Origin of the sequence: Natranaerovirga pectinivora, assembly GCF_004342165.1 — a bacterium.
GTDB lineage: Bacteria > Bacillota > Clostridia > Lachnospirales > DSM-24629 > Natranaerovirga > Natranaerovirga pectinivora.
Window position 1 is genome coordinate 115344 of the sequence record NZ_SMAL01000001.1, and the last position, 230686, is coordinate 346029.

The window sequence follows — 230686 nt, forward strand, 5'->3', positions numbered from 1 at the left end:
TACGCCCAATTGGTAGTTAAGTCTAGAAGTATAGATTATTTACGAAAAGAAAATAGGGTATATGACAAAGAGGTCTATGATCTAGAAGAATCAGACAAAGAAAAAATTCATTCAGATAATGCAATAAAAAGGTTCAATAGTGATCAAACAAATGAATTAAGAAAATTAGAAATACTTGAGTTTACCAATGAACTGATAGCATTTGGTATAGAATTTAATGATTTGGTAAAAGCATCACCCAAACAAAGAAAAACAAGAGATGTTTATTATTTAATGGCAGAATTTATTGCCCAAGATATAGATTTATTAGATGAAGTAAAAAGGAATAAAAGAATTCCAATAAAAGAATTAGAAGATAACTTTAAGATAAATAGAAAAAAAATAGAACGTGGTAGAAAATATATTATAGCATTAGTCATTATTTTAATAGGTGAATTTAATTTAATTAGAGAGTATATAAAGTGAGGTGAATAAAATGAAAGGCATTATAATGGAAATAAGCAACAATAAAGCAATTCTATTAACAGAAGAAGGTAAATTCTTAAAAATAAGAGGGAAAATAAATAATAATTATAAGATCGGTAATGAAGTTGACACGAATTGTTTGAAAACAAATACTGGTACAAAGATGGTAATTCGGTACAGTGCAGTAACCCTTTGCTTAATATTTATATCATTATTTATCATAAGATTTTTGGAGACGCCCTATGGGTATATAAATGTTGAAATCAATCCAAGTATAGAAGTTACATATAACTACTTTGGAAAAATTATAGAGGTAAAGTCTTTAAATGAAGATGGCAATAGAATCTTAGAGAATATAAATCACTTAAAAGGAGAAAAGGTAGAAAAAGGCATTAGTACAATTATTATAGAGGCAAAAAATACAGGATATATCAGAGAAGAAAACTCAAATCAGATTATCTTAACAGTAATTGATAAGAAAAACCGAATAAATGAAGAACGTATTATTGAAAATACGAGACAAGATACTTGGGAGATAAAAGAAATTGATATAGAGTTACTTAAAGGAACAATGGAGGATTACAACAGAGCTCAAAAAGAAGGTAAGTCTACTTCGTATATAATTATGAATGATTTAAGTGAAGAAATGAATGGCAAATCTATAGATGATAAATCCAGTGTAGATGTAAAACAAGATATCATTAAGGAAAAAATAGAAAAAAATACACGAGAAGTAAATAAAAAAGAAGTGGAATCAAGGAATCAAGTTAATGAAGATAATAATTCAAATGCAAGCCAAAATGGAAGATTAAATTCAAATACAAACGGAAATGCAAATGCAAAAAAAGTAGAATCCGAAAATAATATGAGGTACGAAGAGGAAGAAAAAATAATAGGGCCTCATAGAGCAGAAGAGGCTATTATTAATAGGCAGGTGGAGGATAATAAATCAATAGGTAATGCAAAAGCAAAAGAAGCATTGATAAACAATCAAAAAATAGGACAAGAAAAATCCCAAGGGAATAATAGGGCCAATGAGGCAATACAAAATAACAACAAAAACAGGAACAAAAATTAGATGGCATAACGATATACTGAAGTTATTGAACTTATTGGAATCTCAGCAATGATTCCAGGTACTATGGTTTTCGTTGAAGGAACATTAATTGCCTTTCTAAAGTTTATATAGGGGCTTCTTTGAAGATTAGTTTGTTTTATCTCACCTGGTTTAATGACCAAAGTGATATAATCTTTTTGGATATTAATTAATACACCAGAAATGCTTTTTTGGTTGTTTATGGTATGAATGGTAATAGTTTGCTCTAATAAGGTGCTTAATTGTTCAATGAAATATTCTTTCATTGCTATCACAACCAAATTGTTTCTTATTATATATGTATTACATTTTTAAAACTTTATTCTGATTTCAAGTGATTTTATTGAGCCAATAAAGGGAAGAGGTATAACTACCTCTTCCCTTAAAGTCCCTTTAAACTAATTGATCTATATTGCATTTTTAACAAATGATGCTATTTTAGATACTGGGATAACAGTTACAGAACCTAGTCCAACAAAAGGTTCGCCTGCGTAAGGTCTATAAGGAGCTGGTCCTGGTGGGCAACAAGTTGTTCCTAATGAACATGATGGAGGTGTTCCGATTCTTGTAATAAGTTTTACAACACAATCATCTGCATATATCAATACTCCGGTGAATCCACTACCTGAGCATCCTCCGCTTGTTGTATAAATACTTACGGTTTGACCAATGAGACATTTTAAGTCAGAAACCAAATCATATCCGCCATAAGCTACGTCTGCCATATATAACCCTCCTTTTCTTGTCCTTCTATACTATATACTATGTATTTATAGGAAAAGTGTGAATATAAATGTCCAAAAAAAGGGATGTGTTAAGTTTCATCTCCTTAGACTGTAGACAAACTCATAGTAACAAGGATTTATATATATATAAGTGTTATAGCGGATCCGAGGATGGCGCAGCGAAACCCTTGCAACCAAGGATGGTTGCAAAGGTTTATGGAATATATTAAAAGAGTATCGACAAAGTCGATACTCTCAGGAGATGGATCAAAAGCCATCTCCCTTAAATGAATAATTTTAGAATGTGCCAACTGCATTTTTAACGAAGCTTGCAATTCTATCAATTGGAATAATGGTTACAGAACCTAAACCAACAAAAGGTTCGGCGCCATAAGGTCTATAAGGAGCAGGCCCTGGTGGGCAACATGCTGTTCCTAATGAGCAAGAAGGAGGCGTTCCGATTCTTGTGATTAATTTAACCACACAATCATCAACATAAATAAGAACACCTGTAAAGCCACTACCTGAACAACCACCACAAGTAGCATAAATAGAAACAGTTTGACCAATTAAGCAACGTAATTGATCTGCTATAGTTCCTGCAACTGGAGCTCCTCCAAAAGCAAATCCGTCAGCCATTAAATATACCTCCTTTTTTCTTGTCCTAATATTATAGTATGAAGAAGTGTACAAGTGTGTGCTACTCAAAATAATAATTTTTTTATAAAACCCAACCCCTCATCTACTGATACAAGAGACTGGGTTTTGGATGATCATTATCCTATTGCATTTTGAACGAAGGCAGCAATTCTATCTACTGGAATAATTGTTACAGAACCTAAACCTACAAATGGTTCACATCCATATCCCCTATAAGGAGCTGGACCAGGAGGACAGCAAGCTGTTCCTAATGAACAAGATGGAGGGGTACCAATTCTAGTTATAAGCTTAACAACACAATCATCAACATAAACTAAAACGCCTGTAAACCCACTACCTGAACATCCACCGCTTGTTGTATAAATGGAAACAGTTTGACCTATTAAGCATCTTAAACCAGCAACTATATCTCCGCTATAAAGTTTTGACATATGAAAACCTCCTTTCATTAGGTGAAAAATGTTATTAAAACATTTATATTTTATAGTACATGTTATGTGAAAGGACTTAAGTTTGTACCATATAAAACAAAATATTTTATGAATCTTTTTCATTTGTTGAAAAGTTGTTAATTACCCCAATAAAATGATATAATAAATTTACAACAATCATAAGGAAGTGAAACTATGCTAGAGATCATACGGGGATGGTTAGAAACCACTAGGATAAAAGGAAACTATCAAACACTACTAAGTTATTTAATTGCAACAATTGCAATATTTTTTATTGCTTATATTGTTGATTTGATTTGTAGAAAAATTGTATTAAAAATAATACATAAGATGGTTATCAAAACAGCTAATAAATGGGATGAAATTATTTATGATAAAAAAGTATTTCATAGATTATCCCATATTCCAGCTCTTATAGTTATTCATATTTTTTCAAGTTTATTAGATGAATATCAGTATATCTTGCAAAAAGTATCTACTGCTTTAATAATAATTTTATCATTAAGGGCTATTTTACGATTGCTAGACGCAGTTGTTCAAATATACAATTCATTTGAATTCTCAAAAGATAGACCTATTAAGGGAATCATAGGTGTTGTAAAAATCTTTTTTTATAGTTTAGCAGGTATTTTGTTGTTTGGTAATTTTACTACAGAAGCAAATCTTCTTGCAATGCTTAGTGCATTAGGGGGGATGACTGCTATATTTATATTGATCTTTAGCGATACCATATTGGGATTGGTTGCTAGTATTCAATTAACGGCAAGTGAATCTTTAAAAATTGGTGATTGGATTGAAATGCCAAGTCAAAATGCAAATGGAGAAGTAATTGACATTAGTCTAAATAAAATTAAAGTTCAAAATTGGGATAGAACAATTTCTAATATACCTGCTCAAACTTTTTTAAAGGAGGCCTTTATAAATTGGGAAGGAATGACAAAATCAGGTGGCAGAAGGATTATGAGATCAATTTTTATTGATACAACGACAATAAAGATTCTTGATGAAGATTTAATAAAAAGATTAGAAAAGATAGAGTATATTAAGGGATATTTAGAGAAGAAAAATAGAGAGGTACAAGAATACAATAAAGTAAATAATATTTCTTGTGAAAGTATTGTTAATGGAAGAAAATTAACAAATATAGGTACTTTTAGAGCCTATATAAAAGAGTATTTAAAAAAGCATCCCAAAATTAGTCAAAATTTCATATTGATGGTTAGGCAACTGGCACCAACAGATAAAGGATTGCCCCTAGAAATATTTGCTTTTACAAATGATACTGCTTGGGAGAATTATGAAGAAATTCAATCGGATATATTTGATCATCTGTTGGCAGTAGTGGCTGAATTTGACTTAGGTATTTTTCAAACCCCTTCTGGTCGTGATTTGAAAAAATTAGTCAATGAAAACAATGAAGCACTCAAATAGATTATCAAATAATTGTAAACAATAAGGATATAATAAATAAAAGGAAGATACCTTTTGTTATTATCCAAAATTTTGTAATAATAATCTTTATAAAATACTTTATTAATTCAATAAATTAAGGTATTATAAAAATAAAATAGTAGAAGTCAAGGGAGTTGTTTAGAATGGAAAATAATATTGAGACAATGGAAAGCTTTGAAAAGGATATTGATCAATCATTAAAACGTATATATGTTGGAGATATTCTAGAAGGTACAATTGTTGGGAAAATAGGAACGGATGTAATTGTAGATATAAATTACCACGCAGAAGGTATTATAAATAAAGAAGAACTTAGCGATGATCCAAGTTTTGATATTGATAGGGATATTAATATTGGGGATAAAATCAAAGTGAAAATACTAAAGTTAGAAAATGAAGATGGTACTGTTGTTCTATCTAAAAAAAGAGGAGAGAAAGAAACTGCTTTTGAAACTTTAGAAGAGATTTTTTCAGAAGAAAAAATAATAAAAATTAAAATAAATGAGGTTGTTAAAGGTGGTGTCATTACATATATTAATGGAATGAGAGGTTTTATACCTGCTTCCCTCCTTTCTATTGATTACGTAGATGATCTTAATAAATTTGTAGGAAAAGAATTAGATGCAAAAATTGTTGAGCTGGATCAAAGTAGTAATAAAATTATACTTTCACCTAAAAGTGTAGAGCTTGAAAAAGTTGAAATACAAAAAAAAGAAAAGTTAAATACATTACAAAATGGGGAAGTTGTAGAAGGTACGGTTAAGAATCTTACTAATTTTGGGGCCTTTGTAGATATTGGGGGCATACAAGGTTTAGTTAGAAATCAAGATTTAGCTTGGAAAAGGGTAAAACACCCTAGTGAAATTGTTCAAGTGGGGGATCAGGTAAAAGTTTATATCATAAATGTAGATAGGAAAAATGAAAAAATTTCATTAGGACTTAAAGACGTTAATGAAAATCCTTGGAGAGATGTGGCAGAAAAATATTCTGTAAACAATATTTATGAGGGTCAAATTACAAGGTTGCTTGACTTTGGTGCTTTTGTTAGGTTAGAAGAAGGTGTAGAGGGATTGGTTCATATATCTGAGTTATCTGATGCGAGAATAACAAAACCTTCAGATGTAGTAGCAACAGGAGATATAGTAAAAGTTAAAGTATTGGATATAGATAAGAAGAATAATAAGATGAGTTTAAGTATTAAAGAGGCACAAAATGAGTTAGATAGAAACGAATTAGAAGCATATAATGAACAAGATGAAGCAACAACATCTTTAAAAGGTTTGTTTGGGGATATATTAAAGAAACTGGAAAAAGATGATAATTAGTTATAAAATAAAAAGGGGATAGAATAATGGTCTGTAAAGGTTGCAATGAAGATATAAGTAATGAAGTGAGTTATTGTCCTAAGTGTGGTGAAGAAGTATCAAAAACCATTGAAGAAAATATAGCAATGTCATCTATTTTTGACAATTCACAAGAAATAGTGGAAGGTGATCATGCATTGGGAACTGATAATGCTCAGGAAAACAATAAAAAATTCAAGAAAAGTATAACGTCAATAGTATTTGCTTGTTTATTTATAGTAGCAATAACGATTGTAGGAGTATTTGGTAGAGATTTATTGATACGCAAAGATCCAATAGATATATTAATGGCAAGTAATCTAAAAGTTGCAAATGCAGATCAAATAGAGGTTACTAATATTGTTCAAATCAATGATTTTGAATTAGGCAACCTAATGTATGACTATTCCCAAATGGAATTATTGGTAATGAATATGTTAAAAGATATTCAAATTAGAAGTCATCAAAAAATAGACTACTCAGGGAATAAAATGGAAGTTGATTTAATTGTAGCCCTTAGAAATAATGATTTGTTAAGTGTTAATCTTTATTTAGACAATACAGGAGTCGCTTTTCAGGTGCCAACATTATATGAAAAGCAATTTTACATTACATGGGATACTCTTTCTTATATGATAAAAGATGAAACGGGAATGCAACTAACACTAGATCAATATATTTCAACGGTTTTCGATATAAAAAATACAAAAAGTATAAAGAATTTTAAAGGAGATACTTATTCAAATGTCATTAAAGATGTTCTTGAAAATTTATTAATAGTAACCAAAGGAGAAAGTATCGAAATTAACAACAAAACCATTAAAGGGGATAAATATACTCTGGATCTAGATTATAATCAAATAATGGCATTGAGTATTAGTTTGTTAGAAATAGCCATTGAGGATGAACAAATTATTGTTATTATTGAGGATATTATGAATAGATTTATTGATGTTTTAGAAGATACAGGGGATATTAATTACCTTCCTATTGATAGAGATAGTTTAAATAATATTAGAGAGATTGGTAACGAATTAAAAATTATTCAAGAAATGTATTCTCCAGATTTGCTTAACTTGTATTTTGACAGTCAGTTAGTGGATGATTTACCAGGGATAAATTATTTGTATGATTTTTATATAAAAGGAAATGATTTAAAAGCAATAAGTTTATTGTCTACTATATCAGTGGAGAACCCATATGATGGAAGTTATATTTTCTTAGAAATTGAATCCTTAACGAATATTGAATCTATTAATAAGAACATTAATTTTAGTGGGATCGATAAAGTTAATGGTCATAATATATCAGAGTTAACTGATGAAGATATGGAAAATATTATGTTTGAAGTACAAATGAAGTTGTTTTCATTATTATTGATCAATCCTAGCTTACAAGAAATTATGGGAGAGTTAATATTTTAATGTTAATTTTAATTTTAAAAAACATCAAAGAGATAATTAATAATAAAAGAAGAGTTTTTATAATTGCTGTATTACCAATTATTTTCTTTGGTTTATTTGTAATGATGTATTCAGGGGAGACGGTAGAAAAGAATTTTATAAACCCTATTAGAATAGGGATAATTGATAATGATAATAGTCTTTACTCTAACCTATTATTACAGCATTATGAAAGCAATACTGCTTTTACTCAATTTGTCCATATGTATAGGGATGAACAAGAAATAGTAGAAGAAATGTTTAAGGTTGGAGATTTAGATGCCACCCTTATTATACCTGAAAACTTTGCAGAAAATATGATGTATATGATTCACGACCCTGTAATATCTAATATTAATACCCAAGACCCTGTTAAAGCAGTCCTTTTAAAAAATGTATTATTGAGTTATGAAAAATTCATTAGTTCAGTTGAGAGTAATGTTGCTATGTTATATGACATAATGAATGAATTAGAATATTTACCTCATGAGATTTCTGCCTACAACGCGGAAATCTCATATGAATTAATTATGTCAGCAATGGAAAGAAACCAATATTTTGACTATAATGAAGTAATTAACATTCCAAGTACGACATCAGTTAATTACTTTTTTATTGCAATAATCACCCTTTTAATTATGTACTTTGGTCTTTATGTTGGCATAGACTTATTAAGAGAAAGGGAACAAAGAACCTTTCAAAGAATTGAAGTTGCTGGGTGCAGTATAACCACATTCATATTAAGTAAATTAATAAGCCACGTTTTATATTTGTTCTTAAATATTCTATTATGGATTACTCTCATTGGGATGGTATCTAATATATCCATATCCTTCGGACTAATACTATATATTTTAGTAGGAATAATATTTTCTGTATCTTTATCCATTTTTATGTCCGGTTTATTTAAATCCCAGGAAGGGGTATTATTAGCTGGCAACATTTATTATTTTATAGCTGCAGTTGTTGGGGGAAGTATTATGCCTCTTCAATTTATGCCGGAAAGAATACAACGTTTATCTGTATTCACGCCTAACTATTGGTTTATTAGAGGATTTTTGTTTGTCCAAAAAAATCTTCAACCAAGTTTTTCTAATGGGATTATAGTATCTTTTATAAGTATTTCTATACTTTTAATTATAGTATCAAGTTATATGTATAAGTATTTAGGAGAACATTATGTATAAGGTTTTAATGGCTATAAAAAACAGAATAAAAGTAATAATGAAGGATAGGATTATATGGGTATTATGTTTGTTTGTAATACTCTTTTTTAGTTTGATTTCATCTGTGTTATTGGACCATATGGACTATGGTAGCAGAATACCTATTGCATTAGTTGATGAAGATAGGAGTTCTATGTCAAGTAAGTTGGTTGAAAATATTAAACGCCAAGAATCTTTATTTATTATAGATACTAGTATGGAAGAGTCAAATATCTTACTAAAAGATGGAAAAGTTGAAGGGATATACTATATTCCTTTAGGATATGAAGACAAAATGTATCAACTTGAGTTAAGAAATTTGATACAAGTTTATTATTTAAAAGGTAGCACTGCAGGTAAAGTTATATCTGATATAATAGCAGGAGAAATGCTATTTGATATAAGTCTCTTAAAAACAATGGATCTATTAGAAAGAAGTTTAAAAAGAAAAGATTTTAACCAAATCCCTAATACTTTACAACGAGCTATAGAAAAATCAGAGATGCTTCAGTTAAAGGCAACTGATGATAGGGTTATGACAATTAATTTATTAAATGTACAGGATGAATTTACTAGGGTAGAAATAGATAACACAATTATATATAAACAAGTAGTAATAGGAATGGTATCTATTTTTTTAGCTTTTATCATATTATTTGCATCTACTTCTATTGTTAAAGATAAGGAGTTGGGCATAGAAAAAAGAATAAAAACAATATATAATAATATGTTTATTAGATTGCTATCAAACTTATTAAGTGTACTGTTTATAAGTTTAATAACAACATTTATAATGGTTTTTTTATTATCTAATCACTTAAGAATTAGTGACTTAACCAGTTTTTTTAGTATACTTCTATTATTTTCAAGTTATGTTTTCTCCATAACGAGTTTTTTTATAATGTGTAGTACATTAATCAATAGAGTTATAACAATGCAGATATTTGGTTCAGTGACACTATTGCTATTTGCTATAGTTGGAGGTAGTTTTTGGAATATTGATTTTGTTAATAATCCTCTTTTAATAATAAACAGGGTGATACCTAATCGTTGGTTTGTTAATGGATTTATCAATTTCTTAATTAATAGAAATTTAAAGATGGTTTATTTTGAATATGTACATCCTTTGTTAGTATTAGGGGTGTGTTTTGTCATTATAGGTTACTTTTTGGAAAAAATTAAAAAAAGAATGAAGACATAAATGCATAATGGAATAAAAATAATGCAATTACAATCAATATTTGTCATTTTTAGCTAAATGAAGGAATAAAGATGTGATTGCATTTATTAGTATTGACAAATAAGGCGTATAAGATATAATTAACTAAAGAATGTAATTATAATATTTTTTTTGCCAATTTAGTTTAGCGATTTAAAGTAATACACATACATAGCGTTAAACTTTAAAGTGGTGAATTAAATAAGGGGTGAGGTTGTATGATTTATGTATTATGTATTATGCTTTATATTTTGATGATAATGGGGGTAAGTTTTATCAGTCGAAAAAAAGCAATGAATCTTGATGGTTTTTTACTTGGTGGGCGGGCAATACCCCCATGGATGTCTGCTTTTTCTTATGGCACAGCATATTTTTCAGCAGTACTTTTTATAGGTTATGCAGGCAGAATTGGGTGGAATTTTGGTTTAGGGGCATTATGGATTGTATTGGGAAATACATTTATTGGCTCTTATTTGGCTTGGAGAGTGCTTGGGAAAAAAACTAGAGAAATGACTCAAAGACTGAATGCATCAACAATGCCTGAATTTTTAGCAGCTAGATACAATAGTAAAGGTATAAAGATGATTACAACAGTAGTAATTTTTGTTTTTTTAATACCATATGCAGCGTCAGTATATAAAGGTTTAGGATTTTTATTTCAACAAGTATTTGATATGGATATAAATATTATTTTATTTTTGATGATGGCATTAACGGCATTTTATTTATTTGTTGGAGGTTTTATGGCTGCATCATTGGCAGATTTTATTCAAGGATTAATTATGATAGTAGGTGTAATCATTCTGCTTTTCTATGTATCAACCTACCATAATGTAAATGGTATAGTAAATGGTATTTCTAATCTGGGAAGAATTGATACTAAATTAACAAAGATGATACATAAAGACACAGTATTACCATTATTCTCCTTGGTTGTGTTAACTAGTTTTGGAAGTTGGGGTCTTCCTCAAATGGTTCATAAGTTTTATACAATAAAAGATGAAAAATCCATTAAAACCGCAAAGTGGGTTTCCACAGGATTTGCATTATTAATGACATTTGGGGCTTATTTTACTGGTGCATTAAGTAGAGTAGTTCTTAATAACCAACAGCCGGCATCAATTGATGAAGTGATGCCCTTAGTAATGGATACTGTTTTACCTGTATTTGCATCAGCTATCATACTTGTTCTTGTATTATCGGCTTCTATGTCAACATTAGCGTCTATTGTTCTAGCTGCTAGTTCTACAATTGCAGTAGACTTAGTAAAGGGTGGTTTAAAGCCTAATATAGATCAAAAACAAATCCTTTGGTTACTAAGAATTTTATGTGTTGTTTTTGTTTTTTTATCTTATTTTATAGCTATAGGTGATAGTCCTGTATTGAATTTAGCATCTTTATCTTGGGGAGCTGTCTCGGGTTGTTTGTTTGCCCCTTATTTATTAGGATTATACAGCAAAAAGGTAACTAAAGCTGGAGTATACGCAAGCTTTATCACAGCTGGAGGCATAACACTATATGGGGTGTTAAGGTATGGAATGGAAAGTCCTTTAATTCCAACGGTATCAGCATTTTCTATTATTTTGCCTATTATATCAATGTACTTTGTTAGTTTATTAACAACAGAATATAAAAAAGAGCATATTGATAAGGTGTTTACACAAAAAGCAGTGGGGGCTGAATAAAGGGGGGGTTAATTTTATATGATTTGGGATAAGGCAGAATCTTATTCAAGGGGTGAAATGATTTCATATCAGAATTATAACTTAAAGAATACGATAGAAAGAATATACCATAAAGTACCTTATTACAAAGGGAAAATGGATAGAATAGGTGTTAAACCTGTACATATACAGACCATAGAGGATCTGAAAGAGTTACCGTTTACTGTAAAAGATGATTTAAGAAAAAATTATCCATTTGGTTTATTTACCGTAGACAAAGAAGCGCTCATTAGACTTCATGCCTCATCTGGAACAACAGGAAAACCTACAGTTGTAGGATACACAAGAAAAGATTTAGAGTTATGGGCTAACTTAATAGCAAGATTAGTATCAATGGCAGGAGGCAGTTCAAAAGATGTTGCACAAATCTCTTTTGGATATGGTCTATTTACTGGCGCTTTTGGTCTTCATTATGGGTTAGAAAAAGTGGGTGCCTTAGTAGTCCCAGCATCTTCAGGAAATACAGAAAAACAGATAATGTTAATGAAAGATTTTGGAACAACCATTCTTGTTAGTACACCTTCCTATGCATTGCATATGGCAGAAGTTGCAAAACAAATGGGTATTAACCCAAAAACAGATTTAAGCCTAAAGCTTGGATTATTTGGAGGGGAAGGTTCTACAGAAGCAATGAGAGAAGAAATTCAAAAATCTTGGGGAATTTTAGCTACTGAAAATTATGGTATGAGTGAGTTAATTGGGCCAGGGGTATCAGGGGAATGCAAATATTTATGTGGTATGCATATATCAGAAGATCATTTTATTCCAGAAATAATTGATCCAGACACAGAAGAAGTATTACCAGAAGGGGAAGAAGGGGAATTGGTTATAACGACTATCACTAAGGAAGCATTACCCCTTATTAGATATAGAACTAAAGACATTACAAGGCTAAACTATGAACCGTGTAAATGTGGTAGAACTACTGTTAGAATGAGTAAGATTCAAGGTAGAACAGATGATATGTTAGTGATTAAAGGGGTTAATATATTCCCGTCACAGATTGAAGAAGTATTATTAAATTTAAAAGAAATTGGTCCTCATTATGAAATTATTTTAAATAAAAAAGGTTTCTTAGACTTTGTAGAGATTAGGGTAGAGTTAGCAGATCATTCTTTACTTGATTCTTATTCTAACCTAGAAGCATTAGAAAAGAAAATAAAACACCAACTTAAAATAATATTAGGTGTTGATGCAATTATAAAGTTAGTAGAACCTAAGACATTGGAACGTTTTGAGGGAAAAGCAAAAAGAGTAGTAGATTTAAGAAACGAAGGGAGAAGGTAAGAGTGTCAGAAAGAATTTTAATGTTAGGGAATGAAGCAATAGCAAGAGGTGCCTATGAGGCAGGGGTAACAGTTACAGTTGCTTACCCTGGAACACCTAGTACAGAAATTACTGAAAATGTGGCTAAATATGATGAAATATATGCGGAATGGGCGCCGAATGAGAAAGTTGCCCTTGAAGTTGGGATAGGTTCATCTATTGCGGGTGCAAGAACATTAGTTTGCATGAAACACGTAGGCGTGAATGTAGCAGCTGACCCATTATTTACTGTAGCATACTCTGGTGTAAATGGCGGGTTGGTTTTAGTTGTAGCAGATGATCCAGGAATGCATAGTTCTCAAAACGAACAGGATACAAAATTTTTTGCAAGAGCAGCTCATATTCCGTTATTGGAACCATCTTCTAGTATGGAAGCAAAAGAATTTGTTAAAAAAGCATTTGAGTTAAGCGAGGCATTCGATACACCTGTTATAGTAAGATTAACAACTAGAATATCTCATTCTCAAGGTATTATCAGTCTTATGGATAGGCAAGAAATGCCATTAAAAAATTATGAAAAGGATTTTCAAAAATATGTTATGATGCCTGCAATGGCCAGAAAAAGACATACCATCGTTGAAGATAGAATGAATAGATTGGAAGTTGAGGCAAGTAATTTAGGTATCAATGAAGTTGAATACAAAAATAAAAAAATCGGTGTCATTACTAGTGGCATACCCTATCAATATGTAAAAGATGCTGTACCAGAAGCCTCTGTCCTTAAACTTGGTATATTACATCCATTACCAAAAGATTTAATATTAGAATTTTGTAAAAATGTAGAGGAAGTTTATGTTGTTGAAGAATTAGAACCAATTATAGAAGAACAAATTAAGTCATGGGGAATAAATGTTAAAGGCAAAGAGCTATTTACCAAACAAGGTGAATATAGTGCTAATTTAATTAAAAAAGTTATTGGAAAAGAAAATGTTGAAACAAGGGGTCCTTTGCCACTACCAGCTCGCCCACCTGTTATGTGTCCAGGATGTCCACATAGAGGGGTGTATTACGTATTACAAAAACTCAAAATTCATGCTACTGGAGATATAGGGTGTTATACCCTTGGTGCATTACCACCTTTACAAGGCATAGACACCTGTATATGTATGGGTGCTAGTGTAAGTATGGTACATGGCGTTGAAAAGGCTAGGGGGAAAGAATTTGTTAAAAATTGGGTAGGTGTAATTGGCGATTCTACATTTGTACACTCAGGCATAACTGGTTTGGTTAATACGGTATACAATCAAGGAATCTCTACAGTACTTATACTTGACAACAGAACAACAGGAATGACGGGTCATCAAGATCATCCAGGGACGGGGAAAACATTAAAAGGTGAGCCCACTCATACCCTTGATTTTGAATTATTGTGTAAAAGTGTAGGGATAAAACATGTAAGAAGTGTTGATCCTTTCAATTTAAAGGAAGTAGAATCCGTAATTAAAGAAGAAGTGAATAGAGAAGAACCATCTGTAATTATAGCATGTGCGCCTTGTGAGCTTCTTGATAAAAAAACCAAAAGAATATTAAGTAATATTAATCAAGATGAATGTAAAACCTGTGGAATTTGTATGAAAATTGGCTGTCCTGCTATTCAGAAGAAACAGGGAGTCATTCAGGTAAACGATGCACTTTGTAATGGATGTGGTTTATGTATAGAAGTATGTGCATTTGATGTAATAAATAGAGAGAAGGATTCAGTTGTTAATTATTAAAATTAATTGAAAGGAGAGGTGAATATGTCTAAAGTGAATATGTTAATAGTAGGTGTTGGAGGACAGGGAAGTCTTTTAACTAGTAGAATTGTTGGAAACCTGGCTTTAGAAGAAGGGTATGATGTAAAATTATCAGAAGTCCATGGAATGGCTCAGCGAGGTGGAAGTGTGGTAACCCACATTCGTTATGGGGAAAAAGTGAACGCACCTATAGTAGAAGTAGGAGATGCAGATATTATTGTATCCTTTGAGAAGTTAGAAGCCCTTAGGTATGTGCATTATTTAAAGGAAGATGGCGTTTTAATTGTGAATTCTCAGGAAATCGATCCAATGTCTGTAATAGTTGGTTTAGATAAGTATCCAGATAATATTATAGATCAATTAGAAGAAGGTGTTAAGAATCTTATTGTAATGAATGCACTTGATGAAGCAAGAGGAATAGGCAATATTAAAGTGGTTAATACAATTTTATTAGGCGCGTTATCTAAATATTTGGAATTTGATAAAGAGAAATGGATAGAGGCTATCAAAAAAACTGTACCTGAAAAAACGGTGGATATCAATTTAAAGGCATTTAATAGAGGATTAGAGATAAGTTTGTCAGATGTTGAAGAATTAATTAGTTAGAGATGAAAGTCTAATCGTCAAAATGCACTAGAAGTATTTTGTAGATTAGGCTTTTAATAAAATTCAAAGGTGTAAAAAAGTATAACTAGTAGATGGATCACTAGTTTTAGGAGGCTATAAATGTATGATATGGAACGAATCAATAGAATGTATGAACAGAGAAGGTATAAGAGCATTACAAGGAAAAAGACTTGTAGAAACTGTTGAAAGAGTATATCATAATGTAAAATTTTATAGAAATAAAATGCAAGATCTAGGCTTAGAGCCAGGAGATATAAAAGACATAGATGATTTATATAAATTGCCATTTACAACCAAAGACGACTTAAGAGAGAACTATCCTTTTGGATTATTTAGTGTTCCAATGAGTGAAGTGGTTCGTGTCCATGCTTCATCAGGAACAACTGGTAAACCAACAGTTGTAGGTTATACAAGAAAAGATCTAAGTACATGGTCTGAGGTTGTTGCAAGAACCCTAACATGTGCAGGAATACAAAAACACGACAGAATACAAATTGCTTATGGATATGGATTGTTTACAGGTGGGCTTGGGGTTCACTATGGTAGTGAAAAAGTAGGGGCAACAGTTATACCAATAAGTGGTGGAAATACGGCAAAACAAATTCAATTAATGCAAGACTTTGAAAGTACAGCTATTGCTTGTACACCTTCTTATGCTTTGTATTTGGCTGAAGCATTAGAAGAGCAAGGCATTGATCCAGAAACATTAAATATAAAAGTTGGTATTTTTGGTGCAGAACCCTGGACAGAAAACATGAGAAAAGAGATTGAGTCAAAATTAAAAATAAAAGCAATAGATATCTATGGTTTAAGTGAAATAATTGGTCCTGGTGTTTCTTCAGAGTGTGAGGCTCAAGATGGATTACATATATTTGAAGATCACTTTATTCCAGAAGTTGTTGACACGAATACACTTAATCCGCTGGGGTATGGTGAAAAGGGTGAACTTGTGTTTACCACAGTAACAAAAGAAGCATTACCAATACTAAGGTATAGAACAAGGGATTTAACTATATTAAAGGATGAAGTTTGTAGTTGTGGCAGAACAATGGTAAGAATGGAAAAATGTACTGGGCGATCAGATGATATGTTGATTATTAGAGGGGTAAATATATTTCCATCACAAATTGAAAGTGTTTTGCTAGAAATCAGTGAAACAAAACCTCATTATTTACTTATTGTAGAGCGTATTAATAATTTAGATACTCTTGAGGTTTGGGTAGAGGTGGATGGTGTTTTCTTCTCTGATGAAATTAAAAAGCTAGAATTTCTTACTAAAAAAATAACCCATGCAATTGAAAGTGCCTTAGGCATTGGGGTAAAGGTAAAGCTAGTAGAGCCGAAAACTATTGAAAGAAGTGAAGGAAAAGCAAAAAGAGTTGTTGATAAAAGAATTATATAAAGGTGGGAGTTTATGATAATAAAACAGTTATCCATTTTTCTAGAAAATAAGTCAGGTCGATTAACCGAGGTAACTAAGACATTAGGAGACCATAATATTAATATAACGGCATTAAGTGTTGCAGATACTTCTGAATATGGCATACTTAGACTTATTGTATCTGACCCAGAAAAGGCAGTTATTGTTTTGAAAGAAAATGGTTTTTCAGTAAGTCTAACAGATGTTATTTGTATTGTGGTTCCCCATAAACCAGGTGCTCTTAATAAAGCTTTAAATGTATTTTCAACAGAAAAAATTAGTATAGAGTATATGTATGCTTTTGAAATGAACGGAAAAGCATCTGTGATTATGAAGGTAACAGATATTTTTGAATCTATAGAAATACTGAAAAAACGTGAACTAGAATTGTTAAAAGCAAGTGATGCATATATGGTATGAAGCATTTTATGTACAAATATTAAGTGATTAATTGAGGCGATTTTTCGTCTCTTTTTTACTTTATAGTTCTCGTTCCTATAAAGTGAAAAGGCTATTAAAAGCGCGGCATTTTTCTAACAAAGTTAGAAAAAGCTTGATGCCAAGAACAAAACTATATTTGGAAAATAAAAAAGGTTTTAATGTAAAATTATATAATTTATTGCAATAAAAACAGTTGTAAATATGAACTTCTTTTTTAAGAATAAAAGTTTGAAAATTAAATTAAAAGAATTATTTTGATTATACAAATATCTTTTATTGATGACTTTGTAATCTTAATGGTGGCGGTGGACTAATAAAAATCATTAGATTTTATCATGCTTCAACTCCATAATTAGCGAACACATAGTAATGCGAATTGAAGAGGAATTATTTAATAAGTGGATGCAATTAAATGTATTAAATATTAAAAAAATAGAATTAGGCAATGCAAAAACAATTAAAAGAATAATAAATTAGAATATTTCGTAATTTACTTTTTTTACAACGTATACTATAATTGTATTGGTAACTGAAAAAAATAATAAAATCAGGAGGGTGTTATGAATATTAAAAAAATTACTGTATTAGTATTAAGTATTGCATTAATTATTTTCTCGTTAACAGGGTGTTCTGAAGATGGATATGTAGTAGGTGTTACAACGGGAACAACTTATGGCGATGTGGCCCAAACCTATTCTAATGTTAAGGATGTAAGATTTTTAGATGATGATACATATACTTTAAGAGAGTTGGCAGAAAACAGAGTAGATGCTGTTATCAGTGATCGCTTATTGGCATTGGATGCTATGGAAAATGGGAATTTTGGTAACCTAGAATTGGCTGGTGATGTTATTTACGCTGAAACAATCGCAGTTGCTATTAGAAAAGGTGATGATGCTTTAAGACAAGCAATTAATGAAGCACTATATGAAATAATAGAAGATGGAACATATGAGGCGATTAGTACAAAATACTTTGGTAGAAATATTTTAGATGGTTTTGATTATGAAGAAACTTTTCCAAACGAAGCACCAGCAACTGATGGTAGTCTAGAAAGGATTCTAGAAGCAGGAGAGATTACATTTGCCATGAGCGGTGGTTACAGACCATTTAATTACTATGAAAGAGAAGAATTAACTGGTTTTGATGTTGAAATTGGTCAAGAAGTTGCCAACAGATTAGGAGTTGCTTATACACCAATTACAACAGATTGGAGTGGTATTATCGAAGGGTTAAGAAGTGGAAGATTTGATGGTATTTTTGGTAGTATGGCAATAACAGATGAACGTTTAGAAGTTGTAGATTTTACAAATCCTTATTATTACTCAGGAGCTCAAATTATTGTAAGAGAAGGATCTGAGATTAAAGGTGAAAGAGATTTAGGTGATAAAAAGGAATAAATAGTAAAAAAATATAATTGTATACAATATTTTTATGAGATAGGAAACTTCATTTGAGGAAAAACTAAGGGCATTAGATTTTCTTTCAGTGAAAAAAGGTTAATATAGCCTGTTTTTACTGGTTATATGAAGTTTCCTATCTTGCTAAAAGCAAAAGTGGAGGTGGTTTGATTTGGATAGAAGATTTGAGTTTTCGGTGATTTTCGAAGATTTTAGTATATTTATTCCTGCAGCAATTGAAACAATAAAAATATCATTTGCTTCAATAATACTTGGTGTTCTAATAGGTTTTATAATTGCTCTTTTAAAACTTTCAAAATATAAAATTATTAATATTCCTGCAAGTATATACATTGGACTAATAAGAGGAACACCAATTTTAGTACAGCTGTTAATTCTTTATTATGGACTAACTAATTTTATTAGACTAGATCCATTCCCGTCAGCGGTGATTGCATTTGGTGTACATAATGGGGCATATATAGCAGAGATATTTAGAGGGGCGATTCTTTCTATCGATCATGGTCAGCGAGAAGCAGCTAGATCTTTGGGAATGACAAAAGATCAAGCCTTTAAACGTGTTGTATTTCCACAAGCCTTAAAAAGAGCGGTTCCACCATTAGGAAATCAATTTATTATAGCAATAAAAGATTCTTCTTTAGCCAGTGCAATTGCAATTAGAGAATTGTTAATGCAAGCAAGACAATTGGGGTCATCTACTTTTAATACTCTAGAGTACTTAATTATTGCAGCGATATATTATTTAATCATTACTTTATCCCTGAGTTTTGTGGTTAAAAAGGTTGAAAAAAGATTGGCTGTAAGCGATAGAGGGAGGCATTAATAATGACTAATGAATTAAAAACAATGGTTAAAATGGAGCACATACATAAAAGTTTTGGTAAATTAAAGGTACTCTTAGGTGTTAATTTAACAGTCTATGAAGGCGAAGTTGTTGTTATTATTGGCCCAAGTGGTTCAGGTAAGAGTACTTTATTAAGATGTATTAATTTTTTAGAAAGAAGCCAGAAAGGAAATGTATATATAAATGGAAAAATCGTAGAAAGAAAAGAAAGAGCCATTAATGCAATGAGACAAAATGTGGGAATGGTTTTTCAGCATTTCAATCTATTCCCTCATATGACAGTTTTAGAAAATGTTATAGAAGGTCCAACCCAAGTTAAAAAAATTCCAAAAAAAGATGCTGTGATAACAGGCGAAGCAATATTAGAGAAGGTTGGGCTCTTAGATAAAAAAGATATATACCCTGTAATGTTATCTGGGGGTCAAAAACAAAGGGTTGCTATAGCAAGAGCCCTTGTAATGAATCCTAGTATTATGTTGTTTGATGAACCAACTTCTGCACTAGATCCAGAATTGGTTGGAGATGTATTAGCTGTTATGAAAGATTTGGCACAAGAAGGAATGACCATGGTTGTTGTTACCCATGAGATGGGCTTTGCCAAAGAAGTAGCAGATAGGGTTATTTTTATGGATGAAGGAATAATTGTAGAAGAAGGCACACCGGAAGAGATATTTGATAGACCTTCAGAAATCAGAACCAAAGAGTTTTTAAGCAAAATTTTATAGAGAATCTCTTGAAAACGCCCTCTAGAAACGTTGACTTTAAATAAATACAATGATAAAATAATGAACAAAATAGGAGCGTAGAGAGGAATTGAATTATGGAACTAGATTTAAAAAGAGCTAAGAAGCATTTAGGAAAAGGGGAGAATGTACAAGAATCCCTTTCTATAATAATCAAGGATCAGATAAATGCTTACAATGAATATGCTATGATTAATTTTGCTTTTGAATATATAGTGTTTACAGAGAAAAAAAATGATTATTTAACAGAGGACAATTTTAAAACAATATCGAATCAAATATTTAGTATTGTCCAAAAAGGCATTATTGAAAGAAAAATAGACAATGGAACTATTGATGAAATACATGCTCTAAGAGAAGACGTTGCTTCTAAATTAGAACTTCTAACCGTTTATGCAGATGAAGTAGAAATGTATGAATATATCATCAATAGACAAGAAAATCTAGACGTTAAGATAGTGGACTCATTAGAAGGTTTTGCTAAAGAGGTAGTTTCATTTATCTTTTCTACAAAGGATAATGTGATTATTAATCAAAGATTAAAAGATGTTTTAGGCCAGTTGCCAATGAGGCTTACTAAAACCAAGTTTTTTGATTATATTCATAATAGCCTTAAAATATATAAAGGATCAAAAACAGTAAAGTTAACAGATACATTGGATTTATTAGAAAAAATTTACTCTCCTGAATTGGCAGAGGGGTATGGTGAACACTTTAATGACATTCTAGAACTTCTAAATGAAATTAAAAAAAATACTAAAGAAAATCCAGATGATGAAGGCGTTACAGTAATTAATAACTATCTAAAACAAATTGGTGGAAAATTAGAAAATACAATTAATGGCTACATAGACTTAATGCAAATTATCAACTTGATATATTCTCAGTTATTATGTTTAGAAGAGGATGTCCAAATTAATAAGAATGCTTTTAATATTATTAAAGAAGCCCATAAATACTATATGTCAGAGGACAATGTAGATGTCTATGAAAATGTTATAAATGACCTACAAACATTAGAAGGTAAGCAAGATCAAATTAATTATCATATTATTAAGAATGAAAGCTTTGTAGAATTAGGATCAGGGCAATATAAGGACACTATTTGTGGGACTAATCTAGAAAATATAATAAATAAAATTAGTAAAATAGCTTTGTTGAATTCATCAAGTTTTTACTCAGATTTAGAAGAAAAAACCATTGATGAAGAAGTATTAGATGATGTAAAAATTTATAAAATGGTTGAAGCTTTTTTGAAAAAATTAGAGATAAAGATTGGTGAAGATGATATTTTAGTTAGAAGGGCTAAGATGAGTAAGGTCATATCTCATTTACCAGTTTCCTTTAGTAGTGCAAAAGAAGTATATGAGTATATATTATTTGCATTAAACCAGTGTGGTAATGAAAAGGAAAAAGCAGCAACTCTTAAACTAATTAAACTTATTATGGAAGATAAGGATTAAAATGATTAAAAAAATTCCCATTGGCCATACTATTACTATCTATGAAAAATGAGAAAGAGGGTTGTCAAATGGAGAATAAAAACTTTGATAGATTATTAGAAGATTACAGAAATGCTTCAGTAGAAGATAAAATCGATATGTATTGTTCAACAACTGATTTATCTGAAGAACAATATATGGTGCTATTAAGGAACTTTCCAAGGAGCGAAATGAAAAAATTAGAAAGAGCTTTATCATAAACAGGCAAATTTTGCCTGTTTTTTTAAAACAAAATAAGCAAGATATTTGATGATTTTTTAGAATTGATTTAATTTCCCTTTTTTAGAGTATAAGTGTAGAATAAAATCCTTGTAATATATATAAAATTTGATATACTTAAAGTATATTTGTCAATTAAAGGGTGTAGAGATTGATGTGGTATGAATCTATTTATTATAGTGACAACATAAAAGAAAAAGAAAAAAATAAAATAATAAAAAAAATCAATAAAAATAAATACCCTAAAGACATTTATTGTTTATGTCTTACTAATAAGGTTAATTTTCAATTAGAAATATTGGAGACAAAGGAATTAAAAAAAGAGAAAGAAAAAATGGATTTAAAAATCATTGGGATTGCAAAAGGTAAGGAAGAAGCCTTTGAATTAACCAAAATAATCGTACAAGAAATATATGAAAAGACAAGGAAAGTTATTTTTAAAGAATACTTTAAGTTTGGAGAGCATAATGAAAAGGTTTGTTAACAATTTAATAGGTATCATAACAGGAATTTTATTTCTTAATATAATATTTTTTACTTCTATACAAATCATTGCATATAATGATGCTTATTATAGTTGGCACTATAGCCATTATAATATAATGGAAGATACTAATATTGAAAAAGAGGATTTAATGTTTATAACAGATGAAATGATTGCTTTTTTAAAAGGGCAAAGACATGATTTGGTTATTCCATTAGGTGTAGGCAATGAAGAAGTTTTTGGTGAACGTGAAAAATTACATATGGAAGACGTTCAAATATTGTTTCTTCAAGGTCATAAAATAAGAAATTATAGTCTTATTTTATTTATCACTATAATATTATTAAGTATTTTATTAAAGAAAAAAATGTTGGCAATACTTATGAGATGGATACAATATGTCATTGGTGGATTTATAAGTATTATAGTTGTACTTAGCATTATTATAAGTACAAATTTCAATTATTTTTTTACAGTGTTTCATGAGCTGTTTTTTGATAATGATTTATGGCTATTAGATCCAAGAACAGATTTACTTATCAATATGGTGCCTTTACAATTTTTTATTAATACATCATTGTTAATAGGTATAGTATTTTTAATAATGTCTATAATTTCTATAATCCTAATATATTCCATTAGAAAAAGCGAATGGTTAATTAAAAATACATAAGGTGAGAAAATGTTATCTATTCTTTTAACAATTTTAAAATATATCTTTTTAACAGTAATGTGGATCATTGTAGTGTTATTAATTACACTATTAGTATTATTATGTATTATTTTATTTGTGCCAATTAAATACAAAGTAAAAGCAAGTTACTTTGATGATATTTTTGTCAGTAGATCTAGAGTTACTTGGCTTTTTAATATAATCAATATCTCTATTGCTCAAGATAGTAATAAGACAGATATAATTACAAGGATATTTGGGTTTAGACTGAGGAAAAAAGTTAATAATAAAGAAACAAAAGAAGAATTGAAAAGAAATATTAAAGAAAAAGAAGAAGCTTATAAAGAAACCATAAAAGAAGAAGTCAGAGAAGAGGTTAAAAGAGATTTACACATAGATGAAGAAGTAGATACAAAATATATAAAAAAAGAGTGTAAATTAGAAAAAGATATTGATAATAAGTCAAAAGTAAAGGCTGAAAAACTTAAAAAGAAGAAAGTGAAAAAACAAAAAAAACCTAATAAAGACTTGTCTTTGTGGGAACAAATAAGAGAAAAGATAAATAAAGGAAAAGCTTTTATATCAGATGAAAAAAACAAGAGTGCCATAAAGAAGATTTATAATTCAATCAAAAGAATATTTAAAAAGTTGGCACCTAATAATATAAAATTATATTTACAAATAGGTACAGGAGACCCTGCATTAACAGGTTATGTTTTGGGAATACTAAGCTTTCTTTATATTATAAAAAGTAAGGATATTAATTTAGAAGGCAATTTTGATGAAAAAATTATAAAAGGCACAATTGATATAAAAGGTAAAATCTACCTTGTGACAATAGTTATAGAAGCTATAAAGCTTTTAATAGATAAAAATGTGAGAAGATTGGTTCTTAGTAAAAATGTCTAAAAAAACATCTTAAAAAGAATAAAGTAATAAAAAGGAGGATTTGTATGGAATCAAATTTTAAAAAGACGGTGGATTCATTATTTGTTGGAATGGAAAGTTTCTTAACAACTAAAACTGTAGTAGGTGAAGCCATTCATATTAATGATACAATTATATTACCATTAGTTGATGTAAGTTTTGGTGTAGGAGCTGGGGCATCAGATGGTGCAGGAGAAAAACACGGTGGCGGAGGTGGAGGATTAGGCGCTAGAATTACACCAAGTGCCATATTAGTAATCCAAAACGGTCAAACAAAACTTGTAAATGTTAAAAATCAAGATGGTTTAACTAAAATTCTTGATATGGTCCCAGATTTAATGGAAAAAATAAAAATTAAAACAGGTAAAAAAGCAGAAGAATGCGAGGAAGAAGAAGTAAAATAAAGCACTAAGAATTCGTTCTTGTATTTATTCAATTCCCAACAGTATATCTAACTTTACTGTTGGTTATGATAAGAAAGTAATAGCACTTTACTTAACAAATTGAATTCTAAATATAAGGATGAGGTGTTTGTATGCTTAATAGTATATATGAAGAACGACAGCGACAAGACGATAAATATCATATTTCATTATCATTATCTAGAGAAGAATATAGTGCCATATATGGTCAAGATATCTCAAAAAGTAAAGCACAAGAAATTGTAGAAGAATATTTACAATGGAAAGAAGACGATGGACGACCTGACAATATTACTATTTTTGATTACCCAGAAAGTGATATTATAAATATAGAATTAGATTTGCATTATTTAGGAAATGACCATACTGGATATGAAAATGGAACAAAGTGACAGCTTTACTGTCCTATAAAATATAAAAAAGGTGACTTAGTCACCTTTTTTGTATTTAAAAACCTATTAAACATTGAATCTAAATAATATAACATCCCCATCTTGAACCACATATTCTTTGCCTTCAAGACGAACCAACCCTTTTTCTTTTGCAGAAGTGTAATTACCACAATTTATAAGATCGGTATAAGCAACGATTTCTGCACGAATAAACCCACGTTCAAAGTCGGAATGGATTTTACCTGCAGCACCAGGTGCTTTTGTACCTTGAGTAATTGTCCAAGCTCTTGTTTCTTTTGGTCCAGCAGTCAAATAACTAATTAATCCTAGTAAGGAATAACTGGCCTTTATTAATTTATCAAGACCAGAGTCCGTTATTCCTAGATCTTCTAAGAACATTTTCTTCTCGTCTTCGTCTAATTCAGCGATTTCTTGTTCGATTTTTGCACATATAACAAATACTTTAGAGCCTTCATTTGAAGCAAACTCTCTAACCTTAGCTACATACTGATTTTCCATGCCATCTGTTATGAGATCTTCTTCAGTTACATTTGCCCCGAAGATGACAGGTTTAAAAGTTAATAAATTTAAAGAATTGACAAAATCTTTTTCGCTATCGTCATTTGTTTCAAAACTTCTAGCTGGTTTTTCTGACTCAAGGTGGTCTTTAAGTCCATTAAGAATCATTAGTTCTTTGGCTAGTCCTTTATCGGTTTTAGCACCTTTAGCCGTTTTTTGAATTCTTCTATCTAAGATTTCAATGTCTGAAAAAATAAGCTCTAAATTAATAGTTTCAATATCTCTAATAGGATCTACAGAACCTTCAACATGAACAACATTTGTATCTTCAAAACAACGCACCACATGAACAATGGCATCTACTTCTCTAATATTAGATAAAAATTGATTCCCAAGTCCTTCTCCTTTAGAAGCACCTTTTACAAGGCCAGCAATATCAACAAATTCAATTGTGGCAGGCAATACTTTTTCAGAATTATATAGATTACTTAGATTTTTTAATCTTTCATCAGGAACAGATACAATTCCTATATTCGGATCTATTGTGCAAAATGGGTAGTTTGCAGATTCAGCACCTGCTTTAGTAAGGGAATTAAATAGCGTGCTTTTACCTACATTAGGTAAACCTACAATTCCTAGTTTCATAAATTTAACATCCTTTCATAAACAACTTATCATTTAGTAATAATAATTACTCTATGTAAACAGAATATTGACGATATACTAGTAATAGCATACCGTCAATAGTTTTGTTTATTTTCTTCTTAATGCAAGTCCAATTATCAAGCCCTTAAGTAAGGCAATTAAAGCTATAATGACTGTGGTTTTTCTAAAATCCAATTCAATTGAGGCATGCTCACTAACTGGGCTATGAATTTCCCTTTGAGCACATCTATAATGACGTCTATTTCTTTGGTGTGGCATATAAAAGACCTCCTTTATTATAGATTTTATTTTAAATTATAATAGTGATAGTGTACCACAAAACAAATAAAAATAAAAGTTTTAATAAAAAATATAATTTTTATTGTGTTTTAGTTGGAGAACCAAATTTATTTACCGACCAAGTACAGTGATAAAAGGACATCATACTTATTTAAACGATTCTTGTAGAAGGAACAAACTGATTTTAATTAGGACTCCTGAAAGTGAGTTGAAATGTAACGAAATTACTTTGTTTATAAATAAAAACAAAAAATAACAAGAAATGAATTGATTTTTATTTTTTTTTTGTTAAAATAAGGTAGAGTTTCAAAAAAAAGGAGGAATATTAATGAATGCTTCGGATATTATATTTCCCCATTTAGGAATAGATATTAAAAATTTGAATCCTCAAGTTTTTGATTTGTTTGGCGTTACAGTGTATTGGTATGGGTTGATTATAGCTATGGGCATTTTAGCAGGTTTACTAATAGCACAAAATGAAGCTAAAAGAACCAATCAAGATCCAAATATATATATTGATTTTTTAATGTATGCACTTATCGCTTCTGTTATTGGGGCAAGATTATATTATGTTATTTTTTCTTGGGAAGAATACAGACATAATTTGTCAAAAATATTTTCATTAAGAGAGGGAGGGCTTGCAATCTATGGCGTAATTATTGCGTCCATTATCACATTGGTGATTTATACAAAAAAGAAAAAATTGTCCTTTTTTGTATTAGCTGATACTGCTTCTTTAGGTCTTTTAGCTGGACAAGCTATTGGGCGATGGGGGAATTTCGTAAACAGAGAAGCATTTGGAGGCTATACGGAATCTTTATTTGCTATGATGATTAAGAAATCAGATGTGAATTATATTCCACTTGAATTAATGGATACCATTAAAATAATAGATGGTGTTGAGTATTTACAAGTACAACCTACGTTTTTATATGAATCCCTTTGGAACATAGGTCTTTTGCTTTTTCTTTTGTATTGGAGGAAGAAAAAGAAATTTACAGGTGAAATTTTTGCTTTTTACATTTTAGGCTATGCATTAGGAAGATTTTGGATTGAAGGTTTAAGAACAGATCAACTATTAATATACGGTACAGCCATCCCTATTTCTCAGGTTATTGCATTGATTTCAGCTACGCTTGCATTAGTATTTATTGTATTTATGAGGAAAAAAAGCTATAACACCTAACTGTTAATGATTATTGTTGGAGGTAGTTAGATGAATTTTATTAACAACACAAATAATATTGAGGTATTACGTAAAAAGCTCCATAAGCTTATTGAAGATAATGCCAGTTATGAAGAAATTTATCAAGTGAGTATAGAGCTTGATAATGAAATTGAAAAATATATAATGCCTTTAGAAAGGGCTAATTAGCATTTTAGATATAATTGAAGTAAATTAAATAGGGTGCTTGAATTATTTGACTTTTTTCGACAAATTAAATAATTGTTATAATATAGATAGATAGATTTAGGATAATCTATCTATTTTTTTATTTTTCTATTGCAAGTTAGAAGTAAATAATATATTATATGGTTATAAGTGGTGCAAAGTGGTAGAGAGTGGTAGTAAATGGGTTAAAAAGTGGTAAATGTGGAATGCGCAGGTGAAGCCAATGTTTATGGGAGAATATAAGCATACAATTGATGAAAAAGGCAGATTGATAGTCCCTTCAAAGTTTAGAGACATGTTGGGGGATACTTTTGTTGTAACAAAAGGCCTAGATAATTGTTTGTTTATATATCCAGAACAGGAATGGCAAGCTTTTGAAGAAAAATTAAAAAATTTACCTGTAGCTAATAAAGGCGCAAGAAAATTTACTAGATTCTTTTTAGCAGGAGCCAATCAATGTACCGTTGATAAACAAGGAAGAATATTAGTGCCTAATAATTTAAGAGAGTTTGCTTGTCTAGATAAAGAAGTAATCCTTATTGGTGTTTCAAATCGTATAGAAATTTGGAGTAAAGATAATTGGAATACATATAATAATGATGATGACATCGATATGGATGATATTGCAGATCAAATGGCAGATTTAGGTATCTAGGAGGTAATTATGGAATTTAAACATATATCTGTATTATTAGAAGAAACGATAGAAGGTCTTAATATTAAACCTGAAGGCATATATGTAGATGGAACGCTAGGTGGCGGTGGACATGCTATTGAAATATGTAAGAGATTAGATGAAAATGGTAAATTAATTGGATTAGATCAAGATGAAGAAGCCATTAAGGCGAGTACTATTAGATTAAATGAATATAAATCTATTGTTTCACTTAATAAGTCTAATTTTATGTATATGGCAGAAGTATTAAATAAAGAAAACATTAAAGGTGTAGATGGAATTGTTTTGGACCTAGGTGTTTCCTCACATCAAATAGATAGAATAGAAAGGGGATTTTCCTATAACTCAGATGCCCCTTTAGATATGAGGATGGATAGAGATCAGCCCAAAACAGCGAAAGATATCGTTAACGATTACGACGAAGAAAAATTATATAGAATTATTAAAGATTATGGGGAAGAAAGATTTGCTAAAAGTATAGCGAGAAACATTGTTAAAGAAAGAACAAATGGTGTGATAGAAACGACTACAGAATTGGTTGAGATAATAAAAAAATCTATGCCAGCAAAAGCAAGATATGCAAGTGGACATCCTGCCAAACGTACATTTCAAGCAATAAGAATTGAATTAAATAAAGAGTTGGAAGTTTTAAAAGAAACTCTAAATACCATGGTTGATTTACTTAATGAAAAAGGAAGAATTTGTATAATTACGTTTCATTCTCTAGAAGATCGAATTGTAAAAAACATTTTTAGAGACAATGAGCATCCTTGTACTTGTCCAAGAGAATTTCCTATATGTGTATGTAATAAGAAATCCAAAGGAAAAGTAATTACTAGAAAACCTATTTTACCATCTGAAGATGAGATGGAATTTAATACGAGGGCAAAAAGTGCAAAGCTAAGAATTTTTGAGAGGGTATAAAATAATGTGGTGGGTGATAATGTGGAGGTTAGAAGAGGAGAAAAGAATAGAAAATATTATGTAGATGGTAATTTAGCTAGACCATTACACGTCGTTGAGGAAAAAGTACAACACAGTAATGTATTTGTAGAAAAGAGAAAATTAAGAAAGAGAAATAATTATCTTGGCTACAAAATAACATTAACCTGTACTATTTTAATGACTTTGTTTATGTGTGTCTTTTATTTAAGCAAGGAGCTATCTGTATCATCCCAAAGAAATTTAATCGTAAGATTAGAAAATCAGTACAAACAAATTGTGAATGAAAATGATATGCTTATTGGTCATACAATGCCAAAATGGGATTTAGATGAAATTTATGTAATTGCAACCAATGAATTGGGGATGATTCATCCAGCTGGTGAACAAGTTATTTTTTATAATCAAGAATCAGTGAGTTATATGAAACAATTTGCTCAAGTGCCTATGGAAGAACAGCAACAAAATCAACTAACAAATCTTGTGGGCTTTATGTTTAAAGGTTGGTGATAAAAAATAATGAATAAAAAAATAACTAGAACAATGAAAAAAAACTTAATGGGGATTTTCATTGTTTTTGTATTTATCTTTCTAACATTAATTGGAAGATTAATATACATTAAACATTTCGATGGTAATCAATATGAGCGTAGTGTATTAGCTCAACAAACCAGCTATAATAGAATTCTACAATTTAAAAGAGGTAGTATTCTTGATAGAAACGGGACGGTTTTAGCATCTAGTATAAAAGTTTTTAATCTAATATTAGATCCAGAAGTATTAGCCATATCCAACGATAATTCTAAAGAGACAACGGTAGAAATTCTTAATGAGTATTTTGGAATTAATAAAGATGAATTATTAGAATATATTAATAACCCCAGAGGAAGGCATTATGTTCCATTAATAAAACATATTTCTTTTGAAGATGTAGAAGAATTCAATGGTTATTTAGAAGAGAAAAGAGGGACAAACCTATTTCGTGGCGTTTGGTTTGAAGAAGAATATATAAGGAATTACCCATTTAATAACTTGGCTTCAAATGTTTTAGGGTTTTATAGTAGTGATGTTGGAAGATGGGGTGTGGAAGAATACTATAATAAAGAATTAACTGGTGAAATAGGAAGAGAATTTGGATTAATAAATGAAGGGCTATATGTTCAAAGAGAAACAAGAAATCCTAAAAATGGTAATAATATAATTACAACAATTGACTACACCATCCAACATTTTGTTGAACAAGCATTAACGAAGTTTACCAATAGAGTGGATACATTAAATGCGATGGTCATCGTAATGGATCCAAATAGTGGAGAAATATTGGCTATGGCAAGTCAACCTAATTATAATCCTAATCATCCAATGAGTTTAGTTGACCATTTTACAGAAGAAGGGCTTAAAAATCTATCTAGCGAAGAAAGATTGAATTATTTACAAAGATTATGGAGGCTAAACCCCATAAGTGATACATATGAGCCAGGTTCTACTTTTAAACCAATGACCATTGCAGCAGCATTAGAAGAAGGTATATTAACTGGGGATGAAATGTTTTTATGCAATGGACATATTATGGTCCGTGGAACAAGGATTAACTGTTGGAGAAGAGAAGGACACGGAGAACAAACTTTATCTCAAGTATTAGCAAATTCTTGCAATATAGGTTTGGTAGAAATAGGTGAAATGATGGGTAGAGAAATATTTGTTCAGTATCAAAGGGGCTTTGGATTTGGAGAAAGAACAAATATTGATTTACTAGGAGAGGCAAGTGCAAGCAATCTTTTATACAGTGTTAACAGAATGGGTCCTGTTGAATTGGCAACGAATACTTTCGGTCAATCATTTAATGTTACACCTATTCAGCTTATCACAGGTTTTTCTGCATTTTTGAACGGTGGGGAGTTAGTAGAACCTCATATTGTAAAACAAATTGTAGATGAGAATGGGTATAATATAAAATCAATAGATAAAAAAGTGGTTAGAAAAGTCATATCAAGAGATACAGCAGATCAGGTAAAAGAGTACTTACTTGATGCAGTTGCAGATGGAACGGGTCGAAGAGCTTATATAGAAGGTTATGACATTGGTGGTAAGACAGGAACTGCAGAAAAACTACCAAGAGGTAATGATAAATATATTTACTCTTTTATTGGATTTGCGCCATTTGAAAGTCCTGAGGTCGTTGCGTTGGTAATTTTAGATGAACCAGAGATTGAAGGTGCTAATAGTTCCTTAGCAATAAGTGTTTTTAGAGAAATAATGGAAAAAGTATTACCATATATGAATATTTATCCTAGTGAATCCAATATTGATACTGAATAAAGTGAATAATTCTATATGAGAGAAAGTGCTTAGAATGCTATTTTAAGTACTTTCTCTTTATTGGTAAAAAAGTCCATTCATTACTTTGTTCATATTAAATTCATAAAGAAAGGGTATTATTATAATACAAAAACAAAGTGCAGTATATATAGAAGGAGAAGAATAATGAATAAAAAAATAAAAAAATATGCCATAGTACTTATAATGATCATTCTATTATTTAGCTATAATCATTATATAAATATGCCAAGAGATAATGGGGATTTTACAACCTTAAGAGTATCTTGGTATGGTGGGGATAACCGAAATAGAGCAACCCTTGAGATTATTAGATTATTTGAAGAAGCCAACCCACATGTGAAAGTTATACCAGAATTTACAGGTGAGGAATATCACTTTGAAAGACTAGTAGCACAAATGATGGTTGGTGAAGAACCTGATCTAATGCAGATAGATTATAATTGGTATCCTTCATTATCACCAGAAGGAGAAGGGTTATTTAATTTGGCTAGCTTAAAAAATTTGAATGAGTGGCCAGAAGAAAGTTTTTTAAGTATTAATGGGAATGAACAAGGGATTGTAACAAGTCTTGCATCAAAGGTATTCTTTATTAATAAAACACCATTTGAACAAGCAGGGATACCAATTCCTGAAACTTGGGAAGAGTTAATGGAAGCAGGGCATATATTTCAAGAAAGGTTAGGGGAGTATTATTACCCATTAGGTAGCGTAGATTTTTATGATGATTTGCCACTAATGACTTTTTCTTATTTGTCTCAAAAGTACGGAAAAGATATCTTTGAGGATGAAGAAGTTGCATTTACTAGAGATGAATTAATAGATGGATTTGATTTTGTTCAATCACTTTTTGACAATTATGTAATACCAAAATATGTTATAGACCCCACAGATAAAGACAACGAAAACAGAGGTTGGATATCAGGTGAATATGGTGGTGCATATAAGTGGAACTCTCAAATAGACCTCTTTATAGGCAGTATGGATCCTTCTGCTAATCCTAATGTGGCAGTAGTCCCTTACTTTAGATTAGAAACTGGACAAGTACACTCAGGAGTCTTTGAAAAAATACAACACACATTTGCCATTAGCAATAATTCTAAGCAACCTGAATTAGCAGCGGAGTTTTTAAACTTTATGTACACTAATGAATCGGCTGTATTAACACAAGGTCTAACAAGATCAATACCTCTAAATAATGAAGCTCAAAGAATTTTAAAAGAAGCAGATCGTTTAGAAGGGTTACAATATGAAGGGTACTTAGTAGGCAGAAGTACAGACACATTCTTATTACATCTTTATTATGAGAACTATGGTGTAAAATTAGCATACAACGAGGTTTTTGAAAGTTTTGTATCCGCTGATGGGGCCATGTCTTCAGAAGAAGCAGCAGATATGTTGCTCTCAAATTTTAATATAGCTGTCCAAAAAGCAATGCAATAAAAAGAAATATGCATAACCTCATAAAAGCAAAAATAAAATGTATAAATTGCTTTTATGGGGTTTGTTTATTGTGAGAAATAAAACTTTTAATAGAAGAAAACTTGTCTTTATGCATTTTGTTCTAGTGGTTCTAACCATTGCTTTAATGGGAAGGCTAGCATATCTAATGATATTCCAATCAGAATTCTTACAAGGAAAAGCTGATGATCTTCATAGTAGAGAAAGGTCAATTAAGGCAAGAAGAGGATATATTTATGATAGAAATGGTGTTGCCATCGCTGTAAATAAACCTGTAAACACAATTTCTGTTATACATAATCAAGTAGAAGACCCAGAAAGAGTTGCAACCATACTCGCACAAGAATTGGATATGGACTATGAATTTGTAAGAAAAAAAGTTGACAATAGAGTAGCATTAGAGAGAATACGAACCAATGTTGATCGAGAAGTGGCAGATCGAATTAGAGAGTATAATTTACCTGGAGTAGCAATAGATGAGGATTATAAAAGGTGGTATCCATATGGTAATCTTGCTTCTCACGTAATAGGGTTTACAGGGAGTGATAACCAAGGGATTATTGGTCTGGAAGTCATTTACGAAGAGTATTTAAAAGGAATTCTAGGCAAAATACTGACGGTAACAGATGCCAGAGGAATAGAAATTGAAAATACAGCTGAAGCGCGTATAGAGCCGGTAGATGGAAATCACCTTATCACAACGTTAGATGTGAATATTCAAAAGTATGCTGAACAAGCCTTGGATAAAGTTTTAAAGGGAAAAAATGCTAAAAGAGGATCCATTATAATTATGAACCCTCAAAACGGTGAAATATATGCAATGGTTAATATACCTGACTTTGACTTAAATGAACCTTTTAAGTTGTATTATGATCCAGGTGAAGTGAGTAGTGAAGAAAGACAAAACTTGCTTAATCAAATGTGGAGAAATTATGCTATAAACGATACTTATGAACCGGGCTCAACTTTCAAAATTATAACAGCAGCAGCGGCATTAGAGGAAAAGGTAGTAGACCTAAATGATACTTTTAGCTGTCCTGGTCACAGGATTGTTGAAGATAGAATAATAAGATGTCATCAGTCAAGAGGGCACGGTGTGCAGAGTTTTTTACAAGGGGTACAAAACTCTTGTAATCCTGTGTTTATGGATATTGCTGCAAGAATGGGTGTTGACACTTTTTATGGATATTATGAAAAATTTGGTCTGTTTGAAAAAACAGGAATTGATTTACCAGGGGAAGCTGTTGCTATTATGCATAAAAAAGATAATATTGGTCCGGTAGAATTGGCAACAATGTCTTTTGGTCAATCTTTTCAAATAACGCCATTACAGCTTGTTAGAGCTGCCTCAGCAGCTATTAATGGGGGGGAATTGGTAACGCCCCATCTAGGTGTAGAAGTTGTAAACTCACAAGGGCAAACAATTGAAAAATTTGATTATAGTAAAACTAAAAATGCCATAAGCAGTGAAGTATCCAATACCATGAGTATGATGCTAGAATCTGTAGTATCAGAGGGTACAGGAAGAAGGACTTATTTACCAGGCTATAGAATAGGCGGTAAGACAGCAACATCTGAAAAATTACCAAGAAGAAGCAATAAATATATTTCTTCCTTTATTGGTTTTGCGCCAGCAGATAATCCTCAGGTAATTGCCTTGGTTTTAGTAGATGAGCCAGAAGGCATATACTATGGGGGGACAGTAGGTGCTCCAGTAATAAAAGAAGTATTTGAAAATATACTTCCTTATATGGGAATTGAACCCCGCTATACAGAAATGGATTTTTCTCAGTTTCCTGTAGGTGGTGTTAATGTACCTGATCTAATGGGAAAAACCATAAAGGAAGCAAAAGCAGAATTAAAAGAATATAGTTTTGAGTTAGAGATTTTAGGTAATGGTGAAAATATTATAGAACAATTTCCACTACCAGGTGAGTATATTAATAAAGATAGTAAACTTATACTCTATGCAGAGTAGAAAAATTATGATAAGATGAAATAAAATTTAAGCTTTTAAACCTAGAATCAGGAGCTTTCTATAACACCTATCATGAAAAAAGAGTGAATCAATTGACTGTTTTGAGGGTTTAAATTTAAAGATCTTAACTATAGAAAAGTAAAAATTTGGGTATACTAATGGTTCAAAGTTAAATACAAACGATAAATCGTAAGAGATAATTTATTAGATTGAAAGGCAGGTGAAAACCTGATTTTCGTTAGAAAGTATGTACTGCTTTCTAAATTGCGATTTATATCAGGGTTTGTATTGAAATTAGTGGATTTATTAGTAGGTATTGAATATGAAGTAATTACAGGTTCAGTTGATGAGAACATTACACATGTTTTATATGATTCAAAGTTTGCAAAGGATGAGAGTTTATTTGTTTCTATAGTTGGTACAAAAGTTGATGGCCATAAATATATTAATGAAGTAATAAAAAATGGTGTAAGAGTAATTGTAGTAGAAAAAATGGTAGATATTAACCATAAAGATATTACAGTTATTAGGGTAAAGGATACGAGAAAAGCACTAGCAATGATTTCGAGTAATTTTTATGGGCATCCATCAAAAAATATTAAATTAATCGGCGTTACTGGAACCAATGGAAAAACAACTACAGTATTTTTGATAAATCACATATTAAAAGAATATGGCTTAAAAACTGGGCTAATAGGAACCATTGAGTGCCATATTGGAGATAGAATAATTGAATCAGCAAGAACCACTCCAGAGTCCTTAGATTTACAAAAAATATTTTGTGATATGGGAGACAGTGAAGTAGACACTGTTGTTATGGAAGTGTCATCCCATGCATTGGATTTAGATCGTGTATATAATACTGAATATGATATTGGGATATTTACAAATTTATCCTTAGATCATCTTGATTATCATAAAACTATGGAGAATTACTTAGATGCAAAAATAAAACTCTTTAAAATATGCAAAAATGGTGTTATAAATATAGATGACAATGTATCTAATAAGATTATTAGAGAATGTACCTGTGATAAAATATATACATACTCTACCGAAAAAAAAGGAGCTGATTTTTTTGCAAAAGAAATTGAGCTTACTTCAAAAGGTGTTAGTTTTACTTTGGTTTTTGAGGGTAAAGATTATTTGGTAAATTATAAAACGCCTGGAAAATTTAGTGTTTACAATGCATTAGCAGCCATTGCAGCTTCTTATGTTAGAGGTGTTCCTATTGAGGATATAATATACCATATAGGTAAATTTCAAGGCGTTAGAGGCAGATTTCAAAATATTATTAGTGAAAAAGGATATAGTGCAATTGTTGACTATGCCCATTCACCAGATGGATTGTTAAATGTACTAAAGTCAATTAAGGAATTTGCAGTAGGAAGGGTCATTACGGTGGTTGGTTGTGGTGGCGACCGTGATAGTAGTAAAAGACCAATTATGGGTAAAATTGCATCAGATTACTCGGATTTTGTGGTAATAACCTCAGATAATCCAAGAACAGAAATACCTGAGAATATTATTGATCAGATAGAAGTAGGCATTATGGATACAGATTGTCCTTATACTAAAATCACAGATAGGCAAGAGGGTATAGAGTTTGCATTAACAATGGCAGAGGAAAATGATGTTGTATTAATTGCAGGCAAAGGGCATGAAACTTATCAAGAAATAGGAAAAAATAGAATACATTTCAATGATGTTGAAATTGTATTGAACTATATACAGGGGGAGTCATAATTGTTCTGCCAAGACATTTTAAAGATTGTAGAAATTTTAGATGGCAAGATCATCAGAAAAGAATTAGTAAATGGAGATAAAATTAAAGGTGTTTCTATAGATAGTAGGAATATAATACCAGGTCAACTTTTCATACCTATAAAAGGTGAAAACTTTGATGGACATGATTATATAAAGGCTGCCATGGATAATGGCGCCCTTATATCATTAACATCTGATGAAGAGAAAATGCCTCCAAATGTATCTGGAATACTGGTTAAAGATACACAAGAAGCTTTAGTTAAGTTGGCTAAATACTATAGAAGCACATTTGAAATTCCTTTTATAGGAATTACTGGAAGTGTAGGTAAAACCAGTTGTAAAGAAATGATTGCTTCTGTATTAAGCACAAGATTTAAGGTGCATAAAACCAAAGGCAATTACAATAATGATATTGGATTACCTTTAACCATTTTAGATATGGATGTTGATACTGAAATATCTATTTTGGAAATGGGTATGAACCATTTTAATGAAATCGATTTTCTTGGAGAAATTGCATTGCCAGATTATGCAGTAATAACCAATATTGGTCTTTCTCATATTGAAAATTTAGGCTCCCAGGAAGGTATTCTTAGAGCAAAAAGTGAGATTATAAACCATTTATCCCCAGATGGACTATTGTTATTAAATGGAGATGATGAATTTTTAAGAACTTTAGAGGGCAAAGTAAGTCAAGAAATTACTTTTTTTGGATTTAATAAAACTAATGAATATTTCGTAAAAAATTATGAAGCGTTAGGGTTGGAGGGTGTTAAAGCCACCATCCAATCTCCAACTGAAACATATAATATAAACCTCAATACATTAGGTAAGCATATGTTATACCATACCTTAAGTGCAATTATTATTGGGGAAAGACTGTCATTAATAAAAGAAGAAATTGAAAAAGGCATAAGTCAATATGAAAATGAGAAAATGAGATTAAATATAGTAAAGCTAGAGAATGGAATAACAATAATTAATGACAGTTATAATGCAAGTGTAGACTCTATGAAAGCAGCCATAGATATTCTTGACCATTCAAAAACAGAGGGTAGGTCAGTAGCCATACTTGGTGATATGTTTGAGATGGGAGCGTTTTCAAAAGGTGCCCATGAAGATGTTGGTAAATATATTGCAAGTAAATCAATTGATATGCTTATTTGTGTTGGTGAAGATTCAAGATGGATGTATGAAGGTGCTTTTGCCCATGGTTATAAAGGGAATTTGTTATATTACAAAACGAAAGATGGTCTGAATGATGCCATGAAAGACGTCTTAAAACATAAAGATTTAATTCTAGTAAAAGCATCTAGGGGGATGAAACTAGAAGATACAATAGAAAAAATTAAAGAGGTGAGTATAAATGAATTTTAGTTTTATAACACCAATTCTCATTGCATTTGGTGTTAATGTTTTTTTGAGTCCAATTGTTATACCTTTTTTATCAAGATTAAAATTTGGTCAATATATTAGAGATGATGGTCCTAGTTCCCATTTAAAAAAAGCTGGAACACCTACAATGGGTGGTATTATTATACTTACAAGTATATTAATAACATCTCTCTTTTATGTTAGGAGTTATCCTAAAATTATACCTGTCTTATTTGTTACATTAGGCTTTGGTATAATAGGGTTTTTAGATGATTTTATTAAAGTTGTAATGAAAAGATCATTAGGTCTTAGAGCTTGGCAAAAAGTTATTGGTCAAATATTAGTCACTTCAATATTCGGATACTATTTATTAAATTATACAGACGTAGATACAAGTATGATTATTCCTTTTGCTAATGGTCAAGTATTATCTCTTGGCATTTGGTTTTTACCGGTACTATTTTTTGTAATGATAGGGACTGTAAACAGTGTGAATTTAACAGATGGGTTAGATGGCTTAGCTGCCAGTATCACTGTTTTAGTGGCTGCATTTTTTTCAGTTGTAAGTATAGGTGTAAATAGTGGTATTGAACCAATCACTTGTGCAGCTGTTGGTAGTTTGCTTGGGTTTTTATTGTTTAACTCTCATCCAGCTCGTGTTTTTATGGGGGACACTGGTTCATTAGCTCTTGGAGGTTTTGTTGCAGCTACAGCGTATATGTTACAAATGCCTTTGTTTTTATTGATTGTAGGATTAATTTATGTACTTGAAACAACCTCAGTAATGCTTCAAGTATTGTATTTTAAGAAAACTAAAAAAAGGATATTCAAAATGGCTCCAATTCACCATCATTTTGAATTAAGCGGCTGGAGAGAAACCAAAATAGTCTCTGTATTTGGTATTATAACAGCTATATTATGTCTTATTGGACTTTTAGCACTGTAGAAAAAAGGGGGGATTATGGTGAATTTAGTAGATAAAAATGTATTAGTTATAGGATTAGCCCGTAGTGGTATTTCAGCTATTAAATTGTTGCATCGAATTGGTGCTAATGTATTGGCCTATGATGGAAAAGAAAAAGAAAATTTTGAGAATCAAATAGTAGATTTAATGGATAAAGCAGCATTCCATTTTGGAGACTTCGATTACACTATTCTAGATGAAACAGATTTAGTTGTTATTAGTCCAGGGGTACCAACAGATTTGCCCTTTGTTACAATGGCTAGGCAAAAAGGCATTTCTATCTGGAGTGAATTAGAGTTAGCTTATAAATTCTATGAAGGTAAATTAATTGCTATAACAGGTACCAATGGAAAAACGACAACAACAACATTAGTTGGAGACATCATGAAAGCTTTTTTTGAAGATGTCTATGTTGTTGGCAACATAGGCTTGCCTTTTTCAGAGGTAGTATTAGAGACAAATAAAGATACAGTTGTTGTAGCAGAAGTGAGCAGTTTCCAACTAGAAACAATAGAACAATTCAGACCAGATATTAGTGCCATATTAAATATTACACCAGACCATCTAAATAGACATAAGACTATGGAAAACTATATCGAATCTAAGAAAAGGATCACTTTGAATCAGACAAAAGAAGATGTAACAATATTAAACTATGATGATTTACATATTAGAGGTGTAAGAGATTCAATTCCTTCAAAAATGTTTTTCTTTAGTAAAACATTTAGATTAGGTGAAGGGGTATACCTACATGATGACTTTATCAATATTATTGTAAATGGATCAGTATATACAATATGCCATGTTACCGATCTTAAAGTACTAGGCATACACAATGTGGAAAATGTTATGGCAGCAGTGGCTATTTCTGTACATATGGGCATCCCAGCACCACTTATTAGCAAAGCTATAAAAGCATTTACAGGGGTAGAGCATAGAACGGAATATGTTACTACCATTAATGATGTAAATTATTATAATGATTCTAAAGCAACGAATCCTGATGCGGCAATTAAAGGAATTGAGTCAATGATTCGACCAACTGTTTTAATAGCTGGGGGAATGGACAAAAAGAATGAATTTGATGAATGGATTAAAGCTTTTAACGGTAAAGTAAAACATTTAATATTATTTGGAGAAACCAAACATATAATTGATAGAACAGCTAAAAAATATAACTTCCACAATACAATAATTGTAAATGATTTAGAAGAGGCAGTAGGAAAGGCAAAATCTCTAGCAAAACAAGGTGACTGTGTATTGTTATCACCAGCATGTGCTAGTTGGGATATGTTTGAGAGTTATGAGGCAAGAGGAAACCTTTTTAAAGAATATGTTGTAAGAACTAGGCTGTAAAAGATTCCTTAGGAGTGTGATTTTTAATGAGTTCAAATGTAAGTAACTTACAACACTATAAAGGTAGTAATAAAACAAAAGAAAAAACAGTTAAAAATACATTAGGTCAAATAGATTTCACTTTGTTTATTGTGGTTATTTTTTTAGTCGCTTTTGGGATCATTATGATTTATAGTTCAAGTGCTTATTACTCACGAATTCGTTTTGGTGATGAGATGCATTTCTTAAAAAGACAATTGCTATGGGCTATTATTGGAGTAGGAGCAATGATTTTTGTTTCTAATGTAAATTATCACAGACTTAAGAGTTATTCTCTAATATTGTACTTAGCTTCTTTACTATTTTTAGGGTTAGTATTAATAATTGGTGAGGAAATTAATGGGGCAAAAAGATGGTTGAGTTTAGGGCCCTTAGGCGGATTTCAACCTTCTGAATTAACAAAGCTTTGTCTGATTATATTTATGGCCCATATTATCTCAAAGGGTGCTAAGCAGTTGAAAAATTATGGTGCATTTATTAAATATCTAGTATTTATTTTTCCTCCAATAGTTCTAATTGCTGTGGAAAATTTAAGTACAGCAATAGTAGTTGCTGCCATACCAATTGGTATTTTATTTGTTGCAAGTCCTAAAATATGGCATTTTATGACCCTTGCCCTACCAGCAGCTGCTGCTGCAGGTGTTTTCTTAACATTGTTTTCGTATAGAATGACAAGGATTATTATTTGGCGTAATCCTTGGGCGGACCCTCAAGGTGGTGGATTTCAAACAATACAATCCTTATATGCTATTGGATCAGGTGGACTGTTTGGAAGAGGTCTGGGGCAAAGTATGCAGAAAATGGGATTTATTCCCGAAGCACATAATGACATTATTTTTTCTATCGTCTGTGAAGAGTTAGGTTTATTTGGTGCAATTTCTTTGATTTTTGTATTTATGGTATTAATATGGCGATGTATGATCATTGCCCATAGAGCTTCAGATTTATTTGGGTCTTTATTGGTTGTTGGTGTTATGACTCAAATTGCAATACAGGTAATTATAAATATAGCTGTTGTAACCAATAGTATTCCACCTACAGGGATGCCGTTACCATTTATTAGTTATGGTGGATCATCTTTGTTGTTTTTACTTGTTGAAATAGGAATCGTATTAAATGTATCAAAACATATGAAGGCATCAAGGATTTATGCATAAAAATTTTCAGAGTTTGTACACTAGTGTTTATAAGGCGATTACAAGGATTAGTACAAGTAAAATGGTACATTCTCTAGCTTCAGTAGACAGTAACAACTTTTACAAAGCTGAATAAAATATTATATAGTTCACTGTTTGCCGGAGGTGTACATTAAATGGAAGCCTTAGTTCCTTACAAGGAAAACGAATCTTCCTACTTTAGAATAGCTGGTGGGAATCAATTAAAAGGCGAGATTAAAGTTCAAGGTGCCAAAAATGCAGTTCTCCCTGTGTTAGCAGGTGTTGTCTTAAATAGAGGAACAAGTAGAATAAAAAACTGTCCCAAGATTTTAGATGTAGAGTGTATGATAAAGATTCTAAAAGAAGTAGGCTGTAAAGTTCAATGGGAAGGCGATGTTTTAATTATTGACTCGAAAAATATTAATACATCTATAATTCCTGAAAAGTATGTCCGCGAGATGCGATCATCAATTATTTTATTAGGATCTATTTTAGGTAGGATGAAAAGTGTAAAAATATCTTTTCCAGGTGGTTGTTCAATAGGAACAAGGCCTATAGATTTACACTTAAAAGCATTAAAGAAAATGAATGTAGAAGTTGTAGAAAAATCAGGTTATATTGAATGTAAAACTTCAAAAATAATTGGAAACAAAATCAACTTGGACTATCCAAGTGTTGGGGCTACAGAAAATATTATGTTAGCTGCTGTATTATCAGAAGGGGAAACCTATATATCTAATGCAGCTAAAGAACCTGAAATTATAGAATTACAGAGCTTCTTAAATAAAATGGGTGGTAATATTCAAGGTGCAGGAACTGATGAAATTATCATTAAAGGGGTTTCTCAGTTGCATGATGTTGAATTTACTATAATGCCCGATAGAATAGTTGCAGGAACGTATTTGGCTGCAGCAGCTATAACAAATGGAGAAATCCATCTAAAAAATACAATCAATCAGCACTTTAGTTCAGCCACTTCCAAATTAATAGAAATGGGATGCTATATAAGAGAATATTCCGACTCTATTTATTTAAGGGCACCAGAAAGATTGAAAGCCGTAGATTTAATTAGAACACAGCCTTATCCTGGTTTTCCAACGGATATGCAATCTCAATTTATGAGTTTGCTAACCAATTGTGACGGCACTAGTGTTATCACTGAAACCATATTCGAATCAAGATTTAAAAGCGTTGGTGAACTAATGAAGATGGGGGCTAATATCATTACTGAAGGTAGATCAGCAATCATAAAAGGACCTACTAAATTAAATGGTGCAGAAGTATTTGCTAAAGACTTAAGAGGTGGTGCTGCATTAATTATAGCAGCCTTAAGTGCTGAGGGTGTAAGCATTATAAAGGATGTTCAGCACGTTTTAAGAGGATATGAAGATGTTGTTGGAGATTTGAAGTCTTTAGGTGCTACAATGGATTTGATAAATATAGCAGGTGATTAAATGAAAAAAAAACAAAAGATAAAGGGTAATATAGTAGCGTTGAAGAAAAGCAACTCAAAGATAAATAAAGTAGCTTTATTGCTTTTCGCAACAACTGTTATAATAATTGTTTATGTATTTAATAATATGTTTGCTATAAAAAGCATTTATGTTTTTGGGAATGCGTATTATTCAGAAACTCAAATTATTGACCTTATTGGATTAAACACACATAACAATTCTTTAATTTACTATTTGTCATCAAATCAAAATGATTTTAATAATATACCTTTAATTGAAAAAATTAATGTTAAACTAAATAGTAGGCAAGAAATACATGTAGAAGTCTTTGAAAAGAAAGTGATTGGATCAATAGAAATAATGGGTATGTACTTATATTTTGACAGAGAAGGCATTATTGTTGAGACTCTAAATGAAAACTTAGAGCACATACCCGTTATTTATGGTTTGAATTACGATCATGTACGTATGGATGAACAAATACCTGTAAAAGATGAAAAAATATTTGATGATATACTTAATATTATTCAGATATTAAGTACATATAAAATAAACATTGAGGAAATTATTATTAAAGATGATGAAGAATATACGTTGGTAAAAAGTAATATTAGAGTTTTATTAGGGACAAGGGATCAGTTACATGAAAAGATTAATGAATTTAATACAATCTTACCTAACTTACCAGATGAAAAAGGGGAATTGAATCTGAAGAATATTAACCATAGAATTTATTTTAAAAAAGATATATAATAAAAAAATTAAAAAGTCTATTGATTAATAAGCTAAAAGACTATATTATAGTAGTTAGTGGAATTAGAATAAGACAAGTTATATGCTTGCAAAGATAGATTAAGTACATAAAGGAGGAAAATGCTTTGCTTGAAATAAAGATGAATGAAAGTGCAAGTGTTGCAAAGATTGTTGTTATTGGTGTTGGTGGTGGTGGCAATAATGCAGTAAATCGAATGATTGAAGAAAGTCTAAATGGTGTTGACTTTGTTGCTGTTAATACGGATTTACAAGCTTTAAAACAGTCCAAAGCCCAAACTAAAATACAAATTGGTGAAAAATTAACTAGAGGACTTGGTGCAGGAGCAAACCCAGAAGTAGGGGGGAAAGCTGCTGAAGAAAGTCACGATGAAATATTACAGGCGGTAAAAGGTGCTGATATGGTTTTTGTTACTGCTGGTATGGGTGGTGGAACAGGAACAGGTGCTGCTCCAGTTATTGCAAAAATTTCAAAAGAACTTGGCATCTTAACCGTTGGTGTTGTGACTAAGCCTTTTGAAGTTGAAGGTAGAATTCGAATGAAAAATGCTGAAAATGGCATTGCAGAATTAAAAAGTGTTGTTGATACATTGATTGTAATACCTAATCAAAAGCTATTATCAATTATTGACCGTAGAACCACTCTTATTGAAGCTTTGAAGAAAGCGGATGAAGTACTACAACAAGGGGTTCAAGGTATTTCAGATTTGATTTATACATCAGGATTAATAAATCTTGACTTTGCTGATGTTCAAACGGTAATGTCTAATAAAGGTATTGCTCATATTGGGATTGGTAGAGCCAAAGGTGATGATAAAGCAGAGGAAGCTGCTAAACTTGCTATATCAAGTCCTCTTCTTGAGACAACAATCGAAGGTGCGGGACATGTTCTTATTAATATCACTGGAGATGCTAATATGTCTCTATTTGAAGCAAATGATGCCATTAGTTTGGTTAAAGAATTAGTTGGTAATGATGCTAATATTATATATGGTACAACTATTAATAATGAATTAGAAGATGAAATGATTATAACTGTAATTGCTACGGATATTGCATCAGATAAAGAATCTGAAAAATATAGTTATACTTCTAATATAAATTCAGGTGCAGAAAAAAACAACAAAAATCAAAATGTAGAAAACGAAGGAAAAAAAGAAGAGAAATCTAATTTTAACTTTAATGTAAACGATGATAAACCTATTGAAATACCTAGTTTTTTACAAAAGCATAGAAAAAAATAATGAAAAGGTAGTAAAGATAAAATTCTTTACTGCCTTTTTTTACGTTATAGGAAAGTGCTATTTCCTATAAAACAAAAGGATGTCATATTTTTAATCACTAAGAATATATTTATAATAGATAAACTCTGATTTTGTAGAAAAAAATATATGAAAAGGCCTGTACATAGTAGACCTTTTGACAAAATATTTGAAAGAATTAAGGTATAATAATCATAGCTTAACCATATGGGGAATAAATATGTAGTATAAGCCTCCAAGGAAGGTGGCTGTTTCATACTTTAAAGACAAGAGAATTTACCTTGTCTAAAGACCGGTCTTTCCTAATAAAATATCTGAATAGAATGGAGGGGGGGCGTGTATTACGAAGTTTATATTGACACACTGTTTTTAATTAATTTTATTATGGACTTTTTAATTTTATGGTTCGTTGGGAAAATACTCAAGCTAAATACTACATGGTTAAGGTTAACTGGTGCATCAGCACTTGGCTCTTTAATAATATGTTTAAGTGTTATCTTTCCTATTGCGAGTATTACTCTTAACATACTTATATATTATGTAATAACCTGTGTACTTATGATTGTCATTGGCTTTAAACCAAAGTCAATAATACAACTTATAAAAATACTTATAGGTTTATATCTCTTAACTTTTTTAATAGGTGGTTCAATTATATCATTATATTATTATACAAAAGCAGGCTATTACTTTAATCAATTATTAAGTGGCAATGTGTTTAGTGCTATTGATACTCGAACATTTATACTTACAAGTATTATCGCCTTTATATTAATAAAGATGATTTTATATTATTTTAGTAGGGTTATGACAGTTCAAAAGAATTTGTTTTCTATTGAGATAGAACTTCAAGGTAAATCTATTAGAGCCCAAGGTTTACTAGATACAGGAAATAATCTTTACGATCCTATTACAAAGGCACCTGTAATTATTGTAGAATATGACATTATAAAAGAATTAATACCGGATCAGGCTAGAGATATAATTATTAAATTCTTAAACAACAACAGTGAGGATTTTTATAATAACATTGAAGAACTGTATAATCATAAATTTAGGCTCATACCTTTTAGTTCCATTGGAAAAGAATCAGGCATGTTAATTGGTTTGGTTTCTGAGAACGTAAGCATAAACTGTAACACGGAAAAAGAGTTTAAGTTAAAAGACATTGTGTTAGCAATATACAATAAAAAACTATCACAAGATAATAGTTATCAGATTCTAATACATCCAGAAATGGTTAAGTGAAAATGTTACCTGCAAACTTCGTTGCAGGATTTGGAAAATGCATTTTCAACCAAGTTTATGTCTCTTACACAGTAAGAGGCCTAAGATAGAATACTGATTAGAATAAGCTTTACAAAATTAATACAGATTAGATTAAACAGATATAAAACTAGGGGGAATAAACGTGTTAATGAAAATATCTTTTCCTAATCAATTTCACTTCAAGATTGTTCATACAGTAAGAAGATTTTTGTTTTTCAAAAAAGGTGAGATACATTATATAGGTGGTACTGAAATTCTTCCAGCACCCTTAGATAATGAAGAAGAAGCAAAGATTATTCAAGGGTTAGGCAGTGTCAATGACATAAAGGTTAAATCAAAGCTAATTGAACATAATTTAAGATTGGTGGTTTATATAGCTAAAAAGTTTGAGAATACAGGTATTGGGGTAGAGGATCTTATTTCTATTGGAACCATAGGTTTAATAAAAGCCATTAATACGTTCAAGCCAGATAAAAAGATAAAATTGGCTACCTACGCTTCTAGATGCATTGAGAATGAAATATTAATGTATTTAAGGAGAAATAATAAGACGAAATTTGAAATATCCATAGATGAACCTCTTAATGTTGATTGGGATGGGAATGAATTATTGCTTTCAGACATTTTAGGGACAGAAGAAGATATTATATATAAAGATATAGAAGAAGAAGTAGATAAAGAACTGCTAAAGAAGGCATTAGATAAGTTATCAGACAGGGAAAAAGTAATTGTAGAGTTAAGATTTGGATTAACCAAAGATGGCAATGAAAAGACTCAAAAAGAAGTAGCAGATATGTTAGGCATATCCCAATCTTATATTTCAAGATTAGAAAAAAAAATCATTAAAAGGTTAAAAAAGGAAATTGTAAGAATGCAATAATTTGAGTATAAATGTTTTAACTTCGGTAATCATTTAAGTAGAGACAAAATGATGACTGGAGGTATAACATATGGCCATGAACAAAGTAGAAATTTGCGGTGTAAACACTTCAAAGCTTCCATTATTATCTAATGATGAAAAGAAAAAATTATTTGACAAAATACTAGAAGGTGATCTTGAAGCAAGGGAAGCCTATATTAGAGGGAATTTAAGGTTAGTTCTAAGTGTCATTCAAAGGTTTCATAACAGCAATGAATACGTTGACGATCTATTTCAAGTAGGTTGTATTGGATTAATAAAGGCGATTGATAACTTTGATATTTCCCATAATGTAAAATTCTCAACCTATGCAGTACCAATGATTATAGGGGAAATAAGAAGGTATTTGCGAGATAATAATTCAATTCGAGTAAGTAGGTCTTTAAGGGATACAGCTTATAAAGCTTTGCAAATAAAAGAAAGATTAATTAGAGAAAAATCAAAAGAACCAACAGTAAGTGAAATATCTCAAGAACTTGGCATTAGTAAAGAAGAAGTTGTTTTTGCATTAGACGCCATACAAGATCCAGTTTCTTTATACGAGCCAGTATATAGTGATGGGGGAGACTCCTTGTATATAATGGATCAGGTAAGTGATAAAAAAAATAAAGAGGAATCTTGGGTGGAATCTATTTCTTTAAAAGAAGCTATGAATAAATTATCAAAAAGGGAATATCATATATTAAAACTAAGATTTTTTGATGGAAAAACTCAAATGGAGGTGGCAAATGAGATAGATATATCTCAGGCACAAGTCTCAAGATTAGAAAAATCTGCATTGAAAAACATGAAAAAATATTTACATTAAGTAAAACGATTACTTGATTACAATAAGAGAAATATTTATGTATAAAGGAAATTTTGTTCTTTCGAGAGCAGAATTTCCTTCCTTAAATTTAAGGAGTTTTTTGGACATTTAGTATTTTCATAAAGGGGGTTTGGAAATGGTTAGAATATATGATATGAAACAAAAAGAGGTCATTAATTCTAAAGATTGTAAAAGATTAGGATTTATAGTGGATATAGAAGTGGATCTAAAAGATGGAAAATTGAAAAAACTTATAGTGCCTGGACCAGCAAAAGTATTTGGAATGTTTGGAAGAGATAAAGAATATCAAATTTCTTGGGATCAAATTAAGCAAATAGGTGAAGATATTATATTGGTGGATATAGATGAAGAAAAGGCTCTGATTAAAAGTGATTATTAGTACCCTTGACCAATACTAATATTTTAAATATAATTGAAAGAAAAAGCAATGGAGGAACAAGGGATGAAATGCCATTATTGTAATAATGACAATACAAAAGTAATAGATTCAAGGCCTGCTGAAGACAATAATTCCATTAGAAGACGTCGACAATGTGAAAAATGCGATAAGCGATTTACTACATATGAAAAAGTAGAAACAATCCCGTTGGTTGTCATAAAAAAAGATAAAAAAAGAGAGACTTTTAATAGAGAAAAACTTATGGCTGGTGTAGTTAGATCTTGTCACAAAAGACCAGTCTCTATGAAAGAAATTGAAAGCGTAGTAGATGACATTGAAAATATAGTTCACAATTCGATGCAAAAAGAAATAGAAAGTAAAGAAATTGGTGAACTTCTTATGGAAAAGCTTAAGAATATTGATGAAGTTGCTTATGTTAGGTTTGCATCTGTCTATAGAGAGTTCAAGGATGTAAATACTTTTATGGATGAACTTAAAAAAATATTAAATGAAACAAAATAAAAGGAATGTGAAAACATTTCTTTTTATTTCTTTAAAAGTTAGAAAAAGCTTGATGCGCAAGAACAAAGGTGACTTTAGATAAGAAGTTAGCAAATGTTTTTTAAGTGCCCAAGGCACTTGTTCTAAAAATTGAAAATGTCATTTACAAATCCTTGATCCCAAGTTTGTAAATGACATTTTCATAGTAATAATAGTTATATATAAGTATTATTTTATTGCAATTAAGCTATAGAATTAACGTTTTTAGTTAATCTTGAAACTTTTCTAGCAGCTGTATTTTTATGATAAATGCCTTTTGTAGTAGCTTTATCAATTTCTTTAATAGCTAATTGTAATTGCTCTTTTGCTAAAGCTTTATCATTAGCTTCAATAGCAGCTACAACTTTTTTAATACTTGACTTAACTTTAGACTTAATCATTTTATTTCTTAAAGTTTTAGTTGCAATAACTTTTATTCTTTTTTTAGCTGATTTAATATTAGCCAAACGGTACACCTCCAAATTTTCATTTTGTAATTAGACACGGACTATTGCACAATGTAAACATACTATTATATTCTAATTTAATCTTTCCATTGTGTCAATACATAACTTATAAAAAATAGGGAAAAATACAATTGAAAATAGAGAGTTAATCCTAATAATAACTTATTATTTCAAAAATAACCATCCTTATACTAAAAAGGAGTGATATAATTCAATGAAAGAAAAAAAATTAGAAGAACTAAAGTATGAAATCAGAACAGACTTAGCCATAGAGGCTAGAGAGTTGGTTCATAAAGATGAGGATATAGAGATTCGAGGCGTAGAAGTAGACGAAGACTTTAATGAATCCATACATTTAAAGACCACAAAAGTAAATATTAAAGATGATCAGGGTTCAAAAGTGATGAATAAGCCTATTGGTAACTATATCACTATGGAATGTGAATTGATGAAAGAAAATGACAGTGAAGTTCATGAGTTATTAATGAAAGAACTGGCTAAACAAATCAGTAGTTTGGTAAAAAACAAAGATAATACAAATCCTCTGATTCTAGTTGTAGGATTAGGAAACAATTGGGTTACACCAGATTCTTTAGGACCTAAGGTTGTATCAAATTTGCTTGTTACTAGACATTTATTTGAACAAATAAAAGACGCTGAATATTTAGAAGCACTAGGAAGAGTAAGTGCCATATCTCCTGGTGTAATGGGTCAAACAGGAATGGAAACTTATGAAATAGTAAAAGGTATTGTAGATGAAGTTAAACCAGATTTAATTATAGCGGTTGATGCCTTAGCTTCTAGAAGAACAAGCAGGGTCAATTCTACAATACAGGTGTCTGATACAGGAATTCATCCTGGTTCAGGGGTTGGTAATAAAAGAAAAGCCATTACAGAAGAAAGTTTAGGAATACCAGTATTAGCCATAGGTGTTCCTACAGTAGTTGATGCAGCAACTATAGTAAACGACACGATGGACAACCTAATAGATGTAATGACACAACATACAAATAATGATAGTATACTAGGTTCCTTAAAAGAGTTTACTAGTGAGGAGAAATATCAGTTAATACAAGAAGTTTTAAATCCTTATATGGGGAATATGTTTGTTACACCAAAAGATATTGATGCAGTTGTAAAAAGAATTAGCTTTATTATTGCAGGAGCAATTAATATAGCATTACATCCAGAAATAGATTACAAAGAAATAACTAGTGCATTGAATTGAGAATCTCTCTATAGAGATTCTTTTTTGCTTTATAGGAAAGTTCTATTTCCTATAAAGTAAAAAGTTGATTAAATGCGCTGCATTTTTCTAACAAAGTTAGAAAAAGCTTGATGCGCAAGAACAAAGGTGACTTCAGATAAGAAGTTAGCAAATGTTTTTTAGAGTGATGAAGTCACTTTGTTCTGCAAAAAAACTAGATAATGAATTAATTTAGTCGCTTATCTTAATTAGTCATAATAAAAGAAGGACTAGAATATTATGTATATAGAAGCTATAACCAACGAATGAAGGTGTGTGAATATGGAGAGAAGAAGATCTATCCAAAGCATTAAAAAAATCAATGTCCTATTGGTGTTAGTAATGATTATTTTGTTCAGTAATATACTCTATAAAGGTTATGAGATATTTGTACCAGATAGCTTTAAAACAATTGGTGCCCAGATAAGAAAAAGTTCAAGTAATTATTTAAGTGAACAAATCTTTGTCAAATCTGTACCCTTATTGAGTTATACATTTAATAATCACTCTGATTTAGTAAAACAAGAAAAACTGCTAGGATATGAGACAAGTTATTTTAAGCGATTTTTCTCAGGGCATATTCCTTTAATAGATTATGTGTTAAAAGAAGAGTCATTACAATATTATACTGTTGCTGAAGTATACCCAAGCATTGAACAATGGCAACAAGAAGATGAAGGGAATAAGAACATTGATATAGCTGAATTAGAGGAGGAAAGTAATCATATAGAAAAACCAATTGAAAACCATATTGTGAAATCATATGCCTATACATTAGAACAGTTAAAAGACTTTAATTTTTTAATGAATAATATGTACACAGTGGATAATAGCATAAGGGTGTCACCTAATGATTTTAATATTGAAAAATGGTTAAGTAATGATATAACAGTAGATTTTTCAAAAGAGGAACCTAAAGTGTTGATTTATCACACCCATTCACAAGAGGCATTTATTGATAGCAGAAAAGGGTTTGTTGAGGACACCGTTGTTGGACTGGGGGTAGAACTGGCTGAGATTTTAAAAAATGACTATGAAATTAATGTTATTCACCACACAGGCGTATATGATTATCCAGTAAGGGATAGAGCTTATGCCAATGCAGTTGGACCAATATCTAGAATATTAGAAGAGAATCCATCCATAGAAATTGTAATTGATTTACATAGAGATGGGGTGCCAGATCACCTTCATTTTGTTACAGAAATTAATGGCAAACAAACAGCAAGAATAATGTTTTTTAATGGCATTAGTAAAACCTTAGTAAATGGAAGAATGGTTGAAAATGGTTATATTCCAAATCCTTATGTTAATGAGAATATGGCCTTAACATTACAAATGCAACTAAAGGCAGCTGAAATTTTTCCAGGTTTTACAAGAAGAATCTACCTTAGAGGCGAAAGGTTTAATCTTCACTTAAAACCAAGGTCATTATTAATTGAAGTTGGCGCCCAAACCAATACAGTGGAAGAAGCGAAAAATGCTATGGCACCTTTAGCACAAATACTATATGAGGTGTTTATAGGCCATTAAATAGGAATAAGAACAGAATGAGACCAATGAATCGATTTTACACTCATAAATCTTAAAAAAAGGTAATAGTATGATATAAGGAAAAAACTTATAAGATAAAGGTTGTGAAACTTAATGGAAAGAAGGAAAACAATACAAAGTAGCAAGGTAACCAATATTATAGTAGTATTAATAATGTTAGTACTTACATTTAATATTATTTACAAAAGTTATGACATCTATTTTCCAGATAGTTTAAAAGGTATAACAACTGAAATATTTAAAGGTACTACGGATTATTTTAGTGAGCAGATACTGATGAAATCAGTACCATTGTTAAGTTACACATTTAATAATCAAGCTTCATTAGAAAAAAAGGAACAATTAAGAGGATATGAGACAAGCTATTTTAAAACATTTTTTTCTGCATATATTCCCTTAATAGATTATGTTCTAAAAGAAGACTCTCCTACTTACCATACCGTTGCAGAATTGTACCCTAATATTGAATTATGGCTCCAGGAGGATGAGGGAGAAAAAGATATGGATTTTGCTGAATTAGAGGAAGATGTGAGTTACAGTGATCAACCCATTGATCAGCAATTGCCTCAATCTTATATATACACATTAGATCAATTACAAGATTTTAATTTTTTAATTAACAATTTTTATACTGTAGATAATACCATTAGAATGGCGGAAAATGATTTTAATGTTAAAAAATGGCTAGGAAAAGATATGACGGTTGATTTAAAAAGTGATGAACCCAAAGTCTTAATTTACCATGCCCATTCTCAAGAAGCATTTGTAGATAGTAGAAAAGGTGTAGTGGATGATACTGTTGTAGGATTAGGTGCATTATTAAAAGAGATTTTAGAAGAAGAGTATGGTGTAAACGTCATTCATCATACAGGGGTCTATGATGTAATAGATGGTAGGTTAGATAGAAGTAGGGCATATGCACTTGCAACAGAGCCTGTGTCAAAAATATTAGCAGAAAACCCTTCCATAGAAGTGGTTATAGATTTACATAGAGACGGTGTTCCAGAACATGTGCGTCTTGTTACAGAGATTGATGGTAAACCAACAGCAAAAATTATGTTTTTTAATGGGATTAGTAGAACATTGGTTAATGGGAAAATGGTCGACAATGCCTATTTTCCAAATCCTTATGTCAATGACAATATGGCTTTAAGTTTGCAAATGCAATTAAAAGCAGCTGAGCTATTTCCAGGTTTTACAAGAAAAATATATATTAAAGGTTATAGATACAATATGCATCTTAGTCCAAAAGCACTCCTTATAGAGGTAGGAGCTCAGAACAATACAGTTAAAGAGGCAAGAAATGCAATGCCACCACTGGCTCAAGTTATATATGAAGTTTTTTTAGGTAAATAATTAATAAATAATTAAAGAAATAATAATAAAAGTAATATAATCTAATAATGATGATTATATTACTTTTTATTATATGAAAAATTATTTCCATAAAAGTAACAAAAAATGGTTTTATATGTGATGAAGTTACTTTCTTATATTAAATATATTGTGTGTGAAAAAACTCTATGCTATAATAACCATCAGTATATACACTCAAGGAGGTCAAATTTCTAATGGCAAAGAATGGACAAGAAAATATTAGAAATTTTTGTATAATAGCACATATAGATCATGGTAAATCAACTTTAGCAGATCGTATTATTCAAAAAACAGGATTGTTAACGGAAAGAGAAATGCAAGAACAGGTTCTAGATAGTATGGATCTAGAAAGAGAAAGAGGTATAACCATAAAGGCTCAAGCTGTAAGATTGGTATACCATGCCAATGATGGGGAAGAGTATGTTTTTAATCTCATTGATACGCCAGGCCATGTGGATTTTAACTATGAAGTATCGAGAAGTTTAGCAGCTTGTGAAGGTGCTATTTTAGTTGTTGATGCAGCTCAAGGTATTGAGGCGCAGACTATGGCTAATGTGTATCTTGCATTAGAACATAATCTAGAGTTACTACCAGTCATTAATAAAATAGATTTACCAAGTGCTGAACCAGAAAGAGTTAAAGGGGAAGTTGAAGACGTTATAGGCTTAGATGCTTCTGATGCACCTTTGATTTCTGCAAAAGAAGGGCGAAATATTGAAGAAGTATTAGAGCAATTGGTGAAAAAAATTCCTGCTCCTAATGGGGATAAAAATGCCCCATTAAAAGCTTTAATATTTGATTCTATGTTCGATCCTTATAAAGGTGTTATTGTATTCTGTAGAATTAAAGAAGGTACTGTAAAAAAAGGTTCTAAAATCAAAATGATGGCAACAAAAAAAGAATTTGAAGTGGTTGAATTAGGATTTTTTGGCGCAGGAAGATTTATTCAGGCAGAAGAATTATCAGCAGGTATGGTTGGTTACATTACAGCCAGTATTAAGAATGTAAAAGACACTAGGGTTGGTGATACAATAACAGAAACTCACAATCCAACAGCAGAAGCATTGCCAGGGTATAAAAAAGTTAACCCAATGGTTTACTGTGGTTTATACCCAGCAGATGGTGCCAAATATCAAGACTTAAGAGATGCATTAGATAAATTACAGTTAAATGATGCAGCCCTTCAATTCGAACCAGAAACATCCATTGCCCTTGGTTTTGGATTTAGATGTGGCTTCTTAGGACTGTTACACATGGAGATCATTCAAGAAAGACTTGAAAGAGAATACAACTTAGATCTAGTAACAACTGCACCAGGTGTTATTTACAAAGTATATAAAACCAACAGTGAAGTGATAGACTTAGCCAATCCATCAGATATGCCAGATCCGTCTCAAATTAGTAAAATGGAAGAACCATTTGTTAAAGCAGAGATTATGGTACCAACAGAATATATTGGTGCTATTATGGATCTTTGTCAAGATCGTCGTGGAGAATACTTAGGTATGGACTATATGGATGATACAAGAGCTATTCTACACTATGAATTGCCTCTGAATGAGATTATTTATGATTTCTTTGATGCCCTTAAATCAAGAACAAGGGGTTATGCATCCTTTGATTATGAATTAAAAGGCTATAAAGAATCTAAACTTGTAAAATTAGATGTACTCATTAATAAAGATGTGGTAGATGCCTTCTCTATGATTGTTCATGAATCTAAAGCCTATGAAAGAGGTAGAAAGATTACTGAAAAATTAAAAGAAGAAATCCCAAGACATATGTTTGAAATTCCTATTCAATCGGCAATTGGGAATAAAGTAATCGCTAGAGAAACGATAAAAGCTATGAGAAAAGATGTATTGGCAAAATGTTATGGTGGAGATATTTCTAGAAAAAGAAAACTTCTAGAAAAACAAAAAGAAGGTAAAAAACGTATGCGACAAGTAGGTAATGTTGAAGTACCTCAAAAAGCATTTATGAGTGTTCTTAAACTAGATGAATAGGTGACTATATATGAAACCATTAAGTCTATATTTGCATTTGCCCTTTTGTAAAAAGAAATGTTTTTATTGTGATTTTTTATCATTTCAATCCAATGAAGAAGAACAGAATGTGTATATAAAAGGGTTAATAAATGAAATTAAAGGCTATAAAGGCATAAAAGAGGAATATAGTATTAAAAGCATATTTCTAGGTGGAGGAACACCTTCTGTCATCTCTAAAGAGCATATTAGGATGGTATTTGAAGAGATTAAAAGAAACTTTACACTAGATAAAAATATAGAAATTACAATAGAAGTGAATCCTGGAACAGTAGATGTTGAAAAATTAATAACCTATAAAGAAATAGGAATTAATAGATTAAGTATAGGGTTACAATCAACGGATAATGAATTTCTTCAAAAACTAGGAAGAATACACAATTATGAAAAGTTTTTAGATACCTATAATATGGCAAGAGAAGTAGGCTATAATAATATTAGTATTGACTTAATATTCGGTTTGCCTGAGCTTACTCTTGAAAAATGGGAAAAAACATTAAGAACAGTTATTGATAAAAATCCTGAACATATATCTTGTTATAGCCTTATTATTGAAGAGGGTACACCTTTTCATAAATTATATGAAAGTGGAGATATTGACTACCTTAATGAGGACATAGAAAGAGAAATGTATAGGGTAACTAAGAATATTCTTGAGAAAAACAATTACTTTCAGTATGAAGTTTCTAATTATGCTAAAAAGAATCACGAAAGCTATCATAATTGTGTATATTGGACGGGGAAGGAATATTTAGGATTAGGTTTGGGTGCTGCTTCTTATATGAATCAGGTTAGGTATAAAAATACGGATAATATGAAGGATTATATTAATTATTCTAATAAGCCTTCTGCAATTAGAGTAGAAGAAAGTGTATTAAGTGAGCAAGACCTTATGGAAGAGTTTATGTTTTTGGGTCTTAGATTAATAAAAGGTGTCTCCAAAGAGGACTTTAGAATTAGATTTAATATATTTATTGAAGATGTATATGGGGACGTTATTCTTGAATTAGAAAAGAAAGCGTTAATAAATAATGATAAAGATAAAATTCAATTAACTGCTAAAGGGATTGATCTTAGTAATTATGTTTTAAGTGAATTTTTATTGTAGTCCTTTTAGTGGGTAGGGTGTTTTTAGTGGTGTTAATCAGGACGCATATAATATATCTGGCTGCCTTTCCTTTCAGCCGGTCGACGCCAGATATAATATGTGTCCTCATTAACCAAATTGGAGCGAATACAGCATAAGGAAAGATAAAGTCTTTGTAAAAAAACATAAAAAATTCCAAATATCACTTGACAAATTGATGTTCAAGTGATATTTTAAAATCAAAAGTTAGCACTCACATAAGTCGAGTGCTAACAATGACAAAATGACTGATTCACTTTTTTCTAGAAGGATGTGAAATCTATGGAACTTAATGATAGAAAAATTAAGATTTTGCAAGCGATAATATTGAATTATCTAGAGTCAGCAGAACCAGTGGGTTCCAGGACTATTTCTAAGCAGTATGATTTAGGAATAAGTTCCGCAACTGTAAGGAATGAAATGTCAGACTTAGAAGAATTGGGTCTTATTATGCAACCTCATACTTCAGCAGGAAGAATTCCTTCAGACAGAGGGTATAGGTTATATGTGGACCATTTAATGAAATTAAAGGAGTTTCCTACGGAAATATTTCAAGAAATTCTACTAGAACGTAGTGATAGAATTGAAACATTACTTCAAGAGATTGCAAAGTTATTAGCTATTAATACCAACTATGCAACAGTAGTGACAACGCCTCATTATAAACAAACGAAGTTAAAACAAATTCAATTAATGTTATTAGATGAGAAAAATATTCTTACGGTTATCGTAGTAGAAGGTAATATAGTAAAAAATCATTTGTTAATGGTGAACATCCCTATAGAGCAAGATGTTTTAACAAAAATAAATAATCTGTTAAATAAAAACTTACAAGGATTAAATATTCAGCAGATTAATCTTGATTTGATACAACAGTTAAAAAACAAAGTCGGCATTTACAGTGAAATCATTAATGGTGTTTTAGAAGCAATAGTAAAAACAGTTGAATCAGTAGATGAAATAGATTTATATACAAGTGGCACAACAAATATTTTAAAGTGTCCAGAGTTTAGTGATATTGATAAAGCAGCAGAATTAATATACACCTTAGAAGAGAAAAAATTAATATTATCCATGATCACAGAAGGAATGGAAAATCTTGATAATGGGATTAAGATTTTTATTGGGAATGAGAATAGTATTAAAACGCTAGAAGACTGTAGTTTTATAACAACTACATATAAACTAGGTGAGGATACAATAGGCGCCCTTGGTATTATAGGGCCTAAACGAATGGACTATGTAAAAGTTGTATCTATGCTTAAATACATGATGAATCAAATGGAAAAATTATGGAACAACCAATAAAGTGAAAGGTGGATGAGTTACTTTGGCTAAAAAGGAAGATAGTAAAGTTGAAGAAATACTAAATGATACAGAAGAAGCAACAGAAGAAGTAACAGAAGAAACAATAGAAGAAAATGTAGAAGAAATATCACAAGATAGTGAAGAGGCATCTAATGATAAAAAACTAGAAGAGTATATGGATAGGTACAAACGTACTCTTGCAGAGTTTGATAACTTTAGAAAAAGAACAGAAAAAGAAAAATTACAAACATATCATAGAGCAACGAAAGATGTCTTAGAAAAAATTCTGCCTATTGTTGATAATTTTGAAAGAGCTATAGGCGCTCTACCAGAAGAAGAAAAAAGCAATAGCTTTGCTCAAGGTATTGAGATGATCTATAAACAGTTTTTAAATATGTTAAATGAATCAGGTGTACAGATCATTGAGGCTGTAGGTCAAGAATTCAATCCAGATTTTCATAATGCAGTAATGCATACAGAGGATGACTCAGCAGGAGAAAATGTAGTGGTTGAAGAGTTACAAAAAGGTTATATGTACAAAGATAGTGTTTTAAGACATAGTATGGTAAAAGTAGCAAACTAAAGCCAAAACGGTTACTAGCTTATTGAAAGCTAAGTATCCTTGAAATATAAGTTAAATTACTTTATATAAAAATTAAGGAGGAATTATATAATGGGTAAAATAATCGGTATAGACTTAGGAACAACAAATTCTTGTGTTGCAGTTATGGAAGGTGGAAAACCAGTAGTAATTGCTAACTCAGAAGGGGCAAGAACAACGCCATCTGTAGTAGCTTTTAGTAAATCAGGTGAAAGATTAGTTGGTGAGCCAGCAAAAAGGCAAGCAATTACTAATCCAGATAAAACAGTAATATCTATAAAAAGACATATGGGTACTGACTATAGAGTAGGAATAGATGATAAAAAATACTCACCACAAGAAATATCTGCAATGGTACTACAAAAATTAAAATCAGATGCAGAAAGCTATTTAGGAGAAAGTGTAACAGAAGCAGTTATTACAGTACCAGCTTATTTCTCAGATAGCCAACGTCAAGCAACTAAAGATGCAGGTAAAATTGCAGGATTAGACGTTAAAAGAATTATTAACGAGCCAACAGCAGCAGCGTTAGCTTATGGATTAGACAATGAAAATGAGCAAAAAATCATGGTATATGACTTAGGTGGCGGTACTTTCGACGTTTCAATTATTGAAATTGGTGAAGGGGTTATTGAAGTTCTAGCTACAAGTGGAGATAACCGTTTAGGTGGAGACGACTTTGATGATCGTGTAATGGATTACTTAGTAAAAGAATTTAAAAATCAAGAAGGTATTGATTTATCAAAAGATAAAATGGCTGCACAAAGATTAAAAGAAGCAGCTGAAAAAGCTAAAAAAGAATTATCAACGACAACAACAACGAATATCAACTTACCATTTATCACAGCGACACAAGATGGACCAAAACATTTAGATGTAACATTAACTAAAGCAAAATTTGATGAATTAACAGCTGATTTAGTAGAAAGAACTATGACACCAGTTAGAAATGCATTAAAAGATGCTGGCTTAAATCCAAGTGATCTTGATAAAGTATTATTAGTAGGTGGGTCAACTCGTATTCCAGCAGTTCAAGATGCAGTTAAAAAAGTAACTGGCAAAGAGCCGTTTAAAGGCATTAACCCTGACGAATGTGTTGCTATTGGAGCATCTATTCAAGGTGGTAAATTAGCAGGAGATGAAGGTGCAGGGGATATCTTATTATTAGACGTTACGCCTTTATCATTAGGTATTGAAACTTTAGGTGGTGTTTCTACTAAACTTATTGAAAGAAATACAACAATTCCTACGAAGAAAAGTCAAGTATTCTCAACTGCAGAAGACAATCAAACAGCTGTAGATATTAATGTTGTTCAAGGTGAACGTCAATTTGCAAAAGACAACAAACAACTTGGAAGATTTAAATTAGATGGTATTCCACCAGCACCAAGAGGGATTCCACAAATCGAAGTAACATTTGATATTGATGCCAATGGTATCGTTAATGTTTTTGCAAAAGATTTAGGAACAGGAAAAGAGCAACATATTACAATTACTGCAAGTACAAACTTATCTGATGATGATATTGAAAAAGCTGTAGAAGAAGCGAAGAGACATGAAGAAGAAGATAAGAAAAGAAAAGAAGGCATAGACGCAAGAAATGAAGCAGATTCTATGGTGTTCCAAACTGAAAAAGCCATAAATGAAGCTGGAGACAAAGTTGATGCTGCAGAAAAAGAAAAAGTTGAAGAAGAGCTTAATAAATTAAAAGAATTATTAGCAAAAACAACAGCTGACAATATGACAGATGCTGATGTAGAAGAAATTAAAGCAGCAAAAGAATCATTAATGACAACTGCACAAATATTATTTACAAAATTATATGAGCAAGCACAAGGAGCAGGTGCTCAACCTGGGGTAGATCCATCAGAAGGTAATGGTGGAGACGATGATGTGGTTGACGCGGATTACAAAGAAGTGTAGAATATAAACAGTGCAAAGTTTTAAGCCAAAGACTACTTGTTCTTTGGCTTTTGACTAATGCTTGGGATTAAGTTATTTTTGGAAGGGTGAATTAAAGTGCCTGATAAAAGGGATTATTATGAAGTATTAGGTGTTAGTAAGAATGCCAATGATGGAGAGTTAAAAAAAGCATATAGAAATTTAGCAAAACAATACCACCCAGACATGAATCCTGGTGATGCAGATGCAGAAATTAAGTTTAAAGAAGCATCTGAAGCATATGAAGTGCTTAGTAATCAAGAAAAAAGAGCGAAATATGATCAGTTTGGCCACGCAGCATTTGGTAATGGTGCTGGAGGTCAAGGGTTTCATGGTGGATTTGATTTTGACATGGGTGATATTTTTGGAGATATATTTGGAGACTTCTTTGGCGGCGGTGGCGGTTCAAGAAGAAGAAATGCACCAGCAAAAGGGGATAATATAAGAAAAGTTATACACTTATCTTTCCAAGAGGCTGTATTTGGTATCGAAAAAGAGATTGAAATAACTTCTCAAGAAGTGTGTAACACCTGTAGTGGAAGTGGGGCAAAGCCAGGAACCCACCCAGAAACTTGTAGCCAGTGTAATGGAGCAGGTCAAGTTAGAGTGAATCAACAAACATTGTTTGGGAATATTACCAGTGTAAGAACTTGTCATGTATGTCATGGCAATGGTAAAGTGATAAAAGACAAATGTAAAGACTGTCATGGTTCAGGATATACAAGTAAAAACAAAAAAATAGCCATTAATATTCCAGCAGGAATAGACCATGGTCAAAGCATTCGTGTAAGGGATAAAGGTGAACCAGGAATAAATGGTGGACCTAGAGGGGATCTTCTAGTGACTGTATCAGTTGACAAACATCCTGTGTTTGAAAGAGAAGGATATAATGTCTTTTCAACAGTACCAATGTCATTTGTAAAGGCTGCTTTAGGAGCAGACATAACAATTAAAACAATTGATGGAGAAGAGAATTATACCATAAAAGCCGGTACACAAACCCATACACAAATAAAGCTAAAAGGTAAAGGGGTGCCACATCTAAACAATAAAAATGTTAGAGGGGACCACTATGTAACCTTAATAGTTGAAGTACCTACAAAGCTAGATGAAGAAGAAAGAAAAATATTAAAGTCTTTTGCTCAAATAACCGGTGAAGAAATTCATGATCATAAAAAAGGTTTTTTTGAAAAAGTAAAAGATGGTATTAAAGACGCCATTAACTAAGGAGATGTAGCAAATTGAAATGGATTCAATACAAACTAAAAACAACTCCAGAAGCTGTAGATGCCATTAGTTACCAATTGTATGAACTAGGTATTCAAGGTATTGAAATAGAAGATTGTATTCCTTTAAGTGAAGCAGATAAAAAACAATTGTTTGTAGATTTAATGGATGAACCTACAATTATTGAAGAAAATACATCTTATATTAAGTTCTATATATCTGAAGAAGAAAATAAAGATATAGTCATTCAAGAAATTAAAAAAAGCATTAAAGAAGTTAGTGAATTTGTTTCAGTTGGAGAAGCTACTATCCAAGAATTAATTACAGATGAAAAAGACTGGGCAGAAAACTGGAAAAAGTATTTTAAGCCTTTTAAAGTAGATGAGAATATTATCGTAAAACCTAGTTGGGAAGCGTTAGATTTTGCTAGGGAAGAAGATATTGTAATTGAAATTGACCCAGGTATGGCATTTGGAACGGGAACCCATGAAACAACAAGTCTTTGTATAAGCTCAATAAATAAATATATGAAGAAAAATGATAGGGTCTATGATATTGGATGTGGTAGTGGTATTCTGGGAATAGCAGCATCTAAATTAGGTGCAGCCAAAGTAGTATGTACGGATATTGATCCAATGGCAGTTACAGTAGCATCTGAAAATGTTCAAATTAATCAAGTCAATAATAATGTAGAAGTATACAAAGGCAATTTGTTAGAAACAATAGATGAAAGCGACAAAGCAGATTTAGTTGTTGCCAATATTTTAGCTGAAGTCATTATTATTTTAACAAAGGATATTAAGAAAGTGTTAAAAGACAATGGAATTTTTATTTGTTCAGGAATTATTTTAGCTAAGATTGACGATGTGGTTAAGGCTATTGAAGAACAAGGACTAAGGATTGTTGAAATACAGAAAAAAGGTGAATGGGCTGCTATTGTTGCTCAGTAGTTGGTGGAAGGTATGTATCGTTTTTTTGTTGATTCAAGACAAATAAGTGAAAAAGAGATTATAATTTTAGGCGATGATGTTAACCATATTAAAAATGTTCTTCGTATGGAAAAAGGAGAATGCCTTGTAATTTGTAATGGACAAGGAGAAGATTATTATTGTATAATAGATTCAGTTGAAAATGATAGGGTTATTGCTCTAATACAAGAAAAGACTATTTCTGAAACTGAATTAAAAACGAAAATTTATCTTTTTCAAGGGATGCCTAAAAAAGATAAAATGGAGTTAATTATACAAAAATCTGTTGAGCTTGGTGTACAAGAGATTATACCAGTAATAACTCAAAGGACAATTATAAAATTAGAGCCTAAAAAAGAGATTAAAAAAATTGAGAGATGGAATGCTATCTCCCTTTCTGCTGCAAAGCAAGCAAAAAGAGGGATTATACCTAAAGTTAGTAATACCATGAGTTTTAATGAAGCACTAACATTTGCAAGTAAAGAGTTGGATGCTGTTTTAATTCCTTATGAAAAAGCTAATAATATAAGTGTGACAAAATCAATAATAGAGAGTATGAAAGTCAACTCGGTAGGCATATTTATTGGACCAGAAGGTGGATTCGAAGAAGAAGAGATAGAAAAAGCAATAAAATATGGTGCACAGCCAATATCTCTAGGAAAAAGAATTCTTAGAACAGAAACGGCTGGTTTAACACTACTATCAATATTAATGTATAATTTTGAGGAGGATTAAAATGGCGCTTAGAGTTCTTATTGTTGATGACGCTATCTTTATGAGAACCGTTTTAAAGAAAATGTTGGCAGAAGAAGGCAATTTTGAAATTGTTGGTGAAGCTAATAATGGTGTAGAAGCCATTGCAAAAGCAAAAGAATTACAACCTGATATAATAACACTTGATATAACAATGCCAGAAATGGATGGTGTTACGGCACTTCCTGAGATTGTAAAAGCAAGTCCTAATACAAAAGTTATTATGTGCTCGGCTATGGGGCAGCAACCAATGGTTATTGAAGCTATTAAGAATGGTGCGAAGGATTTTATTGTTAAACCATTTCAGAAAGCTAGGGTATTGCAGGCTATTGAAAATGTGATGAAATAAATCTAACATTGTAAAGTCAAGCACACAAGTGTGCTTATGAGTGTCGACTTAGTCGACACTCATTTTATGAATAGCCGATGTATGTGCAGGGATTTGTGATATATATGAACTTCAAAAACCCACAACCATCCTTGGTTGTTAGGGTTTTGCTGCGCCATCCTTGGCTCCGCTATTGCGTTCATATATATCACAAATCCTAGCTTGAATTTGCTACAGTTTGAAGCACACATAGTGTGCTTTATATTTGTTAGTAAATAAATATACGAAAGATAAATGTATGGAGGTTTATATGGAAGTTTATTTTGATAATGCTGCGACGACGAAGCCTTTTCCTGAAGTGATTGATAAGATTGTGCAGGGGTATGAGGAGTATGGGAATACTTCTTCGTTGCATAATAAAGGGATTCGTGCGGAGAAGTTGGTTAAAGAGGCCAAGTCTGTTTTTGCTAAGTTGCTTAAAGTGGATGATAAAGAGTTGTTTTTTACTTCAGGTGGGACGGAGTCTAATAATCTTGCTATTATTGGGACGGCATTGGCGAATAGACGGTCAGGTAAACATATTATTACTTCTTCTATTGAACATGCATCGGTTTTGAACACTATGAAGGCGTTAGAAGAGGATGGGTTTGTTGATACCTTTGAAATAACCGTTATTGAGGTTAATAAAGAGGGTATTATTGATATAGAGGCATTGAAAGACGCCATTAGAGAAGATACCATTCTTGTGTCTTTAATGCATGTAAATAATGAAATTGGTTCAGTGCAACCTATTAAAGAGATTGGTAGGATTATAAAGGAAAGTAATTCAAAAACACTTTTTCATGTAGATGGTGTTCAATCCTTTGGTAAGTATAGTATTCATCCTAAAAAAGATCTTATTGACTTATTAAGTATCAGTGCCCATAAAATTCATGGGCCTAAAGGTGTAGGGTTGCTATTTGTAAAAGACAAAGTTAAAATTAAACCAATTATTTTTGGTGGAAATCATCAAAAAGGTCTTAGGTCAGGTACAGAGAATGTTCCTGGGGTGATGGGATTTGCCGAAGCTGCTAAGTTGATGTATGAAAGTTTAGAGGAAAAGATACAATATTTATATAATATTAAAAAAGAGTTGGCCTATGGCATTTTAAATAATATTGACGATACAGCAATCAACGGTAGTATTGAAGAGGGCGCACCACATATATTAAATATTCGATTTAAATATATAAGAAGTGAAGTACTTATGCATACCCTGGAAAATAATGGGATCTATGTATCTACAGGTTCTGCTTGTTCCTCAAATAAAAATAGTACCAGTCAAGTTTTAAAATGTTTAGGTTTAGATATAAATGAAGTAGACGAGTCTGTTAGATTTAGTTTTTCTGTATATAATACAATTGAAGAAGTTAATTACTGTATTGAAAATCTTAAAAAAGAAGTGCCTTTCTTAAGAAGGTATGTTAGAGGTGGAAAGTAATGTATAATGCATTTTTAGTTAAGTATGGTGAACTTGCAATAAAAGGAAGAAACAGATATTTGTTTGAAAATGTTCTTGTTCAACACATTAAAAGGGCTTTAAAACCTTATGGTGAATTTATTGTAAAAAAAGAACAAGGTAGAATTTTTATTGAAGCCCTTTCAGATTTTGAGTATGACGAGGCTATAGATAAGTTAAGAAAGATATTTGGTATTGTTGGGATTTGTCCTGTTATTTTATCAGATGACTTATCTTTTGAAGCAGTGAAAAAGCTTTCCATTGAATATGTAAATCAATCTTTTGAAGAAAAGAATTTTACTTTTAAGGTAGAGGCAAGAAGAGCGGATAAAAAATACCCATTAGATTCTATGGAAATCTCTAGAGAAATTGGTTCAATTTTATTAGATGAGTTTTCAAATCTAAAAGTAGATGTGCATAAGCCAGAAGTGAAAATAATGGTGGAAATAAGAAACAAAGCATACATCTATTCTCATGTTATTCCAGGTTTAGGTGGAATGCCTGTAGGAACCAATGGAAAGGCTATGCTTATGCTTTCAGGTGGTATTGATAGCCCAGTAGCAGGTTGGATGATAGCAAAAAGAGGTGTGGCAATAGATGCAGTCTATTACCATTCTCATCCTTACACAAGTGAACGTGCCAAAGAGAAAGTTATTGATTTGGCTAAAATCATTAGTGAATATACAGGTCCAATTAATTTACATGTGGTACCATTTACAGACATACAATTGTATATCTATGAAAACTGCCCTCACGAACAATTAACGATCATTATGAGAAGAGTAATGATGCAAATGGCAGAAAGAATCGCTTTGGATAATGGGGCGTTAGCTTTAATCACAGGGGAAAGTATTGGACAAGTTGCGAGTCAAACCATTCAAAGTTTAACAACAACAAATGCTGTGTGTAATATTCCTGTATTTAGACCGTTAATTGGTTTTGACAAACAAGAGATTGTAAACATATCGGAGAAGATAGGCACTTATGAAACTTCAATATTACCTTATGAAGATTGTTGTACAATTTTTGTTGCAAAACATCCCGTGACCAAACCAAGTTTAAAAAGCATAGAAAGATCAGAACGTAAATTAGAGAAAATAGAAGAATTAGTAAATGAATCCTTAGAAAAGACAGAAGTAATAAAAGTATAAACAAAAATAACCAGTGTATTCACTGAAAAACTTAAAAGTTTTCAGTGGTACAATGGTTAGATTAAACAAATGATTGAAATGGAGAAGAATTATTCAACGATGTATGGTTTTAAAACTTCCATCACTTCTTCTTCATTATCAGTATGAACGTTAAGATCAATTGGTTTAGATAAATCTAAACTAAAAATCCCCATAATTGACTTAGCGTCAATTACATATCTTCCTGACATTAAGTCAAAATCGTACTCAAATTTGCTAACTAAGTTTACAAAACTTTTAACTTTATCAATTGAATTTAAAGTAACTTGTAATTTAATCATATAAAGCCCTCCTTATAATATCTTGGTATATATTTATACTACCTAAAATGGGAAAGATTGTCAATATTAAATTATTTTGAAGTCACAAAATTTGACGCCTTCCATAGACAAAAAAAGCTAATTTAAAAGGATTTTATAAGACTTGTATGGTTTTAACAGATGTATAAATAAATTAGGTAAATAATTATAAAAAACAAAGGACAGCAATTTAATTATAGAGTTATTAATGATTAAAGATAATTATTGAATACACAAAAGCGAGGTTGAATATGGGAAAAGTAGCTTTTCACACATTAGGTTGTAAAGTAAATCAATATGAAACAGATGCAATGCTTCAGTTATTTGAAAATAATGGGTATAAGGTAATACCTTTTAATGAAGTATCAGATATATATATAATTAATACTTGTACTGTAACAAATATGGCAGATAAGAAATCAAGACAGATTATTAATAAGGCAAAGAAAACAAATCCTGATTCTATTATTGTTGTTGTAGGGTGTTATGCCCAAGCAGCAAAAGAAAAGCTTGAATTAGACAAAGACATTGATATTGTCATTGGAAATAATAAAAAGAACGATATTTTAAATATCGTTGAAGACTATATAAAAGAAAAGAAAATAGAAGATACAGTAATTGATATTAATGATACAGATATTTATGAGCCATTATCCATTACAAAGGTTTCAGAGAAAACAAGAGCTTACATTAAAATACAAGATGGATGTAATCAATTTTGTTCATATTGTATTATCCCATTTATGAGGGGACGGGTACGTAGTAGATTGCCTGAAGAAGTCATTAAAGAAGTGGAAGCTTTAGTAAAAAATGGTTACAAAGAAGTGGTTTTAACAGGTATTCATTTGGCTTCTTATGGGAAAGATTTAGTAGATATTCATATTTTAGATTTATTAAAAGAACTCAATAAAATTCAAGATCTTAAAAGAATCAGATTAGGTTCACTAGAGCCGAATTTAATAACAGAAGAATTTGCCAAAGAAGTAAGTTCTATAGAAAAATTATGTCCTCATTTTCATTTATCTCTTCAAAGTGGATGTAATGAAACTTTAAAAAGAATGAATAGAAAATACACTACAGAATCATACTTAGATAAGGTTGAAATTCTTCGCAAGTATTATAATAAACCGGCGATAACAACGGATATTATTGTAGGTTTTCCAGGGGAAACAGAAGAAGAATTCAATGAAACCTATGAATTTACAAGAAAAATTTCTTTTAGTGACGTTCATGTATTTAAGTACTCCAAAAGAGAAGGAACAAAAGCAGCTGACTTTACGAATCAAGTAGAGGAAAAAGTAAAAACATTTCGAAGCAATAAACTTATTCAATGCTGTAATGCCTTAAAAGAAAAGTACCTTGAAGATATGAAAGGTGAAATAGAAGAAGTATTATTTGAGGAAACCATTACCATAGATGATAAAGACTATTGTATGGGACATACTAAAAGATATGTTAAAGTAGGTATAATAAGTGATGAAGATATAAGCAATCAATTAATCAATGTGGAATTGTTAGAAAGAAAAGATGATTTGCTATTTGGAAGAAAACAATAAAAAACAAAATAAAATTATTAACAAATATAATTGAATTTTTACAGTTTTTGTTATAATATATATTTAAGGAATATACTATCGTGAAAATGAAAGCATGTTGTTTTCATTAAAACTTGTGCCTTCTGGGCGGCCAGAGGTATGTAGTAAACTATAAATATACCAAAAAATAAAAAGTTGAGTATCCTTGACTTTTAATAATTTTATATAATGAGATTCGTTATTAAGGATGTGAGACTATGCCAAAAATCAATCATACCCAGTTTTTTAAAGTAGACAAAGAACCTGTAAATGAAGCAAAAGAGGTACTTACAACAGTTTATAAAGCATTAAGTAAAAAGGGTTATAATCCTATTAATCAAATAGTAGGGTATATTTTATCAGGAGATCCTACATATATAACAAGTTACAACAATGCTAGAAGTGTTATTATGAAAATTGAGCGTGATGAATTATTAGAAGAATTACTAAAAAATTACATTGATGATAAATTAAATTAAATGTTGAGGTCTCAGTAAAACTGTAGAATAAAGTGTTTTTATTCTACTTTTTTTACAAACTGAATGGTATATTTTGTTATTGACAATAAATGAGGTGTAATATTGAGGTTATTAGGTTTAGATTTCGGTTCAAAAACCGTTGGCGTGGCTGTTAGTGATTTAATGGGTTGGACAGCTCAAGGCCTAGAAGTAATAAAAAGAAAAGAAGAAAACAATCTAAAAGCGACTATTTTAAGAATATCTGAGATTATTAAAGAATATGAAGTGGAAAAAATAATACTAGGATTGCCTAAAAATATGAATAATTCTATTGGCGAACGTGCTGAAAAAGCTCTTAAATTCAAAGAAAGATTAGAAAAGGAATTGAATATTCCCGTTGTAACTTGGGATGAAAGATTAAGCACAATGTTCGCTGAAAGAACATTGTTAGAAGGGGATATGAGTAGAGAAAAAAGAAAAAAAATCATTGATAAAATGGCAGCTGTAATTATATTACAAGGCTATCTAGACAGTGGACAAAAATAATAATAAATTGAGGTGTAAAAATGGAAAAAGAAAGTAAATTAGAGTTTCAAATTGATGGAAGTGATGAAAAAGTTGAATTTTATGTTATGGAACAGGTTAGAATAAATAATACAAATTATTTATTAGTGACAGAAGATGAAGACGATGATGAAGCAGATTTAGAAGCTTATATATTAAAAGAAAAAGAAGTAGGGGAAGATGAAGATATAATTTATGAAATCCTTGAAAATGAAGAAGAATTAACTTTTGTCTCTAAAATATTTGAAGCTAAGATAGAAGACTTTGATTTTGAAATATAATTTAAGTATCAAATATAAGTATTAAAATAATTATGAAAGTCCATAATTATATTTTCTAGGAATTCTAGTATCAATTGACAAAAAACTAAATGAAACATATAATGGTATAGAGTTATTCCATAATAAGGTAAATCAGAATCCATTATATTTCGGGTGTTTGTTAGGGGAGAGTTTTATGTCACAAGAAAAAAATGATTTTAAAGAACTTTTAAAAGAAAAAGGTCTGAAGCTAACAACTCAAAGAAGAACGATTCTTGAGCTTTTAGAAAAGCATCAAGGTGAGCATTTAACTGCTGAAGAGATTTATGAATTAGTTAAGATAGAATGTCCAGAGATTGGACTTGCAACGGTATATAGAACAGTACAACTTTTACAAGAATTAAAACTTATAGAAAGATTAAATTTGGATGATGGGTATAGCCGATATGAAATTGGTAAAAGCGAAAATGAACATCATCATCATCATTTAATATGTAATCAATGCAGTAAAGTACTTGAAGTAGAAGACGATTTATTAGATCCATTAGAAGACGAAATAGAAAAATCTTTTAATTTTAAAGTAACGGATCATAAAGTAAAATTTTATGGTATTTGTAGTGACTGTATAAAAGATAACAAGTAAGGATACACTTTAAATCTTAATATTGGTTTTAAAGTTACTTGCATAACTTCTTTTTTTGATGCACAAATTTAATTATAGTTTCCTTGAAAACATTTTAGAATTTGTATTCAAGGAATCTTGTTCGGAATTAAGCTGTATAAGTTGAAATAATGGGCGGTTTTATATACATACTAAAAAAATGGAGGTGGCATTTTGGCCAAAGAAAATTCAAAAGTAAAAATTATTCCTTTAGGTGGTTTAGAGCAAATTGGAATGAACATCACTGCTTTTGAGTATGAAGACAATATTATCATTGTTGACTGTGGAATAGCGTTTCCAGAAGATGAAATGTTAGGGATAGATTTAGTAATACCAGATTTTACTTATCTAAAAAATAATGTTGACAAGATTAAAGGTGTCGTACTTACTCATGGGCACGAAGATCATATAGGATCTTTACCATATTTATTAAAGGAAATGAATGTTCCTATATATGGAACAAAATTAACAATTGGGTTAGTAGAAAACAAGTTAAAAGAACACAATTTGATAAAAACGACTAGAAGAAAAGTTGTTAAACAAGGACAAACAATTGTATTAGGTAACTTCAAAATTGAATTTATTAGAAGTAACCATAGTATTGCTGATGCTGTAGCCCTTGCTATAACAACACCAGCAGGTATTATCATTCATTCAGGAGATTTTAAAATTGATTATACACCTGTATTTGGTGAGGTAATTAATTTGCAAAGATTTGCTGAATACGGTAAAAAAGGTGTTCTGGCATTTTTATGTGATAGCACAAATGTTGAAAGACCTGGATATACAATGTCTGAGAAAACCGTTGGTAAGGCATTTGATAATATATTTTCTGAAAACAGAAGAAGCAGAATTATTATTGCAACCTTTGCTTCCAATGTTGATAGGGTACAACAAGTCATTAACTCTGCTGTAAAATTTAAAAGAAAAATGGTTGTAGAAGGCAGAAGTATGATTAATGTTGTTAATACTGCTAAAGAGTTAGGTTATCTTAAAATACCTAGTGATATGTTAATAGATGTAGAAGAAATGAAAAACTATAGAGACGATCAAATTGTAATCATTTCTACTGGTAGTCAAGGAGAGCCTATGGCAGCTTTATCTCGTATGGCATCCAATAACCATAGAAGAATTACAATTAAGCCTGGGGATATGGTAGTGTTAAGTTCAACCCCTATACCAGGGAATGAAAAAACAGTTTCAAGAGTAATTAATGAATTATTTAGAAAAGGTGCAAAAGTAATATTCCAAGATACCCATGTATCAGGACATGCTTGCCAAGAAGAAATAAAACTGCTTCATACACTAGTAAAACCAAAATACTTTATTCCAGTTCATGGAGAATATAGACATTTAATCAAACACGCTGAATTAGCTGAAGATTTAGGTGTTAAAAAAGATAATATCTTTATTTTATCACCAGGAGATATATTAGAACTAGATAATGAATCTGGTGGATTAACAGGTAGAGTGCCAGCTGAGGCTGTGCTAGTAGATGGTCTAGGGGTGGGAGATGTTGGTAACATCGTTCTAAGAGACCGACAACATTTATCACAAAATGGATTAATTATTGTTGTTGTAACACTAAGAAAACACTCAGCAGAAGTTGTTGCAGGACCTGATATTATATCACGTGGATTTGTGTATGTTAGGGAATCTGAGACATTAATTGAAGATGCAAAGAATGTGATCAGAGAAGCGCTTAACCAATGTTTAAGTAAAAACATTACAGATTGGTCTAGAATAAAAACAGCATTAAAAGATGCTTTAAGTGAGTTCTTATGGAAACAAACGAAAAGAAATCCTATGATTCTACCAATTATAATGGAACTTTAGAATCATTTGTTTTTAACAAACGAGGGTGACGATATGGGAAAAAAAGTAATGCATACTACTTTAAGAATGATATTAAAAATCTTATTTTTAATATTGGCAGTATACCTTATATACGTTGTGGGAACAAAGTCTTATTCCGCTGTTTATGACTTTATATTAGGTGAACCAGATCCGAATGTTATTGTTAGAGATGTTACTGTTTCTATACCTCAAGGGGCTAATACAAAAGCCATAGGGGAGATACTTCAGGAAAATGGATTGATTAAAAACGCCAATTTATTTATGTTAAGGGTTAAGTTTTTATCTGAGTTTGATGGTAAATTAAGATATGGTGACTTTACTTTAAATACTGGCATGAGCGAAGAAGAAATGATTTTAGTATTATCCACTGAGGGGCAAAGACGGGCAACAGTTCGCTTTACTATACCTGAAGGATTTACGATACAACAGATGGCTCGAAAACTTGAAGATGATGGTATTGTAACGGCTGAAGAATTTATGGATGCAGTAAATAATACTGAGTATGATTATAGGTTCCTTAAAGATTTACCAGAGAGAGAACCAGGTGAGCCAAGGCTTCAAGGTTACTTATTCCCTGATACTTATGAAGTATTTGAAGGGTCAAGTGCTGACGTGATTGTAAGTAGAATGCTTAGTGGGTTTAATAATGTATTTACGGATGAATATTATAAAAGAGCAGATGAATTAGGGTATACAGTGGATGAAATAGTAACCATAGCTGCAATGATTGAAAAAGAAGCTAGAGTAGCAGAAGAGCGTCCTATGATTGCTGGTGTTATCTATAATAGAATAGCTGTAAATATGTTGCTTCAAATTGATGCGACGTTACAGTATTTAAGAGAAAGATATCCTGAAGATGATCCTAGAAGAATCGTAGATTATAAAGATTATGATTCAAGATATAACACATATAGATTTACTGGTATTCCAAGTGGACCTATTGCCAATCCAGGAAGAAGTTCTATTGAAGGTGCACTTTATCCAGAAAGTCACGAGTACTTTTATTATGTGTTAAGAGATCCTGTGACTGGGGAGCATGCTTTTAATAGAACATTAGAAGAGCATAATAGAGATGTAAATAGATATTTAAGATAACGAATCTTGATAGAGACTAAAGATGGCTTTAGTCTCTTCTTGATGAATTGAATTAATTGTTTTTGAATTAAAGATGTGTCGTGGGTTTATTCAAGGAATATATAATAACTCTGGCTGCCTTTCCTTTCAGCCGGTCGACGCCAGAATCATTATATATTCCTTGAATAAGGGATTTCCATGGTTACATTTAAGCAATAGCATTCTGTATAAAAATAACAACATTTAAATACCTTTTTTTTAAGGAGTAATAGAGATGATTACAAATCAACAAGTTTTAGATTATTTGAGGGCTATCGAGCCTGAGAAAGAGCCTGTTTTAGGTGAGATTGAGAAGGAAGCCATTAGACTTGAAATCCCTATTATTAAGAATGAAGTTCAAGGGTTATTAAGGCTAATGTTATCTATTAAAAGACCTTTGAGGGTATTGGAGATAGGGACAGCAGTTGGTTTTTCTTCAATTCTTATGAGCCATTATTTGCAAGAGAATGGTTCCATTGCTACTATTGAGCGTAGTGAATATATGATAGAAAAAGCAAAAGCTAACATAAAAAAGGCCAATAAAGAACATATTATAACTATTATAGAAGATGATGCTGAAGTGGCTCTAAAAGCTTTAGAGGGTCAATTTGATTTTATTTTTTTAGATGCAGCTAAGGGTCAATATATTACTTTTTTACCTTACTGTGTGAATTTGTTAAATGATAATGGGATACTAATCTCTGACAATGTTTTACAAGATGGCAACGTGGCTAAATCTAGGTTTAGTGTTGCTAGACGGTATAGAACCATCCATTCTAGAATGAGAGAGTACCTTTGGGAGATTAATCATCATAAAGAGTTAGAAACTACTATTCTACCTATAGGTGACGGCATTACTATAAGTTACAAAAAATGATACTATGGATTACCACATGTTTTTAAACGAGGTGAAGAAAATGAAAAAGACAGAATTATTAATACCAGCAGGGAATTTAGAGTCTTTGAAAGTTGCTGTTAAATATGGTGCAGATGCTGTATACATAGGTGGGGAAATGTATGGCTTAAGAGCTAAAGCTAAGAATTTTTCATTAGCAGATATGAAAGAAGGCATTGACTATGCTCATAAACACAATGCAAAAGTTTATGTAACAGCTAATATTATTGCCCATAATGAAGATATTGAAGGCGTTGCTCAGTATTTTAAAGAATTAAAAGAAATTAAACCTGATGCAGTCATCATTGCAGATCCTGGTATTCTTGAAATTGCAAAAGAAATTATGCCTGATATGGAGATACATATTAGTACTCAGGCCAATAATACGAATTATAGAAGTTTTAACTTTTGGCATAAACTTGGTGTAAGTAGAGTTGTTGCAGCAAGAGAGCTTTCATTAGAAGAAATCAAAACAATTCATAATAATATTCCAGAAGACTTAGAAATTGAAGCATTTATACATGGTGCCATGTGTATCAGTTATTCTGGGAGATGTTTATTAAGCAGTTATTTTACTGGAAAAGATGCCAATAAAGGGGCTTGTACCCATCCTTGTAGATGGAACTACAATATCGTTGAGGAAACACGTCCAGGAGAGTATATGCCTGTCTATGAAAATAAAAGAGGAACATTTATATTTAATTCCAAGGATTTATGTATGATTGAATATATACCACAGTTAATAGAGGCAGGTATTCATAGTTTGAAAATTGAAGGTAGAATGAAAACCCTCCTATATGTTGCAACTGTTGCAAGCACTTATAGAAAAGCTCTAGATGATTACTTTAAAGATCCGAGTTTATATGAAGCAAATCTACTCCAATACATTGATGAAATTAAAAAATGTAGCTATAGACCTTTTTCTACTGGTTTTTATTTTGACAAACCTGATGAAACTTCTCAGATTTATGAAAATAACTCGTATATTAGAAACTACACGTTCATAGGTATAGTAATAGGATATGATAATGAAAAACAACTGCCTATTATTGAACAAAGATATAAGTTTGGTGTAGGTGATGAGATTGAAGTAATGAAAAAAGATGGCAAACATAAAAAAGCCATTATTGAGGAAATGTGGGATGAGGAAGGTAGTGTTGTTACAAGCGCACCACATCCTAAACAAAAACTTATTGTAAAACTTAGTGAAAAAGTAGAGGAATTAGACATTTTAAGAAAACGTGGAGAAGATAATTAAACAAAAAATAGCTAAACCATCAAAGAAAACCCTATAAAAACAACCTATTATACAAAAAATTCATATAAAAAAAATAGGAAAGGCACAAACCATTATATATTATCATAAGATAGTATAAACATAAAATGGGAGTGCTTTTTTTGTTAGATATAATTATTGGATTAATAAGTTTTGTTATACCTACTTTTTATGTTTCAGGAAACCAATCTTTTCCCCAGCCCCTATCTTATGAGGAAGAAGTTTTATACTTAAAAAAATATAAAGAAGGAGATTTAGAAGCTAAAAATGTTTTAGTTGAAAGAAATCTTAGATTAGTAGCCCATATTGTTAAAAAGTATAATAATGGGGATAGGGATATGGATGATCTTATCTCTATTGGAACCATAGGTTTGATAAAAGCCATAACATCATATGATATAGAAAAGGGAACTAGACTTGCTACCTATGCTGCAAGATGTATAGAAAATGAATTATTAATGATGTTAAGAGCTGAGAAGAAGCAAACAAAGGAAGTATCTCTACAAGAACCAATCGGAGTAGACAAAGAGGGCAATGAGATAAGTCTCATAGACGTATTGGAAAATGATGATAACTCTATAATTGATGAAGTGGATTTAAAAATAAAAGTAAAAGAATTGTATGAGAAAATGAAAAAGGTGTTAAAATCAAGAGAAAAAATGGTTATAGAATTAAGATATGGCCTAGTGAATGGCAACGAAAAAACACAAAGAGAAATTGCCAGTATGTTAGGGATATCACGTTCCTATGTTTCAAGAATTGAAAAAAAAGCTTTAAAAAAATTATTTAAAGCTTTCCAAGAGCATAGTTAGGTATGAAAGAGGAGTGTTTATAAGAACAGGTGGACATTTATATAAATGTTGCCTGTTTTTTAGTGTTTATAAGAGAGAATATAGCAAGTTGAAATAGTTTTGGAAAAATTATACAAATTATTGTCTTTTTTATACAAATTAGTTGACAAAAACAACCTTTGAGCATTAATATAATAAGAGAGGTGAGGACATGATTGGAACTAGAAAAAAGCTAAGACTTGGAGATTTACTCATAGAGTATGGTCTAATGACCCAACAACAATTAGATGAAGCACTAGCAAGACAAAAACAAACGGGTGGTAAATTAGGGGAAATACTCATTAATATGGGTATTGTTACAAAACAAAACATTAATCAAATTCTAGAATTTCAACTTGGAATCCCATATGTTGATTTAAAAGAATACCAAATTGACCCTGTGGCTGTTCAGCTAGTAAGTGAAATATTGGCTAAAAAGCATCGAATCCTGCCCATACGCATAAAAAACAATGATTTATATGTGGCAATGGAAGATCCATTGGATATTATTGCAATAGATGATATTTCATTGACTACAAGTAAAAATATTATTCCAATGCTATCCTCAGAGGAACAAATTAATGAATCGATAGAATTATACTATGGAAAAGAACAAGCTATGGCTGCTGCTGAGAGATACAAACAAGAAAATATTATAGATTTTAGTGAATTAGATGAAAGCATTATTGAGGATGAAGTAAAAAGTGCCCCAATAGTAAAATTAGTGAACACAATTCTAGAACAATCTATTGTTCATAGGGCAAGTGATATACATATAGAACCTATGGAAAAGGTTTTAAGAGTTCGATTTAGAATAGATGGTAACTTGAAAGAGATGATGGAATATGACAGTTCTTTGTTATCTGCCATTGTTGCAAGAATTAAGATAACCAGTGGAATGGATATTGCTGAAAAAAGAAAACCACAAGATGGAAGAATCAATATAAAGGTAGATAAAAAGAAGTATGATATTCGTGTATCATCTTTACCAACGGTTTTTGGTGAAAAAATAGTTATGCGAATAACCTCAAAAGAAGGGTTAACCAAAGGGAAAGGTGAGTTGGGATTTTCTCCAGAAGATCTTCAAAAATTCAATGAAATACTATCTAATCCACATGGGATCATACTTGTAACAGGTCCAACAGGAAGTGGAAAATCAACCACCCTTTATACAGCATTATCTGAATTAAATAGTGAAGATATTAATATTGTAACCGTTGAAGATCCAGTAGAAGCCAACATAGAAGGTATCAACCAAGTTCAAGTGAATACAAAAGCAGGCCTTAATTTTTCTTCTGCTTTAAGATCAATCCTAAGACAGGACCCTGATATTATTATGATTGGTGAGATTCGAGATACAGAAACAGCAGAAATAGCCGTTAAAGCATCTATTACTGGTCATTTGGTTGTAAGCACATTACATACCAATAGCGCCACTGGTTCCATAACCAGGTTAATAGATATGGGCATAGAGCCGTTCTTGCTGGGGGCTTCTGTTGTTGGTGTTATCGCTCAAAGATTGGTACGTAAACTATGCACAAAATGTATGGAGCCTTACACACCAAATGAATTTGAAAAAAAAGTCCTTAATATAGAAGAAGATATAGTGATTCATAAAGCCAATGGTTGTCATATTTGTAATCATGCAGGCTATAGTGGCAGAATTGGTGTGTACGAAATAATGAAGGTGTCTAACGAACTAAGAACAGCGATTAATGATGGTGTAAATGCCAGTAAGTTAAAAGAACAAGCGATAAAAGACGGTATGAAAACACTTAAAACAAATGCAATAGAATTAGTTCTTAAGGGCGTGACCAGTTTTGAAGAAATGGTTAGAATTGCATACGAAGCAGACTAATTAAAAAATGGGAAGGAAAAATTGAGTAAACATGTATACAGTAGAAGAGTTACTAATTATAGCAAAAGAAAATAAAGCATCTGACTTACATCTTACTGTTGGTAGACCGCCCACTATTCGAATCAATGGCAATTTAAAATATGCTCATAGTGAAAAATTATCCCCACAGACGACTCAAGAATTAATTATGAGTATTCTTACGGAAAAGCAAAAAGATGTATTAGAACAAAAAGGAGAAGTGGATTTTTCTTTTTCTTATACCAATATCGGTCGTTTTCGTGCCAATGTATTCAGACAAAGAGGGTCTTATGGAGCGGCCATACGTTTGGTTGGCACAACCATACCTTCCCCAAGTGCTTTAGGCATTCCTAAGACAGTTGTAGATCTTTATAATAAAAGAAGAGGTCTTATCCTTGTAACAGGACCGACAGGAAGTGGTAAATCAACCACCTTGGCATCCATTATTGATAAAATAAATACCAATTGTAATGCCCATATTATAACATTAGAAGACCCTATTGAGTATTTGCATTCTCACCAAAAAAGCATTGTTAATCAAAGAGAAATAGGTCTTGATACCCAATCTTATGCCAATGCATTAAGAGCGGCCTTAAGGCAAGATCCTGATGTTATATTAGTGGGGGAGATGAGGGACTTAGAAACCATTTCCATAGCCATAACAGCAGCAGAAACAGGTCATTTGGTATTGTCCACCCTCCATACAATAGGTGCAGCCAGTACCATTGATCGTATTATTGATGTTTTTCCGCCTCACCAACAGCAACAAATTCGAGTTCAGCTCAGTACGGTATTAGAGTCCATTGTATCTCAACAATTATTACCTACTGTAGATGAAAAGGGTAGGGTAGCTGCTTTTGAGGTCCTTCATGCCAATGCAGCAGTTAGAAATCTTATAAGAGAAGGTAAAACACATCAGATAGAGTCCATTATTCAGACCAATAAAAGCATAGGTATGACCACTATGGATGATGCATTATATGATTTGTACTTAAACGGTTATATTACAAGTGAAAAAGCATTGTTATATGCCCAGAATCCTATAAGTCTGAAAAGAAAATTGGTATAAAAGACCTAATTTCCCTGTAAATAATACTAGACTGCTGTTGAAAAAGAATATATAATGAAAATGTAAATAAGTGGGGGATATACACATGTACCCAGCGGCAATAAGGGGTGGAATTTAGATGGGGACATATTCATATAAAGCGCTGACTCGTGATGGTAAGAATAAAAAAGGCACCTTAGAAGCAAATAATAAAGATACTGCCTTTTCTATGATTAAAGAAAATGGTTGGATACCTTTAAGTATTGCAGAGCAAAGTGTTTTAAACAAAGATTTGAATATTACTTTTGGTACCTTGGTTAAGGTAAATGAACTGTCGTTGTTCTGTAAGCAATTTGTTAGTATTTTAAGTGCAGGGTTAAGTGTATTAGATGCACTAGATTTATTAGGGGAACAAACGTCTAATAAATACCTGAAAAAAGCAATTGTTGATATATATGGTTCAGTAGAAAAAGGGAATTCACTAGCAAGTTCAATGGCAAATCACCCTAAAATATTCCCTAATCTATTAGTGAATATGGTAGATGCAGGTGAAATGAGTGGTAATTTAGAAATTGCTTTTGATCGAATGGCTACCCATTTTGAGAAGGAAACAAAGTTGAAACAAACCATAAAAAAGGCAACCACCTATCCAATTATGGTATCTATAATTGCCTTTATAGTGGTTGGTGTATTGGTAACTTTTGTTGTGCCTTCTTTTGTAGATATGTTTGATTCAGCGGGAATGGAGTTACCTGCGTTAACAAGAATATTATTGTCCATTAGTTCTTTTATTAGACATCAATGGTTGTTCCTTATATTAGGTTCTGTTGGTGGACTATTTGCATTGATTTATTACAGCAAATCAGAACAAGGCAAAATATTAATTTCTTCAATCATGTTAAAACTACCACTTTTTGGTACATTAAATATAAAAGTAGCAGCATCAAGATTTACAAGGACTTTAAGTACTTTATTGGCATCGGGTATATCATTATTAGAGGCAATAGAAATAGTCGCCAAACTTATTGATAACCATGTTGTGTCCAAACACTTAACAGATGTAAAAGAACAAGTAAGTAGGGGAATTCCTTTATCTAAGCCTATAAAAGATGAGAAAATCTTTCCGCCAATGGTCACTCATATGGTGAAAGTAGGGGAAGATACAGGAACTTTAGAAGAAACCCTTAATAAAGTGGCTGATTTCTATGACTCAGATGTAGAGACAGCGGTTGCACAATTAACAACCATGTTAGAGCCACTAATTATTGTTATATTAGCAGTTGTTGTTGGGTTTATCGTACTTTCTATTATTCAACCTATGTTCCAAATGTATGATACATTCAATCATGTATAGGGGCATTGAAAATAAAATTATAATTAAAAAGGGAGAGGAACAAATATGAAAAATATTAAAAAATTCTTTAAAAACCAAAAGGGGTTCTCATTAGTAGAGCTTATCATCGTTATTGCGATTTTAGCAGTAATAGCAGGGATTGCAGCACCTAATTTAATTGGGTATGTTCAAAGATCAAGGGTATCAGCAGATGAGTCTAATGCTACATTAATTGCTAATGCTATTCTTGTTGAACTGGCTGATAGGGGTGGTAATACTTATTCAACTGGTGGAGATGCTAACAGTACAGTGGAGTTTAGACAGTATACACCAGCTGAAGCTAATGCCAATCCCGATAGAACATTAATTAATGATGCTATTGGAAATCTTCAAAATGTACCTACTCAAAAAGTAGCTACTGGAAATTTTTATATCAAAATTGAAAATGGAAAAGTTTCAGTATATAGAGGATCTGATACAACATCTTTAAAAGTTTACCCTAATTAATTAATATGGCATACCTATTTTTACTACTAGGAATCCTCATAGGAAGTTTCCTAAATGTATGCATCTATCGCATACCTAAAGACGAAAGTGTTGTAACGGGGCGTTCACACTGTATGGGATGTAATAAAAACATTCCATGGTATGATTTAGTACCAATATTAAGTTATGTAATTTTAGGTGGTAAATGTAGATTCTGTAAAAAGAAGTTATCAATACAATATCCAATAGTTGAGCTACTCAATGGAGTAGCTTATCTTTGGATTTTTATGAAGTTTGATTATTCTGTAGAGTCGATTATTTACTGCTTATTTGTATCTGCCCTAATAACCCTTAGCTTTATTGATTGGAAATTTATGATTATTCCTAATAAAATCAATGTTTTCATATTAATATTAGCCATCATCCATTTGATTTATAATATTGAACAATGGAAGAATTATATTATAGGGTTCTTTATAGTAAGTGGCTTATTACTATTAATTGCCATTATTACAAAAGGCCAAATAGGCGGTGGAGACATTAAGCTTATGGCTGCTTCAGGTCTACTATTAGGATGGGATATAATAATACTAGCCCTTTGTATAGGATCTGTTGTAGGCTCTATTATTAGCATCATACTTTTGATCACTAAAAAAGGTGGTAAAATGGTTCCTTTTGGACCTTATTTATCCATTGGAATGTTTATCTCATTAGTATATGGCAAACAGTTAATTCAATGGTATCTTAGTATGTTTTTTTAATCCTTTTATTTTTATAACATACTAAGATGCACTATTCTAAAATAGACACATCTTAGTTGAGGGGGCAACTTGATGAAATATATCACAATAGATATAAGTAATGAAACACTTAAAATAGCAGAAGTAGTTAAGAAAAAAAATAATATTATAGTGAAAAAGGCTATTAATATTCTAAGATCCTCTGAAGCTGTAGAAGATGGTTATATACGTAACAAAGAATATTTAGCAGGATTAATCAAACAGACATTAATAGAAAATAAAATTAAAACTAAAAACTTGATTATTACAATATATTCAAGTAAAATCATTTCTCGTGAAATAACATTACCCTATTTAAAACCTAAAAAGCTTAGTACGGTTATAAATATGAATGTATCAGAGTATTTCCCTGTAAACACTAATGATTACATAATAGATCATACACCTATTGACACCATTGAAGATTCCAGTACAAAGAGTCAAAAAATTCTTATATTGGCAGCGCCTAAATCACTTGTTGAAGGGTATGTGGAATTAGCTGAAAGACTGGGATTAACTTTAAAATCCATTGGGTATGCAGGTAATGGTTTAGTGGAGCTATTTAAACTACAGAATTATGAAGGTAATAATATTTACCTAGAATTAGGTAGTGAATCTACTATTGCTACTATTCTTAATAACGGTAAGTTAGAAGCACAAAGATTTTTACCATTTGGAACGAATGAAATATATCAAGGGGTAATGAGTAAGCTTAATCTTGGCTATGAAGAGGCGACTATATTAGTCAAAGAAAAATCGGTTTTTGATATAGAGGTGGAAGAGCATTCCTACCTTACTGGAGAAATAACCATTGCTGTAAATAAAATAATGAGTGGCGTTTCTAGATTGCTAGATTATTATGGTTCACGTACAGACAGTAAGCCTGTTAATGGCATATTTATAATAGGAAATGGCTCAGAATTCTATGGAATAGAAGATTACATTGAGAAAAATTTTAACCTAAAAACCAAAATTATAAATGAGTATACCCATATTAAATCTACTAAGGTTGAGAATTTTTTAAAAGATCAAATATATTATACAGCTGCATTAGGTGCAGTGATGTCGAAAATAAATTTTGTTCCAACAGAAATCATACATAGAGACACTAAAAATAGAAAAAAAAGATTAATTGTAGAACTAATTGTTTTAGGAGGAGCACTTTTTGTTTTGGTATTAATGTATCCATTAAATGAAAAAAATAGGCTGGAATTAGAAAAAACAAGACTGATTAATGAAATAAACAGCATCAAAGGCATTGAAGAAATAATAAAAAAACATGAGGGCTTAACAAAAGAACTAAGTTTAAGAGAAGATGTATTAAAAATATCAAAAAATAATAGTGAGTATTTATTAGAGATACTAAATGAGTTTGAAAGAGAAATGCCTACTAATTTACATTATACCTCTTTAAATCATACCCATAACCAATTAATGATTTCAGGGTATGCAACGGATAAATTAACTATTGCCACATATATAGAAAACATTAAAAAAATGGATTATTTTAGTGATATATATATAAACACAGTAGTTGCCATTGATATTGAAGAGGCTGATGGAAGAAAAAATCCAGGGAAATATGGCTTTAATGGGGTATTAACATATCAAGAGAAATAGGAGGTTTATATGATTGAAAAAAAGAATAAGAACACTTTAATTATTCTTGGTGTGTTGTTAATAATCATTGTGGTTTACAATTATGGTTATAAACCCATAGATAGAGACAAAAAAGCCTTAGAGTTAGAAATTCAACAGTTAGAGAATCAATATGCCATCTTACTTGGAAAAGAAAAAAATAGAGCATTATTAGAGTCAGAGATAGTGGCATATACTGAACAAATAGAGGCAATAGAAAGTATGTTTCCTGGGGCAATACATCAAGAAAAGGTACTATCCATATTGAATCATATGGAATTAACAACTAATATATTATTTACCAATATAGGTCTATCACAAGAAGAGATTCTATTAACACAAAACGAAAATGGAAGAGAGATAGAAGCATCGAAAGTAGATGTTACTGTAAATTATGAAACCAACTATTTACGCCTAAAAGAGTTACTAAACTATATCAATGAACATGAGGATAGAATAGTGATTAGTACAATAAATCTTACGGAAAAGGATGAATTTATAAGTGTGAATATGAATCTGTCTTTTTACAGGTTTTATTATGAGGGTCGCGAGATTCCACACAGCTTTATCCCCGAGGAGTTTATAAATAATATACCTATTGGTAGACCAGTGGAAGGCATACCACAAAGTTTATTTAATTCAAATAATTAGTGATCTACTAATTATAGTACTTTATCTGACTAACCAGGAGAATGTTTATGAGTATGAAAAAAAAAGCATTAAATGTTTTAAGAAGCAGGGATGGAGCTGTATTGCCAATCATATTAATGACCTTTATGGTTCTAATGATACTTATTTCCTCTGTCATAATTCTGTTTAGCAATAATTTAAGGCAAACAAAACGTCAAGAGGAAATGGTAAAGGCCCATTATATTGCTTTATCTGGTATAGAATTAGCTATGGCGGCATTATTACAAGAAGGTATAATAGGGGGAGCAGAGGATACTTTACTGTATAGTCAATTCGGAAGTCATATTCCTTTAGCCAACACTCCTGAGCTAGAAGATACGCTCACATTAGATAATGGTGAGGTTTTGATTAAAATACGTGCTATAGATACTGGTGAACGTTGGGTAGAAATTCGTTCTAAGGGCACCTTGGTTAATATGGATGCTACCCGTATCATCCGATTGAGATTTTTAGTTCACAATCCAGAGGTGCAGCGCTGGGATCCAAATTGATGATAGGGTTGTAAGGGGGATATATTTGAAAATGAGACTCAAGAATAATAAGGGCATTACCCTTGTTGAATTGCTTATTGGAATAGCGTTGTTAGGCATAATATCAACGATTATCTTCAGCATGCTTAATTTTGGTACCAAGGTTCATAAAATGTCTTTAGAGGAGTATCAGTTGCAGTCATCTATAAGGATGGCTTTGGAAAAAACAAATCAAATTATTAGGTATTCAACAGCTCTTTTTGCTATTCCTGAAACTAGCTTTCAGGAAAGTAATCTTACCCCTGGCTGGCATTATTTTGGTGTGAGTGAGGATAAAAAAGAAATTATTAATTATAGATGGGACAATACTATTGCACAGCATGTAAAAGAGGTCCTCGTGGCCCATCAAAACAACATTTCTTATAACCTTCGTTTTGAAAAAATTAGCTCCCATAGTGAAGATAATTTACTTCGTTTTTTTGTTGAAGCATCAATAGATGGAACTGTCTACAAAAAAATAGATATAAACTCAGAGATAGAAACTTTTAATACTTTACAAATCATTAACTACGGGTCTGATACGAATCCTGCAACAGCAGTGGCGTATAGAGGCGAAGATAGACAGGACAGTGTTATAGGTCATATTGCAATGGTTCTAGATACTTCTGGTAGTATGGCTTGGAACATGGCAGGAAATGACAGTGGACCTGCCAGCACACGTAGAATTGCAATTTTAAAAAATGAAGCCAAAAACCTCATAAATGGATTTGCTCAAGAAAGTAATATTGATATTTCCCTAGTTCCCTTTTCAACGTCTGCAAATAACCCAAAGCCCTTCAGAAATGCCAGGTTAGAAACTGCTAGTTTAATTAGTGATATAGATAGCTTGATTGCTGTAGGAGGAACAAATACAGGGGACGGGATAAGACGGGCTTATAGAGGCTTACAAGCGCATAATAGTACTCTTGGACCTGGTATTACTCCTAGCAATTATATTATTATATTGGTAGATGGGGTTACAACCTTTGCCAGTGTAGAAAAGACCAGCGCTATCAATTATGTTACGCATGGCAATAACATTTTGGATCATTCTTCAGAGTATAGAAATAGGTCTCCATGGAATAGTACAGGACAAATTGCAGGAAATGGTTCTAGTCTTGATTCCCATGGCACCGCTTATGTGGATTTAATAGGAAGTATGATTAGGAATACTAACTTTGCTAAAGTTTATGTTATTGGTTTTTCATCTAGGGCTAGTGATTTATTAAGTGTAAATGATATAGCCAATGCCTGTGGTGCCCCACCTGAACGTGTGTTTTTAGCAGGTGATGGAAATGATCTTAGTGTAGTCTTTGAAACGATTAGGTACGAAATTGTTAATGATTTATGGCATCTTAAAGGACCAAATCTTTAAAAAAAGAATGGTCATAGCGCTATTATAAATATAACGAGGTGGATTTATGTGGAACAAAAAAGGATTTACCTTAATTGAAATCATAATTGGATTGGCTATTATAGGAATAATTGCTATTAGTATTATAGCTTCATTTTCTAATATGTATGTTATGACCAGTGCGACCAAAAATTTTACAGATGAAGTATTTCAATCACAGCAAGAAATAGAACTTCAAATGCAAGAGGTTAAAAATCAAGTTATTTTAGGAAGTACACCAGCAGGCCAACAAAGCTATATCATATTTCAAGGAACCCCCTATCAACGCTCAGTGAAGGGTTATCCAAGAGAGGTCTACGTTGGTAGTAGTGGTATGATTTATACCATTGTGGCGGATACTAGGATGCCTGAATTTGAAGTGGCTACAATTAGTAATGTTGGGATTGATTTAAGAAGTGGAAGCAATATAATATCTCATGCCTATATATCTACGCCCTCTTTGAATATTCGATCAAGTACGCCTGTAATTACAGATCCTAATAATGTAAATTTAATGAACTTACATAAATGGTATGTATCAAGAGCAGGATTTAATATACCAATGATTGAAAATCCAGAAGAGCCAGAAATAGGTGTAAAATATCCACGATATCCTAATGATTATATTATCATACCGAATGAAACCTTAAGTAATCTGAATAATATACACTCGAGCTATAGAGGAAGACACATAATTTATACCATCACACCAGCGGCAAAATCAGGAAAAATGGGAGTAACGATACCCAGTAACCCTGTATTTATATCAGGTCTTCCTATTACTGAGGGGCTTGTTCTTCATTTAGATGCCTCTTATATTAACAAAGAAGATACAAATCAAGTAAGAACAATAAACTCAAATGAAATATATGCAAAAAGATGGTTGGATTTATCATCCAGTAAAAGGGATGCTATCCAAAATCAAAATGTCTCACAACCCCAACTGGTGGAACTAGAATATAGTGCAAATCAATGGGGAAAAAGCTTGAGGGGTTATCAAGGTGTTACTATGAGTACTGGTTTGTTTTCTCCAAACAATACAACCAATTTATCAGTAATTGTATCTGCAAAGATACAGGAAAACCATAGTGGTAGCCCTCATAATTTAATAATAAATGGTGGTTCAGGTTCATGGGGCTTTGGCTGGAACGATTCTGGGTCTTTATGTTATTATCTTCGAAATGCAATTAATGATCATTATTATGCTAGCCAAAGTAAAACACCAGATCATGATTGGCATGTGTTTACAGGCATTATTACTCAAAATAATATAATTTTTAGGATAGATGGTAATGAAGTGGTGGTGCCGAGACAATTACCTGTTTCTTCTATTAATATAGGTCCAGTGAGAATCAATTGGCACTCTCAGTTAGAAATAGGAGAAATAATTATTTATAACAGAGATATTTCAGGTCAAGATTTAGAGACAGTTGAAAACTACCTGTATAATAAATATAGTCCGACAGCATAAAATGGAACGAATTAGCAAAAGTTAAGCCCTATAATGATTTAACCCTCTAAAAAAGGAGAGTCGATTCTAACAGATTGGCTCTTTTTGTATTTCTTATTAAAGGTCTTGCCAGTTAATGACAATATCCCCTACTATGTAATTTTATTAACAATGGATAAATTTTTATAAAAAAATATTTGTTAAAATGTACATTTTTATATAAACATAATCCCCCCCACAACCTTTATATAATATGGTATAATTAGTACTATAAAGTAAGTATTAAACGAAATATCTGGCTTTGCCAATATTAGTAAAGTTTATACCAACCTGCTATAGGAGGGTTAGATTATGATTAAATGTAAAAATAAAAACAATAATTGTATTAATAATAATAGAAACTTTAATTATAAAAATCAAAATGCGGGAGTTACTTTAATAGAAATAATTGTTGCTTTGGCTATTATTAGCATTATTATGATTCCTGTATTTGGTCTGTTGAATCACTCATTTATGATGGTTATTGACTCTCGAAGGACTATGGAAGCATCAAATATAGCTCAACAGATCGTAGAAGAAAGGTATATGGAAAGTCGTGATTTAACGGTACAACCACCTCTCCAAGGCATTAATAAAGACTGGTTAAGCAACTCGGATTTTGATTATTTAATGAATCAAAAGGATTTTTGGATTGTAGAAGAAATAGAGAGGGAAGGTAGAATAATTAAACTCCTAATTAGAATATATAATGATAATAATGAGACAAAGTTACTGGCACAAATTGAATCTAGGTTTATTTGGTTATTCGAAGAAGGCGGTAGTTAATAATGAAAAAGGATTTGTTTAACAAAAAAGGGGTTACATTAATTGAAATCATTGTTGTTATTGCCATAATTAGTATTGTTTTTACCTTGGGTTTTTCTTTTTTTTCAATGTTTATCAATAGTTTTTTTAAACAAGCAGATATTATTGATAGCCAACGTGCAGTCAATGGGATTATAAGAGAATTGGATAGAGAAATAAGAAGAGTAGATATTAATGATATATCTATATTAGATAATGGAATTTCTGTTGGAAGTTTAGACTATAAAATGCAAGGGGATACATTACTAAAAAACGGTAGTATCTTAAATAGAGGCATTACTGATTTTTTTGTTACAAAGGTTGGTAATAAAATCACGATTAATATTACTATAGATGGCAAACACGAAAATAGTATTAATATGGAACATGTCATATACATAAGGGAGTGGTGATATGATGATATGGAGTAAGTTTAAAACTTTACTAGAGGATCATAGAGGATCAGCGTTAATTGTTGTATTACTCGTGTTGGTTGTTGTTTCTGTATTAGGGATTCCTTTAATGTCTTTGAGTTTTACAAATAACACATTAACCAAGATGGATAGGGACTTACAGGCTGCATATTACATTTCTGAAGCTGGTATAGTTGAACATATAGAAATGATAAAGTCAGAAGTATTGTCAATTTATAATAGTTCAGAAGGAGATCAGGAAGAGCGTTTCTTTACAGAGATTTATGAACAATTAGGAGAGAGCATGATAACCTTCGAAGATTCATTTGGAAATACTACATTTTCAGAGGTTGTTTTTACTGATCCCATTCCCAATAGTGGTAATCCTAGGGTTTATCAAATTGCATCTATCGGAAGTGTTAATGGTAGAGAAAGAAGACTTTTGTCTTCCGTAACAATTGAATGGATACCAAAGTCAACACAGAGTATTTTTACAGACATGGTTATTTTCTCAAATAGTTCTATTGCGGTACCTAATGGGACAATAACTGGACCTATTGGAACGAACTCAAGTCAAGCGGGTTCTATTACAATAAGTGGTGGAGGTACTGTTAATGGGGAGATATTTGTTGGTCCTAGTGGTGGTGCAGACGTAGTTAATGGGGTTAATCATGCCACCCCGCAACCTTTAAGTGAAGTTCGTGAATTATTAATGCCTCCTACTCCTGGTTATCCAGATAACTTACCTTTATATCCTAACAAAAAAATTAATATACCATGGAATGAACATGACCTTGTAAAAGATGGAAATTTAAATATCACTAGCCATCTATTACAACCACAGCATGGACTTAACACTTTGGTTTTGGATGGCAATTATCAGTTTAACAGAATAACAGCAACTAGTAATTATACACTTAATATTGACTTGGGCGGTGGACACCGAACAATTGTTGTTAATGAATTAAATATGAATAATGGTCATATAAACATAATGGGAGCTGGAAAATTAACCATTCATGTTCTTGATAAAATAAGTTTTGGTTCTTCTAGTAGTATGAATAACCCTAGTCCTGGAGGTTCAATAACTCAATCAAAAATTGACCAGCTAGAAATTGTATATAGAGGAAATAACCCATTCAGCTTAGCTGGGGGTCAAAAGATTTATGGCTCAATCTTTGTTGAATCTGCCAATATTAGTTTTGGTGCCGGAAGTGGTGTGTTTGGTACCATTATTTCAGGTGGAAATAATGTTGTTTTAGATGGGGGAACAAATGCTATTGTACGTACTATTTATGCGCCTAATGCAAATATTAAAATAGAAGGTGGAGCCACAGTCAAAGGTTCAGTAATTGGCAACTCTATTCAATTGGATGGTGGTGCTTATTTGAATCATGATTTAATGGAGGGTGTAGATATCCCATTTTTTCCTCCTAACACGGATGATGTTGAAGTAGATAATCTTATTATAGGCAAAACGCCAATAAGGGAAAGATAGTGTTTTGTTTTTACAATTATAGAATTTAAAAGCTTGGATCAGTTGAGAAACTGTATTTCAAGCTTTTTTATGGTTTTTTATTCCTTAAAATAAGCTGGTAATTCTATGTTTTATGTGATAGGGAGCCAGTTGAACATAATTTTATAAAAAAGGAAAGTATTGTCATGATAATTTAGAATTGATATAATGAGCATAATAAGTTTATGATGATTTCATTTAACAGAGAATATGAGTTAGGTTATATAATAAAATACTAATAAGGATGGATAAATATGCTAAAAAAACTATTTCCAGACACATATGTTGATTCAATACACGACATTGATTATAAAAAATTATATGAAGAAGGGAAAAGAGGTTTGATTTTTGATATTGATAACACATTAGTACCTTATGATGTGGCTCATCCTGATGATAAAATCATAACTTTATTTGAAGAACTTAAAGCTCTAGGGTTTAAGATATGTTTGGCATCTAATAATAACAAAGATAGAGTGATTAAGTTTAATGAACGTCTAAAATTAATTGCAATACACAAAGCATTAAAACCTTTTAGAAGGAACTTAAGAAAAGCGATGTATCTTATGAAGACTAAGAAAGAAGAAACAGTAATCATTGGTGATCAAATTTTTACAGATGTATTAGGTGGTAATAGACTAGGGATTAAAACCATTTTAGTGGTACCAATACAAGACAAAGAAGAATGGATTACGAAGATTAAAAGAAATACGGAAAGAAAGATTTTAGATATATATCAAAAAAGGAGTGGTAAATGATGATTAGATGCGTTAATGGTAGAAGTAAATTATTTGGAGTAATTGGTAATCCTGTAGAACATACCTTATCACCAGAGCTTCATAATACATTTGGAAAGCTTAGTAATAACAATTTAATATACGTTCCCTTTAAAGTAGAAAAAGATAAAGTAAAGGAAGCTGTTGAAGGGTTATGGGCAGCTAATGTCCAGGGCTTTAATGTTACAGTTCCTTTTAAAAAAGATGTTATTCCTCACCTTGTAGAAATTGATGAAGAAGCAAGAAGAATTGGTGCAGTTAACACTATGAAAAGGTTAGAAAATGGTTATAAAGGATATAACACAGATATTAATGGATTATATAAATCTATAACAAGTGAAGGTTTTGACTTAAAGGACGAAGATGTTATTATTATAGGTGCAGGTGGTGCTGCAAAAGCTGCAACCTATATGAGTGCCCGTGAAGGCGCATCTGCAATATACGTTCTCAATAGAAATGTTGACAACGCACAAATATTAGTGGATAGTGTGAAAGAATACTATCCAGATGCAGAGATCAATGTCTTAAGTACAAAAGACTATAAAAAATTACCAGACAAGAAATACATTGCTATTCAAACAACACCAGTTGGAATGTCTACTTATCTTGAAGAAGCTGTTATAGAAGAAGATGATTTTTATAAAATGATCAAATTTGGTGTAGATGCTATTTATGAGCCAGCAGAAACTCTTTTTATGAAGAAAGTAGTAGCTAATGGCGGTCATGCAATCAATGGACTAAAAATGTTAGTGTATCAAGCTGTATTATCTTTTGAAATATGGACGGGTAGTTATATTGATGATGAAAAATCTGATGAATTATTAAGAAGATTATATAAGTTAGTAAAAGGTGAATAAATTGAAAAATATAGTATTAGTAGGGTTTATGGGATCAGGTAAGACAACGATAGGAAGATTGCTTTCTAGTGCATTCACATTAGATTTTTTAGATACAGATGCTTTAATTGAAGAAAAGGAACAAGTAAGTATATCAGATATTTTTAAATATAAAGGTGAATCTTATTTTAGACAAAGTGAAACCAATGTATTAAAATCCCTTCTTGATGAAGAAAAACATTCTATTATTTTATCAACAGGCGGTGGAATGGTTTTAAAAGACGAAAATGTTAAATTAATGAAAGAAATAGGAATGGTTATATATCTTAGTGCTTCTCCACAAACTATAGCTTTAAGACTTGAAAATGACACAACAAGACCTTTGCTAGAAGGTAAAGACAAGTTAGAGTTTATAACTAAGTTATTAGAGGATCGGCAAAAGTTTTATAAAAATGCAGCGGATTATATTATTCATACAGATGATAAGAGTTTAGAAGAAATTATTAAAGAGGTTGAGGGTATTTATGAAAAAACTAATGGTAATTAATGGGCCCAATATAAATTTTTTAGGAATAAGAGAAGCGTCCATTTATGGTAACAATAATTTTGAGTACCTTAAGAAAATAATAGAAGAAAAAGCACAAAAAGAAAACATAAGTATAGAATGCTTTCAATCTAACTCTGAAGGAGCTATTGTTGATAGGATTCAAGAATGTTATCATAATAAAATTGATGGTATTGTTATTAATCCTGCAGCATATACCCATTATAGTATAGCTATAAGAGATGCACTTTCAGCTGTTAACATTCCAACAATTGAAGTGCATATATCAAATATTCACAAAAGGGAAGAGTTTAGACATAAATCAGTAACAGCCCCAGTTTGTGTAGGTCAGATAGCCGGTTTAGGTCTTAAGGGATATATACTTGCTATCGATGGAATCCTTGGGTATTTAAATGAAAAGGAGTAGTTTTTTTGAGTAGAATAAAAAAACTAATTAAAAAGCTAGAAAAGAATAATTTAGATGCAATGATTATTCATAATGGTTTAAATCGTAGGTATCTAAGTGGATTTACAGGTTCTACTGCATACTTGTATATTTCAAAGAATAAGCAAATCATATTAACAGATTTTAGGTATATGGAACAAGCAACTAATGAATGTAAAGATTTTGAAGTTGTAGATATGTTGGCAGAAGGACATATTGCTACTTTTAATAAAATTATACAGGATGATAATATAGAATCTATAGGATTTGAACAGAATACGGTGACCTATCAAGAATTTGCAGTTTTAGAAGATGGGTTAAAGATTAAAAAACTAGTACCCATTTCTGACATGGTTGAAAGTTTAAGAATGGTAAAAGAAGAAGAGGAAATAGAAAATATTAGAAAAGCTGTTTCTATTGGCGATAAAGCTTTTGATTATATATTAGATGTGCTAAAACCAGGTATTTCAGAAAAAGAGATAGCCCTTGAACTAGAATTCTTTATGAAAAAGGAAGGGGCTTCAAAACTAAGCTTTGATAGTATTGTTGCTTCTGGGGTACATTCTTCTATGCCTCATGCAAGTCCAAGTGATAAAAAAATTGAATCTGGTGATTTTGTGACCTTGGATTTTGGTTGTGTTTATAAGGGCTATTGTTCAGATATGACAAGAACTATGGTAATTGGTAAAGCAAATGAGAAACAAAAAGAAATTTACAACACGGTGTTAGAAGCTCAATTAAAGGCAATTTCAACAATTAAAGAAGGCATATCAGGAATTGATGCTGATAAGGTTGCAAGGGACTTAATTAAAGAAAAAGGCTATGGTGAGTATTTTGGACATGGACTAGGTCATGCTGTAGGCTTGTATATCCATGAATCACCTAGATTGTCTCCTTTAGGGCATGATACATTAGAAGAAAATATGGTGGTAACTGTTGAACCAGGAATATATGTACCAAAGTTTGGTGGGGTGAGAATTGAAGATATTGTTATTGTAAAAAAAGATGGTGTCATTAATCTTACAAAATCACCTAAAGAATTAATTGAGTTATAGAATTAAAATATAAAACTATTGAAAAATTAAAGATATTAGTATAAACTATTAAAGAGTAATTCTAAGGAGGAATATTATGGTTTCAGCAGGAGATTTTAGGAATGGTTTAACAATAGAATATGATGGTGCTATTTATGTTATAATAGATTTCCAACATGTAAAACCAGGTAAAGGTGCGGCCTTTGTAAGAACAAAAATTAGAAACTTAAAAACAGGAGCAGTGATAGAAAAAACATTTAGACCAAGTGAAAAAATGCCAACTGCACATATTGAACGTAAAGATATGCAATACCTGTATAATGATGGAGAATTATTCCATTTTATGGATGTACAATCATATGAGCAAATTGCTATAAATAAAGGTCATTTAAGTGATGCTTTAAAATTTGTAAAAGAAAATGAAATGGTAAAAATACTATCTCACAATAATGTGGTATTTGGTATTGAACCTCCAATAACTGTTGAATTAGAAATTACTGAAACTGAGCCAGGTCTTAAAGGTGATACGGCAACAGGGGCAACTAAGCCAGCAGTAGTAGAAACAGGTGCAACAGTTTATGTTCCTCTATTCGTTGAGATAGGGAATAAAATTAAAATTGATACTAGAACAGGTGAATACCTGTCAAGAGCATAAAGAAAAAAGTGGAGACATTGTTCTCCACTTTTTTTTGTAAAAAAAATCATAAATACATAATGCCCCTCATATAATTTCATAAGAGGAGGTGGACAAGATAGATAAAAAAAGTTCTGTAATTAGAATTTTTTCTTTAAACATACGCTCGGTTTTAGGTAAGTTATCTGAAATGAAGTTTGAGCATTTGCAAGAGATAAGGCTGAGAATGAACTCGCCTCTTATCGTAGTTTATAAGAACAAAGAGTATTTTATTAATGAATCAGGAGAATTAACTTATGATCCTAAAAATAGCTACATTATAACCAATAAAGAAATCAAAGAAACCATTGAGTACATAAGTAATTATTCTCTATATGCTTTTGAAGAAGATATCAAACAAGGGTTTATAACCATTCAAGGTGGCCATCGTGTAGGTTTAGCTGGCAAAGTGATTATGGAAGCAGGAAAAATAAAAAATATAAAATATATATCTTTTATTAATGTTCGTATTTCACATGAAATAAAGGGGTGTGCAGATGAAGTAGTAAAAGCAATTGTTAAAGATAACTCTCTCTATCATACGATGATCATCTCCCCACCAAGATGCGGTAAAACCACATTATTAAGAGATATTGTAAGACAAATCTCAAATGGGAATTTAAAAAGACGGGGAATGACAGTTGGCGTAGTTGATGAACGTTCAGAAATTGGTGGATGTTACAATGGCATTCCTCAAAATGATTTAGGAATTAGGACAGACTTATTAGATTGTTGCCCTAAAGCAGATGGCATGTTAATGCTCATTCGTTCTATGTCTCCTGAAGTCGTAGCAGTAGATGAAATTGGCAGTGAAATTGATATAAATGCTATTGAATATGTTATGAATTCAGGCTGTAAATTAATATGTACAGTCCATGGACAATCTATGGAAGATATGGAGCAAAAGCCAATATTAAATAAACTTGTTAGAAATAAAGCATTTGAAAGATATATCGTTTTAAGCAATAGAACAGGTATAGGACAAGTTGTTGGTATTTATGATGAAAATAGACAACCTTTAATTATATAAAAAATGGAGTGAAAAAAATGTATGTAAAAATACTAGGGATTATAATAACTTTAACTTCTTCAACCTTATTAGGACTATATTTTAGCAAATCATTAACCTACCGATTAGAAGAATTACACACTTTAAAAAAACTATTAATAATGTTAAGAGGGGACGTAAAATATGGAATGACCCCTTTGCCAGAAGCATTAGAAGAGTTGTCTAATAGAAGTGTTGCCCCCTTTAAAGAATTTTTCAATGAAGTTTCTAAGGAATTAAAAAAATTCAATGGCAATAATCTTCAACTCATTTGGAATAGTTCTATTGAAAAACATTTAAAAAGTAGTTTTTTAAAAAAAGAAGATCTTACTAAGTTAATGCAACTGGGAGATACCTTAGGGTATTTAGATAAGGAAATGCAATTGAATACAATAGATTTGTATTTAGAACAGCTAGAGGAAGAAATAAAGTATCTTACCAATAATAATGGACAGTCACAAAAGTTATACAAAAATTTAGGTGTTCTAGGGGGATTATTAGCTGCAATAGTATTTATCTAAATAAATAAAAATATTGCATTATAAAACACATATGAGGGGGAATGGTTAGTGAATATCACATTGATATTTCAAATCGCAGCAGTTGGTATATTGGTATCTGTAATCAATACAGTACTAAAACATACAGGAAGAGATGAACATGCTTTTTTGACCACATTAGCAGGACTAGTTCTTGTTTTATTTTGGGTTATACCATATGTTAATGATTTGTTTGAAACAATAAGAAGAATTTTTCACCTATAAAAGGATGAGGGTTTATGAATATCATTCAAATTTCAGTAATTGGAATAGTAGCTGTGATGCTAGCATTACAATTTAAAAATAGAAATCAAGAATATGGCGTATATATTAGCCTTGTAACAGCAATTATTATATTCTTTTTTGCCATTGATCAATTGGATATAATCGTTGAAACAATTAGTCGTTTGTACAATAACGTAAGCATAAGTAATATTTATATAGATATATTACTAAAAATTGTTGGAATAGCTTATATTGCAGAGTTTGGTTCTCAATTATGTAAAGATGCTGGTTATTCTGCAATCGCTTCACAAATTGAAATAGTAGGCAAGTTATCTATATTAGTTATTAGTTTGCCAATATTGCTTTCAATAATAGATACTATATCATTGTTTTTAACTTAATAAAAAGTAACTTATTAGTGAGATTCTAAGTAAGTTCTACTTTTTTTGCTAAAGATAGGAGAATTAAAATGTTCAAAAGATGCATTCTAATAATTATGTTTGTAATAGCATTTTCGCCTAAATCTTTTGCTCAAAATATAAATCAAGAAGAATATGTAAACAAACAAAAAGAAATGTCTGTAGACTATGACTCTATTCAAGTATCTATAAACAGTCTACAAATGGAGTTAGTAGGTAACGAACCCTTAAATTTCAGATCTCTAGTGGATGGGATAATATCAGGAGAACTTGATATTTCTGTAATGAGCTTGTTTAGAATGCTAATAGATAATTTATTAAAAGAAGTTGTTTTAAATATGAATCTAATGGTACAAGTCATAATTGTTTGTGTGATTATGGCCATATTTACCAACTTTACATCTGCTTTTAATAGTAAATATATTAGTGAGGTTGGCTTTTTTGTTACCTACCTAATATTGTCAGCATTACTTATTAACACCTTCCAGTTGGTTAGTAGAATTGCGTATCAAGTTATTAGTCAAGCGCTTACCTTTATGTATGCATTAATACCAAGTTATTTTGCAACTGTTTCATTGTCAGGGGGATTTAGTTCTACAATAATGTTTCATCAAACAACTCTTGTGTTAATTGGTATAATTGATTGGTTTATACTAAAGACCATTATACCCCTTATAAATCTTGTGGTTCTATTGGAGATAGCCAATAACATAACAGAAGAGCATATATTATCAAAATTAACAGAGATGTTTAAAGTGGCAATAGCTTGGATTTTAAAGTCAATTACCGTATTCTTTTTTGGATTAAATTTATTACAGAGTTTAACGATGCCAATTTTTGATTCTGTAGCAAATAGATCCATTAAAAATGTTATGCAAATAGTACCTGTTGTTGGTCCCTCTTTAGATGGTGTTGCAGATACTGTTTTAGGATCTACAGTTTTAATAAAAAATGCTGTTGGTTTAGGTGGTGTTATTATTATTCTAATAATTTGTTTTATACCACTAGTAAAAATATTATCCTTTTTAATTATTTATAAAGGTGTAGCCGCTGTTGTGCAGCCAATTTCTAGCAAAAGAGTAGTAAATTGTATATCAGGTATTGGGGATACTACAAAACTTTTATTAGGAACAGTTTTTACAGTTGTATTATTATTTGTTATAAGTATAGCAATCATATCAATTTCAACAAATATGATTTATATGGCTAGGTGATAGAGTGTGATTTCTTTTATACAAGATTGGGTTAAAAATATACTGATATACTTAATTATAATAACAATAATTCAAAGTTTACTTCCTCAGGGCCAATACGTTAAGTATATTAAAGTTTTTACAGGATTAATTTTAATGATTATTGTCCTTATGCCTGTTGTTTCTATTAGTGGGTTGGATAAGCAAATTAATTATAGTCTTTTGGGCGAAAGATATCAATTAGACCAAGGGCTTATGAAAAAGCAATATAAGGAGTTATCTAAACAACAAGAGGAACTGATTTTAAGTGCATATAGAACGGAATTAGAGAACCAAATCAAATTTCTATTAAATCAAGAAGATATATTTGTTAGCCAAGTTAGTGTTACATTAGAATCAGATTTTGAAAGCAATAATTTTGGGAATATAAAAAGTATAGATTTAGTAGCATCTTTTAAAGAGGTAAGAAATTCAAGTACCGTAAAGATAGATAGAATCATCATAACACATGATAACTCAACCATAGTAAAAACCCCTGAAGAAATTATCTTTGAAAAAAGAATAAAAAGTATACTAATTGACTTCTACAAATTGCCTTCAGATAATATAAATATAAATATGAAAGTATAATTTTCAAACTTCCTTGCAAGGATTTGAAAATCATGCTTTCATTGAAACCTTGTGCATGTAGCGTAGCGATAGGCATGTTACAAGGTTGCTATGAAAAGTTAATCTCCAAAAACTAGAAAATCAAGTAACTTAGTAACTTTATGAAAAGAGAATCAAGACAAACTAAAACAACTAAAAGACAAACGTATTAAAGTACTATAATCATCTGATTTTTAACATTACACTATATCAGATGGCCATCCAATTGAAAATGTAATTTCCAAATCCTTGCAAGGAAGTTTAAAAATTGCACTTTCATATAAAAAATACAAGTAGGTGAAAAAACAAATGAGCAAATTGATTGATGAAAAAAAATTATCCCTTAAAAAAATTGGGGTAGAGAAATTAATATTCCTATTGATTATAGGTGTATTTTTATTAATCGTATCAAAGCCGATGTTTGATGACGATATTACACAACCCAGTCAAGAAAATGATTATATACCCCCGACAACTACTGTAAAAGCATATGAGAAAACCTATGAAGAAGAAATGGAAGAAAAATTAAAAGCAGTATTATCAAAAATTGATGGTGTAGGAAAAGTTGACGTTATAATAACTGTAAAATCATCAAAAGAACTAGTTGTGAATAAAGACAATCCACAAACTTTTAGCCAAATTGAAGAAAAGGATGGTCAAGGTGGTGAAAGGATAAGCATCGAAAGAAGCAATCAGGAGGCTACTATTCTCACTAATAGCAGAGATGGGGTAAATGTGCCCTTTGTTGTAAAAGAGTTAGAGCCTGAAGTAAATGGGGTAGTAATAGTTGCAGAAGGTGGAGATAGTCCAAGAGTAAAAACTGACTTAATTAATGCAGCTGAGGTATTATTCAATATTCCATCGCATAGAATAAAAGTAATGAAAATGGTTTCAAATTAAGGAGGAATACATAGTGAATTTATTTAAAAGAAATCAAGTAGTTATTACTTCGTTGGTAATAATGATAGCAATAGCAGGATACTTAAACTTTACTCAGAAAAATATACCAGGACCAGATGATATGATGCCAACAGATAGCCAAAACATAGAAGGTGCCATTGTGCCAAATACAGAAAATTATATTGAAGTAGCAAATGTTGACGATCTCAAAGATGATAAAGAAGAAAGTAATGAAGGTGCAGAAGAAACATCCTCTCAAAACCAAACGGATACGGCTCAACCTGGTGAAGCGATTTTCACAACCAATCCAATGGATGAAGTGAATATAAGTGATTATTTCTTAACAGCAAGATTAAATAGAGAGCAAACAAGAGCACGACAAAGAGAAGACTATATGAGCATTATTAATAATGCAAATTTAACAGAAGAGCAAAAAGCCAAAGCAACGGATGCATTAATTGATTTGCAAGATAGAATAGAAAAAGAAGCAGCTGCAGAAGATATGTTAAGAGCAAAGGGATTTACAGAAATCTATGTTAGATTAACTGGCGATTCAGATATAGTAAATGTGGTTGTAAGTAGAAACGAAATAAGTGATGCTGAAAGAGCTCAGATTATTGATGTTGTTACAAATATTACAAAATATCCAGCAGATAAAATTGTAATTACTCCATTTAAATAAAAACTATTTGCAAATAACTTCCAATTTGGCTATAATAAACTAGAATGATAAAGATAAGTAAGGAGGAAAGATATGGAGCCTAGAAATACTTATAAAATACATGAAAAAGATCAAGTAGGTGAAGTTCATATTGCAGATGAAGTTGTTGCAATTATTGCAGGTCTTGCAGCCACAGAAGTAGAAGGTGTTTGCGATATGGCAGGAAATATTACAGGGGAACTTGTAAGCAAATTAGGAATGAAAAACCTTTCAAAAGGTGTTAAAGTTGAAGTTGGGGAACAAGATGTGGTTGTTGACCTAGCATTAAACTTAGAATATGGTTTTAGCATTCCAGAAGTATCTGCTACAGTGCAAGATCGTGTTAAGTCAGCAATAGAAACAATGACTGGTTTAACGGTTTCTGAAGTGAATATTAGGATAGCAGGCGTTAATGTTGGAGAAAATAAATAAGATTTTATCTTTTTTATTGGAAATAAATAGTGTATAATGATACTAAACCCTTAAATTTTATATTTAAGGGTTTTAAGTTGTGCAATTATTGGTAGACTATGGATGATGGAAGTATTACCAGTAGCACATTAGGAGGAAAATAAATGAACAGACGTGAACTTAGAGAACATACTTTTATGATTTTATTTAGAATAGAATTTAGTCCTAGAGATGAATTTGAAGAACAGGTAAAAATGTACTTAGAAGCATTAAAAACTGAAGATGAGAAAGGGCTAAAGTATATATACAATCAAGTAAATGGCGTAGTAACAAACTTAGTAGATATTGACAATGAAATTGATGAAAAAACAGAGAATTGGAAAGTTAGTAGGATGGCTAAAGTAGATTTAACAATACTACGTCTAGCCATTTATGAAATAAATTACGATAATGAAATACCTACTAATGTATCTATAAATGAAGCAGTTGAGTTAGCTAAAAAGTTTGGTGGAGATCAATCCTCTTCTTTTATTAACGGGATCTTAGCAAAAATTGTGAATAAAGAAAGTGCTAATAATCAGGACGATTCCATAAATTAAAGACTGGCACACCTAAAGGAGTTTTACAAATGAGAAATATTTTTTCAGTTGCACAGGTGAATGCATATGTGAAAAATATGTTTGTTCAAGATTATGTTCTTAACGATATTTGGATTAAAGGTGAAATATCCAATTTTAAGGAACATAGTTCTGGGCATGTTTATTTTACTTTAAAAGACAATGACAGTGCCATAGCATGTGTTCTTTTTAGTAGATATAGAGAGTTATTATCATGTGCTATTGAGAATGGAATGAATATTATCGCTAGAGGTTATGTTTCTGTATATGAAAGAACAGGCCAATATCAAGTATATGTACAACAAATACAATTAGATGGCATAGGCCTTCTTTATCAACGATTTGAGCAATTAAAAAAGGACTTAGATGAAAAGGGCTATTTTAATGCAGAATACAAGAAAGAAATACCTAGATTTCCTAAAAGGGTTGGTATTGTTACATCAGCAACTGGTGCAGCAATACAAGATATTATAAATATAGCAAATAGACGTAACCCCTATGTACAACTCATATTGTATCCTTCTTTGGTACAGGGGCAAAATGCTTCTATAGACATAGTAAAAGGCATTAAAAGTCTAGAAGAAAACTATGAAGTGGATGTCATTATTATTGGTAGAGGTGGAGGATCAATTGAGGACCTATGGGCTTTTAATGAAGAGATAGTGGCTCAGGCAATATTTGAGTGTAAGGTACCAATCATTAGTGCAGTAGGCCACGAAACAGATTTTACTATTGCAGATTTTGTATCGGACTTGAGGGCTCCTACGCCATCAGCAGCAGCTGAATTAGCTATACCATCATTAGATGCCATTGAAGAATTGATCAATCAACATAAATACAGGGTGAATATGGCATTAAAGAGAAAATTAGAGCATATGCAAAATATTGTTAAGCAACTGAACTTGAGAATGAACTATATTAACCCTCTATATCAAATACAAGAAAACCAACAATATCTTATGGATATTGAAAATTCAATGAGAGCAACAATGGAAGGTAAGTTAAAAGACAATAATCATAGGATACAATTGCTGAATGAAAAATTAAAAGCATTATCTCCTTACAGAACCCTAAAAAATGGAATGGCCTATATTACAGATATAGATGGCAATATTATATCAAGTATTTCACAAGTAGCAGAGAATCAACTACTAAAGGTGCAAATCTCAGATGGTGAAATTACTGTAAATGTTAAAAATAAATTAGAGAAAAGGTGGGAGTAACAAGAATGGCTAAAGAACTTAAATTCGAAGAAGCTCTAGAGAACCTAGAGAAAATTATAAAAGAATTAGAGGAAGAGGACGCATCTCTTGAAGACTCTATAGTATTGTATAAAAAAGGGAATGAATTACTTAAATACTGTACAACATCTTTAGAACAATTAGAAAAAGAAATTCTAATAATTAATGAAGAGAAATAAAATAGAGATTAGAGAAGAAAATGTTCTTATAGAGAGGATAATATATGTCATTTAAATCAGAACTAATAGAAAAACAAAATAGCATGAATGCTATAATAATGGATTTTCTTCCCAAAGAAGGAACATACCAAAAATCAATATTAGAGTCTATGAATTATAGTGTTTCTGTTGGTGGTAAAAGAATTAGACCAATTTTAATGAATGAAACATATAGAATGTTTGGTGGCAAAGACTCTATAGTTAATCCTTTTTTGGCAGCAATTGAAATGATCCACTCCTATTCATTGGTTCATGATGATTTACCAGCAATGGACAATGATGATTTTAGAAGAGGACAACTTACAACCCATAAAAAATATGGTGAAGCCCTAGGGATATTAGCTGGAGACGCGCTGCTTAATTATGCTTTTGAATTAATGAGCAAAGCTTGCTTGGAAAACCAAGAAAGTATCCTTAGTTCCGTAAAAGCGATGCATTTTTTAAGTGAAAAAGCAGGGATTTATGGTATGATAGGGGGACAGGTTGTAGATATTGAATCTGAGAACAAAGAAATATCCTTAGAACAACTAATCTTTATACATGAGCATAAAACATCTGCCTTATTAGAAGCAGCTATGGTTGTAGGAGCAATTTTAGCAGGAGCAAATACGGAAGAAATAGAAAAAATAAGCAAAATAGGAAAGAAAATAGGATTGGCTTTTCAGATACAAGATGATATATTAGATGTAACAAGTAGTACAAAAGTCTTAGGAAAACCAGTTAATAGTGATGAGAAAAATAATAAATCAACATATATTAAATTTTTAGGAATGGATCAATCAAAAGAGCAAGTTGAAATATTATCTAAAGAAGCTATTAATGAATTAATAGACTTAAATGGAGATTCAGAATTTCTAATAAAAATTATTCAGTATTTAATAAACAGAAAAAAATGAGGTGTACAAGGTGGAAGGATTAAGAGCAATACTATATAATAAGGCATTAATAAGTGCTTTATTAGCATGGTTAGTTGCACAACTAATAAAGCTAATTATTACACTGATAAAAGAAAAAAGATTAGACTTTGCAAAATTAATTGCTTCAGGTGGGATGCCTAGTGCCCATACGTCTACAGTAAGTGCTTTAACTGTTGCAGTTGGAGAGTTAAATGGATATGACTCAACCTTTTTCGGAATTAGTTTTGTTTTTGCGTTAATTATTATGTATGATGCGGCAGGTGTAAGAAGAGCTGCAGGAAAACAAGCACAAGTACTTAATAAAATTGTAGAAGAACTAGGGAATAAAAATCTACATTTTGAAGAAAGATTAAAAGAGCTATTAGGACATACACCAATAGAAGTATTTGCAGGTGCAATACTAGGGATCATTGTAACGTTCCTTTACTTGTATTGAAACTCTATGCCCCTTACTTCCTAAGAGATACAGCTGTTTGTATCAAGGAACCTATAATGGGTTAAGTAAAGTCTTATTCTATTATCGATTCCTTGATACATATGACTTGGTCACTGAATTGTTGAAAATTTAAAAATGTGATATAATAAGTTATAAAGAGTCAAGCTAAAGATGCAGTATTCTAGTCAATAATTTTAATCCTCAAGACGGGGCTAAAAATCCGTTAAAGGGCATATCGATGAAGTTCCTGGTGTTGGCTGGCGACGCCCAGTTGCGGGCTTATGCTGGGAGTTAAGATATAAGGGCGATCCACAAAGGCATGTGGGCGTTGACCCTTATATCGTGGAGACCTACGTGCGTGAAAAACTTATAGTGAGTCATTTACGGCGTAGGAAGAACCTGTGGTGCGGTGAAGAGCTGTGGACAGAGTAGCCTGCCTTGCGTGATCAAAGGGGGATAACGGTTTAAGGGTTTTTTCTTTTTGGCCAAAAAGAATTTACCTATGTACGTTTGAAACTTTTCTTCGCAAAAGAGGCTAGGGATTAAAAGATATTGCAGAGGAAAACTCCTAGACTGTTCTTTAGAAGCATATATGGGATTACAGTGCGGTTATTAAGGTGATCTAGCTCTATTGATGGCAACACAATAGGTATTCATATAATGGGAAACCGCTTTTTTGGCGACAAATAAGTGTGAATGCGGGAAAACCTGCTAGACTATATGCCGCAAAATTTACTATATATGCTATCTTTAGCTTGATTCGTTTATTATATACTGAAACCGTTAATTACAAGATATAAAAAAAAACAAGAGGTTGATGAAGTTTTGAGTAAAAAGAAAACCAATAAGATAAAGTTTAAATCATCTTATTCAAATAAAAAAGTAAATTATTCATGGTTAATTGGAATATCTATTGCAACTTTTATAATGGCTTTAATATTAGGATACTTTTCCTTAGTTTTTATGGAAAAAGTAAGTTTATTTGGTGCTTCTATAATACTATTTTTTTTAGTATTAATGGGAGTTTTTTTTGATGGTTTAGGAATTGCTGTAACCGCTGCAAATGAAACGCCTTTCCATTCTATGGCAGCTAATAAAGTAGTAGGTGCAAAGGAAAGTATATTAATAATTAGAAGTGCTAGTATGGTTTCTAACTTTTTTAATGATGTAATTGGAGACATTTCTGGAATTATTTCTGGGTCTGCAGCAGCAGTAATCGTTATAAAGATAAATGAAAGAATTTCTGTTGTATCAATTCTTACAAGTTTACTGTTGACGGCTTTAATTGCTGGTTTAACCGTTGGTGGAAAAGCAATTGGAAAAGAAATTGCATTAAGAAAATCTAATGCAATAGTTTACAGACTAGGAATATTACTATATTATACTAATATAATGAATATATTTGGGAAAAAATAGATTATAGATATAATTATGAAAATATAATTAGAAAGATTACGCTTATGAATATAGAAATAGAGACATAAAGTTAAACGGGTAAAGGTATAAATAAATATTTACAAGGTGAGTGAAATAATGACAATTTTAAATAGGGTTAATAGTCCTAGTGATATAAAAAAACTAAGTAAACTAGAATTAGAGCAGCTAGCATACAGTATTAGAGCCCATCTTCTTGAGACACTAAGTGTAACAGGTGGACATTTAAGCTCTAATTTAGGTGTTGTAGAGCTAACTTTAGCATTACACTATTGCTTTGATTCACCAATAGATAAATTGATTTGGGATGTTGGACATCAATCATACATACATAAGATATTGACTGGAAGAAAAGAACAATTAAAAACAATAAGATCCTTTAAGGGGATTAGTGGATTTCCTAAAACCAAGGAGAATGAACATGATGTTTTTAATACGGGACACAGTTCAACATCCATTTCCGCGGCATTAGGCTTTGCCAAAGCAAGAGATTTAAAGAATGAAAAAAACCATATCATATCAATCATTGGAGATGGCTCTTTGACCGGAGGTATGGCATTTGAAGCACTTAATAATGCTGGAAGTCTAAAATCCAATTTTATAGTTGTATTAAATGATAACAATATGTCTATATCCAAAAATGTAGGGGGGTTATCTAAATACCTAGACTCTCTACGAACAGAGCCTTTTTATACAAATTTTAAAGGGGATATAGAGCAATTCCTTAAAAAAATCCCTAAAATTGGGGACAATGTTATTAATACAGTTAGAAAATCTAAAGAGAGTATAAAGCAATTCCTTGTTCCAGGAATGTTGTTTGAAGAGTTAGGCTTTACTTATTTAGGTCCAGTAGATGGACATAATTTAGTAGATCTTATTCAAACATTTAAAAATGCAAAACGATTAAATCAACCTGTTTTTATACATGTTAAAACTAAAAAAGGAAAAGGTTATAAACCAGCAGAAGAAAATCCAGCAAAATTTCATGGGACACAATCTTTTGAACTAAAAACGGGTATTGTAAAAGCAACTAATAATCAAGAGACCTATTCGGATGTTTTTGGAAAAAAAATTGTGGAACTTGCAAATAAAGACGAAAGGCTTGTAGCTATTACAGCAGCAATGCCTGAGGGAACAGGTCTTAAAAGCTTCTCTAAGATATTTCCTAAAAGATTTTATGATGTTGGCATTGCAGAACAACATGCTGTTACTTTTGCAGCGGGAATGGCAGCAAGTGGGCTAAAACCAATTGTAGCAATATATTCTTCTTTTTTACAAAGAGCATATGATCAGATTATTCACGATGTATGTCTTCAAAATCTACCTGTGATTTTTGCTATTGATCGATCCGGACTAGTTGGTAATGATGGAGAAACCCATCAAGGTATCTTTGATATTTCTTTTTTGTCCCATATACCTAATTTAACAGTTATTTCTCCTAAGGATAAACTCGATTTGATACAAGGCCTTGAATTTGCCATTAACCATAATGGACCAGTTGCCATTAGATATCCTAAAGGAAAAATTTATGAATGTAATGAAAGTATAGGAATGCCTTATACTATAGGGAAAAGTGAAGTTATATATAAGGAAAAGGATATAGCACTTATTGCTGTAGGGAATACTTATGAAACTGTAAATAAAGTCTACAAAAAATTAAAAGAGAAAAATCTTAATGTAACATTAGTTAATGCAAGATTTATAAAGCCAATTGATGAGGAATTAATCAAAGAGCTAACAAGGGAGCATCAATTTATTTTTACTTTTGAAGAAAATGTAATAGATGGTGGCTATGGTCAAAAGGTACAGTATTTTGTAAAAGATGGATGTGAAAACAACACTATAATTAAATGTTTTGCCTTGCCAAATACGTACATTGAACAAGGTAGTATTACAGAGTTAAGATATGAATATGGGTTTGACGAAAATACATTATTAGAGAAAATTAATGATATGATCACAAATACCAAAGCTGATAAAGGTGAAGTTTAATGAAAGAAAGATTAGATATATTATTAGTAAACAGACAATTAGCAGAATCAAGAGAAAAAGCAAAAACTTTAATTATGACTGGGAATGTATTTGTAGACGGACAAAGGGAAGACAAAGCAGGAACAAAAGTAGATGAAAAAGCTCAGATCGAAATTAAAGGAAATCCTAATCCATATGTAAGCAGAGGTGGGTTGAAGCTTGAAAAAGCTATTAATGCCTTCGAAATTCATCTGAAAGATAAAATTTGTATGGATGTAGGGGCGTCTACTGGTGGATTTACAGACTGTATGCTTCAAAATGGTGCAAAGAAAGTTTACTCAATAGATGTTGGATACGGACAATTTGCATGGAAACTTAGACAGGACCCAAGGGTTGTTTGTATGGAAAAAACCAATATCAGACATGTTGAACCTGAGCATATTAGTGATAAAGTTGATTTTGTCTCTATTGATGTTTCATTTATTTCTTTAAAGAAAGTACTAGAACCTGTTAAAAAGCTAATGAGCATGAATAGCGAAATAGTTTGTCTTATTAAACCACAATTCGAAGCAGGAAGAGAACAAGTAGGTAAAAAAGGTGTTGTTAGAGATAAAACAATTCATATAGATGTTATAGAAGAGGTCATTCAATTTAGTGAAAAGATAGGATTTGTTATTAAAAACTTAGACTACTCTCCTGTTAAAGGACCTGAAGGTAATATTGAGTATCTATTATATATGAATAATAGTGAAGTAATTAGTGAAGAATTAAAATTAGAAATCAAAGAAATAGTTGAAAAAGCTCATAGTAATCTATAAATCTAATTATTGCAATTAACTAAAAATTAAGTATATAATAACTGTGAAAGTAAAAATCTCATTATGACTAAATAAAGGTGATATTATGGAGAATTTTGGTATATTAACAAATCGTAGTAAAGATCCAGACTTTGAAATGACCAAGCTAATAGCAAAATGGCTAGAAGATAATAATAAAACGGTGGTTTTGACTACTGAACTATTAGAAAGCTCCGAGGATAATAAAGTGAATATGGCGGATGAAGCCCTTTATAAAGTTATGGATTGTGCTATAATTCTTGGTGGAGATGGAACCATTATACATTCTGCAAGAAAATTGGCAGTACATGAAGTACCGATTGTTGGTGTGAATCTTGGAACTGTTGGTTTTTTGGCTGAAGTAGAAAAAAAAGACGCTTTAAATGTATTGGAAAAAATATTATCAGAAGAATATGTTATAGAAAATAGAATGATGCTATCTACAAGTATTATTAGCTCTAATGGCAATATGATTAATGCTGGCATAGGATTAAATGATGTTGTTGTTACAAGAGGTGGCTTTTCAAGAATAATAGAATTATCTGTATATGTAAATGGTCAATTAATTGATATTTATTATGCAGATGGGATGATAGTATCTACACCTACTGGATCTACGGCATATAGTTTATCAGCAGGGGGACCCATATTAAACCCAGCTACTGAGATGATGGTTATAACGCCAATTTGCCCACACTCCCTTACTGCTAGAAGTATTGTTGTTTCTGGTGAAGATGAAGTTTGGGTGAAAGTAGAAGACATTAGAAATAAAGAGGACGGAGATGTCTTAGTTACAATTGATGGACAAATAGGTTATAAACTAAATAAAAACGATAAAATCGTAATAAAAAATGCAGCACATAAAACAAAATTGGTAAAATTAAAAGATAATAATTTTTATACATTGTTGAGGAAAAAAATTGGATGCCACTTGAAAGAGAGGAAACCGAAATGAAAATAGAACGTCAATCAAAAATTCTTCAGTTAATAAACCAATATGATATAGAAACACAAGAAGATTTGGCTAAAAAACTAACGGATGCAGGATTCAATGTTACACAAGCAACTATTTCTAGAGATATAAGGGAGCTTAGATTAACGAAGGCTCCTGCTAGTAATGGTGTGCATAAATATGTTGTTCTTGAAAACAAAGAGCAACAATTAAGCGATAAATACATAAGAATCTTAAAAGATGGTTTTTTATCAATGGAGAGAGCGCAGAACATTATTGTTTTAAAAACAGTATCAGGAATGGCTATGGCTGTAGCTGCTGCCTTAGATGCTATTCAAATCTATGAAGTTGTAGGTTGTATAGCTGGAGATGACACTATTTTTTGTGCCGTTAGGACAGATGATGAAACCATACAAGTGATGGAAAAAATAAAGAGAATCGTTCATAGCAAAGGCACAATCTAGGGGGAATGAATGTGTTAGTTTATTTGCATGTAAAAAACTTGGCCTTAATAGATGAAGTTGAAGTGGACTTTAATCAAGGGTTAAATATTTTAACAGGTGAGACAGGAGCAGGTAAATCAATTATAATTGATTCTATTAATAGTGCATTAGGCGCTAAAACCTCTAAAGATATTATTAGAACAGGTTGTGATTATGCCCTTATAGAATTGTTATTTACCATTGAAGATCCTCATACTATTGAACGTATTAAAAGCTATGACATACCTATAGATGATAACAATGAAGTTCTAATAACAAGAAAAATAAATACTAATGGTCGGAGTGTACATAAAATAAATGGACAAAGCGCTACGGCATTAATGATTAAAAATATTGCAAGTTATTTAATTGACATACATGGTCAACATGAGCATCAATCCTTGTTAAATAAGAGTAAACATCTAGAAATATTGGATCAATTTTGTGGTGAGGAATTAGAAGAAAATAAAAGGATTTTACAAGATCTATATAAAAAATATATAAATCAAAAGAAAAAGTTACAAGAACAAGCTATGGATGAAGATAAAAGGCAAAGAGAAATATCCTTTTTAGAATTTGAGATCAATGAAATTGAAACTGCTCGATTACAACAAGGGGAAGATGAAGAAGTTAATAAGGTATATAAACTCCTTTCTAATTCTAGAGAAATTACAGAAGTTCTGAATAAAGTTTATGATTTTACAGGAAGCGGTGTAGACTTAGAAGTTTCTGTATCTAATTCTATTGGTAAAGCAATTAAACTATTAAGCCATATCGATAAAATGGATGATGGATTAACAAGTATAAAAGACCAATTTATTAATGTGGAAAATTTATTAAATGATATTAATAGAGAAATCCTTCATTTCATAGACAATATTACCGTTGATGAAGAAGAATTATTTAAGGCAGAAGAACGAATGAACTGTATCAATGCTTTAAAATCTAAATATGGCAATAGTATTTCGGATATACTAAAGTACTTAGATGAAAGCAAAGAAAAACACTTTGAGCTTCAAAATTATGAGATACTTAAAAACCAACTAGAAGAAGCATTAAAAAAGACTGAACATACAATTAATGAAGTTTGTGAAAACATAACGAAGATTAGATTACAAAAGTCAAAAGAAATAGCAAAGGAAATTAAAAAATCACTAGTAGATTTAAATTTTTTAGACGTCCAATTTGAAATAACAATTAAAAGAATGGCACAGTTTACAAAGAACGGTTGGGATGATGTTGAATTTATGATTTCAACAAATCCAGGTGAAAGCATAAAACCTTTAGGGAAAGTTGCATCAGGTGGAGAGTTGTCAAGGATAATGTTGGCGATAAAATCAATATTAGCTAATACTGATGAAATAGGTACATTAATATTTGATGAAATTGATGTAGGTATAAGTGGTAGGACAGCACAGAAAGTTTCTGAAAAACTTGCATTAATTGCGAGACATCATCAAGTCATATGTATTACCCACTTGCCACAAATTGCAGCTATGGCAGATAAACATTTTGTAATAGAAAAGTCAACAGCAAACAATAAAACAAATACAACAATTTATCCTTTGAAAGATGAAAATATTTACAATGAAATTGCAAGATTGATAAGTGGTGTTGAAGTTACGGATTTAGTTTTACATAGTGCAAAAGAAATGAAAGAATTGGCAAATAAAGTAAAAGAAATAATATAATTAGATAAATGAATATAAAAATCTTATTGCTATAAAATAGTAATAAGATTTTTTTTTGATATTTATAAGAGGATTATACAACAATCTTTTCCTATGGAAATACTTTTTGGAAAAACGTCGTAGATTTACCAGCATAATGGAATGTTATTAAGGGTAATTTATATATTACATAAACGTTTAGATAAAAACAAACTCAAACACTATAAATTACTTAAAAATATGACATTAGGATGTGGGTGGAATGAACAGAAATAATAAGATTTATAGAAAAATATTAATATTCGCAACGATTTTTTCCCTTTTATTTACTATAATATATGGTTCTAACCAATATATTAATCTATACATTCCAGATGAAATGAAACTTATAGTTGATCGTGATGAGAGCTTTGAATTTAATGTTCCAATACAGGCCCATTTTACATCAGAAAAACAAGGTGTTCTTAGTATTAATGAATCTAATGTCCCAAAGGATAGAATTAATCTAAGTGAACCTTTTTCAGTGAGATCTAGTGAAACTGGAGAGATATCAGTTCAACTTAAATTATTTGGCATCATACCCATCAAAAACGTTAAAGTGAATGTTATTTCACAGGATGAGTTAATTCCTGCTGGTTTAACAGTTGGTGTTGTTGTATCAACCAATGGAGTTATGGTCCTTGGTACAGGGGTTGTAAATGGTGCAGATGGGTTAAATTATGAGCCAGCCAAAGGGGTATTAAAAACAGGAGATTATATTATAAAAATTAATGATACTAAAATCAATTCAAAAGAGGAATTAGTAGAACACATTAATATTTATGGTGAAAAAGATATAACATTAACTATTAATAGAAATGGAGATATAAAAAATGTGAATGTTACTCCTATAAAAAGTATGGGAGATAATGACTATAAATTGGGTATTTGGGTTAGAGATGATACCCAAGGGATAGGTACCATTACTTATATTGATGAAAAGGACAATAGGTTTGGTGCGTTAGGTCATGGGATAACAGATGCGGATACCAAACAGTTAATATCCGTTGCTGATGGTGAGATTTTAGAAACAAGAATAACAAGTATAACAAAAGGTCAAAGAGGTTTTCCAGGAGAAATATCTGGTGTTATTATTAAAGACAAAGAAAATATTTTAGGTTCAGTGGATAAAAACACAGAATATGGTATTTTTGGCAATGTAAATGAGGCTATATTTAATCATATAGAAAGAAAACCATTAAAAATCGGTTTAAAACACGAAATAGAAGTCGGTCAGGCTTTTATAAGAAGTTTTGTTGACGAAGAAATCAAAGATTATGAAATAAAAATAACAAAAGTTTATCTAGGCAATGGTGATATAAATAAAGGTATGATTATTGAAGTTGTTGATGAAGGTTTATTAGAAAGAACAAACGGAATAGTGCAAGGAATGAGTGGGAGTCCAATTATACAAAATGATAAAATTATTGGTGCAGTAACTCATGTATTTATACAAGATTCAACAAGAGGTTATGGGACTTTTATCGAAAATATGTTGAGAGTAGCACATTAATAGGGTAAATAATTATTTTATCATATCTTAAGTATAAGATATGATAAAATAATATAGTTTACTTTATTAAAAAAATAAAAACGATATAAATATAAAAATAAAAAAATTTTTTAAATGAATTAGGAAGAAAATTCCTAGGTATAGTGTTTGATTAACGAATTATTAAATTAAAGTTGTCGAATATTGCGTCGGGTTAGTATTGAATCAAATAGAATATAATATTATAATAATAAAAGAATCGTTAAAAACTTAATTTTTGTTAATGTTGTACGTATTATGAAATAATTCATATTCCTAAACTATACAGCAAACAACAAGTTAAAATGAGAATTTATATATATACATATATAATTAAAAAATAAATTCTAATAAATATATACAAGGGGGAAAAAGTTTTGAATAAAATTAAAGTGGCTGTAGTAGATGATAATGAAAAAATGTGTTGCCTTCTAGAAGAAATATTAAAATCCGAAGATGACATTGAGGTTGTAGGAAAAGCCTATAATGGAATAGAAGGGGTAAAGTTAATTAAAGAAAAGCAACCAGATGTTGTATTATTAGATATTATAATGCCACAGTTAGATGGCCTTGGTGTATTAGAGAATGTTAATAAAGATTCACAAATTAACAATCCACCAGTATTTATAATGATCTCTGCAATAGGTCAAGAGAGAATAACAGAAAATGCATTAAATTTAGGAGCAGAGTATTATATAATGAAACCCTTTGATAATGAAACGATTGTAAGACGTATCAAACAATTAAAAGGCAGATTTGAATTATTAAACACTGAGAAAAGAAGAAATTCCATTTTCGAAAATCATTCATCATCTTCTAAAATGCTAACAAATAGAAGTCTTGAAACAGAAGTGACAAGCATTATACATGAGATAGGTGTTCCAGCTCATATAAAAGGATATCAATACCTTAGAGATGCAATAATGATGTCAATAAACGATATGGATATGTTAAACTCTATCACAAAATTATTATATCCATCCATAGCTAAAAGACATAAAACGACTCCTAGTAGAGTTGAAAGAGCCATTCGACATGCTATAGAAGTTGCTTGGAGTAGAGGAAAAATGGATACCATTGACAAATTATTTGGGTATACAATTAATAATGGAAAAGGTAAACCAACAAACTCTGAATTTATTGCATTGATTTCTGATAAATTAAGATTAGAATTAAGAGTAAGTTAAAATAAAGCATAAGCGGGACTTAAAGTCTCGTTTTTTTTTATTTAAAATGTTATATAATTATCAAAGATTAAATAAAAAAAATGAATATAAATATACCATAAGAGCAATAATACTTATGTTGAAAGGAGGAATTATTTTATGATGAATTTAAATGAAATAGAATTACAAAACTTAAGACACATAATTGGTGCACATGAAACTGCATCTGCAAAGATGAACGATTATGCTCAAAGATGTAATGATCAACAAATAAAACAATACTTCCAACAATCTGCTCAATCTGCACAACAAACAAAACAACAATTAATGTCTTTCTTACAAGGCTAAAAGGAGGGATAAACATATGATGCAAGAAAAAGATATGGTGAATGATGCGTTAAGTCAATTAAAGAGTAGTTTAACTACTTATTCTACTGCTATTTCGGAATGTGATAATCAACAATTAAGACAAACATTACAACAAATAAGAAATCAATGTGAACAGTCTCAGTATGAATTATATCAAATGGCAAAATCAAAGAGTTTATATCAACCAGCACAACAAGCTAATCAACAAGAGATTCAACAAGTTCGTTCACAACACCAAGGTATGAATTAAAAGTGAGAATGGCTAGCCCTTTGGGGAGAGCCATTTTTTAAATTTTATAGTTAATTCTAATCATATTTTATAAAAAAATAGTAATATTGAATTATTGAACAATAAAATTATTCATGTCATTATATAAAATATACTAATCATACAATTTGCACTAATAAATTAAAAAACAAATTAATCTGAAATATTCTAAGTTTATTTTCTTACTAATCTATTCAATAGTTATTCTCATTCTTAAATTCACTAATAAAAATCTATTATTTTGTTCCAATTGAAAATCTAATTCTTCTGCTTTTTTGAGATCCGTGATCTCATCTTTAAAAATCAATATAGTTTATTATTATAATGCTTACAATAGTTTAAATAGATGCCTTAAAGAAAGTGTTTTTATATAGTCACACTATAAAAAATTCTTGCTTTTGGGGATAACAATTATCATTTAATAATAGATACTACCTATTCGTAGGTTTGTATAAATATAATTTAAAAGGGGGAAGGTTTATGTTAAGAAGTCCGCCGTCAAGGATTTACTAAAGGGTATTTTTTTGTTTTGTTTAAACTTATGGGAGGTATTAAATTATGAAAAAATCAAAAACAATAAGTATGGTTTTAGCCCTAACTTTAGTTGTTTCAATGCTATTGGGGAATAGTTCATTTGTTACAGCTACATCAACACTACTATTTAATGATGATTTTGAAAGTGGCAATGCAAATAATTGGTCAGTTCAATCTGGTTATAATGATTGGTCTGTCGTAAATGATAATGGTAATAATGTTTATTTTTCGTCTTCAACAAGTGAAGGTCGAACATTTACAGGTGATCAATCTTGGACAGACTATACAGTCCAAGCACGTGTAAAAGTAGAGAATTTTAACGGGTCAAATAGAGGCCTAGTCTGTGGAAGATATAGAGATGGTAATAATTATTATGCTGCATCATTAAGAGGTAATAATACCATTGAAATATTAAGAAAATCAGGTGGTAGTACATCAACAATAGCTTCAAAGAGTTATTCATTATCTGAGGGTCAGTGGTATGATGTAAAGCTTGAGATGGTTGGATCAACTATTAAGATGTACGTAAATGGAAGTTTAGAATTAGAAACAACTGATAATGCAATTAGTTCAGGTGGTATTGGCTTAGTTGGTAGAAATGCCAGCGTGAAATACGATGATGTTGTTGCATACACAGGATTAGAACCTACAAATCCAGAAGACCCAGAAGATCCAGAAGATCCAGAAGACCCAGAAGACCCAGAAGACCCAGAAGACCCAGAAGACCCAGAAGATCCAAATGACCCAGTAGATCCCCCAACATTGCCTTCAGGGCCAGTAAGTGGGGAGTTTATGACTAGCACTAATTTCAGTGACTTAGATAGCTATTTAATAGTTAATAAAGCAAGCGGGAAAGTATTGCATGTTACTGATGGTAATATAGACGAAAATATTAGTATTATACAATGGGAAAATAATGGAGAAACACATCAACTTTGGAGAATGGAAGATAGAGGAGATGGGTATTATTATATAGCTAATAGGTATACAGATAAGTTAGTACAACCTGTTGGTCGATCATCTCAAGAAGGTGCAGATATCGTTCAAGTAAAAAATGGAAGCAGTCAATCCCATACTTGGTATTTTGACTATTTAGGTAATGGTGAGTTCAAATTTATTAATAGAAACAATAACTTAGTTCTTGAAATAGATAATGCTTCACAAAACAATGGTGGTAACGTTGTTCAAAGAAGTTATAATGGGTCAGATAATCAAATTTGGCATATCCTAAGAGCAATACCTGAGTCTGTACAGCCAGATTTTAGTATGCAAGGATTTGCTACTGTAGGACAAGGCACAACAGGTGGTGCTGGTGGACAAAGTGTAACAGTTACAACAGCAGCAGAATTAATTGATTATATGAGTAGACCAGAACCATATATCATTTATGTATCAGGTACTATTGATATGCCAGATAATCCTAATAGCAATAGACCTTCTGATAGAATGTTTAATGTTGCCTCAAATAAAACGATTTTAGGTATTAATGATGCTCATATTCGCTATGGTGGATTAAATATTAGTAGGGCACATAATATTATTGTTAGAAATATTGAATTTTCATTAGCGAAAGACGATTGTATTAATATTGAAGAAGGATCAACCCATATTTGGATAGACCATAATACTTTTTCAAATTCATATGATGGTACAGTAGATATAAAAAGAGAAGCAGACTTTATAACAGTATCTTGGAATGTTTTCAAGGATCATGATAAAAATTCTCTTGTAGGTCATGATAATAGTCATACATTAGATAGAGGGTATTTAAGAATTACTTACCATCATAATTTATTCCAAAATACAAATCAAAGAAATCCAAGAGTTCGCTATGGCAAAGTACACTTATTTAATAATTATCTAACCAATATAGGTGGATATGGATTTGGTGTTGGTGTAGAATCACAACTTATATCTGAATACAATCATATCCAAGATGCCAATCGTGCAATGAGATATTATGATACATCTTCACAACCAGGATACTTAAAAGATACAGGAAGCATTCATAGTAAATTAGGTCATGTGTTAGATTTTAGAGAAAGTGGTATTGACTGGGATCCAAGTGACTTCTATTACTATTCTGTAGACCCAGTATTAAATGTTAGAGAATTGGTAACGACTTATGCAGGCGCAGGAATTATCGATCCAACAGATGAAAGTTATATACCTGCACCAATTGAGCCAGAGGAACCAACAGAACCAGAAGAACCAACAGAACCAGAGGAACCAACAGAACCAGAAGAACCAACAGAGCCAACAGAACCAGAAGAACCAACAGAACCAGAGGAACCAACAGAACCAGAAGAACCAACAGAGCCAACAGAACCAGAAGAGCCAACAGAACCACAAGATCCTTCTGAGTTAGAAATTTACTCTGATGACTTTGTGGGAGCAACCTCTTCTAATCTATTCACAACTTCATATAAGTCATTACCTAACGACAGTTCAAAACCAATGTATATATTAACAGGAGGAACGGTTACAGCAGGAAATGATTCATTAACATTAGATGCGGGAAGAATGACAATTGGCGCTTTATCAGATGGAGCAACATCATCAAATTATACGCCTGGTGGGGTGTTAGATCTTAGCAAACCATATAGAATTATTATAGATATTACTGAGAAGAGTGGTAATTCAGGACAAAACTTCTATGTGTATATTGACAACAATACAACAAGTATGGGGAATTCTATTCATGGTGGTTCTTCAAGAACGTTTGTCCAATCTATAGGTAACCTTAATACAGGGATACTTGTTGTTGAACCTGATGTTGGAACAAGTGAATCATTTATACAAATTCGAACTGAAAGCAATGCTTCAGTAACCATAAATGATATTAGAATTGAGTATATAGAAGAACAACCTACTGAACCAGAACAACCAACACCACCAGAAGATCCAACAGAGCCAGAAGATCCAACAGAGCCAGAAGATCCAACTGAACCAGAAGAACCTATTACACCACCAGACCCAATTGAACCTCCAGACAATGCAGATGATTTGTTTGCACTAGTAGGTTATGCGGCTATGAATGGTGGAACAACTGGTGGAGACGTAGCCATCAATGGATTAGAACCTATTATTAGATATGCAAGAAATGGTCAAGAATTAGAGGATCTCTTAAAATATAAAGTGGATGCCATGAAATATGAAGAAAGAGGAACAATCAATAGAGAAACAGGTGAGCCTTGGGTGGATCATCCAATGATTATTTATATCACAGATAAAATAACTGCAGATAACTCACCAAGCAGTAAATTTAATGTAAAAGATTTGAAAGACTTAACAATAGTCGGAGTTGGTACGCAAGGAGAGTTTGAAGGTATAGGATTTACTGTTTCTAGAGCTAATAATATAATATTTAGAAATTTATCCATTCACCATGTTAGACAAGGTGAAGGAACAGCTATAGAAATAACGGAAAGCAGTCGTAATATATGGGTTACACATAGTGAGTTCTATAGTGATATTGATGTTCATAAAGATTATTATGATGGATTAGTAGATATTAAAAGAGGGTCTGAGTATATTACCATATCTTGGAATAAATTCTATGACCATAATAAAGCGAATTTACTTGGTCATAGTGATAATGCTAGTTTAGCTCCAGATAAGGTGACATACCACCATAATTACTGGTACAATATTAACTCAAGGACACCATTAATAAGGTTTGCTGATGTGCACATGTTTAACAATATTTTTGAAGACATTATTGATACAGCAATTAATGTAAGAATGGGTGCTAGAGTAAAAATTGAAAACAACTACTTTAAAAATGCTGGTGCAGGAACTGTAGACGGAACAACGGGTCAAATTAAAGGACCGATAGGTTGGTATTATGGAAGTAATGAAACGGGTTACTGGGATGTAAGTGGCAATGTATTTGTTGATTGTCCAGTAAGCGAATATGAATCTACAATTTCAATGAGTATTCCATATTACTATCAACATGTGCTGCATTCAGCTGAAGAAGCAAGACAATTGGTACTTCAATATGCAGGTGTAGGTATAGTGAATTAGGTTTATAAAAATGAGACTCTCTTTTTGGAGAGTCTCATTTGATGTGTGGGATTAATCATTCACTTCAGTTAATCCTTTGATAGAAGGGTCTACATACATAGAATAATTGGTGTGATATATAACAAAACCTGGTTTGGATCCATTTGGTTTTTTTAAATGTTTTTTTTGAGTATAATCAACAGCAACTTTCGTTGAATTTTTTGCTTTTGAATAGTATGCAGCAGCAGCAGCAGCTTCTTCGAAAGTTTTGTCTGGCAAATCTTCCCCTTTTGATTTTACAATAACATGAGAACCAGGAATGTCTTTTGTATGGAACCACCAATCATCCCCATTAGCAAATTTTAAGGACAACTCATCATTTTGAAAATTATTTTTTCCAACATAAATATGAAAGCCATCGCTAGAGATATAATGAATTGGTTTTGAGGGAATATTATTCGTTTTTTTGTCTTTGTGTTTTTTCTTGATATACCCATAATCCACTAATTCTTTTCTAATGTATAATAAATCATCTTCTTTATCAGCAATATCTAGTGCATTATTAATAGATTCAAGATGTGTAAATTCTTTTTTTGTTTCTTCAAGCTGATCTTGAAGGGCGTCATAAGTTCTTTTTAATTTATTATATCTGTCATAATACTTTTTAGCATTTTGAGGTGGTGTTAAAGTTTCGTCTAAAGGAATTATAATATTCTCATTTGTATAGTAATTAAATGCTTCTAATTCTTTTTGTCCTTCACTTATACCATAGGCATTTGCTAAAATGATTTCACCATAAATTTTAAATTTATCTCGTTTTTCTGTATCTTTTAATTGTTTTAACTGCAAGTCATATTTTTTATAACTTCTTTCTAGAGCATTTTGAATCACTTTACGAATGTCTGAGGATTTTTGTTTGATTCTAGTAACAACGGATTTAGTGGAATAGAAGTTCTGTAAAAGTTCAGAGACAGAATCAAATTCAGTTGTTTCAAAAGAACCTAAACTTTTTAATGGAATTGAGGAAAAATCTTCGGGAATTTCATTGTTGTAATAAATTATAGGTTTATAGGTATTGCTATTTATAATGGAGAATACTTCTATAAAAGCACTATACAATGATGTTATTTCATCATTTGTTAAAGAACTAGATGCCTTAGTATCGTCAACACAAGCTCTAAAACACAGTTCAGTAGCAACTTGAGGACTTATTCCAGTTAGAGAAGTAAAAATTGCCTTTAATACAGGCATATTCTCTTTGTTTAGAATCTCTTTGAAATTTTCTAAAGAAACTATATCAAGAGGATTTGTTTTGTTTTGGTTTGGTGGGTAAAAATACTCTCTACCAGGTAATACTTCTCTTACAGAACTTACATTTTGAGAAATATGTTTTATACTATCTAAAACAGTATCCTTATCACAGAAAATAATATTACTGTGACGGCCCATTATCTCAATAATTAGTCTTTTGGTACATAAATCACCTAATTCATTATGATGGGTAATATGAAATTCTATGATTCTTTCAAAATTAGGTTGGATAATATCAACGATTTTCCCATTATTTATATGCTTTCTAAGCAACATACAAAAATTTGGAGCAGTCATAGGATTGGTCTTGCTTTCATCTGTTAAATAGATAAGAGGAAGACTTGCTTGTGCCGATAAAAGCAATTTATAAGTGTTTTTGTTGTTTTTTATAACGAGAATAATCTCATCTTTTTCAGGTTGTTGTATTTTATTTATACGACCATCTAAAATGGTTTCCTTTAATTCCGATACAATATTAGATATAACAATGCCATCTAAAGCCATTATTAAGACCTCCCTTTTACTACTTTTGATTATCTTGTAAAGTATATCATTTATAAATTCTTATGAAAAGGTTTTTCTTATACAAGTATTGTCTACACCTAAAAAGCATTGACTTGTTTATTTTACTAGGGTATAATTCCCTTAAGAATACAATAGAAGTGAGTGAGTATATTGTTAAAAAGCATGACTGGTTTTGGCAGATTTGAAAATATTAGCGAAGAAAGAAAAGTCGTTATAGAAATGAAATCTGTTAATCATAAATATTGTGATATAAATATTAGAATGCCTAAAAAACTTGCCCAATTTGAAAATGCAATGAGAACGTTAATGAAAAAGTATGTTCAAAGGGGTAAAATTGACGTATTTATTACATATGAAGATTATACTAATGGGACTTCAGCCGTTAAATACAATAGTGACCTGGCAGCAGAATATATAAAAACATTTGAACAAATGAGTCAGCAATTTGAATTAGATAATGATATAAAAGTATCCCATTTATCTAGATATCCAGATGTATTATCCTTAGAAGAAAGTTCTTTAGATGAGGACACTTTATGGGCCATAGTGGAAAATGCATTATTACAAGCTGCAAAAAATTTAGCAGATACTAGAGAAGTAGAAGGAAAGAATTTAAAGATTGATATAGAGAAAAAATTAGACCATATGAAAGAATTGCTTATAAATGTACAAGACTTATCACCAAAAGTCGTAGCGGAGTACAAACTAAAATTAGAACAAAGAATCAACGATTTATTAAATGGTCCAATAGTGGATGAAGGAAGAATCGCTACTGAAGTTGCAATCTTTGCAGATAAAGCATGTATTGATGAAGAAATTGTTAGATTAGAAAGTCATATTGGTCATATGCTTACCACACTACAAGGTAGTGATGGAATAGGGAGAAAGCTTGATTTTATTGCTCAAGAGATGAATAGAGAAGCCAATACCATTCTTTCAAAAGCCAATGATATTACCATATCTAATAATGCTATAGAATTAAAAACAGAAATTGAAAAGATTAGAGAACAAATCCAAAATATAGAATAATTTATTATAGAAACTTATAACCAATATTGTCTTTTAATTGAAAAATAAGGGCATAATTTTAAAGGAAAGGGGTTTTTATATGATTCAATTAATTAACATTGGTTTTGGTAATATTGTTAATGCTAACCGTATAATTTCTATTGTTAGCCCTGAATCAGCTCCTATAAAAAGAATTATCCAAAAAGCTAGAGATGAAGATCTTTTAATTGATGCAACTTATGGTAGAAGAACAAGAGCTGTAATCGTAACAGACAGTGGGCATATAGTGTTATCAGCGATCCAACCAGAAACAGTTGCTAATAGAATTCATTCTAAAGAAATAACTATAGACAATACAAATGAAGAGTAGTAGAATAGGTGTGATATAGATGAAAAATAAAAAAGGACTACTTATAATAATCTCTGGCTTTTCAGGGTCAGGAAAAGGTACAATTATTAAAAAACTCATTGAGGACTATAATTATTGTGTGTCTATCTCTGCAACAACAAGACAGCCTAGAGATTATGAGGAACATGGTAGGGAATATTTCTTTTCATCAAAAGATGAATTTCTTAATATGATTAATAATAATGAATTAATTGAATGGGCAGAATACTGTAATAATTATTATGGAACCCCAAAGAAATACGTAGAAGAAAAACTTCAAGAGGGTCAAGATGTTATATTAGAAATTGAAATGGAAGGTGCTTTATTGGTTAAAGAGAAGCATCCAGATGCAGTTTTGATTTTCATAACACCCCCAACAATTGACGAATTGAAAAGTCGATTAATTGGAAGAGGGACCGAAAGCGAAGAAGTTATTAATCTTAGATTGAACAAATCTTTTGAAGAAGCAGATGTGATTGAAAAATATGATTATCTAATCATTAATGATGACTTAGATACTTGTGTTAAAGATATTACGACGACAATTAATATGGAACGTAATAAAGCTGCTAGAAATAATGAGTTTATTGACTTATTAAAAATAGAGTTAAATAAAATGATTAAAGGAGAGGATTAAATGTTACATCCATCTTATTCTGATTTAATGAATATATTAAATGAAAATGTTGAAATAGGTGATGAGCCAGTAGTAAAAAGTAGATATTCAATTGTTATTGCAACCTCTAAAAGAGCAAGACAATTAATTGACGGAGATAAACCATTAGCATATTCAAAGAGTAATAAACCATTATCAATTGCAGTAGAAGAAATGAATACAGGTAACTTATACATTAAAGGTAGTGATGAGTAGGGTGGAGTTATTAACTCCACTTTTTTACGTATTATTATATAGGTTTTTAAAATAATATTTTAGAATTAATAATATACAAAGGAGATATTTATGGCTAAAAGATATGCTGATATTATTATAGATATATTACACCAAGACTTAGATAAAACATTTCAATATATTATTCCAGAGATGTTACAAGATAAAATAGCAATAGGAACATCAGTAGAAGTACCTTTTGGTAAAGGGAATAAGCTAATAAAGGGTTTTGTTATCAATATATCAAATAAACCACAAATAGATCCAAGTAAATTAAAAGAGATTCATAAGAGCAGCAATGAAAAAGTTAATATTGAGTCCCAGTTGATTCAATTGGCTTTATGGATGAGTAATCAATATAGTTCCACTATTATATCTGCATTAAAAACTGTTCTTCCCATCCATCAAAAAATCAAACATAAAGAAGAAAAAAGAATTCACTTAGTAATAGATGATACCAAATGTAAGGAATTAATTGAGTCGGCTAAGAAAAAAAATCATGTGGCTATTTTAAGGTTGATGGAAACCTTAAAAGAAAAATCCAATTTGGACTATACCTATGTGACTAAAAACTTAAAAATTCCCTTAGCTACCTTGAAAAAATTAGAATTAAATCAAATCATAGAAATTATAAGCAAAGAAAATTATAGAAAGCCTCATAACTTTAATAAAAATCAATCCTATACTCAACCTACCATATTTCAGCAGAAAATAATTGATGAAGTGGTTAGTGATTATTATAGTGAAAAATTTAAAACCTATTTGCTTCACGGGGTAACTGGTAGCGGAAAAACAGAAGTTTATATGAGGATTATTGAAGAAGTATTAAATTCTGGTAGGCAAGCCATTGTTCTTATTCCAGAGATATCTCTAACCCATCAAACCGTCAAACGATTTTATGAGAGGTTTGGAGAAAAAGTTGGTGTCATTCACAGTAAGCTCTCCCAAGGAGAAAGGTACGATCAATACGTTCAAGCTAAAAATGGGGCTATACAAATAATGGTTGGACCTCGTTCAGCGTTATTTGCGCCTTTTGAAAACCTGGGAATAATCATTATAGATGAAGAACATGAAACCACCTATAAGAGTGACACAACACCTAAATATCATTCCAAAGAAGTTGCAATAAAAAGAGCAGAAATCTCTAATGCCAGTGTTGTTCTAGGGTCTGCAACACCTTCAATGGAAAGTTATACAGAGGCACTAGAGGGTAATTATAAATTGCTGGAATTAAAGGAACGTATAGACAATAGACCATTACCTACTGTGTCTATTGTTGATATGAGAGAAGAATTGATACAAGGGAATAAATCTATGCTAAGTGAAAGTCTACGTTCATCTATATTGGATAGATTAAATAAAAAAGAGCAAATCATTCTTTTTATTAACCGAAGAGGGTATTCGCGCTTTGTTTCTTGTAGAGAATGTGGTTTTGTTATAAAATGTGATCATTGTGATGTTGCCTTTACCTATCATAATAATGGCAAGTTAATATGCCATTACTGTGGTAAAAATATATCTATGCCTAGTACTTGTCCCAGCTGCAAATCCAAGTATATAAAGCAATTTGGAACAGGGACACAAAAAGTAGAAGAATATATACAAAAAGAGTTTCCAAGGGCTAGAATACTTAGAATGGATACAGATACCACAAGTAAAAAAGACAGTTACGAACAAATACTTACGAAGTTTGGAGACGGCAGGGCAGATATTCTAATAGGCACTCAAATGGTTGCAAAAGGTCATGACTTTCCTAATGTAACATTAGTAGGTGTTTTGGCTGCTGATTTATCTTTATATATGAATGACTATAGATCTAGTGAACGCACTTTTAGTTTGCTTACACAAGTAGCAGGACGTGCAGGTAGAGGAGCTATAAAAGGGGATGTTATTATTCAAACCTATTCTCCAGAACATTTTAGTATTCAAAATGCCAGGATGCAAGATTATAATAACTTCTATAATGAGGAAATTTCGTATAGAAGAATTATGAACTATCCTCCTTTTACAAATATAATGGTTATACTATTAATATCAGAGGATGAGAATCTTGTCATAAAAACGTCTTATGAGCTTGTAAATTTAATAAAAAATATGTTGGATTCTACGAATTGTGATATAATAGGACCGACACCTGCTTCTATATCTAAAATGAATAATTTATTTAGACAAGTTATTTATATAAAAGCAGAAGAGTATAATAGACTACTTGAAATTAAAAAGAAAATAGAAATTATAAATGTTGAAAATAATAAATATAATAATATGGCAATGCAATTTGATTTTAATCCATTGTTCAGTTATTAAAGACATAAGTTGGAAGGAGTTTTAAAAAATGGCAATAAGAAATATTCGTGAAGATGGCGATGAGGTTTTAAGGAAAAAAGCAAGAGTGGTTGAGAGTATAACAGATCAAGTAAAAGTGTTAATTGATGATATGATTGAGACCATGTATGATGCAAATGGTATTGGGTTAGCAGCACCACAAGTTGGGATACTTAAAAGAATAATTGTTATTGATATTGGAGAAGGTCTTGTTGTTTTAATTAATCCGGAGATTGTTGAAAGAAATGGTTGTCAAGTAGGGATTGAGGGATGTTTAAGTATTCCGGGGACACTTGGTGAGATTGAGAGACCAGAGTATGTTAAAGTTAAAGGGTTGAATAAAGAGGGAGAGACTATTTTTGTAGAAGGTACGGAGTTGATGGCTAAGGCTTTGTGTCATGAGATTGATCATTTGGATGGGGTTTTGTTTACGGATAAGGTGATACGTTTTGTTGATGGTTATGATGAGGATGAAATGGAAGAGTAGAAGTTAAGAGCGTTTTTTTGTGAGGGGTCGGTCCTATGTGGCTTTCTATAAAAAACAGTTCCGTTAAATATTTCAAGTAAATCTAAGTGGGCTAGGATGTATATTTCTAAGCCTTAAGAACTCCCTTCGGTCAAACACTTAAGGCTTTTGACGAAATATTCATCTACGCCCTACTAAGATTTACTAGTGAAATATTTAAAAGTCACTTTATTTTTATAGAAAGTCACATAGTCTGTCCGTGTTAGACTCGTGCTTCGCACATTGTTGTTGGGCTCGTGCTTCGCACATTGCTGTTAGACTCGTGCTTTCACATTGTGAATTCATAGAGAATTCATATTGTGGGGTTATGATGGTTCTTGAATAATTATTTTATTTTTGGTTAGGAGAGATTTGATGAAAGTTATTTTTATGGGTACGCCTGATTTTTCTGTTCCTACTTTAGAGGCCCTTATTGAGTCTTCTCATGAGGTTATTGGGGTAATTACTCAGCCTGATAAGCCTAAGGGTAGAGGGAAGAAGATGGTAGTTCCTCCTGTTAAAGAGATGGCTATCAAACATGGGATTCCTGTTTATCAGCCACTTAAGGTTAGAGATAAAACGTTTATTGAATTTGTAAGGAGCCTTAATCCTGATGTTGCGGTGGTTATTGCTTTCGGTCAAATTTTGAGTTTAGAGTTGTTAGAAGTGCCTAAGTTTGGTTGTATTAATGTTCATGCTTCATTGCTTCCTAAGTATAGAGGGGCGGGGCCTATTCAGTGGTCTGTTATTAATGGAGAATCTGAGACTGGAATTACCACCATGCATATGGATGTTGGTATTGATACTGGTGATATGATTTTTAAAGATATTGTAAAGATAGAAGCAAAAGAAACAGGTGGGTCTTTACATGATAAGTTGTCTACGTTAGGTGCCAATACTTTATTAAAAACCCTTGAAGCTTTAGAAAATGGGTCGGCGCCACGAGAGAGGCAAGTGGATGAGGAATCAACTTATGCACCTATGTTAAGTAAGGAATTAGGGTTAATTGATTGGAGTAAGGATGCCGTTGAGATTGAAAGGCTTATTAGAGGTCTGAATCCTTGGCCAAGTGCTTATAGCTATCTAGATGGGAAAATGGTAAAGATCTGGGATGGAGATGTTATTTCATCAAACAATAAGAGTATAGGTGAAGTCATCCATATAGATAAGTCGTCTATTATTGTTCAAACAGGCAAGGATGCCCTTGCAATTAAGGAACTTCAGTTAGAAGGTAAAAAAAGGATGACAACAGAAGAGTTTTTAAGAGGATATAAAGTTGATTTAGGTGTTAAATTAGGATAGAAAGGTGTGATTATTATGGATTGGTATGGTTCAATGATTATTTTATTACCAGCAATTTTGCTTTCTTTTTATGCACAGTCAAAGGTGAGTTCAACCTTTAATAAATACAGTAAGGTGAAAAATTTAAATGGCTATACAGGTAGAGATATAGCGGAAAGTATACTTAGAAATGCAGGTTTATTTGATGTTAGAGTTGAAAGCGTTAAAGGTAACTTAACAGATCATTATGATCCTCGTAAAAAAGTTGTAAGATTATCTGACTCAGTTTATAATTCAACATCTATTGCAGCAGTTGGTGTTGCAGCCCATGAATGTGGTCATGCATTACAAGATGCAAAAGGATATGCTTTTTTAAAATTTAGACATGCAATTTTTCCAGTTGTAAGTTTTAGTTCTAATCTAGCAATGCCATTAATATTTTTAGGGTTCTTTTTAGATGCATTTAACCTTATCCAATTAGGTGTTATTTTATTTGGTGCAGTTGTGTTATTTCAATTAATTACTTTGCCAGTAGAATTTAATGCGTCAAGTAGGGCCATTGCTATTTTAGACAATAATAATTATTTGTCTGCAAATGAAGTTAAACCTGCTAGAAAAGTTCTTAATGCAGCGGCATTAACATATGTTGCAGCAGCTATTGTAGCAATTGCTAATTTATTAAGATTTCTAATTATATTAAACGGGAGAAGAAGATGACAAATCAATCACAAGTTAATCTTAGATTAATGGCACTAAGTGTTTTAGATGAAATTATTAAAGACAATCGATTCAGCCATAAAGTTCTTAATCAAGTTCTTAAAAATCACCAAGAATTAAAAAAACAAGAGAGAGCTTTTATTACTAGATTGGTTGAAGGGACATTAGAAAATTTAATATATCTTGATTATGTAATTAATCAGTTTTCAAAAACAAAAACAAGTAAAATGAAGACAACGATTTGTAATATTTTAAGATTATCAGTATATCAATTAATGTTCATGGAGAGTGTGCCAGACTCTGCAGTCTGTAATGAAGCAGTAAAATTGGCAAAAAAAAGAGGCTTTGTAAAATTATCTGGTTTTGTTAATGGTGTCCTTAGAAATATAGCAAGATCTATAGATAATATCTCATTACCAAGTGAAGAAAAGAACCCTATTGAGTATTTGTCCGTTCTTTATTCTTTTCCAGAATGGATTATTAAGATATGGTTAGAAGAATACGAATATGAAGTTGTTAAAGAAATTTGTATAGCAAGTAATAGCATTCCTGAAACAACAATCCGATGCAATAAAACAAAAATCTCTCCAACGGAGCTAAAAGAACGTCTTGTCAAAGAAGGGGTTAATGTTAAAGAAGGTCAGTTTTTAGACTATGGATTTAACATATCCAACTATGATTATCTTGGTAAGTTAGATACCTTTAATAAAGGGTACTTTCAAGTTCAAGATGAAAGTTCAATGCTTGTTGGAGAAGTAGCTGATCCTAAGAAGGGTGACCTTGTAATAGATGTATGTGCCGCACCAGGTGGTAAGAGCACCCATATAGCTGAACTATGTGGAGAGTGTCATGTTGTTTCTAGGGATTTAACTTATGATAAAACAGAACTGATCAATGAAAATGTAAGAAGGTTAAATCTTACTAATATAAAAGTTGAAAAATTTGATGCCTTAGAATTAGATGAAAATTTGATAGGTAAAGCAGATATTATTTTAGCTGATTTACCTTGCTCTGGTTTGGGAATAATAAGAAAGAAACCAGATATTAAATACAATGCAAATGAAAATCAAATTACTTCTTTAATAGAGTTGCAAAGAAATATTTTAAAAGTGATACAAGAGTATTTAAAGCCAGGAGGAATATTGGTTTTTAGTACTTGTACAATTAATAAAAGAGAAAATGAAGACAATGTAAAATGGCTGATTGAGAATTTAAACTTTGAAATTGAAGATGCAAGAGCATTTCTTCCAGAAGTTTTAAGAGATGAGCGCCATAAAGGGTGTATACAGATCCTACCCCATCAATTCAATACAGATGGTTTTTTTATAGCTAGACTTAGAAAACTGTAATCATATAATTAAAAATAAAATAATAAATAAAAAGATTGTCATATAAATTGTTTCAATGATAAAATAAAAGGTGACTTATGGAAAAAATTGATATTAAATCTATGGAATATGGTGAGCTCCTTAACTACTTTATTTCAATAGGGGAAAAAAAATTTAGATGTGACCAAGTATTTGGGTGGTTTCATAATAAGTTGATTACTTCTTTTGATGAAATGAGTAACATATCAAAGGATTTAAAAGAAAAATTAAATACAGAGACAGAGTTAGTTCATTTGAAAGTGATACAAAAGCTTATATCTCAAATTGATGGCACTGAAAAGTTTCTATTTCAACTAAAAGACCATAATGTTATAGAGAGTGTTCTAATGAAATACAAGCACGGTAATTCTGTTTGTATTTCATCTCAGGTTGGCTGTAAAATGGGATGTACTTTTTGTGCCTCTACAATTGGTGGCTTAGTTAGAAACTTAAGGGCTTCTGAGATGCTAGAGCAAGTTTATAGCATTCAAAGAGAATCAGGAGAAAGAGTTTCTAATGTGGTTATTATGGGTACTGGTGAACCCCTTGATAATTTTGATGAATTGATGAAGTTTATTAGTGTTATTACAGATGAAAAAGGATTGAACATTAGTATTAGAAATATTACAGTTTCAACCTGTGGTTTAGTGGATAAAATAAAGACATTAGCAGATAAAAAAATTGGCATTACCTTAGCAATATCTCTACATGCATCTAATGATGAGATAAGAAAGAAAACTATGCCAATAGCAAAAAAGTTTTCCATAGAAGAACTTTTAGATGCTTGTAAATACTATATTCATAAAACCAATAGAAGAATTACATTTGAATATAGTTTAATTAGTGGTGTGAATGATACTAAAAAAGATGCTGAAGAATTGTGTAAATTATTAAAGGGGCTTCTATGCCATGTTAATCTAATACCTATTAATCCTATTAAAGAAAGAAATTATCAACAAGGTTCAAAAGAATCTATTGTGAATTTCAAATCCGTTCTAGAAAAAAATGGTATTACTGCAACTATTCGAAGAGAATTAGGAAGAGATATTCAAGCAGCTTGTGGCCAACTACGTAAAAGTTATGGGGAGAATAGGATAGAAAAATAGGGTAGATGGATCAAGGTTATTTTCTAATTTGACATTAGGAGGTTAAATGTGTTTTATGAGGTCATATGGTAAAACCGACAAAGGGATTAAAAGAGCAAGAAATGAGGATACAATTTTTTACTCTGATCAATCTATTGGGAATCTGCCTAATTTATACATCATTGCAGATGGAATGGGTGGACACAATGCAGGAGCCTTTGCTTCTGAATATTCTGTCAAGGGGTTTGTAGATTTTGTGAAAAAAGCCACTTGGGATAATCCAGTGAAGATTATTGAAGATGGCATTTGTAGCGTTAATCAGATGGTACACGAAAAATCATCAGAAGAAGAATATTATAAAATGGGAACAACTTTTGTTGTTTCAACAATAATACAAAAAAAATTGTACATTGGGAATATTGGGGATAGTCGTCTGTATATAATAAGAAATAAAGAAATACAAAAAATTACAAAAGATCACTCTTTGGTTGAAGAAATGGTACATACGGGTCATCTTACAGAAGACGAGGCTAATAGCCATCCTAAAAAAAATATTATTACTAGAGCGATAGGTGCAGAAAAAACAATTATAGTGGATATATATGAAGTGGAATTAGAAAGTGATGATCTGATATTAATGTGCTCTGATGGTTTGACAAATATGTTAAGTCATAAAGAAATTTCTAATATTCTTGAAGATGGAAGTTTCTTAGAAGATAAAGTAAAACAACTCATTTCTAGAGCCAATGAACTTGGTGGCAATGATAATATATCTGTAATTATAATTAAAACTGACATAGATGAGAGGTGAGATAATGCTACAACAAGGGATTTTGTTAAATGATAGATATGAAATAGTAGAAAAAATTGGTTCAGGTGGAATGTCTGAAGTTTATAAAGCAAAATGTACCATGCTTAATAGATATGTTGCTATAAAAGTTTTAAAAGATGAATTTAGATTAGACGAAAGTTTTGTTTCTAAGTTTAAAGTGGAAGCCCAATCTGCAGCAAGCCTTTCCCACCAGAGTATTGTAAATATTTATGATGTAGGTCATGATAAAAATGTTTACTATATAGTTATGGAATTGATTGAAGGCATCACTTTAAAAGAGTATATTAAAGAAAAAGGGTCTTTATCAACAGAAGAAACTATTAACTTAGCCATTCAAGTTGCTTCTGGAATCGAACATGCCCATAAAAACCACATTATACATAGAGATATTAAACCTCAAAATATTATTATTTCAAGTAATGGGGTAGCTAAAGTTACAGATTTTGGAATTGCTAGGGCAGCTAGTTCTGTTACAATTGCAGCTGCAAATGTTGTGGGATCAGTCCATTATATATCTCCGGAACAAGCTAGAGGAGGATATACAGATGAAAAAAGTGATCTTTATTCACTAGGTATTTCCATGTATGAAATGATTACTGGAAAAGTACCTTTTGAAGGAGATAGCAATATCTCTGTAGCATTATCCCATATTCAAGATGAGCTAGTAAAACCAAGTAGTATAAATCCAAATATATCCAGTAGTTTGGAAAATATTATCTTGAAAGCAACTCAGAAAAAAACAGAATTGAGATATAATTCAATGACTGAAATAATTCTTGACTTAAAAAAAGCCATGGAAGTACCTAATGGTGATTTTGTAAAAATAGATACAGTAACGGATTCAAATACAATATTTATTTCAGAAGAAGATGTTAAAAGAATTCGAAGTGTTTCACGAGATGTAGATGAGTTCCAGAATGATGACGAAATAGTAAGTAATAAACCTAATAAAATCATTGATAAATTAATTATCGCATCTGGTGTTGTATTGGCTATGCTTTTAGTTGGTGTCATTACATTTTTTGGTATCAATTATTTACAAGATCGTTTTGTGCCAAAAGAAGTTACTGTTCCTTTAATAAAAGGTTTGACTGAGGAAGAAGCATCAAAGGTATTATCTGATAGTAATCTAGGGTTAAACATTATAAGATATGAATTCTCTGAAGATGTTGAAAATGGGCATATCATTACTCAAGCGCCTGAAGCAGATACTTTGGTTAGAGAAGAAGCAGTTATAAATGTTATTATTAGTAAAGGGGTACAAACTTTTGGTGTGCCTAATGTTATCAATCAAAGGTTTAATGATGCTGAAAGATTTGTTTTACAAGAGAATTTAACACCAAAAATTGAATTAGAGTACAATGACACATTACCTATTGGTGTTGTAATAAGACAAGAACCCGTTTCAGGTACACAGTTAAGAGTAGGAGAAATCGTAACAATTTATGTAAGTAATGGAAGAGCACCAAGATTCACAACAGTTCCTGACTTAAGAGGGTTAACTGAAGAACAAGCAAAACAAAGATTAATTGATAATAACCTACAATTAGGAAACAATACTACTTATGTTGAAAGTCAAGCCTATAGAGAAGGTGAAGTGATTAGTCAAACCGTTGCAAGTGGTGAAACAGTGGAAGAAGGTTATGTGATAGATATTGTTGTAAGTACTGGAATTACAATAAGATATTTTGAACAAGTATTAGTATTGAATGATGTTTTAGCTGAAGACCAAGAGGAAGCAATGATCCGTATTGATTTAAAACAAGGTAATAATATATCAACTATATTTGGAGAAAAGGCTGTTTATAAGGAAGACTTTCCTATTAATATAACCGTAAGAGGGGAAGAAGGAACAGGGGAACTCATCTTATATATTAACGGAGAACAACAAAGGGACCCATGGCCAATTTCTTTTAAAGAGGAGGTAAATTAATGTTGGGTAAAATAATAAAAGGTATTGCAGGCTTTTATTATGTTCATATACCAACAGAGGGTGTTTATGAATGTAAGGCAAAAGGAATTTTTAGAAAAGACAATATAAAACCATTAGTAGGAGACAATGTTGAAGTAGAAATACTTGATAAAGATAACTTTCTCGGTAACATTGTAAAAATTATGCCTAGAAAAAATGAACTCATAAGGCCTCTGGTCTCAAATATTGATCAAGTAATCATTGTTTTTGCCGTTACAGATCCAGACCCTAATTATAATTTGCTGGATAGATTTTTAGTAGCAATCGAAAAGGAAAATATTGATATTATAATTTGTTTTAATAAAATAGATATATTAGATGAAGTTAAAGTTAATAATATTATTTCCGTCTACAAAAATGTAGGGTATAAGGTGATTACCACCAGTACTCTAAAAATTGAAGGAATCGATAATATAAAAGATGTTTTAAAGGACAAAACATCTGTATTTGCAGGACCTTCTGGTGTTGGAAAATCATCAATTTTAAACGAATTACAAGACAAAGTAAAGATGGAAACAGGAGAAATTAGTGCTAAAATAAAAAGAGGAAAGCACACTACGAGACATGCGGAATTAATGTCTTTTGATGATACAAGTTATATTGTGGATACGCCTGGATTTAGTTCTATATTTTTAAATGAAATTGAAGCTAAAGATCTTAGAGAATATTTTATTGAGTTTTTAAAATATAATGATCAATGTAAATTCCAAACCTGTGTTCATATTAATGAGCCTCAATGTGGCGTTAAAGAAGCTTTAAATAATGGGCAAATAAATCAAAACCGATATGATAGTTACAAAATGATATACGATGAGATAAAGGACCAAAGGAGATGGTAGAATGATACAGCTTGCACCTTCTATGTTATCAGCAGACTTTTCAAATTTAGAAAGAGATATTAGATTGATAGATGAAGCAGGAGCACATATGATACACTTAGATGTAATGGACGGTAGTTTTGTTCCTAATATATCTTATGGTGCGCCAGTAATTAAATGCTTAAGAGATAAAACAAATAAAATTTTTGATGTTCATTTAATGGTGAATGAACCCATTAGATATATAGATGATTTTTATAATGCAGGGGCCAATATCATATCGGTTCACGCAGAAGCCTGTACACATTTAAACAGAACCATTCAGAAGATAAAGTCCCTAGGCATTAAGGCAGCTGTTGCGTTGAATCCTGCTACGTCCCTTAGTGTTTTAGACTATGTATTAGAAGAATTAGATATGGTTTTAATTATGAGCGTAAACCCAGGTTTTGGTGGACAATCTTTCATACCTAGCGCATTACAAAAAATTAGAGATTTAAGATGTGTTATAGAAAGCAAAGGATTGGATATTGATATACAAGTAGATGGTGGTATAACAGTAAAAAATGTTAAAGAAGTAATTGAGGCAGGTGCCAATGTTATTGTAGCAGGTTCAGCTGTTTTTAGTGGAGATGCGCAAACAAAAGTATCGGATTTTTTAACAGTATTTAAAGAATTTGGTGAGTAGAATGAAAACATTAATTATAACAGGTGGTACCATTCATTTTGACTTTTTTAATAATTTTCTAAAAGACAATTCCTTTGACTATACTATGGTTGTTGATGGTGCATTAGATATTATAAAAGATTCTCAAGTTAAAGTGGATCTAATCATTGGAGACTTAGATACCGTTGATGAAAACTTAGTTTTACAGTTTAGAGATAAGGGTGTAGAAGTTATACAGTTTTCCCCGGATAAAGACTATAGTGATACCCATTTGGCATTAATAAAAGCCCTTGAGTTAAATGCGTCTGATATAACCATTGTTGGTGGAATAGGGACTAGGATGGATCATACACTGGCGAATATACATACTCTAATGATTCCTACAGAAAAAAATATTCCTTGTAGAATAGTCAATGAAAACAATATAATACAGTGTACCAATAATACGTTGGCATTAGAAAATACTTTTGGAGAATATATTTCTCTTATACCTTTGACTACTGAGGTAAGTGGTATTAGCTCTAAAGGCTTAAAATATTCATTAGATAATGATAAATTAGTTATTGGGGCATCTATAGGTATTAGCAATGAAATAATTGACAAAAATGCATTTATTACCATTAAAGAGGGTATATTAATAGTAATACAAAGCAAAGATTAAAGTCCTAAATGATTTTTCTCTATGTAGACATTCTTCTACTTTAGGGAAAAATCTTTTTTATTTTTATACTCAAAAGAGTAATAGCCTGATTAATCTGTCATAAAATAGTACTAGTAATATTTTATGGGGGCGTTTCCTATGATGAAAAAAGTTGGGGGATTAATTTTAATATGCATTTCCATAGGTATGTTTTTAATGCTTTTTATACCTAAAGGATTATTAACAGTACTTGCAATATTAGGGTTGATTTATATAGGGTATAGATTTATCACGGATTGTTAATAGTAATGGCAATACTAGGATTAATTTATATAAAGTATCAATAGATCGATGAAATGAATAATAAAAAAATAGAACCCCATAGGGTTCTATTTAAGCGCGAACAACGTTTCCTGACTTTAAGCATTGTGTGCAAACACTGATTTTTTTTGGTGCACCATTAATAACTGCTTTAACTTTTTTAATGTTAGGTTTCCACATTTTATTTGATTTTTTATTTGAATGGCTTACCTTATGACCAAAGTGAACGCTTTTTTCACATATTGAACATTTTGCCATAACCGCACCTCCTTCGCCTGCTGTCTTCGCAACAAATCAATTTTAACAGATATTATATAAGAATGCAAGTACAACATAAAAAATCTATTAAATATAGAAAAAATACCCATGAGCAAGGAGTAGTAAAGGTTTTTCTAAGTAGTATTTTGAAAATCAAAGAAAAAAGTGTTTTTTAATTACAATTAAGATGGTATAATATAGATAAAATTTGTGCCTATGTATATTAACTGTTATATAATGGTAAAATTACTTTCATAAAAAGAACTGGAGGTATGTAGAATGAAAGGAAGAATGGCGACAAATATTGGAGACATTATTGTTGATAATGAGGTAATCTCAAAGTATGCAGGATTAGCTGCAGTAGAATGTTATGGTATCGTTGGTATGGCTATGATTACAGTCAAAGAAGGTATCGTTAAACTTCTTAAAAGAGAAAGTCTTGGAAAAGGTGTTAAGGTAAATGTTATTGATAATCGAATTGAAATAGATTTTCATGTTATTGTTGAATATGGAATTAAAATATCAGCTGTTGCAGATAATTTAATTAGTACTGTAAAATATAAAGTTGAGAAATTCACAGGAATGGAAGTTTCAAAAATTAATATCTTTGTAGAAGGTGTTAGAGTAGACTAATCTTAAAACTGAATGGAGGGCAATGATGTGTTAATCAATAAAGTAGATGCAAAGACACTTCAAAAAATATTTATTGCGGGAGCAAAATATCTAGAATCAAAAAAAGAATTTGTCAATGAAATGAACGTATTCCCAGTTCCAGATGGAGATACTGGGACAAATATGTCTCTAACAATTCTTTCAGCAGCTAAGGAAGTTAATGGTCTTGTTGATGTGAATATGAAGTCCGTTGCAAAAGCTATATCTTCTGGTTCTCTTAGAGGGGCAAGAGGAAATTCAGGTGTTATTTTATCTCAGTTATTTAGAGGTTTTTCAAAAGAAATAAGTGAACATGAATTCATTGATACAACAATTATGGCTAATGCATTTCAACAAGGTGTTGAAACAGCCTATAAAGCTGTTATGAAGCCAAAAGAAGGAACCATTCTTACAGTAGCAAGAGGTATTGCTGACAAAGCTACTGAATTGGCAGAGCATAATGATGATATTATTTATGTTCTAAAAGAGACACTTGCTTATGGCGAGGAAGTTTTAAATCAAACTCCTGATATGTTACCAGTATTAAAACAAGCAGGTGTAGTAGATGCTGGTGGACAGGGATTATTATATATATTAATTGGTGCCTACGAAGTTTTAAATGGAAAAGAAGTAAATTATGTGGTGGAAGAATCTCTTACAAAAGAAACAAGTACTGTAACATTAAAAGTTGATGAGGATATTGAATTTGGTTACTGTACTGAATTTATTATAAATTTAACTCAAGAAAACAATGGAACAATTGATTCTGACTTAAAAGCGTACTTATCTTCTATAGGGGATTCAATTGTAGTGGTTTCTGATGATGATATGATTAAAGTGCATGTACATACGAATGATCCTGGAAATGCACTTCAAAAAGGATTATCATTTGGTGCATTAAATAATATAAAAATTGATAATATGAGAGAACAACATAGTGCTTTAGTCGTTGATGAGAAATTATTAGAAGAAAGTGATTCTAAAGTGAGTGCATTAGAAATTCCAAAGGAAAGAAAAGAATCTGGTTTTATAGTGGTTTCTATTGGAGAAGGATTAAATGAAATATTTAAAGGATTAGGTGTTGACTACATCATCGAAGGTGGTCAAACAATGAATCCAAGTACAGAGGATATGCTTAATGCTATTAGTAAAATTGAGGCAGATAACATATTTATATTACCAAATAATAAAAACATCATTCTTGCGGCACAACAAGCTCAGGAATTAGTAGAGGACAAAAAAGTTTTTGTTATCCCTACAAAAACAATACCTCAAGGAATCAATGCCATTATCAATTATGAATATGGGAAAACACCAGAAGAAAATGAGAAAAAAATGAATAATAGCGTTGGACTGGTTAAAACGGGTCAATTAACTTATGCTGTTAGAGACACTCAGATTGAGGACAAAGAAATTAAACAAGGTGATTTGCTAGGTATAGGTGATGGAAAAATATTAGTGGTAGGGAAAGAAATAAATGATTCAACGAAAGAATTATTAGAAATGCTCATAGATGAAGACTCTGAATTAATAAGCGTTTACTATGGCCAAGATGTAAAAGAAGAGGATGTTGAAGAATTAAGAGAATACATTGAAGGAACCCATGAAGAATGTGATGTAGAAATACATTATGGCGGGCAACCCCTTTATTATTACATTATTTCTGTTGAATAAAAAAGTTAAACACTGAATCACTTAGTAAAAGTGTTCAGTGTTTTTTAGTGATAAGCCCTACTTTTGAATATATAAAAGTATTCTTTTAAAAAAGAGGTGAGGATAATGGAGACAAATTTGTCGATTTCGGTTTTAAAAGGTGTAGGTGAAAAAACGAAAACATATTTAAACAAATTAGGGATAGTTACAATTGATGATTTGTTGCATAACTATCCAAGAAGTTATGAAAGCTTTTCTAAGCCTTTAAAAATAAAAGATATGGTATTAGATGAAATGAATTCTATTGAAGGCAGTATCTGTGCTTCAATTAACCAATTGGCTAAAAATAAAATCAAAATAACAAAAACAAAGGTTAAAGATGATACAGGATTAATCAATATCATATGGTTTAATCAATTGTATATAAAAAACAAATTAAATTCATCAGAAAAATTCATTTTTAAAGGAAAAGTAGAATATAAATATGGACAAATACAAATGCTATCTCCAGAGATATATAGTGTTGATGAATATACTAAAAAAACAGAAGCTTTGCAGCCTATTTATTCATTAACTAAGGGTCTTACCCAAAACAATATGAATAATTTTGTAAAGCAAGGTTTATTAAAAACCCGGAATCAATTAAAAGAATTTCTACCTTTAGAAATTAGAACGGCTCATGGTTTTTCAGAATACAATTATTCAATTAATCAAATTCATTACCCCTTTAATATGAAGACATATAAAGAAGCAAGAAAAAGACTGGTTTTTGATGAATTTTTATTATTTCAAATGGCTCTTTTAAGTCTAAAAACTGTAAAAGAGCAAGATAGTACGGATGTTATAATAAAAGATGATACAGGGATTAAAGATATTCTAAAGTCATTGCCTTTTGAACTTACAAAAGCGCAATTAAGGGTTTGGAATGAAATTAAAGATGATCTTTATAGTAATAAGGTGATGAATAGATTATTACAAGGTGATGTTGGATCGGGAAAAACTATTATTGCAGCATTGGCCTTAGCTTTAGCAGCTAAAAATGGGTATCAAGGAACCATTATGGTTCCTACTGAAGTATTAGCAAAGCAACATTATATATCTCTTAAGAATTTTTTAGAACCCTTCAATATAAGAATAGGTTTATTAGTTGGCTCTATGACCTTGAAAGAAAAAAAAGAAATGTACAATAACATAAGGAATAAAGAAATAGATATTATTGTAGGCACACATGCCCTTATACAAGAAAAAGTTACATATAATAATCTAGGTTTGGTCATTACAGATGAACAACATCGTTTTGGTGTAAAGCAAAGAGAGACATTGATTCAAAAAGGAAACAACCCACATATTTTAGTAATGAGTGCTACACCTATACCAAGAACTTTGGCTTTAATTGTCTATGGAGATTTAGATGTGTCTATAATAGATGAATTGCCTCCTAATAGACAAACAATCAAAACTTATGCAGTGGATACCAGTTATCGTAGCCGTGTTTATAGTTTTATAGAAAAAGAAATACAAAAAGGGAGACAAGTCTATATTATTTGTCCAATGGTTGAAGAATCAGAAGACCTAGATTTAGAATCTGTGGTAGAATACACTGAAAAACTCAAACAGAGTATTAATGGATCCATAAAAATCTCTTATTTACATGGAAAGATGAAAGGCAAAGAAAAAAATGAGATAATGGAAGATTTTGCAGATAATAAAATTCAGGTCTTAGTTTCTACAACTGTTGTAGAAGTAGGCGTAAATGTACCTAATGCTACTATCATGGTTATTGAGAATTCAGAAAGATTTGGATTGGCACAACTCCATCAATTGAGAGGAAGAGTAGGTAGAGGAGAGCATCAATCTTTTTGTATACTCCTTACAGATACAAAAAATGAAAAAACGAAAGAGCGTTTAGACGTTTTAAGCAAACATAATAATGGATTTATTATTTCAGAATATGATTTAAAATTACGTGGTCAAGGAGATTTATTTGGTATACGTCAACATGGTCTGGTTGAATTTAAACTTGGAAATGTATTCGAGGATATAGAGTTATTAAAGTTAGCCAATTCAATTGCTAAAAAAATATATACCAAAGATCCTGACTTGGAATTAGAGGCCCATCAGATATTAAAACAAAGGTTAATACACTATATTAAAAGTCACTATGTTGTTTAGATAATGATTGTTTTTTTAAAATCAAAATGTAAAGAATTTCTAGTGTATAGATTAACATTTTACATATAATATAGTTGTAACCTATAAAACATTTTCTTTACAGAAATGCATGCAGGATCAAGTAACTATTAAATTACCAAGTCTGAAAAAAATTATAAGAATGGAGGAGCTATTATGTCAAGTAGAAATAAATCAGTAGTACCACAAGCTAGAGAGGCTTTAAACAGATTTAAATATGAGGTTGCTAATGAGATTGGTGTACCATTAAAAGATGGATATAATGGTGACTTAACATCTTATCAAAATGGTTCAGTAGGTGGGTACATGGTTAAAAAAATGATCGAACGTGCGGAACAAGACTTAATGAGTCGATAAGTGTTAAGAAAAAATGTTACAAAACTATCTGTTTTGTAACATTTTTTTGTGTATTAAAACCTAATGCCTCTTTTCGAACTCTTGCAAGCAAGTTTTAAAAACACTCACCTTATGTCCCTTGTGCCAAGAGACATAAGGTTTGTTGAAATTGTGATTTTCAAACCCTTGCAAGCAAGTTTTAAAATCACTCACCTTATGTCCCTTGTGCCAAGAGACATAAGGCTTGTTGAAATTGTGATTTTCAAACCCTTGCAAGCAAGTTTTAAAATCACTCACCTTATGCCCCTTGTGCCAAGAGACATAAGGTTTGTTGAAATTGTGATTTTCAAACCCTTGCAAGCAAGTTTTAAAATCACAATTTCACATTGACAAATATACATATTACTATAAAATAAAATTATAAATGAAAAGGATTGGTAGATAATGAGAGTTATAGCAGGAAAAGCTAGAAGAGTAAAATTGATTGCCCCTGAAGGGCATCATGTGAGACCAACAACAGATAGAATTAAAGAAACATTGTTTAATATAATTAATCCTTATATCATAGAAAGCAATTTTCTTGATTTGTTTAGTGGTAGCGGTGCCATAGGCATAGAAGCTTTAAGTAGAGGGGCTCATAAAGCCGTTTTTGTTGAAAACAACAGGAATGCCCTAGAAAGTATTCGTATAAACTTGAATAATACGAAACTTGGAGATAATTGCCAAATATATACTTTAGATGCAATCAATTCTGTAGAAATTTTAGAGCGTGATGGTCACGTTTTTGATGTTATATTTATGGACCCGCCATATAATACTGGAATAGAAGAAAAAATATTAGAAAAGTTAAAGGCATCAACGATTATCAACCAAGATACGATCATTATAATAGAAAGTGATATAAATGATGATCTATCCTATATTGATAAACTGGGTTTTTCTATAGAAAAAATAAAGAAATATAAAACCAACCAACATGTTTTTATTTATGGTTAAAAGGCCATTGTAATAAAATAAATGGGTAATTAGAATTAGTTAAATTCAAATGAGGTGAAGAGATGAGAATTGCAGTATATCCAGGAAGCTTTGATCCAGTGACTTTAGGCCATTTAAACATAATACAAAGAAGTGCAAAATTAGTTGATAAATTAATTGTTGGTGTATTAAATAATAGTAATAAAAGTCCGTTGTTTTCTGTAGAAGAACGTGTTAATATGTTAAATGAAGTAACTAAAGATATGAAAAATGTAGAAATAGAAGCCTTTGATGGGTTGCTTGTAGAATTTTTGAAAAAGAAAAATGCTTCTGTTATTATTAGAGGCTTGCGTGCTATTTCAGATTTTGAATATGAATTACAAATTGCACAAACAAATAATATTTTAGATCCTAAAATAGATACCATTTTCTTAGTAACAGATGTAGAATATTCTTATTTAAGTTCTAGCATTGTTAGAGAGGTAGCTAAATACGGAGGGGATATAAGTCAATTGGTTCCAGAGTATGTGAAAGAAATGTTCGAAAAAAAGAAATGAAAATTTAAGTAATATACATATATAAGGGAGGATTCTTGGGATGAGTAGAATTATACAATTAATAGATGATATAGAAGACTTTTTTGAACAATGTAATAGTTTGCCATTTACCAATAAAGTAGTGGTTGATAAAGATGATGTGTACGAATTAATGACAGAGCTAAGGTTAAAAGTTCCAGATGAAATCAAAAAATCTGCTAGAGTCATTGAAGAAAAAGAAAAAATAATGAATGAAGCAAAGCAATTTGCTGAAGAAATGGAAAAGCAAGCAGAGACAAAAATAAGTTCTCTAGTAAATGAACATGAAATAATACAACAGGCCTATGAAAAGGCACAAGTTATCATTGATAAAGCAAAAGAAGACGCAAGAGAAATGCGTCTAAGTGCTATTTCTTATGTTGATGAAATTTTAGAAAAGCTAGAAAAGGCTGCAGAATACACATTAAATAATGCAAAAACAAATTACGAAACTTTATTAAACAACTTAACGGATGATATTAATTTAGTAAAAGAAAACAGAAAAGAATTAAATTCTAACAATTCATCATATGAAAATGAAGAAGAGTAGAGTGAGTAAAAAAGTGATAAAAGCATTAACACATTTTGCCAATACATATTTCGTGATGGATAAATTGGTGTTTTGAATAACACTTGCTGTCTGTGCATGAACAGAGAAACCACCAAATGCTATTATTGTGTTTACTAATACAATTTTTGTTTCTATGCCATTTGGTATTTTGGACAGTAGACTTATGCCATTTGATATTTCTACTGTTCCTAATAAAAAGTTCTTTATAAGTAAAGAATCAATTGGAATAAGGTTAACCAAGCTTAAGATAATAGAGAAAAATATTACATAACCACCAATTCTAACAATTAAATCAACGCCATCAATAATACATTGATCAAAAATTTTGAAAGCAGTTTCATTGGATTTGACTAATGTATATTTTTTTGTGTTATTAATATTCTTAGTATCAATTCTATAAACAAAACTAAAAATAACGCCGGTTAATAAACTTGATATGTATAAAATTATAAGAAGATAAATTCCTAAGTTTCCTACGTCTAATATGCCTACAGACACAAAACCTAAAACAAACATTGGACTTGCATTATTAGAAAAAGTTAATAAGTATTGAGCCTGCTTTTGCGTTATAAGATTTTTATTTAGCAAATCAGCAACAATTTTAGCCCCCATTGGATAACCTGAGAGCATACCTAATACCCAAGCATAGCCAGCAACACCAGGTAACTTATAGACGTATTTCATAATAGGGTTAAAAATAATACTTATATATCTAACAATATTAAATTGTATTATTAAATTAGAAACAATAATAAAAGGTAGTAATGATGGCACAATAACATTTGACCATAATAATAAACCTTCAGTAGCAGCTTCAAAGGTGTATTTAGGTGCTATAATAAGACTAATAAGAATCAAAATTACTCCAATATAAAGTAAATATCTTTTTTTAAATTTAATCATAATCAACTCTACTGTTTGTACTTAAGAATAGTATATTATGTAAAAGAGAAAATAATGAAGGATTTTTTCAAAGAGATATAAATTTATGATAAGTACGATTAAAGAAAACAGCCACTTATCCATTTGTTAGGAAAGAGCTGTTTTGATTAAGTATTAAGTAATTATAAACTTTTGTGTCAAATCACTATTCAATTGGGTATTGAATTTTTGGGACACACAAAGATTGTATAAATGAGTTGCATATAAATCCTTTTCCAACATTTTTAAAGCAGGGCTAGTCAAATTCCCAAGGGCTTTATTAGTATTTGATATAATGGGTAAGGTACAATTAGATTTGATGTTTTTAAGTAGCTCTTGGCTCTCTTTTTTAAATCCTAAGTACTTTATATAATAAATTAAATCAGTATTCAATAATACCTGAAAATCATCTTTTTTGATATTTAATAATATATGGATGAGGGCTCTTTGTATCCTGGTATAAGTAAATCTCTTGGTTTTTACTTTTTCAATTAGAGTGGAAATCTTATTACATTCTTTAGAATACTTGAAGATTCTATCTTCAAGGCCTTCTGACACGTCCAGATAACTTTGTAATTGTGTAGGGGTACAACTTAATAATTTGTAAAATAGGTACTCAGAAAAATCATCTATAAAAACAGGAAAACTTTTATTATAAAAACGGCTCATTATGTCAAAAGTATTATTAGGTACATTTTTTTGAAGTGGTTTAATTTCTTCATTATTAGATAAGAAATCTCTGATACCAGTGGCTGAAGCAATGGGTTTCTCAATAGAAATATCATGATAGCCTGTAACTTGCCTTGTAATTGTATGTGGCTTGATTGAACTCTTGGATTTTAGCAAGGCTTTAATATATTCAATGCCAAGGATATTATTAGGAGAATCCAACACTTTTTCTAATTCATCAATATTGGTATACCTATTTTGATTCTTAAAGAAATCCAGTAAGGCTTTGGATCTTGCCTTTGGAAAGCTTAGTCCTTTTCCTAGATAATCTTTTATTAGGCATTTAAGTTCACTAGGCTCATTCACAAGAATTCTTGATATTTCTGTCAACAATTCTATATTACCACATTCGCTACCAAAACAAACTGAATCAACTATACCAAGATTATTTAAAATTTCAATAGAGGCATTTGCAAAATATTCAGCACTAGAGGTAGAGTAGTAAACTGGTAATTGAATAACCAAATCAACACCATTTTCAAGAGCCATTACTGTTCTTGTCCATTGATCTATTAGAGCAGGAGTCCCTCTTTGTAAAAAGTTACCACTCATAATAGCAATAACAAAATCTGCATTTGTAATTTCCTTGGATTTATTTAAATGATAAGCATGTCCATTATGAAATGGATTATATTCTACAATTAAACCGACAACACGCATAAAATAACTCCTTTTTAGGCAAATTAGTAAAGTCAAAAACTAATTACATTGCCAATAAATTTTTCAAGACTTAAAATTTATGTTATGATTATGTATAATAGCAAATTTGTTTCTAAGGATTTAAATATCAACTACTCTATGAAGAGTGTCTTTTGAAAAGAAAAGATGAATGAATATATCCTTAAGAATTATTGACAAATCATTTTATATTATAATATAGTTTTCTTGATTTATAAACAATGTTTATTAAAATAAAGATATGATTGGAATATAATTGCAAAAAATGTCAAATACATATTGTATACAATAAACATATGGTTTATAATAGAAATGATGTAATGATTATGCAAAATAATACCACGACTAAATTAGATAGTAGTTGGTCAATTTAAAGTTGAAAGGAGTTTTTAAAGTGAGTTTTATTGATAAAATTAAAGAAACTGCTAAACAAAACAAACAAACTATCGTACTTCCAGAGTCACTAGAAAGAAGAACTGTTGAAGCAGCTCATACAATTCTAGAAGAAGATATTGCAAATATTATTTTAGTTGGTAATAAAGAAGAAATTGCTGAAGTTGCTAAAGGGTTAAATATCGAAAAAGCAACCATTATTGAGCCTACTAATTTTGATCAAATGGATGATTATGTAGACACATTAGTAGAATTAAGAAAAAGCAAAGGTATGACAAGTGAACAAGCTAAAGACTTACTAGTGAAAGATTCATTATACTTAGGTGTAATGATGGTTAAAAAAGGATTTGCTGATGGGATGGTAGCAGGAGCAGTTAATTCAACAGCTAATGTATTAAGACCTTCTTTACAAATCTTAAAAACAGCACCAGGAACAAAATTAGTATCATCATTTTTTGTAATGGTTGTTCCAGATTGTGAATACGGATCAAATGGTACATTTGTATTCTCTGATTGTGGATTAGTACCTCATCCAAATGCTGAAGAATTAGCGGCTATTGCAGGAAGTTCTGCAAATTCATTTAAAGCATTAGTAGGTGAAGAGCCAGTTGTTGGTATGTTATCATTTTCAACAAAAGGCAGTGCATCACACCCTGATGTAGATAAAGTAGTTGAAGCAACAAGAATCGCAAAAGAAACTTATCCAAACATTAAAATAGATGGAGAATTCCAATTAGACGCAGCTATTGTACCGTCAGTAGGATCTTCTAAAGCACCAGAAAGTGAAATAGCAGGAAAAGCCAATGTATTAATATTCCCAGACTTAGATGCAGGTAATATAGGTTATAAATTAACTCAAAGATTGGCTAAAGCAGAAGCTTATGGTCCTGTAACACAAGGTATTTCAAAGCCAGTAAATGATTTGTCCCGTGGTTGTTCAGCAGAAGATATCGTTGGCGTAGTTGCCATTACAGCTGTACAAGCCCAAAATCAAAAATAAGAACATGGCTAGTGAACTAGTCATACATATATAAAGGAGAGAAAAAATGAAAGTATTAGTAATTAACTGTGGAAGTTCCTCATTAAAATATCAATTAATTGACATGTCAAACACAGAAGTTTTAGCTAAAGGTTTAGCAGAACGTATCGGTATTTATGGTAGTCGTTTAAAACATACGCCAAAAGTTGGCGATACAGTAATCATTGAAGGTGCAATGCCTAGTCATAAAGATGCTGTAAAATATGTTTTAGATGCATTAATGGACAAAGATTATGGTGTGATTCAAAGTACAGATGAAATTAATGCTGTAGGACATCGTATTGTTCATGGTGGAGAAGAATTTAGTACATCAACATTATTAACAGATGATGTTATTGCAGCGGTTGATGCTTGTAGTGATTTAGCACCACTTCATAACCCAGCTAACTTAATTGGTATTGATGCGTGTAAACAATTAATGCCTAACACACCTATGGTTGGTGTGTTTGATACTGCTTTCCACCAAACAATGCCAGGTAAAGCATTCATCTATGGTTTACCATATGAGTTATATGAAAAACACAAGATTAGAAGATATGGTTTCCATGGAACATCTCATAGCTTTGTTTCAAAAAGAGCAGCAGAGATGTTAGGGAAAGACATTAAAGATACAAAAATCATTGTATGTCACTTAGGAAATGGTGCAAGTATTTGTGCTGTTAAAGGTGGAGAATCTGTAGATACAAGTATGGGATTAACACCATTAGAAGGATTAATCATGGGTACGCGTAGTGGTGACATTGATCCAGCTATCTTTGAATTCTTACACAAAAAAGAAAAATTAACAATAGAAGAAATTATGGACATCCTAAACAAAAAATCAGGAGCTCTAGGAATTTCAGAAGTATCTAGTGACTTTAGAGATATTGAAGATGAAATGGAAAAAGGCAATGAAAAAGCAATCTTAACCATGGATGTTTACAATTACCGTGTTGCAAAATACATTGGTGCATATGCAGCAGCTATGAATGGTGTAGACGCTGTCGTATTCACTGCTGGACTTGGTGAAAACAACAAAGATATGAGAAAAGATGTTTGTGATTATTTAGGATATCTTGGTGTAAAAGTAGATGAAGAGAAAAACAATTGCCGTGGAACAGAAAGAGATTTCTCAGCAGAAGGCGCAACTGTTAAAACTTTTGTAATACCAACAAATGAGGAATTAATGATTGCTCAAGAAACTGTAACAATAGTAAATAAATAATAAATATACACTTTTTAATATATATGATAATAATATGAGTAAATTAGAAAGTTAGTCTATTGGTCTAACTTTCTTTTACACTTTAAGATTTTTATAATAGAGTACCTTAGCCTATGACTCTTACTAAGAGCCACAAGCTTCGTTGAAAATATAATTTCCAAATCCTTGCAAGCAAGTTTGCAAATTACATTTTCATATGGAATGGATTTTAGGCTGTAAGATAGGCTCTCTTGAAAAATGTTATTGACAAAATATAAAGTCATATGTATAATACAATAAGTGTAAACTTAAGGTGATGACTTGTGCTTATTAATGTAACTAAATTGCTTTTATCTGAAGGTTTTGTAAAAGAAGTTAATGAAAGTATTCCTATTGACAAGATTAAATGTCAAGGGATAACCTATTCTCTTAAGGATGAAGTTAAGACGGAAGTAAAACTCACTAATATTGGTAAAAAGGAAGTTGAAATAGCGGGTAAGTTAAATGCTGCTTTAATCATTCCTTGTAGCCGTTGTACGGAAGAAGTTATATATCATTTAGAAACAAACTTTCATCGTGTAGCTAGTTTTGGTGAAAAAAGAGTTGCTGTAGATGATGATGATGATGATGAAGCTAATAAGTATGTAGAAGGTCACAATATTGATTTATATCAATTGGTTTATGAAGAGTTAATAATTAACTTTCCAATGAAAGTTTTATGTAAAAACGACTGCGAGGGCATATGTAATAGTTGTGGTTGCAATATAAATATTAACAAGTGTGATTGTGATAATTTAGATATAGACCCAAGAATGGCAGTGTTTAAAGATATCTTAAAAGATTATTGAGGAGGTGTAGTTATGTCAATATGTCCAAAAAGAAAAATATCAAAGGCGAGAAGAAATGCACGTAGAGCAAACTGGAAAATGAGTGCACCTAATTTAGTTAAATGTAGCAAATGTTCAGAACTAATGATGCCACATAGAGTTTGTAAAAGCTGTGGAACATACAACAAAAAAGTAGTAGTAGAAGTAGCTCAATAATTGAGTTAAAAAAGGACAGCCTAGGCTGTCCTTTTTGTTGTAAAATTATGAGTGATTTTAGATGTCTAATCTCTAGAAAGCATTTTATTAATTTCTTTGTTTTCTACAATTTCATCAATAGAAGTAATGTCAAATTCTTTAAGAATCTTCATGACATTTAAATTATCGAATGGGGTTAAGATCAAAGAGTCCTCTCCAAATTCATTTACCATATCTCTAGCCTTTTCCATTTGAATATTTGTTCGAGGACCACCGACACATCCACCGGTACATCCCATGCCTTCAATAAAGTTACCCCCAATGTCTCTGTTATTGGTTAAATCATCAAGAACAGCTTTGCAACTTTTAACACCATCTGCCTTTTTAGATTTTAATTTAACAAGTCTTTCTGGTTCTAATCTATTTACAACAGATTTAACAGAAAAACTTACGCCACCTGTTCTAGCATAGATTCTTCCACCAAAAGAGGCTTGATCTTTATCGTCGCCAGGTAATTCTTTTAAATTAATATTTAAAGCTTTAAAGACTTCATCTAATTCTCTAAAATTAATAACATAATCAATAGCCCCTTTTAACTCAGGCTCTTGGATTTCTGATTTTTTCGCAATACAAGGTGCTATAAAAACCACTTTAGCATTGGGATACAATTTTTTTAAAAATCTTCCGGATGCAATCATTGGAGAAACAGAGGGAGACATATGATCATAAATATTTGGATAATTTTTTCTAGTTAAGTTAAACCATACAGGACAACAACAACTGGTTAAAAAGAAATCCTTTTCACTATTAACCAAGTGGGTAAACTCATAAGCCTCTTTAATGGTTAAAATATCAGCAAACAATGCCACTTCAATCAAATCTTTAAAGCCTAGAATCTTTAATGCTGTTCTTATTTGACCTAACGAAATATGATCACCAAATTGTCCAATAACAGCTGGAGCAACAGTTGCGTATACTGGTGTAGAATCATCTTTAAGTAAGTCAATAAGGGGCAAAAACTCTATTTTATCCGCCAGTGCACCAAAATCACAACTAGAAACACAATTACCACAGCTTAAACATTTGTCATTTACTATGACAGGTCCTTTGTTTTTATTATATAGATGGGCATCGTATTTGCATTTAGAATCATCATTTTCTTCACATTTACTATGGTCGCAATATTCACAAGGTCCTTCAATTTTAGCAACAATTGGTTTTGTAATTTCTTTTGAATTTCTAACTAAGTTTAATTCATCAGTAAAATTAATATCCCCTTTTGGATCTAATCCCATAGCAAGTCTAATGTGATCTTTTATAAATGAGGTATCCTTGTCTGTAAAATGAAATTTTTTCTTAATATCTTCTGTTAGCTCATTTAAGTCTTCAGCAGAATTTAATTTACCATTCCAGTATCGTAAAACAAGCTCGCCAAAAATGACCATTCTTTTTTCTTGAAAATTTTTATAATAATCTATTGTTATCACCTCTTACTTTCTTCTATACTAGGAAAACATTACTTTTCCTTCATATAAATATATCTTTTCCATAAATAAAGAAATTTAGAAGTTAATGAAAGAATTAATTTTAGAACTAATGAGGCTTATGCCTCTTACTTGAAAAGAGATATAAGCTTCGTTGAAAGGAAGATTTCCAAATCCTTGCAAGCAAGTTTGTAAATTATGCTTTCAAAAATGGTAAGTAATTCATCTTTTTATAACATAAATGTTGATTTATAAAATGATATCTAGTATATTAAATATTAGAAAACCAGATAGGGGGACAGGTATTAATGAAGGACTTAATTAATATAGCATTAGATGCTATGGGTGGTGATAATGCACCAGAAGCTATGGTACAAGGTGCTGTTGATGCATTGAACTATAGCGATGATATTAAACTGTTTCTAGTAGGTAAAGAACAAGAGATTGCCAAAGAATTAGAAAAATATACATATGACAAAAATAGACTTGAAATCGTTAATGCTGATGAAGTTATTGAAACGGATGAAGCGCCTGTTGTTGCAATAAGAAAGAAAAAAGAATCATCAATGGTTAAAGGATTACAACTGGTTAAGGATAAAAAAGTTGAAGCTTTTGTTTCTTCAGGAAATACAGGTGCCTTACTTGCTGGAGGGACTTTTATAGTGGGACGAATAAAAGGAATTGATAGACCAGCCCTTGCACCTTTAATACCAACAAAGAAAGGTGTATCATTATTAATAGACTGTGGTGCCAATGTTGATGCAAAACCTGCTTATTTGGTTCAATTTGCAAAAATGGGTTCTATCTATATGGAAAACATAATAGGTATAGAAAAACCAGTAGTTGGGCTAATTAATATTGGAGAAGAGGATTCTAAGGGAAATGAATTAACAAAAGAAACCTTTCCATTATTAAAAGAGGCACCAGTTAACTTTATGGGAAATATAGAAGCTAGAGAAATTCCTTCAGGAAAAGCAGATGTTCTTGTTTGTGATGCTTTTGTAGGAAATATACTTCTTAAATATACAGAAGGTCTAGGATTAACCTTTTTTGGTTTTGTGAAAGAAGCTATAATGAGTAATCTTCAAAGCAAGTTAGGTGGTATGCTTTTAAAAAAATCACTTAAAAAAATGGCCAAAAGATTTGATTATACAGAGTATGGTGGGGCACCATTATTGGGATTAGACGGGTTAGTTGTAAAAGCACATGGAAGTGCAAATGCAAAAGTTGTTAAAAATACAATTATCCAGTGTATTAAATTCTCCAATATGAAAATCAACGAAAAAATAAAAGAGAATATATAAAAAAAATAAAACAAATAAAATAATAAAGGGGTATGAAAATATGGAATTTGAAAAGTTACAAGTTATCATTAGTGAAGTACTAAACATTGACAAAGAGGAAGTGGCTCTTGATACCAAATTTGTTGATGATTTAGGTGCAGATTCTTTAGATGTATTTCAAATCATTATGGGTATTGAAGAAGAATTTGATATTGAGATCGCCAATGAAAATGCTGAAAATATTGTAACGGTAGCAGATGCTGTAGAGCAAATAAAAAATGCATTAAATGCTTAAAATAAGGGAGAAAATATTTCTCCCTTATCCTATGAAATAGGTTAAAATATAAAACAAAAAACGAAAGAAAAGGAGCATATATGGGACATAATAAATTAGATAAATTTGAAGAAAAAATAGGTTATACATTTATAAATAAATTCCTACTAAAGCAAGCATTGACGCATAGCTCTTATTCTAATGAAAAAAGAATGAGTAAGCTGGATAACAACGAAAGACTTGAGTTTTTAGGAGATGCAGTATTGGAATTAACCACAAGCCATTTTCTTTTTAAGAAATATAGCAAGTTAACGGAAGGCGAATTAACAAAATTAAGAGCCAGCATTGTTTGTGAACCAACTCTCTCTCAGTGCTCAAAAGATTTAGAATTAGGCAATTACCTTCTTCTTGGTAAGGGAGAAGAATTATCTGGTGGAAGAAATAGAAGTTCAGTACTTTCAGATGCCTTAGAGTCTATTATAGGTGCTATATATTTAGATGGTGGACTTATTAAAGCAGAAGAATTTGTTCGTAATTTTATACTTACGGATATAGACAATAAGAAATTGTTTTATGATAGTAAAACTGTATTACAAGAAATCATACAGCAATCAAGTCAAATTCCTGTAAAATATTATTTGATTGATGAAAATGGACCAGATCATAATAAGATTTTTGTTGTGGAAGTAAGATTTGAAAACAAAGTATTAGGGACAGGAAGAGGCAGAAGCAAAAAATTAGCAGAACAAGAAGCTGCCTATAATGCAATTAAAGAGTTGAAAAATAACCAGTAGAGATTTAGGGGATTTCATAATTATATTTAAGATGAAAGTAAAATTTAAAGCTAGGGGCTTAAAAGTTTTCTTTCAATGAAACTTGTGCCACAAACGGCCAAAACATATCTAATACTAGTCTTTCCAGATAAAATAGGAAAGTAATTATGAAATCTTCTCAATAATAAGTTACTGTAAAAAGTAGGTGCCAATATATGTATTTAAAGAACATTGAATTACAAGGATTTAAATCTTTTGCTAATAAAATTCAACTTAATTTTAATCCAGGCATAACAGGCATTGTTGGGCCTAATGGTAGTGGAAAAAGTAATGTTGCTGACGCAGTACGTTGGGTGTTAGGTGAACAGAGTGCAAAACAACTTAGAGGAGCAAAAATGGAAGATGTTATTTTTGCTGGAACTGAAAACAGAAAAAAATTAGGTTTTTGTCAAGTTTCTTTAACCATTGATAATACAGAAAAAAAACTACCAATTGACTATACAGAAGTTACGGTAGCAAGAAGGGTTTACCGTTCTGGAGAAAGTGAATACTCTATCAATGGTGGAAATTGTAGGTTAAAAGACGTTCATGAACTTTTCTTTGATACAGGTATAGGAAAAGAAGGCTATTCAATCATTGGACAAGGTCAAATAGATAAAATTTTAAGTAGTAAGCCAGAAGACAGACGTGATCTTTTTGATGAAGCTGCAGGAATCGTAAAATATAAAAAAAGAAAAGAATTAGCAGAAAAAAAACTACAAGAAGAAAAACAAAATCTTTTTCGGGTAAACGATATTTTATCAGAAATAGAAAATCAATTAGAACCGTTAGAAAACCAATCTAATGTTGCAAAAGAGTTTCTTTTATTAAAAGAGCAAATAAAAGTATTTGATATTAATATATTTATCTCTGAACTAGAAAGTTTAAAAAGACAACAAGTGGAAGTTAAGGAGTTAGAAGATAATGTAAAGAAGGAAATTGCAACCACTACTAATGAATTGGCTGGGACAAAAGAAAAACATGACACTTTAGAGCTAGACCTAGAAAATCTTAATATACGAATTGACAATGAAAAAGAAGCAATTACTAAAAATTACTTGCAAAAAGAAAAACTGGATAATCAAATTAATATTATTAAAGAACAAATAACATCAATAAAAAATACAAACTTACATATAAACGAAAGAATTGAAGCCATTGAAGAAAAAATTAAAAGTCAATCATTAGAAAAAGAAACATTAGAGGATAAACATAAGTTAATAGAAGAAAATGTAAAAAAAGAAAAAAGTGAATTAATCACACTAGAAGAAGAACTAAAAAGTATATCTGAAATTATTAATACTCATAATACAACTATTGAAAGTCTTAAATCTGATATTATTGAATTTTTGAATGAGATTTCCAGCACAAATAATAAAATACAGCGTTATACAACAATGGATGAGAATATATCTATTAGAAAGTCAGAGTTGAATCAAAAACATATAAAAATAAAAAGTGAAGAAGCAGAAATTAATGAAGAAAAGAATAATTTTTTAGAAGATCATAAAATTCTTGTTGAAAAAATAAATGAAATATCTGCTAAGAAAGAACAGTTAGAAAAAAGTTTAAGAATTAGTCAAAGTAAAAAAGAAGAATATGCAAATAAATGTACTCAAAAACAACAAAAACATAATCAACTCCATTCAAGATATGAAGCATTAAAGAATATTTCTGATCAATATGAAGGGTACAATTACAGCATTCGTAAAATTATGGAGCAAAAGGACAGAAATGAAGGTATAGTTGGTGTTGTTGCAGATATAATAAAGGTAGGAAAAGAATATGAAATCGCTATTGAGATTGCCTTAGGAGGAAGTATTCAGCACATAATTACTAAAGATGATAAAACAGCTAAAAATTTAGTTGAATTTCTTAAACAAAACAAATATGGTCGAGCTACTTTTTTACCTTTAACAACTGTTTCCAATAAGGGTAGTATTTATGATCAAAGGGTTTTTGAAGAGCAAGGTGTTATTAATCTAGCAAGCGGATTGATTAATTATGATAGCAAATACAAAGACTTAGTAGAATTTTTACTAGGAAGGGTTATAGTTGTTGATCATATTGATAACGGTATACGAATTGCTAAGAAATATAACCAAAGTCTTAGGATTGTAACATTAAGTGGAGAAGTCTTAAATCCAGGGGGCTCTATAACAGGAGGTAGTTATAAAAACAATAACAATTTTCTAGGAAGACAACGTGAACTAGAAACCTTAGATAAAAATATAAAAGAACTAGAACAACAAATAATAGCAGATGAAATACAAAGGGAAGAATACGCTCAGAAAGAAATAGCGTTAAAAGACGAATATGAATTTATAAAAACATCCATACAAGAGTATATTATTAAGCAAAACACTTCTCAAATGAGAATAAAACAAATAGAAGAAAAAACACTAGAAATACAAGAAGATAAGTCGGATATATTAAAAGAGATAAAAGAATTAGAAAATCAACATCTAGATATTGAAAAGAATATTACTATCCTTAATGAAGAGTTAATGCAGGTAAAAGAAAAACATAAGACTTCAGAAGAAAAAATCAACGAGATTAATCAAGGCATTGGTGAGACAAAAACATTATATGAGGCCAAAGTAGAAGAGATTACTAAATATAAAATTAAAATTTCTTCTTTAGAGCAAGAATTATCCTATACAGCTGAAAATCTTAAGAAACTAAACAAAGAGAATGCTTTGTTAGATCAAGAATATAAAACTTTACAAGAGTCATTAGGCAACAATTATAAAGACATCAGTGAAAAGGAAAAAGAAATTTTTGTATTACAAGAACAAATCAATATAGATCTGAATAAAGGTGTTCTAAAAGAAGAACAATTACAAGAATTTATTAAAGAAAAAGAAAGATTAACAAATCGTTTAAAAGAGTATTTTAAAGAAAGAGAATCAATTTCTGAAAGAATTAACCTATTGGATAAAGAATTATTTAGAATAAATAATAAAGAAGAAAAACTAGAAGAACAGTCCGATCAGCTAATAAATTATATGTGGAGCGAATATGAGATTACCTATAATGAAGCATTAGGTTATAAAAAAGATTTGGATATTACATTGCCTTCTATGAAAAAAGAGGTTCAAGGTTTAAAACAAAAAGTACGTTCTTTAGGAGATGTCAATGTAAATGCCATTGAAGATTATAAGAATTTAGTTGAAAGGCATACATTTCTTCAAACTCAAAGAGATGATCTATTAGAAGCTGAACAAAAATTGATGGAAATTGTTATAGAACTTGATGAAGCAATGAGAGCTCAATTCCATGAGAAATTTAAAGAAATCAATGAACAATTTAATAAAGTATTTGTGGAGTTGTTTGGTGGTGGAAAAGGCTTCTTAGAGCTTACTAGTGAAGAGGATATTTTAGAAGCAGGTATAAAAATCATTGCACAACCACCAGGAAAAAAATTGCAAAACATGATGTTGCTATCAGGTGGAGAAAGAGCTTTTACTGCTATTGCCCTTTTATTTGCTATACAAAGTCTAAAACCATCACCTTTTTGCGTATTAGATGAAATAGAAGCTGCTTTAGATGATGCCAATGTTAATAGATTTGCAGAGTATTTACATAAACTATCTAAAGACACTCAGTTTATTGTCATTACTCATAGAAAAGGTACAATGGAATCTGCGGATTCTCTTTATGGGATTACAATGCAAGAAAAAGGTATATCCACTCTTGTTTCAGTAAATCTAATAGAAAATGAAATCATTTAAAATACACATAAGAATAAGGAAAGGTGACAACTATGGAAGAAAAAAAGAAAAAAGGTTTTTTTGGCAAGTTGGTTTCAGGACTTACTAAAACTAGAAATAATATTGTTGAAAGCATTGATAATTTAGTAAGTTCTTTTACTAAAATAGATGACGAATTTTATGAGGAACTAGAAGAAACATTAATAATGGCTGATTTAGGTGTTAATACAACGCTAAAAATCATTGAAAATCTTAAAGAAAAAGTAAAAGAACAAAAAGTGAAAGATGCTAAAGATGTAAAAAAATTGTTAATGAACGAAATAAAAGAATTGCTTTCAGTAGAAGAAAGTGAATATGAATTTGAAAATAAAAAATCAGTATTGTTAATTATAGGTGTGAATGGTGTTGGAAAAACCACAACTATAGGAAAATTAGCGGCTCAATTTAAAGCAGAAAAGAAAAAAGTGATTTTAGCTGCAGCAGATACATTTAGAGCTGCGGCCATAGATCAATTAACAGAATGGGCCAATAGAGCCAATGTTGAAATAATCTCTCAACAAGAGAACTCAGATCCAGGTGCTGTTGTCTTTGATGCAGTAGCTGCTGCAAAAGCAAGAAAAGCAGATATCCTTATTTGTGATACAGCTGGACGACTTCACAATAAAAAGAATCTAATGGAAGAACTAAGAAAAATCAATAAAATTATTGAAAGAGAATATGCTGATGCTCATAAAGAAACGCTTTTGGTTTTAGACAGCACAACAGGACAAAATGCATTACAACAAGCAAAACAATTTAAAGAGATTGCCGACATAACAGGTATTGTTTTAACCAAATTAGATGGAACTGCAAAAGGTGGTATTGCTATAGCAATACAATCGGAGCTAAAAGTGCCAGTTAAATACATTGGTGTTGGAGAAGGCATAGATGATTTGCAAAAATTTGATCCAAAAGCTTTTGTTGACGCCCTCTTTGGGGAAGAAAAAGAAGAATAGGAACCAAGTGTCATTTATCAATAGATAAGTGGCACTTATATTAAAAATAGGGGGAGAATGAAGTGAAAGTAAAGATGATTTATTCATTAAGTTTTAGTGGACTAGAAAGGAAACTAAATGACTTTTTGGAACAAAACCAAAACAAAATTGAAGTGATAGATATTAAGTGGAAAACATTTATAGACCACTATGTTATGATTGTTTATAAAACAAAAGAGACCATTTAATAAAGATATAAGGGTTGGAATGAATTTTATAAAAACACTTGACAACAAGGATTAAATACTATAAAATACGACTGTAAAGTAAATTAGCTTTACAGGTGGTGTGAAAATGGAAAAGATCGTTGAACAAACACTATTATACGATTTTTATGGCGAGCTACTAACAGAAAAGCAAAAAAAGATATACGAATGTTACTTTTTAAATGATTTATCTCTAGGAGAGATATCAGAACAGGAAGGTATTAGTCGCCAAGGTGTTTATGATACAATTAAAAGAACTACCAAGTTACTAGAGAACTATGAAAACAAATTGAATCTAGTAAAGAAATTTGATAATAACAAAAAACGTGTAAGTGACATATATGAGTATACCAATAAAATACTTAATAGACTTGACGATAAGGATAAAATTATAGAAGAAACAAAAAAGATACAAGAAATAGCTGATAGTATTATAAATGATTTATAGATTTCTCTTAGGAGGTTTTATATATGGCTTTTGAAAGTTTGTCAGATAAACTCCAAAACATATTTAAAGGGTTAAAGAAAAAAGGAAAGCTCACAGAAAAAGATGTAAAAGATGCCTTAAGAGAAGTAAAAATGGCTCTTTTAGAAGCAGATGTTAACTTTAAAGTAGTTAAAACTTTTGTTAAAAGTGTACAAGAGAGAGCTACGGGACATGAAGTGTTAGAGAGCTTAACCCCAGGGCAACAAGTGATAAAGATTGTTAATGAAGAATTGATTAAGTTAATGGGAGATTCTAATAATGAACTTACCTATAACAAAGATGGCATAACAGTTTTTATGATGGTTGGGTTACAAGGGGCAGGTAAAACAACAACTTCTGCAAAAATTAGCGGTAATATCAAGAAAAAAGGCAAAAAACCTTTGCTAGTAGCTTGTGATATATATAGACCAGCAGCTATCAAACAATTACAAGTTGTAGGTGCCCAATTAGATGTTCCAGTATTTACAATGGGTGACAATCATAACCCAGTAAATATTGCAAAAGCAGGCATTGAATACGCAAAAAATAATGGCAATGATGTTGTAATTATTGATACAGCAGGTAGACTTCATATTGATGAAAATATGATGGGTGAATTAATTGAGATAAAAGAAAGTTTAAAACCACAAGAAACTCTATTGGTTGTTGATGCTATGACAGGTCAAGATGCAGTAACAGTTGCAGAGACTTTTAATGAAAAAATTGGCGTAGATGGTGTTATATTAACAAAATTAGATGGTGACACAAGAGGTGGGGCTGCTATCTCTGTAAGAAGTGTAACAGATAAGCCAATCAAATTTGTTGGTATGGGTGAAAAATTAACAGATTTAGAACCTTTCCATCCTGAAAGAATGGCATCACGTATATTAGGTATGGGTGACGTTCTTACACTAATAGAAAAAGCACAAGAATCTATTGATGAAAAACAAGCATTAGAAATGGAGCGTAAGCTTAGAAATGCAGAATTTACATTTGATGATTTTCTTGAGCAAATGCAACAAGTTAAAAAAATGGGTAATCTAAGCTCAATAATTGGTATGATTCCAGGAATGGGTCAGCAGTTAAAAGATGTTGAAATAGATGACAATGAAATTTACAAAGTAGAAGCGATCATTCTTTCTATGACCAAAGAAGAAAGAGCCAATCCTAATATTCTTAATCCTTCAAGGAAGAAAAGAATCGCATTGGGTTGTGGACGCTCAATACATGATGTCAACAAACTTGTAAAACAGTATGATCAATCTAAAAAGATGATGAAACAGTTTTCAGGTATGATGAAAGGTAAAGGTAAAAAAGGAATGTTCAAATTTCCTTTTCTATAAATAGTATTGCTTAGGCATACAAAAGATATATAGACTTACAAGGAGGTGAAACAAATGGCAGTTAAAATCAGATTAAAAAGAATGGGACAAAAGAAAGCTCCTTTCTATAGAATCGTAGTTGCAGACTCAAGATCACCAAGAGATGGTAAATTCATCGAAGAAATCGGATACTATGATCCAACTAAGGAACCAAAAGTATTAAAAGTAAACGATGAGCTTGCTAAAAAATGGTTAAACAACGGTGCTCAACCTTCAGATACTGTTAAAAAACTATTAAAAACAGCAGGTGTTGTTGAGTAATAGTGGAGGTGTTGATTTTGAAAGAACTTGTTGAAGTAATTGCAAAAGCATTAGTAGACAAACCAGATGAAGTTACCGTTAAAGAAATCGAAGGAGAGCGTTCAATCGTTATAGAATTGAAAGTTGATCCAGAAGATATGGGTAAAATCATTGGTAAACAAGGACGTATTGCAAAAGCAATTCGTACTGTAGTAAAATCAGCAGCAACGAAGGACAATAAAAAAGTCGTAGTAGAAATACTACAGTAAAAGGTTAGGTTATCCTAACCTTTTAAGACTTTTTAGAAATATAACATGGATAAAATCTAGAAGATACAAAAGGTGAGATGTACTATGATAGAATATTTTCAAATTGGTATTATTGCTAATACACACGGGATTAAAGGTGAAATTAAAGTTTTACCTACAACAGATGATCCTAAACGCTTTGAGCTTTTAGATAAGGTTTTTGTAGATACAGGAAAAATAACAAAAGAATTTGAAATAGAAACGGTTAGATACTCTAAACAGTTTGTGCTTCTTAAATTTAAGGGTGTTAATTCTATTAATGATATTGAATACTTAAAAAGTTCAACAATAAAAATTCCAAGAGATATGGCATTGCCATTAGAAGAAGATGAATACTATATTAGTGATCTCATTGGACTTGAAGTCATCACAGATGAAGGCAATAGTATTGGAAAAATAAAAGATGTTTTAATAACAGGAAGTAATGAAGTTTATATTGTTGAAAATGAAGACAGAAAACAAATCTTATTACCTGCAATTAAAGAATGCATTTTAAATGTAGATATTGCCAACAATACGATGAAGGTACACATAATGAAGGGTTTGATTGATTAGTGAATTATCATATTTTTACATTGTTCCCTGAAATGATTGAACAAGGACTTAATACAAGCATTATTGGAAGAGCAATAGAAAAGGGGATAATTGATTTAAACCTTATAAATATAAGAGAGTTTTCAACGAATAAACATAAAAAAGTGGACGACTATCCATACGGCGGCGGTGCTGGAATGGTTATGCAACCAGAGCCTATTTATAACGCCTATAAAAGCGTAATGGATACAAAAGTAGAAAAGAAAACAAGACTCATTTATTTAACCCCTCAAGGAAAAGTATTTAATCAAAAAATGGCTGAAGAATTTTCAAAAGAAGAGTCTTTAATGTTCTTGTGTGGCCACTATGAAGGGGTAGATGAAAGAGTTTTAGAAACTATTGTAACAGACTATGTTTCTATTGGTGATTATGTTTTAACTGGTGGAGAATTAGCTGTTATGGTACTTATAGATGCTATATCAAGATTAATACCTGGTGTTCTTAGCAATAATGATTCAGCGGATTATGAGTCTTTTCAAGATGGATTATTAGAATATCCACAGTATACAAGACCTTATGACTTTATGGGGAAAACAGTACCTGATGTTTTAATATCCGGTCACCATGCCAATATTACTAAGTGGAGAAAAGAACAATCATTATCTAGAACATTAGAAAGAAGACCAGATTTAATAAATAAAGCACATTTAACAGAAGAAGAAAAAAAATACTTAAAAAATATTGCAAATATAGATGATTTGTGATATAGTTGTTAATTGTGAAGTACGGATGGTCCTCTGTTATAAACGCAACTCTATATTAAGATTTGCGTAAGACACTTACATCTTGAAGCAAATATACGTTGTAAGTGATTATATATTATGAACATCTATGAAGGGAAGGAGGTACACAAATGATTAATGAAATTATTCGTAATATTGAAGCTGAACAATTGAAAAAAGAAGTTCCTTCTTTTAATATCGGTGATACTGTTCGTGTTTACGCTAAAGTAAAAGAAGGTACACGCGAAAGAATTCAGATGTTTGAAGGTGTTGTTTTAAAAAGACAAAATGGTAGTGCTCGTGAAACTTTTACAGTAAGAAGAATTTCTTACGGTGTAGGAGTTGAAAAAACTTGGCCACTTCATTCACCAAAAATCGATCGTATCGAAGTAATTAGACGTGGTAAAGTAAGAAGAGCTAAGCTTAATTACTTACGTAGCAGAATTGGTAAATCAGCTAAAGTTAAAGAATTAGTTAGATAATTAAAGGATATATTAGAGGGACTGAGTACTTAAAGTATCGGTCCCTTTTCCTAAATCTAATAAGTAGTATTTAATATGAAAGTGTAATCTGCAAACTTGCTTGCAAGGATTTGGAGATTACACTTTCATTGAAACCTTGTGCCTGTAGCGTAGTGAAAGGCATGTTGCAAGGTTAATATGAAAATATAATCTGCAAACTTGCTTGAAAGGATTTGGAGATTACACTTTCAACGAAGCTTGCGACTCTTACGAAGTAAGAGTCATAGGCTGAGTTAAGATGAAAATCTAATTTTACATTCATATTAAATACTAGTTACGAGATGAATAAATACTAGACATTATTAAAATACATGATAGAATAATAAAGAAAGACAAACTATTATAAAGGCAGGAGTAGATGCTTGTATGCTAAAGGGAATTGGCAGTTGGATTCTTGATATAATTATAATACTAATTGTAGTATATTTGATAACAACATTTGTTGGTCAACGTACAAGTGTTATCGGCGATTCTATGAAGCCAACACTTCAAAATGGTAATCAAGTCATTATTGATAAATTGAGTTACCGGTTTACTGAACCAAAAAGATTTGATGTTATAGTTTTCCCATATAAAATGAACCCAAATCAGTTGTATATTAAACGGGTCATTGGATTACCTGGTGAGACCATTCAATTGGTTAATGGTGAAATATATATTGATGGTGCTGTTTTAGAAGAGGATTATGGTTTAGAAGTTTTTTTGAATGCTGGAATAGGGACAGATCCAGTTGTTATAGCAGATGGTGAATACTTTGTTTTAGGTGATAATCGTAATAATAGCTCTGACAGTAGGTTCGTAGATGTAGGAAATGTGCCAAAAGGTGATATAGTTGGTAGAGCTTGGATTAAGATTTGGCCTTTAAAAGATTTTGGTCTATTAAAACATGATTAAATTTGGTTATTATATCTTGTTTTTTGTGGTACAATAGATATAGTATTGTTTAATATGAGAATATAAAACATACGATAAAATTATCGTATGTTTTTTTATTGGATGGTAATATTGTTGTAATATTGTGGTAGGCGTTTCTCCAAGAAATATATTATAACTTTGGCTGCCTTTTCTTTCAGCCGGTCGACGCCAAAGTTATAATATATCCCTTGGAGAAACTTGGTATCGGTATCATCTGTTTAAGCAAGTAACTAAGAAAAGATAGAGATAGATAAGAGGCTTGAAGCTTTTTAATATATATTAAAATTTTGATAAGAGGTGTTTTTTATGAATATACAGTGGTTTCCAGGTCATATGACCAAAGCTATAAGGATGATGCAAGAAAATATTAAACTAGTTGATGTTGTTATTGAATTGGTGGATTCAAGGGTGCCTTATAGCAGTAAGAATCCTAATATAGATGATTTGGCTAAGAATAAGAAGCGTGTTATTGTGTTGAATAAAATTGATTTGGCTGATCCAGTAATAAGTGATAAATGGGAGAATTGGTTTAAAGATAAAGGGTTTTATATTGTAAGGATTAATTCCATTGATGGTAAAGGTCTTCCAAGTCTATTGAATATTGTTAGAGAAGCTTGTAGAGAGAAAACTGAGCGTGATCGTAAAAGAGGTATTATTAATAGACCACTCCGTGCTATGGTTGTGGGAATCCCTAATGTTGGTAAGTCTACTTTTATTAATAAATTGGTTGGAAAAGCTAGTGCTAAGACGGGTAATAAGCCAGGTGTTACAAAAGGGAAGCAATGGATTAAGCTTAAAAATGATATTGAATTGTTAGATACACCTGGTATTTTATGGCCAAAGTTTGAAGATCAAAGAGTTGGAATGAATCTTGCTATGATTGGGTCAATAAAAGATGAGGTATTAGATAGAGCTGAAGTTGCTATGAGTATTTTAGGGTATTTAAAAGTTCATTATAATGAATTTTTAGTAAAGCGCTATGGCATTGAAATCAATAGTGAAATGGATAATCCTACTATTCTGAGCAAGATTGCAGAAAAAAGAAATTTAATTAAAACAGGTAATGAGCTTGATTTGGATCGGGCGGCTAATATCATTTTAGAAGAGTATAGAAATGGTAAGCTTGGCAGAATTACAATTGAAAAACCTGAAGATATTGAGGCAAATGAAGAAAAATAGGGGGAAGTTATAATGTCTAGTTATTCAATTTCCGATATAAAGAGTATATTGGAAAGGACTACATTTGAAGATATAAATCATGTTATTAATGATTTTAGGATAGATGAAAGAGTTGGGGTGAAAAAATTAATTGCCCAGTATGAAAAAAAACTTCAAAGCTATTATGATGAAATAAATAGAATTGAAGATATGAAAGTTTATGAAAGAAAGTATTATGAGCAATATAACTATATTTGTGGTATTGATGAAGTAGGTCGAGGACCTTTAGCAGGGCCTGTGGTATCAGGTGCAGTTGTTTTAAAAAAAGATGTCAATATACTTTATTTAAATGACTCAAAAAAGCTTTCAGAGAAGAAAAGAGAAGAATTGTATGATGAAATAATTGATAAAGCAGAGTGTTATTCTGTTGGGGTTGCTAGTGTTTCAACCATTGATGAGATTAATATTTTGCAAAGTACATATGAGTCTATGAGAAATGCTATTAGTGGGTTGGATGTTACGCCAGAAGTTTTATTGGTAGATGCAGTGACTATTCCTGGAGTTGAGATGCCTCAAGAAGGCATTGTTAAAGGGGATGCTAAGAGTGTTTCTATTGCGGCAGCGAGTATTATTGCTAAGGTAACTCGTGATAGGATGATGGAAGAGTATGATAAGATTTATCCTGAGTATGGGTTTAAGAGGAATAAGGGGTATGGAACAGAGGAGCATGTTAAGGCTTTGAAAGAGTTTGGGCCTTGTCCTATTCATCGGATTAGTTTTATTAGGAATTTGGTAGATTAAATAGTTTTTTTGTTCTTGGGGTGGGCCGTATGAGATCATCTATGGGATACAGTTTCTGTTAAATATTTCAAGAAATTCTAAGTGCCTTCCAAACCATATTCCTAAGCCTTAAGAACTCCCTTCGGTCAAACACTTAAGGCTTATTACGGAATATGTTTTTCCAGTTACTAAGTATTTCTTTTGAAATATTTAAAGGAAACTGATTCCCATAGAGGGATATCATACTCGGTACTTTTGAGTCCAACGATTCCTAATTTGCTCAGACGGGCTTATTTAATTGCTTTCACTTTGTTCAAGGATTAAATATCGCCCTGTCTAGGATATAGTAAGAATTAGGCTCGGCTACACAATATAGTAAGTATTATCCTTTTTTTGCGAGGTGATTTCTTTTATGCGTATTGGTATTGGTGTTGGTAAGCATGAACCGCCTGTTGAACATGGCAAGGTTCAGTTGAAAGTTGGAGATGTTCGTGGTTTTAATGTTGGAGATGTTTTTGAGGGTGAGATTAAAGATATTCGGCATAATTTAATGGTTATTAGGTTATTGGCGTCTAATCAGTTGGTTATGGCCAAGTTTAGTGAGCAAATTGAGGTTAATATTGGGGATTCTTTTTTGTTTCAAGTTAAGGATAAGATGGGGGATCAGTTGGTGATAAGGCCTTATGTTGAAGAGGATTTGTCTCCTAAGGATCAGAAGGTTATGCGTGCCATTGAGGAAGCTGAATTGCCTGTTAATGATAAGAATATTAATCTTGTTAAGTCCCTCATCGATGCAGGGCAACCTATTAATAAGAGTAGTTTACATAAATTTAAACAGTTGTCTATTATTCATAAAGATTTTCCTGTACAAGATATTATTTTTCTAGAGAAACATAATTTGCCTATTACTAAAGCTAATATGGAACAGTTTGGTCATTATAAGGGAGACGAGCACAGTATCGTCGATCAATTTGATGGCCTAATGGTAAGCATAGAGAATAAATTTGTTCATTTGGCTACTGAAGGTACGAGTCAGCAGTTAATGGATTTTCATTTGACGCTCCAAGAAGGATTAAATAATTTTCCTGAGTTTGAGTCTGGTTTTTCTAACAATTTATCCCAAGAACAGGCAGAAATAGTATATAATATATTAAAAGGTGTTACAGAGTTTAATATTGAAAAAGATTCTTTTTTGGGGAAATCATCTAAAGAGATTTTCGAGATAATAAATAAACTTCCAATGGAAAAACAAGAAGAGGTTATTCTTAAGGCTTTTAATGAGAGGGTTTATGAACCTTTGTTAAAGGATGTTATTTTAGACAAGTTATTTATTAAACCAGAAGAGGTTAAGAAGGATAATTTAGTAGGGTATTATAAAGGACTAGAAAGTTTATTAGAGTCTACTGTGGTAAATACTAGTAATGAACCCAATCATCAAACATTAGAAAGCCTTAAAGATAACTTGGATTTTATGAAAGATCTCAATCAAATTGTGAATTATATTCAAATTCCTTTAAAATTTAAGAATCAAAATGTACATAGCGATTTGTACGTTTATAAAAATCCTAATAAGTCTAAAAGAGATGGAAAAAACATTTCAATGTTATTAAGATTAGATTTAGCCTATTTAGGTAGATTAGATGTATTTATGGATAAAAAGGATAAAACCATTAACAGTCAGTTTTTTATTGAAAAAGAAAAGACAAAAACATTACTTAATGATAATATGATCCATCTTGTTACTGCACTTAGGGATAAGGGGTATATACTTAATCCTCAAATTGTTAATAAAAGCAGTGAGTTTTCTTTTCCTAAAGATTGTATTATGGAGGATGTTAAATCTACAAATCATCTACAGAGGTTTTCCTTTGACATAAGGGTGTGATATGATGAAGAAAATCAATAAAGTGGCAGCCATTAGATATGATATAGATGAAGAAGCCCCTAGAGTCCTTGCAAAAGGAAAGGGCATTATTGCAGATAAGTTACTTCAGAAGGCTAAGACGGAAGACATTCCTATATACAAAGATGAGAATTTAGCTAATGAATTAAGTAAACTGGATATAGGCACTTATATACCGCCTGAATTATACGAAGTGGTTGCTGAAGTCTTAACATTTCTTGATAATTTAGACCAAAAGTTTAAAAAGTAATTAGATTGGGGGATGGTCTAATGAAAAATAATAGAAAAATAGGCAAAGAATATGAAGATAAAGCAAGAAGGTTTTTAGAATCACTTAATTACAAGATCCTAGAAACTAATTTTAGGTGTAAGATTGGAGAGATAGATATTATTGGTCAAGACAATGATTATTTGGTATTTGTTGAAGTGAAGTATAGGAAAAATGATAAAAAAGGTGATCCATCTGAAGCAGTTAATTATTATAAGCAAAGAACTATTAACAAAGTAGCCAATTATTATTTAATGAAAAAAGGGTATGGTTACCATACAGCATCAAGATTCGATGTTGTTGTCATATTGGATGAAGATATAAGGGTGATAAAAAATGCGTTTTATAGCATGTAAAAAGGATTGGTTTTATGAATTCTAATAATCTTTTAGTAAAGAAAGAGAAGGATTTATTATATGTTACATTTCCTGCATTCGATAAAACAGGACTAGTAGCGCATTGCTTTACGACAAAACTAGGTGGGGTCAGTGAAGGGTATTTTTCAACCCTAAATTTAGGATTTAATAGAGGCGATGCTAATAATAATGTAGAACAAAATTATAAATTAGTTTGTGATGCTATTGATATTGATTATAATAAATTGGTTTTTTCTCACCAAGTTCATGAAGATAAAATTTATGTCGTTAGTTCCAGTGATGCTGGAAAAGGTGGTATACATGGAACAGATATTAAGAATATGGATGCATTAATTACTAATGCAATCAATATACCTTTAGTGACTTTGTATGCAGATTGTGTGCCTATCTTTTTGTTAGACCCTGTAAAAAAGGCTATTGGCATTGCCCATGCAGGATGGAGAGGAACAGTTAAACATATAGGAAAAAAAACCGTTCAAAAAATGATAGAAACATATCAATCCAATCCAAAAGATATATTAGCTGGTATAGCTCCTTCCATTGGGTTTTGTTGTTTTGAAGTTTCAGAAGATGTAGCAGAAGAATTTAAGAAAAAATTTACAAAGGAACAGTGTAAAGAAATCATTGAAGAAAAAAGCAATAACAAATACATGGTTGATTTATGGAAAGCAAATAAATTCACATTATTAGAAGCAGGTCTTGAAGAGGATAATATTACAGTTACAGATTTATGTACAAAATGTAATTCAGATATATTTTTTTCCCATAGAGCAACAGATGGCAAAAGAGGAAGTCTTGCAGCTATAATGGCATTACAAGATTAAAGGAGCATTATTATGTTAGAAAGGCAACATATAATAAAATCAGTAGAAAAAGATAGTATAGCAGAAGAAGTAGGTATAGAAGTAGGTGATATTTTAATTAGTATAAACGGTGAGGCGATTAAAGATGCATTAGATTATCACTATTATTTAACAGAAGAATACCTAGAAATTCTTATTAGAAAACAAGATGGTAGTGAATGGATTTTAGAAATTGAAAAAGATGAAGATGAGGCATTAGGAATAGAATTCCAGTCCTCATTGATGGATGAATATAAATCATGTACTAATAAATGTGTTTTTTGTTTTATAGATCAGTTACCCGAAGGTATGCGAGAAACACTTTATTTCAAAGATGATGATTCAAGATTGTCTTTTTTACAAGGTAATTATATTACTTTAACCAATATGAAAGATAAAGATATTGAGAGAATTATTAGGTATAGGTTATCTCCTATTAACTTATCTGTTCATGCGACAAATCCTGAATTAAGAAAAAGAATGTTGAATAACCGTTTTGCAGATAATTTAATGGGCTATATAGAAAAGTTTTATGAGGCTGGCATTATAATGAATGGCCAAATTGTATTGTGTAAGGGATTAAATGATGGAGATGAGTTAGATAGATCCATTAGTGAACTATCAAAGTTTATCCCATATATGCAAAGTGTTTCAGTAGTACCAGTAGGTTTAAGTAAGCACAGAGAAGGATTGTATGAGCTAGAACCTTTTACAAAAGAAGACGCAAAGAAAACCCTTGCTATTATTCATCATTGGCAGGAAAAATTATATAAAGAGCACAGCACCCATTTTATTCATGCAGGTGATGAATTTTACATTCTAGCAGAAGAGCCAATGCCAGAAGAAGAGAATTATGATGGATATCTACAATTAGAAAATGGAGTGGGTATGGTACGTTTGTTTTTAGATGAATTTGATGCCTACTATGATACTTTAGAAAAAAGTGAAAAATCAAAGGAAGTATCAATAGTAACGGGCTTATTGGCATATGATATACTTAACGAAATGATAAATAAACTAGCACTAAAATTCCCAAATATAAAAATAAATCTTTATCCTATAATAAATAAATTTTTTGGTGAGAGAATAACTGTATCAGGTTTGTTAACTGGACAAGACATAATCAATCAAATTTCTGGAAAATCATTAGGTGACTATTTATTATTGCCAAACAATTTGTTAAGAAGTGGAGAAGAAGTTTTATTGGACAATGTAACAGTGACTGACATTGAAAATGCTTTACAAGTTAAAGTAGCTGTTGTAAAATCAATTGGTAAAGATTTCATAGATAAAATAATAGAATAATAAAGAATATCTTTAAAATAGATATAACAAAGGAGTAATTAAATGAGTAAACCAATAGTTGCTATAGTTGGAAGACCAAATGTAGGAAAATCTACATTATTCAATGTATTAGCAGGTGAAAAAATTTCAATCGTTGAGGATACACCAGGTGTAACAAGAGATAGAATCTATGCAGATGTAACATGGTTAAAGTATGACTTTACCATTATTGATACAGGAGGTATAGAACCTGAGAGTGATGATGAAATATTAAAACATATGAGAACACAAGCTCAAATTGCTATAGATACTGCTGATGTCATCTTGTTTGTAGTAGATGTTAAACAAGGTTTAGTAGATGATGATCATAAAGTAGCAAATATGCTTAGAAAAGCTAGAAAACCAGTTATTTTAGTGGTAAACAAAGTGGATAATTTTGATAAACTAGAAATGGATGTATTTGAGTTCTATAATTTAGGACTTGGTGAACCAAGACCTGTGTCATCTGCTTCAAAATTAGGATTAGGTGATATGCTTGATGTAGTTGTAGAAAACTTTCCACCTAATATGAAAGACGAAGAAGATGATGAAATTCCAAAAATTGCTATTATTGGAAAACCAAATGTTGGAAAATCCTCTTTGATTAATAAGATACTTGGTGAAGAAAGAGTTATCGTATCAAATATAGCTGGAACAACAAGAGATGCAGTAGATACTTTAGTGAAATACAATAAAAAAGACTTTGTTTTTATTGATACTGCTGGACTTAGAAGAAAAAGCAAGATAAAAGAAACCCTTGAAAGATATAGCATCATTAGAACAGTTGCTGCTATCGAAAGAGCAGATGTGGCAATATTAATAATTGATGCAGAAGAGGGTATAACCGAACAAGATGCAAAGATTGCTGGGATAGCTCATGAAAGAGGTAAAGGCGCTATCATAGCTGTTAACAAATGGGATGCAATTGAGAAAAATGATAAAACCATGAACCGTTTTATTGAAAATATTGAGGATAAATTAACTTATATGTTATACGCACCAAAAATCTTTATTTCTGCACACACAGGTCAAAGATTAAATAGATTATTTGAGATGATAGAAATGGTTATACAAAACCAAGCATTAAGGGTTGCAACAGGACCATTAAATGATATTTTATATGAAGCAATGGCACTTAACCAGCCACCTTCAGATAAAGGTAAAAGATTAAAAATATACTATATGACACAAGTATCTATTAAACCACCTACATTTGTTATATTTGTTAATGATAAAGAACTTATGCATTTCTCATATACGAGATATATAGAGAATAAAGTTAGAGAGTCTTTTGGTTTTAAAGGAACACCAATTCATTTTATCGTTAGAGAAAGAAAGGAAAAATAGGGTATGGAACAATTAATTAGCATCTCTTTAGGCTATATATTTGGATGTTTTCAAACATCGTTTTTAATAGGTAGATTGTATAAAAAAGTTGATATTAGACAGTTTGGTAGCGGTAATGCAGGTACTACAAATGCTATAAGAGTTTTAGGATGGAAAGCCGGAGTCTTAACTTTTTTAGGAGACTCCTTAAAAGCTATATTAGCTATTTTTCTAATCAGACTCTTTTACAATGATCAGGTATTTGCATTATATACTGGTTTAGGCGTTGTTATTGGACATAATTTCCCATTTTATCTTAAATTCAAAGGTGGTAAAGGTATTGCTGCTACTTCAGGGGTTTTATTAGCTTTTGATTATAGGATTGCTTTAGTGGCTTGTTTAACGTTCATTGTAATTGTTGCTTTAACAAGATATGTATCACTAGGATCACTTTTTATAGCAACCTGGACACCAATTGCTATATACCTATTTTATCCTGATAGATTAGAAATGCTAATTTTAGGTTTAATTTTTATGTCTTTAGCCTATTATAAACATATGGGTAATATTAAGAGACTGTTAAAAGGTGAAGAAAATAAACTAGGTCAGAAAAAAAGTGCATAAACTAAACGAATCTATTAAATGGAATAGGTTACATAGTAAAAATATATAGACAAAAGATAATGGAGGATATTATGGAGCGTATTTGTATAGTTGGAGCTGGGAGTTGGGGAACTGCTTTAGGAATTTTACTTGCAAAATCTGGACATAGTGTTACGATTTGGTCAATAATGAATGAAGAAGTTGAAATGTTAAATCAACACCGTGAGCATATAGATAAATTGCCTGGTATTACACTTCCAGATAATATAATGGTAACAAACAATTTAGAGGAAGGAATGAGTCAAACGGGTATTGTTGTTATGGCAGTTCCTTCAAAATTTGTAAGAAATACAGCTAAGTTAGTAAAACAATACATTCAACCAGGTCAAATTATTGTTAATGTTGCTAAAGGTTTAGAAGAAGAGACATTGCTCACTTTAGCAGAAGTAATAGAAGAGGAAATGCCAAATAATCCTGTAACTGTTTTGTCTGGTCCTAGTCACGCTGAGGAAGTTGCAAAAAACATACCTACAACTTGTGTTGTAGGGGCTAGATCTAAACAAGTTGCAGAAAAAATACAAGACACTTTTATGAGTAAAACATTTAGAGTGTACACAAGTCCTGATATTAGAGGAATTGAACTAGGTGGGGCATTAAAAAATGTTATTGCCTTAGCAGCGGGAATTTCTGATGGATTAAAATTTGGTGATAATACAAAAGCAGCCTTAATGACAAGAGGTATAGCAGAAATATCTAGATTAGGCCTTGCAATGGGTGCAAGTATTCATACTTTTGGAGGTTTATCTGGCGTAGGAGATCTTATTGTAACTTGTACAAGTATGCATAGCCGTAATAGGAGAGCTGGAATATTAATCGGTAGTGGTTATACACTTGAAGAAGCTATATCAGAAGTAAAAATGGTTGTAGAAGGTGTAAATACAGCAAATGCAGCTTATAAATTGGCTCAAAAATACAATATAGAAATGCCTATTATAGAGCAAGTAAGTAAAGTACTCTTTGAAAATAAAAATCCTAAAGAAGCAGTAGAAGATTTAATGCTTAGGGATAAAACAAAAGAGCATAAAGAATATGAAATGGATTTTAATAAAATTATAAATTGGGAAGAAGAATAAAAATTAGGAGCTGAATCAGCTCCTAAAAATATATAATCTACAACTTATTCATTTTTTTATAATGCAATGGTGAATAACCTGTAATATTTTTAAATACTCTACCAAAGTGGGATATATTTCCAAAACCAACTTCTTCAGCTATTTCAATAACTTTCTTATCAGATTCTCTTAGTAGTATCTGAGACTCTCGAATTCGAACACTATTAACATATTCAACAAAAGTAAAACCTGTAGCTTGTTTAAATGCACGACTTAAATAATATTGACTTATATAAAAATGTTTTGCAACAGAAGACAGTGACAAGTACTCTCTATAATTTAAATTGATATATTGAACGATTTCTGACATTTTTTTATGCATTTCACTAGGATGTTCATTAGATTCAATGATTGAATCATCATCTTTGTTTCTTCTTAAATAGATTAATAATTGCATTAACAATGCTTGTAGGGAAGATTCATAACCAACTTCTTTATTTCTTATTTCTTGTATAAATTGAAGTAGCATAGTTTCAATATACTCTTGTTCAGCTGGCAGGAGTGGTATAACATTATGTTTCGTGGCGTAAACCTCTTCAAGTAAAGAGCGAATAGATGGTGTTAAAAATTTTTTATCAAAATTTATTAGAACTCTTTCATGAGCCCCTTCACCAGCATCAGTCGTTTTATGTAAGTCAAAAGGTTTAATTAAAACCAAATTACCTTTTTCTACTAGACTTGTTCTATCTTTAATAAAATAATATCTTTTACCAGATAATAAATAGTAAAATTCATACTGATCATGAAAATGGTAGTTGTTCATACTATACTGGCCAATTACTTCTCTTGCTGAAAATGCAAAGGAATTGTCTTTTGTTTGATAAATAGTTTCTTGTTGTAATAACAAATAATATCACCTCTCCTATATTATAACCTATTAGAAATGAAAAATAAAGCAAAATATGCAAAAAAAATTAAGATTTAAGCAAAATATGTGCTGAATTAAGCAGGAGATTGTTGTATAATTTCATTATAGATTAAATAAAAAAACACACACAAATACTTTAACATATATAAAGGAGATGGACTTATGAGCAAGAAAAGATATGTACAAATCGGTGTAGGTGGTAGAGCAAGATTTTTCTACGAGGCAGTAGTTAGTGATTTTAAAGAAACTTCAGAATTAGTTGCATTTTGTGATATAAATCAAACAAGAATGGATTACGCTAACAAAGTAATTAAAGAAGAATATGGAGTTGATCCTGTTCCAACATACAAATGTGATAAATTTGATGATATGATCAAAGAACAAAAACCAGATTTTGTTATTGTTACTACAGTAGATAGAACACACCATACTTATATCATTAGAGCCTTAGAATTAGGTTGCGATGTTATTACAGAAAAGCCAATGACTGTAGATGAAGTAAAAGCAGCAGAAATACTTGATGCTATAGAAAGAACTGGAAGACAAGTTCGTGTAACATTTAACTACAGATATGCACCACATAATACTAAAATTCGTGAATTAATCATGAATGATACAATTGGAGATGTAACATCTGTTCACTTTGAATGGTTATTAAATACTGAGCATGGTGCAGACTACTTTAGACGTTGGCATAGAGACAAAAGAAATAGTGGTGGTTTATTAGTTCATAAATCTACTCACCATTTCGATTTAGTTAACTTCTGGTTAGGTGCTAAGCCTGAAACGGTATTTGCTATGGGAGGATTAATGTTCTATGGACGTGAAAACGCTGAAAAAAGAGGCGTAACGGACTTCTATCATAGAGCATATGGAAGCGAAGCTGCTAAAAATGACCCATTTGCTTTACATTTAGATCAAAATGATAGATTAAAAGCTATGTATTTAGATGCTGAAAAAGAAGATGGATACTATAGAGATCAAAGTGTATTTGGTGAAGGTATTAATATTGAAGACACAATGGGTGTTTTAGTTCAATACAATACTAAAGCAGTATTAACTTACTCTTTAAATGCATATATGCCTTGGGAAGGATTCAAAGTAAGTTTCAACGGAACTAAAGGAAGAATCCAAGTAAATGTTGTTGAAAGAACATATGTAAATGCTGGTGGAAGCTCTGAATTAGAGGGCGCATTAAAACAAAAAAGCATAACAGTTTACCCAATGTTTGGTGAGCCATATGAAGTAGAAATTATTGAAGGTAAAGGTGGACACGGTGGTGGAGACCCAATCTTATTAAGTGATATCTTTGGAGAGCCTAAAGAAGATCCATTTAATCGTGCTGCTTCTCATGTAGATGGGGCAATGTCAATTCTTACTGGTATTGCAGGTAACAAATCATTAGCAACTGGTCAAGCTATAAAAATCGATGATTTATTAAAACTATAATATAATTTATATTTAATGTTGACAACTAACCAAATCTTAAATTAGATTTGGTTAGTTTAAGGTATAAGTATAAATTGTCTATGTCTATATATATTAAAATAGACAGAAAGGAATTATTTATGAATATATTTTTCTTTATACTTGGAAATAATATTTTACCAATTTTCTTGCTAATTGGTGCAGGGTACATACTTAGTAAAAAATTTGATTTAGATATAAAATCTTTAAGTAAACTTAATTTTTACATTTTTGTTCCAGGATTCATATTTGTAAGTCTTTATACAACAGTGATTCCCTTTGAGATGATTAAAGCTTTAATATTTGCAATTATTATCTTATTCATCAACATGAGTGTAGGGACAATCATTCCAAAAATTAGAAAATATGATCCAGCATTAACCAATGCTTTTAAGAATTCTCTAATGTTCTATAATTCAGGTAATATCGGTATTCCATTGATTACACTTGTTTTTAGCAGTGGCATATATGCAATTAATGGGGAAACACCTTACCTAAATATGGCTGTAACAGCTCAGATTATGGTAATGATGGTTCAAAATGTATCCGTTAACACAATTGGATTTTATAATGGTGGAAGAGCAACATTGCATTGGACAGATTCTGTAAAAAAAATATTACGAATGCCTACAATTTATGCATTGCCAAGTGCTTTCATTGCGAAAGCATTGCCATTTGATTTTACAAAAATGCCTGGATGGCCAGGTTTGGAATATATTAGAAGTGGTTTGATTTCAATTGCACTTATAACCCTTGGGGTTCAATTATCCAAAACAAAGTTTAATTTTAGTAATAAAAAAGTTTATCTAGCTGTTGCAATACGTCTTATTGGTGGTCCAATTATTGCGCTAGGACTAATACTTTTAATGGGATTTGATGGTATTATTGCCCAAGCTTTAATGATTTCTTCATCTGTGCCAACAGCTGTAAATACTGCGCTCATTGCAGTTGAGTGTGATAATGCACCTGATTTTGCGTCTCAAACAGTAATGTTTGCAACACTATTTAGTGCAGTTACCCTCACCTTTGTAATATTTGTATCTAGATTAATATTCCCAGTAGCATTATAATAAACTATATAGAGCTTTTATAGACATAAAGAGATAGGAAGGAATTTAACAATGAATATATTTTTCTTTATTTTAGGCAATAATATTTTACCTATATTTCTCCTTATTGGAGCTGGATTTATTCTAAGTAGAAAATTTGATTTAGACATTAAATCCTTAAGCAAACTTAATTTTTATATATTTGTACCTGGATTCGTTTTTGTTAGTCTTTACAAAACAGAAGTTCCAGTTGAAGCACTTAAGGCCTTAGCATTTGCTATTATATTAGTATTTGTATTGTGTTTAGTGGCTTATATTATAGCTAGACTAAGAAAATATGATAAATCCTTTGGTAATGCATTTATTAATTCAATTATGTTTTATAATTCAGGTAATATAGGATTACCCCTTATTACTTTGGTTTTTAGCAGTGGTAGTTATATTATTAATGGTGAGACACCTTACTTAAATATTGCGATTACAACTCAAATTATGGTAATGGTTACTCAAAATGTTACAACAAATACCATTGGTTTCTTTAATGGGGGAAGAGCCAGTTCCCATTGGCTTATTTCTATTAAAAAAATATTTAGTATGCCAACAATATATGCAATTCCAGCTGCTTTAATTGGTAAGCTTTTACCTTATGATTTAACTCAAATGCCAGGTTGGCCAGGGTTAGAATATATAAGAAGTGGTTTGATTGCTACAGCACTAATAACTCTTGGTGTTCAATTATCAAAAACTAAATTTACTTTAACAAATAAAAGAGTATATTTATCTGTATTTTTACGTTTAATTGGAGGTCCTATTATAGCATTAGGTTTAATTCTCCTGATGGGATTTGATGGCATCATAGCCCAAGCATTAATGATTTCATCTGCAGTTCCTACATCAGTAAACACTGCACTAATTGCAGTAGAATGGGATAATCACCCAGAGTTTGCATCCCAAGCAGTAATGTTCTCAACATTATTAAGTGCAGTAACTTTAACCGTTGTTATATTCACTGCAAGTTTAATATTCCCTATTTAAAAAATGAAACTGAGTCAGGTTTGGCTCAGTTTTTTTAAAATTCTTTAGGAAATGCTTGATATGGTATCCCAATTAAGCTAGGAAAGAATATTTTGACTTTAACATTAAATTGGATTAATATATATATAATAATATATATTAAAAGTTTGGAGGGGAATTTATGATGGCTTTTTCTGTAATATTGTTAGGTTTAATATTAGGTTCTGTTTTTCTAATTGGCATCGTTGCTACGATTATTATTTTAATCAATCAAAATAAAAGAAAGGGTAATGATGATGGTTTCAGATAAGGTGGAACTTATAACTGTTAAAAAAAATAATCCTAATTATATCTTACCTGTTTGGTTTGGAGAGATTGATGACAACAATGATATTATCACTTCTAAAGACAGATTTTTATTAGTCTTTGTTAATAAAGGTACAGGAATAATAAAAATTGGAGATCAAAAACGAATTTTTACAAGTCCTTGTGTTTTTTGTTTAAATGAAAAAGAAACCATTGAATTAGAAAAAAGTAAAGATTTTAACTCAAAAGTATTTTATTTTCATCCAAGCTTTATAAATAGCATCTTTACTTTAGAGAATATTAAAGGTCAAAAAGAGGGCTTAACCATGTCAGACATTAGAGATTTGCATTGGTTAGATTCTTTTATCAAAAGAAAAGAGAATTATATAGGCATTTATACTATGGGGCCTGCAACTACAAAGCATATTGAAAGTATTCTTAATAACATAAAAAATCAAATGGAAATTCAATCAGATGGCTATTGGCCTTGTAGAACAAGGTCCTATTTTCTAGAATTGCTATTTATATTAGAAAGATTGTATAACTCTATAGATACTATGGAGGAAGTGGTATTAGACAATATACCAGATGATATTAATAAAATCATTCTGTATTTACATAATAATTATCAGAAAAAAATAACTATAAAAGACTTGAGCAACACATTCCATATGAATAGAACCACATTAAACAATAGATTTTCAGAAGCAACTGGAAGTACTGTAATGACATACCTAATTAAATTAAGAGTAAAACTAGCTGCCCTAATGTTGAAAGACACTATGATTTCTATATCGGAAATCATTGAAAGAATAGGCATAAGCGATACGAGTCACTTTGGACGAATTTTTAAAAAGCATATGGGGTGTAGCCCCACTGAGTATAGGAAACTTAATTCAAGATTTTATTAACAATTTCTTTATAATAATAAACCTAAATATAATATATTGAAAGATAAAATATAATTAATAGAATTAGTCCTGAAACAGGAGGGAATTTAAATTATGCCTTGGTGTTTAAAATGCAAAAGTGAATATGAAGAAGGAGTTGAAAAATGTGTAGATTGTATGACGATGTTATCAGAAGATTTAGTAGAAAATAATGAAGAGACACTAAATCTACAATCCATAACTAATAAGAAATTACTTATTACTGTGGGAGATATCTCAGAAGCACATATAATAGCATCTTTATTGAGTACTTATGGCATTAAGACAATTTATAAACATAACGGATCCGGGGAATACTTACAAATAGCCTTTGCAAAGACAATATATGGAATCCAAATATTTGTAGATGAATTAGATTATAAGGAAGCTTTAGAAATTATAAATAATAATGAATTGGAAGAGTTAATGGAAAGTGATATAGCAGATATTGAAGCATTAGAAATAGCAATAATGAAAAAAAGAATAGCTAGAAAAAGAAGTGCAATGAAATATATTCTTATCTTTGCAGCTATTATATATTTCATTATTATTGCAACAGCTTTTATTAGATAGAAAAAAATTGTTTGAGTAATAATAAAGTTTTTTATTCAGTTTTATAATATAAAAAAATAATGATTATAAGTTTAATTATATGACATAATACAATATATATAATGATAAAAAATTATATTATATTGTATTTTTTGAATAAATGTTCTATAATATATACAACTTAAGTATGGTTTCAAGCTTGCTTGTACGCAATTTAGAATCATACTTTCAGAGAAAATTAGGTCTCAAGTGAAGAAAGAGGCATAAGAAAGTTACTAATAGGAGGCAGATTATGAATATAACAACTGTTGCTGAGGGGATTTATCAACTTTCAGTAAATGTAGAAAATATATTATTCGAAGGATTATGGGAAATTCCTAATGGTGTATCATTAAACTCATACATTATAAAAGGTGAAAAAACTGCAATTGTTGATGGTGTATGTGGTTGGGATGGTGTACCAGAAAGTTTATTCGCATTATTAGATAAAATGGATATAAATCCAGAGTCTATCGAATATTTAATAGTTAATCATATGGAACCTGACCATTCAGGATGGATTGAAAATTTTAAAAAAATAAATTCTAATTTTAAAGTAGTATCTACAGCAAAGGCTGCTGAGTTATTAGATGGTTTTTACGGACACACAGATAATATTATTATGGTAAAAGACGATGATACTCTAGATTTAGGTAATGGACGAGTATTAACTTTTAAAGAAATTCCTAATGTTCATTGGCCTGATACAATGGCTACCTTTGATACTCTAACAGGAACATTGTTTTCCTGTGATGCCTTTGGTGCATTTGGAAGTGTAACAGATGGTAACTATGATGATTTGTTAAAAGAGGAAGAGATTGACTTTTATGAAAATGAAGCCGTTAGATATTATTCTAATATAGTGGGTGCATTTTCATTACAAGTAAAAAAAGCAATAGAAAAATGTTCTCAACTTCCTATAAAAATTATAGCACCGGGCCACGGTATCGTATGGAGAAAGAATCCCAATAAGATACTAGAGGACTATGAAAGATATGCTTCTTATTCTAAAGGACCAGCAAAAGAAGAAATAACTATAATTTGGGGTTCAATGTATGGAATGACTGAAAAGGCTGTTCGATATGTAGAAAAAGTATTAAAAGAAGAAGGCATAAAAGTCAATGTCCATCAAGTACCTGAAGACTCTTGGGGAACTGTCCTTGCATCTGTTTGGAATTCCACAGGAATTATTCTGGCGATGCCAACTTATGAATATAAAATGTTTCCACCAGTAGCAGCGGTGTTAGAAGAAATAGGTAAGAAAAAGGTGCTCAACCGTAAGGTCTTTAGATTTGGCTCATATGGTTGGTCTGGTGGGGCTCAAAAAGAGCTTGACGAGATAGTAACTAGATTAAGAATGAATTGGGAATTCTTAGAACCAGTAGAATTTAAAGGATCTGCTAGTGAAGAAGAATTAGAATTAATAGGTGAAAGAGCTAAAGATTTAGTAAAAGAAGTAAGAAATGCTGTAAATAAATAGGATAATAAAAAACAACAAAGTTCATCTGTGAATATTTGTTGTTTTTTTATTGTGGGAAAGAAGTGAAAAAAAAGAAAGGAATAAACAATATGAAAAGCTTTCATATAATAGTATCACCTAGTTAATATTATTAATGTCAATAGGAGGTAAATGTATATGACATTGTTGTATAGAGGACAATTTAATCAAACTAGCCATCGTACAAGGGAGGAAAAGGATAATGTTAGATTATTTCTAGATTATTTGATAGAAAATAGTACCCCTTTAAATCCTTATTGGAATATTGAACGTAGAAGACAACAAGCGACAGAGCCCCATTGGAATTATATTGATGGATTAATGATAAAATCAATTATAGAAATGTATTACATTACAAATGATACTAATTATTTAAATTTCGCAGACTACTTTATAGATTTTTATATAAATGAAGATGGAACAATAAAAGGGTATCGTAAGAATGAGTTTAATATTGATAATATAAACGGTGGTAAGGTGCTTTTTGAGTTATATGAATTGACTGGCAAAGTGAAATATCGAAAAGCTATTGATATCTTATATTCTCAACTCATCGATCATCCTAGAACGTATAGCGGTAATTTTTGGCATAAGAAAATATATCCTCATCAAGTTTGGTTAGATGGGTTGTATATGGCCCAACCTTTTTATATGGAGTATGAGAGAAAATACAATCATAATCAAAATACTTTAGATGTATATTATCAAATTTTAAATGTAAGAAATAAGATGTATGATGAGGAAAAAAAACTATACTATCATGGGTATGATGAGAGTCGTCAAATGTTTTGGAGTGATAGAGAAACAGGTTTATCAGAAAGTTTCTGGGGGCGCTCAATGGGGTGGTATGTAATGGCACTTGTGGATGTCCTTGAGAAAATGGATAAAAAAATATATATAAATGAATATAATCACTTGAACAGAATATTTAAGGAAGCAATTGACGGATTATTATTATATCAAGATCCAAGTGGAATGTGGTATCAAATAATAGATCAAGGTTGTAGAAGTGGAAATTATTTGGAAACTAGCGCAAGTTCCATGATTTCTTATGCCATTTTAAAAGGTGTTAGATTAAACTTATTACCTAATTCATATAAAGAATATGGGATGAAGGCATTTAAGGGAGTAAAAGACAACTATTTTAAAGTTCATAATGATAAATTTGAATTAGGTGGAATCAATTTAGTTGCTGGGTTAGGCGGTCCTGATATGCGAGATGGAAGCTATGAATATTACCTCTCAGAGCCTGTAGTTAAAAATGAAGCTAAGGGTGTTGCACCTTTTTTACTTGCGTATACAGCAGTTGAAAGACTTAAGAAATGATAAAAATACTAAGGTTGTAACATAAATAAACCACCCTTTTGCGGGTGGTTATGTTTATGAAATCTATACTATTTAATTGGGGAATAAAATAAAGCTAAGTGACTTAAAATATTTAGGGTATAATAGGTAGTACTAAAATTATTTATTAATTCGCTTTATGGCTTTATAATCAAAATTCTTGTCATTATTTGCTTTGAATCTTGTATCTGGTTCTTGTTCTTTACCTAATGCATTATTATATTTTGCAAAATCTGTTCCGTCTTCTGGGATAGGTTGTTGTGGTCTTTGAGACATTAAAATCACTCCTTTTAAATAATAATAGTATGGATAAAATACTATTATTTATACTTAGAAGCAATGACTATATTAATTGTAAGTTATAGAAAACTTAGTAATATAAATAGAAAAAAATGGATTATAGTAGTATAATATAATTTGAGGTTACAAGTGAGAGAGATAAAGAGTTATCTTTATTATTTAATAAATAAAAAATAAAAGAAACTAAGGAGGAAGTAACAATGAAAAGTTTTAATTTTCAAGTACCAACAGAAGTAATATTTGGCGTAGATACAATTGAGCAAATAGGTGAAATAGGAAATAGATATGGTAAAAAAGCAATGATTGTAACAGGTGGTACAAGTGCAAAAAAATCAGGATTAATCGATAGAGTAGTAACACTACTTAACAAGAATAATATAGATGTTGTTGTGTTTGATGAAGTAACACCAAATCCTTTAGCCAAAACCGTTCGTGATGGTGTTTCTATAGTTAAAAAAGAAAACTGTGACTTTATTATTGGTTTAGGTGGCGGAAGTGCAATGGATGCTTCTAAAGCCATTGCATTTTCTAGTTTTAGTGATGCAGATATATTAGATTTCTTCCCTAAGGGTAAGTTTGCAGAAGAAGGTCCTAAAGGGTCCTTACCATTGATCGCAGTAACAACAACAGCAGGAACAGGTAGTGAGGCTAATAAAATTGCTGTTATTACAGATCAAGATTCAAACAGAAAATGCGGATTAAAAACACCATATGCATACCCTACTGTAGCAATAATTGATCCTAAATTAACATTATCTGTACCACCAGAAGTTACAGCGGCTACAGGACTTGATGTATTTTATCATGCATTAGAAGCCTTTGTTTCTAGAAAAGCAAGTGTGTTTACAGAAATGTGTTCAATAGAAGCAATGAAATTAGTTGTAAAAAGTTTAGAAACTGCCGTTAAAGAAGGCTCTAATTTAGAAGCAAGAGAGGATATGGCTTGGGCAAATACATTAGCTGGAATTGCTATTGACCTTGCAGGTACTGTAGCAATTCATGGGACTTCTCATCCAATAAGTGCGTATTTTAATTCGCAGCACGGAAAAGCCCTTTCAGCAGTTGCACCAACCTTTTTAAAATACCATTACCAGGCAGATATTAGTAAATTTGCAAAAATAGCAGAGATATTAGGTTGTACAGATGCAAACCTTACAGATGAGGAAAAAGCAGCAAAATCATCTGAATATCTAATCAAGTTATTAGAAAGTGTTGGAATGAGAATTACATTAACTGATTTAGGTGTGACAGAAGATATGGTAGAAACCCTTACTAATAACTCTTTCGAAACCATGACAGGGGCTATTGGCAATACACCAGGTAAAATTGAATATGAAGATATGTATAGACTATATAAAGAATCTCTATAAATTGCAAAATCAGACCAGTTAATGCTTTAGCTGGTTTGATTTTTTTTGTTTTTTAGTTCTAACTAAGAAATCCTACTAATATTTTATAGTAAAGAAAAATATTTGTGTTTTTTATATGGTTTCTATATGAAAAAATGTAATAAATAAGCCGTACTGTCATATATTTTATATGAGAGACTAGGATAGGAGGAAGTATATGTTGGAACAATATGATATTTATAGTGATATTAAAGCTAGAACCAATGGGGATATATACATTGGTATCGTAGGTCCTGTTAGAACAGGAAAATCAACATTTATAAAACGTTTTATGGACTTACTTGTATTACCTAATATTGAGAACGTACATAGTAGAGAAAGAACAAAAGATGAACTTCCGCAAAGTGCTGCAGGTAAGACAATTATGACTACAGAGCCTAAATTCATACCAAAAGAAACAGCAACAATAAAGCTATCAGAAGGATTAGAGTTTAACGTAAGAATGATAGATTGTGTTGGTTATATGGTTGAGGGGGCAGTTGGCCATAAGGAAAACGAACAAGAAAGAATGGTAAAAACACCTTGGTATGAAAATCAAATTCCATTTACTCAAGCAGCAGAAATTGGAACAAAAAAAGTAATTAATGATCATTCAACAATTGGAATAGTAATAACAGCAGACGGTTCTTTTGGTGAATTAGAACGACACAATTATTTAGCGCCAGAAGAAAGAACCATCTCTGAACTTAAAAAACTTAAAAAACCGTTTGTCGTTTTATTAAATTCAGCTAGACCTCACTCTGATGAAACTAAGTTATTGGCTGAGGAGTTAGTGGAAAAATATGATGTTTCTGTTTTACCTGTAAATTGTGAACAATTAAGAAAAGACGACATAACAAAAATTATGGAAAAAGTCTTACATGAGTTTCCTGTATCTGAAATTGACTTTGATGTTCCAAAATGGATTGAAATGCTTCCAGAAAATCATTGGATTAAAGAAGATTTACTATTAAATGTAAAAGAGATATTATCTAATGTAGATTTAATAAGAGATGTGCAAAAAGATAGTATTAAATTTCCTGAAAGCCAATATATTAAAGCATTTAGACTTGATAAGATTGATATGTCTGAGGGATGCGCTAAGATAAAAGTTGAATTTGATGATGAATATTATTATAAAGTTCTTAGTGATTTATTAGGAACTGAAGTTCAAGGAGAATATCAATTTATTTCTCTTATTAAAAAATTCTCAATTATTAAAAGTGAGTACTCAAAAGTATCCAAAGCTTTAGAGGATGTAAAATTCAAAGGCTATGGTATTGTTGCGCCATTACTTGATGAAATTAATTTAGATTCACCTGAAATCATCAAACATGGCAGCAAGTATGGGGTGAAAATTAAAGCTACGGCTCCTAGTATCCATATGATTCGTGCCAATATTGAAACGGAAGTTTCTCCAATTGTTGGAACTGAGAAACAAAGTGAAGAATTGGTTAGTTATTTAATGAGTGAAGCGGAGACTGATCCAAGAAAAATATGGGAATCTAATATCTTTGGAAAGTCATTACAGGATTTGGTTAATGAAGGTTTACAGAATAAGATTTTTAGAATGCCAGAGGACAGTCAAGTTAAGTTGCAAGAAACGTTACAAAAAATTGTTAATGATGGTAGTGGCGGTTTGATTTGTATTATAATTTAAGTTTTAGTTATAAGGAAGGAATAGCAGATATGCTATTCCTTTTTAGGTGGTGAGTGGATTTTGATTATATATAAGTTCCAGAAACCCGCAACCATCCTTGGTTGCAAGGGTTTCGCTACGCCATCCTTGGCTACGCTATTACACTTATATATAATAAAAATCCTTGGTCCCTAAGTTGTCTATAGTCTGGAAGGAATAGCAGAAATGCTATTCCTTTTTAGGTGGTGAGTGGATTTTGATTATATATAAGTTCCAGAAACCCACAGCCATCCTTGGTTGCAAGGGTTTCGCTACGCCATCCTTGGCTACGCTATTACACTTATATATAACAAAAATCCTTGGTCCCTAAGTTGTCTATAGTCTGGAAGGAATAGCAGAAATGCTATTCCTTTTTAGGTGGTGAGTGGATTTTGATTATATATAAGTTCCAGAAACCCACAGCCATCCTTGGTTGCAAGGGTTTCGCTACGCCATCCTTGGCTACGCTATTACACTTATATATAACAAAAATCCTTGGTCCCTAAGTTGTCTATAGTCTGANNNNACAGCCATCCTTGGTTGCAAGGGTTTCGCTACGCCATCCTTGGCTACGCTATTACACTTATATATAACAAAAATCCTTGGTCCCTAAGTTGTCTATAGTCTGAAAGGAATAGCAGAAATGCTATTCCTTTTAATGTGTAGAAACAAAGGTAATTTATAAGTAAAATAATTGAAATAGCATATACTAAATACTGTTATATAAATGGTATAAGATGTTAAAAATTATATGGATTAATGTTATAATATAAAAATGGGTAAAATATTTACGAACTATTTTAATAAAAAATTTAGTGAAAGAATAAAGGGGATAAAATAATGAGAGATGTATATATATATACTGATGGCGCTTGTCGAGGAAATCCTGACGGACCAGGGGGATATGGGGTAGTTCTAGAATATGAGGACAAAGAAGGTATCAAACATATTAAAGAGCTATCACAAGGCTATAAGGGAACCACAAATAACAGAATGGAACTGATGGGGGTTATTAAGGGCTTAGAAATACTAAAAAAACCTTGTAATGTAAAAGTTTTTACAGATTCCCAGTACATTGCCAATGCCTTTAATCAAAATTGGTTAAACAATTGGATTTTAAACAATTGGACAAGAGGCAAGAAAAAAGAGCCTGTTAAAAATATAGATCTATGGAAAATGCTATTAAAGGCAAAAGAAGGCCATAAAGTTGAATTTATATGGGTAAAAGGTCATGCGGGTCATCTTCAAAATGAACGTTGTGACAAATTGGCAACAAAAGCAGCAGATGGATCTGATTTACTAGAGGATATAGGTTATATAAAAGAGTAAAAATATACATAATCCAATTGCCTTATTCATAAGTTTATACGAGTTATAAATTTGGAGGTAGGATTATATATGAAGCGAGTGAGTGCCCTTAGATATAGAAGACGGTATATGAAAAAGTTTAATAAAAGAAGTGTCTTTTATCATCAATTAATCAGAGCATTTTGTTTAGCCTTAATTGTTAATTTTATGGTGTTAAGACTACATAATTACCATTATCCAATAACAATAAAAAACTATGATTTAAATACTATAGCAGATTTTCATATTCATAATGAACTTTTAGCTAGTATTAAAGGTTATTCTAATGAAAAAAATTTAGATTTTTATAAAATATTAATTGATACTTTAATACAAAATGATTTTAGACTATTAAATACAGAAGAAATCAATATTGCTAAAAGAAATAATGTTAAAAAGAATAGAGAATATAAGGCTTTAGAGACAATTTATAAAATGATATTAGAAGATCTTGTTTATTTTCCTATTCCTAACAACCTTAACTCAAATGAAGTCGGGTATTATTATCAAGACACTTGGTTAGCAGATAGATCCTTTGGTGGCGATCGATTGCATTATGGAACAGATATAATGGATAGTAGTAATATAAGAGGGTATTTACCATTAATAAGTATAACAGATGGTGTTGTAGAAAATATGGGGTGGCTAGAAAAGGGTGGCTATAGGATAGGAATAAGGGCCCCTTCAGGTGCTTACTTTTATTATGCACACTTATATAATTATGCTGAAGGTCTTCAAATAGGCGATACAATAAGAGCAGGACAGTTAATTGGTTTTATGGGTGATAGTGGTTATGGAAGTGAAGGTACAATAGGAATGTTTGATGTCCATTTGCATTTAGGAATTTCCCTACCACTAGAGGACAAAAATGATGAATTCTGGATTAATCCTTTTTGGGTATTAAAATATGTAGAAAATAATAAAATAAATTCATGGTATTAATGAATTCATATGTTATAATATATGTGGAAAAAATTATAAATAGATTATTCTGGAGTGAAATAGTTATGGAAATACAATTGTGGAGAGAAATTCTTTTACCGTATGAACAAGCAGTACAAGAACTTAAAATTAAATTTGAAAGTATTATAAATGAACATAGAATGTTAGGCAATTATTCTCCTATAGAGTTTGTTGATTGTAGAGTAAAAAAAATATCGAGTATTTTGGAAAAAGCACAAAAAAAGAATATTGCAATTAACAAAATAGAAGAAGAAATAGAAGATATAGCTGGCATAAGAATCATATGTCAGTTTGTTGAAGATATAGATAGAGTAGTTGAAATCATAAAAAGTAGAAAAGATATGGAAGTAAAATATGAGAAAGATTATATAGCCAATACGAAAGAAAGTGGTTATAGAAGTTATCATATTATTATTTACTATCATGTGTATACAGCCCAAGGAGATAAAAGAATACAAGCAGAAATACAAATTCGTACTCTGGCAATGAACTTCTGGGCTACTATTGAGCACTCCTTACAATATAAATACGAGAGAAATATGCCTAAAGAGATTCAAGAAAGGCTACTTAGTGCAGCAGATGCGGTCCTTCATTTAGATAAAGAAATGTCTGTTATTAGAAATGAGATTATAACAGCACAAGATAAATTTAATTTTAAATCTAATATAATCGCAGATATATTAAACAATATACAGAATCTATATAAGGTAGCCAATAAAAAAGAAGTAGAAAAAATACAGGAACAGTTTTATTCTATTTTCAAAGAAGAAAACATAGACAAACTTGTAGAATTTAATAAACATTTGGATATCATAGCAGAAGGGTATAGAGCACAAAGTTTAAGTTAGGTGATTATATGGCTATTTATGGCATTGGAGATTTGCACTTAAGTATAAATTCAAATAAGCCAATGGATATATTTGGTAAAAAATGGATTGATCATATTCATAGGATAAAAAAACACTGGTTAGAGTGTGTCAAAGAAGACGACTTGGTATTGATTCCAGGAGATATATCTTGGGCATCAACAATTGAAGAGGCAAAAGAAGATTTGAATTTTATCAATGATTTAACAGGAAAAAAAGTATTTATAAAAGGTAACCATGATTATTGGTGGCAGTCGTTACAAAAAATGCAGGAAGCCTATCCTGCATTTCATTTTATACAAAACAATTCAATAGTATACAAGGATACCATAGGTATATGTGGATCAAGAGGGTGGATTTGCCCTAAAAGTCAAGGATTTAATGAATCAGATCAAAAAATTTATTATAGAGAATTGAATCGGTTAGAATTATCTCTTGAATCTTTGTCTTCTAAGATAAAGGACATCATCCTGTTACTACATTATCCACCAACTAATGAAAGCAAAGAACCCTCTGGATTTACAGAGCTTATAGAAAAATATAAGGTAAAGGATGTACTCTATGGCCATTTACATAGCGAAGAAAGCTTTAATACATCCTTACAAGGAATGCACAATGGAACAGAATACCATTTAGTGTCAAGCGACTACCTTAACTTTAAATTAAAAAAGATTAGGGATAAGAATCACAGTTATAAACAGGCTTTAAATAAACCGTTATGAAAGAAAAGGTGAAACACATTGAAATTACCAGATAAATATGAAGCCAGGATGGAAGCATTGCTTAAAGAAGAATATCAGGCTTATATAGAGAGTTTTAATAAAGACAGATACTATGGGATACGAATTAACACATTGAAAATTCAACCTGATGTATTTAAAAAAATAACAAAATTAAAGATAAAAGAGATTCCTTGGGCTTATAACGGGTTCTATTATGATAAAGACCAACAGCCAGCCAAACATCCCTATTACTTTGCTGGTCTCTATTATGTTCAAGAGCCTAGTGCCATGACCCCAGCAAATTTTCTTCCAATAGAAGAAGGAGATAAAGTATTGGATTTATGTGCTGCACCAGGCGGAAAAAGCACAGAACTAGGTGCAAAACTTAATGGGACAGGTTTATTAATATCTAATGATATTAGCCATACAAGAGCAAAAGCTTTGCTAAAAAACATTGAACTATCTGGCATTACTAATTCAATTATTACAAGTGAACCATCAGAAAACTTGTTAAATCATTTTCCAGAGTATTTTGATAAAATATTGGTGGATGCCCCTTGTTCAGGAGAAGGGATGTTTAGAAAAGACCCTAATATGATAAAGAGCTGGGAAAATCAAGGTGTAGAATACTATAGTGCCATTCAAAAAGATATTATTATTCAAGCAGGTAAAATGTTAAAACCAAATGGTCTGATGTTGTATTCCACTTGTACCTTTTCACCAGAAGAAAATGAAGAAATTATAGAGCATTTATTAAAAGAATACCCAGAGTTTACAATAGAAAAGCTACCAATGGTAGAAGGTTTTGACATAGGGAAACCAGAATGGGTAGATGGTTCAGAGGAACTAAAAAAATGTGTTCGATTATGGCCTCATAAAATACAAGGCGAGGGACATTTTCTAGCCTTATTAAAAAAACAAGGCAATAGTAATGGTATAGAAAAAGAAGGATACAAATACTCGGCAAAGAAGAAAGAATACATTGAGTTAGAAGAATTTATAAATGAAAACTTGTCTATAGAACTTGACTATAATAGAATAGAAGTGATACAAGAAAAAGTTTATTATCTTCCTAAAGATATGCCTAATGTAAAAGGGTTAAGATTGCTAAGAACAGGATGGTATCTAGGTGAAATAAAGAAAAAAAGATTTGAACCATCCCAAGCCTTTGCAATGGGTTTAACCTCAAGTGAAGCAAAAAGCACCATCAACTTTTCTATTAACCAAGATGAAGTGTTAAGATACTTAAAAGGGGAAACCCTTCAAGTAGAATCATCAAAAGGTTGGAAATTGGTATGTGTAGACGATTACCCACTTGGCTGGGGTAAAATTAATAATAATGTACTAAAAAATAAATACTACTCTGGTTGGAGATGGATGTAATGAAAGAGCAATTACGATTAGATAAATATTTGGCAGATATGAGTATTGGAACAAGAAGTGAAGTGAAACAATACATTAGAAAAGGCCTTATAAAAGTCAATAACGAAATCATAAGAAAACCTGAACAAAAAGTTAATATCAATACAGATCGAGTGCTATATAATGACGAAGAAGTTGGCTATGCCACTTTTGAATACTATATGTTAAACAAACCAGCAGGGGTTATTTCTGCAACGGAAGACCCAAGACAAGAAACAGTTATAGATTTAATCAGTGATAAAAAAAGAAAAGATTTATTTCCAGTGGGTAGATTAGATAAGGATACAGAAGGCTTATTGATTATTACAAATGACGGTGATTTAACCCATAATTTGTTATCCCCTAAAAAACATGTCAATAAAACCTACTATGCAAAAATAGATGGGTTGGTAACAAATGAGGATGTTTTAGCTTTTGAAGAAGGTGTAGAATTAGAAGATGGTTATAAGACACAACCAGGTAAGCTTAAGATTCTAAAATCTGATACGGAGTCAGAGATTGAATTAACCATACAAGAAGGAAAGTTTCATCAAGTTAAAAGAATGTTTGAAGCTGTTGGAAAAAGTGTGACATACCTAAAGAGAATAAGTATGGGGACATTAAAACTAGATGAAAATTTAAAATTAGGAGAATATAGAAACTTAACAGAAGAGGAACTTAACAGATTACGTAATGAATAGAGCCGTACTATGGGAGGACAATATGTTTACAAATATTGAAGGCGTTATTTTTGATTTAGATGGTACATTAGTGGATTCAATGTGGCTATGGGAAGCCATTGACGTGGATTACCTTGCAAGGTTTAATCTTACGTTACCAAGTGACCTTAAAGATGACATAGAAGGAATGAGTTTTACAGAAACAGCCCATTACTTTAAAAAGAGATTTAACTTAGGAGATGCTATTGAAGACATAAAAAAAGATTGGACAGAAATGGCTTATGGTTATTACGAGAATAAAGTACCATTAAAAAAAGGCATACTAAAACTATTAGAAAGTTTGAAAGAGGAAGGCATTCCAATGGGTATTGGAACAAGTAACTCTAGAGATCTTGTTAATATTGTATTAGACAAACACCATATAAAACACTACTTTTCTTCTATAAGAACATCTTGTGAAGTTCAAATAGGTAAGCCAGCACCAGATATCTTCTTAAAGGTAGCAGAAGATTTAGGTATTGATCCGAGTAAATGTCTTGTTTTTGAAGATGTGATTAATGGGATTATTGCAGGACAAAAAGCAGGAATGAAAGTATGTGCCATATACGATGAACATACTCATGATTTAACAGAAGACAAAAAGAAACTAGCAGATTATTATATAGAAGATTATGAACAGCTGTTTATAACAAAAGAGGGAATCCATAATGAAGTATGATTTTTTACCAATTAACAAAGAAGATATGATAAAAAGAGGTTGGGATGAAGTAGACTTTGTTTTAATAACAGGGGATGCTTATGTTGACCATCCTTCTTTTGGTGCAGCTATAATTAGCAGAATTTTAGAAGCCAATGGGTACAAAGTTGGTATTGTGGCACAACCAAGATGGCAAACCACTGAAGACATAGAGGTATTTGGCAAGCCTAGATTAGGATTTTTAGTAACTTCAGGTAATATTGACTCTATGGTAAACCATTATTCAGTAGCTAAAAAAGCAAGAAGCAAAGATGCCTACTCTCCAGGCGGGGAAATGGGGAAAAGACCTGATAGAGCTACCATGGTTTATTCTAATCTTATTAAGCAAGCGTACAAAGATGTGCCTATTATCATTGGTGGAATTGAAGCCAGTTTAAGAAGATTAGCCCATTATGATTATTGGGATAACAAGGTAAGAAGGTCCATATTACTGGATTCTCAAGCAGACCTTATCCTATATGGAATGTCTGAAAAAGCCATTGTTGAAGTGGCAGATGGATTAAACAGTAATATAGATGTAAAAGATATCACTTATGTGAATGGAACCGTTTATAAAACCAAAGACATAGAAGGTGTTTATGATAGCATCACCCTACCTACTTATAATGTCATCGCAAAAGATAAAGTAGAATATGCAAAAAGCTTTTTACAACAGTACAATAACACAGATCCATTTACGGCAAAAAGGTTAATCGAACCTTATAAAGAGAATGAGTTTGTAGTACAAAATCCACCATCAAAACCATTAACAGAAAATGAATTAGATAGAATTTATAGCTTGCCTTATATGAGAAATTACCATCCAATGTATGAGAATCTTGGTAAGATACCAGCTATTGAAGAAGTTAAATTTAGTCTTATTAGTAACAGAGGGTGTTTTGGAAGTTGTAATTTCTGTGCTCTAACATATCATCAAGGACGTATTATTCAATCAAGAAGCCATGATTCCTTAGTGAGAGAAGCAGAACTTATTACTTGGGATAAAGATTTTAAAGGGTATATTCATGATGTTGGTGGTCCTACGGCTAACTTTAGGCAACCTGCTTGTAGCAAGCAGCTAAAATCAGGAGCGTGTTCCCACAAACAATGTCTTACACCTAATCCATGTAAGCAATTAAATGTTGATCATTCGGATTATATTAATCTACTTAAAAAGCTAAGAGAACTCCCTAAGGTTAAAAAGGTATTTATCCGTTCAGGTATTCGATTTGATTACTTATTAAGTGATAAAGACGATGCCTTCTTTAAAGAACTATGCGAACATCATATAAGCGGTCAATTAAAAGTAGCACCAGAACATGTATCCAATAGAGTTTTAGAAAAAATGGGCAAACCAGAACATGGGGTCTACAAACAGTTTGTTAATAAATACAATCAAATGAACCAAAGGTTAAATAAGAATCAATTTTTAGTCCCTTATTTAATGTCATCTCACCCTGGATCATCATTAGAAGATGCCATTGAATTAGCAGAGTATTTAAGAGATATTGGTTATATGCCAGAACAGGTACAAGATTTCTATCCAACACCTTCCACATTATCCACTTGTATGTACTATACTGAACTTGACCCAAGAACTATGGAAAAAATCTATGTGCCAAAATCACCTCATGATAAAGCAATACAAAGGGCACTTATACAATATAGAAATCCTAAAAATTATCAGTTGGTTTATGAAGCATTAAAAAAAGCAGGAAGAGAAGATCTTATAGGATTTGGTCCAAAGTGTCTCATTAGACCTAAAAAAGGTGAGAAACCTTCAACCAATCATACATTTAATAAAACCAAAGAAGACAAACCTAAAAAGAAAAAAACCATCAGAAATGTTCATAAAAAGAAAAAATAAAATTTTAGGAGGCGTTTTAATGAAAATAGCTGTAATAACAGGGGCATCATCGGGACTGGGCAATGAATTTGCAAAACAAATTAGTAAAAAGGTAAAAGGCATTGATGAACTATGGTTAATTGCTCGTAGAGAAGATAAGTTAATGGCTTTAAAAGAATCAATAAAAAATGTTAATTGTAGAGTAATCCCTCTTGATCTTACAGATAGAAATACATTCACTGTATATGAAAATTTATTAAAAGAACATTCTCCTAAAATATGTATGTTAATTAATAGTGCAGGTTTTGGGAAAATGGGAAGTTTTGATGAGATTGATATTAATGATCAATTAGAAATGGTAGACTTAAATATAAAAAGTTTATTAAAAATGACCCATGCTTCTATGCCTTACTTAATTAAGAACGGAAGAGTTATTCAAATAGCTTCTTCAGCAGGATTTATGCCTCAACCCTCTTTTAATACTTATGCAGCTACAAAGTCTTTTGTTATAAGTTTTTCTAGAGCACTCAATCAAGAGTTAAAAGAAAGAGGTATCAAAGTGACAGCTGTTTGTCCAGGACCAGTGGAAACGGAGTTCTTTGATGTAGCTGGTGGGGAAGTATCTATGTCTATTAAAAAGCTTGCAATGGCAAAAGCAGATGTGGTTGTAAAAAAAGCATTGGACGATTCTATAAAAGGCAAAGAAATCTCAGTGTATGGTCCTCTAATGAATGTCTTTAGAGTAATGGCAAAAGTTTTACCTCATAGATTAATATTGTCTCATATAAAATATTACAACAAATAAATGTAAAGAAATGAGGTCATACAAATGAAAATTCCAAAAGGAAGTTTTGGATATTTAAAAAATCAAAGAATGAAGTATTTAACCAATATTATTGTTTTTTTATCAATCAGTATATTGATTTTTTTAATAGGATTTATTACCAGTGATTATGACAATGGTAATTACTTTACCATCGTTGCCATTTTACTGTTTTTACCTACTGCTCTATGGATTGTAAGGTATATTATATTTGCAAAGTATAAAGGTCCAGATAAAGCCAAGTATCTAATATTAGAAGCTGCAATAAAAGAGAAGGCACATACAGGTATATTAGTTGATTTGCTCTTAACAAATAACAAGGGGATTCAATATTTGCCTTTTGTGGTTGTAAATGAAAATAGGTTGCTAGTGTATACCAACGATAAACAACTTGCTAACTTAGATAAAAATGCCTTGGATAAATCTTTGAAAAATACAGAGAACTATCTAAAAAACATATATAAGCCTAAAGGGATAGAACTTAATGTAAATGCTTATGGGGATTTAGAAATGCTAATAAAAGAAGTTAAAACATTTAAAGAAACAGAGACAACTCAAATACATAATGATGTGATTTACCAACTGTTACTCCACTGTATGTAAGAAAAAGGTGTAGATATGAAAGAAATTAATATAACTGAACTAGAAGCAGGTCAAAGAATAGATAAATTTTTATTAAAATACTTTAGTCAAAGCACAAAGAGTTTTATTTATAAAATGCTCAGAAAAAAAAGAATAAAATTAAATGGTAAAAAGGCAAGTGGTGCTGAAATACTAAAAGAACAAGATGCCATTCAATTGTATCTTGCTGAAGAAACCATTGACAAATTCAGCACCCTTGAGGTTGTATCTGCAAAAAAAGAGTTTGATGTGGTTTATGAAGATGACCAAGTGCTTATTATGAATAAACCGGTGGGAATATTATCTCAAAAGGCAAAGGAAAATGATGCCTCCCTAGGGGAACAAATTATTAGTTATTTGTTAGATCAAAAAGAATTAACCCACGAACAACTTAAAGGCTTTAAACCTGCTGTTTGTCATAGGTTAGACAGAAACACCAGCGGTATTATAATTGCAGGGAAAACCATTTATGCACTGCAAACTGTAACCAATCTTATTAAAGAAAAAAACATAGACAAATATTATTTATGCGTTGTTAAAGGACAGGTAAGTGGCAGTAAAAGCATAAAAGGCTTCTTGCTAAAAAATGAAAAGACAAATAAAGTTCAATTGGTTAATAAAGAGATAACGGATGCATTGCCAATAGAAACGGAATATACACCTATTCATTCAAATGGCAGCTACACCATACTAAAAGTCAAATTAATAACAGGTAGAACCCACCAAATAAGAGCCCATTTGTCCAGTATTGGTTACCCAATTGTTGGAGATTACAAATATGGCAATAAAAGTGATAATGACAAATTTAAAGAAAAATACAACCTAAAGTCCCAATGTTTACACGCAAGTGACATTGTATTTCCTAAGATGGAAGGAGCATTGGAACATTTATCTCATAAATCTTTTACAGCAGAACCACCTAAAGATTTTGAAAGGGTAATGCAAAGTGTCTACAATAAAGGATAAGATTATTGAATACAGCAAAAAAGTAAATATTGATATGATAGGGTTTTGTTCAGCAAAGCCCTTTTATGAATACAAAAGTATACTAGAAGAGAGAAAAGAAAAAAAATACCATGTACCCTTTGAAGAGCAGGATATTGATAAAAGGATATATCCTGAATTGACTTTACCTGGTGCAAAGGCTTTTATTGTTATAGGTGAAAGTTATAATGTTATCCCTAAAGCCTATAATAATCAATTAACAGGGAAAATTTCAATATCAGCAATAGGAAAAGACTATCATCAAGTTGTAATGGAAAAATTGGATTTGTTAGAAAGGTATATTTTTAGTCTTCAACAGTGCCAAATAAAGAAATTTGTAGATATTTCCCCCTTACCAGATCGACAAATTGCAAAAAGGGCTGGGCTAGGCTTTTTTGGGAAAAATTCAATGTTAATCAATTCCCAATACGGTTCGCATTTCAATATTGGATATATCTTAACAGATCTAGAAATAGAGCCAGATACAGTAGAAGAATACAAAGGCTGTAGCAAATGTAATAGATGCTTTGAGGTCTGCCCAACCAATGCAATCATAGGGGATGGTTCTCTAAACTGTTCTATTTGTGTTGCCTATCTTACCCAACATAAAGGCGACATTCCTAATGAATTAAAAGAAAAGATGGGCACTCAGCTCTATGGATGTGATAGATGTCAGAAAGTATGTCCTTATAATCAAAAAATTAAAAATAAACTTATAGAGCCTATATTAGATGAAGCAATGGACTTAAAGAGAATATTAAGTTTGTCTAATAAAGAATTTAAAGAACTCTTTGGCCCTACTTCAGCAGGCTGGAGAGGGAAAAAAACAATCCAAAGAAATGCTATTATCTGTCTAGGGAATACAGAAGATGAAAATGCCATAGATTTGTTAGAGGCTATTTCAAATGATGACAGAAAAGACATTAGAAAAGAAGTTATATGGGCCCTTTCTAAAAAAAAGAATGATAAAGCTATAGAAGTATTAAATAAAATGTTATTAAAGGAAAATGATCTCGTGTTAAAAGGGATTATAATGAGTTCATTAGGAGGCTGAAAAATGGCATATTGGGCATCAAGGGGGTTAAGAGGTTCTACATTAGAAGAGCTTATTAATCTAACTAATGAAAAATATAGAGAAAAAGGGTTGGCGTTGATTCAGAAAATACCAACACCAATCAAACCCATTAAAATAGATAAAGAGAAAAGACATATATCACTAGCGTACTTTGAACAGAAAAGTACAGTGGACTATATAGGTGTAGTTCAAGGGATTCCTATATGTTTTGATGCAAAAGAAACAAGTAAGAAATTTTTATCCATACATAATATTCACACACATCAAATAGAATTTATGGAATCATTTGAAGAACAAAAAGGCATTGCTTTCTTAATTGTATACTTTAGTACATATGATGAGTATTTTTATCTTCCATACAAAGAGCTAAAAAAATATTGGTACAAAGCAATAGAGGGTGGGAAAAAAAGTATTAACTATACTGAATTTTCATCAGAATATAAAATAACAACTAAAAACGGATTGTTATTACATTATCTAGAGGGGATTAAAAAAGAATTAGAGAATTCTAAGACAATATAGAAATAGCACTTACTATTATGTTTTTTTATTACCAAAATACACATTTATATTACATATAGGTTGAAAATTATAATTATATACATATAATAAATATTATCCTAAAGAACTTAACGATAACTAGTATTATTTTGAGTTTTTTAGGATATTTTTAAAAAACCAAGGGGGAATATGACAGGAACCCAATAAATTCATTGGTTTGTAGTGGTTGTGGGCGATATAAAAAAACAAAATAGCAAATCATTTCGGGGGAAAAATGAATTTAATAATACTAGCGAAAAATAAAATAAAGCTTATATGTCTTACCATACTAACAATAATGCCTATATATTTATTATTAATTATAAAAGTACAACCTAGTCTAATAAGTAGTCTTTTACTTATAATTTATTTTATTGAGTTGATCATCCTTATAAATAGTTATTTTGAAGTTTTTTATTTTAAGCTAAAACAAGGTAAACCTTATAAAGAATATGCTTTAATAGGTAGTTTTTATCCAATAATTTGTGGTGTGCTTTATGCTACACATCTATTTTATGGGTATATTATTTTAAGTAGGGGATTTAATGCCATACACCTAAATATATTGGTTATTTCATTATTCCTTTTAATCAATTATAAAAACAAGAATTTAATTATATATAATCGATGTATTTTTTATGATGGTATATATATAGAAAAAAACAATATAGAATATATAGACAAGATATACCAAACCATTAGAATAACATTAAAAGATAGTGCTAAAATTTACATTAAATGTTATAATAATGTAAACAATGTATTGGAGGATATGGCTGGTATTAATGAAAGTTATTCTTATAATAGGTTGTTTAAAGAAAGTTTAAGTCTAAAATTCAAATTAAATAAAAAATAAATGAAAAGTTGTAGTATTAATTACTACAACTTTTGTTACTATATAGAAAAGTTACATTTGCTATATAGTAAAAAGTTGATAAATAAATAATTCCCATGTAACTGTTGACACATTTTTAATGGTTCGTTATAATAAGAATAATTTCATATATTACCAAATTAGCAAATTAGCACTTTACAACACTAAACTATTTAAGAGGTGAATTTTATGTTAGATAAATTATTACATACCCCAGAGGGTGTTAGAGATATTTATAATCATGAGTGCTTAAAAAAATTAACATTACAAGAGAGAATAGAAGGTGTATTGCATCGTTTTGGATATCAAGACATACAAACACCTACTTTTGAATATTATGAAGTTTTTAATCATGAAAGAGGTACAGTTGACACAAAGGAAATGTATAAATTCTTTGATAGAGATAGTAATATTTTAGTTTTAAGACCTGATATTACACCATCAATCGCTAGGTCTGTAGCCAAATACTATAAATCAGTGACCCTTCCTTTAAGATTTTGTTATACAGGAAGCACATTTAGGAATAATGAAAGTCTACAAGGGAAATTAAAAGAAGTAACCCAACAAGGTGCGGAGTTAATTGGTGACGATAGCTCACAAGCGGATGCAGAAATGATTGTATTTGCTATTGAATGTTTATTAGAAGCAGGATTAAATGAATTTCAAATTGATATTGGTCAAGTGGAATTTTTTAAAGGCATTGTTGAAGAAGCAGGTTTAGACAAACAAACAGAAGAGCAATTAAGGCTTTTAATTGATCATAAAAATTTCTTTGGCATTGAAGACCTACTTTCCAAACACGATATGTCAAAAGAGCATAAAGAGATGTTCTTAAAAATAACTGAATTATTTGGTTCAATAGAAGTATTACAACAAGCAAAAGAAATTACGACCAATGAAAGAGCCATTAAAGCATTAGAAAGATTAGAAAAAGTTTATGAATTCTTATGTTATTATGGTGTAGAAGAGTTTGTTTCTTTTGATTTAGGAATGATCAATCAACTCAACTACTACACAGGTATTATCTTTAGAGGGTACACTTATGGAACAGGGGTCTCTATTGTAGATGGGGGACGTTATGACTCATTGCTTAGCCAATTTGGCAAAGATTCACCAGCGGTAGGATTTGCTATAGTAGTGGATGAATTAATGTTAGCCCTTAATAGACAAAATATAGAGATAGAAACCATTTATACAAATACCCTAATTTTATTCAAAGAAGCATTAACAAAAACAGCCATACAGTTGACACAACATTTAAGAGGTCAAGGGTTGAAAATAGAACTACAAAAACTCAATGACAATGGGACCTTAGAAGACTATATACAATATGGCAAACAAAAGCATGTTGGTGGTATAATATATATTAATGAAGAAGAGACCGTTAAAATAATAGATTTAGAAACAAATAACACAACAGAAGCTCATTTGAGTGACTTAATTGGAAAGGAGCAATAAAATGAGATATTTAACATTTGCACTACCAAAAGGAAGACTGGCAACAAAGACAATGACTTTGTTTGAAAAAGTTGGATTTACTTGTGAAGAAATGAAAGGCGATTCTAGAAAATTAATATTTGTAAATGAAGAGCTGAAACTTAAATTTTTCCTGGCAAAAGCAACGGATGTGCCTACATATGTTGAATATGGTGCTGCTGATATAGGTGTTGTTGGTAGAGATACCATTTTAGAAGAAAGAAAAAATCTATATGAAGTTTTAGACTTCGGCTTTGGAAAATGCAGAATGGTTGTAGCAGGACCAAAAGAAATGGAAGCCAAACTAAAACAAAATGAATTAATAAGAGTAGCAACAAAGTATCCTAATATTGCCAAAGACTATTTTAACAATCAAAAGAACCAAACCGTAGAAATCATCAAATTAAATGGTTCTATTGAATTAGCACCTTTAGTTGACTTATCAGAAGTGATTGTAGATATTGTTGAAACAGGGTCAACCCTTAAAGAAAATGGATTAGTGGTATTAGAAGAAATATGTACATTATCTGCAAGAATGGTTGTTAATAGAGTCAGTTTGAAAATAGAAAACAAAAGAATTACCAAGCTAATAGAGGACTTAAGAAAAGCTCTAAGTGAAAAGGAGGCATAAAAACAAATGCAAATCGTAAAAATTGATAAAAATAGCGACATTAGTAATTTGGTAGATACTCTATTACAAAGGACACCAAATTACTATGATGATTATATAAAACAAGTACAAAATATTATAAATGACGTTAAAGAAAGAAAAGATGAGGCATTAATTGATTTTACTCAGCGTTTTGATCAAGTAAAATTAAGTAAAAATGAAATAAAAGTAACTGAAGAAGAAATCAAAGAGGCCTATGACAAAGTAGACAGTGATTTACTTGATATTGTTAGAAAGGCTAAAGTTAAAATTGAAACCTATCATATGAAACAAAAACAATACAGTTGGTTTGATAGTGAGGAAAAAGGTATCTTATTAGGCCAAAAGATTTCTGCTGTGAGTTGGGCAGGAGTATATGTACCAGGTGGTAAAGCTGTGTACCCATCCTCTGTACTTATGAATGTTATACCGGCTGTGGTAGCTGGTGTTGAGAACATTGTAATGACTACACCACCAGGCAAAGATGGAAAAGTCAATCCACTAACATTGGTAGTAGCCAATGAGTGTGGACTTAAAGACATCTATAAAGTAGGAGGGGCTCAAGCCATAGCCGCCCTTGCTTATGGAACAGAAACCATACCAAAAGTAGATAAGATAGTAGGTCCAGGGAATATATATGTTGCTTTAGCTAAAAAAGCTGTTTATGGCCATGTTAATATTGATTCCATAGCAGGACCTAGTGAAATTCTTATCTTAGCAGATGAAACGGCAAATCCTAGATATATAGCAGCTGACTTATTATCACAAGCAGAGCATGATGAGTTGGCATCATCTATTCTAGTGACAGACAGTGAAGAAGTTGCCAATAAAGTAGTAGAAGAAATCAATGCACTAAAAAATGAATTATCCAGAAAAGAGATTCTAGAAAAATCATTAGCCAACTATGGCTATATCCTTTTAGTAGATTCTATAGATGAAGGGGTAAAGGTATCTAATGAAATCGCCCCTGAACATCTAGAAATTATTACGAAAGAGCCATTTATGGTAATGACCAAAATTAAAAATGCAGGGGCAATTTTCTTAGGAGAATACAGCCCAGAGCCATTAGGAGACTATATGGCAGGTCCCAATCATGTGCTACCAACCAATGGTACTGCAAAGTTTTTCTCTCCATTAGGTGTTGATGATTTTATTAAAAAATCAAGTATTATATCCTACTCTAGAGAAGCTCTTTATGAACTTCATGAAGACATTATAAAATTTGCAGATTCAGAACAATTAACAGCCCATGCAAAGTCCATTAAAGTGAGGTTTGAAGATGATAAATAATTACATTAGAAAAGATTTAGCAGGATTTACACCTTATGAACCAGAATTAGGCAGTTATCCTATAAAGTTAGATGCTAATGAAAACCCATTTGTTCATAATGAAGGATTATTAAATAAAATAAAAGAATTTATAATGGATTCTTCTAATATAACCCGTTATCCAGATACCACATCAAGTCTGTTAAAAAACAAGATCGCAGAGTATTGGCAACTAAAGGCTGAAAATGTAGTATGTGGTGTAGGGTCAGATCAGATTATAGACTGTATGTTAAAAGTTCTAATTGAACCAGGAGATAAGATTGTATTTCCATCTCCTTCTTTTTCCATGTACAAGCACTCTACCGTTCTTAATCATGGGGTGCCTATTGAAATTACATTGAATCAAGACAATGATTACAATTATGATTTGGATGAATTTATTCAAGTGGCCAATAAAGAAAAGCCTAAAGCCATCTTTTTATGCAGTCCAAACAATCCAACAGGAAATGTATTAGATAATGACAGCATAGAGTATGTATTGAAAAATGTAAAATGCCCAGTTGTTTTAGATGAGGCCTATGCTGAATTTGCGGATACCACAAGTGTAGCATTAGTGAACAAATATGAGCACTTAGTAGTCCTTAGAACATTTTCTAAAGCCTATGGTTTAGCCGGTCTTAGAGTGGGTTATGCTCTTGGAAGTAAGGCAATGATTGATGGTATAAAATTAGGGATGCCACCTTATAATCTAAATACCATTTCTCAATATGTGGGGACATTGATTATTGATCAAATTGATTTGTATAATAAAGACATTGAGTTCATTATTAATGAAAGAAAGCGATTAGCAAGTGAGTTGCAAACCATTAACAATGTTGAGAAAGTATATCCTTCAGAAGCCAATTTCTTATTAATTAAAACCAATAAAAGCACTTTGGCAAAAGAATTAAAAGAGAAAGGCATACTGGTTAGGAATTTTTCTTCTCATCCAAATATGTTAAACTGTATTCGTGTGACAATAGGCACAGAAGAAGAGAATAATAAATTAATTGAGGTGTTAAATACACTTTTAAGCTAAATATTTTGTTGGAGGTACTTATGGAATCTAGAAAAGCTGAGATAAGTAGAGTAACAAAAGAAACAGATATAACCATAAGTTTAGATATTGATGGGAAAGGCAATGGTTCTATAAATACAGGGATTGGCTTTTTTGATCATATGTTAAATAGTGTTGCTAGACATGGTTTTTTTGATTTAACCATTTCCGCAGATGGTGATTTAGAAGTGGATCCACATCATACCATTGAAGATGTTGGGATTAGTTTAGGTCAATGTATTAAAGATGCTTTAGGTGAGAAGAAGCGTATTAAGAGATATGGTTCTTGTATTTTACCAATGGATGAAGCTTTGGTTTTATGTGCTATTGATTTATCTGGGAGAGCTTATTTGAATTATGATGTGCCATTAACGGTGCCAATGTTAGGGACTTTGCAAACGGAGATGGTTGAAGAGTTTTTTAGGGCGTTGGCTTATCAAGTTGGTATGAATTTGCACATTAAGTTGTTAGATGGTAAGAATAATCATCATATTGTTGAAGGGGTTTTTAAAGCTTTTGCTAAGGCTTTGGATGAGGCTACTTTGGTTGATGATAGGATAGAGGATGTTTTGTCTACTAAGGGGAGTTTGGATTGATTGATTTAGAAGGGCTGCATTTTTCTCACAAGTGAGAAAAAGCTTGATGCCCATGAACAAATTGACTTAATCAAGTTAGTTACAGTGTTTTATTTGCGATAAGTCACTTTGTTTAACATCTAAGTGCGCTTCGATGAATATTTTTAAATCTTAAAAACTCCCTTCGGTCAGACATTTAAGATTTTTAACGAAATATTAATCTACGCTTACTAAGATTCACTATAAAAAGTTTAATAGAATAACTGATTTATATAGTTATCCTCATACTGTGTGGTGCAAGTGATTACATTAACTACATTAACTCACCTTATGCCTTTTTCTGTGAAAAAGACATAAGTTTCATTCACATAAAATACTTAGTGAAATAGATAGATTGGATATACTCTCTTTATGAATGAGTAATTTTTGCCTGGAGGTTTTTTTATGAAAATTGGGATTATTGATTATGGGATGGGGAATCTGCATAGTGTTGTTAATGCCTTGAGTTTTATTGGTGTTGATAGTTTTGTTTCTGCAGATCCTGTTGCGTTGAATAAAAGTGATAAATTGATTTTACCTGGTGTTGGTGCTTTTAAGGACGCTATGGATGAGTTGAAGAAGAATGCTTTACATACTTGGATTAAAGAGGTTTCTAGTAAAGAGGTGCCTTTATTAGGGATTTGTCTTGGGATGCAGCTTCTTTTTGAGTCTTCTGAGGAGCATGGTCTTTCAGAAGGATTAGGGTTATTGAAAGGTCATATTAAAAAGTTAGAGGTGCCTTACAAGATTCCACATATGGGTTGGAATGAATTGATTATTAAAAAAGAAGCCCCTATTTTTAAAGGTCTAGAAGATAAGCATGTGTATTTTGTTCATTCTTATCATTTAGAAACAGATGAAGATATTGTGAGTGCAACAACGAATTATGGTAAAGAGGTTCAAGTTGCAGCTCAGCAGAATAACTTATTTGCATTACAGTTCCACCCAGAAAAAAGTGGGGATGTAGGACTGAACATACTTAAAAACTTTTCAAAACTTTAGGAGGATTATATAATGCAGTTATATCCAGCAATTGATATAAAAAAGGGTCAGTGTGTACGTTTAAGACAAGGTAAGTTTGAAGAAATGGATGTGTATTCTAATACACCAGAAGAAGTTGCCAAGGAATGGGAACGTTTAGGGGGTACATTTATTCATGTGGTTGATTTAGATGGGGCATTAGTTGGCAAATCAGTGAATGAAGAAACCATTAAAAAAATAGTTGAAGCTGTAAATGTTCCTGTCCAAGTAGGTGGTGGTATTCGTACCATTCAAGATATTGAGAGAAAATTAAACCTTGGTGTTTCTAGGGTTATTATTGGAACAAAAGCAGTGGAAGATCCAAATCTGGTGAAAGAAGCAATACGACTTTTCGGACCAGAGAAAATAGTCATTGGTATAGATGCTAAAAATGGAATGGTAGCAGTTGAAGGTTGGGAGAAAGTTAGTAAATTAACAGCTCTTGACTTATGCAAAGATATGGCAAGTATCGGTGTTAAAACAGTTGTTTATACTGATATTGCAAAAGATGGTATGCTTATGGGTCCTAACCTTGAGTATACAGGCTTATTGGCTTCTGAAACAGGCTTAGATATTATTGCATCAGGTGGGGTTTCTTCATTGAAAGACTTAGAAAACCTAGAAAAAGTTAATGTTGAAGGGGCTATTATTGGAAAAGCTTTGTATACCAATAATATTCAATTAGATGAAGCCGTTAGAATGTTTGAAAGAGGTGAGTAAGATGCTTACTAAAAGAATCATTCCTTGTTTGGATGTTGATAAAGGTAGAGTAGTAAAAGGCGTAAATTTTGTAAACTTAGTTGATGCAGGGGATCCTGTTGAAGTTGCTAAAGAGTATAATAAAAGTTTAGCAGATGAGATTGTATTTTTAGATATTACAGCTTCTCATGAAGCAAGGGATACAATAGTTGATGTGGTTAAACAAACAGCTGAACAAATTTTTATTCCCCTTACAGTTGGTGGGGGTATTAGAACTATAGAGGACATTAAAAAGATTCTAAGAGCTGGAGCGGATAAAGTATCTCTTAATTCAGCAGCAGTGAATCGTCCAGAGCTGATTACAGAAGGTGCCAATATGTTTGGTAGTCAATGTATTGTAGTGGCCATTGATGCAAAGAAAAACGAAGAAAAAGGCAGCTTTGATGTCTATATCAATGGTGGAAGAATTAATACTGGTCTAGATGTTTTAGAATGGGCTAAAAAAGTTGAAAGTTTAGGTGCAGGTGAAATTCTTTTAACAAGTATGGATGCAGATGGTACTAAAAAAGGTTATGATATAGAAGTAACCAAATTAGTAAGTGAAGCTGTTAATATTCCTGTTATCGCATCAGGCGGCGCGGGAACAATGGAAGACTTTAAAGATGTATTGACACAAGGTTCTGCAGATGCAGCACTAGCCGCGTCATTATTTCATTTTAAAGAGATAGACATAAAAGATTTAAAGGAATACTTAAAAGAAGAAGCAATACCAGTTAGAATATAGGAGGTAGTATTATGGACTTTAAAACATTTAAATTAAATCAAGATGGCCTTATCCCTGTGGTGACTCAAGATTACATAACAAATGAAGTGTTAATGCTGGCTTATATGAACGAAGAAGCCTATCAGAAAACATTAGAAACAGGAAAAGTACATTACTATAGCCGTTCAAGACAAAGCCTTTGGTTAAAGGGTGAAACTTCAGGACATTTTCAATGGTTAAAGGACATAAAAATTGACTGTGACCTTGATACAATTCTTGTTAAAGTAAAACAAGATGGTGTGGCTTGCCATACAGGAAGCGATACTTGTTTCTTTACAGATATAGAAAGCAATTGGAAAGAAAAAGGTCAATCCGTAAGTAACATTCTAACAGATGTATATGATGTCGTATTAGATAGAAAACAAAACCCTAAAGAAGGCTCTTATACCAACTATCTGTTTGAAAAAGGAATAGATAAGATCCTTAAAAAAGTAGGGGAAGAATCATCAGAAATCATCATCGGTGCTAAAAATGAAGGAAGCGAAGAAATGGTATATGAAATATCTGATTTGCTTTATCATTTAACAGTGTTAATGGTTGAAAAAGACGTCAATTGGAATGATATTATGGTTGAGTTAAGTAAAAGAAGATAGTTTTAATATAGTCCACACAATGTGTGGACTTTTTATATGCTTAGAAATTCAGTCCCATAGTTGTATTTAAATTTGTGTATAACATATAAGAATGGAAGTGATTACAGAAAAGATGAACTATAATTAAAATTGGGTTCAAAAACAAATTAATAAACAAATTAAGAGAAATTTAACGATTAATGTTGAAAAATAAAAGTAATTAATGTATAATTTAAAAAAACATTCCTTGAATAAAGAATAACAAGATAAAATGCGAGGGTTATTCTAAATACTTTGATTGAAATAAAAAACTCCATTTATAATTAAAAATAATTATATTTATGTGAAGGGATAAATATGAAAAATAAAAAATTACTTTATAATAGTCAGATTATAACAAATAAAGTGGTTAAGAATTTTAGAAAACTTCTTATAACAGTTTATAACAATCCTGACTTTGTTGCTGAATTAGGATGGGTTATAACAAATACCACTAATCTAAAGGTATTATTAATTGATTCAGATGCATTAGAATCAAGTTTGGCACAAACATTGGGAATGAAAAACACATATAATACGGCAGTAAATTCGCCGTTAATTACTCAAAGTAGCTTTAATATAGCGATGGATTATATATCTAAAGAAACATTCAATAAAAAAGTTTTCGAATCTATCTGTGTGCAGCTACAGTCAAGCTTATATGTTTTAACGGGAAATGACAATCTAGAGAATTATGAATACTATCCTAACAATGCTTTTGTCAAATTATTAAATGGATCATTAGAGATTTTTGATATTGTTTTAGTTAATACCAATTCAAATATTTATGATGAGTTTTTAATCCATTCCTTTTATCACAGTGATATATTGCTCTTTCCTATTGAGGCTTACTTAAATAGATTACATACTATAAACTCTTATTTAGCTTTTTTACATAACAAACAAAATATAAGTATTGAAAAAGGCAAGTTCATTTCTTTTAACTATAGAAAAGAAATTCATTTGCCAGATGCTTATATGAAAGAAATTACCAATAACAACTTTATAGGCAGAATAGACTATGATGAAAAACGATTGCTTTATAAAAATTATATTGATAAATGTTATGCAAAAACTATGCCATATCATATTAAAAACCAATATAACAGTTTATTATATCAATTTAATATAACGCAAAAAAAATCTTTTTTAGAAACAGTAAAATACAAATTAAGTAAATAGGGTGATGTAATGCCATTGATTAAGACTCAAAATGAATATTTATATAAGACGCAAAATTTGATTAAAGATAAAAATAAGCATTATACATTAGATTCTCATAAATTCATTAAAGAAATAATCAATCAAGTTATTAAGGAATATTACACATTAATATATGATGTTAATAATGGAGTCAATTCGGAACCCTTAAAAAAAGAAGTAGAACGATTGATAGATAAAAACTTTAAACAAGTATTGTTTGATCGGGAAGAAGTAAAAAAACAAGTCTTTAATTTTTTATTTGGATATGGTATTTTACAAGATTTAATCAATGATGACACCATATCAGATATTGATTTTACAAGATACAATTATGGCACAATAAAAAGAAATGGGAAAAAAGAGTTATTGGACATTCAGTTTGAAGATGAAAAGGAGTTTGAGAATTTTTCAAAGCTAATGATTCTAAGAAATGGTGGTATTATTGATGAAAACAACTCTCATTGCAGGGTTTCTGATGAGAGATATAGGTTACGGATTAATGTTGCAATCCAGCCACGAAACAATACAGGTACATGTTTGATTATAAGAAAACATAGAATGAATCAATATAATTTAGATGACCTTCAATCCTTAAAAATGATAACAGCAGAACAAAAAAATTATCTTAAAGAAAATGCTAAAAATCTAAATAAAAGCTTTTTTATCATCGGAAAAGGCGCAGCTGGAAAAACAACACTACTTAGAGCCATACTTATGGAAATTGATAAACTTAAAAGTGTTATGATTTGTGAGAAGGACACAGAGCTTTATTTAAATGATCACCCCAATTTTATACTACAAAAAATTAAAAAAGAAGAAGAAGGAGGTAAAAAGGTTACTCTTAGGGATTTGGTAAGAGATTCTTTAACAATGTCTATAGATGCACTTTTTATTGGAGAAATGGTGGCTGATGAGGTTTGGGATGTTATAAATGCGGGAAGCACAGACCATATAGTAGGAGGAACATTACACTCAAAGTCGAAAGAAGAATTTATTGAAAGAATAATTACAATGATAGATTTAGGAAGATTAAATCTATCTGAAATAACCATTAAAAAGATAATCAAAAATGCAATTCCTTTTTTTGTATATATTAAAGATTTTAGGGTTGTAAACATAACTGAAATAGTGGACTATAACCCTAAAAAAGATGAGTTTGTTTTTAAAGAAATATTAAGGAGTGATATAGATTGATAAATTTAATTATGTCATCTCATATAACAATTACTCTTATAATACTGATTGTAATACTTAATATATATATTTGTTCTTTGCTATCTCAAAAAATACACTTGTATACTCTAATTAAAACTTCTAAGAAATTTATATACTCAGGGGTTAATATATTGGAACAAGTAGCAAAAGACAATTTAGAAAAAAGAATCATGCTAATGGAGAGTATTAACTCTAATTATAAAATAAAATTTAATATTATAGAAAAATTAGACTTACTTTATATAGAAAGATCTAACATTAAAAAAATCATTCCTTTTATAAATATATACACCTTATTAATATTTGAAGCAATTATTTTTATACTTTTCTTTAATCTAATATTTAATATATTCTACTCTATAATCGTTGCAATGTCTTTATCTATTCTAATAGCATTAATCCCTTTTTTATTATTAGATGCCTATGGCAAATACAACAGTGAAAAGATTCGTAAGATGATGAGTGATTTTCTAACAATCTTGAGAGATTGGGTAGAAGTGAGAAATGACTTGTTATATGCATTTAATAAATCCATTCAAAATAATTTACAAGAACCATTAAATACATATTTAAAAGAATGTGTTGTTCAGATTGAACAAGGTGTAGATACAAGTATTGCATTAGATTTATTATCCTATAAAGTAAATAATAATTATTTTTATAGAGTGACACTAAATTTAAAGCAAACTTTAAAAAGCAAAGGCAATCTACTTATACTATTATCAAAACTTCAAGATGAGGCTTTAAAGTTAGAAGATGAATATAGTAGAAGAAAGTTGAAATCATATTTTGATAGGTTATACCTTAATGGCTTTATTGTTGGAATCATCTTTGTTTTCTATTACTCACTATTTTTAAATGAGGCATTAAGAGAAATATATATTCAGACAGCAGCTGGTCGTGTCATATTAAACATGTCATCAATTATGTTATCAATAGGGCTGTTTTTATCATTAAAAACAACTAAATTTGATTTTTAAAAAGGGTGGGAGAATTTTGCTGGATCTCTTATTAATAATTAAAGAAAGTAATATATTGATAGTTTTGGTAATTCTAGTGCTCCTTGTGAGTATACATATTTCTAGTTTGTTAACTCAAAAACTTGAGGCGAGTCTTAATAAGAATATAGAATGGGCTAAAAGCCCAAGAAGAATAAAAAAGACCACTCAATATTTAAAAATTAAAAAGATAAGTATGAATATAAAAAAGATTGGTGCATTAGAAAGGTACATAGGTAAAGCAAATCACACAATGAAAAGAGCTGGAGAAAATAGAAAATTTGCTTGTGCTATTTATTTGTTTTTTAGAGATATGTTACCAATAACTTTTGCTGGGTTTTTATTTATTCAAAGAGAATTTAATTTAATGATATATGTTTTTATTTTTAGGCTAATAGTAAATTTTTATGTGTATCAAGAAATAAAAAAACAAGCAAACTTGTTTAAAAAAGATGCTTATATGTTGTATTCTTTCTTAAACAATCAAATATCATCTGGGGTAAAACAAACTGATGCCATTAAAAATCTTCATAAAGTAACAAATGATAAAAAGTTAAAAGAAAGATTGAAATTAATGGCTGCAACTTATATTGTAACCACCAATATCGATGAATCACTAAAATACATTACAGATTATTATTATACTCAAGAAGCTAGATCTATGGCTGTTGCAATAAAATTGGGTGTAGATACAGGAAATAATAGCACAACTCTAGAAAAGAAAGAAGAGAATATGCTTAATCAATTTATGGATATGGTAAAATTCGAAACGGAAAAGCTTAAATATAAATATCTTATGATTGGTATTATAATTGGCATTCCTTTAATAATTTTTATTTCATATCCTTTAGTGATAGATCTTTTACAAGCAGAAAAACAAATATTTATGAATAATTAAAAATAAGGAGGTAATGTGAAATGAAAAGCAAACTTTTAAAAGCTTTAGTAACAATGGAGGTAAGGGTAAAGGAATTTGTAAAAAGGGAGGAAGGAGAATTTGGAATAGGTTGGGTTATTGGTGTTGCAATAGTTTTAATTATTAGTGCATTTGTATTGGTTCCTGGACTAAGAGGTTTTGCTGAAGATATCATGGAAAAGGTAGAGGGTTGGTATTCTAATACAATTGAAGCTAAAATTTTTAATGCTAGTTAGGGGTTAAGATATGGAGATTTCAAAAATAATAACCATTAGTTTTTCTATTGTTCTTTTATTGTGTATAACAGTTTTTATTGTAGAACTCCTTGTTCCCATTTCCCTTAAAAAGGATTTCAACGTAGTGTGTAATACATATAAGGAAGTAGCAAAAAGAAATGGGGGGATAACAGTAGAAGAAAAAGATGCATTATTAATAGCACTGGAAAAATTAAATTTACAGAGTATTGACATATCAAATATAACTTTAGTAAGTACTAAAGGATATGAGGAAGACATAATTTTTGAAGTATCAGCTACATATAGTAGAAGTTTATTAACTAGTATTTTTGAAAGAGATGAAAGAGAATTGGTATTTTTTTATTCTAGGACATTTAGTAATAGAAGATTAGTCAATTAAATATAAGGTGGTTTAATAGGAAATGATAAAAGAGCTAACTAAAACTACAAGAGGAGATATTGGGATTATAGAAGTAATATTATTTACTTGCATCATAGTTTTTATCGTATTTCCCGTATTTTCAATTGTATTTGAAAAGGTAGCACTAGATATGAAGGCAGATGAGATTAAAGACATAATAAAAGACGCAACAGAATCCACATTTGTAGCATTAAACATTGACAGCACATCAGTAGAAAATATTGATGTAGATATAGAACGGTTTAAAGAAATATTTGAAGAATATTTAATAATAAATTTTAATTTAAATGAAGATTTTTCCCCTAAGGAAAACTCAATGGTAGATGCTCCAGTAACAATAAATAAAATTCTATTTTATGGATCTGAGGATATACCAATTACACATCCAACAAAGGAGATTACTTATAATAGGCCTTTTATAGAAATTGAGGTTTTATTTCCTATAAAACCCCACCTGTATAGAAAAGCAATTCTAAATGCTTTAGGGAGAGAGTATTTAGAGGTTAATATAAACTACTACTATACTTTGCCTATAAATAATTAATGAAAGGAAAAAGAATATCTGTGAGACTAAGATTTAACAAAATAATTATATTCTTCATTCTATTAGCTGGTTTATTAACAGTATCTGGATTAGTATTAAGAACAATGGTGAATTTTAATCCAGAAACTTATATCATTGTATTTAAGGATAATTATACTAAAGGAACTAAAGTAGAAGAGTATATGTTAAATTACAGCTATAAAGTTACAACTGTTCCTAAAAATGCAGTAGAGAATAAGAAAGATATAATAGGTAAATACCTTTCACAGATGTCTTTACAGATCAACACATTGTTAATAATATCTTGTTAGAAGAAAGTGAATTGCCTAAAGAAAATAATGATATTAAAGAAGGTAATGTAATTGTCACTTATAAGTTTAACAACCCAGATGCAGCCAATGGCTGGTTGTTAGAGAAAAATCAAAAGGTCACATTAGCATACAGCCCTTTTACGAGCACCCCTAATCAAGATTCAACAATACCTAATAATTTATTTAATTATAAATACATACAAGCAAAAATTTATGAAATTATAGACGAGCAGTTAATATCAATTGAAGAACATACTTTTAACAAAAGAAATTCTTTATACATTTCATTTGAAGTAACAGAAGAAGATGGAAAATTTATAATAGCATCGAAAGATAAAGGAAGGTTAGATATTTATTGGGATTAAGATTTAAAAATTTGGATCATAATTTTTTAATAATGGAACAAGAAATAGTGCATTAAAAAAAGAAGGAATATAAATAATATATATTTCTTCTTTTTTTAAAAAATAAAATATCATATCTCAATAACTTCCCAAATCTGTTTGCTTTCTTTAATATAATCATAATCAATAAAATCATCATTCATTGTTTTGGTTACACCATTGAAATAGGAAATGGGAACGCTTACACCTAGAGAACCGAATTTTGAGATTTTACCTTCTAAATAGACTTTTTTTAACTGTTCTAAATCAATTTGAAGCTTAATGCCTAAATCAGAATCTGTTAGATAAGTAGCTCTCCAAAAATCCTTTACCGTTACAGTATCTTTTAGTTTAACTCTTACAAGTGTATGTGCCATAAAGAATCCACCTCCGGTACCTTTATATAAATTATTTACTATTACAATATACTGAAATAGAAATACATTCAAGGGGATTAATCTATTTATACCATAATTTTCAATATTATATTAGGTTTTAAGGAAAAAATAATGTATAATAATGTAAAGGATTGTAATATAATGTAATAAAGTGGGAATTTATAACGGGGGTCGCTTATTAGATGGAAAATATAAAAAAATACAATATATCTTTCAATGGAGAATTTACAGAAAAAAACTTAGAAAAAGAATTTTTCCTTTATGATATGAATCGTTATATAAAAGTAATTGGCCCAATTGTTCTTATTTTTGGGATAATATATATGTTGTTTATTATTTCTGATTTCTTGGATATACAAAAACACAATGCCTTTTTAGAGATATTTATTATAAGGTTGATCTTTTTAATTGTTTCATTTATTTTTTGTTTTTCTATTAAAAAAGCAAAAAATCAAATACATATAGTATATTGGATTACAGGGTATGAAATGTTTGCTATTATGGGATTTTTATTAATATTATTATTTTATGAAACATTAACCTATTTGGTTTTTTTTAGCGTTATGTCTATGATTTTAGCAATCTATATAATTCCCAACAAACTCTTCTATTCACAAATACTCTCAATCTGCCTTAGTCTATGTTTTTTTGTTTTTATCATTAGAAATATAGAAGGAATGGAAATTTCAATAGGTTTAAATATGGTTGCTTATACGTGTATTGTACTTATATATTGTAATATAGGCGCATATTTAACAAATTCTTATAAAAGAAAACAGTATGTAGATAGTAAGGAACTTTTCAGAATATCAATAACAGATCCATTAACAGGTATATACAACAGAGGAAAATTTAACAAAGAACTATATGAGTTAATTAATAACTGTAAAAGAAGTGGAACGCCACTATCTCTTGCCATGTTTGATATTGATAATTTTAAAAGAGTTAATGATACCTACGGGCATCTTATGGGAGATTGTATCCTAAAGGGCATAACATCTACAGTACAAAAGGGAATTAGAGAGATAGATATTTTTGCTAGATGGGGTGGAGAAGAATTTGTAATACTTCTTCCTAATACCAATATTGAGCAAGCTTATGAAATAGTTGAAAAAACAAGAGTTTGTATTCAACAGAATGTATATAGTAATATTGAAAATATCACATGTAGTTTTGGTGTAGTAGAACTTAGAGACGACGATGATGAAGATTCCTTGATTAAAAGAGTTGACAAGCTTCTATATGATGCGAAAGCATCAGGTAAAAATATCGTTGTAAGTGATGTGAATTTTAACAATAGAAACAATAATAGAGTTTATTTCCTGTAATATATGAAAGTGTTGTCCAGGGAATTAGAAATGTGGACTTAAAACTAATTGAAATGACAAATATTATTTTTGAGCTCTGCTTTTACAGTAACTATCAAGTTGTTATCTTCGTCACAATAACAAGTTTAAAACACATCTATAAACAGATGTCCTATTAAAATATCTTATAATGTATTAATTGACTTTATTTTATTATAAACAGACAAACATTGATTCTCTAGCTTATTCTTTACGATCTTGTGTTGAAAAATACTTAATAAACCACACCATATAAAAAAAGAAATAAGAAGTAAAAATGGCACAAGTAAAAAATAAGAATTCATTGAAATAACGCTATTAAGATTGTAAGCATCACGTACTATAATAAAGGGCAATGCAAATATAACTGCTACAATATTTCCAAAGAATACATAAAATGAGTAAGTGTTAAGTTGTTTCCTCAGTACGGGTAATTCTTCATTGAATTCTTGTAGCAAGTCATTATTATTAAGGGTTAAGTGGCTTAAATTTATATGAATGACTTGTAAAATCACACTTGACAAAGCAAAAACTAAAAAAACACCAAAACCTATAATAGGTCTATGAGTCGAATAGGCAATTGTAAATAAAGAGATTAAACCAAGGAGTACAAGTGCTAAAGCAATAGCTGACATATTTTTAAACTTTGTACGGGTAGTATCAAAGAGTCTTTTAGTTTGTTTTTCTGTTTTTGAATTCTTGTTCGCAGTATTAAGATTATCTTTGGAGATACGTCCCCCATTTATTATTTCATCAGATGTTACATCAAACATTTCTGCAATAACTGGAATTAAAGTGATATCAGGATAACTTTCATTACGCTCCCATTTACTCACTGTTTTGTTAGAAACCAGTAAACGGTCTGCAACCTCTTGTTGTGTCATTCCATTTGCTTTCCTTAATGACGCAATAAAACTACCTATACTTCTCATTTTCATAAATATCTCCCTCATAAAAAATATAATCATAGATGTAATTTAATTCTACAGTATAGAGAGAAAGTTCACAACCTACTTATCTGAGAATTTATCTACGAATCAGAGAATGCCAGGGAAAAAAGGTATCTGGGGACTATAAACTAGATGCCTTTTTTACTGCTTTTTCAGTGCCTGCTTCACAAGCAAGTTCGTAATATTCAATCTTATGGTTAATTTTTTCAAGATGTTTATTTAATGCTTCTATTTGTTTATTAACCTGTTCTTTTTGCAGCTTAAAGAGTTCCAAACGGTTTTGTAATGTTGAATCTCCTTCAGAACACCAGTCGATGAATTGTTTGATATCTTTTATTTGCATGCCTGTGTTTTTAAGGCAGCTAATTAGAGACAACCATTCAAAGTCACTTTCTTTAAAAATACGGATACCAGAAGCCGATCGTTCTATAAAAGGGAGTAATCCTTCTTTATCATAATATCTAAGGGTATGAGGGGTTAAGCCTGTTCTTTCTGATACTTGTGCAATTGTGTATTTCATTGGATTCATCCTTTCTGTAGTGAAAAATAAATTATTGGGAGTTAACATCTTATTTATAATAATACTTAAAGTTAACTCTAAGTCAAGTGTGAAAGTTAACCTTTGGTCTTGACTTAGAGTCGACTCGAAGGGGTATAATTTTTAGGTAGAATATAATTTCAACACTTAAAGGAGGAGAATTATATGAAATCATTAATAGATACTTACGAATTACACAATGGTGTTAAAATTCCTTGTGTAGGTTTTGGAACTTGGCAAGCCACTGATGGGGAAGAAGCAACAACTTCTGTTAGAGAAGCCATAAAGGCTGGTTATAGACATATTGATACGGCTGCTGCATATGGTAACGAAGAAAGTATTGGTATAGCCGTTAAAGAAAGTGGTTTAAAAAGAGAAGATATATTTATAACAAGCAAATTACAAAATCCAGCCCATGGTTATGAAGCCACTATGTCAGCTTTTGAAGAATCCATGAAAAAATTAGATATGGATTACTTAGATTTGTATCTCATTCATTGGCCTAATCCTATAAAATTCAGAGATTGTTGGGAAGAAGCCAATGCTGGTACTTGGAAAGCTTTTGAAGAATTGTATGAGGCAGGTAGAATCAAAGCAATTGGTGTAAGTAATTTTATGCCACATCATATAGATGAACTATTAAAAACAGCCAAAATTGTTCCAATGGTTAATCAGATTAGACTTTGTCCAGGAGAAACTCAACCAATTGTAGCGGCGTATTGTGAAAAACACAATATTTTATTAGAGGCCTATAGTCCACTTGGAACGGGTAGAATTTTTGAAGTGGAAGAAATGAAAGGGCTTGCAGAAAAATACAACAAATCCGTTGCACAAATTTGTATTCGTTGGTGTTTAGAAATGGGATATTTACCATTGCCAAAATCAGTACACCCAACAAGAATTAAAGAAAACACTGAAGTTTTTGATTTTGAATTGTCAAAAGAAGATATAGAATTGATTGCAAATTTAAAAGAATGTTGCGGACCTACAAGAGATCCAGATACAACAAATTTTTAGAGGCAATGTTGAGTAAAGAGCATTTAGTGTAAAAGCTAAATGCTTTTCCTATATAAAGAGAAGTATTATAAACGCTGTAATAAACATAAAATATAGTAATTGAAGAATAACGAAGGAGGCATTAAGGGTGAAAGATAGAAAACCCTTAACTTCTGAAAAAAGTGATTATAAATTTAAATTAAAAAGTTTTGTATCCTTTGATACCATTATGTTTTTAATTGTTGTATTAATTTTTATTAGTGCGTTAATATTTATAAGCAAATCCATTAATGAACGTAAAGGTCTTGTAAATGAACAAAGTATGGTTATAGATGTCGTGACAAAATTTGGGGAAAACCTTAAAAACGTACCTTTATTAGCACCTAAAGAGATTGTAGAAGAAAGTATAAAAGAAAGTTATAGCAATTATGTGTCTCAAGAACTTTTAGAAAAATGGTTAAAAGACCTACTTAAAGCACCAGGAAGAATAGCCTCTAGTCCTTGGCCAGACAGTATAGAAGTTATTTCTGTTGATAAAATATCTAATGATACATATAAAGTAAATGGTAGAATCATAGAAAAAACAAGTACGGGTGTGGTCAATGATGGCTATGCCAGTAAAAGACCTATTTTGTTTATAGTTAAAAGAATAGATGGTAAATGGGTCATTAATGATGTGTTATAAAAAAATTTAAAAACCCTGTTGACATTAACGTTGCGTAAAGGTGTATAGTAAGAGTGTCAGGAGGGATTACAAATGGAGTACACAGTAAACAAATTGGCTAAGTTAGCAGGAATTAGCACCAGAACATTACGATATTATGATGAAGTAGGAATTCTTAAGCCGGCAAGAATTAACTCGTCAGGATATCGCATATATGGTAGGGAAGAAGTTGATCAATTACAGCAAATTCTATTCTTTAGAGCATTAGATGTAAGCATAGATAGAATTAAAGATATGATGACATCTCCTTCTTATAATAGAATAGAGACTTTAAAAGATCATCATAACAAACTCCTTATAAAACGTAATCACTTAGACAAATTAATTGAAAATGTTGAAAAAACAATTGAAAGTGATGAAAGGAGTATGGTTATGTCAGATAAAGAAAAGTTTGAAGGTTTCAAACAAAAGATGATAGAGGATAATGAGAAAAAATATGGTAAAGAAATAAGAGAACAGTATGGTGAAGATGCTCTTAAGGCATCAAATAAGCAATTCAAAAATATGTCACAAGAACAATATGCTGAATTTGAAGCTTTAGGAGAAAAAATATTAATACAACTGGAAAAAGCATTCCAAGAAGGGGACCCAACTAGTGAGTTGGCTAGGGAAGTGGCTGATTTACACAAACAATGGCTAACCTTTGCTTGGGGCAGTTATTCAAAAGAAGCCCACGCCAATATTGGTAGAATGTATGTTGAGGATGAAAGATTTACAGCATTCTATGACAAAAAACAACCAGGTCTAGCAGCATTTTTATGTGACGCTATATCAGTTTATACTTAATAATATATAAAAAATGTGTGATCTAATTTAGGTCACACATTTTTTTCTTAAGCCCCAATTTCAAAGATTTTATCTGCATTTTCAATAGTGGACAACCGATGAGCTATGATGATGGTTGTTCTATCTTTACTATATGTTTCAACAGCTTCTTTAATAAGGCGTTCTGATTCAGAGTCTAGAGCAGAGGTTGCTTCATCTAGTAGAAGAATCGGAGCGTTTTTTAATATTGCTCTTGCAATGGCAATGCGTTGGCATTGTCCTCCTGATAGTCGGATACCTTTTTCACCAACAACTGTATCGTAGCCATTGGATTGCTCTAATATAAATTGGTGTGCATTAGCAGCTTTTGCTGCCTCAAACACTTCTTCATCAGAGGCATTTAACCTGCCATATCTGATATTTTCCATTATGGTTTCGTTATATATATAGGCATCTTGAGGCACATAAGCAATCAAGTCTCTTAATTCATTTAAAGTCATTTGACCAATGCTTTTTTCACCAACGACAATGGTACCTTCCTTAGGTGGATAAAAGCCAAGTAACAGCTTAGCAATAGAACTTTTCCCGCTGCCGCTTTCTCCAACCAATGCGACGGTTTCACCTTTTTTTATCGTCAGATTAAGTTTATTAAGGATAAGGTCTTGATCATAAGCGAAAGAAACGTCTTTAAATTGAATGTATTCTGGACTTTCAAATGTGTTCATACCATATGAATCAGGTTCTTCTTCTTGATCTAAAAATTCATAAACCCTATTGGTAGCAGCTAAGGCATTATAAAAATGTGGAAAGTACTCTCCAAACTGTCTAAAATTATAATCCAGTGCACTTTGAAGACTCATTATAGCAAGAATATTACCGTAAGTTGTTAGGCTCTTCGTAACCATAATACTTCCTATAAATAGAAATACGATAAGATTTATCATAGAGATAAGAAAATTATAACTGGTTAACAAAGCAGATAACTTTGAACGTTTTAGGGTAAGAGCACTAGTAGCATCATTATTTATATTGAAATTTTTAACCATTTGATTTCCTATACCAAAGATGCGAATCATAGACATACCACTAATAATATTACTAAATGAAACAGTCATGTAACCAATTTCTTTTTGAATATGGCTTGTTAAAGCTTTTAACTTTCTAGAGAACAAACCATTCATACCAAGAGATAAAATATTTAATGTTAAGATAATAGAAGTAATTCGCCAATCAAGAAGCATCATAGGTATAATATAAATCAAAGCAGTTATAATGGAAGCAATGGTTCTTCTAAAATGACGCATAAAAATAACAGCCATTACAGTTACATCATTTAAAAATATAGAAATTAATTGACCGCTATGATTTTTTTCGAAATAGGATAGGGGCAGCGTGCCATATTTTTTATAAGCTGCTTTTTTAGCATTCCCAAAACCGTATTTGGCAGTGCCATTAAACATAAACTGAAAAATAGGTAGTAAGAGTAGTATAACAAGTATATATATAACCAACATACCAATCATTTTATAAATTGTGCCCATACTTTCTGGTGCACCAATATCTAATAGTCTTTTTAATAAATAGGATTCCACAAGAGCGGAGCTACTAAAACCTATGGTCATGCCAATAATGCCAATAGAGTACCATATAAGATGACCTTCTAAAAAGACCATTGTGTTTTTAAAGTCTTAATATAATTTTCTCATTAAGAAACCTCCCCTACTTGGTTGCTATAGAGCTTACTATAAATACCATTTTCTATAATAAGATTTTTATGGTCACCTTTTTCTACCACTTCCCCCTGATCAAGTACAATGATTTCATCAGCATTGATGATGGTTGAAAGTCTATGTGCGATTACAATAACTGTTTTATCTTTTCCATAGATGTCTAGAGATTTTTGAATGAGGTTTTCAGAGTCTACATCAAGAGCAGAGGTCATTTCATCTAAAAGGAGTATAGGCGCATTTTTAAGGAAAGCCCTTGCAATTGCGACTCTTTGTTTTTGACCTCCAGAAAGATTAGAGCCCCATTCAGCAAGAACGGTTTGATAGCCTTCAGGCAAATTCATTATAAAATCATGAGCATAGGCCAACTTAGCAGCTTCAATAATATCATTCATTGTAGCAGAAGGGTTGCCATACCCAATATTAGCAGCAACAGTATCTGGAAAAAGATGAGTATCTTGAGAAACCAATGCTATGTTTGATCGTGCCATTTCTATGTCCCAATAACTTAGAGATTTACCATATAGTTTTACCTCGCCTGCATTAGGAAGGTAATAACCTGTAATCAATTTAAATAGGGTGCTTTTACCACACCCGCTTGGTCCTACTAGGGCAGTTCTTTTTCCGGTTTTTATACTAAAAGAAATATTATTTAATAGAGGGAAGTCACTTGTGTATCCAAAAGAAACATTGTCAAATTCAATAGCGGTTTCATTTGGGCCAAAGACCTCATTACCAAATTTTTCTTCTTCATAATTCAATATTTCCAATAATCGGTTAGCAGATACTGAAGCTTCTTTAAGATTCGTTACAAAAGTTGGCAAGTCGGATAAAGGGTTAGAAATATACCTTAAAAGGAGTACAAAGGCAATAAATTCACCACTGGTTATGGTACCTCTATAGGCATTAATAAAGCCAATAACAATACAGATAAAGGTAGGTAATGCTTTAATCATATATTCAAAAGGTGCTAAAATGGCTATTATTTTTTCATATTTCACGTAATGAACCGTTGCTTCGTCCATGTTTTCATTGAATTTTTTCTTTCTTGCTTCTTTTAGATTGTAAGCTCTTTCTATATTAGCCCCTAGAATAGAATCTTTGGCTATTGAGGTTACATCATCCATTTTATCAGCGAAATTAGTAATGTTTTTTGTAATTGGATCCACAACAATTTTCACAAATATTAAAGTAATAGGAACGGAAATGGCGCATATAAGGGTCATTGAAAAATTAACGGTAAGTAAATACAAAAATGAAACAGTAAAAACAATGATGCTGGATAAAAACTCTACAAATGTACTAGACAAATGATATTGTAAAGTATCGACATCATAGCTTAACTTGTTGTTTAACTTTCCTGAGTGTTCATTTTCATAATAGCTATATTGCATTTTAGGTAATTTACTTACAAGAGTATGACGAAGTTTTCTTACTAAGTTAATGGAAAATTTAGAGCGACTATAAACATATATGTAACTAATGAATACACCAAAAACTGTTACCAAAATAAGTTGGAAAAATACAAGCCACATCCCATTTTCTAATATACCATAATCAACTACATTTCTTGCAAAGTCTCCAATAAAAACATTCACTAGAGATAGAAGGATCGTAGTAGCAATTTGAAAAACGAATAAATATTTATAGTCTGCAAGTGCAAATATATCTTTTAAACCAGTGTTTTTTTTCATTTAATACCTCCGTTTAAGCATATAAAATAAATAAAAAATGTGCCTTTCATAATTATCTAGGGCGGATGGGTTTAGAAGTTTTTTTACATCTAAATAAGCACGACAAAATACCTGTCGTGCCAAAAATCTTACTTTATAAGTTTCTAGAGCATTCTGTAAGGTAGTTTTAACAAATCATTAATCTTTGTGGTCAAACAATTTGAAAAGTCGCAATATTAATAAATTTAAAGTATCATACAAGCTTTTCTTTGTCAATGAGATTTGAAATTGTAAATAAACTATTGTATACTATAAATATGCTTAAATCGACTAGTTCCATACATACTTTTGACATATTAGGCAATCCTATTACTTAGTGAAAATTAATAAAGGAGCGATTATATGGAAAATGCAATGTTTTGTTATCAGTGTGAACAAACTATGGGTGGAAAAGGCTGTACAAAGAGCGGTGTTTGTGGTAAAACACCAGAAATATCTAATCTACAAGATTTGTTAATTTATCAATTAAAGGGGATTGCTTGTTATGCAAAGCCACTAATTGAAGACGATCAACTTATTGACAAGGAAATTGTTAAATTTGTTGAAAATGCATTATTTACCACATTAACAAATGTTAATTTTGATGCCCAAGTACATGTAGAACTCTTAAGAGAATCTCAAAAAATCAAAGAATCTCTAAGAGATCGAGCACCAGAAGGCAATTATCCAGATCCAGCTACTTATAATTTAAGTGAAACCAAAGAAAAAATGTTAGATGATGCTGTTAAAGCAGGGATTATGTATGATGAAAGTTTAGATGCAGATATTCGCTCTTTAAGAATGACTGTTCTATACGGTATAAAGGGTATAAGTGCATATGGTCATCAAGCAAGATTCTTAGATTATCATAGTGATCAATTGGATAATTTTTATTTCTTAGGATTAGAAGCTACAACAAATGATGATCTAACCCTTGAAGATTTAATACGTATGACAATGCGAACTGGAGAAATGAGCGTGGAGGTAATGAAGGTCTTAGATGATGCTAATACAGAGACATTTAAACATCCTTCACCACACAAAGTGAATGTTAATAAAGTGAAAGGACCTTTTGTTGTCATTTCTGGACATGATTTAAAAGACTTAGAAATGCTTCTTGAACAATCTGAAGGAAAAGGGGTTAACATATATACCCATGGAGAAATGTTGCCAGCTCATGGATATCCTTCCCTTAAAAAATACAAACATTTAGTAGGTAACTTCGGGTCTGCTTGGCAGAATCAACAAAAAGAATTTGACGAAATCCCAGGTTGTATTTTAATGACAACAAACTGTCTAATGAAACCTAGAGAGACATACAAAGATAGAATTTACACAACCAATGTTGTAGGTTGGGATGGTATTAAAAATGTACCATTAAAAGAAGATGGTACGAAAGATTTTAGTGAAATTATAAATAAAGCCATTGAGCTTGGTGGATATAAAGAGGACGAAGAAGTAAAAGAAATATTAGTAGGGTTTGGGCATCATAGTACATTATCTCACGCTGAAACCATTGTAAATGCAGTGAAAAACGGCGAAATTAGACATTTCTTTGTCATTGGTGGATGCGATGGGGCTAGACCTGGTAGAAATTATTATACAGAGTTTGCAGAAAAGGTACCTAAAGACTGTGTGATCCTTACATTAGCCTGTGGTAAATATAGATTTAACAAAATGGAATTTGGTACAGTAGCAGGTTTACCAAGATTACTAGACATAGGACAATGTAACGATGCTTATTCAGCTGTTAGAATAGCAACGGCTCTTGCAGATGCCTTTGAAACAGATGTGAATTCCCTACCACTGACAATAGTGTTGTCTTGGTATGAACAAAAAGCTGTAGCTGACTTATTAGCCTTATTATCTCTTGGCATAAAAGATATGTACCTTGGACCAAGTTTACCAGCTTTTATATCACCTAATGTATTGCAATATTTAGTAGATACTTTTAATATTAAACCAATAAGTACTGCAGATGAAGATTTGAAAAGTTCACTTCAACAAGCCAATTAGTTAGAATGTGATAAATTAATGCCTTCAACGAAGCTTGTGTCTCTTACGCAGCAAGAGGCATAGGCTGAGTTAATATAGTAAACAAAAAAATCTCTTAGATGTTATGTCTGAGAGATTTTTTTTGTTATAATATTACATAATAGTGTAACCTTTCATCAATGGATACGTTTATATATTGAATAAAGAAAAAGGAGGTAATAATGGACCCAGATATATTAGAAACATTATATATAAAGTACTACAAAACAGCATATATCTATACTTTTTCTTTATCTAAAAACAAAGAAGTGACTGAAGATATTGTCAGTGAAGCTTTTGTAAAAGCCTTTATTACCTTAGATGATGATAAAAAGTACTTTAAGTATTGGTTGCTTGTTGTATGTAAAAACTTATGGATTGACTTTATTAGAAAGAATAAAAAAATAATGGATACCAACTTGGATGAATCATTTATAAAAGACAATGAGAATGTAATAGAAAAGGTTATTGATCAAGAAAAAAATCTAATTGTTTATAAAGCTATTATGACATTACAAAAGAACTATCAAGAAATATTAATATTATTTTATTATGGCAACATCCCACTTATAGACATTGCTGAAATAATGAACCTATCAAGGGGTAATGCCAAAACAATGATTTCTAGAGCAAGAGGAAAACTTAAAATGGTTTTAGAGGAGAGTGGCTATGAATTTTAAAGTTTTATTTGAGAAATACAAAAACAATACAGCGTCAGAAGAAGAAAGAAAAATAGTAGAAGAAGAAATAGAAAAATTAAAGGTATTAAACGAATATATGGATGAAAGTTTTGATTTGGATTATGAAATAGATATAAAAACCAATATAGATCAAAATAATAAAGGTGAATTATATAAAATTAGAAAAAGTGTTAAAAGAAGAAACAGAATAATCATCTTAAGTTCTGTTAGTATAGTATTGATCATAATGGTTGTTTTTCACTCTGTTATTGCACCGATGCTTAATAAATTATATTATAATCCCGATCAAAAAACCTATAGTATGACCAATGATTTATCAATAATACTAGATAGTCATGTGGGGTTGCATTATCCTAATGGATCTCTCGTAACAGTATTAGCAAATAATACAGGGATTGGCAAATATTCTATTACCATCTCAAAAAATAATACTTTTGAAGGAAAAACAGAATATTATTATGGTGATATTAACAAAGGAAAACTAGACATAGAATCTGCCTTTTGGAGAAGGGGCGCTATAGTGAATTTCTTTGTTAATGCAACATATCCTCCTTATTATATGAGAGAAGATGAAATGGAAAATGTCATCAAAAGACTTGAAAATGCTCCACCATATACTCTCATTGAAGCCTATATTTCTTTTGAAGAACTTTTATCTATGAATGAGTTGGCTGAAATAATGAATGTGCATAAGAATATCCACTGGATTGGGATAAGAAATTCAGGAGAGTATAAACAAGTATATCCTTTAATTGGTATATCCAATAAAGGTGGATTTATATATGAAGAACTTAATGAGTTATATCCTCACTTTAACACAGCTTTAATTGCGAGTAAAGATCAAATAACTGGTGATATTTTAGAACAAAATTTTAGATCATCTTTGCAATTTCAAATCAATCACAGTGCTACATTAGAAACATTATCCAGCAATTTTCCAACAAAGGCGTATTATGAAAACACCTTAGTTTATATTAATGAAAATGGTATTAAAACCTATGGTGTAGTTGTCCAAGGAACGCCTGATACTATATTAGAATTAACTCAATTGGACGGCATTAGTGGCATACGAATTAGTAATTCTAAATTTTATTTGCCTTATTATAATTAAATATAGAAAAAAACTTTTTGACATTCCAAAACATCAGTTAAAAAAATTACGTCATATACTTGTAATTTATTGCTAAAAAGTAGTAAAATAGACTTTGTATAAATAAATACGAGAACGTTGAATTATTTTACAATTTATGATATAAAGTTATTAGAACATAAGGAGGAATCAAAAATGGTTTGGGAATTCTTATTTGCTTCAACTGCAGCAGTATTAGGTGTTATTGCAGGGTCAAATTTTAAAAAAAGAAAAATAGCAAAAAATAAATAAGGTATGTAAATTAATTAGTTATATAAACGAGTGACTAGTGATTAGTAATTAGAATGTTGTAATTACTAGTCACTAGTCATTAGAATGAGTTAAAATATTATTATATATAGCTTTTAGGAGGAAAACACTTGAAAACGTACGGATTAAATGAATTAAGAAAAATGTATTTAGAGTTTTTTGAAAGCAAAAACCATCTTAAGATGAACAGCTTTCCTCTGGTACCTCAAAATGATAAAAGTTTGTTATTAATAAATGCAGGTATGGCGCCATTAAAGCCTTACTTTACAGGTCAAGAAACACCACCAAGAAATAGAGTGACAACTTGTCAAAAATGTATTAGAACTGGTGATATTGAAAATGTAGGGAAGACGGCTAGACATGGTACTTTCTTTGAAATGTTAGGGAATTTTTCTTTTGGTGATTATTTTAAAGAAGAAGCTATTGAATGGGCTTGGGAGTTTGTTACTAAAGTAATGGAAATTCCTGAAGAAAGACTTTATGTTTCTGTATATGAAGAAGACGATGAAGCAGAAGAAATTTGGAACAAAAAAATTGGTGTTGATTTAAGTCGTATCTTTAGAATGGGTAAAGCGGACAACTTCTGGGAATTAGGAGTAGGACCTTGTGGCCCTTGTTCAGAGATCTATTATGATCGTGGAGAAAAATTCAGTTGTGGTAGTGAAAACTGTACAGTTGGGTGTGACTGTGATAGATATATAGAATTCTGGAATCTGGTATTTACTCAATTTGAAAAAGATGAAGCAGGGAATTATCATCTTTTAGAAAATCCAAACATTGATACAGGAATGGGATTAGAGCGTTTAGCGGTTATGATGCAAGACGTGGATTCTATTTTTGATGTGGATACAATTAAAGCTCTTAGAGATGCTGTTTGTAAAAAAGCAAATGTTGAATATATGAAAGATTACAAAAAAGATGTCTCTATTAGACTTATAACAGATCATATTCGTTCAGTAACCTTTATGGCTTCTGATGGGATATTACCGTCTAATGAAGGTCGTGGTTATGTACTTAGAAGACTTTTAAGACGTGCTGCTAGACATGGCAAGTTATTAGGTATACAAGGTAAATTCCTTGCAGACTTAAGTAAGATTGTAATAGAAGTATCAAAAGATGCTTACCCAGAGTTAGATGAAAAAAGAGATTATTTATATAAAATCATTACAATAGAAGAAGATAGATTCAATGAAACAATTGACCAAGGATTAACCATTTTAAAAGGGTATATTGATGAATTAAAAGAATCTAAAGGAACTGTATTATCTGGTGAAAATGCTTTTAAACTATATGATACATATGGCTTCCCTCTTGACTTAACAATGGAGATTCTTGAAGAGGAAGATCTAGAAGTAGATCAAGACGCATTTAATAGTGCTATGAATGAGCAACGTGAAAGAGCCCGTAGTGCAAGAGAAGAGTCTAATTACATGGGTTCAGATGAAAATGTGTACAACAAATTAGATGCCTCAATGTCAACAACTTTTGTCGGCTATACAAATACGGATTACACTTCAAAAATTCTTGTATTAGCAACTGACAGCGACATTGTAACTGAATTGACATCAGGAGATAAAGGGACTATTTTTGTTGAAGAAACACCATTTTATGCAACAAGTGGCGGTCAGTTAAATGATAAAGGGATTATTCAAACGGATTCTGGGAAATTTATTGTAGAAGATGTTAAAAAAGTAATGGGGAATAAGTTTGCTCATATTGGTACAGTAGAATCAGGCATCTTTAAAACAGGTGAAACAGTTAATTTAGCAATTAACAAAGAAGATAGAGAAGCAACTGCAAAGAATCATAGTGCTACCCATATTTTACACAAAGTTTTAAGAGAAGTATTAGGTTCACATGTTGAACAAGCAGGTTCCCTTGTGTCCTCGGATAGATTAAGATTTGACTTTGCTCATTTTTCAGCTTTAACACCTGAAGAATTAAGTTTAGTAGAAGAAAAAGTAAATGGTATAATTAATGAAAGTCTAGAAATTAAAACAGAAGTTACTTCGATTGAAGAAGCAAAAAATAAAGGTGCAATGGCTTTATTTGGTGAAAAATATGGTGATGAAGTAAGAGTTGTTTCTATGGGAGATTATAGTATTGAGCTATGTGGTGGAACACATATTGATAACACCAACGCCATAAGCACTTTTAAAATCGTTTCTGAGGCTGGTATAGCAGCAGGGGTTAGAAGAATCGAAGCGTTAACGTCAAGTAATGCTATTGACTATTATAAAGCACAAGAAAAACTAATTAGTGATATTTCTAAATTATTAAAAACAGATGCTAATCAACTTCTTAGAAAAGCTGAGAGCATTCTAGAGGACCTTAAAAGTCTTCAACAAGAAAATGAGAAATTAAAAAGCAAATTGGCTCAAGGTGCTGTAGGTGATATATTAAATGAAGTTGTAGAAGTTAATGGTGTAAAATTATTAGCATCAAAAATAGATAATTTAGAAATGAATGATTTAAGAAACCTTGGAGATCAATTAAAACAAAAAATAGATTCGGGTGTTATTGTATTGGCATCTAGTAGCGATGATAAAGTAAGCTTGGTTGCTATGGTAACAGATGATGTTGTTAAATTAGGAGCACATGCAGGTAATATCATTAAAGCTACCGCTACAATTGTAGGTGGTGGCGGCGGTGGCCGTCCAAATATGGCACAAGCTGGTGGAAAAAATCCAGAAAAAATTGAAGAAGCATTATTAATGGTTAAAGAAGTCTTATTAGGTCAGCTGTCTAAATAAGGAGATGCCAATGAAAAAAAGCATTGTTTTATTAGGGATTATTTTAATCTTAAGTGGTTGTTCCAACAAAACGGATAGTATTCAAACAATACAATTAACAAATACAACGACGCCTCAATCCATTGTTTTTAATAAAGATGTGGAAGAAGAGGATTTAAGTTTTGACAGAATTCCTGACTCTGAATTAATAAAAGAAGTTACTATTTCTGCTGTTGGTGATATTATGGTTCACCAATGGCAGATTACTAGAGCTTATAATGAAAAAACCGATGAATTTGATTTCTCTGATGCATTCAAACATATTGCACCATACCTTCAAAGAGCTGATTTAACGGTGGGTAATTTGGAGACTACTTTTGGTGGAAAAGACAATGGGATAAGAATGGCTAATTCATTTTATTTTAGAGGGTATACAGGGTATCCTTGTTTTAATACCCCCGAAATCCTTGCCTATAATCTTAAAGATGCTGGTTTTGATTTATTATCTACAGCCAACAACCATTCTTTAGACAGTAGAGCAATTGGTGTCATTAACACATTGGACTTTTTAGATGATGCGGGGTTAGAGTATGTAGGAACCCATAGAAATCAAGAAGAAAAAGAAACAATAAAAATCAAAGAAATTAATGATATAACCTTTGGTTTTGGTGCATACACATATGGCACCAATGGTTTAGTTGTTCCAGCAGATAGGCCATATCTTGTTAATACCCTAGATATGTACAATCCAGTAAAAATAGCACAAATGATAGAAGATATAAAAGTTATGAGTCCTCTTGTTGATTTTGTTGTTGTATTTATTCATTTTGGTAATGAGTATTTTGATCACCCTAATGACCATCAAAGAAGAATTGTGGATCAACTTTTTGAAGCTGGTGCTGATGTTATACTAGGAAGTCATCCACATGTCCTTCAACCCATTGAAATAAGACAAATTAAAGATGGTGAAGAGGAAAGAAC

At 31.0% G+C, this 230686-nt stretch carries 234 protein-coding genes (2 of these 234 only partly in view); 214 read left to right on the plus strand and 20 right to left on the minus strand.

Annotated elements, in window-relative coordinates; translation table 11 throughout:
- A protein-coding gene (sigI, locus tag EDC18_RS00550) for an RNA polymerase sigma-I factor (RefSeq protein WP_165878409.1) crosses the window boundary here: on the plus strand, positions 1-465 show its 3' portion. Its footprint begins 219 nt before the window's first position; the window shows 465 of its 684 coding nt (coding positions 220-684); its start codon lies off the left edge, out of view; the stop codon is at positions 463-465.
- Between the two features lie 10 nt (positions 466-475).
- Complete coding sequence (locus EDC18_RS00555) at positions 476-1543, plus strand: anti-sigma factor domain-containing protein (RefSeq protein WP_132249192.1); 1068 nt, start codon at positions 476-478, stop codon at positions 1541-1543.
- Here the strand turns inward: EDC18_RS00555 and EDC18_RS00560 are convergent.
- From EDC18_RS00560 to EDC18_RS00575, 4 genes are all read right to left on the minus strand, one after another.
- The gene (locus EDC18_RS00560) at positions 1540-1827 is read right to left on the minus strand and encodes a DUF2642 domain-containing protein (protein ID WP_132249194.1); all 288 of its coding nucleotides are present in this window, start codon (positions 1825-1827) and stop codon (positions 1540-1542) included. The genes EDC18_RS00555 and EDC18_RS00560 overlap by 4 nt on opposite strands.
- 141 nt (positions 1828-1968) lie before the next feature.
- Positions 1969-2286, minus strand: a complete 318-nt coding sequence (locus EDC18_RS00565) for a hypothetical protein (protein ID WP_132249196.1) — start codon at positions 2284-2286, stop codon at positions 1969-1971.
- Between the two features lie 297 nt (positions 2287-2583).
- Positions 2584-2925, minus strand: a complete 342-nt coding sequence (locus tag EDC18_RS00570) for a hypothetical protein (RefSeq protein ID WP_243115031.1) — start codon at positions 2923-2925, stop codon at positions 2584-2586.
- A gap of 137 nt (positions 2926-3062) precedes the next feature.
- On the minus strand, positions 3063-3377 hold the full coding sequence (locus EDC18_RS00575) for a hypothetical protein (RefSeq protein WP_132249198.1): 315 nt from the start codon (positions 3375-3377) through the stop codon (positions 3063-3065).
- Positions 3378-3572: 195 nt separating this feature from the next.
- Between EDC18_RS00575 and EDC18_RS00580 the strand changes: the two genes are divergently transcribed.
- From EDC18_RS00580 to EDC18_RS00685, 21 genes are all read left to right on the plus strand, one after another.
- A complete protein-coding gene (locus tag EDC18_RS00580; RefSeq protein ID WP_132249200.1) occupies positions 3573-4829 on the plus strand; it encodes a mechanosensitive ion channel family protein in 1257 nt (418 codons plus the stop codon).
- A gap of 164 nt (positions 4830-4993) precedes the next feature.
- Entirely contained in the window at positions 4994-6175 is a 1182-nt protein-coding gene (rpsA, locus tag EDC18_RS00585) for a 30S ribosomal protein S1 (protein WP_132249202.1), read from the plus strand.
- 26 nt (positions 6176-6201) lie between these two features.
- Positions 6202-7617 carry a hypothetical protein gene (locus EDC18_RS00590; protein WP_132249204.1) on the plus strand — a complete coding sequence of 472 codons (1416 nt, stop codon included), beginning with the start codon at positions 6202-6204 and terminating at the stop codon, positions 7615-7617.
- The gene (locus EDC18_RS00595; protein WP_132249206.1) at positions 7617-8822 is read left to right on the plus strand and encodes an ABC transporter permease; all 1206 of its coding nucleotides are present in this window, start codon (positions 7617-7619) and stop codon (positions 8820-8822) included. Before EDC18_RS00590 ends, EDC18_RS00595 begins: the two co-directional genes overlap by 1 nt.
- Positions 8815-10041, plus strand: coding sequence for an ABC transporter permease (locus EDC18_RS00600; protein ID WP_132249208.1), 1227 nt, complete (start codon positions 8815-8817; stop codon positions 10039-10041). The genes EDC18_RS00595 and EDC18_RS00600 overlap by 8 nt, the downstream gene beginning before the upstream one ends.
- Before the next feature lie 236 nt (positions 10042-10277).
- Positions 10278-11744, plus strand: a complete 1467-nt coding sequence (locus EDC18_RS00605) for a sodium:solute symporter family protein (RefSeq protein ID WP_132249210.1) — start codon at positions 10278-10280, stop codon at positions 11742-11744.
- 18 nt (positions 11745-11762) lie between these two features.
- A complete protein-coding gene (locus EDC18_RS00610) occupies positions 11763-13070 on the plus strand; it encodes a phenylacetate--CoA ligase family protein (protein ID WP_132249212.1) in 1308 nt (435 codons plus the stop codon).
- A 2-nt stretch (positions 13071-13072) separates the two neighbouring features.
- Entirely contained in the window at positions 13073-14824 is a 1752-nt protein-coding gene (iorA, locus tag EDC18_RS00615; RefSeq protein ID WP_207669138.1) for an indolepyruvate ferredoxin oxidoreductase subunit alpha, read from the plus strand.
- Positions 14825-14848: 24 nt separating this feature from the next.
- Complete coding sequence (locus EDC18_RS00620) at positions 14849-15451, plus strand: indolepyruvate oxidoreductase subunit beta (RefSeq protein ID WP_132249214.1); 603 nt, start codon at positions 14849-14851, stop codon at positions 15449-15451.
- A gap of 124 nt (positions 15452-15575) precedes the next feature.
- The gene (locus EDC18_RS00625) at positions 15576-16874 is read left to right on the plus strand and encodes a phenylacetate--CoA ligase family protein (protein ID WP_132249216.1); all 1299 of its coding nucleotides are present in this window, start codon (positions 15576-15578) and stop codon (positions 16872-16874) included.
- A 12-nt stretch (positions 16875-16886) separates the two neighbouring features.
- Positions 16887-17312 carry an ACT domain-containing protein gene (locus tag EDC18_RS00630; RefSeq protein ID WP_132249218.1) on the plus strand — a complete coding sequence of 142 codons (426 nt, stop codon included), beginning with the start codon at positions 16887-16889 and terminating at the stop codon, positions 17310-17312.
- A gap of 581 nt (positions 17313-17893) precedes the next feature.
- The gene (locus EDC18_RS00635; RefSeq protein ID WP_132249220.1) at positions 17894-18733 is read left to right on the plus strand and encodes a transporter substrate-binding domain-containing protein; all 840 of its coding nucleotides are present in this window, start codon (positions 17894-17896) and stop codon (positions 18731-18733) included.
- 172 nt (positions 18734-18905) lie between these two features.
- Positions 18906-19577, plus strand: a complete 672-nt coding sequence (locus EDC18_RS00640; protein ID WP_132249222.1) for an amino acid ABC transporter permease — start codon at positions 18906-18908, stop codon at positions 19575-19577.
- Positions 19578-19579: 2 nt separating this feature from the next.
- On the plus strand, positions 19580-20323 hold the full coding sequence (locus EDC18_RS00645; RefSeq protein ID WP_442929333.1) for an amino acid ABC transporter ATP-binding protein: 744 nt from the start codon (positions 19580-19582) through the stop codon (positions 20321-20323).
- A 95-nt stretch (positions 20324-20418) separates the two neighbouring features.
- Positions 20419-21804 carry a hypothetical protein gene (locus tag EDC18_RS00655; RefSeq protein WP_165878404.1) on the plus strand — a complete coding sequence of 462 codons (1386 nt, stop codon included), beginning with the start codon at positions 20419-20421 and terminating at the stop codon, positions 21802-21804.
- Between the two features lie 68 nt (positions 21805-21872).
- Complete coding sequence (locus tag EDC18_RS00660; RefSeq protein WP_165878410.1) at positions 21873-22043, plus strand: hypothetical protein; 171 nt, start codon at positions 21873-21875, stop codon at positions 22041-22043.
- Positions 22044-22213: 170 nt separating this feature from the next.
- On the plus strand, positions 22214-22546 hold the full coding sequence (locus EDC18_RS00665) for a hypothetical protein (protein ID WP_132249230.1): 333 nt from the start codon (positions 22214-22216) through the stop codon (positions 22544-22546).
- Positions 22530-23219: a TIGR01906 family membrane protein gene (locus EDC18_RS00670; protein ID WP_165878411.1), complete on the plus strand. Its 690-nt coding sequence runs from the start codon at positions 22530-22532 to the stop codon at positions 23217-23219. Before EDC18_RS00665 ends, EDC18_RS00670 begins: the two co-directional genes overlap by 17 nt.
- Positions 23220-23228: 9 nt before the next feature.
- Positions 23229-24128 (plus strand): DUF2953 domain-containing protein, encoded by a 900-nt coding sequence (locus EDC18_RS00675; protein WP_132249234.1) that lies wholly within the window; start codon positions 23229-23231, stop codon positions 24126-24128.
- Between the two features lie 44 nt (positions 24129-24172).
- On the plus strand, positions 24173-24550 hold the full coding sequence (locus EDC18_RS00680; protein ID WP_341472689.1) for a GerW family sporulation protein: 378 nt from the start codon (positions 24173-24175) through the stop codon (positions 24548-24550).
- Positions 24551-24681: 131 nt separating this feature from the next.
- Complete coding sequence (locus tag EDC18_RS00685; protein ID WP_132249238.1) at positions 24682-24960, plus strand: hypothetical protein; 279 nt, start codon at positions 24682-24684, stop codon at positions 24958-24960.
- Between the two features lie 66 nt (positions 24961-25026).
- On the opposite strand, the gene ychF is transcribed toward EDC18_RS00685, so the two are convergent.
- Positions 25027-26124: a redox-regulated ATPase YchF gene (gene ychF, locus EDC18_RS00690; RefSeq protein WP_132249240.1), complete on the minus strand. Its 1098-nt coding sequence runs from the start codon at positions 26122-26124 to the stop codon at positions 25027-25029.
- Between the two features lie 108 nt (positions 26125-26232).
- Positions 26233-26403, minus strand: coding sequence for a hypothetical protein (locus EDC18_RS14425; protein WP_165878412.1), 171 nt, complete (start codon positions 26401-26403; stop codon positions 26233-26235).
- 349 nt (positions 26404-26752) lie between these two features.
- Between EDC18_RS14425 and lgt the strand changes: the two genes are divergently transcribed.
- From lgt to nrdR, 21 genes are all read left to right on the plus strand, one after another.
- Positions 26753-27610 (plus strand): prolipoprotein diacylglyceryl transferase, encoded by an 858-nt coding sequence (gene lgt / locus EDC18_RS00695; RefSeq protein ID WP_132249242.1) that lies wholly within the window; start codon positions 26753-26755, stop codon positions 27608-27610.
- Positions 27611-27640: 30 nt separating this feature from the next.
- Positions 27641-27799 carry a Spo0E family sporulation regulatory protein-aspartic acid phosphatase gene (locus EDC18_RS00700; protein WP_132249244.1) on the plus strand — a complete coding sequence of 53 codons (159 nt, stop codon included), beginning with the start codon at positions 27641-27643 and terminating at the stop codon, positions 27797-27799.
- A gap of 241 nt (positions 27800-28040) precedes the next feature.
- On the plus strand, positions 28041-28472 hold the full coding sequence (gene mraZ, locus EDC18_RS00705; RefSeq protein ID WP_132249246.1) for a division/cell wall cluster transcriptional repressor MraZ: 432 nt from the start codon (positions 28041-28043) through the stop codon (positions 28470-28472).
- A 9-nt stretch (positions 28473-28481) separates the two neighbouring features.
- Positions 28482-29417 carry a 16S rRNA (cytosine(1402)-N(4))-methyltransferase RsmH gene (rsmH, locus tag EDC18_RS00710; protein WP_132249248.1) on the plus strand — a complete coding sequence of 312 codons (936 nt, stop codon included), beginning with the start codon at positions 28482-28484 and terminating at the stop codon, positions 29415-29417.
- A gap of 21 nt (positions 29418-29438) precedes the next feature.
- Positions 29439-29945, plus strand: coding sequence for a hypothetical protein (locus EDC18_RS00715; protein ID WP_132249250.1), 507 nt, complete (start codon positions 29439-29441; stop codon positions 29943-29945).
- A 9-nt stretch (positions 29946-29954) separates the two neighbouring features.
- The gene (locus tag EDC18_RS00720) at positions 29955-31754 is read left to right on the plus strand and encodes a peptidoglycan D,D-transpeptidase FtsI family protein (protein ID WP_132249252.1); all 1800 of its coding nucleotides are present in this window, start codon (positions 29955-29957) and stop codon (positions 31752-31754) included.
- Between the two features lie 165 nt (positions 31755-31919).
- Positions 31920-33215, plus strand: coding sequence for an ABC transporter substrate-binding protein (locus EDC18_RS00725; RefSeq protein ID WP_132249254.1), 1296 nt, complete (start codon positions 31920-31922; stop codon positions 33213-33215).
- Positions 33216-33282: 67 nt separating this feature from the next.
- Positions 33283-35211 carry a penicillin-binding transpeptidase domain-containing protein gene (locus EDC18_RS00730; protein WP_207669147.1) on the plus strand — a complete coding sequence of 643 codons (1929 nt, stop codon included), beginning with the start codon at positions 33283-33285 and terminating at the stop codon, positions 35209-35211.
- Positions 35212-35508: 297 nt separating this feature from the next.
- Complete coding sequence (locus EDC18_RS00735; RefSeq protein WP_341472698.1) at positions 35509-36957, plus strand: UDP-N-acetylmuramoyl-L-alanyl-D-glutamate--2,6-diaminopimelate ligase; 1449 nt, start codon at positions 35509-35511, stop codon at positions 36955-36957.
- Positions 36958-38355, plus strand: a complete 1398-nt coding sequence (locus EDC18_RS00740; RefSeq protein WP_132249258.1) for a UDP-N-acetylmuramoyl-tripeptide--D-alanyl-D-alanine ligase — start codon at positions 36958-36960, stop codon at positions 38353-38355.
- Entirely contained in the window at positions 38345-39298 is a 954-nt protein-coding gene (mraY, locus tag EDC18_RS00745) for a phospho-N-acetylmuramoyl-pentapeptide-transferase (RefSeq protein WP_132249260.1), read from the plus strand. The genes EDC18_RS00740 and mraY overlap by 11 nt, the downstream gene beginning before the upstream one ends.
- Positions 39299-39313: 15 nt before the next feature.
- On the plus strand, positions 39314-40672 hold the full coding sequence (gene murD, locus EDC18_RS00750; RefSeq protein ID WP_341472690.1) for a UDP-N-acetylmuramoyl-L-alanine--D-glutamate ligase: 1359 nt from the start codon (positions 39314-39316) through the stop codon (positions 40670-40672).
- Between the two features lie 26 nt (positions 40673-40698).
- Positions 40699-41868 carry a putative lipid II flippase FtsW gene (gene ftsW, locus EDC18_RS00755; protein ID WP_132249262.1) on the plus strand — a complete coding sequence of 390 codons (1170 nt, stop codon included), beginning with the start codon at positions 40699-40701 and terminating at the stop codon, positions 41866-41868.
- A gap of 155 nt (positions 41869-42023) precedes the next feature.
- Positions 42024-43322 carry a UDP-N-acetylglucosamine 1-carboxyvinyltransferase gene (gene murA / locus EDC18_RS00760; RefSeq protein WP_132249264.1) on the plus strand — a complete coding sequence of 433 codons (1299 nt, stop codon included), beginning with the start codon at positions 42024-42026 and terminating at the stop codon, positions 43320-43322.
- A complete protein-coding gene (locus EDC18_RS00765) occupies positions 43323-44075 on the plus strand; it encodes a cell division protein FtsQ/DivIB (protein WP_132249266.1) in 753 nt (250 codons plus the stop codon).
- 125 nt (positions 44076-44200) lie between these two features.
- Positions 44201-45337, plus strand: coding sequence for a cell division protein FtsZ (gene ftsZ / locus EDC18_RS00770; protein WP_132249268.1), 1137 nt, complete (start codon positions 44201-44203; stop codon positions 45335-45337).
- 354 nt (positions 45338-45691) lie between these two features.
- Positions 45692-46603 (plus strand): sigma-E processing peptidase SpoIIGA, encoded by a 912-nt coding sequence (spoIIGA, locus tag EDC18_RS00775; RefSeq protein ID WP_132249270.1) that lies wholly within the window; start codon positions 45692-45694, stop codon positions 46601-46603.
- Between the two features lie 163 nt (positions 46604-46766).
- Complete coding sequence (sigE, locus tag EDC18_RS00780; RefSeq protein ID WP_132249272.1) at positions 46767-47504, plus strand: RNA polymerase sporulation sigma factor SigE; 738 nt, start codon at positions 46767-46769, stop codon at positions 47502-47504.
- Between the two features lie 70 nt (positions 47505-47574).
- Positions 47575-48351, plus strand: a complete 777-nt coding sequence (sigG, locus tag EDC18_RS00785) for an RNA polymerase sporulation sigma factor SigG (RefSeq protein WP_132249274.1) — start codon at positions 47575-47577, stop codon at positions 48349-48351.
- Positions 48352-48487: 136 nt separating this feature from the next.
- Positions 48488-48751, plus strand: coding sequence for a YlmC/YmxH family sporulation protein (locus EDC18_RS00790; protein WP_132249276.1), 264 nt, complete (start codon positions 48488-48490; stop codon positions 48749-48751).
- Positions 48752-48814: 63 nt separating this feature from the next.
- The gene (gene nrdR / locus EDC18_RS00795) at positions 48815-49273 is read left to right on the plus strand and encodes a transcriptional regulator NrdR (protein ID WP_132249278.1); all 459 of its coding nucleotides are present in this window, start codon (positions 48815-48817) and stop codon (positions 49271-49273) included.
- 221 nt (positions 49274-49494) lie between these two features.
- Here nrdR and rpsT read toward each other — a convergent pair whose 3' ends face one another.
- A complete protein-coding gene (gene rpsT / locus EDC18_RS00800) occupies positions 49495-49758 on the minus strand; it encodes a 30S ribosomal protein S20 (RefSeq protein ID WP_207669139.1) in 264 nt (87 codons plus the stop codon).
- 214 nt (positions 49759-49972) lie between these two features.
- Between rpsT and gpr the strand changes: the two genes are divergently transcribed.
- From gpr to thiI, 14 genes are all read left to right on the plus strand, one after another.
- Positions 49973-50986, plus strand: coding sequence for a GPR endopeptidase (gpr, locus tag EDC18_RS00805; RefSeq protein WP_132249282.1), 1014 nt, complete (start codon positions 49973-49975; stop codon positions 50984-50986).
- Between the two features lie 300 nt (positions 50987-51286).
- On the plus strand, positions 51287-52537 hold the full coding sequence (locus EDC18_RS00810; protein WP_132249284.1) for a stage II sporulation protein P: 1251 nt from the start codon (positions 51287-51289) through the stop codon (positions 52535-52537).
- A gap of 114 nt (positions 52538-52651) precedes the next feature.
- Entirely contained in the window at positions 52652-53914 is a 1263-nt protein-coding gene (gene spoIIP, locus EDC18_RS00815) for a stage II sporulation protein P (RefSeq protein WP_132249286.1), read from the plus strand.
- A 215-nt stretch (positions 53915-54129) separates the two neighbouring features.
- Entirely contained in the window at positions 54130-55941 is a 1812-nt protein-coding gene (gene lepA, locus EDC18_RS00820) for a translation elongation factor 4 (RefSeq protein ID WP_132249288.1), read from the plus strand.
- Between the two features lie 10 nt (positions 55942-55951).
- Positions 55952-57088, plus strand: a complete 1137-nt coding sequence (gene hemW, locus EDC18_RS00825; protein WP_132249290.1) for a radical SAM family heme chaperone HemW — start codon at positions 55952-55954, stop codon at positions 57086-57088.
- 300 nt (positions 57089-57388) lie between these two features.
- Entirely contained in the window at positions 57389-58414 is a 1026-nt protein-coding gene (gene hrcA / locus EDC18_RS00830) for a heat-inducible transcriptional repressor HrcA (RefSeq protein WP_132249292.1), read from the plus strand.
- A 22-nt stretch (positions 58415-58436) separates the two neighbouring features.
- Positions 58437-58997, plus strand: coding sequence for a nucleotide exchange factor GrpE (gene grpE, locus EDC18_RS00835; RefSeq protein ID WP_132249294.1), 561 nt, complete (start codon positions 58437-58439; stop codon positions 58995-58997).
- Positions 58998-59087: 90 nt separating this feature from the next.
- Entirely contained in the window at positions 59088-60938 is a 1851-nt protein-coding gene (gene dnaK, locus EDC18_RS00840) for a molecular chaperone DnaK (protein WP_132249296.1), read from the plus strand.
- A gap of 96 nt (positions 60939-61034) precedes the next feature.
- Positions 61035-62183 (plus strand): molecular chaperone DnaJ, encoded by a 1149-nt coding sequence (dnaJ, locus tag EDC18_RS00845; RefSeq protein ID WP_132249298.1) that lies wholly within the window; start codon positions 61035-61037, stop codon positions 62181-62183.
- Between the two features lie 14 nt (positions 62184-62197).
- Entirely contained in the window at positions 62198-63133 is a 936-nt protein-coding gene (prmA, locus tag EDC18_RS00850; RefSeq protein ID WP_132249300.1) for a 50S ribosomal protein L11 methyltransferase, read from the plus strand.
- A 12-nt stretch (positions 63134-63145) separates the two neighbouring features.
- Complete coding sequence (locus EDC18_RS00855) at positions 63146-63886, plus strand: 16S rRNA (uracil(1498)-N(3))-methyltransferase (RefSeq protein WP_132249302.1); 741 nt, start codon at positions 63146-63148, stop codon at positions 63884-63886.
- Position 63887: 1 nt separating this feature from the next.
- Positions 63888-64253 (plus strand): response regulator, encoded by a 366-nt coding sequence (locus EDC18_RS00860; protein WP_132249304.1) that lies wholly within the window; start codon positions 63888-63890, stop codon positions 64251-64253.
- Between the two features lie 289 nt (positions 64254-64542).
- Positions 64543-65712 (plus strand): cysteine desulfurase family protein, encoded by a 1170-nt coding sequence (locus tag EDC18_RS00865; protein WP_132249306.1) that lies wholly within the window; start codon positions 64543-64545, stop codon positions 65710-65712.
- Complete coding sequence (thiI, locus tag EDC18_RS00870; RefSeq protein WP_132249308.1) at positions 65712-66881, plus strand: tRNA uracil 4-sulfurtransferase ThiI; 1170 nt, start codon at positions 65712-65714, stop codon at positions 66879-66881. The genes EDC18_RS00865 and thiI overlap by 1 nt, the downstream gene beginning before the upstream one ends.
- Before the next feature lie 89 nt (positions 66882-66970).
- Here thiI and EDC18_RS00875 read toward each other — a convergent pair whose 3' ends face one another.
- Positions 66971-67201, minus strand: a complete 231-nt coding sequence (locus EDC18_RS00875) for an HPr family phosphocarrier protein (RefSeq protein ID WP_132249310.1) — start codon at positions 67199-67201, stop codon at positions 66971-66973.
- A 269-nt stretch (positions 67202-67470) separates the two neighbouring features.
- Here EDC18_RS00875 and mtaB point away from each other — a divergent pair, with 269 nt between their 5' ends.
- From mtaB to EDC18_RS01145, 54 genes are all read left to right on the plus strand, one after another.
- Positions 67471-68775, plus strand: a complete 1305-nt coding sequence (gene mtaB, locus EDC18_RS00880; RefSeq protein WP_132249312.1) for a tRNA (N(6)-L-threonylcarbamoyladenosine(37)-C(2))-methylthiotransferase MtaB — start codon at positions 67471-67473, stop codon at positions 68773-68775.
- Positions 68776-69011: 236 nt separating this feature from the next.
- Positions 69012-69272 (plus strand): IreB family regulatory phosphoprotein, encoded by a 261-nt coding sequence (locus EDC18_RS00885; protein WP_132249314.1) that lies wholly within the window; start codon positions 69012-69014, stop codon positions 69270-69272.
- Positions 69273-69374: 102 nt separating this feature from the next.
- Positions 69375-69797 carry a Holliday junction resolvase RuvX gene (gene ruvX, locus EDC18_RS00890; protein ID WP_132249316.1) on the plus strand — a complete coding sequence of 141 codons (423 nt, stop codon included), beginning with the start codon at positions 69375-69377 and terminating at the stop codon, positions 69795-69797.
- Positions 69798-69817: 20 nt separating this feature from the next.
- Positions 69818-70096 carry a DUF1292 domain-containing protein gene (locus EDC18_RS00895; protein WP_132249318.1) on the plus strand — a complete coding sequence of 93 codons (279 nt, stop codon included), beginning with the start codon at positions 69818-69820 and terminating at the stop codon, positions 70094-70096.
- A gap of 175 nt (positions 70097-70271) precedes the next feature.
- On the plus strand, positions 70272-70718 hold the full coding sequence (locus EDC18_RS00900) for a Fur family transcriptional regulator (protein WP_132249320.1): 447 nt from the start codon (positions 70272-70274) through the stop codon (positions 70716-70718).
- 189 nt (positions 70719-70907) lie between these two features.
- Positions 70908-72572: a ribonuclease J gene (locus EDC18_RS00905; RefSeq protein WP_371829302.1), complete on the plus strand. Its 1665-nt coding sequence runs from the start codon at positions 70908-70910 to the stop codon at positions 72570-72572.
- 33 nt (positions 72573-72605) lie between these two features.
- Entirely contained in the window at positions 72606-73688 is a 1083-nt protein-coding gene (gene mltG, locus EDC18_RS00910; protein WP_132249324.1) for an endolytic transglycosylase MltG, read from the plus strand.
- A gap of 253 nt (positions 73689-73941) precedes the next feature.
- A complete protein-coding gene (locus tag EDC18_RS00915) occupies positions 73942-74583 on the plus strand; it encodes an O-methyltransferase (RefSeq protein ID WP_132249326.1) in 642 nt (213 codons plus the stop codon).
- A 40-nt stretch (positions 74584-74623) separates the two neighbouring features.
- Entirely contained in the window at positions 74624-75859 is a 1236-nt protein-coding gene (locus EDC18_RS00920; RefSeq protein ID WP_132249328.1) for a peptidase U32 family protein, read from the plus strand.
- Positions 75860-76008: 149 nt separating this feature from the next.
- Complete coding sequence (gene sigK, locus EDC18_RS00925; RefSeq protein WP_442929341.1) at positions 76009-76689, plus strand: RNA polymerase sporulation sigma factor SigK; 681 nt, start codon at positions 76009-76011, stop codon at positions 76687-76689.
- A 190-nt stretch (positions 76690-76879) separates the two neighbouring features.
- Positions 76880-78565: a GspE/PulE family protein gene (locus EDC18_RS00930; protein WP_132249332.1), complete on the plus strand. Its 1686-nt coding sequence runs from the start codon at positions 76880-76882 to the stop codon at positions 78563-78565.
- Between the two features lie 31 nt (positions 78566-78596).
- Complete coding sequence (locus tag EDC18_RS00935; RefSeq protein ID WP_132249334.1) at positions 78597-79652, plus strand: type IV pilus twitching motility protein PilT; 1056 nt, start codon at positions 78597-78599, stop codon at positions 79650-79652.
- A 118-nt stretch (positions 79653-79770) separates the two neighbouring features.
- Positions 79771-80985, plus strand: coding sequence for a type II secretion system F family protein (locus tag EDC18_RS00940; RefSeq protein WP_132249336.1), 1215 nt, complete (start codon positions 79771-79773; stop codon positions 80983-80985).
- Positions 80986-81030: 45 nt separating this feature from the next.
- Positions 81031-81471, plus strand: a complete 441-nt coding sequence (locus tag EDC18_RS00945; RefSeq protein WP_132249338.1) for a prepilin-type N-terminal cleavage/methylation domain-containing protein — start codon at positions 81031-81033, stop codon at positions 81469-81471.
- 5 nt (positions 81472-81476) lie between these two features.
- Positions 81477-82211 (plus strand): prepilin peptidase, encoded by a 735-nt coding sequence (locus tag EDC18_RS00950; protein WP_132249340.1) that lies wholly within the window; start codon positions 81477-81479, stop codon positions 82209-82211.
- Positions 82212-82283: 72 nt separating this feature from the next.
- Positions 82284-83849 carry a pilus assembly protein PilM gene (pilM, locus tag EDC18_RS00955; protein WP_132249342.1) on the plus strand — a complete coding sequence of 522 codons (1566 nt, stop codon included), beginning with the start codon at positions 82284-82286 and terminating at the stop codon, positions 83847-83849.
- A 9-nt stretch (positions 83850-83858) separates the two neighbouring features.
- Positions 83859-84518, plus strand: coding sequence for a hypothetical protein (locus EDC18_RS00960; protein ID WP_132249344.1), 660 nt, complete (start codon positions 83859-83861; stop codon positions 84516-84518).
- A 47-nt stretch (positions 84519-84565) separates the two neighbouring features.
- Complete coding sequence (locus EDC18_RS00965; protein WP_132249346.1) at positions 84566-85048, plus strand: hypothetical protein; 483 nt, start codon at positions 84566-84568, stop codon at positions 85046-85048.
- A 31-nt stretch (positions 85049-85079) separates the two neighbouring features.
- Positions 85080-86441, plus strand: a complete 1362-nt coding sequence (locus EDC18_RS00970) for a VWA domain-containing protein (RefSeq protein WP_243115043.1) — start codon at positions 85080-85082, stop codon at positions 86439-86441.
- Between the two features lie 46 nt (positions 86442-86487).
- On the plus strand, positions 86488-87930 hold the full coding sequence (locus EDC18_RS00975; protein WP_132249350.1) for a prepilin-type N-terminal cleavage/methylation domain-containing protein: 1443 nt from the start codon (positions 86488-86490) through the stop codon (positions 87928-87930).
- 330 nt (positions 87931-88260) lie between these two features.
- Positions 88261-88734 carry a type IV pilus modification PilV family protein gene (locus EDC18_RS00980; RefSeq protein WP_132249352.1) on the plus strand — a complete coding sequence of 158 codons (474 nt, stop codon included), beginning with the start codon at positions 88261-88263 and terminating at the stop codon, positions 88732-88734.
- Between the two features lie 2 nt (positions 88735-88736).
- Entirely contained in the window at positions 88737-89165 is a 429-nt protein-coding gene (locus tag EDC18_RS00985) for a prepilin-type N-terminal cleavage/methylation domain-containing protein (protein WP_132249354.1), read from the plus strand.
- Position 89166: 1 nt separating this feature from the next.
- On the plus strand, positions 89167-90663 hold the full coding sequence (locus tag EDC18_RS00990) for a PilX N-terminal domain-containing pilus assembly protein (RefSeq protein ID WP_132249356.1): 1497 nt from the start codon (positions 89167-89169) through the stop codon (positions 90661-90663).
- A 272-nt stretch (positions 90664-90935) separates the two neighbouring features.
- Positions 90936-91439, plus strand: a complete 504-nt coding sequence (locus EDC18_RS00995) for a YqeG family HAD IIIA-type phosphatase (RefSeq protein ID WP_132249358.1) — start codon at positions 90936-90938, stop codon at positions 91437-91439.
- Positions 91439-92314 (plus strand): shikimate dehydrogenase, encoded by an 876-nt coding sequence (aroE, locus tag EDC18_RS01000; RefSeq protein WP_165878413.1) that lies wholly within the window; start codon positions 91439-91441, stop codon positions 92312-92314. Before EDC18_RS00995 ends, aroE begins: the two co-directional genes overlap by 1 nt.
- A 1-nt stretch (position 92315) precedes the next feature.
- Positions 92316-92840 (plus strand): shikimate kinase, encoded by a 525-nt coding sequence (locus EDC18_RS01005; RefSeq protein ID WP_132249362.1) that lies wholly within the window; start codon positions 92316-92318, stop codon positions 92838-92840.
- A complete protein-coding gene (aroQ, locus tag EDC18_RS01010; protein WP_132249364.1) occupies positions 92818-93264 on the plus strand; it encodes a type II 3-dehydroquinate dehydratase in 447 nt (148 codons plus the stop codon). The genes EDC18_RS01005 and aroQ overlap by 23 nt, the downstream gene beginning before the upstream one ends.
- Positions 93265-93269: 5 nt before the next feature.
- Entirely contained in the window at positions 93270-94337 is a 1068-nt protein-coding gene (locus tag EDC18_RS01015; RefSeq protein ID WP_243115032.1) for a M24 family metallopeptidase, read from the plus strand.
- Between the two features lie 76 nt (positions 94338-94413).
- The gene (gene efp, locus EDC18_RS01020; protein ID WP_132249366.1) at positions 94414-94971 is read left to right on the plus strand and encodes an elongation factor P; all 558 of its coding nucleotides are present in this window, start codon (positions 94414-94416) and stop codon (positions 94969-94971) included.
- A 97-nt stretch (positions 94972-95068) separates the two neighbouring features.
- The gene (gene spoIIIAA, locus EDC18_RS01025; protein ID WP_207669148.1) at positions 95069-96019 is read left to right on the plus strand and encodes a stage III sporulation protein AA; all 951 of its coding nucleotides are present in this window, start codon (positions 95069-95071) and stop codon (positions 96017-96019) included.
- Between the two features lie 17 nt (positions 96020-96036).
- Entirely contained in the window at positions 96037-96558 is a 522-nt protein-coding gene (locus EDC18_RS01030; protein WP_132249368.1) for a stage III sporulation protein AB, read from the plus strand.
- Positions 96559-96606: 48 nt separating this feature from the next.
- The gene (gene spoIIIAC, locus EDC18_RS01035; RefSeq protein WP_132249370.1) at positions 96607-96801 is read left to right on the plus strand and encodes a stage III sporulation protein AC; all 195 of its coding nucleotides are present in this window, start codon (positions 96607-96609) and stop codon (positions 96799-96801) included.
- A gap of 14 nt (positions 96802-96815) precedes the next feature.
- Positions 96816-97202: a stage III sporulation protein AD gene (spoIIIAD, locus tag EDC18_RS01040; RefSeq protein WP_132249372.1), complete on the plus strand. Its 387-nt coding sequence runs from the start codon at positions 96816-96818 to the stop codon at positions 97200-97202.
- A gap of 68 nt (positions 97203-97270) precedes the next feature.
- A complete protein-coding gene (locus EDC18_RS01045; protein WP_132249374.1) occupies positions 97271-98434 on the plus strand; it encodes a stage III sporulation protein AE in 1164 nt (387 codons plus the stop codon).
- A 6-nt stretch (positions 98435-98440) separates the two neighbouring features.
- Entirely contained in the window at positions 98441-99043 is a 603-nt protein-coding gene (gene spoIIIAF / locus EDC18_RS01050; RefSeq protein WP_132249376.1) for a stage III sporulation protein AF, read from the plus strand.
- A 327-nt stretch (positions 99044-99370) separates the two neighbouring features.
- Positions 99371-99961 (plus strand): SpoIIIAG-related protein, encoded by a 591-nt coding sequence (locus tag EDC18_RS01055; RefSeq protein ID WP_132249378.1) that lies wholly within the window; start codon positions 99371-99373, stop codon positions 99959-99961.
- Positions 99962-99974: 13 nt separating this feature from the next.
- A complete protein-coding gene (locus tag EDC18_RS01060) occupies positions 99975-100643 on the plus strand; it encodes a SpoIIIAH-like family protein (RefSeq protein ID WP_132249380.1) in 669 nt (222 codons plus the stop codon).
- Positions 100644-100715: 72 nt separating this feature from the next.
- Complete coding sequence (locus EDC18_RS01065) at positions 100716-101093, plus strand: Asp23/Gls24 family envelope stress response protein (RefSeq protein ID WP_132249382.1); 378 nt, start codon at positions 100716-100718, stop codon at positions 101091-101093.
- A gap of 143 nt (positions 101094-101236) precedes the next feature.
- Entirely contained in the window at positions 101237-101671 is a 435-nt protein-coding gene (gene nusB / locus EDC18_RS01070) for a transcription antitermination factor NusB (RefSeq protein WP_132249384.1), read from the plus strand.
- A gap of 29 nt (positions 101672-101700) precedes the next feature.
- On the plus strand, positions 101701-102912 hold the full coding sequence (gene xseA / locus EDC18_RS01075) for an exodeoxyribonuclease VII large subunit (RefSeq protein WP_132249386.1): 1212 nt from the start codon (positions 101701-101703) through the stop codon (positions 102910-102912).
- A 5-nt stretch (positions 102913-102917) separates the two neighbouring features.
- A complete protein-coding gene (gene xseB / locus EDC18_RS01080; protein ID WP_132249388.1) occupies positions 102918-103109 on the plus strand; it encodes an exodeoxyribonuclease VII small subunit in 192 nt (63 codons plus the stop codon).
- Positions 103110-103153: 44 nt separating this feature from the next.
- Positions 103154-104044, plus strand: a complete 891-nt coding sequence (locus EDC18_RS01085; RefSeq protein WP_132249390.1) for a polyprenyl synthetase family protein — start codon at positions 103154-103156, stop codon at positions 104042-104044.
- Between the two features lie 10 nt (positions 104045-104054).
- On the plus strand, positions 104055-104501 hold the full coding sequence (locus EDC18_RS01090) for a divergent PAP2 family protein (protein WP_132249392.1): 447 nt from the start codon (positions 104055-104057) through the stop codon (positions 104499-104501).
- 825 nt (positions 104502-105326) lie between these two features.
- Positions 105327-105917: a hypothetical protein gene (locus EDC18_RS01095; protein WP_132249394.1), complete on the plus strand. Its 591-nt coding sequence runs from the start codon at positions 105327-105329 to the stop codon at positions 105915-105917.
- A gap of 117 nt (positions 105918-106034) precedes the next feature.
- Complete coding sequence (gene dxs / locus EDC18_RS01100; RefSeq protein ID WP_132249396.1) at positions 106035-107927, plus strand: 1-deoxy-D-xylulose-5-phosphate synthase; 1893 nt, start codon at positions 106035-106037, stop codon at positions 107925-107927.
- Positions 107927-108724: a TlyA family RNA methyltransferase gene (locus tag EDC18_RS01105; RefSeq protein ID WP_132249398.1), complete on the plus strand. Its 798-nt coding sequence runs from the start codon at positions 107927-107929 to the stop codon at positions 108722-108724. Before dxs ends, EDC18_RS01105 begins: the two co-directional genes overlap by 1 nt.
- Positions 108725-108809: 85 nt before the next feature.
- Positions 108810-109697, plus strand: a complete 888-nt coding sequence (locus EDC18_RS01110; RefSeq protein WP_132249400.1) for an NAD(+)/NADH kinase — start codon at positions 108810-108812, stop codon at positions 109695-109697.
- Entirely contained in the window at positions 109694-110158 is a 465-nt protein-coding gene (gene argR / locus EDC18_RS01115) for an arginine repressor (RefSeq protein WP_132249402.1), read from the plus strand. Before EDC18_RS01110 ends, argR begins: the two co-directional genes overlap by 4 nt.
- Positions 110159-110163: 5 nt before the next feature.
- Positions 110164-111867 carry a DNA repair protein RecN gene (gene recN, locus EDC18_RS01120; protein WP_132249404.1) on the plus strand — a complete coding sequence of 568 codons (1704 nt, stop codon included), beginning with the start codon at positions 110164-110166 and terminating at the stop codon, positions 111865-111867.
- A 241-nt stretch (positions 111868-112108) separates the two neighbouring features.
- Positions 112109-113398: a SpoIVB peptidase gene (gene spoIVB, locus EDC18_RS01125; RefSeq protein ID WP_132249406.1), complete on the plus strand. Its 1290-nt coding sequence runs from the start codon at positions 112109-112111 to the stop codon at positions 113396-113398.
- Positions 113399-113793: 395 nt separating this feature from the next.
- Entirely contained in the window at positions 113794-114603 is an 810-nt protein-coding gene (gene spo0A, locus EDC18_RS01130) for a sporulation transcription factor Spo0A (RefSeq protein WP_132249408.1), read from the plus strand.
- 138 nt (positions 114604-114741) lie between these two features.
- Positions 114742-114930 (plus strand): hypothetical protein, encoded by a 189-nt coding sequence (locus EDC18_RS01135; protein ID WP_132249410.1) that lies wholly within the window; start codon positions 114742-114744, stop codon positions 114928-114930.
- A gap of 16 nt (positions 114931-114946) precedes the next feature.
- Positions 114947-115201 (plus strand): spore coat protein, encoded by a 255-nt coding sequence (locus EDC18_RS01140; protein WP_442929336.1) that lies wholly within the window; start codon positions 114947-114949, stop codon positions 115199-115201.
- A 576-nt stretch (positions 115202-115777) separates the two neighbouring features.
- On the plus strand, positions 115778-119782 hold the full coding sequence (locus tag EDC18_RS01145; RefSeq protein ID WP_132249412.1) for a pectate lyase family protein: 4005 nt from the start codon (positions 115778-115780) through the stop codon (positions 119780-119782).
- A gap of 51 nt (positions 119783-119833) precedes the next feature.
- Here EDC18_RS01145 and EDC18_RS01150 read toward each other — a convergent pair whose 3' ends face one another.
- Entirely contained in the window at positions 119834-121576 is a 1743-nt protein-coding gene (locus EDC18_RS01150; RefSeq protein WP_132249414.1) for an Rqc2 family fibronectin-binding protein, read from the minus strand.
- 171 nt (positions 121577-121747) lie between these two features.
- Between EDC18_RS01150 and EDC18_RS01155 the strand changes: the two genes are divergently transcribed.
- From EDC18_RS01155 to EDC18_RS14430, 16 genes are all read left to right on the plus strand, one after another.
- The gene (locus tag EDC18_RS01155; RefSeq protein WP_132249416.1) at positions 121748-122626 is read left to right on the plus strand and encodes a YicC/YloC family endoribonuclease; all 879 of its coding nucleotides are present in this window, start codon (positions 121748-121750) and stop codon (positions 122624-122626) included.
- Between the two features lie 79 nt (positions 122627-122705).
- On the plus strand, positions 122706-122975 hold the full coding sequence (gene remA, locus EDC18_RS01160; protein ID WP_132249418.1) for an extracellular matrix/biofilm regulator RemA: 270 nt from the start codon (positions 122706-122708) through the stop codon (positions 122973-122975).
- Positions 122976-122994: 19 nt separating this feature from the next.
- Complete coding sequence (gene gmk, locus EDC18_RS01165; RefSeq protein WP_132249420.1) at positions 122995-123630, plus strand: guanylate kinase; 636 nt, start codon at positions 122995-122997, stop codon at positions 123628-123630.
- Complete coding sequence (rpoZ, locus tag EDC18_RS01170; protein ID WP_132249422.1) at positions 123631-123864, plus strand: DNA-directed RNA polymerase subunit omega; 234 nt, start codon at positions 123631-123633, stop codon at positions 123862-123864.
- 90 nt (positions 123865-123954) lie between these two features.
- A complete protein-coding gene (gene priA / locus EDC18_RS01175; RefSeq protein WP_132249424.1) occupies positions 123955-126189 on the plus strand; it encodes a primosomal protein N' in 2235 nt (744 codons plus the stop codon).
- A 28-nt stretch (positions 126190-126217) separates the two neighbouring features.
- Positions 126218-126694, plus strand: a complete 477-nt coding sequence (gene def, locus EDC18_RS01180) for a peptide deformylase (protein WP_132249426.1) — start codon at positions 126218-126220, stop codon at positions 126692-126694.
- 393 nt (positions 126695-127087) lie between these two features.
- Entirely contained in the window at positions 127088-128014 is a 927-nt protein-coding gene (fmt, locus tag EDC18_RS01185) for a methionyl-tRNA formyltransferase (protein WP_132249428.1), read from the plus strand.
- A gap of 15 nt (positions 128015-128029) precedes the next feature.
- Positions 128030-128710, plus strand: a complete 681-nt coding sequence (locus EDC18_RS01190; RefSeq protein WP_132249430.1) for a zinc metallopeptidase — start codon at positions 128030-128032, stop codon at positions 128708-128710.
- A complete protein-coding gene (gene rsmB / locus EDC18_RS01195) occupies positions 128707-130059 on the plus strand; it encodes a 16S rRNA (cytosine(967)-C(5))-methyltransferase RsmB (RefSeq protein WP_132249432.1) in 1353 nt (450 codons plus the stop codon). The genes EDC18_RS01190 and rsmB overlap by 4 nt, the downstream gene beginning before the upstream one ends.
- Positions 130060-130136: 77 nt before the next feature.
- A complete protein-coding gene (rlmN, locus tag EDC18_RS01200) occupies positions 130137-131183 on the plus strand; it encodes a dual-specificity RNA methyltransferase RlmN (protein WP_132249434.1) in 1047 nt (348 codons plus the stop codon).
- Between the two features lie 55 nt (positions 131184-131238).
- On the plus strand, positions 131239-131973 hold the full coding sequence (locus EDC18_RS01205; protein WP_132249436.1) for a Stp1/IreP family PP2C-type Ser/Thr phosphatase: 735 nt from the start codon (positions 131239-131241) through the stop codon (positions 131971-131973).
- A 4-nt stretch (positions 131974-131977) separates the two neighbouring features.
- Entirely contained in the window at positions 131978-133927 is a 1950-nt protein-coding gene (gene pknB, locus EDC18_RS01210; protein WP_165878414.1) for a Stk1 family PASTA domain-containing Ser/Thr kinase, read from the plus strand.
- Entirely contained in the window at positions 133927-134805 is an 879-nt protein-coding gene (gene rsgA, locus EDC18_RS01215) for a ribosome small subunit-dependent GTPase A (protein ID WP_132249440.1), read from the plus strand. Before pknB ends, rsgA begins: the two co-directional genes overlap by 1 nt.
- 1 nt (position 134806) lies before the next feature.
- Positions 134807-135469 (plus strand): ribulose-phosphate 3-epimerase, encoded by a 663-nt coding sequence (rpe, locus tag EDC18_RS01220; protein WP_132249442.1) that lies wholly within the window; start codon positions 134807-134809, stop codon positions 135467-135469.
- 1 nt (position 135470) lies between these two features.
- Positions 135471-136109, plus strand: coding sequence for a thiamine diphosphokinase (locus EDC18_RS01225; protein ID WP_132249444.1), 639 nt, complete (start codon positions 135471-135473; stop codon positions 136107-136109).
- A gap of 138 nt (positions 136110-136247) precedes the next feature.
- A complete protein-coding gene (locus EDC18_RS14430) occupies positions 136248-136391 on the plus strand; it encodes a hypothetical protein (protein WP_165878415.1) in 144 nt (47 codons plus the stop codon).
- A gap of 90 nt (positions 136392-136481) precedes the next feature.
- On the opposite strand, the gene rpmB is transcribed toward EDC18_RS14430, so the two are convergent.
- Positions 136482-136667, minus strand: a complete 186-nt coding sequence (rpmB, locus tag EDC18_RS01230) for a 50S ribosomal protein L28 (RefSeq protein WP_132249446.1) — start codon at positions 136665-136667, stop codon at positions 136482-136484.
- A gap of 279 nt (positions 136668-136946) precedes the next feature.
- Here rpmB and EDC18_RS01235 point away from each other — a divergent pair, with 279 nt between their 5' ends.
- The 7 genes from EDC18_RS01235 to EDC18_RS01265 all read left to right on the plus strand — a co-directional run bounded on the left by EDC18_RS01235 (position 136947) and on the right by EDC18_RS01265 (position 143597).
- Entirely contained in the window at positions 136947-137300 is a 354-nt protein-coding gene (locus EDC18_RS01235) for an Asp23/Gls24 family envelope stress response protein (protein WP_132249448.1), read from the plus strand.
- 27 nt (positions 137301-137327) lie between these two features.
- On the plus strand, positions 137328-138992 hold the full coding sequence (locus EDC18_RS01240; protein WP_207669141.1) for a DAK2 domain-containing protein: 1665 nt from the start codon (positions 137328-137330) through the stop codon (positions 138990-138992).
- Positions 138993-139097: 105 nt separating this feature from the next.
- Entirely contained in the window at positions 139098-141143 is a 2046-nt protein-coding gene (gene recG / locus EDC18_RS01245) for an ATP-dependent DNA helicase RecG (protein WP_132249452.1), read from the plus strand.
- Positions 141144-141317: 174 nt separating this feature from the next.
- Positions 141318-141518 (plus strand): alpha/beta-type small acid-soluble spore protein, encoded by a 201-nt coding sequence (locus EDC18_RS01250; RefSeq protein ID WP_132249454.1) that lies wholly within the window; start codon positions 141318-141320, stop codon positions 141516-141518.
- 423 nt (positions 141519-141941) lie between these two features.
- Positions 141942-142493, plus strand: a complete 552-nt coding sequence (gene rsmD / locus EDC18_RS01255; RefSeq protein ID WP_132249456.1) for a 16S rRNA (guanine(966)-N(2))-methyltransferase RsmD — start codon at positions 141942-141944, stop codon at positions 142491-142493.
- Positions 142494-142555: 62 nt separating this feature from the next.
- The gene (gene coaD / locus EDC18_RS01260; protein WP_132249458.1) at positions 142556-143029 is read left to right on the plus strand and encodes a pantetheine-phosphate adenylyltransferase; all 474 of its coding nucleotides are present in this window, start codon (positions 142556-142558) and stop codon (positions 143027-143029) included.
- Between the two features lie 40 nt (positions 143030-143069).
- The gene (locus tag EDC18_RS01265) at positions 143070-143597 is read left to right on the plus strand and encodes a vacuolar family H+-ATPase subunit H (RefSeq protein WP_132249460.1); all 528 of its coding nucleotides are present in this window, start codon (positions 143070-143072) and stop codon (positions 143595-143597) included.
- On the opposite strand, the gene EDC18_RS01270 is transcribed toward EDC18_RS01265, so the two are convergent.
- The gene (locus EDC18_RS01270) at positions 143574-144521 is read right to left on the minus strand and encodes a hypothetical protein (RefSeq protein WP_132249462.1); all 948 of its coding nucleotides are present in this window, start codon (positions 144519-144521) and stop codon (positions 143574-143576) included. The genes EDC18_RS01265 and EDC18_RS01270 overlap by 24 nt on opposite strands.
- A gap of 153 nt (positions 144522-144674) precedes the next feature.
- Positions 144675-145928: a nucleotidyltransferase gene (locus EDC18_RS01275; protein ID WP_132249464.1), complete on the minus strand. Its 1254-nt coding sequence runs from the start codon at positions 145926-145928 to the stop codon at positions 144675-144677.
- A gap of 412 nt (positions 145929-146340) precedes the next feature.
- Between EDC18_RS01275 and pta the strand changes: the two genes are divergently transcribed.
- The 4 genes from pta (at position 146341) to rpmF (ending at position 149604) form a co-directional block, all read left to right on the plus strand.
- A complete protein-coding gene (gene pta / locus EDC18_RS01280; protein WP_132249466.1) occupies positions 146341-147339 on the plus strand; it encodes a phosphate acetyltransferase in 999 nt (332 codons plus the stop codon).
- Positions 147340-147385: 46 nt separating this feature from the next.
- Positions 147386-148582: an acetate kinase gene (locus tag EDC18_RS01285; RefSeq protein ID WP_132249468.1), complete on the plus strand. Its 1197-nt coding sequence runs from the start codon at positions 147386-147388 to the stop codon at positions 148580-148582.
- A 302-nt stretch (positions 148583-148884) separates the two neighbouring features.
- A complete protein-coding gene (locus tag EDC18_RS01290) occupies positions 148885-149409 on the plus strand; it encodes a YceD family protein (protein WP_132249470.1) in 525 nt (174 codons plus the stop codon).
- Positions 149410-149421: 12 nt separating this feature from the next.
- Positions 149422-149604 carry a 50S ribosomal protein L32 gene (gene rpmF, locus EDC18_RS01295; RefSeq protein ID WP_132249472.1) on the plus strand — a complete coding sequence of 61 codons (183 nt, stop codon included), beginning with the start codon at positions 149422-149424 and terminating at the stop codon, positions 149602-149604.
- A 65-nt stretch (positions 149605-149669) separates the two neighbouring features.
- Here the strand turns inward: rpmF and EDC18_RS01300 are convergent, their stop codons facing one another.
- On the minus strand, positions 149670-151070 hold the full coding sequence (locus EDC18_RS01300; protein WP_243115033.1) for a [Fe-Fe] hydrogenase large subunit C-terminal domain-containing protein: 1401 nt from the start codon (positions 151068-151070) through the stop codon (positions 149670-149672).
- Positions 151071-151375: 305 nt separating this feature from the next.
- On the opposite strand from EDC18_RS01300, the gene plsX reads away from it, so the two are divergent.
- The 24 genes from plsX (at position 151376) to EDC18_RS01415 (ending at position 173250) form a co-directional block, all read left to right on the plus strand.
- Complete coding sequence (plsX, locus tag EDC18_RS01305) at positions 151376-152371, plus strand: phosphate acyltransferase PlsX (protein ID WP_132249474.1); 996 nt, start codon at positions 151376-151378, stop codon at positions 152369-152371.
- A gap of 40 nt (positions 152372-152411) precedes the next feature.
- Positions 152412-152645 (plus strand): acyl carrier protein, encoded by a 234-nt coding sequence (gene acpP, locus EDC18_RS01310; protein WP_132249476.1) that lies wholly within the window; start codon positions 152412-152414, stop codon positions 152643-152645.
- Between the two features lie 80 nt (positions 152646-152725).
- Entirely contained in the window at positions 152726-153418 is a 693-nt protein-coding gene (rnc, locus tag EDC18_RS01315; protein ID WP_132249478.1) for a ribonuclease III, read from the plus strand.
- Positions 153419-153612: 194 nt separating this feature from the next.
- Complete coding sequence (smc, locus tag EDC18_RS01320) at positions 153613-157170, plus strand: chromosome segregation protein SMC (protein ID WP_132249480.1); 3558 nt, start codon at positions 153613-153615, stop codon at positions 157168-157170.
- Positions 157171-157202: 32 nt separating this feature from the next.
- On the plus strand, positions 157203-158144 hold the full coding sequence (gene ftsY / locus EDC18_RS01325) for a signal recognition particle-docking protein FtsY (protein WP_132249482.1): 942 nt from the start codon (positions 157203-157205) through the stop codon (positions 158142-158144).
- Positions 158145-158206: 62 nt separating this feature from the next.
- Positions 158207-158371: a hypothetical protein gene (locus EDC18_RS14435; RefSeq protein ID WP_165878416.1), complete on the plus strand. Its 165-nt coding sequence runs from the start codon at positions 158207-158209 to the stop codon at positions 158369-158371.
- A gap of 106 nt (positions 158372-158477) precedes the next feature.
- A complete protein-coding gene (gene ylxM / locus EDC18_RS01330; protein ID WP_132249484.1) occupies positions 158478-158837 on the plus strand; it encodes a YlxM family DNA-binding protein in 360 nt (119 codons plus the stop codon).
- 23 nt (positions 158838-158860) lie between these two features.
- Positions 158861-160198, plus strand: coding sequence for a signal recognition particle protein (ffh, locus tag EDC18_RS01335; protein WP_132249486.1), 1338 nt, complete (start codon positions 158861-158863; stop codon positions 160196-160198).
- A 54-nt stretch (positions 160199-160252) separates the two neighbouring features.
- Entirely contained in the window at positions 160253-160498 is a 246-nt protein-coding gene (gene rpsP / locus EDC18_RS01340) for a 30S ribosomal protein S16 (protein WP_132249488.1), read from the plus strand.
- Positions 160499-160515: 17 nt separating this feature from the next.
- Positions 160516-160746, plus strand: coding sequence for a KH domain-containing protein (locus EDC18_RS01345; RefSeq protein WP_132249490.1), 231 nt, complete (start codon positions 160516-160518; stop codon positions 160744-160746).
- Between the two features lie 84 nt (positions 160747-160830).
- A complete protein-coding gene (gene rimM / locus EDC18_RS01350; RefSeq protein ID WP_132249492.1) occupies positions 160831-161340 on the plus strand; it encodes a ribosome maturation factor RimM in 510 nt (169 codons plus the stop codon).
- Complete coding sequence (gene trmD, locus EDC18_RS01355) at positions 161340-162083, plus strand: tRNA (guanosine(37)-N1)-methyltransferase TrmD (RefSeq protein ID WP_132249494.1); 744 nt, start codon at positions 161340-161342, stop codon at positions 162081-162083. Before rimM ends, trmD begins: the two co-directional genes overlap by 1 nt.
- Before the next feature lie 152 nt (positions 162084-162235).
- Positions 162236-162583: a 50S ribosomal protein L19 gene (rplS, locus tag EDC18_RS01360; RefSeq protein WP_132249986.1), complete on the plus strand. Its 348-nt coding sequence runs from the start codon at positions 162236-162238 to the stop codon at positions 162581-162583.
- 405 nt (positions 162584-162988) lie between these two features.
- The gene (gene lepB / locus EDC18_RS01365) at positions 162989-163516 is read left to right on the plus strand and encodes a signal peptidase I (RefSeq protein WP_132249496.1); all 528 of its coding nucleotides are present in this window, start codon (positions 162989-162991) and stop codon (positions 163514-163516) included.
- Positions 163517-163843: 327 nt separating this feature from the next.
- The gene (gene ylqF / locus EDC18_RS01370; RefSeq protein ID WP_132249498.1) at positions 163844-164716 is read left to right on the plus strand and encodes a ribosome biogenesis GTPase YlqF; all 873 of its coding nucleotides are present in this window, start codon (positions 163844-163846) and stop codon (positions 164714-164716) included.
- Positions 164717-164728: 12 nt separating this feature from the next.
- Positions 164729-165496: a ribonuclease HII gene (rnhB, locus tag EDC18_RS01375; RefSeq protein ID WP_132249500.1), complete on the plus strand. Its 768-nt coding sequence runs from the start codon at positions 164729-164731 to the stop codon at positions 165494-165496.
- A gap of 391 nt (positions 165497-165887) precedes the next feature.
- Positions 165888-167360: a flagellar hook-length control protein FliK gene (fliK, locus tag EDC18_RS01380; RefSeq protein ID WP_132249502.1), complete on the plus strand. Its 1473-nt coding sequence runs from the start codon at positions 165888-165890 to the stop codon at positions 167358-167360.
- 4 nt (positions 167361-167364) lie between these two features.
- Entirely contained in the window at positions 167365-167628 is a 264-nt protein-coding gene (locus EDC18_RS01385) for an EscU/YscU/HrcU family type III secretion system export apparatus switch protein (protein WP_243115034.1), read from the plus strand.
- A gap of 20 nt (positions 167629-167648) precedes the next feature.
- Positions 167649-168002, plus strand: coding sequence for a YraN family protein (locus tag EDC18_RS01390; RefSeq protein WP_132249506.1), 354 nt, complete (start codon positions 167649-167651; stop codon positions 168000-168002).
- A gap of 14 nt (positions 168003-168016) precedes the next feature.
- Positions 168017-168847 carry a peptidoglycan editing factor PgeF gene (gene pgeF, locus EDC18_RS01395; protein ID WP_132249508.1) on the plus strand — a complete coding sequence of 277 codons (831 nt, stop codon included), beginning with the start codon at positions 168017-168019 and terminating at the stop codon, positions 168845-168847.
- 12 nt (positions 168848-168859) lie between these two features.
- Positions 168860-170170, plus strand: coding sequence for a DUF512 domain-containing protein (locus EDC18_RS01400; RefSeq protein ID WP_132249510.1), 1311 nt, complete (start codon positions 168860-168862; stop codon positions 170168-170170).
- A 42-nt stretch (positions 170171-170212) separates the two neighbouring features.
- Positions 170213-171535 (plus strand): ribosome biogenesis GTPase Der, encoded by a 1323-nt coding sequence (gene der / locus EDC18_RS01405; protein ID WP_132249512.1) that lies wholly within the window; start codon positions 170213-170215, stop codon positions 171533-171535.
- A 3-nt stretch (positions 171536-171538) separates the two neighbouring features.
- Positions 171539-172138: a glycerol-3-phosphate 1-O-acyltransferase PlsY gene (gene plsY / locus EDC18_RS01410; protein ID WP_132249514.1), complete on the plus strand. Its 600-nt coding sequence runs from the start codon at positions 171539-171541 to the stop codon at positions 172136-172138.
- A gap of 71 nt (positions 172139-172209) precedes the next feature.
- The gene (locus EDC18_RS01415; RefSeq protein ID WP_132249516.1) at positions 172210-173250 is read left to right on the plus strand and encodes an NAD(P)H-dependent glycerol-3-phosphate dehydrogenase; all 1041 of its coding nucleotides are present in this window, start codon (positions 172210-172212) and stop codon (positions 173248-173250) included.
- Between the two features lie 37 nt (positions 173251-173287).
- Here the strand turns inward: EDC18_RS01415 and EDC18_RS01420 are convergent, their stop codons facing one another.
- Positions 173288-174136, minus strand: a complete 849-nt coding sequence (locus EDC18_RS01420; protein ID WP_207669143.1) for an AraC family transcriptional regulator — start codon at positions 174134-174136, stop codon at positions 173288-173290.
- Positions 174137-174319: 183 nt separating this feature from the next.
- Between EDC18_RS01420 and EDC18_RS01425 the strand changes: the two genes are divergently transcribed.
- The 8 genes from EDC18_RS01425 (at position 174320) to EDC18_RS01455 (ending at position 182337) form a co-directional block, all read left to right on the plus strand.
- Positions 174320-175606 carry a Gfo/Idh/MocA family protein gene (locus EDC18_RS01425; protein WP_132249518.1) on the plus strand — a complete coding sequence of 429 codons (1287 nt, stop codon included), beginning with the start codon at positions 174320-174322 and terminating at the stop codon, positions 175604-175606.
- 119 nt (positions 175607-175725) lie between these two features.
- Complete coding sequence (locus tag EDC18_RS01430; protein WP_132249520.1) at positions 175726-176694, plus strand: AEC family transporter; 969 nt, start codon at positions 175726-175728, stop codon at positions 176692-176694.
- Positions 176695-176745: 51 nt separating this feature from the next.
- Positions 176746-177708: an AEC family transporter gene (locus EDC18_RS01435; protein WP_132249522.1), complete on the plus strand. Its 963-nt coding sequence runs from the start codon at positions 176746-176748 to the stop codon at positions 177706-177708.
- A gap of 160 nt (positions 177709-177868) precedes the next feature.
- Positions 177869-177997, plus strand: coding sequence for a hypothetical protein (locus EDC18_RS14820; RefSeq protein WP_279230887.1), 129 nt, complete (start codon positions 177869-177871; stop codon positions 177995-177997).
- Entirely contained in the window at positions 177984-178904 is a 921-nt protein-coding gene (locus tag EDC18_RS01440; RefSeq protein ID WP_165878417.1) for an AraC family transcriptional regulator, read from the plus strand. Before EDC18_RS14820 ends, EDC18_RS01440 begins: the two co-directional genes overlap by 14 nt.
- A gap of 93 nt (positions 178905-178997) precedes the next feature.
- Positions 178998-179495 (plus strand): putative signal transducing protein, encoded by a 498-nt coding sequence (locus EDC18_RS01445; RefSeq protein ID WP_132249526.1) that lies wholly within the window; start codon positions 178998-179000, stop codon positions 179493-179495.
- 271 nt (positions 179496-179766) lie between these two features.
- On the plus strand, positions 179767-180993 hold the full coding sequence (locus tag EDC18_RS01450) for an FprA family A-type flavoprotein (protein WP_132249528.1): 1227 nt from the start codon (positions 179767-179769) through the stop codon (positions 180991-180993).
- Positions 180994-181149: 156 nt separating this feature from the next.
- Positions 181150-182337: a glycoside hydrolase family 88/105 protein gene (locus tag EDC18_RS01455; protein WP_132249530.1), complete on the plus strand. Its 1188-nt coding sequence runs from the start codon at positions 181150-181152 to the stop codon at positions 182335-182337.
- A 138-nt stretch (positions 182338-182475) separates the two neighbouring features.
- On the opposite strand, the gene EDC18_RS14440 is transcribed toward EDC18_RS01455, so the two are convergent.
- Complete coding sequence (locus EDC18_RS14440; protein WP_165878418.1) at positions 182476-182631, minus strand: hypothetical protein; 156 nt, start codon at positions 182629-182631, stop codon at positions 182476-182478.
- Between the two features lie 224 nt (positions 182632-182855).
- Between EDC18_RS14440 and EDC18_RS01460 the strand changes: the two genes are divergently transcribed.
- The 34 genes from EDC18_RS01460 to EDC18_RS01625 all read left to right on the plus strand — a co-directional run bounded on the left by EDC18_RS01460 (position 182856) and on the right by EDC18_RS01625 (position 213665).
- Positions 182856-184025, plus strand: a complete 1170-nt coding sequence (locus EDC18_RS01460; RefSeq protein WP_132249532.1) for an iron-containing alcohol dehydrogenase — start codon at positions 182856-182858, stop codon at positions 184023-184025.
- 199 nt (positions 184026-184224) lie between these two features.
- Positions 184225-185703 carry a stage IV sporulation protein A gene (spoIVA, locus tag EDC18_RS01465; RefSeq protein WP_132249990.1) on the plus strand — a complete coding sequence of 493 codons (1479 nt, stop codon included), beginning with the start codon at positions 184225-184227 and terminating at the stop codon, positions 185701-185703.
- Positions 185704-186561: 858 nt separating this feature from the next.
- Complete coding sequence (rnhA, locus tag EDC18_RS01470; RefSeq protein ID WP_132249534.1) at positions 186562-187050, plus strand: ribonuclease HI; 489 nt, start codon at positions 186562-186564, stop codon at positions 187048-187050.
- Positions 187051-187119: 69 nt separating this feature from the next.
- Positions 187120-188010, plus strand: a complete 891-nt coding sequence (locus tag EDC18_RS01475) for a M23 family metallopeptidase (protein WP_132249536.1) — start codon at positions 187120-187122, stop codon at positions 188008-188010.
- Positions 188011-188075: 65 nt separating this feature from the next.
- Complete coding sequence (locus EDC18_RS01480; RefSeq protein WP_132249538.1) at positions 188076-188879, plus strand: GTP pyrophosphokinase; 804 nt, start codon at positions 188076-188078, stop codon at positions 188877-188879.
- Positions 188880-188887: 8 nt separating this feature from the next.
- Positions 188888-189619, plus strand: a complete 732-nt coding sequence (locus EDC18_RS01485) for a metallophosphoesterase (RefSeq protein WP_132249540.1) — start codon at positions 188888-188890, stop codon at positions 189617-189619.
- Between the two features lie 18 nt (positions 189620-189637).
- Entirely contained in the window at positions 189638-191002 is a 1365-nt protein-coding gene (locus tag EDC18_RS01490; RefSeq protein ID WP_132249542.1) for an RsmF rRNA methyltransferase first C-terminal domain-containing protein, read from the plus strand.
- A complete protein-coding gene (locus tag EDC18_RS01495; RefSeq protein ID WP_341472693.1) occupies positions 191002-191721 on the plus strand; it encodes a pseudouridine synthase in 720 nt (239 codons plus the stop codon). Before EDC18_RS01490 ends, EDC18_RS01495 begins: the two co-directional genes overlap by 1 nt.
- A 22-nt stretch (positions 191722-191743) precedes the next feature.
- Positions 191744-192418: an HAD family hydrolase gene (locus tag EDC18_RS01500; protein ID WP_132249546.1), complete on the plus strand. Its 675-nt coding sequence runs from the start codon at positions 191744-191746 to the stop codon at positions 192416-192418.
- Positions 192408-194303 (plus strand): YgiQ family radical SAM protein, encoded by a 1896-nt coding sequence (locus tag EDC18_RS01505; protein ID WP_132249548.1) that lies wholly within the window; start codon positions 192408-192410, stop codon positions 194301-194303. Before EDC18_RS01500 ends, EDC18_RS01505 begins: the two co-directional genes overlap by 11 nt.
- Before the next feature lie 19 nt (positions 194304-194322).
- Positions 194323-195087: an SDR family NAD(P)-dependent oxidoreductase gene (locus tag EDC18_RS01510; RefSeq protein ID WP_132249550.1), complete on the plus strand. Its 765-nt coding sequence runs from the start codon at positions 194323-194325 to the stop codon at positions 195085-195087.
- A gap of 24 nt (positions 195088-195111) precedes the next feature.
- A complete protein-coding gene (locus EDC18_RS01515) occupies positions 195112-195708 on the plus strand; it encodes a hypothetical protein (RefSeq protein WP_132249552.1) in 597 nt (198 codons plus the stop codon).
- Between the two features lie 15 nt (positions 195709-195723).
- Positions 195724-196692: an RluA family pseudouridine synthase gene (locus EDC18_RS01520; protein ID WP_132249554.1), complete on the plus strand. Its 969-nt coding sequence runs from the start codon at positions 195724-195726 to the stop codon at positions 196690-196692.
- On the plus strand, positions 196673-197764 hold the full coding sequence (gene queG, locus EDC18_RS01525; protein ID WP_132249555.1) for a tRNA epoxyqueuosine(34) reductase QueG: 1092 nt from the start codon (positions 196673-196675) through the stop codon (positions 197762-197764). The genes EDC18_RS01520 and queG overlap by 20 nt, the downstream gene beginning before the upstream one ends.
- A 3-nt stretch (positions 197765-197767) precedes the next feature.
- Positions 197768-198307 (plus strand): Holliday junction resolvase RecU, encoded by a 540-nt coding sequence (locus EDC18_RS01530; protein ID WP_132249557.1) that lies wholly within the window; start codon positions 197768-197770, stop codon positions 198305-198307.
- A 253-nt stretch (positions 198308-198560) separates the two neighbouring features.
- On the plus strand, positions 198561-199181 hold the full coding sequence (locus EDC18_RS01535) for a hypothetical protein (RefSeq protein ID WP_132249559.1): 621 nt from the start codon (positions 198561-198563) through the stop codon (positions 199179-199181).
- 207 nt (positions 199182-199388) lie between these two features.
- On the plus strand, positions 199389-200657 hold the full coding sequence (gene hisZ, locus EDC18_RS01540) for an ATP phosphoribosyltransferase regulatory subunit (protein WP_132249561.1): 1269 nt from the start codon (positions 199389-199391) through the stop codon (positions 200655-200657).
- Position 200658: 1 nt separating this feature from the next.
- On the plus strand, positions 200659-201306 hold the full coding sequence (hisG, locus tag EDC18_RS01545) for an ATP phosphoribosyltransferase (RefSeq protein ID WP_132249563.1): 648 nt from the start codon (positions 200659-200661) through the stop codon (positions 201304-201306).
- A 6-nt stretch (positions 201307-201312) separates the two neighbouring features.
- Positions 201313-202614, plus strand: a complete 1302-nt coding sequence (hisD, locus tag EDC18_RS01550; RefSeq protein WP_132249565.1) for a histidinol dehydrogenase — start codon at positions 201313-201315, stop codon at positions 202612-202614.
- On the plus strand, positions 202604-203671 hold the full coding sequence (hisC, locus tag EDC18_RS01555; RefSeq protein ID WP_132249567.1) for a histidinol-phosphate transaminase: 1068 nt from the start codon (positions 202604-202606) through the stop codon (positions 203669-203671). The genes hisD and hisC overlap by 11 nt, the downstream gene beginning before the upstream one ends.
- A gap of 20 nt (positions 203672-203691) precedes the next feature.
- A complete protein-coding gene (gene hisB, locus EDC18_RS01560; RefSeq protein WP_132249569.1) occupies positions 203692-204285 on the plus strand; it encodes an imidazoleglycerol-phosphate dehydratase HisB in 594 nt (197 codons plus the stop codon).
- 423 nt (positions 204286-204708) lie between these two features.
- Entirely contained in the window at positions 204709-205305 is a 597-nt protein-coding gene (gene hisH, locus EDC18_RS01565; RefSeq protein WP_132249571.1) for an imidazole glycerol phosphate synthase subunit HisH, read from the plus strand.
- 12 nt (positions 205306-205317) lie between these two features.
- Positions 205318-206043 (plus strand): 1-(5-phosphoribosyl)-5-[(5-phosphoribosylamino)methylideneamino]imidazole-4-carboxamide isomerase, encoded by a 726-nt coding sequence (hisA, locus tag EDC18_RS01570; RefSeq protein WP_132249573.1) that lies wholly within the window; start codon positions 205318-205320, stop codon positions 206041-206043.
- A 1-nt stretch (position 206044) separates the two neighbouring features.
- Positions 206045-206806 (plus strand): imidazole glycerol phosphate synthase subunit HisF, encoded by a 762-nt coding sequence (gene hisF / locus EDC18_RS01575; RefSeq protein ID WP_132249575.1) that lies wholly within the window; start codon positions 206045-206047, stop codon positions 206804-206806.
- 11 nt (positions 206807-206817) lie between these two features.
- Positions 206818-207438, plus strand: coding sequence for a bifunctional phosphoribosyl-AMP cyclohydrolase/phosphoribosyl-ATP diphosphatase HisIE (hisIE, locus tag EDC18_RS01580; protein WP_132249577.1), 621 nt, complete (start codon positions 206818-206820; stop codon positions 207436-207438).
- Between the two features lie 336 nt (positions 207439-207774).
- Complete coding sequence (locus EDC18_RS01585; RefSeq protein WP_132249579.1) at positions 207775-208638, plus strand: CpaE/TadZ family protein; 864 nt, start codon at positions 207775-207777, stop codon at positions 208636-208638.
- Positions 208639-208647: 9 nt separating this feature from the next.
- Positions 208648-209853 (plus strand): ATPase, T2SS/T4P/T4SS family, encoded by a 1206-nt coding sequence (locus EDC18_RS01590; protein WP_132249581.1) that lies wholly within the window; start codon positions 208648-208650, stop codon positions 209851-209853.
- Positions 209854-210005: 152 nt separating this feature from the next.
- Entirely contained in the window at positions 210006-210854 is an 849-nt protein-coding gene (locus EDC18_RS01595) for a type II secretion system F family protein (protein ID WP_132249583.1), read from the plus strand.
- Positions 210855-210870: 16 nt separating this feature from the next.
- Positions 210871-211770, plus strand: coding sequence for a type II secretion system F family protein (locus EDC18_RS01600; RefSeq protein WP_165878419.1), 900 nt, complete (start codon positions 210871-210873; stop codon positions 211768-211770).
- 20 nt (positions 211771-211790) lie between these two features.
- Positions 211791-212024 (plus strand): hypothetical protein, encoded by a 234-nt coding sequence (locus EDC18_RS01605; RefSeq protein WP_132249587.1) that lies wholly within the window; start codon positions 211791-211793, stop codon positions 212022-212024.
- A 10-nt stretch (positions 212025-212034) separates the two neighbouring features.
- Positions 212035-212424, plus strand: a complete 390-nt coding sequence (locus EDC18_RS01610; protein WP_132249589.1) for a hypothetical protein — start codon at positions 212035-212037, stop codon at positions 212422-212424.
- 22 nt (positions 212425-212446) lie between these two features.
- Positions 212447-212989 carry a hypothetical protein gene (locus EDC18_RS01615; protein ID WP_132249591.1) on the plus strand — a complete coding sequence of 181 codons (543 nt, stop codon included), beginning with the start codon at positions 212447-212449 and terminating at the stop codon, positions 212987-212989.
- 20 nt (positions 212990-213009) lie between these two features.
- A complete protein-coding gene (locus EDC18_RS01620; protein WP_132249593.1) occupies positions 213010-213300 on the plus strand; it encodes a hypothetical protein in 291 nt (96 codons plus the stop codon).
- 11 nt (positions 213301-213311) lie between these two features.
- A complete protein-coding gene (locus tag EDC18_RS01625; RefSeq protein ID WP_165878420.1) occupies positions 213312-213665 on the plus strand; it encodes a hypothetical protein in 354 nt (117 codons plus the stop codon).
- 110 nt (positions 213666-213775) lie between these two features.
- Here the strand turns inward: EDC18_RS01625 and EDC18_RS01630 are convergent, their stop codons facing one another.
- A complete protein-coding gene (locus tag EDC18_RS01630) occupies positions 213776-214060 on the minus strand; it encodes a hypothetical protein (RefSeq protein ID WP_132249597.1) in 285 nt (94 codons plus the stop codon).
- A gap of 203 nt (positions 214061-214263) precedes the next feature.
- On the opposite strand from EDC18_RS01630, the gene EDC18_RS01635 reads away from it, so the two are divergent.
- Positions 214264-215409: a GGDEF domain-containing protein gene (locus EDC18_RS01635; RefSeq protein ID WP_132249599.1), complete on the plus strand. Its 1146-nt coding sequence runs from the start codon at positions 214264-214266 to the stop codon at positions 215407-215409.
- A gap of 164 nt (positions 215410-215573) precedes the next feature.
- On the opposite strand, the gene EDC18_RS01640 is transcribed toward EDC18_RS01635, so the two are convergent.
- Together EDC18_RS01640 and EDC18_RS01645 are read right to left on the minus strand one after the other, a co-directional pair.
- Positions 215574-216365: a helix-turn-helix domain-containing protein gene (locus tag EDC18_RS01640; RefSeq protein WP_165878421.1), complete on the minus strand. Its 792-nt coding sequence runs from the start codon at positions 216363-216365 to the stop codon at positions 215574-215576.
- A gap of 133 nt (positions 216366-216498) precedes the next feature.
- Positions 216499-216897, minus strand: coding sequence for a MerR family transcriptional regulator (locus EDC18_RS01645; RefSeq protein WP_132249603.1), 399 nt, complete (start codon positions 216895-216897; stop codon positions 216499-216501).
- Positions 216898-217080: 183 nt separating this feature from the next.
- Between EDC18_RS01645 and EDC18_RS01650 the strand changes: the two genes are divergently transcribed.
- From EDC18_RS01650 to EDC18_RS01660, 3 genes are all read left to right on the plus strand, one after another.
- The gene (locus EDC18_RS01650; protein WP_132249605.1) at positions 217081-217932 is read left to right on the plus strand and encodes an aldo/keto reductase; all 852 of its coding nucleotides are present in this window, start codon (positions 217081-217083) and stop codon (positions 217930-217932) included.
- Positions 217933-218059: 127 nt separating this feature from the next.
- Entirely contained in the window at positions 218060-218596 is a 537-nt protein-coding gene (locus EDC18_RS01655) for a hypothetical protein (RefSeq protein WP_132249607.1), read from the plus strand.
- A 72-nt stretch (positions 218597-218668) separates the two neighbouring features.
- Entirely contained in the window at positions 218669-219421 is a 753-nt protein-coding gene (locus tag EDC18_RS01660) for a MerR family transcriptional regulator (protein ID WP_132249609.1), read from the plus strand.
- A 47-nt stretch (positions 219422-219468) separates the two neighbouring features.
- On the opposite strand, the gene EDC18_RS01665 is transcribed toward EDC18_RS01660, so the two are convergent.
- Positions 219469-221073 carry an ABC transporter ATP-binding protein gene (locus EDC18_RS01665; protein ID WP_132249611.1) on the minus strand — a complete coding sequence of 535 codons (1605 nt, stop codon included), beginning with the start codon at positions 221071-221073 and terminating at the stop codon, positions 219469-219471.
- Positions 221074-221105: 32 nt separating this feature from the next.
- Positions 221106-222821 carry an ABC transporter ATP-binding protein gene (locus tag EDC18_RS01670; RefSeq protein ID WP_132249613.1) on the minus strand — a complete coding sequence of 572 codons (1716 nt, stop codon included), beginning with the start codon at positions 222819-222821 and terminating at the stop codon, positions 221106-221108.
- A gap of 381 nt (positions 222822-223202) precedes the next feature.
- Between EDC18_RS01670 and hcp the strand changes: the two genes are divergently transcribed.
- From hcp to EDC18_RS01695, 5 genes are all read left to right on the plus strand, one after another.
- The gene (gene hcp / locus EDC18_RS01675; RefSeq protein WP_132249615.1) at positions 223203-224855 is read left to right on the plus strand and encodes a hydroxylamine reductase; all 1653 of its coding nucleotides are present in this window, start codon (positions 223203-223205) and stop codon (positions 224853-224855) included.
- 200 nt (positions 224856-225055) lie between these two features.
- Positions 225056-225553, plus strand: coding sequence for an RNA polymerase sigma factor (locus EDC18_RS01680; protein WP_132249617.1), 498 nt, complete (start codon positions 225056-225058; stop codon positions 225551-225553).
- A complete protein-coding gene (locus EDC18_RS01685) occupies positions 225543-226685 on the plus strand; it encodes an anti sigma factor C-terminal domain-containing protein (RefSeq protein ID WP_132249619.1) in 1143 nt (380 codons plus the stop codon). Before EDC18_RS01680 ends, EDC18_RS01685 begins: the two co-directional genes overlap by 11 nt.
- 398 nt (positions 226686-227083) lie before the next feature.
- Positions 227084-229726, plus strand: coding sequence for an alanine--tRNA ligase (gene alaS / locus EDC18_RS01690; RefSeq protein ID WP_132249621.1), 2643 nt, complete (start codon positions 227084-227086; stop codon positions 229724-229726).
- A 10-nt stretch (positions 229727-229736) separates the two neighbouring features.
- Positions 229737-230686: the 5' portion of a CapA family protein gene (locus EDC18_RS01695; RefSeq protein ID WP_165878422.1), read on the plus strand. 367 nt of this gene lie beyond the right edge of the window; the window shows 950 of its 1317 coding nt (coding positions 1-950); it begins with the start codon at positions 229737-229739; the stop codon falls past the right edge of the window.

Excerpts from the sequence above, each read along its gene's own strand:
- EDC18_RS00555 (WP_132249192.1), top strand. The coding sequence starts at position 476 with ATGAAAGGCATTATAATGGAAATAAGCAACAATAAAGCAATTCTATTA.
- EDC18_RS00560 (WP_132249194.1), bottom strand. The coding sequence starts at position 1,827 with ATGAAAGAATATTTCATTGAACAATTAAGCACCTTATTAGAGCAAACT.
- EDC18_RS00565 (WP_132249196.1), bottom strand. The coding sequence starts at position 2,286 with ATGGCAGACGTAGCTTATGGCGGATATGATTTGGTTTCTGACTTAAAA.
- EDC18_RS00570 (WP_243115031.1), bottom strand. The coding sequence starts at position 2,925 with ATGGCTGACGGATTTGCTTTTGGAGGAGCTCCAGTTGCAGGAACTATA.
- EDC18_RS00575 (WP_132249198.1), bottom strand. The coding sequence starts at position 3,377 with ATGTCAAAACTTTATAGCGGAGATATAGTTGCTGGTTTAAGATGCTTA.
- EDC18_RS00580 (WP_132249200.1), top strand. The coding sequence starts at position 3,573 with ATGCTAGAGATCATACGGGGATGGTTAGAAACCACTAGGATAAAAGGA.
- rpsA (WP_132249202.1), top strand. The coding sequence starts at position 4,994 with ATGGAAAATAATATTGAGACAATGGAAAGCTTTGAAAAGGATATTGAT.
- EDC18_RS00590 (WP_132249204.1), top strand. The coding sequence starts at position 6,202 with ATGGTCTGTAAAGGTTGCAATGAAGATATAAGTAATGAAGTGAGTTAT.
- EDC18_RS00595 (WP_132249206.1), top strand. The coding sequence starts at position 7,617 with ATGTTAATTTTAATTTTAAAAAACATCAAAGAGATAATTAATAATAAA.
- EDC18_RS00600 (WP_132249208.1), top strand. The coding sequence starts at position 8,815 with ATGTATAAGGTTTTAATGGCTATAAAAAACAGAATAAAAGTAATAATG.
- EDC18_RS00605 (WP_132249210.1), top strand. The coding sequence starts at position 10,278 with ATGATTTATGTATTATGTATTATGCTTTATATTTTGATGATAATGGGG.
- EDC18_RS00610 (WP_132249212.1), top strand. The coding sequence starts at position 11,763 with ATGATTTGGGATAAGGCAGAATCTTATTCAAGGGGTGAAATGATTTCA.
- EDC18_RS00620 (WP_132249214.1), top strand. The coding sequence starts at position 14,849 with ATGTCTAAAGTGAATATGTTAATAGTAGGTGTTGGAGGACAGGGAAGT.
- EDC18_RS00625 (WP_132249216.1), top strand. The coding sequence starts at position 15,576 with ATGATATGGAACGAATCAATAGAATGTATGAACAGAGAAGGTATAAGA.
- EDC18_RS00630 (WP_132249218.1), top strand. The coding sequence starts at position 16,887 with ATGATAATAAAACAGTTATCCATTTTTCTAGAAAATAAGTCAGGTCGA.
- EDC18_RS00635 (WP_132249220.1), top strand. The coding sequence starts at position 17,894 with ATGAATATTAAAAAAATTACTGTATTAGTATTAAGTATTGCATTAATT.
- EDC18_RS00645 (WP_442929333.1), top strand. The coding sequence starts at position 19,580 with ATGACTAATGAATTAAAAACAATGGTTAAAATGGAGCACATACATAAA.
- EDC18_RS00655 (WP_165878404.1), top strand. The coding sequence starts at position 20,419 with ATGGAACTAGATTTAAAAAGAGCTAAGAAGCATTTAGGAAAAGGGGAG.
- EDC18_RS00660 (WP_165878410.1), top strand. The coding sequence starts at position 21,873 with ATGGAGAATAAAAACTTTGATAGATTATTAGAAGATTACAGAAATGCT.
- EDC18_RS00670 (WP_165878411.1), top strand. The coding sequence starts at position 22,530 with ATGAAAAGGTTTGTTAACAATTTAATAGGTATCATAACAGGAATTTTA.
- EDC18_RS00675 (WP_132249234.1), top strand. The coding sequence starts at position 23,229 with ATGTTATCTATTCTTTTAACAATTTTAAAATATATCTTTTTAACAGTA.
- EDC18_RS00680 (WP_341472689.1), top strand. The coding sequence starts at position 24,173 with ATGGAATCAAATTTTAAAAAGACGGTGGATTCATTATTTGTTGGAATG.
- EDC18_RS00685 (WP_132249238.1), top strand. The coding sequence starts at position 24,682 with ATGCTTAATAGTATATATGAAGAACGACAGCGACAAGACGATAAATAT.
- ychF (WP_132249240.1), bottom strand. The coding sequence starts at position 26,124 with ATGAAACTAGGAATTGTAGGTTTACCTAATGTAGGTAAAAGCACGCTA.
- EDC18_RS14425 (WP_165878412.1), bottom strand. The coding sequence starts at position 26,403 with ATGCCACACCAAAGAAATAGACGTCATTATAGATGTGCTCAAAGGGAA.
- lgt (WP_132249242.1), top strand. The coding sequence starts at position 26,753 with ATGAATGCTTCGGATATTATATTTCCCCATTTAGGAATAGATATTAAA.
- EDC18_RS00700 (WP_132249244.1), top strand. The coding sequence starts at position 27,641 with ATGAATTTTATTAACAACACAAATAATATTGAGGTATTACGTAAAAAG.
- mraZ (WP_132249246.1), top strand. The coding sequence starts at position 28,041 with ATGTTTATGGGAGAATATAAGCATACAATTGATGAAAAAGGCAGATTG.
- rsmH (WP_132249248.1), top strand. The coding sequence starts at position 28,482 with ATGGAATTTAAACATATATCTGTATTATTAGAAGAAACGATAGAAGGT.
- EDC18_RS00720 (WP_132249252.1), top strand. The coding sequence starts at position 29,955 with ATGAATAAAAAAATAACTAGAACAATGAAAAAAAACTTAATGGGGATT.
- EDC18_RS00725 (WP_132249254.1), top strand. The coding sequence starts at position 31,920 with ATGAATAAAAAAATAAAAAAATATGCCATAGTACTTATAATGATCATT.
- mraY (WP_132249260.1), top strand. The coding sequence starts at position 38,345 with ATGAATTTTAGTTTTATAACACCAATTCTCATTGCATTTGGTGTTAAT.
- murD (WP_341472690.1), top strand. The coding sequence starts at position 39,314 with ATGGTGAATTTAGTAGATAAAAATGTATTAGTTATAGGATTAGCCCGT.
- ftsW (WP_132249262.1), top strand. The coding sequence starts at position 40,699 with ATGAGTTCAAATGTAAGTAACTTACAACACTATAAAGGTAGTAATAAA.
- murA (WP_132249264.1), top strand. The coding sequence starts at position 42,024 with ATGGAAGCCTTAGTTCCTTACAAGGAAAACGAATCTTCCTACTTTAGA.
- EDC18_RS00765 (WP_132249266.1), top strand. The coding sequence starts at position 43,323 with ATGAAAAAAAAACAAAAGATAAAGGGTAATATAGTAGCGTTGAAGAAA.
- sigG (WP_132249274.1), top strand. The coding sequence starts at position 47,575 with ATGGCCATGAACAAAGTAGAAATTTGCGGTGTAAACACTTCAAAGCTT.
- EDC18_RS00790 (WP_132249276.1), top strand. The coding sequence starts at position 48,488 with ATGGTTAGAATATATGATATGAAACAAAAAGAGGTCATTAATTCTAAA.
- nrdR (WP_132249278.1), top strand. The coding sequence starts at position 48,815 with ATGAAATGCCATTATTGTAATAATGACAATACAAAAGTAATAGATTCA.
- gpr (WP_132249282.1), top strand. The coding sequence starts at position 49,973 with ATGAAAGAAAAAAAATTAGAAGAACTAAAGTATGAAATCAGAACAGAC.
- EDC18_RS00810 (WP_132249284.1), top strand. The coding sequence starts at position 51,287 with ATGGAGAGAAGAAGATCTATCCAAAGCATTAAAAAAATCAATGTCCTA.
- spoIIP (WP_132249286.1), top strand. The coding sequence starts at position 52,652 with ATGGAAAGAAGGAAAACAATACAAAGTAGCAAGGTAACCAATATTATA.
- lepA (WP_132249288.1), top strand. The coding sequence starts at position 54,130 with ATGGCAAAGAATGGACAAGAAAATATTAGAAATTTTTGTATAATAGCA.
- hemW (WP_132249290.1), top strand. The coding sequence starts at position 55,952 with ATGAAACCATTAAGTCTATATTTGCATTTGCCCTTTTGTAAAAAGAAA.
- hrcA (WP_132249292.1), top strand. The coding sequence starts at position 57,389 with ATGGAACTTAATGATAGAAAAATTAAGATTTTGCAAGCGATAATATTG.
- dnaK (WP_132249296.1), top strand. The coding sequence starts at position 59,088 with ATGGGTAAAATAATCGGTATAGACTTAGGAACAACAAATTCTTGTGTT.
- EDC18_RS00855 (WP_132249302.1), top strand. The coding sequence starts at position 63,146 with ATGTATCGTTTTTTTGTTGATTCAAGACAAATAAGTGAAAAAGAGATT.
- EDC18_RS00860 (WP_132249304.1), top strand. The coding sequence starts at position 63,888 with ATGGCGCTTAGAGTTCTTATTGTTGATGACGCTATCTTTATGAGAACC.
- EDC18_RS00865 (WP_132249306.1), top strand. The coding sequence starts at position 64,543 with ATGGAAGTTTATTTTGATAATGCTGCGACGACGAAGCCTTTTCCTGAA.
- thiI (WP_132249308.1), top strand. The coding sequence starts at position 65,712 with ATGTATAATGCATTTTTAGTTAAGTATGGTGAACTTGCAATAAAAGGA.
- EDC18_RS00875 (WP_132249310.1), bottom strand. The coding sequence starts at position 67,201 with ATGATTAAATTACAAGTTACTTTAAATTCAATTGATAAAGTTAAAAGT.
- mtaB (WP_132249312.1), top strand. The coding sequence starts at position 67,471 with ATGGGAAAAGTAGCTTTTCACACATTAGGTTGTAAAGTAAATCAATAT.
- EDC18_RS00885 (WP_132249314.1), top strand. The coding sequence starts at position 69,012 with ATGCCAAAAATCAATCATACCCAGTTTTTTAAAGTAGACAAAGAACCT.
- EDC18_RS00895 (WP_132249318.1), top strand. The coding sequence starts at position 69,818 with ATGGAAAAAGAAAGTAAATTAGAGTTTCAAATTGATGGAAGTGATGAA.
- EDC18_RS00900 (WP_132249320.1), top strand. The coding sequence starts at position 70,272 with ATGTCACAAGAAAAAAATGATTTTAAAGAACTTTTAAAAGAAAAAGGT.
- mltG (WP_132249324.1), top strand. The coding sequence starts at position 72,606 with ATGGGAAAAAAAGTAATGCATACTACTTTAAGAATGATATTAAAAATC.
- EDC18_RS00915 (WP_132249326.1), top strand. The coding sequence starts at position 73,942 with ATGATTACAAATCAACAAGTTTTAGATTATTTGAGGGCTATCGAGCCT.
- EDC18_RS00920 (WP_132249328.1), top strand. The coding sequence starts at position 74,624 with ATGAAAAAGACAGAATTATTAATACCAGCAGGGAATTTAGAGTCTTTG.
- EDC18_RS00930 (WP_132249332.1), top strand. The coding sequence starts at position 76,880 with ATGATTGGAACTAGAAAAAAGCTAAGACTTGGAGATTTACTCATAGAG.
- EDC18_RS00935 (WP_132249334.1), top strand. The coding sequence starts at position 78,597 with ATGTATACAGTAGAAGAGTTACTAATTATAGCAAAAGAAAATAAAGCA.
- EDC18_RS00940 (WP_132249336.1), top strand. The coding sequence starts at position 79,771 with ATGGGGACATATTCATATAAAGCGCTGACTCGTGATGGTAAGAATAAA.
- EDC18_RS00945 (WP_132249338.1), top strand. The coding sequence starts at position 81,031 with ATGAAAAATATTAAAAAATTCTTTAAAAACCAAAAGGGGTTCTCATTA.
- EDC18_RS00950 (WP_132249340.1), top strand. The coding sequence starts at position 81,477 with ATGGCATACCTATTTTTACTACTAGGAATCCTCATAGGAAGTTTCCTA.
- pilM (WP_132249342.1), top strand. The coding sequence starts at position 82,284 with ATGAAATATATCACAATAGATATAAGTAATGAAACACTTAAAATAGCA.
- EDC18_RS00960 (WP_132249344.1), top strand. The coding sequence starts at position 83,859 with ATGATTGAAAAAAAGAATAAGAACACTTTAATTATTCTTGGTGTGTTG.
- EDC18_RS00965 (WP_132249346.1), top strand. The coding sequence starts at position 84,566 with ATGAGTATGAAAAAAAAAGCATTAAATGTTTTAAGAAGCAGGGATGGA.
- EDC18_RS00970 (WP_243115043.1), top strand. The coding sequence starts at position 85,080 with ATGAGACTCAAGAATAATAAGGGCATTACCCTTGTTGAATTGCTTATT.
- EDC18_RS00975 (WP_132249350.1), top strand. The coding sequence starts at position 86,488 with ATGTGGAACAAAAAAGGATTTACCTTAATTGAAATCATAATTGGATTG.
- EDC18_RS00980 (WP_132249352.1), top strand. The coding sequence starts at position 88,261 with ATGATTAAATGTAAAAATAAAAACAATAATTGTATTAATAATAATAGA.
- EDC18_RS00985 (WP_132249354.1), top strand. The coding sequence starts at position 88,737 with ATGAAAAAGGATTTGTTTAACAAAAAAGGGGTTACATTAATTGAAATC.
- EDC18_RS00990 (WP_132249356.1), top strand. The coding sequence starts at position 89,167 with ATGATGATATGGAGTAAGTTTAAAACTTTACTAGAGGATCATAGAGGA.
- EDC18_RS00995 (WP_132249358.1), top strand. The coding sequence starts at position 90,936 with ATGCTAAAAAAACTATTTCCAGACACATATGTTGATTCAATACACGAC.
- aroE (WP_165878413.1), top strand. The coding sequence starts at position 91,439 with ATGATTAGATGCGTTAATGGTAGAAGTAAATTATTTGGAGTAATTGGT.
- aroQ (WP_132249364.1), top strand. The coding sequence starts at position 92,818 with ATGAAAAAACTAATGGTAATTAATGGGCCCAATATAAATTTTTTAGGA.
- efp (WP_132249366.1), top strand. The coding sequence starts at position 94,414 with ATGGTTTCAGCAGGAGATTTTAGGAATGGTTTAACAATAGAATATGAT.
- EDC18_RS01030 (WP_132249368.1), top strand. The coding sequence starts at position 96,037 with ATGTATGTAAAAATACTAGGGATTATAATAACTTTAACTTCTTCAACC.
- spoIIIAD (WP_132249372.1), top strand. The coding sequence starts at position 96,816 with ATGAATATCATTCAAATTTCAGTAATTGGAATAGTAGCTGTGATGCTA.
- EDC18_RS01045 (WP_132249374.1), top strand. The coding sequence starts at position 97,271 with ATGTTCAAAAGATGCATTCTAATAATTATGTTTGTAATAGCATTTTCG.
- EDC18_RS01055 (WP_132249378.1), top strand. The coding sequence starts at position 99,371 with ATGAGCAAATTGATTGATGAAAAAAAATTATCCCTTAAAAAAATTGGG.
- EDC18_RS01065 (WP_132249382.1), top strand. The coding sequence starts at position 100,716 with ATGGAGCCTAGAAATACTTATAAAATACATGAAAAAGATCAAGTAGGT.
- nusB (WP_132249384.1), top strand. The coding sequence starts at position 101,237 with ATGAACAGACGTGAACTTAGAGAACATACTTTTATGATTTTATTTAGA.
- xseA (WP_132249386.1), top strand. The coding sequence starts at position 101,701 with ATGAGAAATATTTTTTCAGTTGCACAGGTGAATGCATATGTGAAAAAT.
- xseB (WP_132249388.1), top strand. The coding sequence starts at position 102,918 with ATGGCTAAAGAACTTAAATTCGAAGAAGCTCTAGAGAACCTAGAGAAA.
- EDC18_RS01085 (WP_132249390.1), top strand. The coding sequence starts at position 103,154 with ATGTCATTTAAATCAGAACTAATAGAAAAACAAAATAGCATGAATGCT.
- dxs (WP_132249396.1), top strand. The coding sequence starts at position 106,035 with ATGACAATTTTAAATAGGGTTAATAGTCCTAGTGATATAAAAAAACTA.
- EDC18_RS01105 (WP_132249398.1), top strand. The coding sequence starts at position 107,927 with ATGAAAGAAAGATTAGATATATTATTAGTAAACAGACAATTAGCAGAA.
- EDC18_RS01110 (WP_132249400.1), top strand. The coding sequence starts at position 108,810 with ATGGAGAATTTTGGTATATTAACAAATCGTAGTAAAGATCCAGACTTT.
- argR (WP_132249402.1), top strand. The coding sequence starts at position 109,694 with ATGAAAATAGAACGTCAATCAAAAATTCTTCAGTTAATAAACCAATAT.
- recN (WP_132249404.1), top strand. The coding sequence starts at position 110,164 with ATGAATGTGTTAGTTTATTTGCATGTAAAAAACTTGGCCTTAATAGAT.
- spoIVB (WP_132249406.1), top strand. The coding sequence starts at position 112,109 with ATGAACAGAAATAATAAGATTTATAGAAAAATATTAATATTCGCAACG.
- EDC18_RS01135 (WP_132249410.1), top strand. The coding sequence starts at position 114,742 with ATGATGAATTTAAATGAAATAGAATTACAAAACTTAAGACACATAATT.
- EDC18_RS01140 (WP_442929336.1), top strand. The coding sequence starts at position 114,947 with ATGATGCAAGAAAAAGATATGGTGAATGATGCGTTAAGTCAATTAAAG.
- EDC18_RS01145 (WP_132249412.1), top strand. The coding sequence starts at position 115,778 with ATGAAAAAATCAAAAACAATAAGTATGGTTTTAGCCCTAACTTTAGTT.
- EDC18_RS01150 (WP_132249414.1), bottom strand. The coding sequence starts at position 121,576 with ATGGCTTTAGATGGCATTGTTATATCTAATATTGTATCGGAATTAAAG.
- remA (WP_132249418.1), top strand. The coding sequence starts at position 122,706 with ATGATTCAATTAATTAACATTGGTTTTGGTAATATTGTTAATGCTAAC.
- gmk (WP_132249420.1), top strand. The coding sequence starts at position 122,995 with ATGAAAAATAAAAAAGGACTACTTATAATAATCTCTGGCTTTTCAGGG.
- rpoZ (WP_132249422.1), top strand. The coding sequence starts at position 123,631 with ATGTTACATCCATCTTATTCTGATTTAATGAATATATTAAATGAAAAT.
- priA (WP_132249424.1), top strand. The coding sequence starts at position 123,955 with ATGGCTAAAAGATATGCTGATATTATTATAGATATATTACACCAAGAC.
- def (WP_132249426.1), top strand. The coding sequence starts at position 126,218 with ATGGCAATAAGAAATATTCGTGAAGATGGCGATGAGGTTTTAAGGAAA.
- fmt (WP_132249428.1), top strand. The coding sequence starts at position 127,088 with ATGAAAGTTATTTTTATGGGTACGCCTGATTTTTCTGTTCCTACTTTA.
- EDC18_RS01190 (WP_132249430.1), top strand. The coding sequence starts at position 128,030 with ATGGATTGGTATGGTTCAATGATTATTTTATTACCAGCAATTTTGCTT.
- rsmB (WP_132249432.1), top strand. The coding sequence starts at position 128,707 with ATGACAAATCAATCACAAGTTAATCTTAGATTAATGGCACTAAGTGTT.
- rlmN (WP_132249434.1), top strand. The coding sequence starts at position 130,137 with ATGGAAAAAATTGATATTAAATCTATGGAATATGGTGAGCTCCTTAAC.
- EDC18_RS01205 (WP_132249436.1), top strand. The coding sequence starts at position 131,239 with ATGAGGTCATATGGTAAAACCGACAAAGGGATTAAAAGAGCAAGAAAT.
- pknB (WP_165878414.1), top strand. The coding sequence starts at position 131,978 with ATGCTACAACAAGGGATTTTGTTAAATGATAGATATGAAATAGTAGAA.
- rsgA (WP_132249440.1), top strand. The coding sequence starts at position 133,927 with ATGTTGGGTAAAATAATAAAAGGTATTGCAGGCTTTTATTATGTTCAT.
- rpe (WP_132249442.1), top strand. The coding sequence starts at position 134,807 with ATGATACAGCTTGCACCTTCTATGTTATCAGCAGACTTTTCAAATTTA.
- EDC18_RS01225 (WP_132249444.1), top strand. The coding sequence starts at position 135,471 with ATGAAAACATTAATTATAACAGGTGGTACCATTCATTTTGACTTTTTT.
- EDC18_RS14430 (WP_165878415.1), top strand. The coding sequence starts at position 136,248 with ATGATGAAAAAAGTTGGGGGATTAATTTTAATATGCATTTCCATAGGT.
- rpmB (WP_132249446.1), bottom strand. The coding sequence starts at position 136,667 with ATGGCAAAATGTTCAATATGTGAAAAAAGCGTTCACTTTGGTCATAAG.
- EDC18_RS01235 (WP_132249448.1), top strand. The coding sequence starts at position 136,947 with ATGAAAGGAAGAATGGCGACAAATATTGGAGACATTATTGTTGATAAT.
- recG (WP_132249452.1), top strand. The coding sequence starts at position 139,098 with ATGGAGACAAATTTGTCGATTTCGGTTTTAAAAGGTGTAGGTGAAAAA.
- EDC18_RS01250 (WP_132249454.1), top strand. The coding sequence starts at position 141,318 with ATGTCAAGTAGAAATAAATCAGTAGTACCACAAGCTAGAGAGGCTTTA.
- rsmD (WP_132249456.1), top strand. The coding sequence starts at position 141,942 with ATGAGAGTTATAGCAGGAAAAGCTAGAAGAGTAAAATTGATTGCCCCT.
- coaD (WP_132249458.1), top strand. The coding sequence starts at position 142,556 with ATGAGAATTGCAGTATATCCAGGAAGCTTTGATCCAGTGACTTTAGGC.
- EDC18_RS01265 (WP_132249460.1), top strand. The coding sequence starts at position 143,070 with ATGAGTAGAATTATACAATTAATAGATGATATAGAAGACTTTTTTGAA.
- EDC18_RS01270 (WP_132249462.1), bottom strand. The coding sequence starts at position 144,521 with ATGATTAAATTTAAAAAAAGATATTTACTTTATATTGGAGTAATTTTG.
- EDC18_RS01275 (WP_132249464.1), bottom strand. The coding sequence starts at position 145,928 with ATGCGTGTTGTCGGTTTAATTGTAGAATATAATCCATTTCATAATGGA.
- EDC18_RS01285 (WP_132249468.1), top strand. The coding sequence starts at position 147,386 with ATGAAAGTATTAGTAATTAACTGTGGAAGTTCCTCATTAAAATATCAA.
- rpmF (WP_132249472.1), top strand. The coding sequence starts at position 149,422 with ATGTCAATATGTCCAAAAAGAAAAATATCAAAGGCGAGAAGAAATGCA.
- plsX (WP_132249474.1), top strand. The coding sequence starts at position 151,376 with ATGAAGGACTTAATTAATATAGCATTAGATGCTATGGGTGGTGATAAT.
- acpP (WP_132249476.1), top strand. The coding sequence starts at position 152,412 with ATGGAATTTGAAAAGTTACAAGTTATCATTAGTGAAGTACTAAACATT.
- rnc (WP_132249478.1), top strand. The coding sequence starts at position 152,726 with ATGGGACATAATAAATTAGATAAATTTGAAGAAAAAATAGGTTATACA.
- smc (WP_132249480.1), top strand. The coding sequence starts at position 153,613 with ATGTATTTAAAGAACATTGAATTACAAGGATTTAAATCTTTTGCTAAT.
- ftsY (WP_132249482.1), top strand. The coding sequence starts at position 157,203 with ATGGAAGAAAAAAAGAAAAAAGGTTTTTTTGGCAAGTTGGTTTCAGGA.
- ylxM (WP_132249484.1), top strand. The coding sequence starts at position 158,478 with ATGGAAAAGATCGTTGAACAAACACTATTATACGATTTTTATGGCGAG.
- ffh (WP_132249486.1), top strand. The coding sequence starts at position 158,861 with ATGGCTTTTGAAAGTTTGTCAGATAAACTCCAAAACATATTTAAAGGG.
- rpsP (WP_132249488.1), top strand. The coding sequence starts at position 160,253 with ATGGCAGTTAAAATCAGATTAAAAAGAATGGGACAAAAGAAAGCTCCT.
- rimM (WP_132249492.1), top strand. The coding sequence starts at position 160,831 with ATGATAGAATATTTTCAAATTGGTATTATTGCTAATACACACGGGATT.
- lepB (WP_132249496.1), top strand. The coding sequence starts at position 162,989 with ATGCTAAAGGGAATTGGCAGTTGGATTCTTGATATAATTATAATACTA.
- ylqF (WP_132249498.1), top strand. The coding sequence starts at position 163,844 with ATGAATATACAGTGGTTTCCAGGTCATATGACCAAAGCTATAAGGATG.
- rnhB (WP_132249500.1), top strand. The coding sequence starts at position 164,729 with ATGTCTAGTTATTCAATTTCCGATATAAAGAGTATATTGGAAAGGACT.
- fliK (WP_132249502.1), top strand. The coding sequence starts at position 165,888 with ATGCGTATTGGTATTGGTGTTGGTAAGCATGAACCGCCTGTTGAACAT.
- EDC18_RS01385 (WP_243115034.1), top strand. The coding sequence starts at position 167,365 with ATGAAGAAAATCAATAAAGTGGCAGCCATTAGATATGATATAGATGAA.
- EDC18_RS01390 (WP_132249506.1), top strand. The coding sequence starts at position 167,649 with ATGAAAAATAATAGAAAAATAGGCAAAGAATATGAAGATAAAGCAAGA.
- pgeF (WP_132249508.1), top strand. The coding sequence starts at position 168,017 with ATGAATTCTAATAATCTTTTAGTAAAGAAAGAGAAGGATTTATTATAT.
- EDC18_RS01400 (WP_132249510.1), top strand. The coding sequence starts at position 168,860 with ATGTTAGAAAGGCAACATATAATAAAATCAGTAGAAAAAGATAGTATA.
- der (WP_132249512.1), top strand. The coding sequence starts at position 170,213 with ATGAGTAAACCAATAGTTGCTATAGTTGGAAGACCAAATGTAGGAAAA.
- plsY (WP_132249514.1), top strand. The coding sequence starts at position 171,539 with ATGGAACAATTAATTAGCATCTCTTTAGGCTATATATTTGGATGTTTT.
- EDC18_RS01415 (WP_132249516.1), top strand. The coding sequence starts at position 172,210 with ATGGAGCGTATTTGTATAGTTGGAGCTGGGAGTTGGGGAACTGCTTTA.
- EDC18_RS01425 (WP_132249518.1), top strand. The coding sequence starts at position 174,320 with ATGAGCAAGAAAAGATATGTACAAATCGGTGTAGGTGGTAGAGCAAGA.
- EDC18_RS01430 (WP_132249520.1), top strand. The coding sequence starts at position 175,726 with ATGAATATATTTTTCTTTATACTTGGAAATAATATTTTACCAATTTTC.
- EDC18_RS01435 (WP_132249522.1), top strand. The coding sequence starts at position 176,746 with ATGAATATATTTTTCTTTATTTTAGGCAATAATATTTTACCTATATTT.
- EDC18_RS14820 (WP_279230887.1), top strand. The coding sequence starts at position 177,869 with ATGATGGCTTTTTCTGTAATATTGTTAGGTTTAATATTAGGTTCTGTT.
- EDC18_RS01440 (WP_165878417.1), top strand. The coding sequence starts at position 177,984 with ATGGTTTCAGATAAGGTGGAACTTATAACTGTTAAAAAAAATAATCCT.
- EDC18_RS01445 (WP_132249526.1), top strand. The coding sequence starts at position 178,998 with ATGCCTTGGTGTTTAAAATGCAAAAGTGAATATGAAGAAGGAGTTGAA.
- EDC18_RS01450 (WP_132249528.1), top strand. The coding sequence starts at position 179,767 with ATGAATATAACAACTGTTGCTGAGGGGATTTATCAACTTTCAGTAAAT.
- EDC18_RS01455 (WP_132249530.1), top strand. The coding sequence starts at position 181,150 with ATGACATTGTTGTATAGAGGACAATTTAATCAAACTAGCCATCGTACA.
- EDC18_RS14440 (WP_165878418.1), bottom strand. The coding sequence starts at position 182,631 with ATGTCTCAAAGACCACAACAACCTATCCCAGAAGACGGAACAGATTTT.
- EDC18_RS01460 (WP_132249532.1), top strand. The coding sequence starts at position 182,856 with ATGAAAAGTTTTAATTTTCAAGTACCAACAGAAGTAATATTTGGCGTA.
- rnhA (WP_132249534.1), top strand. The coding sequence starts at position 186,562 with ATGAGAGATGTATATATATATACTGATGGCGCTTGTCGAGGAAATCCT.
- EDC18_RS01475 (WP_132249536.1), top strand. The coding sequence starts at position 187,120 with ATGAAGCGAGTGAGTGCCCTTAGATATAGAAGACGGTATATGAAAAAG.
- EDC18_RS01480 (WP_132249538.1), top strand. The coding sequence starts at position 188,076 with ATGGAAATACAATTGTGGAGAGAAATTCTTTTACCGTATGAACAAGCA.
- EDC18_RS01485 (WP_132249540.1), top strand. The coding sequence starts at position 188,888 with ATGGCTATTTATGGCATTGGAGATTTGCACTTAAGTATAAATTCAAAT.
- EDC18_RS01495 (WP_341472693.1), top strand. The coding sequence starts at position 191,002 with ATGAAAGAGCAATTACGATTAGATAAATATTTGGCAGATATGAGTATT.
- EDC18_RS01500 (WP_132249546.1), top strand. The coding sequence starts at position 191,744 with ATGTTTACAAATATTGAAGGCGTTATTTTTGATTTAGATGGTACATTA.
- EDC18_RS01505 (WP_132249548.1), top strand. The coding sequence starts at position 192,408 with ATGAAGTATGATTTTTTACCAATTAACAAAGAAGATATGATAAAAAGA.
- EDC18_RS01510 (WP_132249550.1), top strand. The coding sequence starts at position 194,323 with ATGAAAATAGCTGTAATAACAGGGGCATCATCGGGACTGGGCAATGAA.
- EDC18_RS01515 (WP_132249552.1), top strand. The coding sequence starts at position 195,112 with ATGAAAATTCCAAAAGGAAGTTTTGGATATTTAAAAAATCAAAGAATG.
- EDC18_RS01520 (WP_132249554.1), top strand. The coding sequence starts at position 195,724 with ATGAAAGAAATTAATATAACTGAACTAGAAGCAGGTCAAAGAATAGAT.
- EDC18_RS01530 (WP_132249557.1), top strand. The coding sequence starts at position 197,768 with ATGGCATATTGGGCATCAAGGGGGTTAAGAGGTTCTACATTAGAAGAG.
- EDC18_RS01535 (WP_132249559.1), top strand. The coding sequence starts at position 198,561 with ATGAATTTAATAATACTAGCGAAAAATAAAATAAAGCTTATATGTCTT.
- hisZ (WP_132249561.1), top strand. The coding sequence starts at position 199,389 with ATGTTAGATAAATTATTACATACCCCAGAGGGTGTTAGAGATATTTAT.
- hisG (WP_132249563.1), top strand. The coding sequence starts at position 200,659 with ATGAGATATTTAACATTTGCACTACCAAAAGGAAGACTGGCAACAAAG.
- hisD (WP_132249565.1), top strand. The coding sequence starts at position 201,313 with ATGCAAATCGTAAAAATTGATAAAAATAGCGACATTAGTAATTTGGTA.
- hisC (WP_132249567.1), top strand. The coding sequence starts at position 202,604 with ATGATAAATAATTACATTAGAAAAGATTTAGCAGGATTTACACCTTAT.
- hisB (WP_132249569.1), top strand. The coding sequence starts at position 203,692 with ATGGAATCTAGAAAAGCTGAGATAAGTAGAGTAACAAAAGAAACAGAT.
- hisH (WP_132249571.1), top strand. The coding sequence starts at position 204,709 with ATGAAAATTGGGATTATTGATTATGGGATGGGGAATCTGCATAGTGTT.
- hisA (WP_132249573.1), top strand. The coding sequence starts at position 205,318 with ATGCAGTTATATCCAGCAATTGATATAAAAAAGGGTCAGTGTGTACGT.
- hisF (WP_132249575.1), top strand. The coding sequence starts at position 206,045 with ATGCTTACTAAAAGAATCATTCCTTGTTTGGATGTTGATAAAGGTAGA.
- hisIE (WP_132249577.1), top strand. The coding sequence starts at position 206,818 with ATGGACTTTAAAACATTTAAATTAAATCAAGATGGCCTTATCCCTGTG.
- EDC18_RS01585 (WP_132249579.1), top strand. The coding sequence starts at position 207,775 with ATGAAAAATAAAAAATTACTTTATAATAGTCAGATTATAACAAATAAA.
- EDC18_RS01590 (WP_132249581.1), top strand. The coding sequence starts at position 208,648 with ATGCCATTGATTAAGACTCAAAATGAATATTTATATAAGACGCAAAAT.
- EDC18_RS01605 (WP_132249587.1), top strand. The coding sequence starts at position 211,791 with ATGAAAAGCAAACTTTTAAAAGCTTTAGTAACAATGGAGGTAAGGGTA.
- EDC18_RS01610 (WP_132249589.1), top strand. The coding sequence starts at position 212,035 with ATGGAGATTTCAAAAATAATAACCATTAGTTTTTCTATTGTTCTTTTA.
- EDC18_RS01615 (WP_132249591.1), top strand. The coding sequence starts at position 212,447 with ATGATAAAAGAGCTAACTAAAACTACAAGAGGAGATATTGGGATTATA.
- EDC18_RS01630 (WP_132249597.1), bottom strand. The coding sequence starts at position 214,060 with ATGGCACATACACTTGTAAGAGTTAAACTAAAAGATACTGTAACGGTA.
- EDC18_RS01635 (WP_132249599.1), top strand. The coding sequence starts at position 214,264 with ATGGAAAATATAAAAAAATACAATATATCTTTCAATGGAGAATTTACA.
- EDC18_RS01640 (WP_165878421.1), bottom strand. The coding sequence starts at position 216,365 with ATGAAAATGAGAAGTATAGGTAGTTTTATTGCGTCATTAAGGAAAGCA.
- EDC18_RS01645 (WP_132249603.1), bottom strand. The coding sequence starts at position 216,897 with ATGAAATACACAATTGCACAAGTATCAGAAAGAACAGGCTTAACCCCT.
- EDC18_RS01650 (WP_132249605.1), top strand. The coding sequence starts at position 217,081 with ATGAAATCATTAATAGATACTTACGAATTACACAATGGTGTTAAAATT.
- EDC18_RS01660 (WP_132249609.1), top strand. The coding sequence starts at position 218,669 with ATGGAGTACACAGTAAACAAATTGGCTAAGTTAGCAGGAATTAGCACC.
- EDC18_RS01665 (WP_132249611.1), bottom strand. The coding sequence starts at position 221,073 with ATGGTCTTTTTAGAAGGTCATCTTATATGGTACTCTATTGGCATTATT.
- EDC18_RS01670 (WP_132249613.1), bottom strand. The coding sequence starts at position 222,821 with ATGAAAAAAAACACTGGTTTAAAAGATATATTTGCACTTGCAGACTAT.
- hcp (WP_132249615.1), top strand. The coding sequence starts at position 223,203 with ATGGAAAATGCAATGTTTTGTTATCAGTGTGAACAAACTATGGGTGGA.
- EDC18_RS01680 (WP_132249617.1), top strand. The coding sequence starts at position 225,056 with ATGGACCCAGATATATTAGAAACATTATATATAAAGTACTACAAAACA.
- EDC18_RS01685 (WP_132249619.1), top strand. The coding sequence starts at position 225,543 with ATGAATTTTAAAGTTTTATTTGAGAAATACAAAAACAATACAGCGTCA.